206 protein-coding genes, 1 tRNA gene and 6 pseudogenes (2 of these 213 running past the window's edge) are annotated in these 227466 nt (G+C 71.5%); 110 read left to right on the top strand and 103 right to left on the bottom strand.

Translation table 11 applies throughout. The annotated features are described in order from the left end of the window. The 3 genes from AC067N_RS11615 to AC067N_RS11605 form a co-directional block, all read left to right on the top strand. Positions 1-1146: the 3' portion of a serine hydrolase domain-containing protein gene (locus tag AC067N_RS11615; RefSeq protein WP_478678679.1), read on the top strand. The gene continues 294 nt to the left of window position 1, outside the view; only the last 1146 of its 1440 coding nucleotides appear in the window; the start codon falls outside the window, past its left edge; the stop codon is at positions 1144-1146. Between the two features lie 54 nt (positions 1147-1200). Next, on the top strand, positions 1201-1797 hold the full coding sequence (locus tag AC067N_RS11610; protein ID WP_478678678.1) for an exonuclease domain-containing protein: 597 nt from the start codon (positions 1201-1203) through the stop codon (positions 1795-1797). A 130-nt stretch (positions 1798-1927) separates the two neighbouring features. Beyond that, positions 1928-2293, top strand: a complete 366-nt coding sequence (locus AC067N_RS11605; RefSeq protein WP_478678677.1) for a DUF1330 domain-containing protein — start codon at positions 1928-1930, stop codon at positions 2291-2293. Here AC067N_RS11605 and AC067N_RS11600 read toward each other — a convergent pair. After that, positions 2274-2756, bottom strand: a complete 483-nt coding sequence (locus AC067N_RS11600) for an HIT family protein (RefSeq protein WP_478678676.1) — start codon at positions 2754-2756, stop codon at positions 2274-2276. The genes AC067N_RS11605 and AC067N_RS11600 overlap by 20 nt on opposite strands. Before the next feature lie 253 nt (positions 2757-3009). On the opposite strand from AC067N_RS11600, the gene AC067N_RS11595 reads away from it, so the two are divergent. After that, on the top strand, positions 3010-3183 hold the full coding sequence (locus AC067N_RS11595; RefSeq protein ID WP_478678675.1) for a hypothetical protein: 174 nt from the start codon (positions 3010-3012) through the stop codon (positions 3181-3183). A gap of 83 nt (positions 3184-3266) precedes the next feature. Continuing rightward, complete coding sequence (locus AC067N_RS11590) at positions 3267-3866, top strand: hypothetical protein (RefSeq protein WP_478678674.1); 600 nt, start codon at positions 3267-3269, stop codon at positions 3864-3866. A 127-nt stretch (positions 3867-3993) separates the two neighbouring features. Here AC067N_RS11590 and AC067N_RS11585 read toward each other — a convergent pair whose 3' ends face one another. Continuing rightward, on the bottom strand, positions 3994-5088 hold the full coding sequence (locus AC067N_RS11585; RefSeq protein ID WP_478678673.1) for an SCO2400 family protein: 1095 nt from the start codon (positions 5086-5088) through the stop codon (positions 3994-3996). Between the two features lie 388 nt (positions 5089-5476). Here AC067N_RS11585 and AC067N_RS11580 point away from each other — a divergent pair, with 388 nt between their 5' ends. After that, positions 5477-7195 (top strand): lysyl oxidase family protein, encoded by a 1719-nt coding sequence (locus AC067N_RS11580; RefSeq protein WP_478678672.1) that lies wholly within the window; start codon positions 5477-5479, stop codon positions 7193-7195. A gap of 78 nt (positions 7196-7273) precedes the next feature. Here AC067N_RS11580 and AC067N_RS11575 read toward each other — a convergent pair whose 3' ends face one another. Both AC067N_RS11575 and AC067N_RS11570 read right to left on the bottom strand, forming a co-directional pair. Continuing rightward, complete coding sequence (locus AC067N_RS11575) at positions 7274-8116, bottom strand: YqjF family protein (protein ID WP_478678671.1); 843 nt, start codon at positions 8114-8116, stop codon at positions 7274-7276. Positions 8117-8141: 25 nt separating this feature from the next. Continuing rightward, complete coding sequence (locus AC067N_RS11570) at positions 8142-8549, bottom strand: RidA family protein (protein WP_478678670.1); 408 nt, start codon at positions 8547-8549, stop codon at positions 8142-8144. 110 nt (positions 8550-8659) lie between these two features. On the opposite strand from AC067N_RS11570, the gene AC067N_RS11565 reads away from it, so the two are divergent. Together AC067N_RS11565 and argG are read left to right on the top strand one after the other, a co-directional pair. Then, a complete protein-coding gene (locus AC067N_RS11565) occupies positions 8660-9043 on the top strand; it encodes a winged helix-turn-helix transcriptional regulator (RefSeq protein ID WP_478678669.1) in 384 nt (127 codons plus the stop codon). A 67-nt stretch (positions 9044-9110) separates the two neighbouring features. Then, positions 9111-10565, top strand: coding sequence for an argininosuccinate synthase (gene argG / locus AC067N_RS11560; RefSeq protein WP_478678668.1), 1455 nt, complete (start codon positions 9111-9113; stop codon positions 10563-10565). Between the two features lie 218 nt (positions 10566-10783). Here argG and AC067N_RS11555 read toward each other — a convergent pair whose 3' ends face one another. Together AC067N_RS11555 and AC067N_RS11550 are read right to left on the bottom strand one after the other, a co-directional pair. Beyond that, positions 10784-23866, bottom strand: a complete 13083-nt coding sequence (locus AC067N_RS11555; RefSeq protein ID WP_478678667.1) for an SDR family NAD(P)-dependent oxidoreductase — start codon at positions 23864-23866, stop codon at positions 10784-10786. A gap of 522 nt (positions 23867-24388) precedes the next feature. Next, positions 24389-24970: an AMIN-like domain-containing (lipo)protein gene (locus tag AC067N_RS11550; RefSeq protein ID WP_478678666.1), complete on the bottom strand. Its 582-nt coding sequence runs from the start codon at positions 24968-24970 to the stop codon at positions 24389-24391. Positions 24971-25214: 244 nt separating this feature from the next. On the opposite strand from AC067N_RS11550, the gene AC067N_RS11545 reads away from it, so the two are divergent. Continuing rightward, positions 25215-25367: a hypothetical protein gene (locus AC067N_RS11545; protein ID WP_478678665.1), complete on the top strand. Its 153-nt coding sequence runs from the start codon at positions 25215-25217 to the stop codon at positions 25365-25367. Between the two features lie 169 nt (positions 25368-25536). Here the strand turns inward: AC067N_RS11545 and AC067N_RS11540 are convergent, their stop codons facing one another. The 5 genes from AC067N_RS11540 to AC067N_RS11520 all read right to left on the bottom strand — a co-directional run bounded on the left by AC067N_RS11540 (position 25537) and on the right by AC067N_RS11520 (position 30341). Then, on the bottom strand, positions 25537-27180 hold the full coding sequence (locus tag AC067N_RS11540; protein ID WP_478678664.1) for an alpha/beta hydrolase: 1644 nt from the start codon (positions 27178-27180) through the stop codon (positions 25537-25539). A gap of 242 nt (positions 27181-27422) precedes the next feature. Further along, on the bottom strand, positions 27423-28292 hold the full coding sequence (locus AC067N_RS11535; RefSeq protein WP_478678663.1) for an endonuclease/exonuclease/phosphatase family protein: 870 nt from the start codon (positions 28290-28292) through the stop codon (positions 27423-27425). A 57-nt stretch (positions 28293-28349) separates the two neighbouring features. Further along, positions 28350-28754 (bottom strand): hypothetical protein, encoded by a 405-nt coding sequence (locus tag AC067N_RS11530; protein WP_478678662.1) that lies wholly within the window; start codon positions 28752-28754, stop codon positions 28350-28352. A gap of 132 nt (positions 28755-28886) precedes the next feature. Beyond that, on the bottom strand, positions 28887-29636 hold the full coding sequence (locus tag AC067N_RS11525; RefSeq protein WP_478678661.1) for a VOC family protein: 750 nt from the start codon (positions 29634-29636) through the stop codon (positions 28887-28889). Between the two features lie 162 nt (positions 29637-29798). Beyond that, positions 29799-30341, bottom strand: coding sequence for an MOSC domain-containing protein (locus AC067N_RS11520; RefSeq protein WP_478678660.1), 543 nt, complete (start codon positions 30339-30341; stop codon positions 29799-29801). A gap of 327 nt (positions 30342-30668) precedes the next feature. Between AC067N_RS11520 and AC067N_RS11515 the strand changes: the two genes are divergently transcribed. Then, positions 30669-31142 (top strand): carboxymuconolactone decarboxylase family protein, encoded by a 474-nt coding sequence (locus AC067N_RS11515; protein WP_478678659.1) that lies wholly within the window; start codon positions 30669-30671, stop codon positions 31140-31142. 42 nt (positions 31143-31184) lie between these two features. Here AC067N_RS11515 and AC067N_RS11510 read toward each other — a convergent pair whose 3' ends face one another. After that, a complete protein-coding gene (locus AC067N_RS11510; protein WP_478678658.1) occupies positions 31185-31598 on the bottom strand; it encodes a VOC family protein in 414 nt (137 codons plus the stop codon). Between the two features lie 167 nt (positions 31599-31765). Between AC067N_RS11510 and AC067N_RS11505 the strand changes: the two genes are divergently transcribed. Both AC067N_RS11505 and AC067N_RS11500 read left to right on the top strand, forming a co-directional pair. After that, the gene (locus AC067N_RS11505; RefSeq protein WP_478678657.1) at positions 31766-32176 is read left to right on the top strand and encodes a VOC family protein; all 411 of its coding nucleotides are present in this window, start codon (positions 31766-31768) and stop codon (positions 32174-32176) included. A gap of 179 nt (positions 32177-32355) precedes the next feature. Further along, on the top strand, positions 32356-34749 hold the full coding sequence (locus AC067N_RS11500) for an ATP-binding cassette domain-containing protein (protein WP_478678656.1): 2394 nt from the start codon (positions 32356-32358) through the stop codon (positions 34747-34749). A gap of 56 nt (positions 34750-34805) precedes the next feature. Here AC067N_RS11500 and AC067N_RS11495 read toward each other — a convergent pair whose 3' ends face one another. Together AC067N_RS11495 and AC067N_RS11490 are read right to left on the bottom strand one after the other, a co-directional pair. Continuing rightward, positions 34806-35345 (bottom strand): DUF2637 domain-containing protein, encoded by a 540-nt coding sequence (locus tag AC067N_RS11495; protein WP_478678721.1) that lies wholly within the window; start codon positions 35343-35345, stop codon positions 34806-34808. 257 nt (positions 35346-35602) lie between these two features. Continuing rightward, positions 35603-36592 carry a LacI family DNA-binding transcriptional regulator gene (locus AC067N_RS11490; protein ID WP_478678655.1) on the bottom strand — a complete coding sequence of 330 codons (990 nt, stop codon included), beginning with the start codon at positions 36590-36592 and terminating at the stop codon, positions 35603-35605. Positions 36593-36964: 372 nt separating this feature from the next. Between AC067N_RS11490 and AC067N_RS11485 the strand changes: the two genes are divergently transcribed. From AC067N_RS11485 to AC067N_RS11450, 8 genes are all read left to right on the top strand, one after another. After that, the gene (locus AC067N_RS11485; RefSeq protein ID WP_478678654.1) at positions 36965-39010 is read left to right on the top strand and encodes an RICIN domain-containing protein; all 2046 of its coding nucleotides are present in this window, start codon (positions 36965-36967) and stop codon (positions 39008-39010) included. A gap of 611 nt (positions 39011-39621) precedes the next feature. Then, the gene (locus AC067N_RS11480; RefSeq protein WP_478678653.1) at positions 39622-40830 is read left to right on the top strand and encodes a sensor histidine kinase; all 1209 of its coding nucleotides are present in this window, start codon (positions 39622-39624) and stop codon (positions 40828-40830) included. Next, complete coding sequence (locus AC067N_RS11475) at positions 40827-41228, top strand: roadblock/LC7 domain-containing protein (protein ID WP_055514331.1); 402 nt, start codon at positions 40827-40829, stop codon at positions 41226-41228. Before AC067N_RS11480 ends, AC067N_RS11475 begins: the two co-directional genes overlap by 4 nt. Further along, entirely contained in the window at positions 41225-41602 is a 378-nt protein-coding gene (locus AC067N_RS11470) for a DUF742 domain-containing protein (protein WP_478678652.1), read from the top strand. Before AC067N_RS11475 ends, AC067N_RS11470 begins: the two co-directional genes overlap by 4 nt. After that, positions 41577-42170, top strand: a complete 594-nt coding sequence (locus AC067N_RS11465) for a GTP-binding protein (protein WP_478678651.1) — start codon at positions 41577-41579, stop codon at positions 42168-42170. Before AC067N_RS11470 ends, AC067N_RS11465 begins: the two co-directional genes overlap by 26 nt. Positions 42171-42184: 14 nt before the next feature. Further along, complete coding sequence (locus AC067N_RS11460; RefSeq protein WP_478678650.1) at positions 42185-43528, top strand: cytochrome P450; 1344 nt, start codon at positions 42185-42187, stop codon at positions 43526-43528. Between the two features lie 289 nt (positions 43529-43817). Further along, entirely contained in the window at positions 43818-44990 is a 1173-nt protein-coding gene (locus tag AC067N_RS11455; RefSeq protein ID WP_478678649.1) for a tryptophan dimethylallyltransferase family protein, read from the top strand. A gap of 30 nt (positions 44991-45020) precedes the next feature. Then, the gene (locus tag AC067N_RS11450) at positions 45021-46388 is read left to right on the top strand and encodes a tryptophanase (protein ID WP_478678648.1); all 1368 of its coding nucleotides are present in this window, start codon (positions 45021-45023) and stop codon (positions 46386-46388) included. 88 nt (positions 46389-46476) lie between these two features. Here the strand turns inward: AC067N_RS11450 and AC067N_RS11445 are convergent, their stop codons facing one another. The 6 genes from AC067N_RS11445 to AC067N_RS11420 all read right to left on the bottom strand — a co-directional run bounded on the left by AC067N_RS11445 (position 46477) and on the right by AC067N_RS11420 (position 51350). After that, entirely contained in the window at positions 46477-47070 is a 594-nt protein-coding gene (locus AC067N_RS11445) for a tellurite resistance TerB family protein (RefSeq protein WP_478678647.1), read from the bottom strand. 111 nt (positions 47071-47181) lie between these two features. Further along, a complete protein-coding gene (locus AC067N_RS11440; protein ID WP_478678646.1) occupies positions 47182-47754 on the bottom strand; it encodes a hypothetical protein in 573 nt (190 codons plus the stop codon). Continuing rightward, positions 47751-49130 (bottom strand): hypothetical protein, encoded by a 1380-nt coding sequence (locus AC067N_RS11435; RefSeq protein WP_478678645.1) that lies wholly within the window; start codon positions 49128-49130, stop codon positions 47751-47753. Before AC067N_RS11435 ends, AC067N_RS11440 begins: the two co-directional genes overlap by 4 nt. After that, positions 49127-49957, bottom strand: coding sequence for an ABC transporter ATP-binding protein (locus AC067N_RS11430; RefSeq protein ID WP_478678644.1), 831 nt, complete (start codon positions 49955-49957; stop codon positions 49127-49129). Before AC067N_RS11430 ends, AC067N_RS11435 begins: the two co-directional genes overlap by 4 nt. Continuing rightward, a complete protein-coding gene (locus AC067N_RS11425) occupies positions 49954-50790 on the bottom strand; it encodes a zf-HC2 domain-containing protein (protein WP_478678643.1) in 837 nt (278 codons plus the stop codon). The genes AC067N_RS11430 and AC067N_RS11425 overlap by 4 nt, the downstream gene beginning before the upstream one ends. Further along, entirely contained in the window at positions 50787-51350 is a 564-nt protein-coding gene (locus tag AC067N_RS11420) for an RNA polymerase sigma factor (protein WP_478678642.1), read from the bottom strand. The genes AC067N_RS11425 and AC067N_RS11420 overlap by 4 nt, the downstream gene beginning before the upstream one ends. A 608-nt stretch (positions 51351-51958) precedes the next feature. On the opposite strand from AC067N_RS11420, the gene AC067N_RS11415 reads away from it, so the two are divergent. From AC067N_RS11415 to AC067N_RS11400, 4 genes are all read left to right on the top strand, one after another. Continuing rightward, positions 51959-53479, top strand: a complete 1521-nt coding sequence (locus AC067N_RS11415) for an ABC transporter substrate-binding protein (protein WP_478678641.1) — start codon at positions 51959-51961, stop codon at positions 53477-53479. A 6-nt stretch (positions 53480-53485) separates the two neighbouring features. Then, positions 53486-55243, top strand: coding sequence for an ABC transporter permease subunit (locus tag AC067N_RS11410; RefSeq protein ID WP_478678640.1), 1758 nt, complete (start codon positions 53486-53488; stop codon positions 55241-55243). A 281-nt stretch (positions 55244-55524) separates the two neighbouring features. Beyond that, the gene (locus AC067N_RS11405; RefSeq protein WP_478678639.1) at positions 55525-56469 is read left to right on the top strand and encodes an RNA polymerase sigma-70 factor; all 945 of its coding nucleotides are present in this window, start codon (positions 55525-55527) and stop codon (positions 56467-56469) included. Between the two features lie 180 nt (positions 56470-56649). Continuing rightward, entirely contained in the window at positions 56650-57876 is a 1227-nt protein-coding gene (locus AC067N_RS11400) for an NAD(P)/FAD-dependent oxidoreductase (protein ID WP_478678638.1), read from the top strand. Positions 57877-57955: 79 nt separating this feature from the next. Here the strand turns inward: AC067N_RS11400 and AC067N_RS11395 are convergent, their stop codons facing one another. From AC067N_RS11395 to AC067N_RS11370, 6 genes are all read right to left on the bottom strand, one after another. Then, entirely contained in the window at positions 57956-58243 is a 288-nt protein-coding gene (locus AC067N_RS11395; protein ID WP_478678637.1) for an SCO5918 family protein, read from the bottom strand. Positions 58244-58286: 43 nt separating this feature from the next. Beyond that, positions 58287-59948, bottom strand: coding sequence for a DEAD/DEAH box helicase (locus AC067N_RS11390; protein ID WP_478678636.1), 1662 nt, complete (start codon positions 59946-59948; stop codon positions 58287-58289). Positions 59949-60094: 146 nt separating this feature from the next. Continuing rightward, entirely contained in the window at positions 60095-60298 is a 204-nt protein-coding gene (locus tag AC067N_RS11385; protein ID WP_007383480.1) for a cold-shock protein, read from the bottom strand. Positions 60299-60528: 230 nt separating this feature from the next. Continuing rightward, positions 60529-60867, bottom strand: coding sequence for a helix-turn-helix domain-containing protein (locus AC067N_RS11380; protein WP_478678635.1), 339 nt, complete (start codon positions 60865-60867; stop codon positions 60529-60531). Positions 60868-61134: 267 nt separating this feature from the next. Continuing rightward, positions 61135-61458, bottom strand: coding sequence for a hypothetical protein (locus AC067N_RS11375; RefSeq protein WP_478678634.1), 324 nt, complete (start codon positions 61456-61458; stop codon positions 61135-61137). A gap of 239 nt (positions 61459-61697) precedes the next feature. Then, positions 61698-62381: a DUF4232 domain-containing protein gene (locus tag AC067N_RS11370; RefSeq protein ID WP_478678633.1), complete on the bottom strand. Its 684-nt coding sequence runs from the start codon at positions 62379-62381 to the stop codon at positions 61698-61700. Between the two features lie 244 nt (positions 62382-62625). Here AC067N_RS11370 and AC067N_RS11365 point away from each other — a divergent pair, with 244 nt between their 5' ends. The 3 genes and pseudogenes from AC067N_RS11365 (at position 62626) to AC067N_RS11355 (ending at position 64854) form a co-directional block, all read left to right on the top strand. Then, a complete protein-coding gene (locus AC067N_RS11365) occupies positions 62626-63342 on the top strand; it encodes a polysaccharide deacetylase family protein (protein ID WP_478678632.1) in 717 nt (238 codons plus the stop codon). A gap of 254 nt (positions 63343-63596) precedes the next feature. Further along, positions 63597-63722: pseudogene (locus tag AC067N_RS11360) on the top strand (lytic polysaccharide monooxygenase); the annotation flags it as partial. Positions 63723-64341: 619 nt separating this feature from the next. After that, positions 64342-64854 (top strand): MarR family winged helix-turn-helix transcriptional regulator, encoded by a 513-nt coding sequence (locus tag AC067N_RS11355; RefSeq protein ID WP_478678631.1) that lies wholly within the window; start codon positions 64342-64344, stop codon positions 64852-64854. Positions 64855-64975: 121 nt separating this feature from the next. On the opposite strand, the gene AC067N_RS11350 is transcribed toward AC067N_RS11355, so the two are convergent. The 4 genes from AC067N_RS11350 to AC067N_RS11335 form a co-directional block, all read right to left on the bottom strand. Next, complete coding sequence (locus AC067N_RS11350) at positions 64976-65419, bottom strand: ATP-binding protein (protein ID WP_478678720.1); 444 nt, start codon at positions 65417-65419, stop codon at positions 64976-64978. Beyond that, on the bottom strand, positions 65419-65697 hold the full coding sequence (locus AC067N_RS11345) for an STAS domain-containing protein (protein WP_478678630.1): 279 nt from the start codon (positions 65695-65697) through the stop codon (positions 65419-65421). Before AC067N_RS11345 ends, AC067N_RS11350 begins: the two co-directional genes overlap by 1 nt. Before the next feature lie 47 nt (positions 65698-65744). Continuing rightward, entirely contained in the window at positions 65745-65924 is a 180-nt protein-coding gene (locus AC067N_RS11340; RefSeq protein ID WP_478678629.1) for a hypothetical protein, read from the bottom strand. A 183-nt stretch (positions 65925-66107) separates the two neighbouring features. Continuing rightward, complete coding sequence (locus AC067N_RS11335; RefSeq protein ID WP_478678628.1) at positions 66108-67280, bottom strand: PP2C family protein-serine/threonine phosphatase; 1173 nt, start codon at positions 67278-67280, stop codon at positions 66108-66110. Positions 67281-67581: 301 nt separating this feature from the next. Here AC067N_RS11335 and AC067N_RS11330 point away from each other — a divergent pair, with 301 nt between their 5' ends. Further along, positions 67582-68016: a MarR family winged helix-turn-helix transcriptional regulator gene (locus AC067N_RS11330; RefSeq protein WP_478678627.1), complete on the top strand. Its 435-nt coding sequence runs from the start codon at positions 67582-67584 to the stop codon at positions 68014-68016. 328 nt (positions 68017-68344) lie between these two features. On the opposite strand, the gene AC067N_RS11325 is transcribed toward AC067N_RS11330, so the two are convergent. The 3 genes from AC067N_RS11325 to AC067N_RS11315 form a co-directional block, all read right to left on the bottom strand. Next, a complete protein-coding gene (locus tag AC067N_RS11325) occupies positions 68345-71464 on the bottom strand; it encodes an FG-GAP repeat domain-containing protein (protein ID WP_478678626.1) in 3120 nt (1039 codons plus the stop codon). A gap of 358 nt (positions 71465-71822) precedes the next feature. Next, positions 71823-72332, bottom strand: a complete 510-nt coding sequence (locus AC067N_RS11320) for an ArsI/CadI family heavy metal resistance metalloenzyme (protein ID WP_478678625.1) — start codon at positions 72330-72332, stop codon at positions 71823-71825. A 24-nt stretch (positions 72333-72356) separates the two neighbouring features. After that, the gene (locus tag AC067N_RS11315) at positions 72357-73739 is read right to left on the bottom strand and encodes an FAD-dependent oxidoreductase (RefSeq protein WP_478678624.1); all 1383 of its coding nucleotides are present in this window, start codon (positions 73737-73739) and stop codon (positions 72357-72359) included. 174 nt (positions 73740-73913) lie between these two features. Between AC067N_RS11315 and AC067N_RS11310 the strand changes: the two genes are divergently transcribed. Both AC067N_RS11310 and AC067N_RS11305 read left to right on the top strand, forming a co-directional pair. Then, positions 73914-74291: an ArsR/SmtB family transcription factor gene (locus AC067N_RS11310; RefSeq protein WP_478678623.1), complete on the top strand. Its 378-nt coding sequence runs from the start codon at positions 73914-73916 to the stop codon at positions 74289-74291. A 201-nt stretch (positions 74292-74492) separates the two neighbouring features. Beyond that, on the top strand, positions 74493-75755 hold the full coding sequence (locus tag AC067N_RS11305; RefSeq protein ID WP_478678622.1) for a DUF418 domain-containing protein: 1263 nt from the start codon (positions 74493-74495) through the stop codon (positions 75753-75755). 85 nt (positions 75756-75840) lie between these two features. On the opposite strand, the gene AC067N_RS11300 is transcribed toward AC067N_RS11305, so the two are convergent. After that, entirely contained in the window at positions 75841-78492 is a 2652-nt protein-coding gene (locus AC067N_RS11300) for an RICIN domain-containing protein (protein WP_478678621.1), read from the bottom strand. Positions 78493-78868: 376 nt separating this feature from the next. Between AC067N_RS11300 and AC067N_RS11295 the strand changes: the two genes are divergently transcribed. From AC067N_RS11295 to AC067N_RS11285, 3 genes are all read left to right on the top strand, one after another. Then, on the top strand, positions 78869-81547 hold the full coding sequence (locus AC067N_RS11295) for a SpoIIE family protein phosphatase (protein WP_478678620.1): 2679 nt from the start codon (positions 78869-78871) through the stop codon (positions 81545-81547). A 515-nt stretch (positions 81548-82062) separates the two neighbouring features. Beyond that, positions 82063-82284, top strand: a complete 222-nt coding sequence (locus AC067N_RS11290; protein ID WP_478678619.1) for a type II toxin-antitoxin system VapB family antitoxin — start codon at positions 82063-82065, stop codon at positions 82282-82284. Beyond that, a complete protein-coding gene (locus tag AC067N_RS11285; protein ID WP_478678618.1) occupies positions 82281-82691 on the top strand; it encodes a PIN domain-containing protein in 411 nt (136 codons plus the stop codon). The genes AC067N_RS11290 and AC067N_RS11285 overlap by 4 nt, the downstream gene beginning before the upstream one ends. A 10-nt stretch (positions 82692-82701) precedes the next feature. On the opposite strand, the gene AC067N_RS11280 is transcribed toward AC067N_RS11285, so the two are convergent. The 5 genes from AC067N_RS11280 to AC067N_RS11260 all read right to left on the bottom strand — a co-directional run bounded on the left by AC067N_RS11280 (position 82702) and on the right by AC067N_RS11260 (position 85900). Continuing rightward, complete coding sequence (locus AC067N_RS11280; RefSeq protein ID WP_478678617.1) at positions 82702-84483, bottom strand: PP2C family protein-serine/threonine phosphatase; 1782 nt, start codon at positions 84481-84483, stop codon at positions 82702-82704. Positions 84484-84530: 47 nt separating this feature from the next. Further along, positions 84531-84704: a hypothetical protein gene (locus AC067N_RS11275; RefSeq protein ID WP_478678616.1), complete on the bottom strand. Its 174-nt coding sequence runs from the start codon at positions 84702-84704 to the stop codon at positions 84531-84533. 35 nt (positions 84705-84739) lie between these two features. Continuing rightward, the gene (locus AC067N_RS11270) at positions 84740-85096 is read right to left on the bottom strand and encodes a PRC-barrel domain-containing protein (RefSeq protein WP_478678615.1); all 357 of its coding nucleotides are present in this window, start codon (positions 85094-85096) and stop codon (positions 84740-84742) included. A 130-nt stretch (positions 85097-85226) separates the two neighbouring features. Continuing rightward, positions 85227-85499 carry a hypothetical protein gene (locus AC067N_RS11265; RefSeq protein WP_478678614.1) on the bottom strand — a complete coding sequence of 91 codons (273 nt, stop codon included), beginning with the start codon at positions 85497-85499 and terminating at the stop codon, positions 85227-85229. A gap of 134 nt (positions 85500-85633) precedes the next feature. Continuing rightward, complete coding sequence (locus AC067N_RS11260) at positions 85634-85900, bottom strand: hypothetical protein (RefSeq protein WP_478678613.1); 267 nt, start codon at positions 85898-85900, stop codon at positions 85634-85636. A gap of 199 nt (positions 85901-86099) precedes the next feature. Here AC067N_RS11260 and AC067N_RS11255 point away from each other — a divergent pair, with 199 nt between their 5' ends. The 4 genes from AC067N_RS11255 to AC067N_RS11240 all read left to right on the top strand — a co-directional run bounded on the left by AC067N_RS11255 (position 86100) and on the right by AC067N_RS11240 (position 88698). Beyond that, the gene (locus tag AC067N_RS11255; RefSeq protein ID WP_478678612.1) at positions 86100-86609 is read left to right on the top strand and encodes a DUF5994 family protein; all 510 of its coding nucleotides are present in this window, start codon (positions 86100-86102) and stop codon (positions 86607-86609) included. A gap of 241 nt (positions 86610-86850) precedes the next feature. Next, on the top strand, positions 86851-87480 hold the full coding sequence (locus tag AC067N_RS11250; protein WP_478678611.1) for a DUF5994 family protein: 630 nt from the start codon (positions 86851-86853) through the stop codon (positions 87478-87480). Positions 87481-87485: 5 nt separating this feature from the next. Further along, on the top strand, positions 87486-87737 hold the full coding sequence (locus AC067N_RS11245) for a hypothetical protein (protein WP_478678610.1): 252 nt from the start codon (positions 87486-87488) through the stop codon (positions 87735-87737). Between the two features lie 589 nt (positions 87738-88326). Beyond that, on the top strand, positions 88327-88698 hold the full coding sequence (locus tag AC067N_RS11240) for an STAS domain-containing protein (RefSeq protein ID WP_478678609.1): 372 nt from the start codon (positions 88327-88329) through the stop codon (positions 88696-88698). Between the two features lie 495 nt (positions 88699-89193). Here AC067N_RS11240 and AC067N_RS11235 read toward each other — a convergent pair whose 3' ends face one another. Together AC067N_RS11235 and AC067N_RS11230 are read right to left on the bottom strand one after the other, a co-directional pair. After that, entirely contained in the window at positions 89194-90237 is a 1044-nt protein-coding gene (locus tag AC067N_RS11235; RefSeq protein WP_478678608.1) for a fatty acid desaturase family protein, read from the bottom strand. A 512-nt stretch (positions 90238-90749) separates the two neighbouring features. Continuing rightward, positions 90750-91574 (bottom strand): hypothetical protein, encoded by an 825-nt coding sequence (locus tag AC067N_RS11230; RefSeq protein WP_478678607.1) that lies wholly within the window; start codon positions 91572-91574, stop codon positions 90750-90752. A 178-nt stretch (positions 91575-91752) separates the two neighbouring features. Between AC067N_RS11230 and AC067N_RS11225 the strand changes: the two genes are divergently transcribed. The 5 genes from AC067N_RS11225 (at position 91753) to amaP (ending at position 94261) form a co-directional block, all read left to right on the top strand. Continuing rightward, positions 91753-92184: an Asp23/Gls24 family envelope stress response protein gene (locus AC067N_RS11225; RefSeq protein ID WP_478678606.1), complete on the top strand. Its 432-nt coding sequence runs from the start codon at positions 91753-91755 to the stop codon at positions 92182-92184. 65 nt (positions 92185-92249) lie between these two features. After that, a complete protein-coding gene (locus tag AC067N_RS11220) occupies positions 92250-92477 on the top strand; it encodes a hypothetical protein (RefSeq protein ID WP_478678605.1) in 228 nt (75 codons plus the stop codon). Continuing rightward, the gene (locus AC067N_RS11215) at positions 92474-92935 is read left to right on the top strand and encodes an Asp23/Gls24 family envelope stress response protein (protein WP_478678604.1); all 462 of its coding nucleotides are present in this window, start codon (positions 92474-92476) and stop codon (positions 92933-92935) included. Before AC067N_RS11220 ends, AC067N_RS11215 begins: the two co-directional genes overlap by 4 nt. Next, a complete protein-coding gene (locus AC067N_RS11210; RefSeq protein WP_478678603.1) occupies positions 92932-93657 on the top strand; it encodes a DUF6286 domain-containing protein in 726 nt (241 codons plus the stop codon). Before AC067N_RS11215 ends, AC067N_RS11210 begins: the two co-directional genes overlap by 4 nt. A gap of 10 nt (positions 93658-93667) precedes the next feature. Continuing rightward, entirely contained in the window at positions 93668-94261 is a 594-nt protein-coding gene (gene amaP, locus AC067N_RS11205) for an alkaline shock response membrane anchor protein AmaP (protein ID WP_478678602.1), read from the top strand. A 634-nt stretch (positions 94262-94895) separates the two neighbouring features. On the opposite strand, the gene AC067N_RS11200 is transcribed toward amaP, so the two are convergent. The 7 genes from AC067N_RS11200 to AC067N_RS11170 all read right to left on the bottom strand — a co-directional run bounded on the left by AC067N_RS11200 (position 94896) and on the right by AC067N_RS11170 (position 105616). Beyond that, entirely contained in the window at positions 94896-95324 is a 429-nt protein-coding gene (locus tag AC067N_RS11200) for a hypothetical protein (RefSeq protein WP_478678601.1), read from the bottom strand. A gap of 135 nt (positions 95325-95459) precedes the next feature. Continuing rightward, positions 95460-95786: a DUF7336 domain-containing protein gene (locus AC067N_RS11195; protein WP_478678600.1), complete on the bottom strand. Its 327-nt coding sequence runs from the start codon at positions 95784-95786 to the stop codon at positions 95460-95462. A 99-nt stretch (positions 95787-95885) separates the two neighbouring features. Then, positions 95886-102041: a DNRLRE domain-containing protein gene (locus AC067N_RS11190; protein ID WP_478678599.1), complete on the bottom strand. Its 6156-nt coding sequence runs from the start codon at positions 102039-102041 to the stop codon at positions 95886-95888. A gap of 932 nt (positions 102042-102973) precedes the next feature. After that, positions 102974-103099 (bottom strand): hypothetical protein, encoded by a 126-nt coding sequence (locus tag AC067N_RS11185; RefSeq protein ID WP_478678598.1) that lies wholly within the window; start codon positions 103097-103099, stop codon positions 102974-102976. A gap of 253 nt (positions 103100-103352) precedes the next feature. Next, the gene (locus AC067N_RS11180; RefSeq protein ID WP_478678719.1) at positions 103353-103871 is read right to left on the bottom strand and encodes a hypothetical protein; all 519 of its coding nucleotides are present in this window, start codon (positions 103869-103871) and stop codon (positions 103353-103355) included. 196 nt (positions 103872-104067) lie between these two features. Further along, positions 104068-104871 carry a DUF1963 domain-containing protein gene (locus tag AC067N_RS11175; protein ID WP_478678597.1) on the bottom strand — a complete coding sequence of 268 codons (804 nt, stop codon included), beginning with the start codon at positions 104869-104871 and terminating at the stop codon, positions 104068-104070. 259 nt (positions 104872-105130) lie between these two features. After that, a complete protein-coding gene (locus AC067N_RS11170) occupies positions 105131-105616 on the bottom strand; it encodes a DUF4265 domain-containing protein (protein ID WP_478678596.1) in 486 nt (161 codons plus the stop codon). Positions 105617-106316: 700 nt separating this feature from the next. Here AC067N_RS11170 and AC067N_RS11165 point away from each other — a divergent pair. Genes AC067N_RS11165 through AC067N_RS11155 form a run of 3 tightly spaced genes read left to right on the top strand, consistent with a single transcriptional unit; the run spans position 106317 to position 108479 of the window. Then, positions 106317-107531 carry a PP2C family protein-serine/threonine phosphatase gene (locus tag AC067N_RS11165; protein WP_478678595.1) on the top strand — a complete coding sequence of 405 codons (1215 nt, stop codon included), beginning with the start codon at positions 106317-106319 and terminating at the stop codon, positions 107529-107531. 38 nt (positions 107532-107569) lie between these two features. Next, complete coding sequence (locus AC067N_RS11160) at positions 107570-107809, top strand: hypothetical protein (protein WP_478678594.1); 240 nt, start codon at positions 107570-107572, stop codon at positions 107807-107809. Then, entirely contained in the window at positions 107766-108479 is a 714-nt protein-coding gene (locus tag AC067N_RS11155; RefSeq protein WP_478678593.1) for a tyrosine-type recombinase/integrase, read from the top strand. Before AC067N_RS11160 ends, AC067N_RS11155 begins: the two co-directional genes overlap by 44 nt. A gap of 546 nt (positions 108480-109025) precedes the next feature. On the opposite strand, the gene AC067N_RS11150 is transcribed toward AC067N_RS11155, so the two are convergent. From AC067N_RS11150 to AC067N_RS11130, 5 genes are all read right to left on the bottom strand, one after another. After that, complete coding sequence (locus AC067N_RS11150; protein ID WP_478678592.1) at positions 109026-109976, bottom strand: IS481 family transposase; 951 nt, start codon at positions 109974-109976, stop codon at positions 109026-109028. Between the two features lie 128 nt (positions 109977-110104). Beyond that, positions 110105-110923 carry an SDR family NAD(P)-dependent oxidoreductase gene (locus AC067N_RS11145; RefSeq protein WP_391242639.1) on the bottom strand — a complete coding sequence of 273 codons (819 nt, stop codon included), beginning with the start codon at positions 110921-110923 and terminating at the stop codon, positions 110105-110107. 68 nt (positions 110924-110991) lie between these two features. After that, complete coding sequence (locus AC067N_RS11140; protein ID WP_478678591.1) at positions 110992-111117, bottom strand: hypothetical protein; 126 nt, start codon at positions 111115-111117, stop codon at positions 110992-110994. A 5-nt stretch (positions 111118-111122) separates the two neighbouring features. Beyond that, positions 111123-111356: a hypothetical protein gene (locus AC067N_RS11135; protein WP_478678590.1), complete on the bottom strand. Its 234-nt coding sequence runs from the start codon at positions 111354-111356 to the stop codon at positions 111123-111125. A gap of 282 nt (positions 111357-111638) precedes the next feature. After that, positions 111639-112151 (bottom strand): MarR family winged helix-turn-helix transcriptional regulator, encoded by a 513-nt coding sequence (locus tag AC067N_RS11130; RefSeq protein WP_391242636.1) that lies wholly within the window; start codon positions 112149-112151, stop codon positions 111639-111641. A gap of 117 nt (positions 112152-112268) precedes the next feature. Between AC067N_RS11130 and AC067N_RS11125 the strand changes: the two genes are divergently transcribed. The 3 genes from AC067N_RS11125 (at position 112269) to AC067N_RS11115 (ending at position 113325) form a co-directional block, all read left to right on the top strand. Further along, positions 112269-112643, top strand: coding sequence for a DoxX family protein (locus AC067N_RS11125; protein WP_478678589.1), 375 nt, complete (start codon positions 112269-112271; stop codon positions 112641-112643). Between the two features lie 61 nt (positions 112644-112704). Beyond that, positions 112705-112875 carry a hypothetical protein gene (locus AC067N_RS11120; protein WP_391242630.1) on the top strand — a complete coding sequence of 57 codons (171 nt, stop codon included), beginning with the start codon at positions 112705-112707 and terminating at the stop codon, positions 112873-112875. A 36-nt stretch (positions 112876-112911) separates the two neighbouring features. After that, on the top strand, positions 112912-113325 hold the full coding sequence (locus AC067N_RS11115; RefSeq protein ID WP_478678718.1) for a peptidase associated/transthyretin-like domain-containing protein: 414 nt from the start codon (positions 112912-112914) through the stop codon (positions 113323-113325). 330 nt (positions 113326-113655) lie between these two features. Here the strand turns inward: AC067N_RS11115 and AC067N_RS11110 are convergent, their stop codons facing one another. Both AC067N_RS11110 and AC067N_RS11105 read right to left on the bottom strand, forming a co-directional pair. Beyond that, positions 113656-114021, bottom strand: a complete 366-nt coding sequence (locus AC067N_RS11110; protein ID WP_274241404.1) for a hypothetical protein — start codon at positions 114019-114021, stop codon at positions 113656-113658. A 14-nt stretch (positions 114022-114035) separates the two neighbouring features. After that, positions 114036-115292 carry a helix-turn-helix transcriptional regulator gene (locus AC067N_RS11105; protein WP_274241405.1) on the bottom strand — a complete coding sequence of 419 codons (1257 nt, stop codon included), beginning with the start codon at positions 115290-115292 and terminating at the stop codon, positions 114036-114038. A gap of 166 nt (positions 115293-115458) precedes the next feature. On the opposite strand from AC067N_RS11105, the gene AC067N_RS11100 reads away from it, so the two are divergent. The 3 genes from AC067N_RS11100 (at position 115459) to AC067N_RS11090 (ending at position 117538) form a co-directional block, all read left to right on the top strand. Further along, positions 115459-115830, top strand: a complete 372-nt coding sequence (locus AC067N_RS11100; RefSeq protein WP_274241406.1) for a hypothetical protein — start codon at positions 115459-115461, stop codon at positions 115828-115830. 135 nt (positions 115831-115965) lie between these two features. After that, positions 115966-116094, top strand: a complete 129-nt coding sequence (locus tag AC067N_RS11095; RefSeq protein WP_274241407.1) for a hypothetical protein — start codon at positions 115966-115968, stop codon at positions 116092-116094. Between the two features lie 1312 nt (positions 116095-117406). Continuing rightward, positions 117407-117538: a hypothetical protein gene (locus AC067N_RS11090; protein ID WP_478678588.1), complete on the top strand. Its 132-nt coding sequence runs from the start codon at positions 117407-117409 to the stop codon at positions 117536-117538. Between the two features lie 33 nt (positions 117539-117571). Here the strand turns inward: AC067N_RS11090 and AC067N_RS11085 are convergent, their stop codons facing one another. Further along, positions 117572-117997, bottom strand: a complete 426-nt coding sequence (locus AC067N_RS11085) for a winged helix-turn-helix transcriptional regulator (protein ID WP_120051528.1) — start codon at positions 117995-117997, stop codon at positions 117572-117574. A gap of 98 nt (positions 117998-118095) precedes the next feature. Here AC067N_RS11085 and AC067N_RS11080 point away from each other — a divergent pair, with 98 nt between their 5' ends. From AC067N_RS11080 to AC067N_RS11060, 5 genes and pseudogenes are all read left to right on the top strand, one after another. Next, a complete protein-coding gene (locus tag AC067N_RS11080) occupies positions 118096-118809 on the top strand; it encodes a DsbA family oxidoreductase (protein WP_478678587.1) in 714 nt (237 codons plus the stop codon). A gap of 41 nt (positions 118810-118850) precedes the next feature. Continuing rightward, a complete protein-coding gene (locus AC067N_RS11075) occupies positions 118851-119495 on the top strand; it encodes an FMN-dependent NADH-azoreductase (protein ID WP_274249577.1) in 645 nt (214 codons plus the stop codon). A gap of 25 nt (positions 119496-119520) precedes the next feature. After that, positions 119521-120183, top strand: a complete 663-nt coding sequence (locus AC067N_RS11070) for an NAD(P)-dependent oxidoreductase (protein ID WP_478678586.1) — start codon at positions 119521-119523, stop codon at positions 120181-120183. 56 nt (positions 120184-120239) lie between these two features. After that, the gene (locus AC067N_RS11065; protein ID WP_478678585.1) at positions 120240-120941 is read left to right on the top strand and encodes an SDR family NAD(P)-dependent oxidoreductase; all 702 of its coding nucleotides are present in this window, start codon (positions 120240-120242) and stop codon (positions 120939-120941) included. A 224-nt stretch (positions 120942-121165) separates the two neighbouring features. Continuing rightward, positions 121166-121357: pseudogene (locus AC067N_RS11060) on the top strand (flavoprotein); the annotation flags it as partial. Positions 121358-121405: 48 nt separating this feature from the next. Here the strand turns inward: AC067N_RS11060 and AC067N_RS11055 are convergent. The 3 genes from AC067N_RS11055 to AC067N_RS11045 form a co-directional block, all read right to left on the bottom strand. After that, on the bottom strand, positions 121406-123079 hold the full coding sequence (locus AC067N_RS11055) for a relaxase family protein (protein WP_478678584.1): 1674 nt from the start codon (positions 123077-123079) through the stop codon (positions 121406-121408). After that, the gene (locus AC067N_RS11050) at positions 123076-123525 is read right to left on the bottom strand and encodes a plasmid mobilization relaxosome protein MobC (protein WP_120054378.1); all 450 of its coding nucleotides are present in this window, start codon (positions 123523-123525) and stop codon (positions 123076-123078) included. The genes AC067N_RS11055 and AC067N_RS11050 overlap by 4 nt, the downstream gene beginning before the upstream one ends. A gap of 681 nt (positions 123526-124206) precedes the next feature. Then, positions 124207-124461 (bottom strand): zinc finger domain-containing protein, encoded by a 255-nt coding sequence (locus tag AC067N_RS11045; protein ID WP_478678717.1) that lies wholly within the window; start codon positions 124459-124461, stop codon positions 124207-124209. A gap of 35 nt (positions 124462-124496) precedes the next feature. Between AC067N_RS11045 and AC067N_RS11040 the strand changes: the two are divergent. From AC067N_RS11040 to AC067N_RS11020, 5 genes and pseudogenes are all read left to right on the top strand, one after another. Next, positions 124497-124640: pseudogene (locus AC067N_RS11040) on the top strand (excisionase family DNA-binding protein); the annotation flags it as partial. Next, positions 124640-125793: pseudogene (locus AC067N_RS11035) on the top strand (tyrosine-type recombinase/integrase). The pseudogenes AC067N_RS11040 and AC067N_RS11035, both read left to right, overlap by 1 nt. A 202-nt stretch (positions 125794-125995) precedes the next feature. Continuing rightward, positions 125996-126637, top strand: a complete 642-nt coding sequence (locus AC067N_RS11030; protein ID WP_037706733.1) for a DUF433 domain-containing protein — start codon at positions 125996-125998, stop codon at positions 126635-126637. Continuing rightward, positions 126637-127077, top strand: a complete 441-nt coding sequence (locus tag AC067N_RS11025) for a DUF5615 family PIN-like protein (protein ID WP_364905259.1) — start codon at positions 126637-126639, stop codon at positions 127075-127077. Before AC067N_RS11030 ends, AC067N_RS11025 begins: the two co-directional genes overlap by 1 nt. 551 nt (positions 127078-127628) lie before the next feature. Next, positions 127629-128306 carry a hypothetical protein gene (locus tag AC067N_RS11020; RefSeq protein WP_478678583.1) on the top strand — a complete coding sequence of 226 codons (678 nt, stop codon included), beginning with the start codon at positions 127629-127631 and terminating at the stop codon, positions 128304-128306. 273 nt (positions 128307-128579) lie between these two features. Here the strand turns inward: AC067N_RS11020 and AC067N_RS11015 are convergent. Continuing rightward, positions 128580-128653: transfer RNA gene (locus AC067N_RS11015), tRNA-Gly, on the bottom strand. A 600-nt stretch (positions 128654-129253) separates the two neighbouring features. Here AC067N_RS11015 and dcd point away from each other — a divergent pair. Further along, positions 129254-129829, top strand: a complete 576-nt coding sequence (gene dcd / locus AC067N_RS11010) for a dCTP deaminase (RefSeq protein WP_478678582.1) — start codon at positions 129254-129256, stop codon at positions 129827-129829. Beyond that, entirely contained in the window at positions 129826-130341 is a 516-nt protein-coding gene (locus AC067N_RS11005; RefSeq protein ID WP_478678581.1) for a phosphoribosyltransferase, read from the top strand. Before dcd ends, AC067N_RS11005 begins: the two co-directional genes overlap by 4 nt. 188 nt (positions 130342-130529) lie before the next feature. Here the strand turns inward: AC067N_RS11005 and AC067N_RS11000 are convergent, their stop codons facing one another. From AC067N_RS11000 to AC067N_RS10950, 11 genes are all read right to left on the bottom strand, one after another. After that, entirely contained in the window at positions 130530-130949 is a 420-nt protein-coding gene (locus AC067N_RS11000) for a DUF6578 domain-containing protein (protein WP_478678580.1), read from the bottom strand. 752 nt (positions 130950-131701) lie between these two features. Continuing rightward, complete coding sequence (locus AC067N_RS10995; RefSeq protein WP_478678579.1) at positions 131702-132721, bottom strand: Yip1 family protein; 1020 nt, start codon at positions 132719-132721, stop codon at positions 131702-131704. 258 nt (positions 132722-132979) lie between these two features. Next, the gene (locus AC067N_RS10990) at positions 132980-134455 is read right to left on the bottom strand and encodes an FG-GAP-like repeat-containing protein (protein ID WP_478678578.1); all 1476 of its coding nucleotides are present in this window, start codon (positions 134453-134455) and stop codon (positions 132980-132982) included. A gap of 258 nt (positions 134456-134713) precedes the next feature. After that, complete coding sequence (locus AC067N_RS10985) at positions 134714-135109, bottom strand: nuclear transport factor 2 family protein (RefSeq protein WP_478678577.1); 396 nt, start codon at positions 135107-135109, stop codon at positions 134714-134716. Positions 135110-135312: 203 nt separating this feature from the next. After that, positions 135313-136704 carry an FG-GAP and VCBS repeat-containing protein gene (locus tag AC067N_RS10980; protein ID WP_478678576.1) on the bottom strand — a complete coding sequence of 464 codons (1392 nt, stop codon included), beginning with the start codon at positions 136702-136704 and terminating at the stop codon, positions 135313-135315. Positions 136705-136865: 161 nt separating this feature from the next. Continuing rightward, entirely contained in the window at positions 136866-138302 is a 1437-nt protein-coding gene (locus tag AC067N_RS10975) for an FG-GAP repeat protein (protein ID WP_478678575.1), read from the bottom strand. Between the two features lie 184 nt (positions 138303-138486). Continuing rightward, positions 138487-139908: a hypothetical protein gene (locus tag AC067N_RS10970; protein ID WP_478678574.1), complete on the bottom strand. Its 1422-nt coding sequence runs from the start codon at positions 139906-139908 to the stop codon at positions 138487-138489. A 134-nt stretch (positions 139909-140042) separates the two neighbouring features. Next, on the bottom strand, positions 140043-140219 hold the full coding sequence (locus tag AC067N_RS10965; protein ID WP_478678573.1) for a hypothetical protein: 177 nt from the start codon (positions 140217-140219) through the stop codon (positions 140043-140045). 134 nt (positions 140220-140353) lie between these two features. Beyond that, complete coding sequence (locus AC067N_RS10960; RefSeq protein ID WP_478678572.1) at positions 140354-141832, bottom strand: FG-GAP-like repeat-containing protein; 1479 nt, start codon at positions 141830-141832, stop codon at positions 140354-140356. A gap of 275 nt (positions 141833-142107) precedes the next feature. After that, positions 142108-143553: an FG-GAP-like repeat-containing protein gene (locus tag AC067N_RS10955; RefSeq protein ID WP_478678571.1), complete on the bottom strand. Its 1446-nt coding sequence runs from the start codon at positions 143551-143553 to the stop codon at positions 142108-142110. A gap of 55 nt (positions 143554-143608) precedes the next feature. Continuing rightward, positions 143609-145018 carry an FG-GAP-like repeat-containing protein gene (locus AC067N_RS10950; RefSeq protein ID WP_478678570.1) on the bottom strand — a complete coding sequence of 470 codons (1410 nt, stop codon included), beginning with the start codon at positions 145016-145018 and terminating at the stop codon, positions 143609-143611. 169 nt (positions 145019-145187) lie between these two features. On the opposite strand from AC067N_RS10950, the gene AC067N_RS10945 reads away from it, so the two are divergent. Next, positions 145188-145997 carry a DUF6281 family protein gene (locus AC067N_RS10945; RefSeq protein ID WP_478678569.1) on the top strand — a complete coding sequence of 270 codons (810 nt, stop codon included), beginning with the start codon at positions 145188-145190 and terminating at the stop codon, positions 145995-145997. An 87-nt stretch (positions 145998-146084) separates the two neighbouring features. Then, positions 146085-146582, top strand: a complete 498-nt coding sequence (locus tag AC067N_RS10940; RefSeq protein ID WP_478678568.1) for an NUDIX domain-containing protein — start codon at positions 146085-146087, stop codon at positions 146580-146582. Between the two features lie 63 nt (positions 146583-146645). On the opposite strand, the gene AC067N_RS10935 is transcribed toward AC067N_RS10940, so the two are convergent. Then, positions 146646-148943, bottom strand: a complete 2298-nt coding sequence (locus AC067N_RS10935; protein WP_478678567.1) for a (Fe-S)-binding protein — start codon at positions 148941-148943, stop codon at positions 146646-146648. Between the two features lie 320 nt (positions 148944-149263). Between AC067N_RS10935 and AC067N_RS10930 the strand changes: the two genes are divergently transcribed. The 6 genes from AC067N_RS10930 (at position 149264) to AC067N_RS10905 (ending at position 156099) form a co-directional block, all read left to right on the top strand. Continuing rightward, positions 149264-150397 (top strand): MraY family glycosyltransferase, encoded by a 1134-nt coding sequence (locus AC067N_RS10930; protein ID WP_478678566.1) that lies wholly within the window; start codon positions 149264-149266, stop codon positions 150395-150397. A gap of 93 nt (positions 150398-150490) precedes the next feature. Beyond that, entirely contained in the window at positions 150491-151753 is a 1263-nt protein-coding gene (locus tag AC067N_RS10925) for an alpha/beta hydrolase family protein (RefSeq protein WP_478678565.1), read from the top strand. Between the two features lie 142 nt (positions 151754-151895). Further along, positions 151896-153740 (top strand): molecular chaperone DnaK, encoded by a 1845-nt coding sequence (gene dnaK / locus AC067N_RS10920; RefSeq protein ID WP_478678564.1) that lies wholly within the window; start codon positions 151896-151898, stop codon positions 153738-153740. Further along, positions 153737-154420: a nucleotide exchange factor GrpE gene (gene grpE / locus AC067N_RS10915; RefSeq protein WP_478678563.1), complete on the top strand. Its 684-nt coding sequence runs from the start codon at positions 153737-153739 to the stop codon at positions 154418-154420. The genes dnaK and grpE overlap by 4 nt, the downstream gene beginning before the upstream one ends. 42 nt (positions 154421-154462) lie before the next feature. Continuing rightward, entirely contained in the window at positions 154463-155641 is a 1179-nt protein-coding gene (dnaJ, locus tag AC067N_RS10910) for a molecular chaperone DnaJ (protein ID WP_478678562.1), read from the top strand. A 5-nt stretch (positions 155642-155646) separates the two neighbouring features. Continuing rightward, positions 155647-156099 carry a heat shock protein transcriptional repressor HspR gene (locus AC067N_RS10905; RefSeq protein WP_478678716.1) on the top strand — a complete coding sequence of 151 codons (453 nt, stop codon included), beginning with the start codon at positions 155647-155649 and terminating at the stop codon, positions 156097-156099. Positions 156100-156260: 161 nt separating this feature from the next. On the opposite strand, the gene AC067N_RS10900 is transcribed toward AC067N_RS10905, so the two are convergent. The 4 genes from AC067N_RS10900 to AC067N_RS10885 all read right to left on the bottom strand — a co-directional run bounded on the left by AC067N_RS10900 (position 156261) and on the right by AC067N_RS10885 (position 158459). Then, positions 156261-156983: a hypothetical protein gene (locus AC067N_RS10900; protein ID WP_478678561.1), complete on the bottom strand. Its 723-nt coding sequence runs from the start codon at positions 156981-156983 to the stop codon at positions 156261-156263. Continuing rightward, on the bottom strand, positions 156874-157317 hold the full coding sequence (locus AC067N_RS10895) for an ATP-binding cassette domain-containing protein (RefSeq protein WP_478678560.1): 444 nt from the start codon (positions 157315-157317) through the stop codon (positions 156874-156876). The genes AC067N_RS10900 and AC067N_RS10895 overlap by 110 nt, the downstream gene beginning before the upstream one ends. Then, positions 157314-157805, bottom strand: a complete 492-nt coding sequence (locus tag AC067N_RS10890) for a PA14 domain-containing protein (protein ID WP_478678559.1) — start codon at positions 157803-157805, stop codon at positions 157314-157316. Before AC067N_RS10890 ends, AC067N_RS10895 begins: the two co-directional genes overlap by 4 nt. A 303-nt stretch (positions 157806-158108) precedes the next feature. After that, complete coding sequence (locus tag AC067N_RS10885) at positions 158109-158459, bottom strand: winged helix-turn-helix transcriptional regulator (RefSeq protein WP_478678558.1); 351 nt, start codon at positions 158457-158459, stop codon at positions 158109-158111. Positions 158460-158555: 96 nt separating this feature from the next. On the opposite strand from AC067N_RS10885, the gene AC067N_RS10880 reads away from it, so the two are divergent. Next, positions 158556-159437 carry an NAD(P)-dependent oxidoreductase gene (locus AC067N_RS10880; protein ID WP_478678557.1) on the top strand — a complete coding sequence of 294 codons (882 nt, stop codon included), beginning with the start codon at positions 158556-158558 and terminating at the stop codon, positions 159435-159437. Positions 159438-159626: 189 nt separating this feature from the next. Further along, the gene (locus tag AC067N_RS10875; protein WP_478678556.1) at positions 159627-160274 is read left to right on the top strand and encodes a Uma2 family endonuclease; all 648 of its coding nucleotides are present in this window, start codon (positions 159627-159629) and stop codon (positions 160272-160274) included. Positions 160275-160314: 40 nt separating this feature from the next. Here the strand turns inward: AC067N_RS10875 and AC067N_RS10870 are convergent, their stop codons facing one another. After that, positions 160315-163053, bottom strand: a complete 2739-nt coding sequence (locus tag AC067N_RS10870; protein WP_478678555.1) for a hypothetical protein — start codon at positions 163051-163053, stop codon at positions 160315-160317. A 61-nt stretch (positions 163054-163114) separates the two neighbouring features. Here AC067N_RS10870 and AC067N_RS10865 point away from each other — a divergent pair, with 61 nt between their 5' ends. Further along, positions 163115-163678 carry a hypothetical protein gene (locus AC067N_RS10865; RefSeq protein WP_478678554.1) on the top strand — a complete coding sequence of 188 codons (564 nt, stop codon included), beginning with the start codon at positions 163115-163117 and terminating at the stop codon, positions 163676-163678. A 60-nt stretch (positions 163679-163738) separates the two neighbouring features. Here the strand turns inward: AC067N_RS10865 and AC067N_RS10860 are convergent, their stop codons facing one another. Beyond that, complete coding sequence (locus tag AC067N_RS10860; protein WP_192332424.1) at positions 163739-163981, bottom strand: GntR family transcriptional regulator; 243 nt, start codon at positions 163979-163981, stop codon at positions 163739-163741. Positions 163982-164294: 313 nt separating this feature from the next. Here AC067N_RS10860 and AC067N_RS10855 point away from each other — a divergent pair, with 313 nt between their 5' ends. The 3 genes from AC067N_RS10855 to AC067N_RS10845 all read left to right on the top strand — a co-directional run bounded on the left by AC067N_RS10855 (position 164295) and on the right by AC067N_RS10845 (position 165781). Next, positions 164295-164438: a hypothetical protein gene (locus tag AC067N_RS10855; RefSeq protein WP_478678553.1), complete on the top strand. Its 144-nt coding sequence runs from the start codon at positions 164295-164297 to the stop codon at positions 164436-164438. Beyond that, entirely contained in the window at positions 164435-164692 is a 258-nt protein-coding gene (locus AC067N_RS10850) for a hypothetical protein (protein WP_478678552.1), read from the top strand. The genes AC067N_RS10855 and AC067N_RS10850 overlap by 4 nt, the downstream gene beginning before the upstream one ends. Positions 164693-164956: 264 nt before the next feature. Then, a complete protein-coding gene (locus AC067N_RS10845; RefSeq protein WP_478678551.1) occupies positions 164957-165781 on the top strand; it encodes a hypothetical protein in 825 nt (274 codons plus the stop codon). Positions 165782-166007: 226 nt separating this feature from the next. On the opposite strand, the gene AC067N_RS10840 is transcribed toward AC067N_RS10845, so the two are convergent. The 15 genes from AC067N_RS10840 to AC067N_RS10770 all read right to left on the bottom strand — a co-directional run bounded on the left by AC067N_RS10840 (position 166008) and on the right by AC067N_RS10770 (position 182383). Further along, positions 166008-166298, bottom strand: a complete 291-nt coding sequence (locus AC067N_RS10840) for a hypothetical protein (RefSeq protein ID WP_478678550.1) — start codon at positions 166296-166298, stop codon at positions 166008-166010. A gap of 28 nt (positions 166299-166326) precedes the next feature. Continuing rightward, positions 166327-167946: a WhiB family transcriptional regulator gene (locus tag AC067N_RS10835; RefSeq protein ID WP_478678549.1), complete on the bottom strand. Its 1620-nt coding sequence runs from the start codon at positions 167944-167946 to the stop codon at positions 166327-166329. A gap of 133 nt (positions 167947-168079) precedes the next feature. Further along, a complete protein-coding gene (locus AC067N_RS10830; RefSeq protein WP_478678548.1) occupies positions 168080-168733 on the bottom strand; it encodes a hypothetical protein in 654 nt (217 codons plus the stop codon). Positions 168734-168740: 7 nt separating this feature from the next. Then, the gene (locus AC067N_RS10825; protein ID WP_478678547.1) at positions 168741-169955 is read right to left on the bottom strand and encodes a hypothetical protein; all 1215 of its coding nucleotides are present in this window, start codon (positions 169953-169955) and stop codon (positions 168741-168743) included. Next, complete coding sequence (locus AC067N_RS10820) at positions 169952-170563, bottom strand: hypothetical protein (protein ID WP_478678546.1); 612 nt, start codon at positions 170561-170563, stop codon at positions 169952-169954. The genes AC067N_RS10825 and AC067N_RS10820 overlap by 4 nt, the downstream gene beginning before the upstream one ends. A 37-nt stretch (positions 170564-170600) precedes the next feature. Continuing rightward, on the bottom strand, positions 170601-171221 hold the full coding sequence (locus AC067N_RS10815) for a hypothetical protein (protein WP_478678545.1): 621 nt from the start codon (positions 171219-171221) through the stop codon (positions 170601-170603). Positions 171222-171272: 51 nt separating this feature from the next. Further along, entirely contained in the window at positions 171273-172490 is a 1218-nt protein-coding gene (locus AC067N_RS10810) for a hypothetical protein (RefSeq protein ID WP_478678544.1), read from the bottom strand. After that, entirely contained in the window at positions 172487-173095 is a 609-nt protein-coding gene (locus AC067N_RS10805) for a hypothetical protein (RefSeq protein ID WP_478678543.1), read from the bottom strand. The genes AC067N_RS10810 and AC067N_RS10805 overlap by 4 nt, the downstream gene beginning before the upstream one ends. 37 nt (positions 173096-173132) lie before the next feature. Beyond that, positions 173133-173762, bottom strand: a complete 630-nt coding sequence (locus AC067N_RS10800) for a hypothetical protein (protein WP_478678542.1) — start codon at positions 173760-173762, stop codon at positions 173133-173135. Between the two features lie 56 nt (positions 173763-173818). Beyond that, entirely contained in the window at positions 173819-176023 is a 2205-nt protein-coding gene (locus AC067N_RS10795) for a hypothetical protein (RefSeq protein ID WP_478678541.1), read from the bottom strand. Between the two features lie 19 nt (positions 176024-176042). Beyond that, positions 176043-176648 carry a hypothetical protein gene (locus AC067N_RS10790; RefSeq protein WP_478678540.1) on the bottom strand — a complete coding sequence of 202 codons (606 nt, stop codon included), beginning with the start codon at positions 176646-176648 and terminating at the stop codon, positions 176043-176045. 57 nt (positions 176649-176705) lie between these two features. After that, positions 176706-179702 carry an ATP-binding protein gene (locus AC067N_RS10785; protein WP_478678539.1) on the bottom strand — a complete coding sequence of 999 codons (2997 nt, stop codon included), beginning with the start codon at positions 179700-179702 and terminating at the stop codon, positions 176706-176708. A 75-nt stretch (positions 179703-179777) separates the two neighbouring features. Then, positions 179778-180260 carry a hypothetical protein gene (locus AC067N_RS10780; RefSeq protein ID WP_478678538.1) on the bottom strand — a complete coding sequence of 161 codons (483 nt, stop codon included), beginning with the start codon at positions 180258-180260 and terminating at the stop codon, positions 179778-179780. A 48-nt stretch (positions 180261-180308) separates the two neighbouring features. Continuing rightward, positions 180309-180578: a TrbC/VirB2 family protein gene (locus tag AC067N_RS10775; protein WP_478678537.1), complete on the bottom strand. Its 270-nt coding sequence runs from the start codon at positions 180576-180578 to the stop codon at positions 180309-180311. Positions 180579-180637: 59 nt separating this feature from the next. Beyond that, positions 180638-182383, bottom strand: coding sequence for a conjugal transfer protein (locus AC067N_RS10770; protein WP_478678536.1), 1746 nt, complete (start codon positions 182381-182383; stop codon positions 180638-180640). Between the two features lie 338 nt (positions 182384-182721). On the opposite strand from AC067N_RS10770, the gene AC067N_RS10765 reads away from it, so the two are divergent. The 11 genes from AC067N_RS10765 (at position 182722) to AC067N_RS10715 (ending at position 196572) form a co-directional block, all read left to right on the top strand. Beyond that, the gene (locus AC067N_RS10765) at positions 182722-183369 is read left to right on the top strand and encodes a hypothetical protein (protein ID WP_478678535.1); all 648 of its coding nucleotides are present in this window, start codon (positions 182722-182724) and stop codon (positions 183367-183369) included. A gap of 48 nt (positions 183370-183417) precedes the next feature. Beyond that, the gene (locus AC067N_RS10760) at positions 183418-183780 is read left to right on the top strand and encodes a DUF4913 domain-containing protein (RefSeq protein ID WP_478678534.1); all 363 of its coding nucleotides are present in this window, start codon (positions 183418-183420) and stop codon (positions 183778-183780) included. Positions 183781-183964: 184 nt separating this feature from the next. Next, positions 183965-184654 (top strand): hypothetical protein, encoded by a 690-nt coding sequence (locus AC067N_RS10755; protein ID WP_478678533.1) that lies wholly within the window; start codon positions 183965-183967, stop codon positions 184652-184654. Between the two features lie 6 nt (positions 184655-184660). Then, positions 184661-186736: a peptidoglycan DD-metalloendopeptidase family protein gene (locus AC067N_RS10750; protein WP_478678532.1), complete on the top strand. Its 2076-nt coding sequence runs from the start codon at positions 184661-184663 to the stop codon at positions 186734-186736. A gap of 65 nt (positions 186737-186801) precedes the next feature. Then, complete coding sequence (locus tag AC067N_RS10745; protein ID WP_478678531.1) at positions 186802-188199, top strand: outer membrane protein assembly factor BamB family protein; 1398 nt, start codon at positions 186802-186804, stop codon at positions 188197-188199. An 86-nt stretch (positions 188200-188285) separates the two neighbouring features. Beyond that, positions 188286-190016: a type IV secretory system conjugative DNA transfer family protein gene (locus AC067N_RS10740; protein ID WP_478678530.1), complete on the top strand. Its 1731-nt coding sequence runs from the start codon at positions 188286-188288 to the stop codon at positions 190014-190016. A 196-nt stretch (positions 190017-190212) separates the two neighbouring features. Continuing rightward, a complete protein-coding gene (locus AC067N_RS10735) occupies positions 190213-190719 on the top strand; it encodes a hypothetical protein (RefSeq protein WP_478678529.1) in 507 nt (168 codons plus the stop codon). A gap of 575 nt (positions 190720-191294) precedes the next feature. Further along, positions 191295-192449: a sugar ABC transporter substrate-binding protein gene (locus AC067N_RS10730; RefSeq protein WP_478678528.1), complete on the top strand. Its 1155-nt coding sequence runs from the start codon at positions 191295-191297 to the stop codon at positions 192447-192449. Between the two features lie 223 nt (positions 192450-192672). Beyond that, entirely contained in the window at positions 192673-194394 is a 1722-nt protein-coding gene (locus tag AC067N_RS10725) for a hypothetical protein (RefSeq protein ID WP_478678527.1), read from the top strand. 60 nt (positions 194395-194454) lie between these two features. Next, entirely contained in the window at positions 194455-194958 is a 504-nt protein-coding gene (locus tag AC067N_RS10720; RefSeq protein WP_478678526.1) for a hypothetical protein, read from the top strand. A gap of 522 nt (positions 194959-195480) precedes the next feature. Next, positions 195481-196572 carry a helix-turn-helix transcriptional regulator gene (locus AC067N_RS10715; protein ID WP_478678525.1) on the top strand — a complete coding sequence of 364 codons (1092 nt, stop codon included), beginning with the start codon at positions 195481-195483 and terminating at the stop codon, positions 196570-196572. On the opposite strand, the gene AC067N_RS10710 is transcribed toward AC067N_RS10715, so the two are convergent. After that, positions 196526-197542, bottom strand: coding sequence for a helix-turn-helix transcriptional regulator (locus AC067N_RS10710; RefSeq protein WP_478678524.1), 1017 nt, complete (start codon positions 197540-197542; stop codon positions 196526-196528). The genes AC067N_RS10715 and AC067N_RS10710 overlap by 47 nt on opposite strands. Positions 197543-197860: 318 nt before the next feature. On the opposite strand from AC067N_RS10710, the gene AC067N_RS10705 reads away from it, so the two are divergent. Further along, a complete protein-coding gene (locus tag AC067N_RS10705) occupies positions 197861-198196 on the top strand; it encodes a hypothetical protein (RefSeq protein ID WP_478678523.1) in 336 nt (111 codons plus the stop codon). A 341-nt stretch (positions 198197-198537) separates the two neighbouring features. On the opposite strand, the gene AC067N_RS10700 is transcribed toward AC067N_RS10705, so the two are convergent. After that, positions 198538-198951, bottom strand: a complete 414-nt coding sequence (locus AC067N_RS10700; RefSeq protein ID WP_478678522.1) for a pyridoxamine 5'-phosphate oxidase family protein — start codon at positions 198949-198951, stop codon at positions 198538-198540. Between the two features lie 116 nt (positions 198952-199067). On the opposite strand from AC067N_RS10700, the gene clpB reads away from it, so the two are divergent. Together clpB and AC067N_RS10690 are read left to right on the top strand one after the other, a co-directional pair. After that, positions 199068-201665 carry an ATP-dependent chaperone ClpB gene (gene clpB, locus AC067N_RS10695; RefSeq protein WP_478678521.1) on the top strand — a complete coding sequence of 866 codons (2598 nt, stop codon included), beginning with the start codon at positions 199068-199070 and terminating at the stop codon, positions 201663-201665. Positions 201666-201782: 117 nt separating this feature from the next. After that, entirely contained in the window at positions 201783-202313 is a 531-nt protein-coding gene (locus AC067N_RS10690; protein WP_478678520.1) for a YbjN domain-containing protein, read from the top strand. 51 nt (positions 202314-202364) lie between these two features. On the opposite strand, the gene AC067N_RS10685 is transcribed toward AC067N_RS10690, so the two are convergent. From AC067N_RS10685 to AC067N_RS10670, 4 genes are all read right to left on the bottom strand, one after another. After that, positions 202365-203429, bottom strand: a complete 1065-nt coding sequence (locus AC067N_RS10685) for a hypothetical protein (protein WP_478678519.1) — start codon at positions 203427-203429, stop codon at positions 202365-202367. A 754-nt stretch (positions 203430-204183) separates the two neighbouring features. Further along, positions 204184-204600, bottom strand: a complete 417-nt coding sequence (locus tag AC067N_RS10680; RefSeq protein WP_478678518.1) for a hypothetical protein — start codon at positions 204598-204600, stop codon at positions 204184-204186. Between the two features lie 43 nt (positions 204601-204643). After that, positions 204644-206167: a CATRA conflict system CASPASE/TPR repeat-associated protein gene (locus AC067N_RS10675; protein ID WP_478678517.1), complete on the bottom strand. Its 1524-nt coding sequence runs from the start codon at positions 206165-206167 to the stop codon at positions 204644-204646. Beyond that, a complete protein-coding gene (locus AC067N_RS10670; protein ID WP_478678516.1) occupies positions 206160-206471 on the bottom strand; it encodes a CATRA system-associated protein in 312 nt (103 codons plus the stop codon). Before AC067N_RS10670 ends, AC067N_RS10675 begins: the two co-directional genes overlap by 8 nt. A gap of 186 nt (positions 206472-206657) precedes the next feature. Between AC067N_RS10670 and AC067N_RS10665 the strand changes: the two genes are divergently transcribed. Further along, positions 206658-209900 (top strand): CHAT domain-containing protein, encoded by a 3243-nt coding sequence (locus tag AC067N_RS10665; protein ID WP_478678515.1) that lies wholly within the window; start codon positions 206658-206660, stop codon positions 209898-209900. Positions 209901-210199: 299 nt separating this feature from the next. Next, positions 210200-210754 carry a Uma2 family endonuclease gene (locus AC067N_RS10660; RefSeq protein WP_478678514.1) on the top strand — a complete coding sequence of 185 codons (555 nt, stop codon included), beginning with the start codon at positions 210200-210202 and terminating at the stop codon, positions 210752-210754. A 339-nt stretch (positions 210755-211093) separates the two neighbouring features. Here AC067N_RS10660 and AC067N_RS10655 read toward each other — a convergent pair. Then, positions 211094-211531, bottom strand: a pseudogene (locus AC067N_RS10655) (aminotransferase class I/II-fold pyridoxal phosphate-dependent enzyme); the annotation flags it as partial. A gap of 101 nt (positions 211532-211632) precedes the next feature. Here AC067N_RS10655 and AC067N_RS10650 point away from each other — a divergent pair. Together AC067N_RS10650 and AC067N_RS10645 are read left to right on the top strand one after the other, a co-directional pair. Further along, positions 211633-211902 (top strand): type II toxin-antitoxin system Phd/YefM family antitoxin, encoded by a 270-nt coding sequence (locus AC067N_RS10650; RefSeq protein WP_005483715.1) that lies wholly within the window; start codon positions 211633-211635, stop codon positions 211900-211902. After that, complete coding sequence (locus AC067N_RS10645; protein WP_478678513.1) at positions 211895-212158, top strand: type II toxin-antitoxin system RelE family toxin; 264 nt, start codon at positions 211895-211897, stop codon at positions 212156-212158. Before AC067N_RS10650 ends, AC067N_RS10645 begins: the two co-directional genes overlap by 8 nt. Before the next feature lie 302 nt (positions 212159-212460). On the opposite strand, the pseudogene AC067N_RS10640 reads toward AC067N_RS10645, so the two are convergent. After that, positions 212461-212857, bottom strand: a pseudogene (locus AC067N_RS10640) (aminotransferase class I/II-fold pyridoxal phosphate-dependent enzyme); the annotation flags it as partial. A 79-nt stretch (positions 212858-212936) separates the two neighbouring features. On the opposite strand from AC067N_RS10640, the gene AC067N_RS10635 reads away from it, so the two are divergent. Both AC067N_RS10635 and AC067N_RS10630 read left to right on the top strand, forming a co-directional pair. Next, positions 212937-213422, top strand: coding sequence for a prevent-host-death family protein (locus AC067N_RS10635; protein ID WP_478678512.1), 486 nt, complete (start codon positions 212937-212939; stop codon positions 213420-213422). Continuing rightward, on the top strand, positions 213419-213766 hold the full coding sequence (locus AC067N_RS10630) for a hypothetical protein (protein WP_478678511.1): 348 nt from the start codon (positions 213419-213421) through the stop codon (positions 213764-213766). The genes AC067N_RS10635 and AC067N_RS10630 overlap by 4 nt, the downstream gene beginning before the upstream one ends. A gap of 17 nt (positions 213767-213783) precedes the next feature. On the opposite strand, the gene AC067N_RS10625 is transcribed toward AC067N_RS10630, so the two are convergent. Beyond that, complete coding sequence (locus AC067N_RS10625) at positions 213784-215004, bottom strand: pyridoxal phosphate-dependent aminotransferase (RefSeq protein WP_478678510.1); 1221 nt, start codon at positions 215002-215004, stop codon at positions 213784-213786. Between the two features lie 107 nt (positions 215005-215111). Between AC067N_RS10625 and AC067N_RS10620 the strand changes: the two genes are divergently transcribed. From AC067N_RS10620 to AC067N_RS10595, 6 genes are all read left to right on the top strand, one after another. Next, positions 215112-215324 carry a hypothetical protein gene (locus AC067N_RS10620; RefSeq protein ID WP_478678509.1) on the top strand — a complete coding sequence of 71 codons (213 nt, stop codon included), beginning with the start codon at positions 215112-215114 and terminating at the stop codon, positions 215322-215324. 184 nt (positions 215325-215508) lie between these two features. Continuing rightward, positions 215509-215718: a hypothetical protein gene (locus tag AC067N_RS10615; RefSeq protein ID WP_478678508.1), complete on the top strand. Its 210-nt coding sequence runs from the start codon at positions 215509-215511 to the stop codon at positions 215716-215718. A 93-nt stretch (positions 215719-215811) separates the two neighbouring features. Further along, entirely contained in the window at positions 215812-216198 is a 387-nt protein-coding gene (locus AC067N_RS10610; protein WP_478678507.1) for a hypothetical protein, read from the top strand. A gap of 503 nt (positions 216199-216701) precedes the next feature. Further along, a complete protein-coding gene (locus AC067N_RS10605; RefSeq protein WP_478678506.1) occupies positions 216702-217223 on the top strand; it encodes a DUF2617 family protein in 522 nt (173 codons plus the stop codon). A gap of 390 nt (positions 217224-217613) precedes the next feature. Next, complete coding sequence (locus AC067N_RS10600; protein WP_478678505.1) at positions 217614-219263, top strand: polyamine aminopropyltransferase; 1650 nt, start codon at positions 217614-217616, stop codon at positions 219261-219263. Positions 219264-219374: 111 nt separating this feature from the next. Continuing rightward, positions 219375-220361: an SRPBCC family protein gene (locus AC067N_RS10595; protein ID WP_478678504.1), complete on the top strand. Its 987-nt coding sequence runs from the start codon at positions 219375-219377 to the stop codon at positions 220359-220361. A gap of 19 nt (positions 220362-220380) precedes the next feature. Here the strand turns inward: AC067N_RS10595 and AC067N_RS10590 are convergent, their stop codons facing one another. Continuing rightward, on the bottom strand, positions 220381-220599 hold the full coding sequence (locus AC067N_RS10590; protein WP_478678503.1) for a hypothetical protein: 219 nt from the start codon (positions 220597-220599) through the stop codon (positions 220381-220383). Between the two features lie 215 nt (positions 220600-220814). Between AC067N_RS10590 and AC067N_RS10585 the strand changes: the two genes are divergently transcribed. The 7 genes from AC067N_RS10585 to AC067N_RS10555 form a co-directional block, all read left to right on the top strand. Further along, complete coding sequence (locus tag AC067N_RS10585; protein ID WP_478678502.1) at positions 220815-221609, top strand: aldose epimerase family protein; 795 nt, start codon at positions 220815-220817, stop codon at positions 221607-221609. 34 nt (positions 221610-221643) lie between these two features. Next, complete coding sequence (gene pyrE / locus AC067N_RS10580; protein WP_478678501.1) at positions 221644-222198, top strand: orotate phosphoribosyltransferase; 555 nt, start codon at positions 221644-221646, stop codon at positions 222196-222198. A gap of 165 nt (positions 222199-222363) precedes the next feature. After that, positions 222364-223386 (top strand): class II fructose-bisphosphate aldolase, encoded by a 1023-nt coding sequence (fbaA, locus tag AC067N_RS10575; protein ID WP_478678500.1) that lies wholly within the window; start codon positions 222364-222366, stop codon positions 223384-223386. Between the two features lie 293 nt (positions 223387-223679). After that, entirely contained in the window at positions 223680-225248 is a 1569-nt protein-coding gene (locus AC067N_RS10570; protein ID WP_478678499.1) for an MFS transporter, read from the top strand. Positions 225249-225320: 72 nt separating this feature from the next. Continuing rightward, positions 225321-225734 carry a DUF3151 domain-containing protein gene (locus AC067N_RS10565; protein ID WP_478678498.1) on the top strand — a complete coding sequence of 138 codons (414 nt, stop codon included), beginning with the start codon at positions 225321-225323 and terminating at the stop codon, positions 225732-225734. 170 nt (positions 225735-225904) lie between these two features. Continuing rightward, entirely contained in the window at positions 225905-226750 is an 846-nt protein-coding gene (locus AC067N_RS10560; protein WP_478678497.1) for a tryptophan 2,3-dioxygenase family protein, read from the top strand. Beyond that, a protein-coding gene (locus tag AC067N_RS10555; RefSeq protein WP_478678496.1) for a kynureninase crosses the window boundary here: on the top strand, positions 226743-227466 show its 5' portion. Its footprint extends 689 nt past the window's final position; only the first 724 of its 1413 coding nucleotides appear in the window; the start codon lies at positions 226743-226745; its stop codon lies beyond the right edge, outside the window. The genes AC067N_RS10560 and AC067N_RS10555 overlap by 8 nt, the downstream gene beginning before the upstream one ends.

Genomic DNA, 227466 nt, shown 5'->3' with positions numbered 1-227466 from the left:
ATCAGCAAGACGTTCACCGCGGTGGCGATCCTCCAGCAGGTGGAGAAGGGGCGGATCAGCCTCGACGCCCCGGTGACGCGGTACGTGCCGGACCTCTTCCCCGGCGCCGACCGGGAGCGCGGCGACGCCATCACCGTACGGATGCTGCTCAACCACACCAGCCACCTCGGCGACTACGTCCTCGGTGCCTTCCCCTCCCTCGGCCGGAACTCCACCGCCAGCCTCGACGAGCACCGCTTCCGCACGATCCGCCCCGAGGAACTCGTACGCCTGGGCCTCGCCGCCCCCGCCACCGGCGGCCCCGGCGCGCAGCCCGGCTCGTACTCCAACACCAACTACGTGGTCGCCGGCCTCATCCTGGAGAAGGTCACCGGTCAGAAGGCGGCCACCTACATCACCCGCCACGTCATCGACCGCGCCGGGCTGCACCACACCGCGTTCCCGCGCACCCCGTACATCAAGGGCCCGCACGCGAAGATGTACGAGTCCTTCTTCGGTCTGATAGACCCGCCGCGCGACTACAGCGTCTACGACATGTCCTGGGGCTACACCGCCGGGGCCATCACCTCGACGATGGACGACCTCAACCGCTTCTACGCCAAGCTGCTCTCCGGGAAACTGGTCGGCCGGACCTCCCTGGCCGAGATGCGGCGCACGGTCCCGGTGCAGGTCGCCGGCGGCGCCGCCATCGACTACGGCCTCGGCATCTACACCCTCGAAGTCCCCGGCTGCGGCCGCTTCTGGGGCCACGACGGCGGGGTCTTCGGCGCCGGTACCCTCAGCCTCACCAGCGCGGACGGCGACCGCCAGCTCAGCCTGGGCTTCACCCTGATGAAGTACCAGCGCCTGAACGCGGACGGCACGGCCCTGGAACCGAGCCCGATCGACGACGCGCTCAACGCCCATATCGCGGCGGCGCTGTGCGACGCGCCGGGGACGGGCGCGGGGGCGGGCGCGGAGTCGGGGACGGAGCCCAAGCCGTCGTCGCAGTCGTCGAAGGTGTCGGGGTCGTCGAAGGTGTCGGGGTCGCCCGGGGCGTCGGCTGGGAGGACGGGCGGCGAGCGGGTGCTTCCCGAAGGACTGGTGGGCGTGGACCTGTCCACCGGGAGCCAGGCGGTGAGCCCGGCCGCTCCGGCCCCGAACTGACGGCTTGCGGGTGGGTAGGCTGATCCGCTCACGCCTCACCGGGAGAGTGCCGCCTTGCCCACCTTCGTCATCTTCGACCTGGAGTTCACGACCTGGCCGGGGGCCGCCGAGGAGGACTGGTCGGCGCCCGGCCGGCTCCGCGAGATCGTGCAGATCGGGGCCCTGCGGCTGGACGAGCGGTACGCGGTGGTGGAGGAGTACGAGACGCTGGTCCGCCCGGTGGCGAACCCCCGGCTGTCCCCCTTCCTCACCGAACTCACCGGTATCGGCCAGGAGTCGGTGGACCGGGACGGCGTACCCCCGGCCGAGGCACTCAGCGACTTCCTGGCCTTCTGCCGGGGTGGGTCCGTCCTCTCGTACGGCAACGACATGCTGGTCCTCGGCGAGAACATCGGCTGGGCCCGCTCCCGGGGCGAGCGCATCAGGCCCACGCCCCTCACTCCCGGTTTCCTGAACATCCGCCCCTGGCTGAACACGGTGGCCCCGGCGACGGCCGGCGTCAACTCGGGCCGTCTGTGGGAGGCGCTGGGGCTGCCGCGCCCGGCCGCCGACGGCGCGGAACACTCGGGGCTCTTCGACTGCCACTCGATCGCGGCGGTCCTGCGGCACCTGGCGGGGACGGGGACCACCCTGCCCGCGGGGCTGCTGTAACGGGGCCCATGACCTGTCGGGTAATCGACGCCCGGGAGGGCTGCTGCCAGGCTCGTCCGTGCGGGGAGACCGCCGGAGTCAGGCACCCTCCCCCCGCCGAGTCCCACCGACCGAAGGAGACCAGGACACCATGCCCGCCTACGTCATCGCCCACCTGCGCGACGCCCAACCGCACCCGGACATCGCCGAGTACATCGAGCGCATCCCCGGCACCTTCGAGCCGTACGGCGGTCGCTTCCTCGTCCATGTCACGCCGCACGAGGTGAAGGAGGGCACCTGGCCGGGCCATGTCGTGATGATCGGCTTCCCCGGCATCGCGGAGGCCCGCGCCTGGTGGGACTCACCGGCCTACCAGGAGATCGCCCCGCTGCGTTCCCGGCACATCGAGGGCGACATCATCATGGTCGAGGGCGTCCCCGCGGACTACGACCCGGCGGCCACGGCCAAGGCGATGCGGGAGGCACTGCCCGCCGACGTCACACCGCCGTGCCCGTGAGCCGGTCCAGCTCCTCCCCGATACCCGTCCGCAGGGTCTCGTGGTGCGGCCCGAGGGCGTATCGCGGGTCCGTCCAGCGCTCGGGCGGGTAGAGCCACACCGGGCGCCCCACGGATTCCGCCGGCTCCCACGAGTACCGCGGCCAGACATGCGCGTGCAGAAACGGGTCGGTGTTGCCGAGGATCTCCAGGTTGACCCGCCGGAACCCGGGGTCCAGCCGCCCGCAGACCCGTTCGACGGCCTCGCCGAGCCGCTCCATGTCCGACAGGAACGCCAGCCGCCGCGTCCTCGGCAGTTCCGAGAGCCGTGTCGCCGAGGGATCGTCGACGAGGAGTACGGCGTAACCCGGGAGGAACTGCACATCGCCGATCACGGCGAACCCGGCTTCCAGCCTCCGCACCACGGTGGGGTTCTCCCCGCGCAGGGCACTGCCGATCCGATCGCGCCGCCAGTCGTCAGCCATGACCGGTGACCCTATCCGGGGGCCGGTCGTGTGACCTCTCCGGTACCGCTTCGACACGTCCCGCGGGGCCGCCGCCCCGCACCTCCCCTCAACGACGACAGCACCGTGGACGACCCCGGGCGGACGCTGTGGCACATCAGGGCGACGGACGGAAAGACCCTCGCGCAGCGGATTCGGATGGGCGCCACCCCGGACGGCTTCACGACCGGGCGGCCCCTCACCGCCCCCCCTTAACCTCGCCACCACCCAAGGGTTGTCCCGTGCCCTGTGCACCAACATGGCCTCGGACGAGCAGGTTTCGGGCTCCCTCACCTTCCGGCCGGAGCAACTCGCCCCCGGACGCGTCGTGTTCGGCGACTCGGAGTCCGAGTCACGGGCGGACTACGACGACCGGGACGACGAACAGTTCGGCTGCCTCACGGAGTGAGCCACGGCTCGTACCGGCACGGCCGCGGGGCCGCGGGGGGCCGCCGGGACGGGAGTGTCAGTGGTGCCTTGTACGTTCCGCTCATGGGTGTGTATCTGGTGAGCGTCGGCGCGCAGGACTGGTTCGAGGGGTACGGGGACGAGGCGGAGGACGGGTGGGCCCGTGTCGCCTCGGCACTGAACGAGGAACTGGTCCGGCGGGGGCTGCCGGCCTATGAATCGGTGCCGGAGGAGGCGGAGTTCGTCCGCGGTTCGGGCCGCACCTTCGAGGAGAAGCTGATCCCCTCCATGGACGGGTTCGTCGCGCTGTGCGAGGCGCATCTCTCGGCCGAGGAGGTGGACGTCTTCCTCGGCTGGTCGGTGCTGGTGCCGATTCCGCTCGACGAGCCGATCCGGTTGCCCGTCGGGTCCGGCTACACGGACGAGACCCTCGTCGCCGGTGCCCCCCGGATGCTGGCGCTCGCCGAGCGGCTGGCCGCCGCCGTCGACCTGCCGGCCGAGACCCCGGCGATGTGCGACAACCTCGACCTGACCATGTGGTTCATGGACGGGGCGGCGGGAGAGCTGGCCGCGGCCCGGCCGGGGCCGTGGAGCGAGGACCTCGACACGGCCTTCTACGTCGCGGTGTATCTGCGCGCCGCCCAGCACTCACTCCGGCGCGGCTGCCCGATCGCCTACGTCTGACGACGCCGGCCGGCCAGGGGCGGCGCGGGAGCGCCTGACGCCGAGCGCACCGACCCCGCGGACAGGCCGGCGGCCGGTCCGCGTGCGGGGGGCCGGCCGCCGGTCCGGCAGTCTTCGGGGTGAGGCGTCAGCTGACGCACACGATGCCGCCCAGCAGGCACAGGCCCGACGGCGAGGTCGCGTCCGAGTCCGAGGAGCCGGAGCCGTCGGAAGCCCCCGTCCCCGAGCCGGAGCCCGAACCCGATCCCGAGCCCGAACCGGAACCCGACCCCGTCCCCGTCTCCGTACCGGAGCCGTTCCCCGACCCCGACCCCGAGCCCGTTCCCGTGTCCGCGCCCGAGCCGGCGCCGGAACCCGTGGACCCGTCGGCGGCCGGAGGTGTGGACGACCCGCCCGCCGGAGTGTCGCCCGAGGTGTCCGTGCCCGACCCGCCGTGCGACGAGGAGCCCGTCTGCGCCCGCCGGGCCGACGGCGGTGTCGTGGCCGTACGCGGTGAGTTGCCCGTGTCGCCGCCGGTGTCCCGCGGCTGGGTGCCGGACCGGTCGTACGAGGCGCCGCCGGGCGCCCGGCCCCGCGACGTGTCGGGAGAGCGCCGCGCGTCGTCGGGGTGGGTCTGAGGGGTACGGCCGCTCTGCGAGCCCTGTTCCTCGACGGCGCCCAGGCCCTCGGCGTCCGGGGCGGTGGCCGCCTGTGTCCGGTCGGTGGACTGCCGGTCCATGCCCATCACGGTCAGACCGCCGCCGACCAGCGCCACCGCGGTCGTGACCACGGCCCGGCGCTGGTTCTTCTTCCAGCGGGCCAGCTGCCTCCGCCGCGCCGCCCGCCCCCGGGGCGCGACCGGGACGCCCTGCACGTCCTCGACCCCTTCGGCGCTCCCGGTGCCCGCGGCGCCCGCAGCGCTCCCGAGGTCCTCGGCGTCACGCGAACCGGACCCGAAGCCGGTGCCCGGCCCGGCGGCCGCCGCGCGCGGGGCCGGCAGGTGCGCGACACCGGACGGAAGCATCTCCGTGGACGGCTCCGCATCCTCCCGCCCGCCGTCCTGCCAGGTCTCCTCGGCCTCCGGCGCCGCGTACCCCCAGGTCGCCGACGGCACCGTCGGGGCGACGGCCGCGGAGGCCGTCGTACCGGGCGCCGCCGGGGCTATGTCCGGCGCGTAGGCGCCGCAGCCGGGGCAGACGAGGGCGCCGTTGAGGTGTCGGCGACATGAGGAGCAGTAGTCCATGGAGGTCTTCCTGTGTCGGCATGCCGTCGACCCGGCGGGCCGCGGCCCGGTCACGTCGTTCGCACGGGGGATCGAGCGGATCGAGCGGTCAGCAACGCTAACGAGCCATTCTCAGAGCGGTGTGCACACCGTGTGATGCTCCTGCGCGGGTTCTCCGGGGACTTCGCGCCGGTGCGCGGACCGGTGTTTGGGCCCGACCGCACACGCCTTTCCCGTGAATTCCTCCTCAACAGGCAACCCGCACACGGCTTTCACCTGTCTCACAGAGTGCTCACAGACCGGCCCGCGCCGGGGGCGTTCGGGGGAGCGTCCGCACCATCGGCGGCCGGTCGTCCGTGGGTTGTCCAGTCCGATGCCACTGACCATGGCACTCGCAGACGAGGAACCGATGACCAGTCAAGAACACCGCAGCCGCCTGAGGCGTCCCGGGCTCGCCGCCCTGGCCACGCTCGCCGTCGTCGCCACCGTGGCGGGGGCCGCCCCCGGCGCGGGCGCGGCGCCCGCCGCCAAGGCCGGGACTCCGAAGCTCAAGCTGATCGCCGCCTCGAAGTCGGTGACGACCTACCGCTACCCGGAGGGCGGCACCATCCTGGAGCTGGGGACGTACGTCACGGTCGACGGCGCCCCCCTGGAGTTCAAGGTGACGCGGAAGTCCTACAAGGACCCCATCGTCGCCCAGCAGATCTTCCGCGACGGCAAGAAGACCAGGACGCGGACCCTGCCCGCCGGGCTGGTCACCGACCACTCCGGGCTGCCCGGCTTCCTGGAGATCTCGCTCAAGAACGCCGCCGGTGAGCAGGTCTTCAAGACCGCGAGCGACTTCTGCCCGAACAACGCCTCCGGCCGCATCCGCCCGGACGCCCCGTCGACCTCGCAGTACCCGCAGAGCTGCTCCCGGAACCCGTGGACGCTGGGCTCGGTGTGGGGTGTGGAGAAGGGCTGGGCGGTCAACACCACCCAGTACCGCTACGACGACACCATGGACATCCCGGCGGGCGAGTACACCGCCCAGGTGGGCGTGGCGAAGAAGTACCGCGACCTGTTCGGCATCCCGAACGACCGGCCGAAGATCAAGGTGACGGTGCGGCAGTACGACGAGGGCGGTGAGGGCGTTGGCGCCCCGGCCGCCAAGTCCTCCGCCCACCACGCCGCCGGGCACGGCGGCCATCACGGCGGCGGCCACGGCGGTCACGGTTCCGCCCCCGTCGACCCGTCCCAGCCGCCCCTGCACGGCTTCGGCCCGCGCGGCGAGGACGTCCCGATGCCGCCCGCCCTGCCCCACGCCCTGGAGGACCGGGGCCTGGCGAAGCACCTGGGCGACGGCCCCGGCCACACCGACGGCTCCCGCGTCGCGCCCGCACTGAAGCCGGCCGCCAAGCGGCCCGGCGGCAAGGCCGGCGCCCCGGCCGGCGTGCCCAAGCCCGACCTGCGTTCGCTGCCCGCCTGGGGCATCTCCATCACCGACGGCGAGGACGGCGACGTACCCGGCAAGGACTACCTCGCCTTCAGCGCCAACGTCTGGAACGCGGGCCCCGCGCCCCTCGTCGTGGACGGCTTCCGCAAGCCGGGCGCCGACCTGATGGACTCGTACCAGTACTTCTACGACGCCAAGGGCAAGCAGGTCGGCTACTCCCCCGCCGGCACCATGGAGTGGGACCCGCGTGAGGGCCACGAGCACTGGCACTTCACCGACTTCGCCAGCTACCGCCTGCTCAGCGCGGACCAGACGAAGGAGGTGCGCTCCGGCAAGGAGGCGTTCTGCCTGGCCAACACCGACGCCATCGACTACACGGTGAAGGGCGCCAACTGGCACCCGGAGAACACCGACCTGTCCACCGCGTGCGGTTCGCAGGAGGCCATCTCCGTCCGCGAGGTCCTCGACGTCGGCTCCGGTGACACCTACACCCAGGAGCGCCCCGGCCAGTCCTTCGACATCACCGACCTGCCGAACGGCACCTACTACATCAAGGTGATCGCCAACCCGGAGAACCGCCTCAAGGAGAGCAACACCAAGAACAACGTCGCCCTCCGCAAGGTGGTCCTCGGCGGTACGCCCGGCGCCCGTACGGTGCAGGTGCCCCCGCACCACCTGATCGACGCCCCGTAACCGACGGCCGGCACCGTCACCGCACGGCGACGAACCCCCGGGTCCGGGACCCGGGGGTTCGTCGTACGCGGGTGTCCGTCACGGGGTGGGGATGCCCGCCGGACGCGCGGGGCGGCCGAAGCGGGCGGGGACACCGGCGGAGTAGAGGACGCTCACCGGCGGACCGACGGGAGCGGGGAGGCCGGCCGCGGCCACCAGGTCCTCCTCGCACTCGACCAGCTCGGCCCGGTGCAGCGGCCAGCGGGGGTGGGCGTTGGGCAGGAACACCGACCGCCCGAAGAACGCGCCGTGCATCCCCCAGCGGGCGGTCAGGAAGTGCTCCAGCGCGGTCGGCTCGTCGATGCGCTCGCCGACCCGCACCGTGATGCGGCTGTACGCCCCGCGCGGCCCCGGCCACCGCCGGCGGCTGGTGTAGGTGACGGCGGCACCGTCCGGGTGCGCGCCGCGCGCGTCGTCGCCGACGGCGCCCGGGACGTCGTACGTCGTCGTGTCGACCGTCATGCGGGACCAGACGTACGGCATCCGGAAGCCGATCCGGCCCACCGCCACCGGCAGCAGCCGGGAGGCGTCGAGGGAACGGAAGACGACGCCTCGGCGTCCCCGGGTGTCGACCGAGTACAGCCGGACGTTCGTCTCCGGGAACGAGCCGAGATAGGGAACGCCGGGAAGACCCAGCCAGCCGACCTTGTGCATCCGGAACGCGACCAGCCCCACGTACGTGACCCCGTCCAGCGTGTCGGGCACCGTCCCCGGCGGCAGCAGGCCCGAGACGTCGGCCGGGTCGGCGGCCCAGTGCAGGAAGGTCAGGTCGAGCCAGGACTGGGTGAGCAGCGGGCGCGGTATCGCCCCCGGCGGGTCGACCGTGATCGGCCCCGGCGGCACGGCGGCCACCGGGGTCCGGAGCGGTTCTGGTGACGGCATGGGGTCAGTATGGCGATGCCGCCGGTCAGTCCAGGACCGCGATCGCCTCGATCTCCACCAGGTGTTCCGGTACGTCCAGGGCCGCGACCCCGAGCAGGGTGGCGGGCGGGGCCGCGGTGGTGCCGAGGCGGGCTGCGGCGCGCGAGATGCCGTCCAGGAGCAGGGGCATCTTGCCGGGGGCCCAGTCGACGACGTGGACGGTCAGCTTCGCGACGTCGTCGAACGTGGCTCCGGCGCCGGACAGGGCGGTGGCGACGTTGAGGTAGCACTGCTCGACCTGCGCGGCGAGGTCGCCCTCGCCGACCGTGACGCCGTCGGCATCCCAGGCGACCTGTCCGGCGAGGAAGACCAGCCGGGAGCCGGAGGCGATCGACACCTGCCGGTAGACGTCGATCTCGGGCAGTCCGGCGGGGTTCACCAGGGTGATGGCCATGCTGTTGCCTCCCGGGGCGGGGCGTACGTGCTCTCTTGTGGTTACTGGGAAACCGTAGGAGAGTGGCGGCCGAACAGGAAGAACGCACTTTCAGGTGACTGGGGAACCCGATGGTGACCAAGCAGTACGAGGGCACGCCCGAGGAAGCCGCGGACCTGCGGCGCGCGGACTCGCTGGCCCGCGAGATCTTCTCGGACATCGCCAACAAGTGGGCGCTGCTGATCATCGAGGCGCTCGGCGAGCGCACCCTGCGGTTCAGCGAGCTGCGCGACGGTGTCGAGGGCGTCAGCCACAAGATGCTCACCCAGAACCTGCGGATGCTGGAGCGCAACGGACTGGTCGACCGGGAGGTCCACCCGACGGTGCCGCCGCGCGTCGAGTACACGCTCACCGAGCCGGGGCGGGCCCTGCGGGCCACGGTCGACGCGATGTGCGACTGGACCCACCGCTACCTCGGCGACATCGAGGCGTCCCGGAGCCGCTTCGGCGCCTGAGGGGGTGGGAGCTGAATCACCCGAATCGGACTTTGCATGATCATGCATAGGGGTGCATACTCTTCCTATGTCCAAGGTCCTCACCTCCCTTCCGGCCGGCGAGCGCGTCGGCATCGCCTTCTCGGGCGGGCTCGACACCTCGGTCGCGGTCGCGTGGATGCGCGACAAGGGCGCCGTCCCGTGCACCTACACCGCCGACATCGGCCAGTACGACGAGCCCGACATCGCCTCGGTGCCCGGCCGCGCGAAGACCTACGGTGCCGAGATCGCGCGCCTGGTCGACTGCCGGGCCGCGCTCGTGGAGGAGGGCCTGGCCGCGCTGACCTGCGGCGCGTTCCACATCCGCTCCGGCGGGCGGGCCTACTTCAACACCACGCCGCTGGGCCGTGCCGTCACCGGCACGCTGCTGGTGCGGGCGATGCTGGAGGACGACGTCCAGATCTGGGGCGACGGGTCCACCTTCAAGGGCAACGACATCGAGCGGTTCTACCGCTACGGCCTGCTCGCCAACCCGCACCTGCGCATCTACAAGCCCTGGCTGGACGCCGACTTCGTCACCGAGCTCGGCGGCCGCAAGGAGATGTCGGAGTGGCTGGTCGCGCACGGCCTGCCGTACCGGGACAGCGCCGAGAAGGCGTACTCCACCGACGCCAACATCTGGGGCGCCACGCACGAGGCGAAGACCCTGGAGCACCTGGACACCGGTATCGAGACCGTGGAGCCCATCATGGGCGTCCGGTTCTGGGACCCCGAGGTCGAGATCGCCACCGAGGACGTGACGATCGGCTTCGACCAGGGCCGCCCGGTCACCGTCAACGGCAAGGAGTTCGCGTCCGCCGTCGACCTGGTGATGGAGGCCAACGCCATCGGCGGCCGCCACGGGCTCGGCATGTCCGACCAGATCGAGAACCGCATCATCGAGGCGAAGAGCCGCGGCATCTACGAGGCCCCGGGCATGGCCCTCCTGCACGCCGCGTACGAGCGCCTCGTCAACGCCATCCACAACGAGGACACCCTCGCCCAGTACCACAACGAGGGCCGTCGCCTCGGCCGGCTGATGTACGAGGGCCGCTGGCTGGACCCGCAGGCCCTGATGATCCGGGAGTCGCTCCAGCGCTGGGTCGGCGCCGCCGTCACCGGCGAGGTCACCCTGCGGCTGCGGCGCGGCGAGGACTACTCGATCCTCGACACCACCGGCCCGGCGTTCAGCTACCACCCGGACAAGCTCTCCATGGAGCGCACCGAGGACGCCGCGTTCGGCCCGGTCGACCGGATCGGCCAGCTCACCATGCGCAACCTCGACATCGCCGACTCGCGCGCCAAGCTGGAGCAGTACGCCGCGATGGGCCTGATCGGCACGGGCGGCACCGCCGCGATCGGCGCCGCGCAGGCCGCCGCGACCGGGCTGATCGGCACCATGCCCGAGGGCGGCGCCGAGGCCATCGCCTCCCGCGGCGAGTTCACCGGCTCCGACGACGACGAGCTGCTGGACCGCGCCGCCATGGAGTTCGGCACGGACTGACCGGCCGCCGAAGAGGACAGGACCGAAAGGGGGCCGGGCCCACGCGACGAGCGTGGGCCCGGCCCCCTTTCGTACCCCGGGAAGGTCCCGGCCCAGCGGTGGGGCTGGGCGAACGGGCCGGCCACGAAGCCGGGGCCGTCGCGAGCTGGACCCGCGCCGGCCCCGACGGACGCCCGGCCGGCGAACTTCCGGCCGGGCGTCGCCTTCCGGCACCGGGGCTACGGCCGGGGCCGGGGGAGGGGCCGGGGCAGGGATTTCAGGGTGGCCTCCGGGATCGCGTGGTCGAGGAGGTGCAGGGGCGCGGCGCGGACCCCGGCGGCCTCGGCGGCGTCCCAGTGGGCCAGGGCGTGCGGGAGGTCCACCAGGCCGTGGATCGGCGGGAGCCGGGTGCCGTCGTGGTGGGCGTGGAGGAGCGACTCCAGGCGGCAGGACGCGAGGGTGCCGGGCAGGTGGGGCTGGAACCGGGTGCCCTTGGCGGTGCCGGTGCGCGCGACGGGCGGGAGGTCCGCCGCCAGCCGCGTCTCGGTGGTCTCCAGGGCGAGCAGTCCGCCTCCGACGAGCAGCACGTCCCGCTCGCGCCGCATCCGGTCGAGGGCCCGCCCGGTGTCGAAACAGTGCGGGAAGGAGTCGTCCACGACGATCGTGCCGGGGCGGAGCCGGTCGACCTCCAGGAGAGCCGTCGGACCGCTCACCGCGGTGACGATGACGTCGGCCGTCGCGTACAGCCCCGACGGCAGGCCCTGGTGGGCGCCGGTGGACTCCATGACTTGTACGGCCGTGCCGGGATGGTCCGCCGACAGCTCGGCGGCGAGACGGCGCAGCCTCGGGGCGCTGCCGGGCAGGTCGCAGAGGAGCAGCCGGGCCGGCGGGCGGGGGCTGCGGGCCAGGAGCAGCCGCAGCGACGACGTGCCGATGGAACCGCAGCCGACGACCGCGAGGGTCAGCTCGGCGAGGTCCCGTCCGGTGGCGGCGAGCGCGGCGTGGACGGTCTTCACCACGGCGACTGTGGTCGTGGCATGGCCGGTGGTGAGCGCGGCGGGGAGTGCGGAGACGGATGGGGCGGCGGGGGGTTCGGAGACGGACGGGGCGGCGGGAAGTGCGGAGACGGACGGGGCGGCGGCCGTGGGGGCCGCCTCCCGCAGGACGTCGTAGCCGTAGCCGGTCAGGGCCGGGATCACACCGGCCAGGGAGACGGAACGGGCGCCGAGCGAGAGGGCCTGCTCCACGGCCCGGGCGGTGCGGACCGCCAGAGGGGTGCGGTCGGCGGGGCCGGCCGGGGCCGTCAGCTCGTCGGCGAACACCGGGAGGGCGAGGAAACCCGACGTGCCCAGGGGTGTTGTCGTGGTCTCCAGCAGCCTGGGGCGGCCGTCGGGGAAGAGGAGGGCGCGCAGCTGCTCGCGGCCGGGCACGGCGTGCGCCGGCAGACCGGCGTGGGCGGCCAGGTCGCGGGGCGCGGGCAGATAACCGATCAGCGCGGCGTCCAGGGGAGCGCAGTCCTCCAGTTCGCTTCGCAACTTCTCGGTGAACGAGGCCAGTTGCTCCGCGGTGAGGGCGGTCGCCGCCGCGCGGACGGTCACGCGTACGCCGTCGGCCGAGGGACGGACGGCCAGGAAGACGTCGGTGCCCACGGGAGGCGGGGCGAGCGCCGTGTCGGTGTCCTCCGGCAGGACGGTCAGCGCGCTGCCGGCCGGGACGCCGAGGGAGCCGAAGTCCAGGAACGTGAAGAAGAACTGAGCCGTACGGGGCAGGCCGTCGTCCGTCCGCAGGTCCAGCGGGCCGGCGGTACGGGCCGCGACCGCCTCGGCGGCGACCCGGCGCAGGTCCTCCGCGAACGGGACGGGTGCCGCACCGTGGACCGCAGGGCGGACGGCCACCGCCTCCGCGAACGGGCCGAACACCCGGTGGGCGTCCGGCACGCTCTCCTCGCGTCCGGTGACCGCGAGGCCGAGCACCAGGTCCCGCCGGCCGGTGAGATCGGCGAGAGCACGGTGGTACGCGGTGAGGAACGGGGCGTACGGCGTCGTCCCGGCGCTACGGGCGAGCCGGCGCAGCGCCCGGGCGCGGTCGGCGTCGAGGGTGAAACCCGCGGTGTGGAAGCCGGGGGACGCGGCGGTGCCGTCGGGGCGGGACACGCGGAGCACGGGCGGGGTGTACGGGGCCTGGTGCCGGGCGAGGTGCTCCGCCGTCTCCGGGGTCGGGGACGGGGCCCGGCGACGGGCGGCACGCAGCTCGACGTGGTCGCGGAAGGTCGAGCGCAACGGCTCCAGACCGTCGGACAGACCGGAGGCGAAACGGTCGTGGACGGTGAGGAGTTCGCGGGTGAGCAGGGCGGCGCTGTAGCCGTCGCCGATGAGGTGGTGGGCGTGGACGACGAGGACGTGCTCGTCGTCGTCGACCGTGAACAGACGCAGCCGCAGCAGCGGCCACGCCCACGGCTCGAACCGCCGCCGCGCCTCCTCGGCGACCCGCCGCTCCAGCAGCTCCGGCTCGCTCAGCACCTCGGTCTCCACCGGCAGCCGCAGCGTGTCCGGCAGTTCCTGCTGCACGGGCGGGCGCGCACCGGCCGGGAACACCGTGCGGAGCATCGGGTGACGGGCCACGAGGACGTCCACCGCCCGCTGGAACAGCTCCGGACGCAGGGGCCCGAGAATCCGGAAGCGGGCCAGCCAGGCGGAGTTCGCGGGGCTGCCGGAGCGGTCCGCGCGGGAGCCGTCCGCGTCGGGGCCGTCCGTGCGGGGGCCGTCCGTGCGGGGGCCGTCCGTGCGGGAGCCGTCCGTGCGGGATGTGCCGGATGATCCGGATGTGCCGGACGTGAGTGCGTCGGCCAGGAGGAAGCCGCGCTGGGACGGGGTGAGGGGGTAAGGGGTGGTGGCCGGGGCGGTGGGGGAAGCCTGGGCGGCCGTCGGGGGTTCCGCGGCGGGGAGCGCTGCGGCCGCCGTGTCGATGGCCGCCGCCAGCGCGCTCAGCGTGCGGTGTGTGTAGACGGCGGTCGGCCGCGGCAGGACGCGGTGGTCGTCGCGCAGCCGGGAGAACAGCTCCAGCACCGTCAGGGAGTCCCCGCCGAGGGCGAAGAAGTCGTCCTCGCGGAAGACCTCGGGCACGTCGAGGAGGTGGCACCAGGCACGCGCCAGCAGACGTTCGGTGGGGGTCGCGGGCGGGGTTCGGGGAGCTGCCCGCTCGGTCCCGGCACCGGACTCCTCCGCCACGGCGGTCCGTTCGGCGTGAGGTACGAGCGGCTCGTGGTCCGGTCGTGGCGCGAGACGGTTGCGGTCGATCTTGCCGGTGCCGGTCAGGGGGAGGGCGGCGAGGGTGTGGACACGGGCCGGGATCATGTACGGGGGGAGTGTCCGGGCGAGGAAGGCGCGTACCTCGCGGGCGTCGGGCCCGGACGCGCCTGCCCGGGGCTCGACGTACGCCACGAGCCGCCCGTCCCGCAGCAGGACGGCCGCCCGGGCGAGGCCGGGGTGGGCCAGGAGCGCGGCCTCGACCTCGCCGAGTTCGACGCGGTGGCCGCGGACCTTGACCTGGTCGTCGAGCCGGCCCAGGAACTCCAGCACCCCGTCCGCGGTACGGCGGACGCGGTCGCCGCTGCGGTACCAGCGCCGCCCGTCCCGCTCGGTGAAGGCCGCCGCGGTGAGGTGCGGGTCGCCGAGGTAGCCGGGGGTGAGCCCGGTGCCGGCGATGAGGAGTTCCCCGGCCTCACCGGGGGCGCACGGAAGGCCGTCCGCGTCGACCACGGCCAGTTCGGTGCCGGCGACGGGGCGGCCGATGGGGAGGTGGCGTACGTCGTCGGCGGGGCGGGTGTCGATGATGTGGCAGGTGGCGTTGATGGTGGCCTCGGTGGGGCCGTAGAGGTTGGCGACCCGGTGGTGGACGCGTCGGGTGCCGGGGGTGCCGGGGGTGCCGGTGGTGCCGGGGGTGCCGGTGGTGCCGGTGGTGCCGGTGGAGCGGGGGGTTCCGGCCGTCGCGTCGAGCAGGTCGAACCAGCGGCGGACGTGGGCCGCGGGGAGTGCCTCGCCGCCCACGTGGACCCAGCGCAGGGCGGAGAGGTCCGGGGGCGCCGTGGCGTTCCCGCGGACGCGTTCCTCGGCGGCGGTCAGGAGGCGTTCCCAGAGCGTCGGCACCGAACTCCACACCGTGATCCGGTCGGCCACGACCCGGTCGAGGAGCGCCTCGGGGTCGCGCAGCAGATCGCGGGAGACGGTGTGCACCGTGGCGCCGACGAGCAGCGGGGCCAGCAACTGGCGTACGGAGGCGTCGAAACAGACCGACGCGGTCTGGGCCAGCCGGTCGCCAGGGCGGTAGCCGAAGGTGGCCAGTGCCCAGTCGAGGTAGTTCGCCATCGACCGGTGGGTGACGGGCACGGCCTTCGGGCGGCCCGTCGAGCCGGAGGTGAAGATGACGTAGGCGATGGCGTCGGGGTCGTGGGGCGCGGCGTCGGCGCGGTCGGGGGCGGCTGGACCGCCCGGGGCCGGTGAGGAGACCTCGGGGGTGACGACCGGGACGACACCCTCCAGCCGGGCGGCGGTCTGCCGGGTCGCCGGGTCGCAGACCAGGACGCGGACGCCCGTACGGGCCAGCTGGTCCCGGTGCCGGGCGGTGGGGTGGGTGGCGTCCAGCGGTACCCAGCCGGCTCCCGCGCGCAGGATGCCGACCACTCCGGTGACGGTGGCGGTGCCGCCCGGCTCGGTGAGCAGTCCGACGAGGTCGCCGGGGCGTACGCCGTGGGCACGGAGGCCGGCGGCGAGGGCGGCGGAGGCGGTGTCGAGGTCGGCGTAGGTGAGGACGGAGCCGCCGGTGTGGACGGCGACGGCCTCGGGCGCGGCCCGGAACCGCGCGCACAGCCGGTCCACGATGCCGGGCCGCCCGGGGCCCTCCGGCCGCTCGGGGCCCTCCGGCCGCTCGGGGCCCTCCGGCCGCTCGGGGCCCTCCGGCCGCTCGGTGGGCTCGGCGGCGGGGCTCTCGGGCAGGCGGACGGCGGTCTCGGCGGCCGGTCCCGCCAACCCGCTGACGGCGGTCTCGGTGGCCGGTCCCGTCAACCCGCTGACGGCGGAGCGCAGTTCGCCGACGTACGCCTCGGCGAGGCGGCGTACCGTCTCGGGGCGGAACAGGTGGGCCGGGTGGTTCCAGGAGAGGCGCAGACTCGCGTCGGCCTCCCAGCACAGGAGGCCGAGCCGGGTGGCCGCGGTGGCGGTGGCCGCGGCCGTCGGTGTGACGGTGACGGGCCAGTCGGGGCCGTGGACCACCGGGAAACGGGCGAAGCTGAAGCCCGCCTCGGCGACGGTGCGCGGCACCGGGCCGGTGGCGGGCCGCAGCTCGGACAGCAGACGGGCGAGGTCGGCGCTGCCCGGCGTCGCGTGCGCCTCGGCCTCCCGCCAGATCTCCCGGACCCGGCCGGCCAGCGCGGTCACCGGCTCGTCGGGGTCGACCGTCACGAACACCGGCAGGGTGTCGGCGAGCGGCCCCACCAGACGGTCGACACCGGCGATCGCCGTCTCGCGGCGCGCCCTGGCCACGTTCACAGCCACGTCCGGGCGCCCGCTCCACCGTGCCAGACACCGCCCGTACGCCGCCAGCAGCAGATGGAACAGCGACACCTCGTGCCGGGCCGCCACCTCGCGCAGCGCGGACGTCAACTCCTCGTCGACCGCGGTGCGGTGGTGGACGAGCGGCGGCGCCGGGGGCGCCTCGGGATCGCCGTCGTAGGGGAGGGCGGGGGCGTGGGGCATGGGGGGCGTGTGCGCGGTGAGGCGGTCGCGCCAGTACCGCCGGTCGCGCTCGTGGGCCGGGGAGTGCCGTTCGGCGGTGAGGAGGGTCGCGTAGTCACCGAAGTCGGCGGTTCCGGGCTCCGGTTCGGGGACCGTTTCGGATCCCCGCGCGAGTGCGGTGTAGAGCGACCAGAGGTCCTCGCTCAGCACCTTGAGGCTGTAGCCGTCGGCGGCGGCGTGGTGGACGACCAGGAGGAGGTGGGTGAGGTGCGCGTGCTCGTGGTCGGGGACCAGCACGGCCCTCACGGGGTCCTCCGAGGTGAGGTCGAAGGGCCGGTTGCAGAGGGCCTGTTCGAGGTCGGCCAGGGCGCGGGAGTCCGCCGGGACCCGCCGGACCTCGTACCAGACGGGGCCTTGCTCGGTGGGCGCCTCGGCGGGCGCGGCGTACCGGCGCGGGCGGGGGTCGCCGTCGCGGGTGAACCGCATCCGGAGCATGGGATGGCGTACGGCCAGGTGGGCGAGCGCCCGGCCGAGGAGCGCGGGGTCGAGGGGGCCGCTGACGCTCTGGCGCACGTAGCCGTAGGCGGTGACGCCCTCGTGGAGCGTTTCGGTGGTGTGGAAGGCGAGTTGGAGGGGTGTGAGGGGGAGGAGGCCGCCGGGACCGGAGGCGGTACCGGGAGGTGCGGCGGGCAGGGCGGGCGGTGGGGTCCCGGGGGCCTCGGCGGCCAGATGGGCGGCCAGTTCACCGATGGTGCGGTACTCGAAGAGCAGGGTCGCGGGCAGCGGCCGGCCCAACTCCCGCTCCAGAAGCCGGGCGAGGTCCACGGCACTGAGGGAGTCCAGCCCGAGGCCGAGGAACGGGGCGTCGTCGGCGATGTCCGCCGGGGAACGGTGCAGGGCTTCGGCGAGCAGACGGCGGATGAGGGCGGTGACCTCGGGGGCCTTCGGGGCGGTGGGGGCGCCGTCCTCGGGAGCCGTCGGGGCGGTGTAGGCGGTGCGGGTGGTGTTCTCGTGTGCGGTGATCGCGGTGATCGCGGTGATCGCGGTGGCCGCGGTCTCGGCGGCCAGGGTCGGTCCTGGTGCCGTTGCTGCTTCCGGGGCCGGGGCCGGGGCCGGGGCCGGTTCCGTCGTGCCCGTCACCAGTACGTGGGCCGTGTCCAGGGCGAGCGCCGTGTGGAGGGCGGTGAGGGCGGCGCGAACGGGCATCGGGGCGAGGCCACGGCCGCGGAGGCGCTCCTCGGCCCGGGGGCCGCTCGCCAGGCCCGCGTCGGAGACGGGCCCGAGGGCTATCGCCCGCCAGGGGCGCCCCGCGGCGCGCTCGGCGGTGGCGAAGGAGTCGAGGAAGGCGTTGGCTGCGGCGTAGTCGCCGAGGGCGCCTGCCAGGCCGGGCAGGACCGAGGAGACGGAGGAGAAGACGACGCGGACGGCGGTGTCGTGCCCGTACCGGCGCAGCGCGTCCGCGAGGAGGGCCGTGCCGCGCACCTTCGCCGCGAGGGTCTCCTCGATCTCGGCGTCCGACTTGCCGCGCAGGCTGCCGGGGCGGGCCGTGCCGGCCGCGTGGAAGACCCCGTCCAGGGGCGGCAGTCCGGCGACGAGGTCGTCCACGGCGTCGGCGTCGCTCACGTCCGCGGCCTGGTAGCGGGCAGCGCGGGCGCCGAGGGCGCGGAGTTCGGCGAGCAGGGCGCGGGGCGGAGCGGGGGTGCGGCCGGTCAGGACGAGGTCGGGGGCGCCGCGCTCCGCGAGGTCGCGGGCGAGCGCGGACCCGAGGCCGCCGGCGCCGCCGGTGATGAGGTAGGTGCCGTTCGGGGGGAGGGCGTCGGCGGTCACCAGGGTGGCGCCGGTCGTGGGGACTGGCGTGGGGACGGGCGTACGGGTGAGGCGGCGGGACGCCCGCCAGGCGACCGTGCCGGCGAAGTCGCCGGGAGCGTCGGCCGTGTACAACTCCCGCTCCAAAGAACGGAGTCGGGTGGTGAGCGGTTCGTCGGAGGAGAGGTCGACGCCGCGGGAGGACAGCCCGGGGTGCTCGTCGGGGAGGGCCAGGGCGAAGCCGTGGAGGAGCGCTCGGGCGGGCCGGGTGCGCTCGGGGGCCTCTCCGGCGCCGGTGGTGTACGCGTCCTCCGTGACGAGCAGCAGACGGGCGGGGGCCGTGTCCAGCAGGGGGAGCACGCCGCGGAGGGAGGCGATGGCGTCGGCGGACGTGGCCGACTCCTGGGTGTCCCCGGCGAACCACAGCAGGGTTTCCGGGACGCTCGGCGCGTTCGCAGCGGTGTCGCCCGGCCGCAGCACCGTCACCCCGTGCTCGGTGAGGCGGTCGGCGAGGGCCCGCGCGAGGGCCGTGTCCGCGCCGGCCAGGCGTACGGCGCGGGGACCCGGGGCGGCGACGAGGGGGGCGTCGCGCCAGAGGAGGGGCCGGGGCGCGGGGGAGCCGTCGGACGCGGGAGACGTGGGGCGCGGCGCCGGCCTCCCGTCGAGGCGCTCCGGCCAGTGGCGCCGGCGCTGGAACGGGTACGTGGGGACGGGCACCCGGCGGTGCCCCGTGCGCACGCGCGCGGGGGCGGTCGGGGCCAGTGGCGCCCCGTGTGTCCACAGGCGGCCGACCGTTTCCAGCAGGGCTCGTGCGCCGGAGGACTCGGAGGTCTCACCGTCCGGGGCGGCGCTCAGGGCGGGCAGGTACGCCACGCCGGAGGACTCGGCACCCGTCCAGGCCCGATCGCGCGCCCCGGCCCGGGCTTCCGCCCCGGCCCCGGCCCGGGCCACCGCTTCGTCCCCTTCCCGGAGCCGGGCGGCGGCGATGGTGCGGACGGGGCCCGAGAGGGAGTCGGCGGGGCCCAGTTCGACGAAGGTGTCGTAGCCGTCGTCGAGGAGCCGGGCCACGGCCGCGCCGAAGCGCACGGGGCGGGCCGCGTGGTCGCGCCAGTACTCGGGGGTCAGGTCCGGACCCCATCGCTCGGTGACCGTGCTCAGCATCGGCACGGCGCCGGGAAGGACGGTCAGGGCCTTCGCGGCGTTGCCGAGCGGGTCGAGGACGGGGTCCAGCAGGCGGGAGTGGAAGGCGTGTGAGACACGCAGCCGGCGTGCGGCGACACCCCGTGCCGTCAGGGCGGCGACGGCGCGGTCGACGGCGTCGGGGTCGCCGGCGATCACCAGCTGGGTGGGTGAGTTGACGGCGGCCACGGACAGGGTGCCGTCGGACGCGGTGAGTTCGGGGGCGACGGTGTCCTCGTCCCCCCGGACGGCCGCCATGGCGCCCGGTGCGGCGAGTTCGCCGATCAGGCGTCCGCGTTCGGCCGCGAAGGAGAGCGCGTCCGGGAGGGAGAGGGCGCCGGCGAGGTGCGCGGCGGTGATCTCGCCGACGCTGTGCCCGATGACCGCGTCGGGGCGTACGCCCCACGCGCCGAGCTGCGCGGACAGGGCCGCGCCGAACGCGACGAGGAGGGGTTGCGCCACCTCCGTCCGCGCCAGTTCCCCGGGGGCGGCGTGCTCGTCCAGGCACCACGTCGTCAGGGAACGGCCGAGGACGGGTCCGACGAGGCCGGACGCCTCGTCCAGGGTGTCCCGGAAGGCGGGGGCGGACCGGTACAGGGTGCGGGCGACGGCGGGGCGTTGGGCGCCTTGGCCGGGAAGGACGAAGACGGTGCGGGGGCGGGTGCGGACGGGTTCGCCGTCGTCCGCGTGGGCGGCCGCGTCCAGTCGCCGGAGGAGGTCGCCGTCGGCCACGACCGCGAGGCGGTACGGGGCGTCGTCGCGCGCGGTGCCTACGGCGGCGCAGACGTCCGCCTCGGCGAGGCCGGGACGGGCCCGGAGATGGGCGACGAGGTCGGCGGTGGCCGCCCGCAGGGCGGCGGGGGTGCGGGCGGAGAGGGTGAGCAGATGCGGGCCGGGGGCGTCGGCCGGGCATCCCCCGGGGCGGCCGCGGCCGGGACGGCAGCTCTCACGGCGAGGGCAGCCGGGCTCCCCGCAGCCGGAACGGCAGGATTCCCCGCAGCCGGGAAGGCAGGACTCCCCGCAGCCAGGGCGGCTGTCGTCCCCGCCCTCATGGCGGCGGCTGTCCTCCCCGCCGTCATGTCGGCAGCTGCCCGCCCCGCCGCCATGGTGGCCGCTGTCCGGCGCTTCCTCCAGGATCGCGTGGGCGTTCGTGCCGCCGAAGCCGAAGGCGTTGACCCCGGCGGTGAGGGGGCGGCCGTCCGGGGTGGCCCACGGCTCCGCCTCGGTCACCGGGCGGAAACCGGGGGCCACGTGGGCGAGGAACGGGGCGGGCCGGGCGGCGTGCGGGGTGGGCGGGAGCCGGCGGTGGGTGAGCGCGAGGACGACCTTGAGGAGGGCGGGCATCCCGGCCGCGTTGAGGAGGTGCCCGAGGTTCGCCTTGACCGAGCCCAGCCGTCGCGGGAGCCCGTCGGGCCGGGGCGGGAACGCCTGGCCGAGGGACCGCGCCTCCACCGGGTCCCCGATGGGCGTACCGGTGCCGTGCGCCTCGACGTACGACACGGCGGCCGGATCGACACCGCACTCCTCGTACGCCCGTGCGATGACCGCGCGTTGCCCGCGCGGTGTGGGCGCCAGCAGGCCGAGCGAGCGGCCGTCGTTGTTCACCGCCGTCCCGCGTACGAGGGCGAGGACCGGGTCGCCGGCGGCGCGGGCGTCCTCCGGGCGGGCCAGTACGACGACCGCGCCCCCCTCCCCGGGCACGAACCCGTCCGCGTCGGCGTCGAACGCCCGGCACCGCCCCGTCGGCGACAGCGCACCCGTCGCTTCGAGCAGCCGGTGCCCGGTGTCCGTCAGGCCCAGGTTGACCCCGCCGACCACGGCGAGGTCGCACTCCCCGGCCGTCAGGCTCCGCCGGGCCAGGTGCAGCGCGACCAGCGCGGACGAGCAGGCGGTGTCGACGGCGAGCGCCGGGCCGTTCAGGTCCAGCACCTGGGAGACACGGGCGGCGATCAGGTTGGGCAGGTTGCCGGTGAGGGCGGCGGGGTGACGGGCGAGGTCACCGTCGGCGGCCTCGGCCAGGACCTCGCGGTAGCCGCTGTCACCGGTGGCCGCGAACACCCCGATCCTGCGGCCGGCCCGGCGGGGCCCCGCGTACCCGGCACGCTCCAGCGCCTCGTGGGCCAGCTCCAGGAAGATCCGCGCCTGGGGGTCGGTCGCCCTCGCCTCCGTGTCGTCCATCCCGAAGAAGCCGGCGTCGAAGGCCGCCGGGTCGGGCAGGAAGGAGCCGAACGGCGTGCTCGGGCCGGGCCCGTTCCCCCACCGGCCCTCGGGTACGCCGCCGACGGTGTCGCCCCCGGCCACCAGCAACTCCCAGAAGGCCTCGGGCGACTCGACCCCGGGGAAGCGGCAGGCCGCCGAGAGCACGGCCACGGCTCCGCCGGGGGCCGCGCCACCACCCGTACGACCGCCATGACCGGGGGCCGCGGGCGCGGTGGCCGGAACGGAAACCGTGGCCGTCCCCACAGCCGTGGCCGTCCCCACAGCCGTGCCCGCGCCCGCCACCGCGTCCGTCCCCGCAATCGGGCCCGGGACCGCCCCCGCGTCGGCCGCCGCCCCGATCACATACCGGGCCAGCCCCGCCACCGTGTCGTGGTCCCGCAGGGCCCTCGGCTCCACCGTGACCGCGAACGTGTCCTCCAGCCCGGCCAGCACGGCCATCGCCTTGAGCGAGGAGCCGCCGAGGTCGAAGAACCGGTCGTGGAGCCCGATCTCGCCCTCGGGCCGCTCCAGCACCCGCGCCCAGAGGCGCCGTACGGCCGCCTGGACGTCCCGCACCGAACGAGGCGCCGCGACCGCCGCACCCGTCTCCGTCGCACCCGTCTCCGTCGCACCCGTCTCCGTCGCACCCGTCTCCGCCGCCGCGTCGTTCTCGACTCCGGTCGCCGAGGCGCCGTCCCCGGGCTCGGCGTCCGTCCCGGCGCGCCCCGCCACGGCGTCGGCCCAGCGCCCCTCGACCGCCGCGAACCTCCCGGCCTCGAACCGCTCCCGCAGCGCGCTCCTGCGCAGCTTGCCGCTGGTGGTACGAGGGAACGCCCCCGGCGGCAGCGGCAGTACCCGTACGTCGTCGTGCCCGAGGACCTCCCGCAGGCGTCCGGCGGCGGCCCGCAGCACGGGTCCGGCCGTCGCGGCGGGAGGTCTCGCCCACCGCACGAACGCGACGACCCGCTCGCCCCCGCCGGCCGGGTCGGTGGACCCGACGACCGCGGCGGTCGTGCCGGACGGCAGCCCCGGCGTCGCGGCGACCGTCTCCTCCAGGTCCGACGCGTGGAACGTACGGCCGTTGACGAACACGACGTCCTTGTGGCGCCCGGTGACCACCAGCCGCCCGTCCCGCAGGAACCCGAGGTCCCCGGTCCGCAGCCACCCGTCGTCCCCGAACGCCTCCGCGCTCGCCCCGGGCGCCCGGTGGTACCCCCGGCCCACCTGCGGCCCCCGCACCTCCACGTGGCCGACCCGCGACTCACCGAGCACAGCGCGCCCGCCGCCGCGCGCCCGCTCGGGGCTCCCGGTGATCCTGACCTCGCAGCCCTCCACCGGCAGCCCGACGTCCATCAGCTCCACCGCGTCCGTGCCCGGCGCGGTCGCCACCGCCCGGCCGCGGCTGAGCGCGGCCCGGTCCAGCACCAGCGGCTCGGCACGCTCGCCGAGCGGCGGCACGGTCACCGCGAGCGTGGCCTCGGCCAGGCCGTAGACCGGGAGGGGGGCGCTCGGGTCGAGTCCGGCGGGCGCGGTGTGGGCCAGGAACTCGCGCCAGACGCGCGGGGCGATCGGCTCGGCACCGACGAGCAGCAGCCGTACACGGCTCAGGTCGAGTCCGGCGAGGGTCGTGGCCGGGATCCGCCGCACGGCCAGGTCGAGGGCGAAGTTGGCGGCCGAGAGCAGGGTCGCGCGGTGCCGGGCCGCGGCCTCGAACCACAGGGCGGGGCGTTTGGCGAAGGACAGCGGTTCGACGCGTATCTGCTTCAGACGCGCGGCCATGGGCACGAGATGCGTGCCGATCAGACCCATGTCGTGGAAGTACGGCATCCATGTCGCGAGGACGTCGTCGCCGGTGATGGCCATCGCCGTACGGATCTGGTGGAGGTTCGCCAGAATGCCCGCGTGGGTCAGCTCGACGCCCTTGGGGGAGCCGGTGCTGCCGGAGGAGAACTGGAGGAACGCGACGTCGTCGGGCGCGGGCCGGGGCAGCCGGCGGGGCGGGCGGCCCTCGCGGAGCGCGTCGAGGGGCAACGGCCGCAGGGACGCGTCCAGTTCGTCGAGCAGGGACACGGTGGAGGCGTCGACGACGACCGGGGGACGGCCGAGGAGTTCCCACACGGGTCCGACACGGCGCGGCTCCGGTGCGAGCGGCACGGGTACGGCGCCGGCCGCCAGGGCGCCCCAGAACATGGGCTGGAAGTCCTCGCCGCGGTCGGCGACCAGCGGGAGCGGGGTGCCCGGAGCGACACCGGCCGCGATCAGGCCGCCCGCCACCCGCAGCGCCTCGTCGCGGAGCGAGGCGAAGGTGACGGTGTGCTCGCCGCCGTCGCCCCGTACATGAACGACGGTCCGGTCGGGGACCTCGCGCGCCGCCCCGAGCAGCACATCCAGCAGCGTCTCGGCCGACACCCCGCCGTTCAAACCTTCATTCGATCTCTCCACCGTGCGGACCTTACAAGTCGGGCATCGCGGAACAGCACCGGCGCTCGGCCGCCGCGTGTTCCTGCCCTCGCCGCCGGGCCGCCGGGGCAGGGCGTCCGCCCGTCCGCCCCGGCGACGACTGCCCGGCGGGCTCTGACATCCGGGGCATGGCGATGTTCGTGCACCTGACCTCGGCGGCCGACGCGCGCCGCGTATCCGGCGGACCGGGGTGCGCGCGGCGAGTCACGGGCAGGGCGGGTCTGCGGGGCGTGTACGCCGTGGCGGCCGTACGCGAGCCGGCGTGAGGGGTGCACCACGTCGCGCCCCCCGCGGGCGGGTGCACCGCGTCGCGCCCCCCGCGGGCGGGTGCACCGCGTCGCGCCCCCCGCGGGCGGGTGCACCGCGTCGTGCCTCCCGGCCTGCCGCAACCGCATGCCAGGCCTCCGGCCTGCCGCAACCGCATGCCAGGCCTCCGGCCTGCCGAACGGAACGCCAGGCCCCCGGCCGGCGTCAGCGCGTGCTCGTCCAGCTGTGGGCGACGTCGACGACCAGGCGGTCGTGCAGCTGGATCACCCGGAACGGGAGCCGGGCGCGGACGCCGAGGCCGATCTGGGTCTCGCCCTCGAAGCTGCCGGCGAAACGGGTGTCGCGGAAGGTGCGGTAACCGGTGATGTCGACGCCGGGCAGCGGTTTGGCGACCTTCCCCGGGTAGGCGACCGCGCCGGTCTCCGGGTCGTAGCTGGGCGCGGCGACCCTGACCTCCAGGACGGCACCGCCGCCGACCGGGATGACGTCGCCCGAGCCGGCCTGGTGCAGCCGGTCGACGTACTGGACGTAGTAGCCGATGTGGTCGCCGCCGCCGGGGACGTCGAAGACCATACGGTCGAAGCAGTCGTGCCGGCCGGTCCTGATGTCGGCCAGGGGGACGATGCCGCTGTCCGGGATGCCCTTGAGGCCGCTGCCCCAGCCGGTCGGGCAGGCCGCCGCCGTCCGTGCAGCGCCCGCGGGCGCTGCACCCGCGCCGCCCGCCGCCGCCACCGTCGCCGTGCCGGCGAGTACGAGTACGGCCACTGCCGCTCCGATACGTCGCATGATGTCCCCCCTGGGTCGCATGACGCTCTTATGGGGTAAGACGTTCCGGTATGCCGGATGGTTGTGCTCCGGATGAGGCGAATGTGCTCCGGATGGGCGAACGTGCCCCGGACCGGCGCCTCGCGCGCCGCCCGCGCCTCGCGCGCCGCCCGCGCGCCGCGGCCTCCAGCTGATCACCGCCCTCTCCCAGCGCTGGGGCACCCGCTACACCGCCGACGGCAAGTGCATCTGGACCGAGCAGCCCGTGACCGGCCCCGACCCCCGCAGGCAGCAGGCGGATCCCCTGGACCTGCCGTGCCCGGTCCCCGGCGAATTCGACGGCGACCCGGACGCGCTGAGCTTCGCGGACCTGGACCTGGACCTGGACCTGGAACCGGACGAGGGCCGGGGGCGGTAGGGCACCGGCCCGACCGCCCCCGGTCACCGCTCTCCCCGAACGCCCGAACGCCCGAACGCCCGAGGCGCCGGCCTCGGGGGCCGACGCCTCGGGGATCACCCGTGCTGTCGCGGGTTCGGTTCGCCGACCCGGTGCGGCCGTCCGGTGCGGTCGTCCGGCCCGGGACCGGTCAGTCCACGGAGCCGATGCGCTCCACGCGCTCGTTCACACCGTTGCGGAGCTCACCCAGGGTCGTGCCGGGCGGGGCCACCTTCGGCGTCGACGACGGCGGCTGCGTCTCGTCCGCGCAGGTCGTGCCGTTCGCGGGAACCGTCAGGTCCACCAGGTACTTGACGACCGCGTCCGTCGCACAGGCGCTGCGGCCGAACGCCGTGTGCCCCTCCGCCTCGAACGTCAGCAGCGAGGCGTTGTCGAGCCGCCGGGACAGCGCCACCGCGTCCTGGTACGGGGTGTCCGGGTCACCGGTGGTGCCCATGACCAGGATGGGCGCCGAGCCCTTCGCGCGGTAGGAGCCGTCGTAACGGCTGACCCGCTCGGCCGGCCACTGCGCACACGCGGTCGCGTGCTGGTGGTCGTAGGTCGGCGGGCCGAACGCCATGGCGGGGCCGAGCAGCGGTGCCGCCTCGGCGAAGGACTCCACCTTGTGCTTCAGCAGCCACTGGCTGCGCGGGTAGTCACGGTCGACGCACTCCACGGCCACGTTCGGGCCGAGGAAGTCGAAGCTCGCCGGGGACGGCGGACGCAGCAGGAACGAGGTGTTGTCCCGCAGCTGCGCCTTCCTGAGGGCGGCGCCGAGCGAGGGCCAGATGACCTTGCCCTCGTTGATGTTGAACATCAGCCGGTAGACCAGCGTGTAGCCGTTCGCCTTGCCGCCGTTCGCGGTCGTGACCGGGTTGGCGTCCAGGTCGGCCTTCAGCTTCTCGAACGCCCCGCGCGGGTCGCCGTCGCCGAACCCGCAGACGGCCTGGTCGGCGGCGCACCAGTCGAGGAACCGGCTCATCGCGCCGTCCAGCGCCAGGTACTGCGGCCGGTCATAGGCGTACGGGCGGTTGGCGTAGTGCACCGGGTCGTACGCCCCGTCGAGGGTCAGCGCCCGTACCCGCTGCGGGAACAGCGCGGCGTACACGGTCCCGATGTAAGAGCCGAACGACCGCCCGTAGTAGGTGAGTTGCTCCTCGCCGAGTGCCTGCCGCAGCAGGTCGATGTCGCGGGCCACGTACTCGGTGCCGATGTACGGCAGCAGCCCGCCCGCGTTGTCGAGGCATGCCTGGTTGAACTCGGCGGCCTCCCGCAGCGCCGGCCCGAACGCGTCCGGTCCGGGCACACCCTTGGCGTCGGTGACGGCCTTCGAGTAGCGCGTGTCGTCGAAGCAGGTGAGCGCCGAGCTGCGGCCGACACCGCGCACGTCGTAGCCGAACACGTCGAACGACTCGCGCAGCGCGGCCGGCAGCCCCGCGTGGTTGTTGCGGACGAAGTCCACGCCGGAGTTGCCGGGCCCGCCCGGCTGCATGAAGAGCGTGCCCTTGCGCTTGGCCGGGTCCGCGGCCCTCTTGCGCACCACCGCGAGGGTGATCTTCTTGCCGCCCGGCTCGCGGTAGTCGAGCGGCACGTCCGCGTTCGCGCACTCGTAGCCGCCCTGGCAGTCCGTCCACGCCAGGGACGGCACGGGCGGGGTCGGCAGGGTGTCCGGTGCCTTGGGCGATGCCACCGCCTGGGTCGCCGTCCCCGTACCGGCGACGAGGAGCGCCGTCAGCGCGGCCCCCGCCATTCTGAGACGACCGGGACGTCTCGGTGCGTCATGGGATGTCGTCATGTGTCCTTCCCCCTGTGCTGGTGTTGCCCTCAAGTACCCACTGGTCAAGGCGAGTCGGGGCAATGTCTAGCTGAACAGAGGGAGAATTGGCCAGCGCGGTGCCCGCTGTGGCCGACATTCCACGAGAACTCCCGACTACCCTGCGGTAGTTACCGCGACCGGAATCCGGGGCGACGGGCACGCTCCACCCGAGGCCGGGGCTGCACGCCTGACGCGGCCGGCGGTCCGCCGGCGGGCGCGGGTCATCCCTCCGGCCCGGTCTCCCCGGCGGTCCCACCCGCGACATCCACGTCGGCGTGCACCAGGTCGTGGTCCGAGGCCGGGGTCCGGTGCACCCCCTGCTCCAGCGGGGCGACACCGCGCAGGAACACGTAGTCGAACTTGAGCCGCCAGTCGGTGGTCACCTCGCAGTCGGCGCCGGCCGGGGGACGGCACCCCGGGTCCGCGTCCTTGGCCAGCTCCCACAGGGCGGCGAGTTCGGGGGCGTCCGGCACGGCGTTGAAGTCACCGATGACGATGGCGCGTTCGTACCGGGCGACGGCCTTGGCCAGCACCCCGGTCTGGCTTTCCCGGACCGCCTCCTGGCTCCGCTGGGCGAGATGGGTGTTGAAGACCCGGACCGGACGCCCGTCCACCCTGGTGGTGACCGCCAGATACCCGCGCTGCTCGGAGCCGCCCTCGGGGTAGAGCTTCCTGACGGGGTCGGTCATGGGCGCCGCCGAGAGGATCGCCTGCCCGAAGCCGCCCGGCTCCCACGGGACCCCGCCGCAGCGGTTCCAGTTCCGCAGCACCGGCCCGTACTCGACGTGGTAGACCAGCCCGTGCAGGTGCTCCAGATAGTCCCGGATCAGCTCGACGTCCCGTACGCACGCCTCCTGCACGCCGATGACCTGCGGCGCGTACCGGGCGATCTCCGCCGCCCGGTCGACGTCGCCGGTGTCGCACGGGTTGCAGATGTTCCACGTCATGACCCGGTGGGGCACGACGTCCCGGACGGCCTTCGCGGGCACGGACCCGCCGAGGAGCCCCCCGCCCGGCGCACTGGGTCCGGCGAGCACGACGCAGGCCACGACCAGGCCGCCCGCGAGCAGACGCGTGCCCTTCCCGAGCATCACCGCCTCCTCACCGTGGAACCCGTGACACCGGCATCCATGTTCGAGATTAAACGATCAGGCTGCGGTGCCGGGGCGGTCCGGTGCGCCGCCGGGCCGCGTGCCCAGCAGCACCAGCACGCTCCCGGTGAACATCAGGATGCCGAGGGGGACGTGGAGCGACGGTAGGTGGGCGATGCCCAGGACCACCTGGAGGGACGCGAGGAGCAGGAAGCCCGAGGCGTACAGGACGGGGCGCGGGGAGGCGCCGCCCGGGCGCCACGCGAGGACCGCGGCCAGGACGTACAGCATGGAGGCCCCGTACATCACGCGGGCCCCGACGTCGTGCAGCAGCTCGCCGTGTTCCGAGGAGAGCAGCGCACCGGCGGTGGCCGCCTGGAAGAACAGGGTCAGGGTCTGCAGGGCGACCGCGACCCGCAGAAACGTGAGTCCGCGGTACACCGGTGTCGTGTGGACGGCCATGACTCGGTCCCCTCTTCCGTCTCGTGACGGAGTGTCGGTGGTGTTCCGGTGATCCGACGAAGCGGGGCCGAGAAATGTGACGTGCCGGACGCCGAGCGGCTCGCCTCGGTCGGGCGGCCGTGGTTCGGCACGTCACGACCGCCGGGCGTCCACGCCGTCCTGCCGAGGCGCCAGGACGCAGAACTCGTTGTCGTCCGGGTCGAGCATCGCCACACGGCCGTCCTCGCGCGGGTCCGGACCGAGGAGCTTCGCGCCGAGGGAGAGGAGACGGTCGACCTCCGCCCGCTGATCGCCGCCGGCGGGCGGGGCGAGGTCGAAGTGGAGGCGGTTCCTGCCGTTCTTGGGCGCGACCGGCGGGCCACCCCAGGTGATCTTGGGCCCGCCGAGCGGCGAGCGGATCGCGGTCTCCTCGTCCTGGTCCCAGACCAGCGGCCACTCCAGCGCCGCGCTCCAGAAGTACCCGACCTCCTGTGAACCGTCGCAGGCCAGCGCGCCGAGGAAGCCGCAGTCGGCGAGGAACTCGTTGCCGGGCGGGATGACGCAGAACTCGTTGCCGTCGGGGTCGGCGAGCACCACATGCCCCTCCTCGGGGCGCTGGCCGATGTCGATGTGCCGCCCGCCGAGCCCCAGGGCCCGGGCGACCGTCTCCTGCTGGTCCTCCGGGGACGTGCTCGTCAGGTCGAAGTGGATCCGGTTCGGGACGGTCTTGGGCTCCCCGGTCGGGAAGAACCCGAGGCGGAAGCCGGTGTCGTCGGCGGGCAGGAGCGCGATGCCGTCGTGCGGGTCGTCGGTGAGCTCCCAGCCGAGGACACCGGACCAGAAGACCGCGAGGTCACGCGGTCGGCTCGCGTCGAAGCAGAGCGCGAAAAGCTGACAGGTCATCCCCGTGATCTCCGATCCGCCGGCCGGTCGTCGTCACGGCCCCGGTGCTGTGACCGGACCGGCCGGTCCCCGGGGCGGAGCCTAGAGCTGACCGGCCGTCATCCGCAGCCCGATTTCGGCGGCCGGCAGCCCACCGCGCGACCGGCGCGCGGGGGAGCGCCGTCAGACCCGTTCCAGCGGCCGGTGCGGGCCGCTCGGGAGCCGCACCTCGATCGGATCGCCCGGCCGTACCGCACCGCCCTCCCGCACGATGCTCATGATCCCGGCCTTGAGCACGAGTCCGCCCGACGCGTCGCGGCCGACGACCTGCTTCAGCAGGCCCTTGCGGAAGGCGTCGATCTGGTGGCACGGATTGCGCAGACCGGTCACCTCCAGCACCGCCGCGTCGCCGACCCGCAGCAGTGTGCCGACCGGCAGACCGAGCAGGTCGATCCCGCGGGTGGTGATGTTCTCGCCGAGGTCGCCCGGTGCCACCTCGAAGCCTTCCGCGGCGACCTCGTCGAACAGTTCCTCGTGGATGAGGTGTACCTGGCGGAGGTTCGGCCGGGTGGGGTCGCGCGCGACCCGCGAGCGGTGCTTCACGGTGACCCCCGCGTGGACGTCCCCCTCCACCCCGAGCCCGGCGAGCAGGGTGATGCCGTCCCGGTTCGGCTTGGTGAACGAGTACTCGGCGTTGCTGCTGACCGCCGTCACGGTCGCGCTCATCGTCGGCATCCCCTTGTGTCCGTGGATCACGACCCTAACCCGCGGGTGCCGGGGTCGGCAGAGGGGATTCAGCGGTGCTCCCACCACCCCCGCACACCCCGCCGTACGGTCCCCCGTGCGTCCCCGCGCATGTTCCCCCCGGCCTGCCGCTCTCCGCCCGCTGACGGAGACGGCTTCCCACGGTAACCGGTGTGCGCCGCACGGGACTTGCCATTCACGCGCCCCCAACTCCCTTTGCTGTGACGGGCGTCACCTCGTACCGCGTCACGTTTCGCCCGCCCGCCCCGTCGATGAGGTGTAACCACGACGACGACCAAGGAGCCCACGATGGAAGCTCGCCTGAACCTCCTCGCCAATCCCCTGGCCGGCAAGGTCTTCAAGCACATCAACTCGGCGGGCAGGGTCCTGACCGACTCGACGCTGCCGCACGCGACGCAGGAGCTGGTGAAGATCCGGGCCAGTCAGATCAACGGCTGCGGCTTCTGCACCGACATGCACACCAAGGACGCCGCGCACGCGGGGGAGAGCGCACAGCGGCTCCACCTCGTGGCGACCTGGCGTGAGGCCACCGTGTTCACCGAGGCCGAGCGCGCCGCCCTGGAGCTGGCGGAGCAGGGCACCCGGATCGCCGACGCGGCCGGCGGCGTCCCCGGCGAGGTCTGGGAGAACGCCGCCAAGCACTACGACGAGGACCAGCTCGCCGCGCTGGTGGTCCTGATCGCCCTGATCAACGCGTACAACCGGGTCAACGTGATCGTCCAGCAGCCCGCGGGCGACTACCGGCCGGGCATGTTCGGCTGACACCGCCGGCGGCGGCGTACGGCGAGCCCGGGGCCCGTGTCCTCAGCCCCGCGGCTCGCCGATGTTGATCATCCAGGGGATGCCGAAGCGGTCCGTGCACATCCCGAAGACATCGCCCCACATCTGCTTCTCCAGCGGAACGGCCACCTGACCGCCGTCCGAGAGCTTCTCCCAGTAGCGGCGCAGCTCGGCCTCGTCGTCGCCGCTCACGCTCACGGAGAAGGCGGAGGCGGGCGTGTGCTCCGTGCCGGGCGGCGAGTCCGCGCCCATCAGGGTGAAGCCGCTCGGTGTCTCCAGCATGCCGTGCATGATCAGGTCGGCGTGCGCGCCCTCCGCCTGGCCGAACGCGCCGTAGGTGTTCAGTACCAGGTCACCGCCGAACACGTCCCGGTAGAACTCCAGCGCCTGCCGGGCGTCGCCGCCGAAGCCGAGATACGGATTGAGTCGCGAGGCCATGGGACTACCTCCATGAACGGAGCGAACGGTCGGTTGTCCGGAGACTAAGCCGCCCCACTGACAACGGCACCCGGACATCGAGGCGCCGCCCGACCCCGTCGGGCACCCGGCGAACCGGTCAGGATTCGAGAAGCGGTCCCGCCGGGGCCGCGCCTAGCGTTACGGCCATGGACATCACCATTCACTGGACCTTCCTCCCGCACACCGACCCGGAGGCGTCGCTGGCGTTCTACCGGGACACCCTCGGCTTCGAGGTGCGCAACGACGTCGGCTCCGAGAACATGCGGTGGATCACCGTCGGACCGGCCGGCCGGCCGGATACGTCGATCGTCCTGGAGCCGCCGGCCGCCGACCCCTCGCTCACCGACGACGAGCGCCGCACCATCGCCGGGCTGATGGCGAAGGGCAGCTACGCCCGTCTCACCCTGGCCACCCCCGACCTCGACGACACCTTCGCCCGGGTGCAGGCGAGCGGCGCCGAGGTCGTCCAGAAGCCGACGGAGCAGCCGTACGGCATCCGTGACTGCGCCTTCCGGGACCCCTCGGGCAACCTGATCCGGATCAACGAGCTCCGCTGAGCCGTCCCCGAAACCACCGGACGCACCGGCGGTGGCCTGGTTGGATCGAGTCGGCTGCCCTCCACGGCCGGCTCATCGGCCGGCCGCCGCAACCGTCGGCCGCCCCACCGGCCGGCCGCCCCCACCCCCTCCCGCAACCACCGGATCGCGCGCCACATCGCGCAACAGATGGAGACACGATGAGCACGGTCAAGAGGACGGACCCGCAGTCGCCCGAGCCGCACGCCGCGGACAGCCACGATCTGATCCGTGTGCACGGGGCGCGGGAGAACAACCTCAAGGACGTCAGCATCGAGATCCCGAAGCGCCGGCTGACGGTGTTCACCGGTGTCTCCGGCTCGGGCAAGAGCTCCCTGGTCTTCGACACGATCGCCGCCGAGTCGCAGCGGCTGATCAACGAGACGTACAGCGCGTTCCTCCAGGGCTTCATGCCCAGCCTGGCCCGTCCCGAGGTCGACGTGCTCGACGGCCTGACGACGGCGATCACGGTGGACCAGCAGCGGATGGGCTCCGACCCCCGTTCCACCGTCGGCACCGCCACCGACGCCAGCGCGATGCTCCGCATCCTCTTCAGCAGGCTCGGCGACCCGCACATCGGCCCGCCCGCCGCGTACTCCTTCAACGTCGCCTCCGTCTCGGCGAGCGGCGGGATGACGATCGACCGCGGCGCCGAGAAGACCAAGACGGAGAAGGTCACCTTCAGCCGAACCGGCGGCATGTGCACGCACTGCGAGGGCCGGGGCACGGTCTCCGACATCGACCTCACCCAGCTGTTCGACGACTCCAAGTCGCTCTCCGAGGACCCGTTCACCATCCCCACCTACACGGGGGACGGCTGGGTCGTCCGGGTGATCGCCGAGTCCGGCTTCTTCGACAAGGACAAGCCGATCCGGGAGTACACGAAGAAGGAGCGGCACGACTTCCTGTACCGCGAGCCGACCAAGGTGAAGATCAACGGCATCAACCTCACCTACGAGGGGCTGATCCCGAAACTGCAGAAGTCGTTCCTGTCCAAGGACCGGGAGTCGATGCAGCCGCACATCCGGGCCTTCGTGGACCGGGCGGTCACCTTCGCCCGGTGTCCCGAGTGCGACGGCACGCGCCTCAGCGAACTGGCCCGGTCCTCGCGGATCGGGAAGCTCAACATCGCCGACGCGTGCGCCATGGAGATCCGCGACCTGGCCGAGTGGGTCCGCGCCCTGGACGAGCCGTCGGTGGCGCCGCTGCTCGCCAAGCTCCGGCACACCCTCGACTCGTTCGTGGAGATCGGCCTCGGCTACCTCTCCCTCGACCGGGCCTCGGGCACGCTCTCCGGCGGCGAGGCGCAGCGCACCAAGATGATTCGCCACCTCGGCTCCGCGCTCACCGACGTCACCTACGTCTTCGACGAGCCCACCGTCGGCCTGCACCCCCATGACATCCAGCGCATGAACAACCTGCTGCTGCGGCTGCGCGACAAGGGCAACACGGTGCTCGTCGTGGAGCACAAGCCGGAGACCATCGCCATCGCCGACCACGTCGTCGACCTCGGCCCCGGCGCCGGCACGGCGGGCGGCACCGTCTGCTTCGAGGGCACCGTCGAAGGGCTGCGGGGCAGCGACACCGTCACCGGCCGGCACCTCGACGACCGGGCGAAGCTGAAGGACACCGTCCGCGAGGCGGCCGGCCACCTGGAGATCCGCGGCGCGACGGCGAACAACCTCCAGGACGTCGACGTCGACGTCCCGCTCGGCGTGCTCTGCGTCGTCACCGGGGTCGCCGGGTCCGGCAAGAGCTCGCTCATCCACGGCTCCATCCCGGCCCCCGAGGGCGTGGTCTCCGTCGACCAGACCCCCATCCGCGGCTCCCGCCGCAGCAACCCGGCGACGTACACCGGGCTGCTCGACCCGATCCGCAAGGCGTTCGCCAAGGCCAACGGCGTCAAGCCGGCCCTGTTCAGCGCCAACTCCGAGGGCGCCTGCCCCACCTGCAACGGCGCGGGCGTCATCTACACCGACCTCGCGATCATGCAGAGCGTCGCCACCACCTGCGAGGACTGCGAGGGCAAGCGGTTCGACGCGTCGGTGCTGGAGTACCGCTTCGGCGGCCGTGACATCAGCGAGGTGCTCGCGATGCCGGTGACCGAGGCCGAGGAGTTCTTCGGCGGCGGCGAGGCCCACACCCCCGCCGCCCACCGGATCCTGCGCCGCATGGCGGACGTCGGCCTCGGGTACCTCACCCTCGGCCAGCCGCTCACCACGCTCTCCGGGGGCGAGCGGCAGCGCCTGAAGCTGGCCGTCCACATGGGCGACAAGGGCGGCGTCTACGTCCTCGACGAGCCGACCACCGGTCTGCACCTCGCCGACGTCGAGCAGCTGCTCGGCCTGCTGGACCGGCTCGTCGACTCCGGGAAGTCCGTGATCGTCATCGAGCACCACCAGGCGGTCATGGCCCACGCCGACTGGATCATCGACCTCGGCCCCGGCGCGGGACACGACGGCGGTCGCGTCGTCTTCGAGGGCACCCCCGCCGACCTGGTCGCCGCCCGCTCCACCCTCACCGGGGAACACCTCGCGGCCTACGTGGGCGCCTGACCCGGCGAGGGATACCGGAACAGACGAAACCCCAGGTCGACGACCTGGGGTTCTCGTCAGGGCTGCTTGGGCCCGGCGACGGCGTCGGCGGCGTGCCGTGGCCCGAACCGGGAGGAGAACTGGCCTACCAGTTCACGGAAGCAGACCAGCGCGGTGATCGGCGGAATCCCCACGATGACCATCGCGAGCACCGACCCCGGGGACTGTCCGATGCACAGCGCCACCGCCGTGCCCGACGACAGCAGCAGCACCGCCCAGGAGCGCCGGGCGGTCCGGTGCTGCACCGAGGCCCGCAGGATGGACAGTCCCGCGACCAGCCACGGGCCGTACACCGTCAGCGGCCACCACTGCGCGAGTCTTTCCGATACCACCAGCAGGGCGATGCCGTGCAACTGATTGTATGAATACGAAATGGACCAGGAGAGCATCGCCACCCCGCACACCGAGATGGTGAAGAACAGAAAAGCGACCATGATGCTTCTCATGTTGCCGGAAAGGACGTGAGTCCCTCGTCGCGGCCGTCGCCTGTTGGCGGGGCGGCCCGGGGGCTTCACCTGCATCGACATGGGCATCGACATGGGCATCGACACCGGCATGGACACCTGGGTCGTCTCCTCGGCGCGCTCCCAGTCGTCGGACGGAGTCCTCGGGTCGGGGATCCAGATGTGCTGCGTGTCGATCCCGCCATACGAATCCTGGAAAGTCACGCATAGCCAACGAGTGGCACCGGGGCCAAGGCATCCGGCATTCAGGGGATGGAAGATCAGCTGTGATTATCAGCGGCCGTTGACTTCCGGAGCCTAATTGACGGAATCGTTGAACGAAGGGGAAACGGGGACAGGGGCCGCCGGTCTCAGCGGGCCGGTGGCGGAGCCGTGCTGCTGCGGGGTACGAGGCGGGTCGGGACGAGAGTGGTGCCGGGCTCGGGGGCGGGCCGCCGCATCCTGGTGAGGACACCCTCGACGCACAGGCGCCCCACCTCGGCGAAGTCCTGGTGGATGGTGGTCAGGGGCGGCAGGAACGACGCCGACTCGGGGATGTCGTCGAAGCCGACGACGCTGACCTCGTCCGGGACCTTCCGGCCGCGCTCGTGCAGGGCCCGCAGCAGCCCCAGCGCCATCTGGTCGTTCGCGGCGAACACGGCGGTGCAGTCCGGCCGTTCGGCGAGCTGCAGCCCCGCCCGGTAGCCGGACTCCGCCGACCAGTCGCCGCGCACCGGGGGCGGCGCCACGAGCCCCGCCTCGGCGAGGGTGGCCCGCCACGCGTTCGCCCGGCGCTGCGCCGCGAACGAGTCCTCCGGCCCCGCCAGATGCCACACGGTCCCGTGCCCGAGGTCCAGCAGATGACGCACGGCGTCCCGGGCCCCGCCCGCCTGGTCGGTGTCGACGACGGTGTAGCGGTCGCCGGCGTCGGAGTCGGCCACCACCACCGGGATGCCGGGCGGCAGCGACACGGTCGCCGCGTCGAGCAGATGGGTCTCCATGATGACGATCACCGCGTCCACGGCGAGTTCGCCGAGCCGTGAGAAGGCCCCGTTCACCTCGTCCTGCGTGGGCACGGCGACCGGGAGCAGCGTGACGGCGTACCCCTCCCGCGCGGCGGACGTGGCGATCGCGTCCAGGGTGCGGATGTTGCCGAGCGTGGAGAGGGAGAAAGTGATCACGCCGAGGGTGCGGAACTCACCGCGCCGCAGGGCCCGGGCGGCGCTGTTGGGCCGGTAGTCCAGCTCCCGCATCGCGTCCAGCACCTGCCGCCGGGTCTCCTCGGTGACCCCGGCGAACCCGTTGGACACCCGGGACACCGTCTGCGCGGAGACGCCCGCCAGCCGGGCGACGTCGCCCATGGAGGGGCCCTGCCGCGGTCGCGCGCCACGCCCCCGGCCGCGGGGTGCCGACTGGCCCGTCCGCCCCGTGCCCGTCCCGCCGCCACGGCCCGGCGCCGCCGCGCTCTCCCGGTCAGCTGTGTCCACCTTGTCCCCCAGGTTCCCGTCAGCGCGCCCCTCGGCGATGTACGCCCGTCCGGAACGACTCCCTTGACCGCCGAGATTCGGACAGTGTAGACATCGCGCCGAGGAATGTTTACGTAAACATCACCTGGCACCAACCATACGAGAACACCGCGAACCGCACCGCACCGAACCGAACCGCACCAGCGGGCCCCGATCTCTCGTGTCGCGCCGGGACGCGCGGCACGTGGAAGAGTTGGAGTACTCGAGATGGCACACCGCACCCGCACGAGACGGCTCCTCGGGGCCATCGGCGTGACGGCCCTGGCGACCGGGACTGTCATGGCCACGACCTCCCTACCGATGGCGCACGCCGAGCCGGCCGCCGCGTCGGTCACCGTCCGGCCGGACCCCTCGTACAAGGGGGACAGCTTCGAGGGCTGGGGCACCAGCCTGGTGTGGTTCGCCAACGCCACCGGCGACTACCCCCCGCAGATCCGCGAGAAGCTCGCGAAGCTCCTCTTCGGCGAGAGCGGCCTCAACCTCAACATCGCCCGCTACAACATCGGCGGCGGCAACGCCCCCGACGTCAAGGACTACCTGCGGGCCGGCGGGGCGGTCGAGGGCTGGTGGAAGGCCCCCGCGGGCACCACCCGCGAGGACGTCGACTGGTGGAACGCCGACGACCCGAACGACTGGAACAAGAAGGCCGACGCCACCCAGCGCTGGTGGGTGGACCGCATCAAGAAGGACATCACGCACTGGGAGACGTTCAGCAACTCCCCGCCGTGGTTCATGACGGTCAGCGGCTATGTCTCCGGCGGTTTCGACTCCTCGAAGGACCAGCTCAAGGAGGAGTCGGTCGAGGACTTCGCCAAGTACCTGGTCGGCGCCACCGAGCGGCTGGAGAAGGCGCACGGCATCAAGGTCGACACCCTCGACCCGTTCAACGAGCCGAACACCGACTACTGGGGCACCAAGCTCGGTGAGGACGGGCAGCCCACCGGCGGCCGCCAGGAGGGCGCCCACATGGGCCCCGAGCTCCAGCAGAAGGTGCTCCGCGCCCTCGGCCCGGTCCTGGACAAGTCCCGTACCAAGGCGGAGATCTCCGCGATGGACGAGACCAACCCCGGTAAGTTCGCCACGAACTGGAACTCCTACCCGCAGGAGGTCCGCGACCTCGTCGGCCAGATGAACGTCCACACCTACGGCACCGGCCAGCGCACCACGGTCCGCGACCTCGCCAAGGCCGCCGGCAAGCCGCTGTGGATGAGCGAGGTCGAGGGCGACTGGGGCGACGGGCAGAGCTTCACCGACATGCGTCCCGGTCTGGGCCTCGCCCAGCGCATCGTCGACGACCTGCGCGAACTGGAGCCGAAGGCCTGGGTCTTCTGGCAGCCGGTCGAGGACTACGACAACATGAAGCCCGGCGGCGAGTCCGCGAAGGGCGGCAACTGGGGCTCCATCCAGCTCTCCTTCGCCTGCAAGGCCGGCGACACCCTGAAGACGTGCCCGATCTACACGAACACCAAGTTCGACACGGCCCGCAACTTCACGCACTACATCAAGCCGGGCGACCGTCTGATCAAGACCAACGACACCTCCAGCACGGCGGCGGTGGCGAAGAAGGGCGAGAAGGCGACGGTCGTCCACGTCAACAGCACCACCGAGTCCCGTGCCGTGACGCTGGACCTGTCGAGGTTCGGCAAGGTCGCCTCCGGCGCGACGGTCACCCCCGTGGTGACGGACGCCGCCGGCAAGCTGGCGAAGAGGAAGGCGGTCCGGGTCAAGGGCAAGAAGGCCACGATCGCCGTCCCGGCGCAGTCGGTGACCTCCTTCCTGGTCAACGGCGTCTCCGGCGCGGCGAAGGACCGGGCCGAGCTCCGGGACGACGAGACGTACACCCTGACCGGCGTGCAGAGCGGCAAGAACCTCGCCGTCGCCGCGGACGGCAAGAGCCTGGTCATCAAGAACGTCGACCCCGGCACGAAGGCCCAGCAGTGGACCGTGGACCGGGTCGGTCGCGGCGCGACGGGCAACCGTACGCGGTACGCGATCACCAACTCGGCCGAGGGCAAGCGCCTGGCGATCCGGGGCGGCTCCCTGACGGCCGAGGCCGACGAGGGCACGCGGGACGAGGCCGCGCAGTGGATCCTGTCGACCACCGGCGACGGCTCCTGGACCCTGGTCAACGCGGCCACCGGCCAACTGGCCGACGTCAACGGACAGTCGACGAGCGACGGCGCGGGCGTAGGCGTCTGGTGGCCCAACTCGGGTCTGAACCAGCGCTGGTGGCTGAACGACCTGCCCGGCTGACACCTCCCCCCGCGGGGGTGATCGGCAGATCCCGGCCGTGCCTGCCCGGCGACCGCCGGGTCAGGTCCGGGAGAGTCGGCCCGGATCTGCCGGACATCGCCCGTCGACGCCGACGGGCGGCCGTGGACGCCTCCTCCCCCGGCCCCCGACGGGGGCCGGGGGAGGAGCGCGTTCCGGGGGCCCCGAGGGCCTGTCGTTCGGATCACGCCTGGGGCTCAGCACCGCTGGTCGGACCGGCCGTGAACGCGGGGGTCCGCGCGTTGAATTGACGCGCGGAAAATCGGCGCGAGACGCGGGACGGGAACCCCGTGACACCGGTGAGACGCCGGTCCGGCAGTATGGGTGCGCGCGGTGGTTCATCAACCACCAAAAGCGCAGGGCCAGTCACTTACAGCTGTCGCTCAAGATTCATAAGGATTACGCATCTTGACGTCTCGTCATGACTTGGTGCGGTGATACGATCACCGCACTTGCTGAACGGACGGATAGGTGCAAAAGCGGCACCTCTCGCCAAGGGGGCAGCCTGGGCGGCAACCCTGGCATGGGCGACCTCCGGTCTGCGAATTGACGGGAATTCAGTAGCTGGCCTTCAGCCGCCTGAAGAGGGTCTCATGACGCCATACATACAGAATCCGGTGCTTTGGGTTCTCCTTGTCCTAACCCTTCTCGCAGCCGCCCTCGTTGTTCGCCAGCGACGGGCCGCGCGGGGGTTACGGCAGGAGATCGCAGGGCTCAAGAACCACTACGGTGAGTTGGAGACTCATTACTCGCAGTCCGTTCGCGAGGCGCAGCAGGAGGCCGAGGCGGAGACGCGTACGGCCCTGAAGTCCGCGATGCGGACGCTCCAGGGTCTCGCCGCCGAACAGCAGCGCATCATCTCGGGACTGCAGCGCAAGTACGGCGATTCCGTCATGCTCCAGGACCTCCTGGAGATCGACCACATGAACGCGCAGTTCGGTCGCCGTGCCCAGTCCATCGCCGTGCTGTGCGAGGGCTGGCTGGGTCGCCACCGCGACGTGGCCTCGGTCTACGACGTGGTCCGCAGCGCCCAGGGCAGGATCCGCCACTTCCAGCGGGTGCAGATCCTGTCGAAGGTGGACTTCGGGGTGACCAGCCGCGCCGTGGAGCCGGTGGCGCTCGCGCTCGCCGAGCTGCTGGACAACGCGACCAGCTACTCCAGCCCGGACACCGTGGTGGAGATCAACGTCCGTACCGTCCCCAAGGGCGTCTGCATCGTCGTGGACGACGCCGGTGTCGGTATGAACGAGGAGGAGAAGGCCAGGGCCGAGAAGCTCCTGACGAGCGAGCGCGCCTCCGGTGTGTCGGGGCTCGGCAACCCGCCGCAGTTCGGCTTCGCCGTGATCGGTGTGCTCTGCGAGCGGTTCGGCTTCACGGTCTCGGTGGACTCGACATCGCCGTACGGCGGTGTGCGCGCCGTCGTGCTGCTGCCCGACGAGCTGCTCACCGACATGCCGACCCCCCAGGAGCCGCAGGAGCCCGTGGCGGTCGTGCAGGAGAGCCGGGAGCGTGTGCCGGTCGTCGACACGGTCGCCGTGGCGCGCGAGACCGGCCCCGAGCCCTCGACGCCCCTCGCGACCACCGACGACGGTCTGCCCCGGCGCCGGCGCAAGCGGCCCATGGCACTCGTCTCGAACAGCGGCCCTTCGTCCCCGCCCGCCCCGCGGCGGCGCAGCGAGGACACGGCGGCGATCATGGCCGCCTTCAAGCAGGGCACGGACAAGGGCCGGGCCACGCACCCGGACGGCGAGCGGTCGAGCGGCACCGGTGACGCGAGCAGTGAAGGGCACGAGGTCTCATGAACAACGATCTTTCCTGGATGCTGGACAGCGCCCTGGAGATCCCCGGGGCTCTGCACGCCGTGCTCATTTCCGCCGACGGGTTGCAGCGGGCCCGTTCGAAGGACGTGAGCAAGGACGACGCGGACAAGGCCGCGGCCGCCATGAGCGGTCTGCAGTCGTTGAGCCGTTCGCTGTCGTTCTTCGTCGACCGGTCCGATCTGCGCTGGCAGCAGACCCTGGTCGAGTTCGACGGCGGCTGGATCTTCCTGATCTCCGCCGGTGCCGGCGCCTACCTCGCCGTGTCCGCGTCCTCCGACGTCGACATGGCGGACATCACCTTCCGGATGCAGCAGCTTGTCGGGCAGTTGGGCAAGGTTCTGACTGCTCCGCCTCGCGAGAGCAGCGTGGTACGGCCATGAGCGATTCCGACAAGCAGGAGCACGAGGCCGCCGAGTTAGTGCGGCCGTACGTCATCACGGGCGGCCGCCATCTGCCCGGCGAGGGTCAGTTCTCACTGATCACGCTGGTCACGGCGGCGGCCGACCACCAGCAGCGGCCCGCCCGCCTCTCCCCGGAGGAGCAGGAGGTGCTGCGGATGTGCGTCGGCGGCTACCTCTCCGTCGCCGAGATCGCGGGGCACATGCGGCTCCCGGTGGGCGTGGTGAAGATCCTGCTCGCCGCCCTCTCCGAAGGCGGCTACCTCGTCACCCGCCCGCCCGAACAGCGGGCCCCCGTGGCCAACCTGCAGATCCTCGAGGAGGTGCTGAATGGTCTCCGGGCCAAGTTTGGATGAACAGGCGTACGTCCGTGGAGGGGAGACCCAGACCGCCGTCAAGATCCTGGTGGTCGGGCACTTCGCGGTGGGCAAGACCACGTTCATCGGGTCGATCTCCGAGATCTCGCCGCTGTCCACCGAGGAGACGATGACCCGGGCGGGCGAGGCCGTCGACGACCTCAAGGGGGTCCAGAGCAAGACCACCACCACGGTCGCCATGGACTTCGGCAGGCTGACCGTCAGCGAGCGCGTCGTGCTGTACCTGTTCGGTACGCCCGGACAGCAGCGCTTCGTGCAGATGTGGGAGGACATGGCACGCGGCGCCCTCGGCGCGCTGGTGCTGGTCGACCCCGAGCGGCTGGCGGACTCCTTCGCGGTGATCGACCTGATCGAGCAGTACGGGCTCGACTACGCGATCGCCGTCAATCACTTCGACGGTTCACCGATACGGGACGAGAGGGCGCTGCGCGAGGCGCTCGATCTGCTCGACGACACCCCTGTCGTCGTCTGCGACGCGCGCGACGAGAGATCGTCGGCCGAAGCGCTGATCACGCTCGTCCGCTACTTGATGGACCGCGCCCGTTAGGAGCAAGAGCAGACATGACCCCCGAACCCCACTCCCCCGTTCCGCCACCCGGGTGCCCCGCCCACGGCAGCGGACTGCCGGTCCCGCTCTACACCCCCGAGTACGCCGCCGACCCCCAGGCGTACTACGCGTATCTGCGCCGCTTCGGGGCGACCGCGCCGGTCGAGATCGCGCCCGGTGTGGAAGCGACCCTCGTCACCGACCACGCGACGGCGCTCCATATGCTCCAGGACTCCGGCAACTTCCGTAAGGACGCCCGGCGTTGGCGCGACGTCGCCGAGGGCAAGGTCGGTCCGGACAGCCCCGTCGTGCCGATGCTGGGCTACCGGCCGAACGCCATGTTCACCGACGGCGCCGACCACGCCCGGCTGCGGCAGGCGGTCACCGACAGCCTCGCCCGGGTGGACTCCCGGCAGCTGACGGAGATGACCAGGCGGGCCTCCGACTACCTGATAGCCCAGGTCGCCGCGCGCGGCTCGGTCGACCTGATGAACGACTACGTCAAGCAGCTGCCGCTGCTCGTGTTCAACGAGCTGTTCGGCTGCCCGGCGGACGTCGGCGACCGGGTCGTCTTCGGTATCTCCGGTGTCTTCGAGGGCGTCAACGCCGAGAAGGCCAACATGGTGCTGGGCCAGGCCGTCGGCGAGCTGGTGGCGCTGAAGCGGGCCCGGCCCGCCGACGACGTCACCTCGTATCTGATGCGGCACGAGGCGCGGCTGAGCGACGAGGAACTCGTCCACCAGCTGATCCTGTTGCTGGGTGCGGGCGCGGAACCGCTGCGCAACCTCATCGGCAACACCCTGCACCGGCTGCTCACCCACGACCGGTACGCCGACGGCGGCCTCATCGAGGAGGCCATAGACGACACGCTGTGGGAGAACCCGCCCATGGCCAACTACGCGCCGCACTACCCGGCCTCCGACATGGAGTTCGCCGGGACGAAGCTGCGGGCCGGCGATCTGGTGCTGGTCAGCATCACCGCCGCCAACACGGACCCGGCGCTGGCGGCGGCCCGGCAGACCGGCGGCCGGCGCGCCCATCTCGCGTGGAGCGCGGGCCCGCACGCCTGCCCGTCCAAGGACCTCGCCCGGCTGGTCACCATGACGGCCATCGAGAACCTGCTGAACCGGCTGCACGACATCGAGCTGGCGGTGCCCGAGGACAGCCTGACCTGGCGGCCGGGCCCGTTCCACCGCGCACTCGCCGTGCTGCCCTGCCGTTTCACCCCGCAGGTGGTGCACCGGCCCACCCCGCCGCGTGTGCAGGAGGGCGCCCGGACCGACCATCACGCGCCGGCCGGCCGGAAGGCGGAGCGGACGGGTGTCTGGAGCTCCTTCCTCACCTGGTTGAAGGGGTGATGTACGCAACACCCGTAACTTCCGGACACTGCATGAAGATTCAACCTCGGGGGTAGTAACGCGGCGGCATTCGTGGTGACTAACGAAACAAGGGAGGTGTCGTGGACCACGTTTCCGACGACGCCGCTGCACGACCTTCCGCCGCACCCCACCGCTCCCGACGGCACACCGCCCCGGGGACCGAAGGCTCCCCCGGGGGAGTGACCGTCCGTCAGTTACCCCACGACGAGATACCCGCCGAGGCCGGCGGGTATCTTTCTGTGTTCCCCCGGACTCCGCGGGGACTGTCGTGAGCGGGTCCGGCGCCCCCGGGGCGCGGACGACGGAGACGCTCGGCGGACTCGTGAAAGGCCAGTTGCTGCGGTTGTGCCAGGTGTCGGGGATCGACGAGACCGACGCCGCGACCTACGCACAGGTGCTGACCGACTCACTGGCGGGGGTGGCCGAACGGCCTCTCGCCCTGCCGCCCCCCGCCTGGACCTTCCTCTCGGACGACTCCACGCCGGTGGAGTTCTCGCTGTCGTTCCTCCCGGACGGGCCGCCGGCCCTGCGGGTGCTGCTGGAACCGGGCAGCGGCGCGGCGAGCCTGAAGGAGAACGGCCGGACCGGGCTGGCGGTCGTCCGGTCGATGGCACGGCGCTGGGGCTTCGCCACCGGCCAGCTCGACCTGCTGGAGGACCTGTTCCTCCCGGACGAACCCGAGGGCCCGCTGGCCCTGTGGATCGCGCTGGAGCTGCGGCCGGGCGGTGTCCCCAAGGTGAAGGTGTACCTGAACCCGGCGGCGCGCGGCGCGGACCGGGCCGCCGGAACGGTACGGGAGGCGCTGGACAGGCTCGGCCACCGGGAGGCCTTCGACACGCTGCCGCCCGGCGACGGCTACCCTTTCCTCGCCCTCGACCTCGGCGACTGGGAGGCGCCCCGGGTGAAGGTGTACGTCACCCATCGCGGGCTGAGGGTGTCCGACGCGGGCGGGCTGTCGCGGATGAGTCACGGCCCCGACGCCGAGCTGCTGGAAGGTTTCCTCCGGCAGACGGGTGGCTACGACGACGGAACGCCGGGCCCCGAGGCACGGTTCGACCGGCGGCCGGTCCTGACCTGCCACTCCTTCACCCGGACGACGGGCGGGCCCACGGGCTTCACCCTGCACGTGCCGATCCGTGGCTATGTCCCGCACGACGGGGTGGCGCTCGACCGGGCCACCGCCGTCCTCGCCCGCCACGGTCTGGACCCCGTGGCGCTCGAACGGGCGCTGACCGCGGTCACCCCGCGCGACCCGAGGGACGGACGGGGGCTCATCGCGTACGTGGCGCTGGCCCATGAACAGGGCAGGCCGCCCCGTGTGACGACCTACGTGTCCGCGGAGGCGTACGAGGTCCTGCCGCCGGCCTCCCCGCCGCCACTGCAGCGGCCGCCGTCCGACGCGGCACGCGAGCCGGTCCCCGGCACCTCAGCCATCAGTTGAGTCCACACAGCAACAGGAGCACAGACCACAGTGGAGCCCTACCGCATCAAAGTCGTCGAGCCGCTCGCTCTCACCACGCGTGAGCAGCGCGAGGAGGCGCTGAAACGAGTGGACTACAACCTCTTCGACCTGCGGGCCGACGAGGTGACCATCGATCTGCTCAGCGACTCGGGCACCGGCGCCATCTCCGCCGCCCAGCTCGCCGCCGGCATGGAGGGCGACGAGTCCTACGCCGGCTCGCGCTCCTTCTACCGCTTCCACGAGACGGTGACGGAGCTGACCGGCTTCCCGCACATCCTCCCCGCCCACCAGGGGCGCGCCGCCGAACGCATCCTGTTCTCGACGCTCCTCGAACCGGGCGGCATCGTGCTGGCCAACACCCACTTCGACACCACCCGCGCCAACGTCGAGCTCTCCGGGTGTCAGGCTCATGACCTACCGTGCCCGGAGGCCAAGGACCTGGACAGCGAGCAGCCGTTCAAGGGCAACATCGACCTGGACGCCCTGCGGACCTGGCTGGAGGGGCCGGACGCCTCACGGGTGCGTGTGGTGGTCATGACGATCACCAACAACGGCGGCGGCGGTCAGCCCGTCTCCATGGAGAACCTCAAGGCCACCGCCGAGCTCTGCCGCCGCCACGGCGTCCCCATGATCCTGGACGCCGCCCGGTTCGCCGAGAACGCCTGGCTGGTGACCCGTCACGAGGCCGCCTACGCGGGCCGCACCCCGCGCCAGGTCGCCGAGGAGGCGTTCCGCCTCGCCGACGGCTGTGTGATGAGCGCCAAGAAGGACGGCATCGTCCACATCGGCGGCTTCATCGGCCTGAACGACCCCGAACTCGCCGAGAAGTGCGAGCGGCTCCTCATCGCCACCGAGGGTTTCGCCACCTACGGCGGACTCGCCGGCCGTGACCTCGACATGATGGCCGTGGGCCTGCTGGAGGTGACCGAGCCCAGCTATCTCGCGGAGCGGGCCGAGGTCGCCGCCCATCTCGCCGGGCGGGTCCGCGCGGCGGGCGTCGACATCCTCGAACCGCCGGGCCTGCACGCCCTCTACCTCAACGCCGGGCGGCTGCTGCCGCACATACCGCCGCACCACTACCCGGGCCACGCCCTCGCCTGCCGCCTCTACCTCGAAGGCGGCATCCGCTCGGCGGAGCTCGGGTCGCTCTACCTCGGTGAGGAGGACGAGGACGGCAACCCCGTCAAGAGCGCGCCGTACGAGCTGGTGCGGCTGGCGCTGCCGCGCCGGGTGTACACGCGCAGCCACTACGACCACGTCGGCCGGACCCTGGAGAAGATCGCCAAGGACGCCGGCTCCGTGCACGGCTTCCGGATCGTGGAGCAGTCCCCGATCCTGCGGCACTTCCGCGCGAAGCTGCGGCCGGTGACCGGCTGACGACCGGCCCTCGGCCCTTCCGGGCATGAAGCAACCCCAGGTCGACGACCTGGGGTTGCTTCGTACGGCGACTGCGACGGGCGGAGCGTCAGAGGCCGAACTCCTGGGTGGGCAGCCCGAGGACACCGCACGCCTCGCGCAGGACCTGCTCCTCGGCCGGCGCGATGTAGCCGTCGGCGCCCGCGACGACGAAGCCGGTCTGGACGACCGCGCGGGCCTCCGTGGGCTTCTTCGCCGCCTTGGCGATCTCCTGGAGGACGGCCGCCTTTCCCTGCTGGAAGTTGAACGACAGCTGGTCCACGTGCTGGTTGAACCGCTGCCGCAGCTGGTCCGCGGGGAAGTTCTGCAGCACGTCGTTGCTCAGGATCAGCGACTCCACGTGCTGCCGCTCGGCCGGGTCCACACTCCCGTCGGCGGCGGCGACCAGGGCGCACATGGCCATGCTCGCGTCACGGTAGGCACCGCTCTTCAGCTCGGTCTTCAACGACGTCAGCTGGGACTTGAGGGCGCTGACCAGCTGGGCCTTCGAACCACCGGACCCGCCCGGCCGTCCGTGCCCGTGCGCCTGGCCCGGGGCGGCGTGGCCCTGGCCGTGTCCCTGCCCCGGTCCGCCGAGACCCCGTGACTGTGCCTGCTGCTGCAACCCCTTGGCCTGGTCCTTGATCCGATCCCACATCGCCATCCGTGCCACCTCGGCTTCAGCCCATGTCGTCCAGCGTCCGCGCACGTTCCACGCGTCACCCTGCCAACGGCTGCCGCACCCTCCGAAGTTCCGGGTCCCCGGAGAGGAGGGTCACCGGCGCGGTCCGGCGACCGCGTAGACCGCCGTGCCGAGCGCCGCGAGGGCCACGGCCGTCCAGGTCGCCGCCGGGGTGCCCGGGGACAGCAGTGGCCACCCGGCCACCTCGGCGGGCAGGCTCTGCGGGTGCGGGGCGACGACCGAGAAGCCCAGCCACGCGAACGCCGGCGTCCACGCGTACCGCGCCCCGAACAGGGCCGCCCCGAGGGCGACGAGCCCCGTCAGCCCGGCGCCGTCGCGGACGACGAACGCGGGGGCCGCCAGGCCCTCGCCGAGCGCGTGCTGGACCAGCGGCACCGCGCAGACGGCCGCGCCGATCAGCAGGACGTGCGCGGCCCGGCGGGGCGGCCAGCGGATCGCGGCCGTCCGGTCCAGCGCCGCGTCCTGCCCGCCGAGCCCCACGGAGGCCGCCGTCGCCCCGGCGGCGAGCGCGAGCGCCGACAGCAGCGCCGCGCCCCGCCCGTCGCCGTCCCCGGCGAGCGCCCACACCGCCACCGCGGAGAGCAGCACCGAGGCGAGCGAGGCCGGCACCTGACGGGACCGCGCGTACAGCGTCAGCCACCTCACCGGGACGCACCGCCGTCCAGCTCCGCCAGCGCGTCGCCCTCGCAGGTGACCGCGGCGGTGTGCGCCGCCCTGATCCGCGCGACCTGCTCGGACCACCGCAGCCCCTCCAGCTCCCGGAACACCGGGCGGGCCGTGGCGAGCTGCTCGTCGACGGGATGCATGGTGCCGCGGATCGGCTCCAGCGTCCCGAGGACCCAGCCCGCCGCGACGCTCTGCGCGACGGTCTCGCCCAGCGTGCCGCTCTCCTGCTGGCTGCGTGCCCAGCACGTCGGCGCCATGCCCTGGGCGACCAGGGCCCGGGTCAGCTCCTCACCCTCGGCGCGGTTGAAGACGTCGTCGTCGAAGTCGACGAGCACGGCCGTACGGGACCGCTCCATGCGGTCGATGAGCGCCCGGGGGGTGGTGGTCTCCCGGATGGACGTGGGCGCCCGGTCGCCGAGGGCGTCGCGCAGCATGCCGAGGGCCTTCCGGCCGGGGCCCGCCAGATCGGCGAGGCGCTCCTCGTGCACCCGGGCCACACACACCGGTCCGTCGCACACCTGGGCGGCCGCTGCCTTGTCGACGACGTAGGCCTGGCGCGAGTCGGCGGGCAGCACCAGCAGCGCGACCGTCGCGCCCGCGAGCAGGGGGGCCACGGCGAGCAGCCGGGTGCGCGGGGTCAGGGCCACCAGCAGCGCGAAGCCCGTCACGGCCATCCCCAGCAGCCACACGGTCTGGCCGACGTGCACGCGCGTCGAGAGCGTCAGGAGGATCTCCCGTACGTCCGACACCACCGGCGACAGCAGCGCCAGCCGGTTCGGCACACCGGACGACGGCACCGCCGTGTCCGACCACTGCCGCACGAAGCCGGTGAACAGGAGCGAGACCACGGCCAGCGCGGGCGGCGTCAGCGGGGACGGCAGGGCCCGCGCGATCCCCATGCCGAGGACGGCCCCCGCGATCAGGGAGAACCCGCCCACCAGCGAGATCGGCAGCCATCCCAGGTGCTGGTACCGGGCGTGGCCGAGGACCTGGACCGCGCCCTGGAGGACGAAGAGACCGAAGGCCAGGGCCAGGGCGAGCGCGGTCACGCCCACCGTCATGGCCGCGCGGTGCCGGGCGGGCCGCGGGGTGCTCGCCAGCAGCTCCGTCATCCTCGAACGGGGGTCGCGCACTCCCTGGAGCGCGCCGAGCGCCACCGCGACCGGCCACAGCAGGATCAGCAGGGTGCGGGTCCACATGGCCATCGACGTCCACTGCGCCGTCCACAGCGCGGTGCCCTTCCACCAGGGCCCGCTCAGCAGATACAGGAACCCCAGCGCGGTCACCAGGACCACGGCTCCGGCCCACGGGGCGACGGACCGCCTCAACTCGATGCGCAGGACTCGGGTGTTCACCAGCTGCCCCTCTCCCGCGCGGGGCCCTGGAGCAGCGCCGCGTAGCCGCGCTCCAGCGGGCTGTCGCCCACGTCCTCGGAACTGCCCGCGGCGGCCAGCTCGTCGGGGGTGCCCTGGAAGACCAGCCGGCCCTCCGCGAAGAGCACCACGTCGGTGCACGCGGCGGCGACGTCCTCCACCAGATGGGTGGAGACGACGACACAGGTGTCCGTGCCCAGTTCCTGGAGCAGCTGGCGGAACCGCACCCGCTGCGCCGGGTCCAGGCCGGCCGTCGGCTCGTCGAGGAGCAGGACGGTCGGGTCGTTGACGATGGCCTGGGCGATACCGGCCCGGCGCACCATGCCGCCCGAGAGGGCCTTCATCCGCTCGTCGGCGCGGTCCGCGAGCCCCACCCGTTCCACGGCGCGCTGCACCGCCGCCGGGATGTCCGCCTTGGGCACCTCCTTCAGCCACGCCATGTACTCGACGAACTCGCGGACCGTGAACCGCTTGTAGTAGCCGAACTCCTGCGGCAGATAGCCGATCCTGCGGCGCAGCGCACGGTGCTCGCCCCGGCCGCCGACGGACTCGCCGAGCAGCTCCAGGGTGCCCCCGGCAGGGCGCAGCACGGTGGCCAGCGCCCTGATGAGGGTGGTCTTGCCCGCCCCGTTCGGCCCCAGGAGGCCGTGGACGCCGGTGCCCAGCGACAGGTCGAGCCCGTCGACGGCCATGCGTTTCCTTCCGGCCCTGACCTTCAGCCCGTCGGCCCGGATCTCCCAGGCGTAGGCCGTCGGCGCGATGTCGGCCGCGCTCACCGTGGACATGCGATGGTCCTTTCCGATGGTCATCGATGGGCTCCCAGCACGGAGTAGGCGCCCCTGCGGGCGATCACGACCCCGAGGCCGAGCGCGAGGATCAGTCCCCACACGGGCAGTCCGTCCGTCCGCAGCGCGAGGGCCGTACGGCCCTCGGCGACGGTCGGCGCCACGATCACGGCGGCCCACACCGCCACCAGCACGACGGCGGCGCGGGTCACGCCGACGACACCGCCGAGCGCCAGGGTCGCCGAGGTGAAGGCCAGGCAGGGCAGCAGCCACTGGGCCACCATCACCCCCGTCGCCCAGCCGCCCACCAGCAGCGCCGGCACCACCACCGCGAGCACGGCCACGGTCCGCCGCAGCACCAGCTGGAGCCCGGCCCGCGGGGCCGAGGCCGTCAGCTCGTGGGCGGGGTCCAGGCCGCGCGCCCACGACGCCGCGACGCCGAGCACCGGCAGGACCGGGGCGAGCAGCAGCACCGGGGACACCTCACCGGAGCCGGAGCCGGAGCCGGTGCCACTGCCGAGCACGTCGAGCAGCAGGGCCGCGAGCGTCACGGCCGCGACCATGGCGAGCCACGGCACCATCGCGGGGGTCGCCCACCGCGACAGCCACGCCGGCCGGCGCCGGCGGCGGGGCATCGCGGCGGTGGCCGCCACCGCGGGTTCGAGGCCGGACCACACCGTGTCGACCAGGGCCGCCACGGCGGGCACCCCGGCGCCGACGGCGGCGGACAGCCGCTCCCGGCAGACCGGGCACGCCTCCAGGTGGGCCTCCACGGCCCACACCTCGTCGGCGGCGAGGCCGGTGTCGCCGCGCGCGTAGGCCTCGATGATCCGCGTCGACGCGTGTTCCACGCTCATGCCAGTGCCTTCCGCATCGCGATCCTGGCCCGGCGGGCCCGGGTCTTGACGGTGCCCTCGGGCAGCCCGAGCAGGACGGCGGTCTCCCGGACGGACAGCCCGTCCAGCACCATCGCCTGCAGTACCTGCCGCAGCTCCGGCGCGAGGCGCCGCAGCGCGTCGCCGACGTCGCCGCCGACGGTGGCCGCGAGCGCCTCCTCCTCCGCGGCGGGCGCCGCCTGGGGGAGGGCGGCCGTCGGCGGCGGCTGGGCGTGGTGGGCCCGGCGCCGGAAGGCGTCGACGAGGCGGCGCGCCGCGATCGTCCACAGCCAGCCGACGGCCGTGCCGCCCACCGACGCCCCGGCGAACGCGCCCGCCGCGCGCCACACCGCCAGATACGTCTCCTGCATGACCTCGGCGACGATCTGCTCGTCCGCGCAGCGCCGCCGCAGCCGTACCGCGAGCCATGGCGCGGTACGGCGGTACAGCTCCTCGAACGCCGCCCGGTCGCCGCGGGCCACCAGCCGGACGAGACGTTCCTCGTCCGGCTCGCCGCCCCGTGCCTTCCTGACTGATCTCACACCCCCTAGACGCCCGCCCCCGCCGCCGGGTTTTCCCCAGGGGGTGATGCGCGTCACATGCCGACGGTGGAGCCCGCGGCGGACGGGGGGCCGCGGACGGATCGGTCCGAGCCGGCGGTCGGTGACGCGTGCCGCCGACATCGGCCTCCGCGAGCACGGCCCTGGCCTGGGCGGCTGCGGGTGGCGGGGCGGTCGCACGGCGCCGCGCAACGCCGACCCGCCCGCCGGGCCGAGGCCCAGCAGGGCCCGCGCCGTGGTGCCGGCCGCCGTCCGCCGGCCGACGGATCGGTCCGGGCCGGCGGCCGGAGGTCGGTGGTCACCTCCCGCAGGCGATGCCGCCGGAGGACGGGCGGTCCGTCGAGAAGAGGTCCCGCGAAGGGCACGGACGGTGTCCCCGGCCGTCCCTTGCCGTCCTTGGCCGTCCAAGGCCGTCCGCGGACCGTCGAACCCGGCCCGGCGGGCCGACACGGGCGGGAGAGTTCTCAATGGTTGAGGATTCACCCACCCGTTGGTGGTGCGGTAAGGCTTGCCTTATAAGCTGGCCCGGCCCCCGTCGCCGGCCCGGCGGGCGGGCGCGTGCCCCCACCCCTCGCACGACAGGACCGACCATGCGCACCACCTCCCGCGGCCTCATCGCGGCGCTCGCCCTCAGCCCCCTGCTGGCCGGCTGCTTCGCGTCGGGCGGCAGCGGCTCGGGGAACGAGGGGGCGGGGCCGGGAGGCCGGCTGCGGATCGCCCTCGCCGTGCCGCCGGTGCAGGCCCTGTCGCCGTACAGCAACGACGCCACCGTGCTGAGCAAGCTCTCCGTCGCCGAGGGCCTCACCGCACTCGACGAGGACGGCGCCGCAGCCCCCGCCCTCGCGAAGTCATGGACGCGGAAGAACGCCACGACCTGGACCTTCGAGCTGCGCGAGGCCACGTTCCAGGACGGCACCGAGGTCACCGCCGACGCGGTCGTGGGCGCCCTCGACCACGCGAACGAGGCGGAGACCAAGCCCCGCGTCCTCAGCGACGTCACGCTCACCGCGAAGGCCGACGACGCCGACACCGTCACCCTCACCACCAAGACCGCCGACCCGGTCCTCCCGCTGCGGCTCGCCAGTCCCGCCCTCGGCATCCTCTCCCCGAAGGCGTACGCGAAGGACGGCACCGTCAGCCCCGTCGGCACCGGCACCGGCCCGTTCGAGATCACCCGGCTCACCGGCAAGACCAGGGCCACCCTCGACCGCTACGACGGCTACTGGGGCGGCAAGGCCAAGGCGCCCGGCATCGACGTCACCTGGATAGCCGACGGCACCGCCCGCGCGAGCGCCCTGCGCGGCGGCGACGTCGACATCGCCGAGTGGATCCCCACCGCCCAGGCGAAGCTCCTGGACGAGAGCACCCGCCACGAGGTGCCGTCCGTGCGCACCGACAGCCTGGTCCTCAACACCGCGAGCGGCCTGCTCGCCGACGCCCCGCTGCGGGCCGCCGCCCGCGCGGCCGTGGACGGCGGCGTCCTCGTCGACTCCGTCTTCGGCGGCTACGCCGACAAGGCCGAGGGACTGTTCGGGCCCGCCGTCCCCTGGGCCGCCGGCGACCGTGTGGAGGTGACCGGCCGGGCGAAGGCCGCGACCGCCGCCCAGGTGAGGAAGGAGACGAAGGGCAGGACCCTGCGGCTGGCCGCCTACACCAACCGCACCGAACTGCCCGAGGCCGCGACCGTCCTCCAGCAGCAGCTGGAGAAGGCCGGGTTCACCGTGAAGCAGGACGTCCGCGAGTACACGCAGATGGAGGCCGACCTCCTCGCCGGCAGGTACGACGCGCTCGTCTTCTCCCGGGTCACCCTCCTCGACACCGGCGACGCGGTCGCCTACCTGGCGAGCGACTTCACCAGCGACGGCGTCTACAACATCGCCGGCCTGAAGGACCCGAAGGCCGACCGGGCCATCGAGGCGGCCGCCGAGGAGGGCGACACCGCCGAGCGGCACCAGAAGATCATGCGGGCCGAGGCGGAGATCCTGCGCACCGACGCCGTCGTCCCGCTGGTCCACGAGAAGGTCGTACAGGGCATCGCCGACGACGTGGAGGGCGTCCTCCTCGATCCCCGCGAGCGGTCCCTGGTCGACCTCGACACCCACCTCAAGTAGCCGCCGATGAGCGTCACCGAGGCCGGTGCCGGTGGCCGCCCGACCCGGTGGCGGGCGGGGGCCGGCCGGGTCGTCGCCGCCACCGCCCTGCTGACGGCCGTCGCCTTCCTGCCCTGGCTGTCCGGCACCGACCCGGCGCTGACCGTCCTGCGCGCCCGCTCCGCCGAACAGGACCCCACCCCGGCCCAGTTGGCCGCCGTACGCGAGCGACTCGGCCTCGACGAGGGGCCGTTCGTCCACCTCGGACGGTGGCTGGAGGGGCTGACGCGCGGCGACGCGGGCACCTCGTGGGTGTCGGGCGAACCCGTCCTGCCGCAGGTCACCACCGCCTTCGCGGTCTCCCTCACGCTGATGCTGGGCGCGCTGGCGGTCACCGTCGCGGTGGCCGCCCTGGTCAGCGCCCGCACCCTGTACCTCGGGTCACGGCAGCGGCTGCGGCAGGGCAGGCCGGGCACCGGGGCGGCCGTCCTCGCCGCGCTGCCCAAGTTCCTCCTCGCCTCCCTCCTCGCCACGGTCTGCGGGGTGTGGCTGGGCTGGTTCCCCTCACAGGGCTGGGCGGGCCCGTCGTCGATGGTGCTGCCCGCGCTCGCCCTCGGGGTGCCCTCCGGCGCGATGATCGGCGGGCTGCTCGACCAGTCGCTGCCCGCCGCGTTCCACGAGTCGTGGGCCCGCACCTGGCGCGCCTACGGCCTGCCGCCCGGCCGGATCGCCCGCACCGCGCTGCGCCGCGCGCTGTCCGGGGTGCTCCCGCAGCTCCTGCCCACCGTGGTCGCCCTGGTCGGCGGCGCGGTCGCGGTGGAGAAGATCTTCAACATCCCGGGTCTCGGCCGGCTCGCCCTGGAGGCCGCCATCGCCCAGGACCTGCCGCCGCTCCAGACGGCGACCCTGGCCCTGGTCCTGCTCGGCGTCTGCGCGGGCCTGCTGATCCAGGCGCTGCGCCGCGCCCTGCTCGGCCCCGCCCTGCGCGACGGCGCCCTGCCCGCCCTGCACCCGCCCGCGCTGCCGCGGCCCCGCTCCCTGCCCTGGATCACCGGCTTCTGCGTGCTCGCCCTGCTCACCCTGGTCGTGGCCGGTCTCCTGCGCGACCCGCTCCACGTGGACACCTCCGCCCGGCTCCTGCCCCCGTCCCCCGGCCACCCCCTGGGCACCGACCCGCTCGGCCGGGACCTGCTGGCCCGCCTCGGCCACGGCGCGCTGCGCACGGCCTCCGTAGCCCTCGCGGTCACCGCCGTCAGCGCCCTCCTCGGCCTCCTGATCGGCACGGCGAGTCAGGCGGGAGCGGGCCTCACCGAGGTGGTGTCGACCCTGCCTGCCGTCCTCGCGGGCCTCCTCACGACCGCGGTGACCGGCCCCTCCGTGTGGGGCGCCGCCTGCGCCGTGTGCCTCGTGGGCTGGACGCCCTACGCCGCCCAGACCTCCGCCCTCCTCGAACAGGAACGGGCCAGCGGCCACCTGCTCGCCTCCGTCTCCTTCGGCGCCGGGCCCGCCTACCTCCTGCGCCACCACCTGCTCCCCGCGGTCCTCCCCGCCCTGCTGCGCAACGCCCTCCTGCGGCTGCCGACCACGGTGCTGGTGCTGGCCTCCCTGGGCTTCCTCGGCCTCGGCGAACAGCCCCCCACCCCGGAATGGGGCCGTCTCCTCTCCGAGAACCAGCCCTACGCCGAACTGGCCCCCTGGACCGTCCTCGCCCCCGCCGCCGCCCTGGTCCTCTTCGCCGTCCTCACCGTCGCCGGCTCGACGACGGGTCCCCGCCGGTCCCGCTGACGGCGCGCGGCCCCGGCCGGCCCGCACCGGGCCCCCGCGGCGGCGCCGACTCGCATACGCGAGGGGCCGGCCGCTCACCGTCCGAACAGCATCTCCTCGGCCTCCTCGCCCACCGGCCTCGGCCCGGCGGCCCCGGCGGCGTCGGCAGGCGTCCAGCGGTGATCACTCATGGCCCCCACGCTCGGCCCTGACAGGGCGACCGGTCCATCGCCCTGCGCGAGCGAGCCGTGAGGAATCGGTCACGCGCAGGAGCGTCGGTCGCAACCCTTAGGATCCGGGACATGGCGTTGACGACGGACGACGTGGACCTGTTCGAGACGGCGAGGCCCCGTCTGGAGGCGATCGCCTACCGCCTCCTCGGCTCCGCGAGCGAGGCCGAGGACGCCGTGCAGGAGACCTTCCTGCGCTGGCAGGGGGCGGACATCGACAGGATCGAGGTGCCCGAGGCCTGGCTGACGAAGGTGCTCACCAACCTGTGCCTCAACCAGCTCACCTCGGCCCGTGTACGCCGTGAGACCTACGTGGGCCAGTGGCTGCCCGAGCCGCTGCTCACCGGGGACCCGATGCTCGGCCCCGCGGACACCGCCGAACAGCGTGAATCCGTCTCGTACGCGGTCCTCACCCTGCTGGAGCGCCTCACCCCCAACGAGCGGGCGGTGTACGTGCTGAAGGAGGCCTTCGACTACCCGCACCGGGAGATCGCCGAGATCCTCGACCTCACTGAGGCCGCCAGCCAGCAGATCTTCCACCGCGCCAAGAGGCACGTGGCGGCCGGCAAGGCGCGTACGGAGATCGACGAGGCGGCGGCCCGGCGGATCGTCGAGGAGTTCCTCGCGGCCGCCACCAGCGGGAAGACCGAGCCGCTGGTCAAGCTGCTCACCGCGGACGCCATCGCGGTCGGCGACGGCGGCGGCAAGGTCCCGGCCCGCGCCAAGGCGTTCGAGGGCGCCCTCGCGGTCGCGAAGTTCATGCGGGGCCTGTTCAAGCCGGCCCCGGTCAAGCGGGCCATGGTCGGCGGCTCGCCCGAGATCCACGTCACGACGGCCAACGGCGGCCCCGCGATCCTGGCGGTCGTCGACGGCCGGGTCGTCGGGGTCATCTGCCTGGAGATCGGCGCGGACGGCATCGTCGCGTTCCGCAGCCAGGTCAACCCCGACAAGCTGGAACGCGCGACCGAGGTGTGGGCGGCCACCGAGCACGGGGAACCCCTGTTCCACGCCTTCTGACAGGCACCCTCCGCGAGCCGTCCGGCCGCGTCCGACGGCGTTCGACGCACCAGGTCACCCCTCCCACAAGGGTGTGACCTGGTTCACATTCCATTCCTGTCAGGAAACCGCGGGCTGCCCGGTTCAAGGGGCGTGACCGAGCAAGGGCAAGCGTCGGACCCGCGCAGACAGGAGCAGAACATGCAGCACCGCATCATCGTCCTCGGAGCCGGCTACACCGGAGCCACCGCCGCCGGGCGCCTCGCCAGGCGACTGCACCGTGCCGACGTCGCCATCACCCTCGTCAACGCCGAGCCCGACTTCGTCGAACGCGTCCGCCTGCACCAGCTGGCGGCCGGCCAGGAGCTCAAGCCCCGGCCGTTCGCCGAGATGTTCGCCGGCACCGGCGTCGAGGTGAAGCTCGGGAAGGTCGCCGGTATCGACGCCGACCGCAGGACCGTCGCCGTGGTCGACGCGCACGGCGCCGGGGAGCAGCGACTGGAGTACGACACCCTCGTGTACGCCCTCGGCAGCGGCTGGGACCCGCAGGGCGTCCCCGGCACCGCCGAGCACGCCCACGAGATCTCCGGCCGCGCCGGAGCGCTCCGGCTGCGCGAGGGCCTGGCACGGCTGGACGCCGGCCGGCCCGTGGTCGTCGTCGGCGGCGGGCTGACCGGCCTGGAGGCGGCGACCGAGATCGCCGAGAGCCGCCCGGACCTGGACGTCGCCCTCGTGGCGCGCGGCGGCTTCGGCGACTGGCTCTCCGACAAGGGCCGGGGCCATCTGCGGAAGGTCTTCGACAAGCTCGGCATCACCGTGCACGAGCACGCCGTCGTCACCGCCGTCGAGGCCGACCGCGTCCTGACCGACGGCGCGCCGGTCCCGGCCGCGGTCACCGTGTGGGCCACCGGCTTCGCCGTCCACCCGATCGCGCAGGCCACCGCGCTGGAGGTGTCGGACACGGGTCGGATCGTGGTCGACCGGACCATGCGCTCGGTCTCGCACCCGGAGGTGTACGCCATCGGCGACGCGGCCCTGGTGACGGGCCCCGGCGACAAGCCGCTGCGGATGTCGTGCGCCACGGGCGTGCCCACCGCGTGGCAGGCCGCCGACGCCATCGCGGCCCGTCTGACCGGCGGCGAGCCCCCGAAGGTCCCGATCCGCTACTTCCAGCAGTGTGTGTCGCTCGGCCGCGGGGAGGGCCTGATCCAGTTCGTCACCGCGGACGACCGCGCCGTCCCCAAGGCCCTCACCGGCCGCCTCGCCGCCCTCTACAAGGAACTCATCTGCAAGGGCGCGGCCTGGGGTGTGGCCCACCCGACGGTGGGCATGCCGGTGCGCCGCCGCCGGATCACCCGGCTCCCGGACCGCCCGGCCCGGGAGGGCGCGGCGGGGCGGCCGGGCTCATCGGCGAAGGCCGCGGCCTGACCCCACGACGGAAGGGGCCCTCGAAGAGAGGGCCCCGTACCGCGGGTCGCGACGAGGCCGGCGTACCCCGCGGGGCGGGTCACCAGCTTGACGCGCTCTCGTCCGTGAGGGTGCTCCAGGCCGGAGCGACCGGAGCGGCGTCGTGGCAGTCGAAGCCGAGGCGGGTCAGTGCCCGGCGCATCTCACCGGTGGTGAAGTCGCGGCGGCTCTGCCGGGTGATCACTTCCCCGACCTGCATCACGGGGTAGACGCGGCGGTTGATGGTGACGGCCACACCGGCCGTCGGCTCGGGAGCGATGCCGCTCATCGAGTGCTCGACCTCGCTCTTGGTCAGGTCGAAGGGGAATCGGGCGATGACACAGCGCATGGATGCCTCCACTGGGGTAGGGGGTGCAACACCGGAGGGGCCGCTACGAGTTGTTCCCCGGCGCGGAGCGCCGGCCGCGAGCGGCCGCCCGCGCGCCTCCGCTCCGGCCGCTTCCTTCACGACCGCTCCCGCCCCGGCCGCTTCCTTCACGGCCGCCGCCCCCACGGCCGGTTCCGGTGCCCCCGCTGCCGCCGGGGCTGGTCGCCGTGCTTCCGCTCCTGCCGCGTCCGCCGCGCCGCCGCGTCCCGGAGCGGCCGGGCGTGCCCGTGCGCTTGGCCGGCTCGGCGGCCGGCGCCGTCACGGTGACGGTGACGGGGACGCCGGACGGGGTGCGCGCGCCGGTGATGCGGTGCAGTTCGGCCTCGCCGGGGCGGACCTGCGCGGAGCGCGGGGTGATGCCGGCGTCGGCCATCAGCCGGTCCATCTCGCGACGCTGGTGCGGCAGGACGAGTGTGACGACGGTGCCCGACTCGCCGGCGCGCGCGGTCCGGCCGCCGCGGTGCAGATAGTCCTTGTGGTCGCCGGGAGGGTCGACGTTCACGACGAGGTCGAGGTCGTCGACATGGATACCGCGGGCGGCGACGTTCGTGGCCACCAGCACCGTGACCTGCCCGTCCTTGAACCCCGCGAGTGTCCGGTTGCGCTGCGGCTGGGACTTGCCGCCGTGCAGCGCCGAGGCACGCACCCCGACGGAGAGCAGATGCGCGGCCAGCCGGTCGGCGGCGCGCTTGGTGTCCAGGAACATGATCACCCGCCCGTCGCGCGCGGCGATCTCGGTGGCGGTGGCGTGCTTGTCGGCGTCCTGCACATGGAGCAGGTGGTGCTCCATGGTGCTGACGGCGCCCGCGGACGGGTCGACCGAGTGGACCACCGGGTCGTGCAGGTAGCGGCGTACCAGGAGGTCGATGTTGCGGTCCAGGGTGGCCGAGAACAGCAGCCGCTGGCCGCCGGGGCCGACCTGGTCGAGCAGCGCGGTGACCTGCGGCATGAAGCCCATGTCGGCCATCTGGTCGGCCTCGTCCAGGACGGTGACCGTGACCTGGTCCAGCCGGCAGTCGTCGCGCTCTATGAGGTCCTTGAGACGGCCGGGCGTGGCGATGACGACCTCGGCTCCGCCCCGCAGCGCGCTCGCCTGGCGCCCGATGGACATGCCGCCCACCACGGTGGCGAGGCGCAGCCGCAGCGCACGGGCGTAGGGGGTGAGCGCGTCGGTGACCTGCTGGGCCAGTTCCCGGGTGGGGACGAGGACGAGGGCGAGCGGTTGCCGGGGCTGGGCCCGCTGTCCGTTCAGCCGGGCCAGTACGGCCAGACCGAAGGCGAGCGTCTTGCCCGAGCCCGTACGGCCCCGGCCGAGCACGTCCCGGCCGGCCAGCGCGTTCGGGAGGGTGGCCGCCTGGATCGGGAAGGGCACGGTGACGCCTTCGGCGCCGAGCGCGGCCAGGAGGCGTGCCGGCAGGTCGAGTTCCGCGAAGGCGGCGACCGCCGGCAGCGGCTCGGTGAGGGTGACGGGAAGGGCGAACTCCTGCGGGCGTGCGCCGGAGTGCGCTGCCGCGCCGCCCCTGCGCGTGCCGGTGGGGCGGGACTGCTTCCGGCCCGTCTCCTGCGCGCGGAAGCGGCCGCCGCGGGCGCCGTCGGCCGACCGGGTGGGATTGCTCTCCGTCCGGGAGCGGCCGGAGCCGCCCCGACCACGACGGGCGCGGTTCATGAAGGAACCTTTCCTCGATGCGGCGTATCGAGGAATGCCGTCCGGCGGCAGGGGCCGCGTGGGGCTTCGCAAGAATCAGCCGAAGAAAATGCGAAAAGGCCCGCACCCCAAGAGTGCGGGCCTCAGTCGATCAGTTCGCGTCAGCGTCAGGCGGGAACGATGTTCTCGGCCTGGGGGCCCTTCTGGCCCTGCGTGACGTCGAAGGTAACCTTCTGGCCTTCCTGAAGCTCGCGGAAGCCGCTGGTGGCGATGTTCGAGTAGTGGGCGAACACGTCAGCGCCGCCGCCGTCCTGCTCGATGAAGCCGAAGCCCTTTTCCGCGTTGAACCACTTCACGGTGCCAGATGCCATATTGAATCTCCCTTGGGGGGCAGTGCCGAATCCGCACTTTACGGATCCGAGTCGCCGCGATGATCACCCCTCCGGAAAGATCCGGAAAGCTCTGCAAAGAAACGAATCTCTGGCAACCAAAACTGCAACTGCTATCACGCTAACACAGGCCGGCCGGAAGCCCCCGTCTGTTTTCGGGACTGCCTGGCAATTCTCGCCCCGCCGGGTCCCCTAATTCTGTAACGGCGGGACTAGCTATCCGCGTCGAGCTCGTCCAGCCTCCGGCGCATCTCCCGGTTGAGCCGGAGGGCGGTGTCGAGCTGGTCCTCCAGGGAGATGATGCGGCACGCCGCCTCGATGGGCGTGCCCTGGTCGACGAGCTCGCGGGCGCGGGCGGCGACGCGCAACTGGCGGCGGGAGTAACGGCGGTGGCCGCCTTCCGAACGCAGTGGAGTGATCAGTTCGGCCTCGCCGATGGCCCGCAGGAAGGCGGGGGTGATGCCGAGTACGTCGGCGGCCCGCCCCATGGTGTAGGCGGGGTAGTCGTCGTCGTCGAGATTCCCGGCGGCACGGGCGTTCTCAGCGGGCATGGCACCTTCGTTTCGGGACGCGGCGAGGGGTCCGGGCGGGCGCGGCACCGTGCTCCGCGCGCGATCGGGCACCGGGAGCCGGCACCGGCTGCCTCGTGCGACAACCCTAGCTCCGGCGGCCGCTGAGATGTGTGCTCGCCGTGACAGACTTTCGCCGCGCTCCTCGACGGCACCCCGGCGTCGGCCGAGACGTACGACACCCCCCGGACGCAGCAGTGCCCACCCGGCGGACACGGGCGGCTCGTGCCCCGGGCGGGCGAAGGTACGTCAGCAGGGCTCGTCGGTGTGGGCGCGCTCGCCCTGGGAGCGGCTGCTGTACAGCCATGGCGCCGCCTCGTGCGGGGCGCCGGTCACGGCGAGGCGGGTGTCGACCGTCAGATGGAGCAGTGTGCCGCGGCCGTCGTGGCCCGCGGGGTAGCTGCGGGGTTCGTCGCAGGGGAACACCTGGCGCAGGACACGCGCGACGCGCTGGGCCGTGGCGGGGTCCGCCGCGATGACACGCACCTCGGCGAGCCCGTCGTCGACGGGCGGGGCCCACCGGACCTCGGGGGTGCCGTGGACGTCATCGGGGCGGCCGGGCCTCGTTCGCATGGACGCCACCGCCCTCCGCTGCCGCAGGCCTCTGGTACGTCCACGGTACTCCCGGGCCCACCGGCGGGGCCGACGGTCGGGGGCCCGGTCCGCCCGTCCGCCCCGGCTCCGCCGGGCGGTGTGCGCGGCGGGGGCCGCGCGGCCCTCGCCGCGCATCCCCGGCTCGGAGGTGTCCGGGTGTCGCCGGGACGCGCCCCGGAGCCACCGCCGGGTGACACGCCCCGGACGGCCGGGGGTGATCAGTAGGTGAGCGCGTCCTCGGCCGTGCCGAAGAAGCTGGTGACCTGGCCGTCGTTGACGGTGACGGGACCGTCGTTGATCGGCACGGTGGCCGGGCTCTCGGCGGCGGTGAGCGCGACCTCCACCTTGTCGGCGCTCTTGCCGCCCGGCGTGTCGGCGCGCGAGAACAGGATCCCGGCGTAGGCCTTCTCACCGGCGTCGAGGATCCAGTCCTCGCCCGCGGGGCCCATGTGCTCGGCGGCGCCGTCGAGCCCCGGGATCGTGACGACCAGTTCGTCGGCCGGCAGCAGACAGGGGTCGCCGCTGTTGTTGGTGGCGGTCAGCAGCGCGTGGTTGACGGGCTTGGAGGCGACGGTGACGTTGTAGCTCAGGTCGGTCGTCTCGCACATGCCCACACCGCCGTCCTGGTCGTCGTCCGCGGCGGGCTCCGACGCCGCCGGGGTGCCGTCGCCGCCTGAGGAGCCCCCGCTGCCACCGCCGCCGGGGGCGTCCGTGGCGGGCTTGTCGGTGTCCTTGTCCTTGCCGGTGTCCTTGCCCTTGTCCTTGGCCGGGGCGGACGGGCTCGCCGTCGTGCTCGGGGCGCCCTGCTCGGCGTCCCCCTTGCACGCGGTCAGCGCCAGGACGCCGAGCGAGAGAGCGGCGAGTACGGCGGTCGTACGGCGTGCGCGAACTGCGTGAACCATCGGAAGCCCCCCGAGAGTCGGAACGTTCCGGTGATGGTGCCCCATGGCGGACATGTTTCCGCCCCCGCGTACCGAGAGGAAGCCGTCCTCGAACAGGTTTGTGACAGTGCAACAGCGCCAATGGCCGGAAATCGCGCCCTTTTTGGTCCGGCGCACACCATATTCAGCCGAAATCGCACACGCGTGCATCCAGGCCCCGGGCGGGCTGGTCGTACAGGGCAGCCCACCGCCCTTGGAGGACCCGATGCACCGACGCCTCGTCACCTCGGCCGTCACCGCCGCCCTGTGCGGCACCACGCTGGCCGGCACCGCCACGACCGCCTCCGCCGCACCCCTGGACGTCGACTGCCGCAAGGTGAAGTGCGTCGCGCTCACCTTCGACGACGGCCCCGTGACCGACACCAGGCGCCTGTTGAACATACTGAAGGAACGGGACGTCAGAGCCACGTTCTACGTCGTCGGCAAGAACGCCCAGGCGCACCCGTCGACGCTGCGCACCGCGTCGCTCGCCGGCCATCAGATAGGCAACCACAGCTGGGACCACGCCAATCTGACCAAGCTGAGCGCCGCGAAGGTCAGGTCGCAGTTCTCCCGCACCGACGCGGCGATCAAGGCGGCCACCGGAAAGAAGCCCACCACCGTCCGCCCGCCCTACGGCGCCCACAACGCGACCGTCCGCGGCGCCGCCGGCCGGCCGCTGGTGAACTGGAGTGTCGACACCCTCGACTGGAAGTACCGGGACAGCGCCCGTCTGGTGAAGACCGTCAACGCGGAGACCAGGCCCGGCGACATCGTCCTCATGCACGACATCCACAGGACGACGGTCGACGCCGTCCCGGGCATCATCAAGGCCCTCAAGGCGCGCGGCTTCCACTTCGTCACCGTCGACCAGCTCTTCGCCCCGGCCAAGCCGGCCGCCGGCAAGGTCACCTACCACAACCGCGCCGCCTACCGCCCGTGACCTGAAGTCCCCGCCACGGCCGCCCCCGGGCAGCGGGCCTCCCCGGGGCGACCGGTGCGGGTGCCCCCGCGGGCCGGTCGGGCGGGGGCCGGAGGTTCGCGGAGTGCGGGGCCGACCGGAGCGGCCGGCGGTAGCCTGCGTCACCGCCCCCGGCCGCCGGCAGCGCGACCCAGGGGGCGTGACGCAGGTCACGGGAAGTCGATCTGAGGTGCGCCGACACCTTCGTCAAGACCGTCGACGGCAGGAGCAGCCTGGCCAGCGACTATTCGATCCCGGTCAGCACGTCTGGTTACACGGCCCGCCACGTCGTCCACCCGATCTGGCAGGCCTCGCACCTGGACCAGACGTACTTCCTGTGCAGCGACGTGAACTTCCGCTGACCTCCGGGACCGGACGCCCTCCGGCCCCACCGCGCCACCGGGGTTCTGTACGGTGAGCGGTCGTGGAACCAGCGCGCACGGACCGTGGAGTTGATCGAGGGCCTGCTGCGGAGGGGCGGCAGGACCACACCGCTGACCGGGCCGAACCTCGGTGCCATGGCGCAGGCGTACCAGCGGGGGTACCGGCTCGGGGGCGGCGGTACGGAGCACCCGCTGTCACGGCTGGTCGGAGGGACCCGGGCTCGTCCCGGTGACCCGCGTCACCGGCACCGCCTCACCGGTTCGCGTACTGAGGGCCGGAGAGTTCGCCCGCCAGCCGGGCGGGCCGTCGGTGCGTCGGTGCGGTGGACCCGGCCAGGTGGCCGCCCGAGTCCGGCGGCGGTGACGGCTGGGGCTCGAACGCCGGCGACGGCCGTGACCGAGGCGGCATCGCGGAGGCCGGGCGCGACGGGCCGGCCTCCTGCGCCGAGCGGCCGAGCCGGTGCGCGCCTCCTGCCCGGCCCCGCGCTCCTGCCGCGCCGCCTCGGGTCCGCCGTGCTTGCCCGGCGGCTGTTCGGGTACCGCCTTTCCATGAGGGTGGTATCCGTATGGTCAGGCGATTGCTGAAAGCGATGGGTTCGTGACTCGTCTCGGCGGCTTCGGGGACGACGGGGTGAGCGGGGCGGGCGATGCTCTGTCCCTCGCCCTGCGGATCGCCGATGCCGTGGACAGCCTCGCGCATCTGTGGGCGACGGCAGGTCAGGGGGCGAGTCTGCGTCTGTCGCCGCATCAACTGCGGGCTCTGCGCATCCTGGAGACCGGACCGGGGCTCAATCTCACCGCTCTGGCGGAGGGGATGGAGATCGGGCTGCCGACCGCCAGCCGTCTCTGCGACCGGCTGGAGGCGGCGGGGCTGGTGGAGCGTGGGCTGCATCCGCACAGGCGGCGTGAGGTGCAGCTGAACCTCACGGGGCACGGGCGGCAGGTCCTGGAGGAGGTGGCATCGAACCGGTCCCACGCGCTCGCCGCGGTCCTCGCGGCGATGCGGCCCGCCGACAGGGAGGCGCTGAGCAGGGGGATGCGCGCGTTTCTCGCCGCTCAGGACGGCACCCCGTACGGCCTCGGCCCGGACCCCGGCGGCCCCCGGAGCTGACCGCCCTGCACCGGACGATCCGGCTCATCCGGCAGATTCGGCTCATCCGGCAGATTCGGCTCAACCGGCCGGGCCGGCAGGGATGAGCCGTGTGAGCCGGGCCCCGGGGCAGCGGGGGTGCTCAGGGTGTGCCCGATCGGGGCGAGGGCAGGCCGGAGACCCACTCGGTCACCGTGACGGTGGTGCCCACGCCGGGCCGGCTGTCCAGTGCGAAGTCCTGGACGAGGCGTCTGGCACCGCCGAGCCCCATGCCCAGCCCGCCGCCGGTGGTGTACCCGTCGGCCATGGCGAGTTCGGTGTCGCGGATGCCCCGGCCCGAGTCGACGAAGGAGAGCCGCAGCCCGCGCCTGCCGGCGTCGTCCAGCGCCGTGATCTCCGCATGCCCGCCGCCTCCGTGGACGAGCGTGTTCCTGGCGAGTTCGCTGGCCGCCGTCACCAGCTTCGTCTGCTGGACCAGGCCGAACCCGGCATCGGCGGCGCAGCGGCGCACCTGCCGGCGCACCCAGGCCAGGTCGGCGTCCGAAGCGATGGGAAGACGCATGGTCGGGGCGAGCGGGCCATGCATCACGCACCCCCTTCCGGGTGGGCGGGCGGGATCCCAGGCGGCGCTGCGCGCACCGGGGACATGGCCCTGTCGGCATCCGGGGCCGTGACCGGAACGGGTGGCGTCAGACCCGACTCCACCAGCGTGGTCGCCACGGCCGGGCGTATCCCGGCCGGCCCGGTGCGGGTGGCCGGGAGGCGTGCGCCGTGGGCGATCTCGGCGAGGACACGGCCGAGGAAGGAGCCGACGACCTCCCCGCCGGAGATGGTGAGCGGCAGGAGATCGCCCTGTGCCGTCATCGGCGGGGGGTCCGGACGCGGGGCGGTGGAGCCGGCGGGGGAGCCGGTCACCGCGGGCTCGCTCCGGCGACGGCACGAGGGGCCTTTGCCCAGCGCTGGGCGATCTGCTCGCGGCGCCGTGCCAGGAACCCGCTCAGGTCCCGCGTCACGGCGGGGGTCGTCTCGCTCTGCGTCACGTGCGTCTTCTCCCTGCCGCGAGCACCCACGGCCGACCGGAGGGCGGCCATCAGGCAATCATTGCCGCATGACAACAGTAGCGCGGGGGTTCGGAACGGACAACGAGCGTTCGCCACAAGGAGGTTGTTCCGCCTGTCCGTGGTCCGGCCTGTCCGTGGTCCGGCCTGTCCGTGGTCCGGCCTGTCCGTGGTCCGGCCTGTCCGTGGTCCGGCCTGTCCACGGCCCGGTTCGGCCTATCTCTGGGTCGCCTGTCTCCCGCGCCAGTCCAGGCAGACGACGAGGGCGTCGTCGTCCGGCAGGGCTTCGCCGCGGTGGCCGGTCAACTCCCGCAGGATGGCGCGGGGTACTTCGGCCGCGGGCAGCAGCCGGGTGGAGTGGATGGCCCGTGCGAGGGCCGCGTCCCCGTAGGCCTCCCCCTTCGGCGAGGCCACCCCGTGGACGCCGTCACTGACGAAGACGAGCCGGTCACCGGGTTCGACATGGAAGTCCTGGGCCACGTAGTCGGTCTCCTCGAACATGCCCAGGGGGAGCTGGGCGTCGAACGTGACGCGCTCCACCGTGCCCGAGCGCAGCCGCAGCAACTGGGGGGAGCCCGCGTCCACGACGCTCGCGTGTCCCGTCACCAGGTCGAAGTCGAACATCAGGACGGAGAGGTAGCAGCGTCCTCGGTAGTGGGCGTAGACGGCCTGGTCGGCCAGGGCGGCCTGGTCGGCGATGGAGATGCCGGCCCGCCGGGCGTTGCGCAGGGCGTTGATGGCCAGGTTCGTCAGCAGCGACGCCTCTATGCCCTCGCCCATGCCGTTCGTGACGTACAGCGTCAGACGGTCGGCGGTGGCGGACCAGTCGAAGTTGTCGCCGAAGATGGCGTAGGCGGGCTCCAGCTGGGCGCCCAGGTCGTACTCGGGGCGGGAGCAGGAGCGGCCGGGCAGCAGCTGCCACTGCATCTCGGCGGCGAGGGTGAGCCGGTCCTTGCGGCGCGTCTGCAGATAGAGGTCGGTGTCCCGTTCGGCGACGAGCACCTCGTGTCCGAGGACGTTGGCGAAGTCGGCGAGCTCGGTCTCCCATTCCCGCGCGGCGGCGTCGGGCAGGGTGACGGACAGCACGCCGAGCCGGTCGCCGCGCACGCTGACCGGCAGATGGAGCCGCGTGCGCCCGTCGGGCCGCTCCTCGCGGTACGGCTTCTGCGAACCGAAGGCCCGGCCGACCGTGGCGTTGTGCACCGGCACCGGCTCCAGGGTGTGCGGCAGGACCGACACGGGCTGCAGCACGGTCAGGCTGTAGTCGGCCAGGAACAGCTCGGTCTCCTCCGCCCCGTACTGCTCGACCAGTACGGAACGCGTGGCGTCGAGCAACGCGTGGGGGGCCGCGGTGCGCAGAGCGCGCTCGGCGGCCAGGAATCTCTTCATGACGGGCGAAACACCAATCTTTCTCCGCGGGGTACGTGCCTCCGCTGCGAGGCCGGGATCCCTGACGGGTCGTGCCGGGGGTTCGGGGCGTTCATGGCCGGCGTGCGCGCCCAGGGCGCCTCTGATGGATCTCCGCGGCGTGGTGAGGTCCGGCGCGCCCGCTCGGCGTGCCGGACGCCGCTGCATCGTCCACGGAGATCCATCGGAAGGTCCCTAGTACGCTGACACTCAGCCCAGTGCCTGCGAGAGTGTGACCGTGACTGCCTTCCGCCGCCGCCCAGAGCCTGACGAGGTCGCGCGTGTGACCACGACGGCCGTCGAGCTGCTGGAAGTCGTGTGGGGCCGTGCCTCCACCGCGCCCACCTCAGCGTCCCAGCTGCGCGTCCTGCACATACTCGAACACCAGGACGGCATCAACCTGCGCACCCTGGCGGAGACGCTCGCGTCGACACCGCCGTCCACGAGCCGGCTGTGCGACCGGCTGCACGCCGCGGGATTCATCGAGCGGGTGGTGAGCGCGGAGGACAGGCGTGAGGTGCGGCTGCACCTCAGCAGCCGGGGCCGCGCCTTCCTCGCCGACCTGCGGACACGCAGGGAGAGGGAGCTGCGGAAGGTGCTGGCGGACATGCCCGCCGCCAAGCGGACCGCCCTGCTGGAGGGGCTGGAGGCCTTCTGCGCCACCGCGGCCGTGCAGATCCACGACGACGCCCCGGACTCCAGCAGCCGCACCGCCTGAGCGGTCCGTCGCGACGTCGGCGGCACCGTCGCCTCTCTGCGACGGCGACCCGCGCACGGAGCGGTCTCCGTCCACCGGAGCATCCCATGTCCTTCCCCGTGCACGTCCGACACGGTTACTTTGTTGTCTCACGGCTATTATTGTCAAACGACAACAGTCTCTGTTCCGTCATCGCCTGCACGCGTACGGGTACCCCGTGCGGGACGTGTTCTGCGGTGGCTGTGGGCCTTGTCTCCCGAACGAGGGACGAAACGGCCGGGGCCGGCGGATGACGGAGCGTCCCCCCGTCCGTCCGCCGGCCCCGGCCGTCGGTCTGTCCCGTCACCGCTCAGAAGAGGGACTTGTAGCCGCTCCAACCGGTCGCGATCCGGGTCCGGGGCCCGAACGAGCCCTTGCCGTCGCCGCTGTTGCGCCACAGGTTGCCGCTGGTGTCGCGGGCGACCAGGTCGGGGCGGCCGTCGTCGGTGAGATCGCCGACGCCGACGATCGCGTTGTACGAGCCGCCCCAGTTCGACAGCACCTTGACGCGGGCCGCGAACGAGCCGTCGCCCCTGCCGTCGTAGCGGTAGAGAGTGTCGGACGTGTCCTGGGCCAGGAGGTCCGCCCTGCCGTCGCCGGTGAGGTCGCCGGCGCCGACGATCTTCTTGTAGCCCTTCCAGTTGTCGTAGAGCTTCACACGAGCGGCGAGCTTGCCGTCGCCCGTGCCCTTGAAGAGGTAGACCGCTCCGGTGGAGGAGTTCCTCGTGACCAGGTCGGGGCGGCCGTCGCCGCTCACGTCGCCGGGCGACGTCAGGACGTCGTACTGCGTCCAGCCGCTGGTCGCGAGGGTGGTGTACGACGTCGACGGTTTGACCGCCGCCCCGCACCCGGGCTTGTACAGCCGCAGCGCGCCGCTGCCGTAGCGCACGAGGACGTCGTTGCAGCGGTCGCCGCTCAGGTCGCCGAAGGGGACCGCCCTGATGGTCGTCGGCCAGCCGGTGCCCGTGTACTTGTCGCCGAGCCTGCCCGTCCCCGTGCCGCTGTGGAAGGTCAGCCCGCCCGAGGAGTTGAGCGTGAGCAGGTCGCCACGGCCGTCGGGGCCCTCGGGGCTGACGAAGTCGCGGCGCACGGCGGCGCCCCGCTGCAGAAAGCCCTCCCCGCCGGTCACCGTGGCCGCCGCGGTCGTGCCGAGGCCGGTCGCCTTCAGGGTCCAGGTGAAGTGGCCGTTGGGGAAGTGGCTCCCGCTCGCCGTCCTCCCGTCCCAGGTCGCCGCCACCCGGCCCGGCGTCGCGCCGCCGGAGAGCGTGCGGGTGGCCTTGCCGTTCGCGCCGCTCTGCACCGACGTGAAGCTGAGCGACCAGGAGGTGACCGGGCGGGACAGCACCCAGTGGCCCTCGAAGGGCATCCCCGGGCCCACGTGGCCGCTCGCCGACGACTCGAAGGCCGTCACGGCGGACGGCGCGATGCCCGTCGTGGTGACGTGCGTGCGCTCGTAGTCGTCGAACCAGGCGACCAGCCCGGTGTACTCGTCGACCGTCCAGCGGTAGCGGCGATCCGCGCTCAGGCCCTGGTCGGCCAGGTCCGAGGCGATCGTGCGCGAGGTGCCGGTGGCCGCCTCGGTCAGGACCAGGGTGCGCGCGGCGTGGTCGTGGCGGACCGTGAAGCCGTCGCCGAGGAGCACGTCACCGGGGGTGACCGCCGTCGACGTACCGGCCGCGGTGTCGTACACGCCCGCCGAGTCCGTCCCGCAGGCCCAGTACACCCAGCGGCCCGCCGCCTGGAGTTCGCTCGGCACACAGGCCAGGCCCGGCACGGTCACCGAGGTGAGCGTCTTCGCCAGCGGGACGCTGTACGAGGTGAGCTTGCCGGCGGTGGTGGTGGCGCTCCACAGGGTGGAGCCGTTCAGGGCCGCGGCGCGAACGGACCGCTTCAGCTTCTCGCCCTGGCCGAACTCGCCGACGTACTGCTGCGGGGCGGCCCCGCCGGAGTCGTACACGGCGTAGTCGTCGGAGACGTCGACGATACGGCCGCCCTTGCCGCCGAAGTCCAGATAGTGGCCGCCGATCTCCACCAGGCGGTCATCGCCGCCGCCCTCGCCCTCGTCGGTGCCGCCGTTCGCGTCGAGGTAGACGTCCCTGGCGTCGAGGTTCCCCCACAGCGCCGAGCAGCTGGTGCCCTGGTACGGGCAGAGGGCGGAGTGGACCGAGCCGCTCGCGGTGGCCCCGGACGCCGTCAGCGTGGCGGAGCCGTCGGTGGTGAGGGCGCGTACGGACGTGGTGTCGGCGGTGGCGGCCGGGTCGTCCTCGGCGACGCGCAGGCTGCCTCGGCTGAGCGCGATGCCCGTCTTGTCGTTCTCCAGCGCCGGGGCCTGCCGGACCTTCGTCAGCGTCAGCGTGCCGTCGTCTGCCTGGCTCACCCGCTGCACCCACCAGTCGTTGGCGTCGGTGCCGCCGCTGACCAGCGCGCTCCTGCCACCGGCCGCCAGCGTGTACGCGCCGGCGCTCGCCAGCAGCGTCTGCTGCACCGAGGGGGCGTTGACGTCGACCGCGAGCAGCCTGGAGCCGAGCGAGCCGGAGGACAGCGGCAGCAGCAGCCAGTCGCCGACCAGGACCGGGGCGCCGTCGAGCGCCCCCGGGTGGGCGGGCAGTGTGACGACCCGCTCGGCGGCGGTGAGGTCGGCGCGGGACTTCAGATGCAGGACGGCGGTGTCGTCGTCGTACCAGCCGACGCTGTCCTCGCTCATCACATGGTGGTCGGCGGCGGTCGCGTCGGTGAACGCGTGGGTGTTCACGGCCGACTCGATGTCGATGTAGTCGACGGCGCCGGAGCGTGCCCAGAGCACACCCTCGGAGTCCGCGGCGACGACCTCCCTGTCCTGGAGGTTCGTCGGCTCGCCCGTCACCCTGCGGACGCGCTTGGCGCCGTCGACGACGTCGATCAGGGCCCGGCCGGTGACGACCGTGTCCCCGGCCAGGGCCCGGTAGTAGCCGTCGGTGGTGGAGCCGTTCCAGCTGAGGCCGGTGGTCTTGCCGGTGGCCGGGTCCCAGAGCGTGACGGTCGACGCGTAGGTCATCGAGGCCGGCCCCAGAGCGACCACGTCGCTGTCCGACCCGAACCACGCCGGACGGCACTCGGCGGTGAGGGAGCAGGTCGAGGCCGGCACGAAGACGCTGCCGTCGGCCTTCTCGACCGTGACGGTCCTGCCCGTCGTGTAGTCCGTCCACAGCATCCCCGCCTTGCCGGTCTGCCGGTGCAGGAAGCCGCTGTCACCGGCGACGTACGGGCGGTCGGTGCGCGGTGTGGTGCTGCTCGGGTCCACGAGTGTGATCGCGGTGGTGTCGCCGGCGGCCGCGGTCGCTTCGGCGGAGCCGCCTCCCGTCGACAGGACGGCGGCGGTCGCGGCCACGAGGACCGCCAACGAGGTGACGGCGGCGGCCGGCCCGCCCCGTCCCGGGGCGTGTCTGCCCACGTGGGTTCCCTCCCCTGCGAGGACCCATGCCCTCGCACAAATGGCCGGATCGTACCAGGGGAGGCGGCGCCGAGGCGGGCGCACACAGATGGGAAAGCCGAGCTCACACCGGTGTTGGGACACCGGTGTTGGGACACCGGTGATGGGACACCGGTGATGGGAAGGCAGCGGCCGGCTCGTCGGGACACCCGGGGAGGCGTCTTCCTCTTCCTGCCGGTCGAGGACGGGGAGGCGTGCGCAGACGATCCCCCAGCCGGTGGTCCGGGTGCCGCACAGGGCGGGCGGAGCGGACCGGGGCCGTGACCGGGCCCCCGTCCCGGTCACGGCCCCGCCGGAGCGGAGGTCGGTCAGCGGCGGATCAGCAGCAGCCGCCCGCGGCCACCGTCTCCTTCGCGCCGGTGCCGGTGCCGGTGTTGGCGTCAGAGTCGGTGGGGGAGCCGGTGCCGGAGTCCGTCGTGCCGGTGCAGCAGGTGCTGCCCTGCTGTCTGGCGAGGGAGTCGGCGTCGGCCTTGACGACGTACACCTCCCAGGGTTCGCTGCCGGGGCCGTGGACCCAGACCTTGTCCTGGACGGCGTAGCAGCAGGTGGTGTCGTTCTCCACGTCGGTGGCCAGGCCCGCCTCGCCCAGCCGGGCGGTGGCGGCGTGCACCTCCTCGCTCGTCCCGACCTCGACACCGAGGTGGTCCATGCGCGTCGCCTCGTCCGGGGCGCCTTCGATGAGGACGAGCTTGAGCGGGGGCTCGGCGAGGGCGAAGTTGGCGTAGCCGTCGCGGAGTTTGGCGGGCGCGGTACCGAACAGCCTGGTGTAGAACTCGACGGACGCGTCGAGGTCGGGCACGCGCAGGGCGAGCTGTACGCGGGATGTCATCGCGAACCTCCTTGGGTGGGTGTTTCAGCAGCCGCCGGACGCGGTGGCCGGGGCGGTGTCGATCCGGAGCGTGGCGGAGTCTCCGCAGCAGCCGTCGCCCGCGCCGTCCCGGGACGGGCCGGGCTCGTCGAACAGGCCCGCGCCGCCGCAGACCCCGGTCTCGGGGAGGGTGAGTTCGACGCGCTCGGCGGCCTCGCGGTCACCGGCGACGGCGGCGGCGACGGAGCGGACCTGCTCGTAGCCGGTCATGGCGAGGAAGGTGGGGGCGCGGCCGTACGACTTCATGCCGACCAGGTAGACGTCCCGCTCGGGGTGGGACAGTTCGCCCACGCCGTGCGGGTACACGGTGCCGCAGGAGTGGACGTTGGGGTCGATCAGCGGGGCGAGCGCGGTGGGGGCCTGGAGGCGTTCGTCGAGGCCGAGGCGGAGTTCGGAGAGGAAGGACAGGTCGGGCCGCAGGCCGGTCAGGACGATGACCTCGTCGACCGGGTCGAGACGGCGGCCGTCCTCCGCGACCAGGACGAGCCGGCCGTCGCCCGCGCGGTCCACGGCCTGTGCGCGGAACCCGGTGACGGCGCTCGCGTGGCCGGCGTCGACGGCGGCCTTGGCCCGCAGGCCCAGCGCGCCCCGGGCGGGGAGCTGGTCTGCCTCGCCGCCCCCGAAGGTGTTCGCCCCGATGCCGCGCCGCAGGACCCAGACCGCGTGTGTGCCGTCCTCCTCCTTCGCCAGGTCGGCGAGGAGCGCGAGCGCGGTGAAGGCGGAGGCCCCCGAGCCGACGACCGCGGTGCGCCTGCCCGCGTAGCGGGCGCGTACGGCGGGGTCGCCCAGGTCGGGGACGCGGTACGCGACGCGGTCGGCGGCCGCCCGCTCGCCGAGCGCGGGGAGTCCGTCGGCGCCCAGGGGGCTCGGGCGGGACCAGGTGCCCGAGGCGTCGACGACGGCGCGGGCCGCGATCCGCTCCTCTCGGCCGTCGGCGGACCGGATGTGCACGGTGAAGGGCTGCTCCTCGCGGCCGGAGTCCACGACGCGGTCGCGTCCGGCGCGGGCGACGCCGGTCACCGTGGTGCCGTAGCGGACCCTGTCCCCGAGGGTGTCGGCGAGGGGCTGGAGGTAGCGCTCGGCCCAGTCGCCGCCGGTCGGGTACGTGGCGGTGTCGGGGCGGACCCAGCCGGTCGGGGCGAGCAGCTTCTCGGCGGCCGGGTCGACGACCTCGCCCCAGGTGGAGAACAGCCGGATGTGCGCCCACTCCCGTACGGCGCTGCCCGCGGCCGGTCCGGCCTCCAGGACGAGGGGTTCCAGCCCGCGCTCGACCAGGTGGGCGGCGGCGGCCAGGCCGATGGGTCCGGCGCCGATGACCACGACGGGCAGCCGGTCGCCGGTGAGCACGCTGTTGCTGGACGCGGCCACGGGATTCCCCTTTGTTTCGATGTTTGTCGATTTCCTGTGCGGCCCAGCGTGGCACTTGTATCGACGACTGTCAACATAGACATTCATCGAATCTGTGGCGGGGTCGGGGTGGGGCGGAGTGGAGCGGGACCGTGGACCCTCGCCCGCTGCTTCGATATGTGTCAACATAGATGCATGTCGAACACCAAGGTGCTGCCGCTGCTGGACCCCGCCCCGGGCGAGGCCGTGGTGCCGTGCTGCCCGCCGCTCACCGAGCGCCCGTTCACCGCGGAGGAGGCCGAGACGGCCGCGCGGATGTTCAAGGCCCTCGGCGATCCCGTGCGCCTGCGGCTGTTCTCCGCCGTGGCCTCCCACGAGGGCGGCGAGGCGTGCGTGTGCGACATCTCCGACGTGGGCGTCTCACAGCCGACCGTCTCCCACCACCTGAAGAAGCTCAAGGAGGCCGGACTGCTCACCTCCGAGCGGCGCGGCACCTGGGTGTACTACCGGGTCGAGCCGTCAGTGCTCGCCGCGATGGGCCGGCTCCTGACCAGGGCGGCGCCGACGGCCTGAGAGGTCCTTTCGAACCGGGCGTCCGATCGGGCCGCGCGACCCGGGCGCTCATCGGTGAAGAGACCCCTGAGGCGGCTCGGGCCCGTACGGTGGCGGATTTCCGACCCGCCGACCGGCGGGGTGACGGGGGCCGGTCGGCGGGGCAACTCCCGTGACTTATCGGATAGTTGACCGCTGTCGCACCTCGGCATCGTTGCCCCGGTGACCGAGACCGACAGCGCCGAGAAGGCGCCCCCACGACAGCTGGCCACCCCCTCCACGGCGACGCCGGACGCCGCGCCGCTCGCACGGCTGGTCGCGGTGGACCTCGCCCGTGCGCTGGCCGTGTTCGGTATGTTCGCCGTGCACGTCGGCCCCTTCCCCATGCCCGGCGGAGGAGTCGGCGACTGGTTCCTGGGCCTGGCGAGCGGCCGCGCGTCGGCCCTGTTCGCCACCCTCGCCGGGTTCTCCCTGATGCTGATCGCCGGCCGTCTCCAACCGAAGACCGGACTCGCCGGCCGCCAGGCGAGGGCCCGGATCGTGATCCGCGCCGTGATCCTGCTGGTGGTGGGCACCGCGCTGGCGATGACCGACTTCGGCGGCGCCGGCATCCTCAACTTCTACGCCGTGTACTTCCTGCTCGCCCTGCCACTGCTGCGGCTGCGGGCCAGGACCCTCGCGATCATCGCGGTCGCCCTCGCGTTCGTCACACCGCAGCTCGCGTACGCCCTCCGCGCGCTGCTCACCGAGTCGACGGTGACCACCATCGACGGGTACGACCCCATCGCCCGGCTCTCCGGGGTGGGCGTGCTCGACCTCTTCCTCACCGGCCTCTACCCGGCGATCACCTGGATGACGTTCGTCGTCACCGGTATGGCGCTGGGCCGGCTGGACCTGTCCTCCGGCACGGTGCGGCGGCGGCTGGCCGTGGTCGGTCCCGCGCTGATCGCGTTCGGCTACGGCGTCTCCTGGCTGGTGCTCCGGCTGACCGGCGGCGACAAGGAGATCGCGGCCGCGATGCCCGACATGAAGGACTTCGAGGCCCTGAAGGACGCCGGCGCGTCGGCGGGCGCCTTCGACATGCCGGTCGGCAGCGGGCTGTGGGGCCCCGACGCCTGGGGGCTGCTGGCGGCCGAGCCGCACACCGGGTCCACGTTCGACCTCATCGGCAGCCTGGGCATCGCGATCACGGTGCTGCTGTGCCTGACGGTGGCGCTGGACCGGCTGCCGGTGCTGCGCCGGCTGGCGGCGCCGGTCATCGCCGTCGGCACCATGTCCCTGACCCTCTACGTGGGCCACATCCTGGTGATCCTCGCCCTGCCCGGCGAATCGGCCACCCCGCCGCAGTCCGCCTCCGGCGCGCTGCTGTTCTGCTTCGTCCTCGGCGCCACCCTGTTCGCGGCGACCTGGTCCCGCTTCTTCCGCCGCGGCCCGCTGGAGCACCTGCTCAGCAACGCCACCCGACTGGCGAACCGGGTCCGTTGACGCGCGGGCGCGTCCCCCGGGCCCGGGGCGGGGCCGCGGACCGTGGTGGCCGTGGCCCCGCTCGGGCGTCGGGGACGGGGCGGGATCAGGACGGGTCGCCGTACTGCAGACCGCGTCCGTTGGTGCCGACGTAGACCCGGCCGAAGGTGTCGGGGTCGCCGGTGACGACGCCGACGCCGCCGATCGCGCCCCACTGGTGGGCGTCGTCGTTGACCCGGACCCACGTGGCGCCCTTGTCGGTGGAGCGGAAGACGCCGGTGACGTCCTTGACCGTGCCGATCAGGTACAGCGCCTGGTAGTCGGCGCCCGGCGCGGCCTTGCCGAAGCCGAGGGCGGACGCCGACTGCACCGTCCTGAGCGTGGTGAAGGTGCGGCCGCCGTCGGTGGAGTGCAGCAGCCCCTTGCCGGAGCCGGAGATCCACAGGTCCCCGGCGACACCGGGAACGGCCGTGAGCCGGCCGGAGGGCAGGTTGGCGGCGCGGGCGGTGAAGGTGGCGCCGCCGTCGGTGCTGGCGTAGAGCGTGCCGTTGGACAGGGAGTAGAACGTCCTGGCCGAGGAGCGGTCGGCGACGACCACGGCGCCGTTGCCCAGGCCGCCGACCCTCGACCAGCTCGCCCCGTTGTCGGTCGAGCGGTACGGGGCCTCACCGGCCTCGGTCCAGACGATGGCGGAGCCGTCCGCCGCGAGCGCGATGTGACCGTCCTGGGCGGAGGCCACCGGCTCCGCCTTGAAGCCCTTCCAGCTGACGCCGCCGTCGGTGGAGTACGCGCCGTCCTGCGCGCCGCCACGGCCGACGCGGACCATCATCGAGGGCTTCGACTGGGCGAAGTCGATGTCGGTGCTGTTGGTCATCATCGGGTTGTCCAGCCGACCGGAGGGCACCTTGGTCAGGGAGTCGTGCCGGAAGCCGCCCTGGTCGCCCATGGCGGTGATGACGGCGGCGCCGCCCGGAGGGGCGATCGCGTCGATCAGCGCGGTCTCCTCCAGGCCTCGGGCGCCCATGGCCCAGTGGCTGGTGCCACCGCTGTCGGAGGCGTTGGCGTCCTTGCTGCGCAGGATGCCGTTGCCCGTGCCGTACAGCACGTGCCCGGAGTCGAAGGGGTCGATGGCCAGGGCGGTCATCCAATGCCCGGTGTGGGTGCCGACGTACGGGGCGGCGGAGGCGCTGCGCTTCGACTTGTCGGCCAGCGCCTTCCAGGTCGCGCCGCCGTCGGTGCTGCGGTAGATCTCGTCCTCGGGCCACCAGCGGCCGAGGGTCGTGACCATCACCGTGGACGGCTTGCGCGGGTCGACGGCCAGACCGGAGAACCCGTAGCCGCCCTGGGAGGGGGAGATGTCCTTCCACGCCCCGGTGGCCGGCGTGTACTTCCACACCGAGCCGCCGGTCACGCCGTTGGGCCCGAGGGCGTTGGTGTACGTCAGGTACAGCGAGCCGTCACCGGAGAGCACGCCGTGCTGCGGCAGCTGGCCGGTGGGCTGCCCGGACACGGCCTGCCAGGTGGCGCCGCCGTCGGTGGAGCGGTAGAGGGAGGTGGACTTGTCGTTGACGCCGACGTAGACCGTCCTGCTGCCGGCCTTGCCGTACGTCACGAACGAGATGCCTGCGCCGCTGCCCGCCCCGTCCTTGACGGGGAACGAGGAGACCTGCTTCCAGGTCGCGCCGTGGTCGGTGCTGCGCCACAGGCCGTTCTTCCGGGTGCCCAGCAGCAGGGTGCCGTTGTCCGCGGGGTCGACCACCAGCCGTTCGCCCGCGCCGCGACCGTCCTCGTTGCCGCCCAGCTTGAAGGGCAGCGCGGTGCGCTTGAAGGTGCGGCCCCGGTCGGTGGAGCGCAGGATCGCGCCGTTGCCCGCCCAGTCGTTGGTGTAGGTGCCCGCCCCGAGGTAGAGCCGGTCGGGGTCGACGGGGTCGGTGGCCAGCGAGTCGATGCCCAGCAGGTTCCAGTCCTTCTCGCCGATCCAGTCGGTCAGCGGGATCCACTGCTCGGCCCCGGTGTCCCAGCGGTAGGCGCCGCCCATGTCCGTGCGGGCGTACAGCAGGCCCTTCTCCTTCTGGTTGAACACCAGGCCGGTGACGTAACCGCCGCCCACCACCTGGGCGTTCTTCCACACATACGGTCCGGCCTTGGCCTTGGTCTGCGTGGTGCCGGTCCCGGACGTCCCGGTCCCGCCCACCTTCACCAGCTTCCACTGCTGGTTGGTGCCGCCCGCGCCGGGGTACTGGATGACCGCCGCGCCGTCGCTCCGGGAACCCCCGGAGACGTCCAGGACCTTGCCGCTCCGACGGGAGGTGAGGGTGACGGCGTCGGAGCCGCTCACGTCGTCGATCCGCCACTCCTGGGAGGCGGCGGAGCTGTCGGTCTGCTGCTCGGCGACGGCCGCCTGGGCGGTCGAGTCGCCCTTGATGCCCAGCACCTTGCCGCTGTTGCGGTTCACGAGCTCGTAGTAGCCGCCCCCGGCGGGCTTCAGCCGCCACTGCTGGTTGGCGGTGCCCTGGTCGGTCCACTGCTGGATACGGGTGCCGTCGGCGGTGGAGAAGCCGTTGACGTCCAGCACCTTGCCGCTGCGCACGGAGACGAGCTTGTAGAAGGCGCCGCCGTCGATCGTCGCGGCCTGCGAGTCCTCCTGGGTCAACAGGACGTACGGCACGACGGCGAGGGGCGCGCCGAGGAAGAGTGCGGTGGCGGTCCAGCGACGGCGGTGGCGCCTGCGGCGCCCGCCGTTCGTGGGGTTGTTCATGGGGAGGCGTTCTCCTTGGAGGCCGTTCACGGGGGAAGGGCGGATCCGGACACGGGAACCGGCCGGATCCGCTCCCTTGTGGTCACAGGCCTCGCAAAGGGTTGCCATGATCCGAAAAGTCTCTTCAGGTCACCCGCCGAGGCGCCGGCGGTCCCCGCCGGAGGCGCGCGGCGGCCTCGGCGTGCCGTCCCGGGCGCGTGTACGGTGCCGGTGCCGGCCAGGAACCCGGCGGGCGGGCGGGCGCGGGCGCGCGCCTCTCGACGGCGTGTGACCAGAGTGACTGGTGTGGCTGGTGAGGTGATCGAACGCCACTGGACAAGGGCGGTCTTCAGTGCAGACCCGTGACTATATGGGTGATCGGTGCTAGAAAGGCCGGATGAAGGACCGTTTTGCCCGAGTTCGTCATATATCACCACTGTGGTCGCTGGCCCGGAGGAACACGCGCAGTGTCGCGGGGCAGATATTCCTCCTCCAGGTGGCCTTGGTGGTGCTGCTCGTGGCATTCGCGGTCTTCGCTCTCGTCGTGCAGTCACAGAGCCATACGAACGCCGAGGCCAAACGAAGATCCATAGCGGTCGCCCAGACTTTCGCGCACTCCCCGGGCGTGCTGTCCGCACTGCAGGCCCCCGATCCGGCGAAGATCCTTCAGCCGCTCACCGAGGCGGGCCGCGAGTCCGCGGGCGTCGACTTCGTCGTGGTGATGGACACCAAGGGGATCCGCTACACCCATCCCCTGCCGGACCGCATCGGGAAGCGGTTCGTAGGCGAGATCGAGCCGTCCCTCGCGGGCAAGGTCTACACCGAGAGCGTCCACGGCCCCCTCGGCCACGAGGTCCAGGCGACCGTGCCCATCCGGGACGACCAGGGCAAGGTGGTGGCGCTCGTCTCCGCCGGGCTGAAGGTCAAGAACGTGACCAGCCTGGTCGACCGGCAGATTCCGATCATCCTGACCGCCGGGGCGGTCGCGCTCGGCGTCGCCACCGCCGCCACGGCGCTCGTGGGCAGGCGGCTGCGACGGCAGACGCACAGCCTGGCCCCGAACGAGATGTCGCGCATGTACGAGCACCACGACGCGGTGCTGCACGCCGTGCGCGAAGGGGTGCTCATCGTCAACGACGAGGGGCGGCTGCTGCTGGCGAACGACGAGGCCCGGCGTCTGCTGGAACTGCCCCCGGACGCCGAGGGCAGGCATGTGTCGGACATGCCGTCCCTGGAGCCCGAGATGGCGTCGCTGCTCGGCTCCGGACGCGAGGCCACCGACGAGGTGCACCTGGCCGGGCCGCGGCTGCTGGTGGTCAACCAGCGGCCGACGGACCGCGGCGGAGGCCCCCAGGGCACCGTGGTGACACTGCGCGACTCCACGGAACTGCGGGCCGTGTCCGGCCGGGCCGAGGTCACGGGCGAGCGGCTGAAACTGCTCTACGACGCCGGGTTGGGCATCGGCACCACCCTGGACGTGGTCCAGACCGCCGACGAACTCGCCCGGATCGCCGTCCCGCGCTTCGCCGACTTCGTCACCGTGGACCTCGCCGACGCCGTCCTGCACGGTGAGGAACCGGCGGCCACGGCGAAGGGGATGCGACGCGTCGCCGTCTGCGGCATCCGCGACGACCACCCGCTCTACGAGAAGGGCCGGCTGATCGACTTCCTGCCCTCCACGCCCCAGGCGCGCGGCTACGGCTCCGGCCGCTCGGAACTGGTGGCCGACCTGTCGACCGCGACGGGGTGGCTTCTGCAGGACCCGGAGCGCACCGAGCAGGTCGTGGACTACGGCATCCATTCGCTCATCACGGCTCCGATCCTGGCGCGCGGTGTCGTGCTGGGCATGGTCAACTTCTGGCGCTCCAAGGAGCACGAACCCTTCGACCAGGAGGAGCTGTCCCTGGCGGAGGAACTCGTGGCCCGCGCCGCGGTCAGCATCGACAACGCCCGCCGGTACACGCGCGAGCACGCCCTGGCGGTCACCCTCCAGCGCAGCCTGCTGCCGCGGGGCCTGCCCGAGCTGAGCGCCCTCGACGTCGGCTACCGGTACCTGCCGGCCCAGTCGGGAGTGAGCGGGGACTGGTTCGACGTGATTCCCCTGCCGGGCAGCCGGGTGGCGCTGGTCGTCGGTGACGTGGTCGGCCACGGCCTGCACGCCGCCGCGACGATGGGGCGGCTGCGGACCGCGGTGCACAACTTCTCCACGCTCGACCTGCCGCCGGACGAGCTGCTGAGCCATCTCGACGACCTGGTCGGCCGCATCGACCAGGACGAGTGCACGGACAGTCCCGCCGCCGTCGTGGGCGCCACCTGCCTCTACGCGATCTACGACCCGACGACGCGCCGTTGCACCATGGCCCGCGCGGGGCACCCGGCTCCCGCGCTGGTCCATCCCGACGGCGAGGTCACCTTCCCCGAGCTGCCGCCGGGCCCGCCGCTGGGTCTCGGCGGCATGCCGTTCCAGACCGCGGAGCTGGAGATCGGCGAGGGCTCCCAGCTCGTCCTCTACACCGACGGCCTCATCGAGGACCGGACCCGCGACCTCGACGAGGGGATGGAACTCCTGCGCAAGGCCCTGGCGGGCCACACGGACCGGGCGCCGGAGGAGAGCTGCCGGGCGGTGCTGGAGGCCCTGCTGCCCGAGCGCCCCACGGACGACGTGGCGCTCCTCATCGCCCGCACGCACGCGCTGCCGCCGGAGCGGATCGCCGAGTGGGACGTGCCACCGGACCCGGCCGCCGTCGCCGGGGTGCGGGCCGCGGCGACCGCCAAGCTCGACGAGTGGGGGCTGGAGGAACTGGGCTTCAGCATGGAACTGGTGCTGAGCGAACTCGTCACCAACGCGCTCCGCTACGGCTGCGAGCCGATCCACCTGAGACTGATCCACGACCGCACCCTGATCTGCGAGGTGGCCGACGGCAGCAGCACATCGCCCCATCTGCGGTACGCCGCGACGACCGACGAGGGCGGCCGGGGCCTGTTCCTGGTCTCCCAGCTGACCGAACGCTGGGGCACCCGGTACACCCCCCAGGGCAAGGTGATCTGGGCGGAGCAGCCGCTGCCGAAGCACTGAGATCCGTACGCTCCCCGACCCCCGACCGGGGTCGCCCGCCGGGAGCACCTGGCCGGTGTGCCGGGCCAGGTGGCCGGGGGCGACGAGCGGTGAGCCTGGCCGCGGGCGACCGGCGCACGTCCCGCGAGCGCCGCGATCCGCTCGCGGGCGCGGGCAGCGGGGCGGGGATCGCCCGCCGGCGCACATGCGCGGCTTCCGGCCGGCTGGGACGACGCCGGTCCTGCCGCCGTAGCCGCGGAAACTCACTGCGGAACGACGGCGGGAAGGGCCGGCCCGGCAGCAACCGGTGACCCATTCCACGCACTTCGGGCTCTGTCGCATGGAGCCGCTCCGGACCTCCGCTGCCGAGAGGTTCGCCGTCGCGCCGTGTCCGGGGCGCTGACGGCCGGCACCGTCTCCCGGGCCGATGGAGCGTCCGTCGCGACCGCACAGGCCGGAGATCCGACACCGAGACGCGGCGATGTTGGTGACGTATCTTTCTATGTACATCACCAACATTGCGGAGGAGGTGCCACATGTCCGTGACGCAGATCGACATCGATGACGACGCCCTCGAACGCGCCATGGCTCTGGCCAAGGTCAGGACCAAGAAGGAGGCGGTCAATCTCGCTCTGAACTTCTACGCCGAGCAGCAGGAGCGTGCGGCCCGCATAAGCCGTCACTTCGAGCGCGCGCGTGAGTGGGGCGCCGTCGAGGACGCCGAGCGTCTGCAGCGGGCGGAGAAGCACGGCCGGTGATCTACTTGCTCGACACGTCCGGCCTGGTACGGCTGCTCCGGGATCCGAAACTGCAATCGGCCTGGTACGACGCGATCGATGTCGGGGCAATCGGTTCCTGCTTCGTGCAACGCGCCGAGTTTCTCCACAGCGCCCGCAACGGTCGCGAGTACGACGAGATCGCGGAGATGTTCGCCGACCTCTACCCCGACGTGTCGGTCCCGAAGAACGCCGGGCGGTGGATCGGCGCGGTGCAACACCGCATGGCCCAGGCCGGGGAGCACCGCAGTGCCTCGGCCGTCGACCTCGTCATCGCCGCCACCGCGGCCCACCACGGCCTGGCTGTTCTCCACGACGATGCCGACTACCGCGCCGTTGCCCGGCATGCCTCCGACCTGACCGAGCACAACATCCACGACGTCGCCTGACTGTCCTCGGTCATGCCGGCGGCAGACGCAGGGCGAGGAGGGCCACGTCGTCGGTGCTGCCGGGCGGCATACGGGCGAGCAGTTGGTCGCACAGCGTGTCCAGGGGCGCGTGGGCGAGACCCAGGGCGTGGCGGCGCAGGTGGCGCAGGCCGGTGTCGAGGTCGCTGCCGGGGATCTCGATCAGGCCGTCGGTGTAGAGCAGCAGTGTGGAACCGGGCGGCAGGGGTTCCGTGGCGTTCGGCCGGCTTCCGCCGTCGCCCAGGTGGGCGCCGAGGAGCAGTCCCTGCCCCGCTTCGAGGTACTGGGCGTGTCCGCCGGGGGTGAGGAGGAGCGGCGGCGGATGTCCGGCGCTGGTCCACCGCAGGGTCCATGGTCCCGTCTGCGGCCGGCCTTCGACCCGGGCGAGGACGAGGGTGGCCATGGGGACGGTGGTGATCGCGGGCATGGCGTCGTCGAGGCGGTCGACGACGCTGCCCGGCGGCCCGACGTGGTCCCAGGCCAGGGAGCGCAGGATGCCGTGCAGTTGGGACATCCCGGCCGCCGCGGTCAGGTCATGACCCACGACGTCGCCGATGACCAGCGCGAGCGTGCCGTCCTTCAGCTCGAACGCGTCGTACCAGTCACCGCCGACCTGGGACCCCACGGGGGCGGGCTGGTAGCGGGCGGCCAGCCGCAGCCGGCCGGGCTGGGGCAGCGGAGCGAGCAGGTTGCGCTGCATGGCCTCGGCGACGGCACGCTGGCGGCCGAAACGCTGTGCGTTGTCGATGACCCGACCGACCCGGCGGCCGATGTCGCTCACCACGTTCAGGTCGTCGGCGTCGAAGGGGTGCGCCGGGTCGGTGCGGATCAGCGTCAGGGCGCCGGTGATCTGCCGTCCGGAGCCCAGCGGCACCGTGATGGCGGAGGTCGCGCCCACCGTCCGCAGGAACTCGCCGTGGCGGGCGGTCAGCGGGGAGCCGGGCGGCACGGTCGCCCCCACCCCGTCCTGCAGCGCGGGATCGCCGCCGTTCAGCACCTGGACGAGAGGAGACGGGTCGCCCGCCCCGGCTTCGGGAAGGTGTTCGCGACCGCCCTCCAGTGCCGCGTCCCGGCCCGCGGGACCGGTGACCGCCACCCGGTGGACCTCCTGACCGGAACCGGTCAGGAGGTCCACCGTGGCCCAGTCGGCGAGGCGGGGCACCAGCATGCGGCCCAGGCGGGCGAGGGCCTCGTCGGTCTCCAGGGTCTGGCCCAGGATGTCGGTGATCTCCGCGACCAGCGTCAGCCGCTCGGTGAGGTCCTCCAGCGCACTCGTGTAGGCGGCTCGTTCAGCCCGTTCCCGGGGTGTCCCGCGATCGCCCGAGACATCGGTGAACAGCACGGCCATGCCCGTGAAGGAGCCGGCGTCCGTCAGCGGCGAAGCGGACCAGGCGACCGTGACCAGGTGACCGTCACCGCGCAGATAGCTGTCGCCGCTCCCGCGTGCGGCGGCCCTCGCGGCCAGTGCCCGCAGCAGTGGGCACCGCTCCCGGACGAGCGTGCCGCCGCCCCCGTCCCGGTGCAGCAGCTCGTGTGCGTCCTCTCCGCGCAGCGCGTCGGAGGCACGGCCCAGCAGCCGCTCGGCGGCCGGGTTGGCGGCGAGGATCCGCGCGGCCGGATCGACCACCATCAGGGCGGTGCCGAGCTGCTCGACCACCTGCTGCCAGAAGCCCGGCTCGGGCTGGGACCCCGACCGTTCCTCGCCGCCCGTACCGGGCAGGGCACCGCGACGGTCCGCTCCACCCGCCGCCCTGGTGTCCGCCCGTCTCCCCATGGTCAGCCCGCCTCCTGAGTGCCGGCCCCGCCGGTGCGGCCTCGCCGTCAGCGTATGGGGTGCCGCCTGGCGCGCCGGGACGTCCGTACCACGGAGAAGATCATGGCCGCGGCGAAGACCACGATGCCGACGGCCAGAAGGAAGCCCAGGCTCTCCACCGCCACACCGATGATGCCCAGCACGACTGCCACGAGGAGCAGCAGAAGGAAGAGCGCCGCCACCTCGGACCACCTCCTTTCGTGCCGTGTGCGTACGGTCAGCGGCGTGCGAGCCGGCGTTCGCCGCCTGCTCCCGGCCGGTATGTCATGTCGTAGTGGCGGAAGATCTCCGCCTCCTGCTCGGCGGGCAGCACGTCGTCCGTCCCGATCGACGGGGCCTTCCGCACCTGCCCCCTGCTGTAGGGGACCCGGACGTAGCCCGGTCCGAGGACCGCGTCGTCGAGGGGGACGAAGACCAGCCGGCGGCGGGTGGGCAGCCCGGACCGGACGGTGGCCACGGCCGCCTCGTCTGTGGCCGTGTCGACGTAGACCGCTTCGAGGACGCCGATTCTGCGCTGTTTCAGATCGACCACGTCATGGTCCCGCCACTCGCGGATGTCGGCTGGACGCATCATGCGCTGCTCCCTGTCTGCCGCTCTGCCAGGTGGTACGTACGAGAATCCCCGGTCCCGCGTCCCGAGGCGGTCGTCCCGAGGCGGTCCTGGGGCGGTCGTCCCGAGGCGGTCCCGAGGCGTCCTGCGGGGGTCAGTCGCGCTCCTCCTCGGCCGCCTCCATGAGCCGTAGCCCCTGATGCGTCAGCATCACCGTCGCGGGTGTTTCCCCGTGGGTCCAGCGGACCGTGACGAGCCCTTCGCCCACCAGATAGGTGCAGGCTGCGGCCAGATCCTGATCGGGGATCTCCAGCTCGTCCCGCAGCGTGGCCCCGGAGGCGTCGGGAAGGCCACTGCGTTCCATGCCCTGGTACAGGACTTTCATGATCGCTGCGCGGTGGTTCTTCCGCTGGTGCAGTGTTGCCATGGTCGCCGCCACTTGTCTCGGGCTCCCGGACCGGCTCTCGCAGTTCACTCTACTCCGGGCCGTACCCCGGTACCCGCCCACCATCAGCGGTTTCGTGGGGAACGGGGCAGGGGGCGGCGTCGCCGCCGGGGCCTCTACCGCCGGGGGCTGTCGTCCGCCGGCCGGCCGCCTTCCGCGGACCGGCTGGTCTCCAGCCATGACCGGGCCGGCTCTGCCGCGTGCGCGGTGTCCACGGTGAGGTCGAGGCGGGTGCCTCCGTCGGGGCCCGCGGGATAGCTGCGCTGCTCGGTGGCGTCGAAGCAACGGCGGAGAACCTCCGCGACCCGCCGGGCGACCTCCGGCGAGGCGGCGACGATCTGGACCTCGGCGTGTCCGTCCCCGGGTGTGTTCATGGACCGCATGGCGACCTCGGCGTTCGGTGGCCCCGTACGAAACGGGCCGGATTCCTCACTTTACTCGGGCGGTCCACGCGGCACCCGCGGGTGACCGGCGGGCTCTCCGGCCGTGGGCGGGGGGCGGGGAGTACCGTGAAACGAGGAAGCCACGGTCCCCCGAGCGAACTCGGTCCCCTCGATCCAGGCAGACGGGCAGGCGAGTGAGATGGCCGACTCCGATTCCCCAAGGGTGGACAGACTCCTGCCGGACGCGGTCCACCGGGCCGTGCGGCCCGGGACGGCTCTCGTGCGGCTGGAGACGACACATGACCGGCAGGGCGTGCTCGACGGGGTGTGGTGGCCTCGTTCCCGCGACATCGCCGCCGAACTCCCCAGCCTGATCAGCGCGCTGACCGAGCACCTCGGGCCCATCACGCGTGTCGGCCTGGACACCGACGCGTGGGAGGAACTGCCGACGCGGATGACCATCGACGACCGGGTCGTCCGCATCGACTCCTTCCCGGTCGGCGACGACACCGTTCTCATCACCCGGGGCGAGCAGGATCTCTTCTCCCTCCTCGTGGTCCCGCCGCACGCGACGCCCGACGCCGCGCGCGCCGCCATGGCCGAGGCCGTCCGTGCCGGCAGCGGGAGGCGGGCCGAGCAGATCCTCATCGACACGGGCACCGGACGAACGGACCGGAGCACCACGCCAGGCCCCGCGGCAGCGGGGTGAGACGCCCGCCCTTGCGAAGAGCCCCGCTCGCGGAATGCTTCCCGCCGGGTTCACGGCCCAGGGACGACGGTTCGCGGGAGGGGGTACGGGACCCTCCTCGACCGAGGGTCCGTCAAGTCCGTCCGAGGAGTACGCTCGAAGGTACCGAGGATATTTCGCACACCGGCTTTCAGGCTCGTGTCGTTTTCGGCGATCGAATACGCCGGGTCGGTCGTGGCCGGCCCGGGGCAGGGTTCGCGTCATGACCACGACCACTTCTCACCCGCCGACGGCCGAAGCCGATGACCGTGTCTCGTCGCCCCTTCCCCGCCTGTCGCTCGCTCCCTCGGGTCCCGCGCCGGCCCTGCTGGACGGTGCCTGGTGGCCCCGCTCCCGCGATCTCGGGGCGGAGCTCCCCTCCCTGGTCGCCGTACTGGATCCGTTGTGGGGGCGGATCACCCGGGTCACGGTGAATCCCGTGCACTGGCCGGTCGTTCCGCGCAAGGTGCCCGCCGCCGGGCATGTGGTCAAGGTGGGCTGGTTCCGGGCCGAACAGGACCCGCACGAAATGTTGTTGCTCTCGTACGGCACGGGCCGCTGGAACCTCCTGGTGGTGCCGCCGCAGACGCCCGCCGCCTCGGCGGCCTGGCTGATGGCCGCCGCGAGCGACCCCCTGGGCACGTCGACCGCGAGCCGGTTGATCGCGGAGTCGGTGCGCCTGCGGGAGGTGCACGAGGCCGACCGGGCCGTGGAGGCGGTCTGGGACTCCGAGGGAGGACATGAGGCCGGCGGCGGCCGGGCCGTACGGCCGCGGATCCCGACGGTGAACGCCGGGAACGCCGTGACCGCCGCCATGACCGCGACGATGCCGCACCGGCTCACGGGAAGGTGAGAACCGTGGAGACATTCCTGACCGTGATCGTGATCATCGCGGTGATCGCCTTCGGGGCGCTCCTCATCCACCAGCTCAACTCACAGCACAGCGACCGTATATCCGCTTTCCACTACGGCCACTTCGGGATGCCTGTCGCGGGACCGCCACCGTCGGCTCCGCGGAAGGCCCGTGTCCGGGCGGGGACGACCGGCACGGGCCGCCACCGTGGCGCCGGCGGTGGGCGGTTCCGCCTCCGCCTCCGGCGTCGCACCTGAGGGAGCCGCGTGATCCCCGCCGGGACCAACCGGATCGCCCGGATCGCCACGACCGTGTGCGGTCGTGGGCCGCGGCAGGGCCGACAAGGCCGGCAGAACCGGCTGCGGCGGACGGTGTGGCCTTGACCGCGGACTCCCCGTCATGGCAGCGCACTTGACGGACCGTACGCTTCCCGTGTCCTGAGTCGTCAGGGGCCCGAGGGCCCGGGTCCGGACTCGGACTCGGACTCGGCCGGATCAACGGCGGCCGACCCGGGGGACGACCGGATGTCCGATACCCCTGCCATCGCCGTCACCCGTCACCCGTCACCCGTCACCACTGGCACCGCCGTCACCGCTGGCACCGCCGTCCGTGCCCGGGACGGAAGCCCTCCAGGTCACGATGCCCACCGGGCGCGAACCTTCCGTCCGGTCGTTCCACGGGGCATCCCCGGACGTCCGATTCGCCGACACGCTCGCCAACCGGCCTGAACGGAACGGTCGTTCACACGTCACCGTACCCACACCCCGTATCGGCGGCACACCGCGAGTGGCCGGGCCCCGGCCCTGCCGCGCGGAACCACCGACGGATGTCGCGAACCGAGGAACCATGCCCCTGCCCCAGTTGACCGTCTACCGGCACGACCGCACCACTCGCGCGCTCATCACCCTCTCGGGGGAGATCGACCTGGCCACGGCCCCGCTCGTGTACGCCGCACTGGGCGGATGCCTGCGCGACGGCATGCGTACCGTCGACGTCGACCTCACGGCGGTCACCTTCTGCGACGCCAGCGGACTCAACGCGTTCCTCACCGCATTCCGGCTCGGCGCCGATGCCGGGACGATCCTCCGGCTGCACCATCCGCCCCCGGCCATGGCCCGAGTCATCGAGATGACCGGCTCCGGCTTCCTCCTCGACGAACACCACACGGTCCGGCCGGTCCCACTCCGGATGCCGACCGCCGCGGGCGGTGCGCTGTGACCACCCCGGCCCACCGGGAGCCGAGCGGGTTACGGCGGGCGCGGCGACTCCCGCCCACGCGGTACGTCTGCGTCGGCTGAACCGCCGGCAGGCGGAGACCCGGCAGGCAGGGACCCTGCGGGAGGATCCGGCGGATCTGTCCGTGGGGTCGTCCCGTGCGGGGGCCGGCCAGCAGTACCGGAGCAGGGAGGCCTTCCCGGCGTCTCACCGGCGACATCGGGTGGCCCGGATTCGCCCTGCTGATCGCGGAGGACACGGCCCTCGCCGGATGTCGTGGGGATGGCAGACATCGGGACGGTACGCCGGCCGTCGGGCCCCAGCGCCCAGCGGCCCTCGGCCCCCGTGCCGCGAAGGGCCCCTGTTGCCCCTGGGACCGCGCTCAGCCACCCACCCGGACGGCCTCGCCCACGAGAACCTCGCCCAGCAACCTGACTGACGGCATGTCACCCGGCGCGGCTGCCCCGTCCTGACGTCGTCGCCCCGCCGGGCCAACCCTCAGCCGGCGACGCGGGCGTGCCGGAGCGGTGCTCCGGCCTCATGGAGACTGGCGAGGGCCAGCCGGTAGGAGGTGAGCAGCCCGGTCTCCACGTAGTCGACGCCCAGTTCCCGGCAGTGGCGACGCACGATGCTCCGGGCCCTGCGCAGGTTGGGGCTGGGCATGCCGGGGAACAGGTGGTGCTCGATCTGATGGTTCAGCCCGCCCAGCGCGATGTCGGTGAGCAGGCCGCCGCGCACGTTGCGTGAGGTGAGTACCTGGCGGCGGAGGAAGTCCGGGCGGTCCTCGCCGGTCAGTATCGGCATGCCCTTGTGGTTGGGCGCGAAGAGGGAGCCCAGGTAGACGCCGAACAGGGCCTGGTGGACGGCGATGAAGGCGATAGCCATGCCGGGCGGCAGCAGCCAGAACAGGGCGGCCGCATAGACCGTGAAGTGCGCGAACAGGAGGGTGCCGTCGAGGGCGCGGTGCTTGAGCGAACGATTGGCCAGCGCCCTCACGCTCGACACGTGCAGGTTGAAGCCCTCCAGCGTGAGCAGCGGGAAGAACAGGAACGCCTGCCAGCGGCCGATCAGACGGGGGAGCCCCTCGGCGGTCCGGGCCTGGTCCTGGGACCAGACCAGCAGGTCGGGGTCGAGGTCGGGGTCGAGTTCCGCATGGTTGGGGTTGGCGTGGTGGCGGGTGTGCTTGTCCTGCCACCACCCGTAGCCCATACCGATCCCGGTACCGGCGATCCGCCCGGACACCTCGCTGGCCCGGCGCCGGCGGAACACCTGGCGATGGGCCGCGTCATGGGCGACCAGGGCGACCTGGCCGAAGACCACGGCCAGGAAGGCGGCGACCGCCAGGGTCCACCAACTGTCGCCGATGAGTGCGACGGCGACCCACCCCATGACGTAGAGCCCGGCCACCCCGGTGATCCGCAGCGCGTAGTAGCCGGGGCGGCGTTCCAGCAGGCCGGCCTCAGCGATCTTTCTCGACAATCGGGCGAAGTCACTGCCGGACGTCTTCGAGAGCGGGAGACCGGCCGTCGTGGTGCTGCTCATGATGATGAAACTCTTCTCCGAAGGAGGCAGATGGCTCGGCGCCGCCTTGGGAGCCGCTGAGACCGGGCCGCTGGGAGGAAGGCGCTTCTCCGCGGCGGGAAGCGCGTCGCGCGACCGCGGAGAGAGGACGACGTCTGCTTCGCCGACCGCAGCCAGCGCAGACCTCCTGTGGGAACGCGGGTTCCCTGCCGGACAGGTCTCACACCGTGCCGGGGCCGTCCCCCGGTGGGCGAAGCGCGGTGACCGGGCGTCAGATCCGTACGGGTCACCTCTCCGTACGGGTCACCTCTCCGTACGGGTCACCTCTCCGTACGGGTCACCTCTCCGGAAGGGGCGTTTCTCCGGAAGGGGCGTCTCGCGGTCGGCCGAGCGGGGTGGGCGGACCGGAACCGGGGGGCGACGGGGCGAGGGCCGGACCGGAACCGGGGCCACGGGGGCGAGGGCACCGGCGTCTCCGCGCCGGCGGCCGTTGACTCCGAGCCGCCCGGTCCCCGGCTCTTCGAGCGGGGGACCTACACCCCCGTCTCCGTGATGAGGACGGCGACGGTGACCGGGCTCGTCGTGTCACCGGCGGCCGCGGCGGCCACGGCCTTCCGGACGGCGCGGGCGACGTGCAGTGGATGGTGTCCGGGGGCGACCGCGAAGTGGATCTCGACGTGCCTGCGGGGCGGATCGACAAGGTCGTGCAGCCTGACCGGACGGCTTCCCAGCACGGCGGTGAGGCGGGCGACGCCCGGAACACCCGCCGCGACATCCGCGATCTCCCCGGCGGGTCCCTGCCCGGACGCCGTTCCGGTCACCGGGTGCACCGGGTGCGAGCCGCTCGCGGCTGTGCCTTCCGGCGCCGGCCTCGTGTCCCTCGTCGCGACCCCCGATGTCACTTCGGTCTTCGGGCCCTCGCGCGGGCCTTCGTGCGGGCCTTCGTGCGGGCCTTCGTGCGGGCCCTCGTGGAGGTCCGAGATCCGCAGGTCGGCTGTCGAGGTGGCCAGGCCGAGCCGTTCGGCGGCCGTGTGGAGCAGGGCGCTCCTCAACTGGTCGGCGGTCTCGGGCAGCGGCTGCCCGAGGGATGCCGTGAAGTCGGCCTCGATCCTGAGCGGGCCAGGCGGTAGCGCGCTGGCAGGCGCGGGGACGGCAGGTTCGGACACGGGCTCCAGCGGTACCGGCCCGACGCGCAGGGCTCCCAGCCGGACACCGGGAATCTCGGCGGCCGCGCGCCCGAGGGCCCGTACGGCGGCCTGCTCGGTGATCCATGCCCCGTCCTCGGGCCCGCCGAGCGGCAGCAGTCGGCCCAGGGCGAGCTGGTTGCGTACCGTCTGCGTCCACGCGTCGGTTCTCACCGCTGCCTCACCCTCCTTCTTCCGCCGTGGCCACTGCTCTCCCCCGGCATGCCGGGCCGCTCGCCCGACGAGTCGGCCATTTCGCCATGAAAGCCTCAAATCATGTCAAGTACTACTAAAGCGAATATACTTGTTATCCATGAGTGCTGTGTGAGCCTCACGAGGGAGGAATATCCCGATGACTGAGAACACCGGCGTAGGACAGGGTGGTGCGCCCGGTTCTCGTGGCCGTACGACCATCGCCGATGTCGTGGTGGAGAAGATCGCCGGAATGGCGGCGCGGGACGTGCTGGGCGTCCATGCCCTGGGCAGCGGCTTCGCGCGCTCGATGGGATCCGTGCGGGAGCGGATGCCCGGCGCCGGCAGCGGCAAGTCCGTCACGCGCGGGGTCGACGTCGAGGTCGGCGAGCTGCAGGCGGCCATCGACCTGGAGATCGTCGTGGACTACGGCGTCTCGATCACGGACGTCGCCGGTGAGGTGCGGGAAAACGTGATCTCCGCGGTGGAGCGGATGGCGGGTAGGGAAGTCGTGGAAGTCAACATCACGGTCAGCGACGTGAAGCTGCCGGACGAGGAGGACGAACGGGACGAGCGGCAGCGGGTCCAGTAGCCGACAGCCGGGGCGGAGCAGCCCGTACCCGGGCGGAGCAGCCCGCTTGAATGAAGGAGCGCGTCATGAGCAGGGCCGTGGTGGGCTTGATGGCCGGAATGGCGCTGGGTTTCGCCGCGTACTTCGGTGACTTCTGGGCTTTCCTGCTGGTGCTGGGGCTTGGTGTCGTCGGTCTCGTGGTCGGGCGGTTCATGGAAGGTGATCTCGAACCGGGCGACTTCGTCCGCCGCCGGGACCGGCAGGAGCGGATCAGCGATGACCGGCGACGGGCTCGGGAAGACTGGCGACGGTGACCGCTGAGGCAGGCCCGAGTCCAGGCGTCCCCCGCAGGGAGCGCGGCGCGATCACCGTCGCCGACCGGGTCGTGGCGAAGACCGCTGCCAGGGTCGCGCGCGAGGCGCTGAGCCGGTTCACCGAGTCGACCGGCCACGTACCCCCCGGCCGCCGGACACCGCACGTGACCACATCCGTGCGACGGGCACCGGAGCGGGAAATCGAGGGACGGGACACCGAGGGACGGGACACCGAGCCCGCCGCGGGACGGCAGGCGGTGCTCGGCGAGGCACGGGTCCACATCACCGTCGAACTCGGCTATCCGTCCGACATCGGGGCGCAGTGCGCCGCGGTGCGCCGGGAGGTCACCGAACGGCTCAGGACCTGGGCCGGCGTGGAGGTGTCCGACCTGGTGGTGTCGGTCGGGACGCTGCACTCGGCGCATGCGCGGCACTCGGGCCGGGAGAGGGTGAGATGAGCGCGAACACCTGGCGGCAGCCGACCGGCGACAGCGACCCTCCCTCCGATTCCGGACCGGCCGCTCCGGCCCCCGGCGCGTCGACGGCTCCGCCCGCCGACGGCAGCCCGGGGCCGGACGAGAAGACGAGCGCGGATACGCCGGCGCCGGGGGACGAGGCGGGCCGGCGTCCGCGCCGTTTCTGGTCGGCTCGGCGGCTCCCCGCGGCCTTGGCGGCCCTGGTGTGCGCCGCGGCCGTCGGACTGCTCCTGTACGACGTGGTCGCGGTACGGGCAGGCCGGGACGCGATGAGCTGGCGACGGCGGCTCGCCGATGAACTGGCCACCCGGCCCCTGGACGACACCTGGATGATCGTCGGGGCCGCCGTGGCGATGGCCCTCGGCCTGTGGCTCTTCCTGCTGGCGGTGACGCCCGGTCTGCGCAGGCTGCTCCCGATGCGCCGGCCGACCGGTATCCCCCGCACGGAGGAGGTCCGCGCCGGGCTCGACCGCCGTGCCGCCGCCCTGGTCCTGCGTGACCGGGCCATGCGGGTACCCGGAGTCCGGTCGGCACAGGTCGCCGTCGGCCGCCGGAAGGTCAAGGCCCGGGCGCGGGCACACTTCCGCGATCTCGATGAGGTCCGCAAGGACCTGGACGCCACGCTCGGGGAAACCATGACGTCCTTGCGTCTCGCCCGGCGGCCCAGGCTGACCGTGCGCGTCCGCCGTCCGAAGAAGGACTGAGGCGATCCTGATGCTCAAGACGGTGAACCGGGTGCTGCTGGGGCTTCTCGGCCTCGGGCTGTTCGCCCTCGGCGGCGGCGTGCTGCTGGGCGGGCTGGACCTGCAGCGCCACTGGGACTTCGGGGTGCCGGGCTGGTGGCCCTTCCGCGGGCCGGCCGACGTGGTGCTGGGCGTCGAGGGACGCACCCGGTGGCGGGAGGACGGCTGGTGGTGGCCGACCGTCATCGCGGTGCTCGCGGTGCTGCTGGTCCTGCTGCTGTGGTGGCTCCTCGCGCAACGCGGACACCGCCGGGGCCAGGTCCTCGTCGACAGCGAGGACGGCACGGCGGCCCGGCTCGACGGCCGCACTCTCGAGGACGTCATCGAGAGGGAGGCACAAGCCCTGGACGGGGTCTCACGGGCCCGTGTACGGCTGACGGGCCGGAGTACGGCTCCCACCGCACGCGTACGGCTGCTGCTGGAGCCGCACGCCGATCCAGCGCTGACCCTGGGGCGACTGAGCCGGGAAACGCTCGCACACGCACGGGACTCGGCCGGCCTGGACCGCCTCCCGTCGAAGGTCCGACTCCGGGAAGTCCGCCACCGCGCCCGACGCACCGCCTGAATACCGCGCACCGCGTTCCGGCTCCCGGAGCCGAACGCCCCGGCTGCCGGGGGGACGAACGAACCGCGCGTTGCCCGGCGTAGCGGCCTCGCTCGCCAGGGCCGTCCACCACCACGGGACCCACGGGACATCGAGGGGCGGCACGGCGTGTCCCGCCGTGGCCGGGAGACCGCGCAGATCGCCGTGGTGCCATCCGTCGCTCCCCCCGGCATACGGCGCGCTGACCGGCGTTGGGAGGCGCGCTGACCGGCGCACGCCGCGCAGACGACCCGGCGTGTACACACGCCAACGACCCCGGCGTATACACACCGGGGTCGCCCTTCCGGGCCGGTCGCACGTGAGAGTGTGCCGACCCGCTTTCATGCTACATCTGATGCGCATTTGGGGCATTCGGCACTTCTTGGTATCCCTTGTCAACCCCTGTCGGGCGGTCAGGGCCGTGACGCCGACTCCTTGCTCGGTGAGAGCCTCGTCGATGCGGAGGCAGAGCTGCTCGCGGACAGCGTTCCATGGCAGGGCAGTTGCTCCACGCCTGTGCGAGGTGGTCCTCGGACACTGACCGACATGAACTTCAGCACCGGCAGGTGGGCCGGGTGGACCGGCTCCGGCCGACGGCAAGCCGGCCGATTCGCGATCAGGGTGCCGCGGGCCGTTCTGGTGGGTGCTGTCCCCCTGGGTGCTCGCCGAGGGGGAGGCGGTACGCCCGGTTCCTGGGGCAGCGCCAGGCGGGCCAGTCCTCTTCTCCCTCTGTCGACAGCTCCATGGGATGCGGGTGTCCTTCGCGGCAGGCAGGCCACGGCCGCCTGCCGCGAAGGAGCTGCAGGTTCGCCAGGAGAGCCGCCTGAACGTGGAAGGCGACCGGCCGCACAGCCGCCCCCGGGGGCTCGTCGGCCAGATCCGGGGAGAACTCCACGGGAGCGATCCGGACACCGTCGACGACGAGCGTGCGCCAGTCGTCGGGATCGTCGACGCCTTCGGCTCCGTACTCCAGGCGGGCGGCGAGGCCGCATACGCGCAGGTCATGGGCTACCGGCTCGAAGATCTCCTCTGGCTGCATCGGCATGGCTGGGGAGCCTACTCCGCATCCCCCGGGCGCTGGATCAGGCGCTGAACTGCCGACGGCGATGCACTTCGGGGTGCGGTGCCGATCGGCACCGCACCCCGAGGTTCGTCGGGCCGTACCCCGGCCCAGGGTGGTTCAGTCCGACTCCTCCGTCATGCCGGAGTCCCCATCACCGGGCATGACGGTCTGGAAGCCGTCCTTCCACTCGTCGGCGTCCACGGTGAACGGCTCGATGTAGAAGCACTGTGGCTCGTCACGGAACCCCGGAAGCGGACGGGCCCGGACGATGCGCTCCCGGGCCTTCTCGCGGCTCGAGTAGACACCCAGGAGTTTGACGTCGTCGCCCTCCTCCTCGTCGGCCCAGAAGTCGTCGTCCGCCGCGAAGTGCTGGACCTCCGACCCGTCGGCCGGCTCGGCGTGCCTGACGTGCCACAGCAGGTAGGCCCGGCTCTGTCCGTCCATCGTGATCACCTCGTGTCTCACAGGGGAGACCGCGGCCCGTTCGGCGTGTGCACCGGCGCGGGCCGCGGCTCCTCGGTTGTTCTGGGCCTCAGGTCCTGCTCAGTTGCGGGACAGGTACTTGCGAACCTTGTTGTAGACGGATCCCGGCCCCTTCTTGAAGGGTTTCTGATACCCGCCCTTCTTCATGACCCGGTCGGTGGCAGCGTCGAGCGTCTCGTTCTTCCCCCGGCGTTGGCCCTTGGCGAAGTCGGGCACGTCGTTGCCCTTCGCCTTCCCGGACTTGCGGGCCTCCCGCCACAGGGTGCGGACCTTGTTGATGGCCCACTTCTTGCCCTTCCACCAGATCAGGCCGATGATCGCGACCACCGCGCCCACACCGATCACGGCGAGCACCGTGCCGGCGCTGACGCCGAGGCCGGCCATGCCGACCAGGGCGACCGCCGTCATCCTGCCGTCGAGGTCGACCAGGTTGACCGGGTCGCCGCAGACGTACTCGTAGCTGTTGCAGCTGCCGCCCAGCACGGGGTCGACGGACAGGAAGCGGCCGGTCGTGGGGTTGTAGAGGCGGGCCCCCATGAGGAGGAGACCGGTCGGGGTCTCGGCGGAGCGCTGCTTGGCGCCGAGCCAGCCGTAGCGGTCGGCGCCGCCGCTTTCCCGGACGTTGCCGTACTCGTCCGTGTCGATGGCGACCGGTGCCCGGCTCACGTCCAGCGGGAGCTGGAGGGCCACGTCGCCGTGGACGGTCGTGAACTGCAGCTCCGTGTCACCGGTCTTGCCGGTGATCGCGGCCAGGTCGCCGGAGACGGACGCCACGTTGCGGCTGACGGCTCCGCTCCCGGTGTCCTCGACGAGCCAGCGGGGGTTGTCGCTGTCGTCGCCGTAGTGGTTGACCTTGGACCCGGTCTGGGTCCAGGTGGAGCCACTGCCGGTCTCGGTCTTGAAGGAGCGGAAGCGCATGGCCGCGTCGAGCTGCCAGGTCTGCCGCTTGCCGTTCGCGGTCTGCCGGTAGGCGAGGTCGTTGGCGTAGTAGTCGACGGTGCCGCCCGGCAGGGCGGTGGTGCGGCCGAACGCGTCGTAGGAGTAGCCGGAGTCGACGAGCCGGTCGGCGCTGTCGTAGGCGTGGGTGGTGGTGGTGCCTCCCGAGGTGGGGCAGGCGCCCGAGACCTGGCCCGTCGCGGTGGTCAGACCGGTGCGGTTCGACCGCTTGTCGAAGGTGTACGTGCGCTTGGTGCACACCTCGCCGACGGTGTCCTCGACCGTGGTCAGACGCCCGGCCCTGTCGTAGCCGTAGCGCTGGTCGGACCAGCCGGAGTGACTGGTGGCCCGTCCCTGGGCGGAGCGGGTCACCACGTCGGTGTAGACGGTGGTGCCGTCGCTGTCGCGGGTGTAGGACCTGGACGTCGGGGCGCCGGTGGCGTCCTCGGTGACGTTCAGGGTGTAACCCCCGGGCAGCTTCTCGGAGGTGACGGAACCGTCCGCGTCGTACGTGGCGGAGAAGTCACCCGCGACGGAGTCGCCGGCCTTGGTGACCAGTCCCCGCGGCTCGGCGCCGTGGTCGTAGGTGTAGGTGACGGTCGAGGGGACGGAGTCACTGACCTTGACCACGCGGTCGAGCGCGTCGTAGGCGGTGGTGGTCCGGCCGCCGTCGGCGTCGGTGTACGAGATGAGGCGGCCGAGTTCGTCGTACGCCTTGGTGATGGTGCCCGCCGTCGGCGAGGTGATCTTGGTGATCGCCCCCGTCGCCGGGTCGTACTCCACGGTGGACTCCGGGACCGCCTGGCCGAGGCCGCCGGTCACCGTGGTCTTCAGCGGGCGGCCCGCGTCGTCGTACGACCGCGTGGTCGTCCGCGACTGGCTGCCCGCGGTGTCGGTGACCTTCGTGGGCTGGCCGAAGTAGCCGTACTCCACGGTGGAGTCGGTCACCTCGTCGGGCCGGCTGCCACCGCCGGTGATCTTTCCGGCGGGTCCGCTCCAGCAGACCTGGTCGGCCCACTCGGGGCGGCCCTTGCAGAAGCCGGTGCCGTCGGCCGCCCAGTACTCGGTGACCCGGGTGGCGGCGTCGTCGCCGGTGCCGGCCGGGGGCACGACGTCCGTGATCCGGCCCTGCGCGTCGTACGCGGCGGTGGTCGTCAGGTTCAGGCCGCCGGAGTCCTGGATGACCAGCTTCGGCAGGCCCTTGGCCCAGTCGTACTGTGTCTCGGTGACCCGCTTCTCACCCATGACCGAGTAGTGGTCGCGGACTCGGGCACCGACGATCTTGAGCGTGATCTGGTCCTTGACCTTGGCCGTGCCGTCGGTGGGCCGTCCCTCGTCGTACTCGTTGACCGTCCAGGTGCGGGCGGGCACGGAGGTGCCGGCCTTGACCAGAGCGGTGGTCCCGTCCTTGAGGTCCTCGGTCAGGTCCACCCGGTGCAGCGGACCGAACTCCTCCAGCTCCCGGGTGCCGGCCTCGTTGAACAGCGAGGTCGTCGACAGCAGGTGGGCGCGCTCGGCCGAGGGCCGGGAGATGATGCCCAGATCCGTCAGCGCGTCCTTCTGCGCGTCCGTCGTACCGAGCGCCAGCGCCCGGTTGGTCGCGCTCAGTTCACGGACGGTGTTGCCGAACCTGTCGTACTCGGTGGCGCTGATGTGCCTGCCGGGCTCCGCCGTGTTGACGGTACGGCCCGAGGCGTCGAGGTAGTGCACCTCGGCGCGGGTGTATCCGCCGCCGGTGAGGTTCGCGCCGTCGTGGGACGAGGGCACGGAGTCGGCGGGGAAGACGGCGGTGGCGTCGCTCGGGGCGTCGAGCTGCCCCCACTTCGCGACGTCTGCGCTGCCCATGGCGTGCGGTGCCTTGGCGCCGGTGAGCGGGACGCCGTAGACGATGCCGGTGACCGCCTTGCCCTCGGTGGTGTCCGCCGAGCCCTGCTTCAGGGTCGGACGCGAGACGCTGAGCAGCATCCCCGCGCCGGGGGCGGTGCCGCCGCCGGCGTTGCCGTAGTCGAAGGTGTACGGCAGCACGCCCGACGGCTGGTACCAGGTGACCCGGCCCTCGTCGTAGGCGTACTGGGTCTCGGCCTGCTGACCGATCCGCGGGTCCCAGTGCTGACGCAGCCGGCCGGCGGAGTCGTACCGGTAGGTGGCCACGGCCGTCGAGGTCGCGGCGGTCGCGCCGGGGGCGGTGGCCCACAGCTTGATCTGCCTGACCTGGCCGGTGAAGTCACCGAAGTCGGCGTCCGTCCCGGTGCCGGTCGCCGTCGTCGCGGTGGCGTAGACGAACTCCAGCACCCGGCAGCCCCTGGTGGACGGATCGGCCTCGCACGCGGCGGCCGTGACGGCCGAGGTGGGGGCGATGATCCGCTTGGGACGGGACAGCGTCCTGCCACCCGCGGTCACGGTCTCGGAGACCACCTTGGTGGTGGTGTTGCCCAGACCGTCGATCAGGGCGGTGGAGACCTGCCATGTGGTGGCCGCCGAACCGGCCTTGGCGAACGTGGTCACCGAACCCTCGGTGTCCGACAGCGTGAACGAGCCGGTGACACTTCCCTTGAGGGTGAGCGCCTCGGCACCGGGCTCGGGCACCCAGCCGGTCTTGGCCGCGTTGGCGGTGAAGTGCACCGCGTCGCCCTCGGAGAGCACCACGTCGACGGCGGTGTCGGAGACCCTGCGGATGTGGCTGTACTCGGAGGTGGTCTCGTCGGCGACGGTGCCGGCGACCCACTCCTTGCCGAAGATCGCGGCCTGACCCTCCTGCTGCGCGCCCTGGTCGGGGTCGCGCGAGGAGGCGGTCCGTGTCATCTCCATGCCGAAGAACGACGCGTCGGTCTCCGTCAGCGTGTAGTCACCGGTGAGCAGGTTCAGCGAACCGGGACCGACCTCGGTGGTGGCCGCGCCGTCGGCGTCGCGGTCCACGACCACGGTCAGCGGTTCGGTGCTGTCGGCGGCGGAGTTCGGGCCGGTGAAGTCGGCCTTGATCTGGACCGTGCCGTCGGGGTCGACGGTGCCGGTGGCGTTCCAGACCAGCGCCGCGTTCCTGCCGTTCGTCAGCCCGACCGGCCAGGCGGTCAGCGCCGTGCCGCCGGAGGTGACGTCCCCGACGGGGATCTTCGCCCAGGCGTCGGCCTCGGAGCGGCGCCAGGAGAAGGAGACCTTGTCGTACTTGCCGCCTTCGGCCTCGGCGACCAGCGGCAGCCGGCGTGCGGTGCGCTCGCCGTCGGCCGGCTGGAGGAAGCCGCCGGAACCGGCGTGGAAGGTGTACTCCCTGGCCTCGGACTTGTTGTCCGCCTTGTCGACGGACCGCACCTGGAGGGTGTGGGTGCCGTTCCTGGGCGGGGTCACGGATATCGCCTTGGCGGCGCCCGCACCGCCGGTGGCGACCCTGGTCCAGGTCAGGCCGTCCAGCGACCACTCCAGCCAGTTGTGGTCGGCCGAGGGCGGGGTGACGGTGAAGGTGCCGGCCTGACCGGCGCCCTTGACCCACTGGCCGGCCGGGTAGTCCGTGGACGTGATCTGCGCCGGGGCGGACGGGGCCGAGGTGTCGACGGTGAACGTCTTCCACGCCGACCAGCCGGTGTTGTAGTGCTTGCCGTCGTAGGGGTTGGTGCGGAACTTGTACGTCTTGCCGTTGCTCAGCACTCCGGACGGTACGGTGACCGACGCCGCGGCCCCGGAGGCCACGTACTTGGAGACGATCACCTCGCCGACCTGGGCGTCGGTGGCGTTGTCGAAGATCTGGAAGGTGCCGTTGACCTTGTCACCGTCGGCGTCGACGAAGGTGTCGCGCAGCGTCGGCGTGGTGGTGTTCACCACGTAGGCGCCGCCGTAGGAGAAGAACGGCGGACCGGCCTCCTGCCTGGTGCCCGTCTTCGGCCGGAAGTTGTAGTTCAGCACCAGCTTCGGCGGATTGGCCGCCGCGTTCGCGGAGTTGACCCGCTTCCACTGCGTCACGGCCGACTCGCTCGTCGCGCGCAGACCCATGTGGCCGCGGGTGGCCTTGGCCGAGGCCCACTCCTGCACCAGCGCGGTCACGTCGGCGTTGATCCAGCCGTCCGGCTGGGAGGTGCACGAGGCGTTGCCGCGGGTCTCGGTGGAGGTGGCCTTCTTCGCCGTCATCGAGGGGCGGTTCGACCACCGGGAGGACGTCGACGCGGCCCCGGCGGACCACACCTCCCACGACTGCGCCGCGCATTCCGGATGGTTGCCGGAGTGGAAGTTCCACAGGCTCAGCTTCGCGCTGGTGACCAGGGCGTCGGCGACGGGCGAGGTGTTCCAGCTGATGAAGGACTGCGCCGTGCGGGGCGTGCCGTCGGCGTTGGTGGTGCCCGGGTTGCCGAAGTCCAGCTCCGTGTCGGACGACCAGTCGACCGTCTCGCCCTGCTGCACATAGGTGTCGAAGACGTTCGACAGCGAGGACGTCGACGGGTCCACCGTCACCGGATACCGGGTCCCGGGGTCGGCGAGGAACTCGGGGTCGGGAGTGACCACCAGGTCGACGCCCGTGCCCTTCTCGTCCCTCTCGACCACCTTCATCGACACCGGCACCCGGCGGGTGTGCTCGCCGGAGCGCTTGTCGACGGTGGAGTCCCACATCACCGGCGCGGGCATGACGGCCCGCTTCTTGTTCTTCTCGTCGGTGAACTGCAGTCCACCGTTCTTCAGCTGATCGACCTTCAGCCCGTCGGTCTCCAGCGGCAGCGTGTAGGAGAACGTGCCGGTGGCCGGCTTCTCCTTGATCTCGACGTACTGCTCGAAGCCGGTGCGGGTCGCCTCGACGACGACGTCGGCGCCGGGCACGGCGTTGACGTACTCCGCCCGCGTCCCGTCCAGCCTCGGCTCCGGCAGGCCGCCCTTCCAGCGCAGGGTGATCTGCTCGTCGCCCTCGCCCAGGGTGACCAGGTCGACGGCCTTCGACTGCTGCGCCGCCTTCAGCGACTTCGCGGGCGTACCGGTCCGGCCCGCCAGCCGCAGCCCGCGCGGGTGCGCCACCGGCTCCACGCCGTCACCGGAATCGCGCAGCTCCACGTCGACGTCGACCCAGGTGCCGTCGCGCTCGAAGCGCACCGGCCCGGCCGACATCTCCGTGGTGAGGCTGCCGTCCTTGTTCACCCAGGTCGTGGAGGTCTCGGTGCGCTCCGACAGCGCCTCCACCCGCTTGCCCGACAGCCGCGCCGCGACCTTCGCGGACGCGATGTCCGCGGCGGTGGTCGCCGCCTCGGGCTTGGTGGGCTTCTCCTGCGGAGCGGCCGCGGCCGGCCCCTGCAGCAGGGTCACGGACACGGCGGCGGCCAGGCCACCGGCCGTCCAGCGCAGATATCTGCTGCGCTCATGCCAAACGGTCCTTCTCCGGAAAGGAGAGGACGAATCCCCCTGGGGTCTCAACATCCACCCGTATTCGGTTCTGAGCCGCCACATGTAAGGCAGCTGTAAAGAATGTGGTCGTTGTGAAACCTAGCTGCCGCCGGAAGGGGCAAAAGGGCTTGGATCACCGCAATGAGTCCGCGGGATTCCCCTATTGCTTCCTGTGACATGTCACACGTGCAACGAGGGCGCGAGCGGGCGGAGTTGGGAACGACGGTTCTTCCCGGGCCGGATGGAGATCGGGCCAGGTCGGCTGTCGCACGCGGACGCGGACGCGGACGCGCATGCGGACACGGACGCGGACGCGGACGCGGATACGGATACGGACGCGGACGCGGATACGGATACGGACGCGGATACGGATACGGATACGGATACGGATGCGGACGGCTGAGGCACGGCTCGGAGAGGCCCGGGTCGCGCCATCTCTTCTCGGGCCGGCCCAGGAGGCCGAGTCTGCGGCGCTCCGGGAGGTCGGGTGCCGGGTTCCTCCTCGCGCAGGCCGCGAGTGGCGGCCGCGGGCTGCGCGTACCAGCGGCCGTAGCGGTCGGCGAGGGTCACGGCCGAGACACCGTGCGGGAACCCTGCGTCGTCTTGGGCCGGGCGATCAAGGCCACCGATGAGTACGCGGCGTGGTCCAAGTGGCTGATCAAGGGGATCTCGGCTCTGCCTCCCAGGTCGCCCAGGCCGTTGCCGCGCTGCGTGACGCCCCTCCGACTCTGGGCCGTCCTCTTGTGGACCGGCTGAAGGGATCGGGCCTGCACCACCACCGCAAGGAGCTGACGCCGGGGTCAGGTGGCCGGTCCGAGATTCGAATCATCTTCGCCTTTGATCCGACTCGTTCGGCCCTGCTACTCCTCGGCGGCGAAGGCCCCGCAGGACTGGGAGACCCCGGAGCCGATCTCGCCGCCCAGGTTACGGACCTCGATGCGTGGGCCGGCCTCCCATGTGAAGACTCTGGTGGTGGTGTCGGTCACCGCACTTACGCGAGCGGTCGTCGATGGAGCAGCGCTCGGTTCAGGGCCATACCCGAGCTTCGGGTACTCAGGAACCGTCAGACACCGAGGGTGCACGCTCTCCCAGTGTGTTGGTGGGGTGGAGGCCGTGGTGCGGGGGCGTTCACATAAGTTCAAGGGCGGTGGGACCGCGAGACGATCCCGGCGTGCGGTCCTCGCTGAATGGTCGTGAACGGGGCTGATGAGACGGAAACCGAGACGGAAAGGCGTCCCTCTACGGGCACGACAGATCGTGGGGTAGGTCGCAGACGTCGTCGCGCATGTGCAGTCTGCGGAGGTCCTGGACCAGTGCGACAGGGTAGGGATGCATGGCCCACCTGGCGAGGTAGCCGGCCTGGTCGTGCTCCTTGAGCACAGTGTGGGCCGCAGTCAGAACAGCGTGAGCGAATGTGGGCCGCGGATGGGTCGACTGCCACATCACCGTGCCGTCGGAATCCGGAAGGTCGGGGCTGACGGCGACGTCGGGGAACCTGTAGATGGTCACGTTGATCATCTGGTCCGTTTTGCGGAGCACCCAACGAATCTCTTGGGGCTCGGCGTCGAAGAAGAACCGGGCTGAACGCTTCTGCCCGTACAACTCGCCTGTGCCTGCTACGAGGTCCGCCAACGCGTCAGTGCAGTAACTGGCGATCATCGATGCTGCCTGAGAGCCATCAGCCAGGTGGCATCGGGCCCAACCGTGGCCCATCAGTTCCCACTTCAGCTGAAGGGCACCCTCGGACCCCTGATCCATCGACACCGGCCCAGGCTACCGGCAGCGGTTGGCCATGAGCGTGGGAAGCTAAGGGTATTTGGGGCCTTTTCGGGGGCTGACCTGCGGCGGAGCAGCGTCGAGGTGTGGTGAGCGGTCGACTGGTTCCCCGGTGTTCCCCGTGGTTCCCGGCACGATCTGGCACGCGTCTGGCACGCCTGTTGTCGGTAGCTGTGCTTTAGCAGTCGTAGCGGTGTGCGTAGGGCAGTTCGGGGCATTGGCGGCAGAGGAATACATAGATGCCGCCGAGGTCTCCCATGACCATGTCCAGGTCTTCCTCCGGGGTGACGCTGAGCAGGTGTTCCATGCGGTGGCCATGATCGCAGGCGGGCCAGTCGGGCGGCTGGTTCCAGGCTGGGTACCCGCCGACCTTATTCTGCAGTGCACACGCCAGCAGCGAGTACTCCATGCCGTAGCGCTCTTCCAGCTCTTCGATGCGAGGCTGCAAGGTTTGCCGAAGTTCCTGCGGCAGGTCCCAGTTCGGGTACTCCACCACCGAGGTGGGGGACACCATGCACGGATTGGGCATGAACTCCTCTTCGTACTCGCCCTCCTGGGGGGCGGGTACTGGCTGGAGCATGCCGGTGTTGAGCACGTCCGCCTCGTTGCGCCAGTACAGCTTCGGCAGGGCGGCGCACGCCTGGTCGTGAGGATGGATCAACGGGCACCAGACCAGCTGGAGTACGTCCATACCTTCGGGGAACGACAGCTGGGGCACGTCTCGTGCGAAGAGCTGGACCACTGGGACCATGGGGACCGTACCGGCCGGGTTCTTCTCATGGGGCCAAGCCCAGTGACCTGGTTGTCCGCAGGAGGGCCAGGGTTCATCGAGGGGCCAGAGCATGGGGCCGCCCAGGGAGCTCTCCCGGACTCCGGGGGATCCGCTCTTCGGCAAGAGCAGCGTCGTCTGCCGGCCGAGAACTGCGAGCTCGGGTATGAGGTCGTCCAGGTCGTGAGGCGGTCCTGCGAAACCCTGCGTCACGGGCGGGGACCTCCTCGGATAGACAGCCACAGCTGCTGGGCAGGCTACTTCCTGGCGCGCGAACAGATCTCCATGCGGATGCCCACCCCGAAAGCTTCCTCTTGCCCTGGGTCTTGCCGGGGATCTTGGTGAGCTGGGTTTGTGCTGGTCAGGGGCGGTGGGATCGTGCGCCTGGTGGTGGTCGTTGGTCGTTGTTGGCCACTGTTGAGCGTCCTCGGACGGCCCAGGGACGGCCCAGCCATGAGCCCCATGAACCGCGTCAGCCAGCCGACACGGCCCGCCATTCGGCGGTGATGCAGCCCTCTTCCATGTCCCACCACTCCTTGGCCACACCGTGCTTGAGGAGTCGTTGCGCCTTGGCAAGATCGGCAGTGGGTGGGACGTCCAGGGCGACCATGCGGAACCGTTCTATGCCCTCGCCGCAGACGCCGAGTTCGTGAAACGCGTTGATCACGCTCTGCCGTGCGGCTCCCGAGCCGCTGTCACGGAGCACGATGAGGCGGATGGTGCAGTTCTCGGAACGCCGAACCACTTCACCGGCCCAGTGCACGCCTTCTTCGTCGGGCTCGGTAACCACGACGTCCCCGCATGCGATGCCCTGAACGAACCACGGGATGTTGTCGAGCCGCGCGGTGCCATCGCCATGGTCGACGGCCCACAGGCTCTCCACCGATGCCGGGGGCCAGTCGTCCTCGATCTCAAGCCGAAAGTGAACCTTCACGTACGGGCCTTCGGGGTTCGTCATGGTGCCCAGGATGCACAGTCCTGCCGCGCCTGTCGTAGGTGGGTGAACGGAGACGCCTACTCAGAGCGGGGACATGGATTCGTCTGCGCCTCAGCCGACGACAGCCAGCCACGACGGCGGGCGCGCCGACCGATCAGGCGCGCGTGTGTCTCGCTGCTGCCAGTGCCGTCGACCAGAGTGAGCCACGACGGCCAGGCCGCTACAACGGTGCTGACCCATCAGTTTGGGAAGCTGGGGTCATTTTCGGTTGGTTCGGGCACTGACCTGGGCGAACGTCCTGGTCGTGGTGGCCTCGGGCAGGGCGGCTTTCACCGTGGTTCCCCGCTACTCCCCGCTCTATCTGGTGCGCTTGTGGTGCGGCGGGCTAAGCACCGTGGTCTGGAGCCGGCTCGATGACGTCGGCCCAGACCAGACTGCCCCACGGGTTTCCCGCTACGCCGAGGCGTTCCGCGACGACATCATCGAGGAACTTCGCGTGAGCCACCTCAACCGCTTCGCCCGGCCACCACAACGAGTCGCACTCGGTGCACAGCGAGAAGGGTGTCCCATCGGCTATGAAGCGGTATGGGTGGACCCAGAGGACCTCCCAACCAGGGCCTTAGCTTCTTGATCGGGTTGTCGCCGACAGAGGAAGGCCCGGGTCTCCATCAGGAGGATGCCGGTAAGCGTGAAGCGCACCATGTGTCCATATTCTGAATCCATGACTATCGACTACGCGGCAGTGTTCCAAGCGCTGCCGGGCGCGGTCGCTCTGCTGACGCCCGAGCTGGTCTTCGCCGACGCCAACCTCGCGTGGCTGCGCCAGGCCGGACGCAGCCGCGACCAGGTGGTGGGCCGCTACCTCTTCGACGCCTTCCCCGGCAGCCCGCGGGACCCGGCAGCCTCCGATGCCCGCCACCTGGAGGCATCCCTGCGCGAGGTCCTGGCCAACCGCAAGATCGACATGGACCTGCAGCGCTACGACGTGGAATCCGCGCAGCGCCCCGGCCATTGGGAGGAACGCTACTGGAGCGTGGTCAACGCGCCCGTCTTCGCGCCCGACGGCCAGATCGCCCTGGTGATCCACCGCGTCGAGGAAGTCACTGAACTCCTGCGCGCCACCAGTCGGCCGGACGGCTCACTCCAGCTCGAGGCCGAGCTCTTCAGCCGGATGCGGCAGCTGCACGAAATCAACGAGCGCCTGCGTCGCGCTCACGCCCGCGAGCGTGAGGTCGCCCTCGCCCTGCAGCGCGCCATGCTCCCCGTTCCGCCCCCGATCGGCCCTCACCGGTTCGCCGTCCGCTACCGGCCCGCGGTCGGCTCCCTCAATGTCTGTGGCGATTGGTACGACCTGGTCCAACTCCAGGACGGCGACAAGATCGCCGTGGCCGTGGGCGATGTCGTCGGCCACGGCCTGGAGGCCGCAGGCATCATGGGCCAGCTCCGCAGCGCCCTGTCCGCCACCTCCCTGGTCGCCACCGGCCCCGCACAGGCCCTCGAGGTCCTCGGCCGGTACGCGCATTGCGTCACCGGCGCCGAGTCGACCACCGCGGTGACCGCCTTCATCGACTTCAGCCGCCACCTCATCACCTACTCCAGCGCAGGCCACCCCCCTCCGGTCCTTCTTCGTACCGACGGCACGGTGGAGTTGTTGGACCAGGCGACCGATCCGCCGCTGGATGCCGTCTTCGAGTCCAGTCCTCGGCCGGAAGCCACCGCCGCCTTCACCGACGGCGACACCCTCCTGCTCTACACCGACGGACTCATCGAACGCCGCCACCAGGACATCGACACCGGACTCAGCCAACTCACCGACGCCCTGATCCGCCACAAGGAACTCACCACCCCCGGAGCACTCGCCGATGCTGTGATGAACGACCTGATCCCCGCCGAAGGCGTCACAGACGACACCGCCCTGGTCGTCGTCAGCCTGTGAGGCGTCTCAGCGATCACACTGCAGGTCTCCGCCCGCCGATGCAGCACAAGACCCGCACCACCGGAAGAGACGACGCGGTCCCTCCCCAGCGGCTGCAACTCCACCTGTCGGGCGGCCCAGAACTGCTGGAGTCCCCGGTATTCGACCACGAGTTGATGGCCGGGCCAGTAGACGTCGACCGGCAGTTCGGCAAGCCGGCCGCCCGTCCCGGGGTCGCCCTGCAGCCCGTCGAACTTGTGCTGGGTCAGTGCGGAATCGCCGAGCACCTGGCTGCATGAGCGGCGCATCGCGACCGTCGCCCAGGTCGATGCCCTCGTCGAAGCGGTCGGGATGCGGTGGCGGCTCACGGTCTACCTCGGCGCGTGCGGCCCGATGCGACCGGAGGAAGTGGCCGGCCTCCGTCGCCGAGACGTCGACCTCGACAACCTTCGCGTCCGCGTCCGTCTCGCCGAGCCCGAGCGGATGAACGGGCGGCGCGTCCAGGACGACACCAAGTCGGAGGCGGGCACCCGGACTGTGATTCTTCCCGCGTTCCTCCGCCGGGAGCTCCGCCGGCATCTGGAGAGCTACGCCGAGCCGGGCCCCGATGGGCTGATCTTCGTGGGGGAGAAGGGCGCTCCGTTCCGGCGCAGCACCTTCGGGCGAAAGTGGCGGCGGGCGCGAGAGGTCGTCGGGATGCCCGAGGGCTTCCGGTTCTACGACCTCCGGCACACCGGGCACACGCTGTCCGCGCGCTCCGGTGCCACGCTCAAAGACACCATGGTGCGTGCCGGGCAGTCCTCGGAGAAGGCGGCGCTGATCTATCAGCACTCCGACGACGAGCGGCAGGAAGAGGTCGCCGCCGGGCTGGATGCGACCGTGAGGAAGGCTCGGGCTGCGGCCAGAGAGACCCAGCGCGACAAGGGGCCCGACGATCCTTCTGGCACGAATCTGGCACGCGGCGAGTGATCACAGCGGACAGCAAAACGGCCCAGGTCTATGACCTGGGCCTTCTTCATGGAGCGGGTGACGAGAATCGAACTCGCGCTCTCAGCTTGGGAAGCGACGGCGCTTGCGGAGGCGAATAGCTTCTGACCTGGGTGTATGTGCTGTGACGTGACGTCCGAGGGTGCGGGATCGCACCGCTGTTGACCGTGGTTTACCGGTCTTATGGGCACGCTATGGGCACGCGGTTGGCTCGGAGGTGCGGGGAGCGCTTCTCACGGGCTGACGGAAAGCCGGCTTCCGGAGACGAGCCTCGGTCGGCAAGGTGCCGTTGCAGGAGCACATGGAATCATCGATGTCCCGGTCGTGCGTGGCGGGTCAAGAGTGGCTGAGAGGTCTGCTACTCCGGCACAACGACTCCGTTAACCGTCTGCCCGGGCGCAGGAGCCGGGATCTTCTGCATGCGCACCTTCGTCTTCGCCATCAACGCTGGCCAGCCGGACAGCATCTGCCGCGACGGCGACCTGATGCGCCAGCAGAATCCGGTGACTGCGGTCGGGCGCTCATGTCCTAGGTGTATTGCCCCGTGAGGTTGGGGACACGACTGGCTGGCGGTTGCCCCTTCAGCGCGGTGTGTCCGCGATGGTGGTTGTAGTGGTGTAGCCACACGTCGAAGGCGTCGCGCCGTTCTCGCTCTGTGCGGTAGGGCCTGGCATATGCCCACTCATCAAGAAGGGTGCGGTTGAAGCGTTCAACTTTGCCGTTGGTTTGAGGGCGGTAGGGGCGGGTGCGTTTGTGAGTAATCCCTGCAGCGAGCAGCGTTTCGCGCCATGTGCCTGAGCGGTAGCAGGAGCCGTTGTCCGTGAGGACCCGGCGGACGGTGATCCCGGCCTGCGTGAAGTAGTCCTGGGCGCGGGTCCAGAACGCGGTGGCCGTCTCCTGTTTTTCGTCGGGAAGGATCTCGCTGTAGGCCAGCCTGGAGTGGTCGTCCACGGCGTTGTGCAGGTAGCTGTAGCCGCCGCCGGAGCGGTTCTTTCGGCCGGCCCGGCCCAGAACCTGGTGGCCGCCCCCGTCGAGGAAGTTGCCGAGTTTCTTGATGTCGACGTGCACCAGTTCGCCCGGGGCGTGGTGCTCGTAGCGTCTGATGGCGCGGCCCGTGGCGCGGTCGAGATGAGTCAGGCGGGTGATCCGGTAGCGGGTGAGAACTCGATGCACCGTGGCGGGATTCACCCCGAGCAGGTATCCGATGCGGGCGGGCCCCCAGCGGCGCAGGATCCTGACCTTGATGATTCGCCTCTCGGTGCGGGTCGGCGTGCGGCGCGGGCTGTGGTGAGGGCGACTGGAGCGGTCGCGCATTCCGGCCTCGCCCTGTTCGCGGTATCGGTCGGCCCATCGCTTGGCGGTGGTGGGTGAGACCTGGAAGCGTTCGGCTGCGCGTCGTAACGGCCATCCGTCGCGCACCACGCAGAGGGCCAGGCGGAGGCGGCCGGTTTCGGTCAGGGGTGCGTTGCGGTGAGGCATGGGCCTTCTGGTTCTGCATGGAGAAGCGCGGGGTTCGGCGAATCTCGGACGGTGGAGAAGGTAAACCCGCGCGCAGGTCGGCTTGTTGAGGACTGTGAGCGCGCGGGCCGAGGCGGGGTGGTGTGTTGTCAGGCGCCGGTGAGGGTGCGGGAGGTGTCCATGAGGGCTTGGGTGGTCGCGGTGTCGAGAGCGATCGGCACACGCTGCTCGAAGCGGCCGGGCTTGCCCCAGTAGAGAGGTGACTGCCAGTCGCCCTGGCGGGTGGCTTCGATGACGTTGTGCGCAGCGGTCTCGACGGAGTCGAAGATGATCGGGCCGAGGACCTTGGCTCCGGCACGCATGTACCAGGGGGCGGCGCGCATGATGTCGGTCTTGACGCCGCCCGCGTTGATCACGCCGGCGGCGAGGCCGGGCTCGGTGCGGGTGAGGTGGGCGGCGTAGTGGTGATTGCCGAGCTGGACCGGCTTGCGGTCGCGGCTGAAGTTGAAGCCGGTGAACTCGGGGAAACGAGCGAAGTCGGCCTCTTCGGTGGGTGCGACCGCTGCGGTCATCATCAGCACGACCGGGCGCTCGGCGCGGCGCAGCGCGGGCAGGAGGAGCTGGGTGAGGTGGTAGCGGGAGAGGTAGTTGACCGCGAAGAACGGGTGGAGCCCGTCGGCGGTGCGGCTCTCCGCCATGGTGAGCACGCCGGTGGTGTGGACGAGGGTGTCGATGTTCTCGTTCTCGTCGAGGATGCGGCGGGCGGCGTCGCGGACGCCGTCGTGCGTGGACAGGTCTGCGGCGAGGAACGACGCGCGGCTGGCGGCGGCGCCGAAGGAGGCGAGTGCGGCCTCGCCCTTTCCCGGGTCGCGGCCGAGTATGAGCAGGCGGTTGCCCTCGGCGAGGAGGGTGCGGGCGGACTGGAGGCCGATGCCGCTGTTGCCGCCGGCGATGACGATGGTCTTCATGATGCTCCGGGGAAAGGGGCGGGCGGCCCCGGTCTCGGCCGGGGCCGCCCGCGGTCGGTGGGCCTGGCTCAGGCGCCGATGAGGTGCTCGGCCTGTTCGCGGCGGGTGTTCCAGTAGTCGAGGGCGATCTCGTCGGGCGCGCGGTGCGGGACGCCTTCGGGAGCCTGAGCGGCGATCATCAGGTTGATGGCCACGTTGGCTACGTAGATGCCCTATTCGGCCAGGGTGTTGTGGAGGTTGAGGGCCAGTTGCGCTGGCCGGCCTGGGCTTCGAGCATCCGGGGCAGCACGGCCTGGACGGCGGCGACGGCACCGTACAGAAGGCTGTCGATCTGCGGATGCAGGGCGTCGAGGGTGACGTCCTTGGGCGCGGTCATGGTCAGGCCCGCGTACGGGGAGAACCCCAGTACGTCGATCTGCCCGAACCGGGCCATCGCGCTCTTGAGCGCGCTGGTGAGCTGGTCGGGGTCGGCGGCGAAGCCCTCCGCGGTGATGCCCCTCTCGGTGAGCTCGGTGACCAGGGTGTGTACGGGAGATCAGGGCGACGTCGTAGCCGTGGCCGCCGAAGACCTTGGCATTGGACAGACCGAGGCCGGGACCGGCTCCGACGATGGCGATAGTGGGAATGGCGAAGCTCCTTGTGGTGGGGAGTGGGTCCCCGCCGCGAGGCCGGGTGAAGTTCGGGAAGCGCGTGGGCGGGGGAAGTCCCGGCCGGGCTACTCGACCGTGCCGGGTGGTGCCCAGTTCGTGGGGCACGGTGCGTCGAGCGCGCCGAGGATGCGCTGGGAGACGGCGCCGAGCTGACGCTGCTGCGCCTTGGTCAGCGGGTCGAAGACCAGGCGGCGGACCGCGTCGACATGGCTGGGGGCGGCAGCGGTGACCTTGTCCATGCCGCCGTCGGTGAGGGTGGCCAGGGTGACGCGACCGTCGGATGGGTCGGGGCGGCGCTGCACCCAGCCGCGCTTCTCCAGGCGGATCACGACGTTCGACAGCCGGGAGAGCGTGCTGCCCGCGTACTGGGCGAGCTCGCTCATCCGCAGGGTCCGCTCCGGCGCCATCGACAGGACGGACAGCACCACGTACTCGAAGTGGGCGATGCCCGCATCCTGCTGCATTCGCGCCTCAAGAGCGGCCGGCAGCTGGGTCAGCACATAAGCGAACGCGTACCACTGCTGCTGTTCATCGGGGTCGAGCCAGCGCGGCTCGGCGGTGTCCGGTGCGTCCTCCATACCTCCAATGTACTCCAAGCATGGAGCAAATAGCGAACCGACTCACTCTTAGCTTGAAGTGAATCTGCGATAGAGTTGCTCCATGCTTGAAGTTACTGGATGGAGTGGTGAGGTTCGATGAACGTCTTCCTGTGGATCGTCGCCGGTTTGCTGGCCGCCGTGTTCCTCGTGGCCGGAGCGATGAAGCTGACCCGTTCGCCGCAGCAGCTGGCCGTCTCCGGGCTCGGCTGGGCCGAGGACTTCGGCGCGGGGCCCGTCAAGCTGATCGGCGCGCTTGAGGTACTTGCCGCGCTGGGCCTGATCCTGCCGCCGCTCGTCGGCGTCGCGGAGATCCTGGCGCCGGTGGCCGCCACGGGCCTGAGCGTGCTGATGCTCGGCGCGGCCGTCACACACGGTCGACGCAAAGAGTCCCAGATGATCACCGTCAACGTCGTCCTGCTGGCGCTCGCCGCCGTCGTCGCCTGGGGCCGCTTCGGCGCGCACGCCTTCTGACCCCTCCGCGACGAGCACCGGCCCGCTTCGAACGCGGGCCACGAAACGAGAAGGAGGAGCCATGCTCCCCGAGGAGAACAACGGCGTCATCACCGCCGACGCGCAGGTCGCTGCGCTGCAGGCGATTCTGGCGGCCCACGGACAACCTGCAACGGATGTCCTCTCCGGCGCCGACGCGGGCCGCGGGCCCACTACGGGCGCCTCCCCGCAGACGACCGAAGGCCCCTATTAGGTATCCGCCGACCGCGAGGCCCGGCAGCGAGCGGACATCGCCGATGGCCGTCCCGGCGTTCCGCTCCAGCTGCGAATCACCGTGCTCGACGCCGACCAGGACGCACCGATCCAGGGCGCCGAGGTCGACGTGTGGCACTGTGACGCGCTCGGCCATTACTCCGGGCACCTCGCCCACGACCCCGACACGCTGCCGACCATGAACGAGTCCGGCCACGCCCCGCCCACCGACGCATCACGATTCCTACGAGGCTCCCAGAGCACAGACGCCGACGGAACGGCCGGCTTCGACACCATCTACCCGGGCTTGTACTTCACCCGCAGCATCCACATCCACCTCAAGGTCCGGGTCGACGGCCGCGAGGTGTACTCCTCGGGCAGCTGTACCTGCCCGAGGAGTACAACAAGGCCATCGAGGCATTCCCGCCCTACAACCAGCACACCACGCTAGAACGGCTGCCCAACGCCGACGACCTCGTCTACCGGTCCGCCGGCGGCAAGGACCTACTCCTGGACGTACAAGCAGTGAAACCCGGTCATCTGCAGAACGGACTCATTGCGTCATTCAGCGTGACCGTCGCCCCTTCTTGAGAATCCGCCGTGTCGCCCCGCTCTTGCCAGTGTGGCGACACGGCTCGGCCAGATGTCTGGTTCAGCCCAGGCGTCGTTTACCGCTCCTAACCTCTGTGGGCAGAACACCTAGGCCACGGGACGAAGGGTCGGCACCAGCACCATCGCAGGCAGCGCACCCAGGGGCGATTCTCCTCCAGCGAGTGCGGGGCTACTTCGAGGCGTCTTCGATGGCCTCGAAGATGTCGGCGTCGGTTTCCTTCTGCCAGTCGGGCAGGTCGGGCCAGTCGGCCACGTAGCCGGGCTTGGGGTCGTCGAAGTGCTTGTACATCTGCGCGGTCCAGCAGGTCGCGACGAAGCGGCTCTTCTGCTCGCGGGTAAGCCGGGAGGCGTGGCGGTCGCTGAGGTCGAGGAACTGGCGCACCTGCTCGTACACGGCCCCGGCGGCCTGGCGCTCCCACTCCGGTGTCTCTTCCCAGGGGGTGATGTAGCCGGGCTTCGGTTCGCCAGGGAAGTGCTTTCGAACGCCGGTGATCCAAGCCTCGCGGAACACGCGTGCGCCCTCGATCTGCGACATGCCTTCCCCTCTCGTCACGTCGTGCACAGTGCGTCGATCTCGGCGCCCAGTTCGACCACACGAGCGTCGCGGGCGAGGGGGCCGAGGTCGGTTCGTAGCCCCTGGAGTTTACGGGCGACGTAGCCGGAGGACGTCGCTCGGGCGAGTTGCAGGGCCTCGCGGCCGTAGGTGAGGACCTGGTCCGGGTCGTGCCGCTTGGCGCCGATGGACGCGAGGTCGGTCAGGACGGCGCCGCGGCGCCGGAAGGACTGCCCGGAGGCGAGTACGTCCTGGCGCAAAGCAGCGGTGAGGGCCTTCTCGGCGAGGTCGAGGCGGCCGAGTTGGAGGTAGCGGGCGCCGCGTTCCTCGGCGAGGCGGGAGCCGTCGAAGCGGAGCCAGCCGCCGTTGTGGAACGGGCCGCCCAGGTCCGTGACCTTCTCCGCCTCGTCCAAGGCGCGCTCGCAGGCGGACAGGTTCCCGAGTCCGGCATACGCCTCGGCTTGAACGGAGGCGACCCAGTGGCGGGTGGACAGGGAGCTGTCTCCTCGCCGCGCCACCCGCTCAGCCGCCGAGAGTGCGGTGGCGGCCTCGGCGTAACGCCGTTCGTACAGATCGACGTATGCGTGTCGGACCAGGGCGCATGCCCAGAGGTCGTACGACTGGGCTTCCTTGCTCGCGGAGGCGGCGAGCGTGTAGGACGCCGCTGCGTCGGTGTAGCGGTTGCCGTCGAAGGCCAGCTCACCGGCGAGCTGGAAGAGGTCGCCGGCCGCGCCGCACAGGGCCTGGGATTCAGATGCCGGCTGGCCGTCGAGGGTGTCGTTGAGCGTGGTGAGCTGGTCGCGGACGATCGGGTACACGGAGCCCTTGGCGCGGGCGAGTTGATACACCTGCCACAGGTGGCCGTTCATGCGCAGGAAGTCCTCGGACGTCCCGCGGTGGGCTCCGTCAGTGAGGGCGGCGCTGTCGTCGGCGGGCAGGGCCACGAGGGCGCTGGTGACGGCTATGGCGCGCAGAAACTGGCGTCGGATCATGTCGTCGGGGTCCCCTGAGCCGTGGTGGTCGCGAGGCGGCGACCCTGCCGACTCCGGACGGGCTGCTTGTGGCTGTCCCACCAGGGCGTCGAGTTCATCAAGGTCGAGGTGCAGCAGCTCGGCCAGCCGTGGCCGTAAGGGCGGCTGGGGTGTGGTGGTCCGGGTCTCCCAGCGGCCGATCGTGCGCCGGTCGACGCCGAGGGCGTGCGCGAGCTCTTCCTGACTGTAGCCCAGCGCCCTGCGCCGCTCCGCAAGCCCCATGCCACCCCCTTTCCACGTTCCCGGCCCTCTCTACCCTGGCGGCGCTGATCTGTCCCATGAGTGTCCCAGGAGTGCCTCATGGATGCCGTGGTCCGCGCCAACCCGCTCCGGTTTTCTGGACGTTGTCAGCCACGACAACGGTGGACACCGGAGAAGGGGTGCGGGCATGGGAACACAGAGCGCCATGTCGTCCGAGGCTGCGCAGCTCCCGATCGTCATGGAGGCGGTCGACGAGAGCGTGGCCACCGCGCTTGCCGTCGGGCTGGCGATGCCCGAGCGCCCGATGATCGACGCGACGACCCGGGATCTGGTTGGTCACCTCAGAGCGCTGATGGCCGAGGACCTGGGCTTCGACGAGGACCCGGCCGTGCAGGCGCTGTTCCGGGAGGGCTACCGGGTTCTCGACCTGACGCGCCGGCCCACCGCGGAGTCCACTCACTTCGGTGCCTACCAGTACATGCGTGAAGTCGGCCTGCTCACCAGGCGCTTCGCCGACGTCTACCGCGAGTCGCAGGAACAGGACGAAGCCGATGCCTGACGAAGCCCCCATCGAACTGCCCATGCGTCCACCCGGAGCGACCCTGCCTGACCAGAAGCGGGCAAGGCGCCTCTTCATCAGTTCACCCGGCCTCCCGCCCGTCGTCCGGCAACCCGAGAAGGGTCACCGCGAACAATGAAGAACAGCCAGCGCAGCAACCGGCGCCGTGGCCCCTATGGCTGGCGCCAGTGGCTGCTGTCAGCTCTGATCATCGCCTCCACCGCACCGGTCGCCTGGGCCTTCTGGTACTTCGACCGCTCCTAGCCCTCGACGGGCACTCACTGACTCCCGCTCTGGCTGCGCGAGCCCTCAGGGAGACCCGGCTCCCCACCGGGGCGGGCTCAACAACTCCCCAGCGGCCAGGGCGGGATCCCACCACGGCACACCGGCGCCCTGCCGCCGTGGCAGCAGCACCTGATGAACCCCCGTCTTGGCCGCCGGGTCTGCCCGCGGCCGGGACGGGTCCAGGGCTCCGCACTTCGCGGGGCTCATCCACTCACTCCGTAGGAGAGGAACGACCATGAACATCGACGACCTGTTCACCGGCCACCTGATCACCGGCGTCCCCAGCATGGACGCAGCGCTGCTCGACAAGATGCCCGGCGGTGGCGACAACAACGGCGACCACTGCAGCTGATCAGCCCATGAACGCGGTGGAGCAGGGTTGAGCACCCTGCTCCACCGCCCCATGACCGAGGGGGAAGCAGGTGCTTTCGTTTCGTGTGCGGCTGGCCGACACCCGAAGCACAGCCTGGCGCTGGGACACAGACCGGTGGGTCAACGGGCAGAGCTGGATCCGACCCGCTCACGTAGCCGCCCTGGAAGCCGAACTTGTGCCGGGCGATGGATCCGGCGTCCACGCGCTGGTGAGGGAGGACAAGGGCGGGGAGGTGGACTTCACGTCCCTGTTCCTGCGCCCGGACGAGGTTCAGGTTTCAGCGGGTGTGTTCGGCACCGCGCCGCTGTACCTCGTCGCGGCCGGAGAAGACCTGTACGGCTCATGGGACTTAGCTGACCTACGACCCCACCTGCGACCCGACCGACTCAATCCCCGGGCCATGGCGCGCACCTTGACTCGCCGACATCGCTACAGCCCCGACACCCTCTTTGACGGCGTGTACCGGCTCACGGAACGCGCCACGGCCCTCTTCACGACCGCGGGACTCACGCTCCTCTACCCCGAGCCCGCTCAGCACGTGCTGGAGCCTCGAAGGCTGCGCGCGGGTGTTGACCCGGTGGAGGCGTTCGATGCGCTGCTGACCGAGGCCGTGGCCGGGTGGCGTTCTACGGTGAGCTGCGTCGGCGTGGAGGTGTCCGGCGGGGCCGACTCGGGCAACGTGGCTCTCTCGGCCGCCGCGGCCGGCTTCGGCTCCGTCCACACGTTCGGGCTGCTCATAGGCGGACGAATCGGTCGGCTTCAGCAGGACCGTCGCCGCAGGTTGGTGGATCACTTCGGGCTGTGGGACACCGCTGTCCCGGCCATGCAGTACCCGCCGTTCGTGCCCGGTGGAGTACGGGAGCGCGGATTGCCGCACGACCCGGCGGGAGCCTTCTATCAGGAGACCAAAGAGTGCCGGTGCCGCACAACGAACAGTGCCAGATCACCGACGAGCAAGTCGGCTTCTTTTCGGTCGTGGTCTTCAGCGGCGGCAGCCCCACCGTCGGTGGCAACGGCTGGACCGTGGCCCCCTCGGCCACGGCCTGCTGACGCCGAGCCGGCCGAGGCGGTGGGCGCCGCGGTTCAGGACCGTGACGGGGATGCTGCGGCGCCCGGGCGGGAGCGGTTGGCGCGGATCTCGTCGTGGTGGTGGGCCGCCCAGCCGATCAGCTGCTTGACGATCTCGTTCAGACCGCCGCCTAGCGGGGTGAGGGCGTACTCGACGCGCGGCGGCACCTCGGCGTAGGCGGTGCGGCTGATCAGGCCGTCCTCGGTGAGCTGGCGCAGGGTGTGGGTCAGCATCCGCTGGGAGATGCCCGGGATCTGGCGCTGCAAGTCGGTGTAACGCATCGGGCCGACCTCCAGGACGGCGATGATCAACATGCTCCACTTGTCACCCACGCGGTCGAGGACCTGGCGGATGAAGGCCATGTGATCGGCGGGGATGCTCGCGCACGGCCCGACCGCCGCCGCCATCCCGGTCTCCGCGCTGTCCTGCATGGCGCCCATTCCTCTCTGTCACGCACACCGATGTGCCTTTTGTACCGCCTTCCATACTGGCGCATCATGGCGTTACGAACAAATAAGAGGAATTGGAGGTCGGGGCTATGAAGGTAGAGATCTGGGCCGAGGTCACCTGCCCCTGGTGCGGGCTTGGCAGCCACCGTCTGGACCGGGCCGTGGAGCGATTCGAGCACAGCGACCAGGTGGACGTGGTCCACCGCTCCTTCCCGCTGGCTGGCGGCTTTCCCGCCGACCGCACGGTCAGCGTCAGCGAGGCCCTGCTGAGCAAGCACGGCATCAGCGGCACGCAGGCCAAGGCGGCGACCCGGCAGATCGAGACGCTCGCCGGCGCCGAGGGCCTGAGCCCCTACCGGGTGCTGGACAACGTCGTCGGCAACACCGAGCTGGCCCACGAGTTCCTGGCCCACGCCTCCGCCGAGGGCAAGAACCGCGAAGCCTGGGACACGATCTTCCGTACCTATTTCGGCAAGGCCGAGCCGGTCTTCGCCCTGGACGACCTGCTCCACCTCTCCGACGAGCTGGGCCTCGACCGCAGCCTGACGTGCCAGGTCCTCACCGACCGCCGCTACCGCACCCAGGTGAAGGACGACGCCCGCCGCGCTCAGGGCTTGGGCGCCACCGGCGCTCCGTTCATCGTCGTCGACGGCCGCTACGGCGTCCCCGGCGCGCAGGACAGCGACACCCTGCTCGACCTGCTGCAAACGGCCTGGGACGAAACCCACCCCATCATCCTCACCCCCGTGGGCGACGCCCCGGGCTGCGGCCCCGACGGCTGCGCCGTCCCCGCCCGTCCCTGACCCCTCACCATTCCCCTGTCTCGTTGAAAGGCACCACCACCATGTCGTATCTGCTGCACATCGACTCGTCCTCGCTTGGCGAAGCCTCCGTCTCCCGCCAGGTCGCCCAGTCCTTCCGCGACCAGTGGCAGGGCCCGGTCGTCCACCGCGACCTCGCCGTCTCGCCGGTGCCCCACCTGAGCGCCGCGGGCATCACGGCCCGCATCACCGACCCGGCCCAGCACACCCCCGAGCAGGCGAAGGCGGCTGCGCTCCAGGACGAGCTGATCGCGGAGTTCCTCGGCGCCGACGCCTACCTGTTCACGGTGCCGATGTACAACCTCTCGATGCCATCGGTGTTCAAGGCGTGGCTGGACCAGATCATCGTCGACGGCCGCACCCTGAACCACGCCGGTCCCTCTCCCGCCGAGGGACGGCCGGCCGTGCTGATCTCCGCCCGAGGCGGCGGCTACGGGCCTGGCACACCCAATCACGGCCTGGACTACGTGGTGCCCGCGCTGGAAGCGGTCCTGGGCAACCCCAACCTCCTCGGCCTGGACGTGACCGCGGTGACAGCCGACCTGACCATGGCGCCCCACGCCCCGGCGCTGGCCTCGCTCATCCCGCTGCACGAGGCATCCCTGGCCGACGCCCACGACCAGGCCCGCCGTCTTGCCGCCGCCCTCGGCACCCCGAGTGCCGCCTGACCTCTCTTCACTCCAGGTGATTCCCATGACTGACCTGCTCGTGCTCGGCGGCAGCGGCCGCACCGGAACGCACGTGCTCGCCCAAGCCGCCGAGCGTGGGCACCGTGTCCGCGCTCTGGTGCGCAACCCCGGCGCCGTCCAGGCCCCGGACGGCGTCGAGCTGATCCAGGGCACACCCGCCAACATCGACGACCTGCGCAAGGCCGCCCATGGCACGACCGCGGTCATCAGCGTCCTGAACAACGCCCGGGCCTCCGACAACCCCTGGGCCAAGCCGATCAGCCCGCCGCACTTCATGAGCGACGCGGCCCGCGACACCTTGACCGTGATGGGCGAGCAGGGCATCCGCCGGATCGTCCTGACCTCCACCCAGGGCGCCGGAGACGATTGGGACCGGCTCAACCCCGCGGTCAAGGCCGCGATCAAGCTGTCCAACCTCAAGGTCAGCTTCGCCGACCACGACGGCGTCGACCGCCTGGTCCGAGCCTCCGGCGCCGACTGGACCCTCGCACGGGCCGTCGCACTGACCGACAAGCCCGCCAGCGGCCCGCTGAAGGCCGCCGAGACCGGCAAGACCAAGCCGGGGCCCCGGATCAACCGCGCCGACCTCGCCGGCTTCCTTCTCGATGCCATCGAGCAGGCCACCTGGATTCGCAAGGCGCCGTTGGTGTGGAACGCCAAGGGCTGACCCAACCACCTCATCCGTCATCCACCGTCACTGTGACGGCACTTGGAGGAGTACCCATGCCCAAAGTGATCGTGATCTTCGGTGCCGGCCCCGGCCTCGGCGCCTCCGTCGCCCGTCGATTCGCCGGCGAGGGCTTCCGCGTCGCTCTGGTGGCCCGGCGCAAGGACCGCCTCGACGCGCTGGTCGACCAGCTGGGCGGCGAGGGCATCGAGGCGGCAGGCTTCACCGCCGACCTGTCCGCGCCGGAGGAGATCCCCACGGTGATCGAGTCCATCCGCGAGCGGTTCGGCCGGATCGATGTCATCGAGTACGGCCCCATCCCCAGCGTTGGCTTCACCCCGGCCGCGCGGCTCGAACCGGCCACCCTGATCCAAGACATGCCGCTGCTCGTGCTCACCCCGCTGGCCATCGTCCAGGCCGTGCTGCCCGAGTGGACCGAGCGCGGCGACGGCGCCCTGCTGATGACCACCGGAGCGACCGCGGTCCACCCCATGGCCAACGCCAGCGGCGTCGGCCCGCTGATGGCCGCCGCCCGCAACTGGCTGCACTCCCTCAACGGCGAACTCGCCGAGTCCGGGGTCTACGCGGGCACCCTGTCGGTCGCCGCGTTCATCGGCGGTAGCGAGGCTGCGAAGGCTGCCGGGGCGTCGGGGGCCGCGAGCGAGTTCCCCGTCGTAGACCCGGCCGACCTCGCCTCGCTCTACTGGGAGATGTACACCAAGCGCGACCGGGTCGAGGAGGTCTACCCACAGGCGTAACCCCGCTCCGCGGTGGGCCGCCGATCTGGAAACACATTCCTGACACCGACTGCAACACCGCATAGCTGCGCGGCGTGGCGGTGAAAACCCGCTGGCCCGTACGGCACCGCGACGGTCGCGGCCAGGTTGGAGAAACGGGGCCTGCTGCGCCGCGCCCCGGACCTCACCAACCGGCAGCACCCTGGCCGTTCTCGCTGATCCCCGCCCAACCGAGACGAGAACCCTCTCTGGGCATCCTGTGCGAGGCGTACGGCATGGGCATCCTGACCGCTGTCCTGCCGTACCTGAACTCGGCCCAGGCCGCCCACCCCGCCTACCGCCGGAGTCTGGAGCATCTGCGCGAGATGGGCGTTCTGATCGGCGCGTACGAGCCCCACAAGCCCAAGGCCGGCGGCGGAGCCGACCGGTACCGGTGAGAGGAGGCATCGGAACTCCTCGACCCTGTGGTGTCCGTGGCGACGTGATCAGCGCTGTCGTCCCTTGGCCTCCGGAAAGAGCGAGGGCGCGGCCGGGCGCTGCACGGTGTGGCGGGCGTTGGCTGCCTGTGCCTGTGGGCCGGGTGCGTGGCGCTGGCCGAGGCGATGGATGCGCCAGGTCAGGGCGCGGGCGGGGCTGCGGGCGTCGTCCAACGTGCGTTGGCGGACGGCCTGGTCGAGGAGGGCGGAGGCATTGTGGCCTGCCGCCTCCGCTTCGGCGAGCACGGTGGCCAGGGCATCCCAGGCACGGTCGTTGAGGATGCGCTCGGCGTGCTCGGGAACCGCCTGCTGGAGGTGGCGGGCATAGCGGCGCTTGCTCTGCAAACCCGGTGAGCGGTGGGCCAGCCCCACCAAGGCGGGTTCCGCGACCTGCGCGTACGCCGCTTGCAGATGGACCAGGGCCTGTTCTGCTGCCGCTTTCTGCTGGGCGTGCTGGCGGGTGCGGTGCCAGTGCACGGCGTAGGCGACGGCGGTGAGTGCGGCGTCGATCAGCATCGCCAGTCCCGCGCCGTCGCCGTGGCGTACGGGGTCGTTCCAGATCGCCTGGACGCTGCGGCGCAGGGCACGGGCGCTGGCGTGGTCGGCGGCGATGCGGGAGCGAGTGGCCCGCTCGAAAGCCGCGGCGGCTCGTTCCAGCTCGGCCCGTGCTGCGGCCGGGGCGGTGAGGGAGAGCAGGTCGAGCGCTCCGCCGAGCGCTGAAAGGTGTCCCTGGGCCATGCCGTCGCCGCTGTGGGTGAGGTGGTGGGGGATGCGTTCGGTGGCGGCGGTGGCCTGGTGCCACGGGTTGCCCGGTCGGACGGCGACCGCTTCAGGAGCGGTCGTTGCGAGGCGCTTGCGGATCTGGGGCAGGGAGAGGTCGCCGGAGAGAGTGGAACCGGCGTACCAGATGGGTTCGCCCTGTTTGTTGACGTCGCCGGGCAGGCTGACGCTGTAGCCGGACACGTCTCCGGACGGATCTGTCTTCGGCCGCACCACCACGCCGGACGCTTCCAGTAGGCCGAAGAACTCGGGTTCCGTAGAGGCGGCGGCCATGGCGCGGCGGACACGTCGGCGCAGGATCTCGCGAGAGGTGGCGTCCTGACCCAGGCGTTTGGCCTTGAAGTGCTCCTTGCTGGTGGGGCGCTTGGCGGCGGTGCCGTCGCCCGGCTTCAACCGCCTCAGCCCGTAGTCGACTTCGATCTGGCGGGCCTCGCGCTGGACAGCCCGCATGTCGTAGTCGCGCTTGGGGCGGCGGCCGTCTTGGCGGACGAGGGTGGCGGCGATGTGGATGTGGTCGTCGGCGTGCCGGACGGCCACCCAGCGGCAGGCTTCGGTGTCCCCGGCGGGGGCGATGCCGGCGGCGGCCACGATCCGGTGGGCGATTTCCGCCCACTGGGCATCGGACAGGATGGGGTCTTCGGGGGCGGCTCGGACCGGGCAGTGCCAGACCGTGGTCTGGGGAGCCTGGCGGCCGAGCATGACCACGGGCTGGTCGAGCTGGGTGTAGAGCTGCTTTTCCACCTCCTTGGGGTCGCGGTGGGGGCTGCGGCCGGGGTCGGGGGCGAAGTCGTTCCAGGACGCGACCAGGTGCGGGTCGACGTGCTCGTTGGCGTCGCCCTTGCCGAAGAGGTAGGCGATCAGACGGCGGGTGCTGCCCTTGCCGGTGATGATCTTCGGTATCACCGGCCCTGCCGTCCCTCGGTGACCTGGGCGACGGCGGTGTCCACGTCGGCGAGCGACGCTTCGACGCGGGCCAGGAGCCGATGGACGACGTCGGGCTCGGGCCAGGCGCCGTCCTTGTTGAGGTGCCAGGTGAGCTGGTTGAGGTTGTTGCCGAGCCAGGCGAGCTGCCGGTTGGCGGCCATCAGTGCCTTGACCATGGTGCGGTAGTCGGCGATCGCGGCCGTGGGGTCCTCGGCGCGGGCCGCGGCGAGCGACGCCTCGGCGACGTAGCCGCCGATCTGCATACGGCTGAGCGCGGCGGCGTGGGCGAGGTCGGTGAACTCGCTGTCGCTGTAACGGGGGTGGACGCGGCGCTCACGCAGGCGCGGCTGACGCAGGCGGCGCTGTGGCGTCGGCGTCTGCGCGGCGTGCGGCGACGGTCTGGTGTCTCCCGTACAGGTCGGCACCCCTGGGCCGGCCGATCCCGGTGCCCCCTCGGCGCCGGGTGCCTCCGCCACCCCGGGGGCGAAGGCCGGGTAAGGACTCCTTACCCGACAACTTGCTGCGCGGTTGTCTGGGGCGATGGGCGTCTCCTGCTGGTTGGTGTGTTCGTGGTGTCGGTCGTGCACGTGTGGTTCTCCTGGGTGTGTTCGGTGGGGGAGCGCCGCTGAGGCGCCGCGCGAGGGCAGCGGCCGGAGCAGTTCGGCGGTGGTGGGCTGAGGTCTGGACAGGCAGCCGAGATAGGCGCTGTCCGGGCGAGGGCTGCGGTTGAAATGAGAGGGACGGAGACCGGTCCCCAAAGCGCCGCGGTGCACGGTCCCCAGACGTTTGGGGACGAGGATGTGACGCTCATCGGGGACGGTCCCCCTGACGCGTCGTCACGGGGACGGTCCCCTTTCCGCTGCGCGGTCCCGGTCCCGGAGGGGACCGAGGGGGCCGCTGTGGGGACGGTCACCGTTCTGGGGACGCTCTGGGGACGGCATGAAAGGCCCTCTGAGCTGCGGTTTCAGAGGGGACCGGTCCCCGGTGGTCGTCGGCACCGTCCCCGCGACACCGTCCCCAAAGTGTTCGTCGGGACCGTGTACGCGGTGCGGGGACCGACGGTCGTATCCCCACGTAGCCTCCGCGAGGAGCGAAGCCGGTCCCGTTCAGGCGGCTCGGTGTCGGCCTTTCCGGGTAGCGGCGAGATCGACGCGCGACGGGTGGGGAGTGGCTCGTACGGCGTTGCCCCGTGCGGTCCCGTCGGGGCTCGCCCTGCGTTGACGGCACGGGGAGCCCACGGGTGCGTGGCACCAGTCGCATCGGACGCCGAGCGCATCGGGAATGCCCTCGGCGACGGCGGCGTCGCGCGCGGCGCGGGTCGGACGGTAGCGGGCGAGCTCGGCGCGTACGGCCGGTGGGATGCACGACCCGAGCTCGCGTAGGCGCTCCTCGATGTCGCCTGATCGCCGAGCGCCGCATCCGCTACGTGAAGCTCGGCCGCCCTGTGCGCATCCCGGAGAGCGCGATCGCCGAGTACGTCGAGGCGCGCACCGTCGAGCCGGTGCGCCGTGTCCGTGCCCGCTACGGGAAGGCGGCCTGATGGCGGGACGCAAGCCGCAGCGGCGGCGCGAGTTCGGCACGGTGCGCAAGCTCGCCTCCGGCCGGTGGCAGGCCCGCTACATGGGACCTGACGGCCAGCGGTACACCGCACCGGAGACGTTCGAGACCAGGTCCGACGCCCAGGACTGGCTCAACCTCGTCCGCGCCGACATCGAGCGCAACGTATGGCGCGATCCGGAAGCCGCGCGGTCAACTTCGAGAAGTACGCACTCCGTTGGATGGAGGAGCGCGGCCTGGCTCTCACCACCGTCGACCGCTACGACGGCCTGCTGCGCCTGCACCTCCTGCCGACCTTCGGCGGCAAGGACCTGGACGAGATCACCCCGCCCTCCGTCCGCACGTGGCGAGCCGAGCGTCTGAAGGCGACCGGCGCCACCACGGTCGCCAAGTCGTACCGCCTGCTGAAGGGCATCCTGCAGACGGCGGTCGACGACGACCTCCTGCTCAGCAACCCATGCCGTATCAAGGGCGCGGGCAAGGAGGAAGCCGACGAACGCCCCACCGCCACCGTCGAGCAGGTCTTCGACCTCGCCGACGCCCTGGGCCCGCGCTGGCGCCTGATGGTCCTGCTGGGCGCCTTCGCCTCTCTCCGCCCGGAGGAGCTGGCCGAACTGCGCCGTCACAGTGTCGATCTCGACGAATGCGCGCTGCGCGTCACGCACGCATCCCCCGAGCTGACGAACGGCAGAAGGGTCACCGGCGACCCCAAGACCCGCGCGGGCAAACGCACCGTCTACCTGCCCGACTTCCTGCTCCCGGAGATCCGCCGCCACCTCCAGTGGTTCGCCGAGAAGGGACCGGACGGCCTCCTCTTCATCGGCGAGAAGGGCGCCCCCTTCCGCCGCTCGACCTTCGGCCGCAAGTGGCGCAAGGCGAGGACCAAGGTCGGCATGCCGGAGAACTACCGCTTCTACGACCTCCGCCACACCGGCAACACCCTGGCCGCCGACACTGGTGCCAAGCTGAAGGACTTGATGGTCCGCGCCGGCCAGTCCTCGGAGCGGGCCCAGCTGATCTATCAGCACTCGACGGCGAAGCATCAGCGGCGGCTGGCACGCGGGATCGATGCCGAAGTGCGTACCAGGCTCCGCGAAGCCTCGTCAGGGGCGCAGCAAGACGCTCGGGAGGCGTAAGCCTCTCTTGCCTCGTTCGGGGGACCGGCTCTTCCGCCGGCTCCCCCTGCGTGGGGAGGCAGCGAATCGTAAGCGTGCTGGCTGGCTCAATGACCTCCATGCCGCTTTCGGTCCTGCGTCTCCGTACTTCCTGTAGCGTCCTGAAGCGCACAACTGGGATGCTGGGGGTAGAAGATCTCGCGAGAACTGGAGGGAGTGGATCATGGCGTACTCGACTCGTATGGCTGCGGCTCTCTCCGGGGCCACCACCGGGCAGCTGCGCTCATGGCGGCAGGATCGAGGCAATGGACCGATTCTCTGCCCTGAGCTCGCGGCCAAGCCTGCCCTGTACTCCTTCCGGGACGTCCTAGCGCTACGCGCGTTCGCGATCCTCAGGCAAGACGTATCGCTGCAGAAGATCCGCAAGGCACTGGCCACACTGAAGCGATTCGGCGAGTTCGAGCACCTGTCCAGCTATTCGCTGGTCGCTGAGGGCGACTCCATTGTCCTCGTGGGCCATGACAACGACGATCACGCGACGGATCTCGTCAAGCACCCCGGACAGCGGGTCATCGCAACCATGGAGGACATCCTCCAGGAGTTCGCGCCCCGCGCCGGCGTCGTGGTCCCGCACCTGCTGCGGCCGAAGCAGCACGTCAGCGTGGACCCCGAGACGCAAGGGGGACAGCCGGTCATCACCGGCACTCGCGTCCCGTTCGACGCAGTCGCGGAGCTGGTGGAGGATGGCATCCCACCTGAGAAGATCGCCGACTACTACCCCGGTGTGACAGCGGAGGCAGCCCGCGACGCGGTGTCCTTCGCCCTGTACGTGGACAGCTACAGCCCGGGACCGCGCGCTGCCTGATGCGAATCCTCATTGACGAGAACGTCCCGGTACAGATGCTGGAGATGCTCAGGCGGCTGCTGCCCGGGCACGAGGTGCGCCACGTCAGCGAGATCAAGTGGACGGGGAAGAAGGACCTCGCCCTCCTCCCCGACGCCGCGAAGAGAGGCTTCGAAGCCTTCCTCACCAAGGACGGACGTCAGCTGGAAGACCCGTCGGAGACGACCGCCATCAAGAAGTCCGGCATGCACCACATCCGGTTCAGCCATGGTCACAAAGGCATGGCCGGCCTGGGGCTTGCCATGGGTGCTGTGATCGCCGCCATGCCTCTGATCGTCCGTGAACTCGACGCGGCGGAAGGCCAGCAGCTCGTCCACATCAAAGGTCTGAACCCCGGCAGTAAGCAGCGGTTCGATCTGGTTGACCCTGTCAAGGAACCGCCTCGCTACTGGCCGCGATAGTCGCGTCCGGCGACGCTGCTCGAACGAGCCTGGCTGTGAGTGCTACCCCGCATCAACTGCCGGAACGAGCAAGCTGCTTGCTCTGCGGCAGCGGCACCAGATGGTACATACTGCGACTCCGCACCACATGAGGCACAGCTCAGGCGGGGGGATTTTGGGTGGCGTCGTACGACTTACGTCTGCAACGCTGGGCCATGCGTCTATGGGCTCGCCACCGCCTCTGGCTCAGGCGATCTGCCCAAGAGAGCGGCTGGGCAGGACTACGTAAGGGTGAGCTGGACGCGGCCCTGGGGAAGCTGTGCATCCCGGTGGAAGAGGCTGCAAGGGTCCGCGGCATTCTCAGCTCATGGCGTCCGAACTGGGTGGCCTGCGCGGTCGGTGTCGTCGGGGGTTGGATCGCGGCGTGGGCGGGTTGGCGACTATCGCTCGCACTGGCCGAGGCCGGAGTCTCACACCTGCGCTGGGCCTGGGGTGCGCGGGCGATAGAGCACCTTCACTGGACGGCAGAGGATGGGAACACCCCGGCCTTGAGTCTCCTTGACTGGACGATCATGCTCGCGATCATGTCTGGCGTGTTCCTATGGCCCGTGTTCTGGGCCATACGATGGAGCTCGACCGCTCGCTACCGGCTGGTCCTGGCAGTGATCGATGCGGTTGTGGTCGCAGCCAAGGTACGCACTGCACCTCGGGGCAGGGGCAGGGGCAGGGGCAGGGGCCGGTCCAGGGCGCTGCGGCAGTTGGATCAGAGCTGTCGGCACATCGAGAAGCGACTGTTCAAGGTACACAGCATCGCTGGCTCGGTTCCGCGCCGCTCCTCCAGGATCCGGCCGATCAAACGGCATGCCGCGCTGGTCGCCGGGGTGCAGCGGGTGGCGCTGCACCAGGTGGACGTCGACCCGGAGCCCGCGCTGACCGATTTGGCACGGCTGCAGCTCGTCATCGCCGAGAACCATTTGTACGGCCGACAGGCGGCGCTTCTGCCCGTCGAGCTGCTCCAAGATGTCCGGCCCGTGTCGCGTCTGCGGAACACCTGGCGCGAGTCGGCCCACGTCGCCATGGCGATCCTCGCGGCCATGGCTGCGGCAGCCGGCGCCGCACGCGCCCTGCCGTCGATGGGGGTGGCAGAGGATGTGCGTCCGTGGCTGACCCTTGGGGCAGCGGTTCTCGCCGCCACGCTGGTGGCCGGCTGGGGGCGAGTCACCCGCATCCTCGAACTATTTCCTGCCTGACCTGAGCGGCCCCGGCCCAGCACGGCCACGCGGGTCCTGGGGCAACTGTGGCTTTGCTTAGGTGACTTCGCAGGTCCGGCTCTCAATGGTGACCCAGGTCACACGAAATGCGTCTCACGATTCGGGACACCTGGCGGCTGAGACTCCCGAAGCGGCATTGGAGGGCCGCGGAAAGGGCTCTCGACCTGCACTTAGGGCACGCCAAGGGCACGCCACCCCCAAATTGGACTAGACAACAAACAACCCCCGGGCCAACGACCTGGGGGTTCGAAGTGGAGCGGGTGACGAGAATCGAACTCGCGCTCTCAGCTTGGGAAGCTGATGTTCTACCATTAAACTACACCCGCGTAAGACGCCGGTCGGTGCCGGTGTCGGAACGCTTCGTTACTTTACCTCATGTCGGGCCCCGCGTGTTGATGACGTGGGGCCCGGGTCTGTTTCCGGCGTGGGGACGGGGCTGCGGGGTACGGCAGTTGGGGCGTACGGTGGACGCGCGGAGGGGGGTCCGTGTGGGGCCTCCGGTGGATCGGAGTGCCGCCTGGAGGGCCGTCCCAATCATCCCGTAATGTGGCTTTCGTCGTCAGGTCGGCGTGAGGTCGGCCATCAGACGCGGCTCTTGGGGAAGGGACTCTTGGACTTGATGGAGCGCACCGTCGTCCGTTGTGCCGATGGGCACGTGTTCAGCACCGCTTCGTTCCCGATGCAGCAGGCCGAGCGCCTCGGCCCCGGTCGGCTCATCCGTTGCCCTCGTTGTGCCCGGCTGCGCAGCGTCGTGCCGGTCGCCTTGGAGAGGCGGTAAGCGGTCGGCGGTAGGACCACCAGCAGTAGCAGTCAGCAGGGGCATCGACCCGCAGTGGTAGGGGTGCGGTGCCGGCTCGGGTAGTTGTGAGACGCGCGGTTCCCCGCCCGAATGCGGAGGGTCCGCGCGTCTTGCGTATCCTCGGGGCGTGCTTCTCTCAGACAAGGACATCCGGGCCGAGATCGACGCGGGACGGGTGCGGATCGATCCGTACGACGAATCCATGGTGCAGCCGTCGAGCATCGACGTGCGGCTCGATCGCTTCTTCCGGGTGTTCGAGAATCACCGGTATCCCCATATCGACCCCTCCATCGAGCAGGCGGATCTCACCCGGCTCGTGGAGCCCGAGGGTGACGAGCCGTTCATCCTGCATCCCGGGGAGTTCGTTCTCGCCAGTACCTACGAGGTCATCACGCTGCCCGATGATCTCGCCTCCCGGCTCGAGGGCAAGAGCTCGCTCGGGCGGCTCGGGCTCGTCACGCACTCCACCGCCGGGTTCATCGACCCCGGGTTCTCCGGTCACGTGACGCTGGAGCTGTCGAATCTCGCGACGCTCCCGATCAAGCTGTGGCCCGGCATGAAGATCGGGCAGCTGTGCATGTTCCGGCTCAGCTCGCCGGCCGACTTCCCTTACGGGAGCGAGCGGTACGGGTCGCGGTATCAGGGGCAGCGGGGGCCGACCGCGTCCCGCTCCTTCCTCAGCTTCCACCGGACGCAGGTGTGAGCGTGTCCCCGGTCCGGGAGAACCTCACCTACGAGGCGTTCGGCGCCGCCGTGCGCGAACTCGCGCAGACCATCGCCGACGACGGGTACGAGCCCGACATCATCCTCTCCATAGCCCGCGGCGGTGTCTTCGTCGCCGGCGGCCTCGCCTACGCCCTCGACTGCAAGAACATCCACCTGGTCAACGTGGAGTTCTACACCGGCGTCGGTACCACCCTGGAGATGCCCGTCATGCTCGCGCCCGTGCCCAACGCGATCGACTTCTCCGACAAGAAGGTCCTGATCACGGACGACGTCGCCGACACCGGCAAGACGCTCAAGCTCGTCCACGACTTCTGCCTCGACGCCGTGGCCGAGGTCAGGTCCGCCGTGATCTACGAGAAGTCCCACTCCCTCGTGAAATGCGAGTACGTGTGGAAGCGTACGGACGAGTGGATCAACTTCCCGTGGAGCGTCTTGCCTGTAGTACGTAAGTCGGGGGAGCCGGTCACGCCGTCCAAGGAAGCGCTCTGACCTGGTTCGTTGCGACTGGGAGGTAATACGGTCAGGGGCCGATCCGGTGTGCGGTGTCCGCTCGGTGCCGTGGTTCCCCGTGGTTCCCCGTGGTTCCCCGCTGGGTCGGGCACGGACGGGGCACGCGCACCTTCTGATCCGTAGCTCTACACGCGACCGCGGGCAGGAAGTCTGTCCCGCCGGCTCCTTCATTGACCGCGTGCAGCCGTACCTTCCGGCCCGTCTGTGGCACACCGGGCCGTCACCAGGTAGCCCGCGAAACTGACGTCCTGCCTGGCCTTCGCCCACCCGTCCGCCTCCTTGACCGGAACCAGCACGGTCGTGCCCGGAACAGGGTGGTTCACCGTGTCCGTAGCGCCCGGGGGTACCCCGTAACGGCAGTGCACCTCGGTGATCGACATCACCTCCACCGAGGTGGGTGCGCGGCCCTGCTCCTGGCCGTGATGCTCCTCGCGGAAGTCGATCTCATCCGCACGTTCGCTGCCAACGACGTCGGCGTAGTCCTCCGGATCGACCTCCAGCAGCGTCCAGGAGACAACGTCCCCTGGTGCGAAGTTCTGTCCGCAGCACTGGATCTGCCAGTCATCGACCCAAATCGTCAACGTCATGCTGCCAATTGTCCTCCGAAGGTCCTGAGCGTATCGGGGCCTCGCGGATGATCTACGACATCCGCTTTAGGGGTTCGATCCGAGCCCTCTCTGGCTGCGGCCTTCGTCCTGTGCGACGGCCGGACAGAGACGCTGGTGTATGCCGACGTCCGGCGTCGTTGATGTCATCCGGACTGGCAAGGTCGAAGTCGGTTGCCCACGACCTGCCAGGGGAAAGATCCCGAGTGCATCTCAGTGAGTCGGAGGGGGCTGCTCATGAGCGGTACATCACGGTCGCGTCACGACGGGACAGAGTCGGGGTCGCCGCCCGAGCGCGGCTCCGATCGTTTCAGCGATGGTCCCCCTGATCCCCTCGCCTCGCTGCTGGCCAAGGTCAACAGGGGGGAACACATTTCGACTCCTGGGGACAACGCGGACGGCGAAGACCGCGACCCCCATGACGAGGAATGGCGGGAACACGATCGCCACGGTCCCTATGCGCAGGGACGTCGCCGGAGGAACTAACGCTCAGGGCGGAGTCCCCGTCTGCGGCGGCTCAGGCGGCGCTTGTCGTGGAGTGTGCTGCCTCCGGTGCAGGTCGAGCGAGGGACGGAAGGAGAACAAGCAGGCGGCTGTTCGGGGGGTCCCAGTCGGCTGCGGGCCGGATCGTAGATCAGCTCGGGCCGTTGCCCTCGCATCAAGTGAGTGAGGGGCTCCCCGCCGGTCGGCGGGGAGCCCCTCACTCGTGTGCGCTCGAAGCGGGGTGCCTCTGTCTAGAACGTGCCCAGCTTGATCAGGGACAGGATCGCCACCAGCTGGATCGCCGACGCGCCCAGCGCCTTCGGCCACGGGAGGTCGTGGGACTTGGAGACCATCAGGGTCATCAGGGCGCCCGCGGCGACCCAGGTGATCCAGCCGAGGATCTGGACGAACGGCGCGTCGCCGCCCGCGAACATCGCCACGACCAGGCGGGGCGCGTCCGTGAGCGCCATGATCAGCATGGAGAGGCCGACCGTCGGCTGCCAGGCGCCGTCGCCGCCGAGCTGGCGGGCCAGGGTGTGGGTGACCACGCCCAGGATGAAGGTGCTCAGCACCATCGTCACCGCGGTGACGAGGACGATCGGCACGGCGTTCGACAGCGTCGCGTTGATCGCGTCCTCGCGGGCCGTGTCGAAGCCGAACACGGCGAGCAGGCCGTAGAGGAACATCACGATGAGGGCGGGGCCCCACACCGCGTAGTCGCGCATCACCAGGAACGTCTGGTTCGGGTTGGTGACGATGCCCTTGAGGAGGGCCTTCCAGGGCAGGCGCGGGCCGACCGGGGCCGCGGGGGCGTGCCCGGAGCGGTAGGTGTCGCTCTGGTGGTAGGGGTCCTCACCGACGGCGAACATCTGGGTGTGGCCCGGGTTGTTGGCCGCGTACGGGTCCGCGCCGGCGCCGCCGTGGTGGTCGCCGCCGTCGCCGAAGTACTCCGGCTCGCCGTGGTTCCCCTGATGGCCCTGCGGCCCGTAGTTGCCGGGGCGGCCGCCGTGCGTCTGGGGCCAGCCCTGGTTGCCGCCCCGGCCGCCGCCGTACGGCGGTCCTGGGGGCGTCTGGGGATAGCCGTACGACGGGCCGCCGGCCTGCGGGGCCTGCTGTCCGTACGGGGGGTTTTGCGGTCGCGCTTGAGGAGCGCCGTTGTCCCGGCCGCGTCCGATCCTGAATCCAGCCACGTCATCGAACGTACCTGGTCCCGGCGAGCGGTGTGCGGGACCGGGGGCCACCGGCCCGGCTTTGCGGCCGAGCTGTGACATCCCCTAAGGGATCGTCAGGTACTCGGGTCGGAGATCGCGCTCGGGGATCATCCGTAAGGCGTCAGGGGAGTTGTCGGGGGGTGGGGGTGTCGGGGGTGGGGTGTCAGGGGGTTCGGGGGCAGAGGTCGGCAGGGGTGCCGGTGGGCTGGGGGTGCCCGGGGGTGCGGGGCCGGGCGGGCGGCCGGGGCCGGGCCCGGACGGCCTCCCGGCCGGGCCCGGCTCAGTGGCTGATCACTGGTGCCGGCTGATCGCTGGGGCTCAGTGACTGCTCAGGTACCTGCCGTAGGACAGGGCCGTCGACGGGGACGGCAGGCCCAGCTTGGACGGGGTGAGGGCGTACGAGCCCGTGACGGAGGTCTTCGGGAGGAGCCAGACACCGCCGGAGCCGCCGTTCTCCCCGGGGGCGCCCACCGCCGTGTCGGGGATGCCGTCCTTGTTGTAGTCGCCGGTCGCGACGGCCGCGCCGAAGGCGTCGCCCGTCTCGGCGGTGCCGGGGACGCGGGGGCGGTCCTGGTGGTACTGCACGGACGTGGCCTCGCCGAACGGGTCGACGATGCCGCTGCTGTGGCCGAGCAGGAGCGTCGCGGCGCCGGCGCGGGCGCGGGAGCCGATGGCCTCGCCGGGGGCGCCGGCGATCAGGTCGTCGCGGCCGTCGCGGTTCCAGTCCAGCACGGCGAGGGAGGCGCCGAAGCGGTCGCCGTTCTCGGCGACGCCGTACACGCCGACCGTGTCCTGGTTGAGGGTCTGGGTGCGGAAGCCGAAGGAGGACGGGTGGCCGTAGAGGATGTGGATGCCGCCGCCCTTGAAGTACGACTCGGGGCCGCACGGGTCGTCGATGTTCTCGTCGGCGATCTCGCGGCACTCGCCGAGGGCCAGGTCGTCCAGGCCGTCGCCGTCGAAGTCGCCCGTGGCGAGGGCGGAGGCCGCGCCGTTGCTGGCGTTCCAGAAGTTGTCCATGCGCCGCTCGGTCGGGTCCCAGGTCCACAGCCGTACGTGCGACTGGGTGTAGGGGGCGTTGATCGTGTGGAAGGCGAGGGCCAGGTCGTCCGTGCCGTCGGCGTTGAAGTCGCCGGTGGCGAGGACGGGGGCGCGGCCACCCATGGGGGTGGCGAGGACGGTGGTGGTGACGAGGTCCTCGCCACCGTCGACGACGGCGCGCAGTACGACCTTGTCGCGGCCGCCGACCACGATGTCCCGGCCGCCGTCGCCGGTCACGTCTGCCGCGGCGACCGACCAGCCGTACGCGGAGCCGGCGGAGGGGCCGACGAGGGCGTTCGATCCGGGGCGGGAGCTGCCCTTGCCGCCGCCCACGACGACGACCACGCCCGCGTCCGTGCCGCGGCCGGTGACGTCCTCGCCGGGGGCGCCGACGAGCAGCTCGGCCACGCCGTCACCGCTGAGGTCCTCCAGTGCCACGGCCGCGCCGAAGCGGTCGCCCGTCTCGGGGCTGCCGGGGACCTCGGCGGTGGCCTGGCTGATGCGGATGCCGCCGTGGTTGCCCGGGCCCTTGGCCCCGCCCCAGAGGACGTGCACGTAGCCGGCCTTGGCCTTGCCGTTCACGGTGGCGTCGGGGACGCCGACGGCGAGGTCCGCGTAGCCGTCGGCGTTGAAGTCGCTGGTGACGGGGGAGGGCTCGGGGGCGGCGAGCGCGTGGGGGGCCAGTGCGAGTGCGAGTGCCGTCGTGGCCGAGCAGGCCGCGACGGCGGCGGCCAGGGCGTACGTCCGTCTGTGCACGAGGGGCTCCAGGTGGGTGGCCGGATGTCGGCAGATGGTGCTGGTTCACCTGTTTGACACCTGGAGGCCGGGTGGGGTTGTGCGGTTGTGCTCCGTTTGAGGGGCCGGGTGCCGGGTGCCGGGTGGCTCGGGGGGGCACCGGCCGTCGGCGGGCGCGGGTGCGGGCGCGTGTGCGGGGCCGGGAGCGTCGTGGAGCTCGCGCAGTTCACCGTACTCAGGGAAGCGCGAGCGCTCCGGGCTCTTCGTCCGGCCCCTGCGTCAGGACCAGAACTCCGCTTCCTTGTCCATGTCCTCCTGGCACTCGTCGATGTCGGTGATCTTCTCCCCGACGATGCGGAAGATCAGGCAGCCGTTCTGCTCTATCCGCTTGCCGCCGCGTTCGGCGGTGTAGCGGTGTACGGAGACGGCGTGGCCCCGGCCGTCGACGCACACATGGCTCAGTTCGACGTTGAAGGTTCCGCCGGTCTCGTCGAAGAGCCGCTGGTAGAGCTGGATCATCGAGTCCTGGCCCTTGTGGTCGCCCGAGAGCATGTGGCTGCCGGGGACGTGGTGTGTGCAGTCCGCCGCCATCAGGCCGCGGAGGGTGTCCATGTCGCCACGCGAGAACGCTTCGTAGCCCTTGCGGACGAGGGTCGCGTTGGGGTGCTCAGCCATGACGGGTCGCCGGCTTTCCCTTTTGTGGTGATTGATCCGATAGGGAAATTATCCGCGCGGGAGGGTGGCATCGCGAGTGCGCGTGCCGCTGTCCGCGTGTACGCGCTCCTTTGCGAGCGAAGAGCCCGGCGGGTTCGTGCGCCCCATGCGCCGCGCCGGGCTCTTCGTACTCCTGTGCAGTCCGCGTGGCCGTGGGCCGGTCGTTACTGCAGCATGCCCGGGATGATGTCGCCGTTCACCGACTGGGCGCCCGCGGTCGTGATGCCCTTCGACGAACCCCGCAGCAGGACCGAGCCGTAGTTCGCGCTGATGTACAGGTCGGCCTTGCCGTCGCGGTCGGTGTCGCGGAGGCGGACCGTGTTGCCGAAGGACTCGTCCGCCAGGTCACCGGGGACGCCGGCGGTGTCGCGGGCGAACCACTGGGCGCCCGTGGTGGTGAGACCGGACTTGGAGCCCTGGAGGACGTGGACGGCGCCGGCGTAGGGGTGGGTGCCGAGCTTCTCGCCGTACGCGCCGATGGCCAGGTCACGGTAGCCGTCGCCGTTCACGTCGCCGGCGGAGACGGACGCGCCGAAGACGTCGTGGGCCTCGGGGGTGTCCTTGATGCCCTTCGTGGCCTGGGTGAAGCGGGCCGTGCGCGACGACGGGCCGGTGGCACCGCCGTACCAGACCGTGACGCGGCCCCGGTGCCCGTCGTACAGCGGGGTGCCGATCGCGAGGTCGCCGTAGCCGTCCTTGTCGAAGTCGGCGATCACGCCGTCGCCGCCCCGCTCGGCCTGGCCGCCGTTGCCCTTGACCGATTCGAGGCGGAGGGACTTGCCGGGGTACAGCTTCGCCTTGCCGCCCTTGATGAACCAGGCGTCGGACCCGATGAACGTGTCGGTGACGACGTCGCCGATGACGACCAGGTCGGTCTTGCCGTCCTTGTCGATCTTCCCGGAGACGACGGCGGTGGAGTAGAACGACGAGGTGTCCTTGTCCAGGACCGTCACCGAGCCCTTCACACCCGACCTGGTGATGGCGCCCCGGTAGACGTACGTCTTGTGGTCGCGGACGATGGCCAGGTCCTGGTTGCCGTCGCCGTTGAAGTCGCCCGTGGCGAGGTCGGTGGCCAGGCCGGACGCGCCCTTCGCGCCCTTGTTCGGCAGGGCCGTCCCGCCGGACAGGCCCTTCGCGCCGCCCCACAGGACGGTGACCGTGCCGTTGTCCCTGTACGAGCCGACGTTCTCGCCGTTGGCGGACACCGCGAGGTCGCCGTAGCCGTCCTTGTTGAAGTCGGCGGCCGTGCGGACCTCGCCGAAGAAGTCGTCCGTCTCGTCGGTTCCTGGGACGCCCGCGCCGGACTGGTCGATGAACTGCGTCTTCGTTCCGGGGCCGTCGGCCGTGCCGAACGTGACCAGGACACCGCCGCCCTTGCTGGACCCCTCCGGGCCGTAGGAGAAGACGGCGTAGTCGCGGTGACCGTCGCCGTTGAAGTCGTCGGCGTGCTTGGCGGGGGCGGCGGTGGCGGGAGCGGCGGTGGCGAGGGTCAGGAGGCCGCCGGTCAGGGTGGCCGCCGTGGCTGCGGCCAGGGCGGTGCGGAGGGGGCGCTTCATGAGGGGTTCTTCCTGAAGAGGCTGTGAGGGGCGATGAGATGCGTCGGCCGGGCGGCCGGGTGGTCGGGTGGTCGGGCGGCCAGGGCTGGTTGCCGTGGTGTGCTTGCGGATGGAGGGGGCCTAGGGATGTCGTCGGGGCGCGGCCGCGGGCCTGCTCGGGGTCAGCCGTGCAGGGGCGCGCCGAAGCCCGGGGTGCCGGTGGTGGAGATGCCGAACTTCGCGGGACCGTAGGTCCTGGCTCCCGACGGGGTGGCCGACTTGAGCCACCAGATCGCGCCGTCGCCCGCGTTCTCGCCGGTCCCGGCGACGGTCAGGTCGGCCCTGCCGTCCTTCGTGGTGTCGGAGAGGAGGACGCGGGCGCCGAAGCGGTCGCCGTACTCGGCGCCGTCGGGGACGCCGGAGGTGGACTGGGAGAGGGTGCGGGCGCCGGTGGGCAGGTAGCCGACGCTGTCGCCGCGCAGGAGGGTCACCGTGCCGGTGTCCTCGGCGCCGCCGAAGGACTCGTACGGCGCGCCGACGGCCAGGTCGCCGTAGCCGTCGCCGGTGAAGTCGCCGATGGCGACGCCGCCGCCGAAGCCGTCGCCGGACTCCGCCGCGCCGGGCACACCTGAGGCGTCCTGGGTGATCGCCGTCATGAACTGGCCGCTGACCCACTGGGACTCGGGGGCGCCCAGCACGAGCGTCGCTCTGCCGCCGAGCGCCCCGGAGGGGTCGGCGGCGGGCTCGCGGTGGTTGCCGATCAGGATGTCGGCGCGGCCGTCCCCGGTGACGTCGCCGACGGCCGAGACATAGCCGCCCGGCACGTACTCCATCCAGTTCAGGAAGTCGATGAAGCGGGTGTCGGCGACCGCTGTGAGCGAGTCGTCGGTGCCCTTCTTGCGGCCGTGGACGACGAGGCTGTCGAAGCCCTCGCCGTTGATGTCGCCCGCCGACAGGTACTCCACGCCGTACGCCGGGTCGTACGGCTTCGGCGCGTTCGCCATCGACGCGGCCCGTACTCCTCCGTCGGCGCCGCCCGCCTTGGTGTACGGGCCCTGGAGGACGGTGAGGTCGACGGCGCCCCTGCCGCCCGTCGCCACGTCGGTCCTGCCGTTGTCGTCGAAGTCGCCGATGGCGAGGGCCTGGCCGAGACGGTCGGTGTCCGAGCCGCCGCCGAGCAGGGTGAGGGCGCCCGACAGGCCGGACCTGCCGCCCCAGACCACCTGGACCATGCCGTCGTCGGTGTCACCGTCGCGGTCCTCGCCCGGTGTGCCGACGACCAGGTCCGCGTAGCCGTCCCTGTTCAGGTCGGCCGACGCCACCGCCGTGCCGAAGCCGTCGCCGGTCTCGGCGCTGTCCGGTACGCCGGTCGTGTTCTGCGTGAGGAGCTTGTACCTGGCCGTGCCCGGGCCCGTGGAACCGCCGTGGACGACCGTGACCGCGCCTGCCTTCGCCTTGCCGCCGACCGCGGCGGCGGGGGCGCCGATCGCCAGGTCGCGGTGGCCGTCGCCGTTGAAGTCGTACGGGGTGGCCGTACCCGCCGCGTGGGCGGTGGGCGCGGTCAGCGCGAGCATGCTCGCGAGCAGGCCCGCGGCCAGGAGGAACGGACGAGTGCGCAAGAGGAACTCCATAGGGGAGCCGGGGCCCGCGCCACCCGGGGGCGGGCCCAACTGCAGTGTGCCGTAAGGCATGTGACGAAGACGTACCGTGTGAGAGGAGGGGCGTGAGAGGTCTGCGAGCAGAAGACCCTTGGCGGTACCGGAGGGTTGTACGGGAGTTCGGTCAATTCCCGGTCTGTCTCCGTCAGCCGCCCAGTGCCGTTCCGAGCGCCGGTGCGCCGGAGGTGGACACCCCCACCGCCGAGGGACCGAAGGACTTCGCCCCCGAGGCCGTCGCGGACTTCAGCCACCAGATCGCGCCGTCGCCCGCGTTCTCGCCGGTCCCGGCGACGGTCAGGTCGGCCCTGCCGTCCTTCGTGGTGTCGGAGAGGAGGACGCGGGCGCCGAAGCGGTCGCCGGACTCGGCGGTGCCGGGGACACCGGAGGTCGACTGGGTGAGGGACCTCGCGGAGGCGGTCGTCAGGCCGTTCGCCGAGCCGTACAGGACGGTCACCCCGCCGGCGGCGAAGGACTCGCCGGGGGAGCCGATCGCCAGGTCCGCGTACCCGTCGCCGTTCACGTCTCCCAGCGAGACGCCCGTGCCGAAGGCGTCGCCCGCCGTCGCGGTGCCGGGGACGCCCGACGTGGCCTGGGTGTAGGCGACCTCCTTGCCGGTGGAGTCGTCCACGGAGTCCGTCACGGCCTGCCCGTACACCACGGTCACCCGGCCGCCGAGCGCGCCGGCCGGGTCGGCGGACGTCTCGCGCGGGTTGCCCACGACGATGTCCGCGTGACCGTCGCCGTTCACGTCGGCGACGGAGGAGACCCGGCCGCCGGGGATGTACTCCAGCCAGTAGCCGTAGTCGCCGTTGCCCACGGCCGTGAGCGCGTCGTCGGTGCCCTTCGCGCGGCCGTGGATGACGAGGCTGGCCGAGCCGTCGTTCTGGACGTCGCCCGCCGAGAGGTACTCGACGCCGTACGTCGGGTCGAACGGCTGCGGCGCGTACGCCAGGGCCGTGGACAGGCCGCCGGTGAAGTCGCCCGTCTTCGCGAACGGGCCCTCCACCAGGGCGAGATCGAACTTGCCGGTGCCGCCCACCGCAACATCGGTGTCGCCGTCGCCGTCGAAGTCGCCGGTGGTGAGCGCCTGGCCGTGGCGGTCCGCCTGGTCGGGGTTGTGGTCGACGAGGGTGCGGGCGCCGGACAGACCGGAGGCGCCGCCCCAGACGATCACGACCGTACCGCCGTCGGTGTCGGTCCCGGTGTCCTCGCCCGGCGCGCCGACCAGCAGGTCCGCGTAGCCGTCCGTGTTCAGGTCGGCCGACGCCACCGCCGTGCCGAAGGCGTCACCGGCCTCCGCGGAGCCGGGCACTCCGGAGGTGTTCTGGGTGAGCAGCGTGTGGGCGCCGGGGCCGGTGGAGGTGCCGTACACCACCGAGACGGCACCGGCCTTCGCCTTGCCGCCGACCACGGCACCGGGGGCGCCGATCGCCAGGTCGCGGTGGCCGTCGCCGTTGAAGTCGTACGGGGCGGCCGCGCCCACCGCGTGGGCGGGGGCCGTCAGGGTCAGGGGGACCACACCGGCCGCGAGGAGGGTCGCGATCGCCGTGGCGGTACGGATACGCATGGCTGTTCTCAGGTCCTCAGGTCGAAGAAGGTGGGGGAGGGGGGCCGATCGTCACGGGGCGGGGGTCCGGCCGAAGCCGGCCTGTCCGGTGAGGCCGACGTCGCGGGTGGAGCCCGTCTGCGCGCCCTTCGGGGTCAGCCCCGCTGCCGTGCCGCGCAGGACCCGGAGGGCGAGCCGTACGGCAGGACCACCGCACCGGCGCTCTGCCGGCCGGCCACGGCGGCGTCGTCGGCGCCGATCGCAATGTCGCGGAAGCCGTCGCAGGTGAAGTCGTCTGCCCGTCCGACGGGAGCGGTGGCGGCCGGTGCCACCGGGAGCGTCGTCAGCAGGCCGGAGGGGAGGGCGGCGGCGAGGAGGAGGGTGCGCGTGCGCGAGAAGGCTCCCGGAAGGAGAAGCGGGCCCGCGTCCTCACCCGAACGCGGGCCCGACTCGAAGAATAGGTACGTCAGTTGGCCGCGTTCGCGCCGAACATCGGCTGCCCGGTGGTGGAGACGCCGACCGCGGACGGGCCGAGGGAACGGGCACCGGACGTGGTGATCTTCGTGCCGTTGGACGGCAGGTAGAGCAGCGAGCCGTTGTAGTCGTTCTCGCCGTACGAGCCGACCGTGAGGTCCGCCTTGCCGTCACCGGTGACGTCGGTGAGCTTGACCTCGCCGCCGAGCTGGTCGTCCGTCTCGTCCGTGCCCGGGACACCGGCCGTGGACTGGGCGAAGTACTGGAGACCCGAGGTGGTGTTCAGGCCGGAGACCGAGCCGTACAGCACGGTCACCGCACCGGCGTTGACGACACCGCCGAGGTTCTCGCCCGGGGCGCCGACGACCAGGTCGGTCCTGCCGTCGCCGTTGATGTCGCCGAGGGAGAGCTCGCTGCCGAAGAAGTCGCCGCGCTCGGCGGAGCCGGGCACGTTGCCGCTGTCCTGCGTCACCGCGACCGTGGTGGCCGGGCCGTCCGCGGAACCGTACAGGATGTGGATCTTGCCGCCGGTGGACGAACCGGGCACGCTGGGCTCGCTGCCGTCCTTCGACGGGTCCCAGTCCTGGCCGGTGACGATGTCGCCGTAGCCGTCGCCGTTGATGTCGCCGATGCCGGTGATGACACCGCGCCTCAGCTCGCGCACACCGCCCTGCGCGCCCAGGCCCTCGGGGGAACCGGGCACGTACCAGTTGGTGTTGTAGCGCCAGTAGCTGTCGGTCTCGAAGCCGTCGACCACCAGGTCCGTGCGCTTGTCGCCGTTGGTGTCGCCGGCGGTGAGCATGATGGCGCCCGCGTCGTTGCCGGAGACGATGTCCAGCTTGATGGCGTACTGGTCGCCGAACGAACCCGACTTGGTGATGCCGCCACCGATGACGAACACCTCGTTGGACGAGGTGCCGATCGCCAGGTCCTCGGTGCCGTCGCCGTCGAAGTCGCCCGAGGCGAGCGACCGGCCCCACCGGTCGTGCGACGAGGGGGCGAGGTCCTTGACGGTGGTGGCGCCGGACAGACCCGAGGCGGACCCCCACACGATCACGACGGTGCCGCCGTCGGCGTCGCCGGCCACGTCCTCGAGGGGCGCGGACACGGCGAGGTCGTCGTAGCCGTCGCCGTTGTAGTCGCCGTACGCGCTGGACCAGCCGAACCAGTCACGGGCCTCGGCGTCGCCGGGCACGCCCGAGGTGTTCTGGCTGACGGTCGTGCGCTTGGTCGAGCTGATACCGCTCGCCGAGCCGTACAGGGCGACGATCTGCCCGGCCTCGGATTTGCCGCCGACCGTGGCGAGGCCGGCCGAGTACGCCACATCGCCGTAGCCGTCGTTGTTGAAGTCCGCCTTCGGCTGGTGGACCGAGTCGGCCGCCGTCGCCGTCGCGGCCGAGAACATGAGCAGACCGCCGGTCAGCGCGGCCGCGGAGGCCGTCGCGAGGGCGAGTCGCACGTGCTTGTGCATGCGGGGATCTCCTGCTGCATGCGGGACGCCTGGCCGGCGTCCGCGTCAATGGGGTGCCCTTCCTGTCCGCGTTCGCCCGGAGTTCGTCGGCGGTTCACGGGGAAGTCGGCGAACAGGAGACCACCGGAGGTACGGGAGGGTTGTACGGGAGTTCGAGAAATTTTCGGGGCCGGTGGAACCGATGGGGCGCAGGGTCCCTCTTACCTGCTTGCGCACCCCGCACCCCGCACCCCGCACCCCGCACCCCGCACCCCGCACCCCGCACCCCGCGCGCCTTACCTGCCGAGTACCGCCCCGTACCCGGCCGCTCCCGTCAGCCCGAGCTTCGCCGGTGTCAGGGACACCGCGGGGAGGCGGGGGCCGTCGCCGGCCGACGGCCGGTACCAGAGGGCACCCGTGGCGGCGTTCTCGCCGGGCGCGCCGATCACATGGTCGTCGTACTTCGCCGTGTCGAAGTCGGCCGCCGTCACCGCGGACCCGAACAGGTCGCCTTCCTCGGCCGTGCCGGGCACCCCGGCGGAACTCTGGGTGAAGGCCGGCCCGGTGAACACCCGGTCACCGCCCGCCTCCAGCTCCCAGTAGGCGCCGGCGCGTGCCGCCGACCCCACGGTCTCGTGGCTCGCGCCCACCAGCAGGGAGTCGGGACCGCTGCCGTCGAGGTCGACGACGGCCAGCGCGGCGCCGAAGTTGTCCTCGGCCTCCGCGGTGCCGCCCACGTTCGGGGAGGACTGGGTGGTGCAGGTGACCTCGCCGCCGAGCGTGGTGCCCGGCGCCCCGTACACCGTGGCCAGGGCGCCGCCGAGCCGGTCCGCGCAGTACGCGCCCTCCGCCTCGGGGTTGGGCAGTACCTGGCCGAGCGCCAGGTCCGTACGGCCGTCGCCGTCGAAGTCCCCGGCGGCGAGCGCGGCGCCGAAGTCGTCGGCCTGCCAGAGTGTCGTCCAGCCGCCGGGGGCCAGGGCGCGGACGCGGGTGCCCGAACTCTCCAGGCCCTTGAAGGTGACGGCCAGGTCGTCCTTCCCGTCGCCGTCGAAGTCCGCGCTGGTCAGCGCGCGGGCGTCACCGAAGTCGTAGCCCTCGACGAGCCTCGTGGGCGAGGCGGTCGTGAGCGGCCCCGGCCGCAGGACCGTGGCACCGCCCTCCTCGCCGCTCACGGACAGGACGAGGTCCCGGTCGCCGTCGCCGTCGTAGTCCCCGGCGGTGACCAGCCGCCCGAGCCGCTGTCCGGGGCCGCCCTTGGCGACCGTCAGCCCCGACCTGAGCCCCTCCGCCGAGCCCCACAGCACATACGCTGCGCCCTCGTGCCCGTCGGCGCGGACCTGCTCGCCGGGTGCGGTCACCGCGAGGTCGGTGTACCCGTCCGCGTCGAAGTCCGCCGCCCGCACGGCGTAGCCGAACTGGTCACCGGCCTCCGCCGTGCCCGGTATGCCGCCGCTCGCCTGGTCGATCCTGGTGCTCCTGCCGCCGAGGCCGTCCGCGGAGCCCCACAGGACGTGCACGAAACCGGCCTTGGCGTGTCCGCCCGCGGTGCCCGCGGGGACGCCCACCGCGAGGTCGGCGTAGCCGTCGCCGTCGAAGTCGCTGCGCACGGACCCGGCGGCACTCGCCGGGGGCGCGACGAGCGTGGCGAGGCCCAGCCCGGCGACCGTGACGAGGACGGCGGTGGGAAGGGCTCTTCGTCCGCCGAGCGGCAGGGTGCCGCGGCGCCTGGGGGTGGGGGTCACGGGGGCTCCAACGTGTCTGGAAGTGGCGGGAGTCGGGGCGTGGGATGGGTGGACGCTAGCGGAGGATCGTGCCGAAGGCGGGGTACGGGTTGCCGCCCATGCCGAAGTCGATGGCGCTGAACGACGTGGCGTGGGACGTGGTGAGGCCGGAGGCCGTACCGCGCAGCACCCAGACCGCGCCCGCGTCCTGCGCCGTACCGATGTCCTCGCCCGTCGCGCCGATCGCCAGGTCGGCGCGGCCGTTCCCGTTGATGTCCTTGAGGCGGACGGCGGAGCCGAAGGCGTCGTCGGTCTCGGCAGCGCCGGGGACGCCGGGGGTGGCCTGGTGCCATGACGTGCCCTTGCCCAGGCCGCTCGCGGACCCCTTCAGCAGGACGACGTCGCCCACTCCCCGCACCCCGTCGACGGTCTCGGCGGGCGCGCCGACGGCCACGTCCGCGTAGCCGTCGCCGGTGACGTCGCCCGCGGCGACCGAGCCGCCGAAGCCGTCCCCCGGTTCGTCGGTGCCCGGGACGCCGGTGCTCGCCTGGCTGTACGACCGCGAGGGCCACCCGTCGGCGCCGAGCCCTCGGTCGTTGCCGGGCCAGACGGTGATCCTTCCGCCGGTACCGGCCCCCGGTTCGCCGAGGACGAGGTCGCTGTACCCGTTCCCGTCGAGGTCGCCGGCGGCGAGCCGCGGTTCGGTGACGACGTCGGTCGCGGCGCCCTGGAAGAGAGGCCGGTAGGAGTAGCCGATGTCGCCGGCGCCGCCGCGCAGACAGCCCGCGAAACCGTGGCCGGCGGCGTCGGTGCCGTGGAGGACGTAGTCGCTGCCGGAGCCGTTGGAGAAGTGCCCGCCGAGGACGCCGTCGAGCCGGACGCCCTCGGGCAGGAACTCGACCTCCGGGCCGCGCGCGGGCCCGTCCGGCACACCGTCGGCGTACCACCGGAAGCGGTTCTCGGAGACCACGACCAGGTTGCCGGCGGCGTCGCCGTCGAGGTCGGCGAAGGAGGCGCCCTCACCGAAGCGGACGTCCTCGCCGCTGGGGGCGTTGAGGACCATGCCGCCGGTGCGGAAGCCCCGGGCGCCGCCCCAGAGGATGGTGAGGGAGCCGTCCGCCCTGCCGTCGACCTTCTCGCCGGGCGCGCCGACGATCAGGTCGGCGTAGCCGTCGTCGTTCACGTCACCGCTGGTCACGTTCTCGCCGAACTCGTCCTCGGGTTCGAGGGCGCCGGGCACGCCAGGGGCGTTCTGGGTGAGGGTCACCGACCTCGCCGCTCCGGTGCCGGCTCCGGAGGAGGACCCGAACGTGACGGTGACGGCGTTGGCCTTGGGGGTGCCGATGACGAGGTCCCGGTATCCGTCGCCGTTGAAGTCGTCCCTCAGCCCCGGCGCGGCGACCGCGCTGCCGGCCATCGGCAGGGCGAGCCCCGCCACCGCGAGCGCTCCCGCACCGGCGGCCACGGCGAACTTCCTTGCAAGCACGGATGACCTCCAGGAGGACGGTGTTCGAGCTGTCCGCTGCTGTGACTCGTCGGTGTGACACGCGGGGCGTACGAAGGGTTGTGTGCGGGTGGCCGGGAAGTGAACCGAACGTTCGGCGCGGGTGGTGCGTCCAGGGAGCGAAGCGACCCCTGACGAAGGAGACGTGACCATGCTCGTTCCCGTTGCGCGGACCGCCCTGGCGGCGCTCGTACTGGCCCCCCTCGCCGTCGGCTGCGCCGCGCTGGGCGGTGGCGGTGAGGCTTCGGGGTCCTGCGCGTTCGTGGTGGACTACCGCGACCGCGAGTACGTCGACGTGGGCCGCGTCGACTACGAACTCGGCGCGGAGGTGGGCACCGCACGGCATGCGGTGTGCGTGGACGAGGGCGGCGGCGAGGAGGACACCGGCGACGACCTCGCGGCGGAGGACCGGACCGTCTTGACGGCGTACGCCGTCAAGGGCATAGACACCGACGACGCCATCGCCGTCCGCGAGTCACCCGGCGGCGAGCTGTCCGTCATGGTGGACCCCCGGCCGGACGAGCCGATCCCGGACGCCGCGGAGCGGGTCTTCGGAGGGCGCCACGGCGGCGGCGGAACGGACGGAGAAGGGGACGGCGTCACCCCGCTGGAGGCACCCGAGGCCTGTGGCGGTGACGACGGTTCCTGTGCCGGCGGGGCGACTGCGGCGAAGTGCGCGTTCCTCGTGGAGTACGGCGGGGAGAGCTACGCCGGCCGCGGCGAGGCGGACTTCGAGCCGGGGGCGAAGCTGGGGACGGTCCGCACGGTGTACTGCGACGACACCCCCGGTGACGTGGACGCGACCCCCGAACCGGAGGTCTACGAGGCGTACGCGGTCAAGGGGCTGGACCCGGGCGACGCCATCGCGGTCCGCCGCTCGGCGGACGAGGAGCCGCTGTTCATGACGCGCCTGGGTGACGATCTGCCGCCGGAGGTCGAGGAGCGTCTCACGGAGCGCTGAGCGCCCCCTCCCCACCCGAACCGGTCGGCGGGGTGCGGGTCCGCCCGGCCGCGGCCGGTTGTCGGTGCCCTCTGCCAGGGTGGGCGCATGGGCGAGCTGGTGGAGCGGGTCGGTGAGGACGACGAGGTGATCGGGGTCGTCGACCGGGGGGAGGCGATCCGGCGGGGCTGGCTGCACCGCGTGGCGACGGTCGTGTGCCGTGACCCCGCCGGCCGGTACCTGGTCCACCGCCGCCCCGACGACATGTCCCGCTTCCCCGGTCAGGTCAACTGGCTGCTCGGCGGCGCCGCCGAGGTCGGCGAGTCGTACGAGGAGGCCGCCGCGCGGGAGCTGGCGGAGGAGCTGGGCATCCGGGCACGTCCCCGGTTCGTGCTGAAGTTCCGGTGCGCGGGGGCGATCAGCCCCTACTGGCTGGGCCTGCACGAGGTGGTCGTCACGGGTCCGCCGCGGCCTGACCCCGCCGAGATCGCCTCCTACGGCTGGGTGGGCGAGGCGGAGCTGGCCGCGCTGGTGCGGGAGCCGGCGTTCGTGCCGGACGCCCGCGAGGCGTTCGAGCGGTACCGCGCGCTGCGCGCGACACGGTGATGCCCCCGCGCTCCGGGGGGCGCGGGGGCATCGAGGGCACTGCTGGGCCGGAGGGCCGCAGGGTCACTTGACCGGCTGGGGCTCCGGCTCGCTCTCGGTCTCGGCCGCGCCCGCGGGGGGCTCGCCCTCGTCCGCCACCGGGGTCTTGACGGACTCCAGCAGCAGCTGGGCCACGTCGACGACCTGGATGGACTCCTTGGCCTTGCCATCGTTCTTCTTGCCGTTGACCGAGTCGGTCAGCATGACGAGGCAGAACGGGCAGGCGGTGGAGACGATGTCCGGGTTGAGGGAGAGGGCCTCGTCGACGCGCTCGTTGTTGATGCGCTTGCCGATCCGCTCCTCCATCCACATCCGCGCGCCACCGGCGCCACAGCAGAAGCCGCGCTCCTTGTGGCGGTGCATCTCCTCGTTGCGCAGCCCCGGGACGTTGGCGATGATCTCGCGCGGCGGCGTGTAGATCTTGTTGTGGCGGCCCAGGTAGCACGGGTCGTGGTAGGTGATGATGCCCTCGACCGGCGTGACCGGGACCAGCTTGCCCTCGTCCACCAGGTGCTGGAGCAGCTGGGTGTGGTGGATGACCTCGTAGTCGCCGCCGAGCTGCGGGTACTCGTTGCCGAGGGTGTTGAGGCAGTGCGGGCAGGTGGCGACGATCTTCTTGGCCGACCTGGGCTTCGCCGACTCCGGCGTCACCTTGCCGTCCTCGTCCAGCTCCTCGCCGAACGCCGTGTTCAGCGCCATGACGTTCTCCATGCCGAGCTCCTGGAAGAGGGGCTCGTTGCCGAGACGGCGGGCGGAGTCACCGGTGCACTTCTCGTCGCCGCCCATGATCGCGAACTTGACGCCCGCCATGTGCAGCAGCTCGGCGAAGGCCTTGGTGGTCTTCTTGGCGCGGTCCTCCAGGGCGCCGGCGCAGCCGACCCAGTACAGGTACTCGACCTCGCTGAGGTCCTCGATGTCCTTGCCGACGACCGGGACCTCGAACTCGACCTCCTTGAGCCACTCCAGCCGCTGCTTCTTGGCCAGGCCCCAGGGGTTGCCCTTCTTCTCCAGGTTCTTGAGCATCGTCCCGGCCTCGGACGGGAAGGCGCTCTCGATCATCACCTGGTAGCGGCGCATGTCGACGATGTGGTCGATGTGCTCGATGTCGACGGGGCACTGCTCGACGCAGGCACCGCAGGTGGTGCAGGACCACAGCACATCGGGGTCGATGACGCCGTTCTCCTCGACCGTGCCGATCAGCGGCCGCTCGGCCTCGGCGAGGGCGGCGGCGGGCACGTCCTTCAGCTGCTCCTCGGACGCCTTCTCCTCGCCCTCCATGGTCTTGCCGCCACCGGCGAGCAGATAGGGGGCCTTGGCGTGGGCGTGGTCGCGCAGCGACATGACCAGCAGCTTCGGGGAGAGCGGCTTGCCGGTGTTCCAGGCCGGGCACTGCGACTGGCAGCGGCCGCACTCGGTGCAGGTGGAGAAGTCCAGCAGGCCCTTCCAGGAGAACTGCTCGACCTGGGAGACGCCGAAGACGTCGTCGTCACCGGGGTCGGTGAAGTCGATCGGCTTGCCGCCGCTCGTCATGGGCTGGAGCGCGCCGAGGGCGGTCTCACCGGTGGCGTTCCGCTTGAACCAGATGTTCGGGAAGCCGAGGAAGCGGTGCCAGGCGACACCCATGTTGGTGTTCAGCGAGACGACGATCATCCAGATGAACGAGGTGCTGATCTTCACCATCGCGGTGAGGTAGACCAGGTTCTGCAGGACCGGGAGGCTGAGCCCCTTGAAGGCCAGGACCAGCGGGTAGGAGGCGAAGTACGCCGCCTCGTAGTGGTCGACGTCGTGGATCGCGCCCTCGAGGCCGCGCAGCACGTAGATGGCGAGACCGATGGTGAGGATGACGTACTCGACGAAGTACGCCTGACCGGCCTTGGAGCCCGCGAAGCGGGACTTGCGGCCGGCCCGCGAGGGCAGGCTCAGCAGGCGGATCACGATCAGCGTGGCGATGCCGAGGACCGTCATCACGCCGATGAACTCGATGTACAGCTCGAACGGCAGGAACCCGCCGATGACCGGGAGCACCCAGTCGGCCTCGAAGAGCTGGCCGAAGGCCTGGGCGAGGGTCGGCGGGAGGGTGAGGAAGCCGACGGCCACGAACCAGTGGGCGAAGCCCACGATGCCCCACCGGTTCATCCGGGTGTGCCCGAGGAACTCCCGCACCAGCGTCACACTGCGCTGGTAGGGATTGTCCGTACGGCTGCCGGCCGGTACCGGCTGGCCCAGCTTGAAGTACCGGATGAACTGACCGATGGCGCGTGCGAGCAGCGCGACGCCGACCACGGTCAGTACCAGCGACACGATGATCGCGGCGAGTTGCATTGGGGGCTCCTCGGGCCTGCGAGGTTCTCCTCCGCGGCGCCGGCGGGACGCCCGGAGATCATTACTAAGCGGTAACTTATGCAGTCCGTCTGAGACTACCCACTTCTTTTGCCGCACTGTAGCCAGCGAGGCGGTGATCTGCGTCGCTGAGGGTTGCCTGAGTGGGCGCGGGCTCGGCTACGGGTCGCGGCGGGTCCGGCGGGCGGTGTACTCCGTGCGGGGTCCCCCTTGCCCCGGATGGACGGACAAAACGATCGTGCTGTTGCAAAACGATCGTGTTATTCGGGAGGAATCGCCACATCAAGCCGTAACTTGGTTCCGTGTTGTACGGAATCCTCGCTGCCGCGTCCGCCCTGCTGGTCACCGCCGTACTGACGGCGGCCGTACGCGTGCCCGCGCAGCGGCTCGGGATCGTGGAGCGGCGGCGGATGCGGCCCGTGCCGCTGCTGGGGGGCGTCGCGCTCGTCTGCGGGGTGGGCGGTGTGGCGTGGCTGGGGGAATGGAGCGGGCTGGCGCCGCTGGGGGAGGAGGCTGTGCGGCTGCTCCTGGCGGGCATGGCGGTCGGGGGCCTCGGGCTCGTCGGCGACCTGCGCGGTCTGCCCTGGGTGGTGCGGCTCGCGGGCGTCGCCTGCGCCGCCGCGTTCGTCGTGCCGTACGAGGAGGTCGGCGTCCTCGGCGGCGTGGCCGCCGTCGCGTGGATCGTGTTCGTCGTGCACGGCTTCAAGGGGCTCGGGCGTCCCGACGGGGTGCTCGGGGTCGTCGGGGTGGTCACGGCGTTCGGGCTGGGCGTGTGCGCCGCCGCCGAGGTCCTCGACGGGCTGGCCGCGCTGTGCAGCGTTCTCGCCGCCGGGCTCACCGGGTTCCTGATGCGGAACTGGCCGCCCGCGCGTGTGGCGCTCGGGGAGTGCGGGGCGCTGTTCGCCGGGTTCCTGCTCGCGGGGGGAGCCGTCCAGGTGTACGCGTACGCCGCGGGGCACGGCGTCGGGATCGGCGCCCCCTTCGCGCTCACCGCGCTGGCGACCGCCGACGCGGTACTCGTCCTGCTCTCCCGGCGCCTGGCCGGAAGGGCGCCCTGGCGGAGCGGGCCCGACCATCTGCCGCACCGGCTGCGCCGACTGGGGCTCACCCCGGCGGGCGTCGCGGTGGTGGCGGGGGCGTGCGCGGTCGCGTCGGTCGCCGTCGGGGTCGCGGTCCACATGATGTGGATGACGGCGGGCGCGGTGTGGTGGGTGGTGGGCGCCGCGGTCGTCGTCGTGGCGGGGATGTCGCGGGTGCGGGTGTACGGGCTCGGCGGCGCCGCCGGAAGCGGCGCGGACGCCCGAACGATGTCCCGCCCCCGGCGGCCCGATCCGTCTCCGGCGACCGACGGGCTCCCCGGAGCCGCCTCCGGCCCCGCCCCGGAGCCCCGCTCCCCGCACGGCTCGGACGGGGTGGCCCTCAGGCGCCGCGCGTAGGGAGAGAGGGGATCCTGGGCCTGGGCCGGCGGAGGATCCCGCTTCTTCACGAGGACCTGGAGGCAGGTACCGCGTGGATACGTCTTACGGGGCGTGACGAGCGATCGCAAGAGCCTCATTCGTGATCTCCGCCGTGCCGCTCCGGCGCTGGCCCTGGCCATGGCCGCGGCCTGCACCGCCCTCGCGGTGACCGGCTCCGCCGCCTCGGCCGCGCCGTCCGCCGCGCCGTCGGCTCCGGCCCCCGCCGACTCCCTCGCCCTCGAACTCCCCCGTCCCGCCGGCCCGTTCGCCGTGGGCCGGACCTCGCTGCCGTTGCGGGACGAGTCACGGGCCGACCCCTGGGTGGCCACCGAGCGGCGGGAGCTGATGGTGTCGCTGTGGTACCCGGCGCGGCCCGGCGGGCCCGCCCGGCCGGCGCCGTACATGACGGAGCAGGAGTCGGCCGCCCTGCTGGAGCTGCTGGGTGCCGACGACGTCCCCGAGGACACACTGGCGAAGGTGCGGACGCACTCCGTGGCCAACGCCCGCCCGCTGGCCCGGCGTTCGCCGCTGGTGCTGCTCTCGCCGGGGTTCGAGCTGCCCCGGGCCACGCTGTCGTCGCTCGCCGAGGACCTGGCGAGCCGGGGCTACGTGGTCGCGGGTGTCGGGCACAACCACGAGGCCGTCGGGACCACCTTCCCCGGCGGCCGCACCACGCCGTGCTCCGCCTGCACTCCGCCGTACGACCAGGCCAAGCTGACCAGGATCGGCCAGGGGCGCGCCGCCGACATGCGGTTCGTGCTGGACCGGCTCACCGGGCCCCGTCCGGTCTGGGGCGGTGGCGGGGCGATCGACGCGCGGCGGGTGGCGATGGTGGGGCACTCCGCGGGCGGGTACAGCACCGTCCCGGCCATGCGGGGCGACCGCAGGATCGACGCGGGGCTCACCCTGGACGGTCTGGCCGAGGTCTCCACGCCCGGCGTGGACCGGCCGTTCCTGATGATGGGCGCGCCCGAGAACGCGCCGGGCGGTGCGGGCGAGCCGTACTGGGGGCGTACCTGGTCCGCGCTGTCGGGGTGGAAGCGCTGGCTGACCGTCGACGGTGCCCGGCACGAGTCCTTCACCGATCTGCAGGCGCTCGTCGAGCAGGCAGCCCCGGAGGCGGCGGAGGCGACGGCGCGGCGCACGGTGCGGGGCGCGGCGGAGGGGCCGGCGGCGGGGACGGTGGCGGAGGCTGGGCTCTCGGGCGCGCGGGGGGTCGAGATCACCCGCGCCTACGTCGGCGCCTTCCTGGACCGGCATCTGCGGAACCGGCCCCGCCCCCTTCTCGACGGCCCTTCGGTTCACCTTCCCGAGGTACGGTTCTGGGCCCCATAGCCGGGCTGATCCCCAGCTCAGCGGCCTCCTGTACATAAGCGGGAGATAAAAGTTGAGTCGGCTCGACTCAGGTCTGTTGACCCGGCGGGACGGGTCGTGCACACTTGAGTCCGTTCCACTCAAGTCAGCTGGAGGAATTGACATGGCACGTGCGGTCGGCATCGACCTGGGCACGACTAACTCCGTCGTCAGCGTTCTGGAGGGCGGCGAGCCCACCGTCATCACCAACGCCGAGGGCGCCAGGACCACGCCGTCCGTCGTCGCCTTCGCCAAGAACGGTGAGGTGCTCGTCGGCGAGGTCGCCAAGCGCCAGGCGGTCACGAACGTGGACCGGACGATCAGGTCCGTCAAGCGTCACATGGGCACGGACTGGAAGATCGAGCTGGACGGCAAGCCGTTCAACCCGCAGCAGATCTCCGCGTTCATCCTCCAGAAGCTGAAGCGGGACGCCGAGGCGTACCTGGGCGAGAAGGTAACGGACGCGGTCATCACCGTTCCCGCGTACTTCAACGACTCCGAGCGGCAGGCGACGAAGGAAGCCGGTGAGATCGCCGGTCTCAACGTCCTCCGTATCGTCAACGAGCCCACCGCGGCCGCCCTGGCCTACGGTCTCGACAAGGACGACCAGACCATCCTCGTCTTCGACCTCGGTGGCGGCACCTTCGACGTGTCGCTCCTGGAGATCGGTGACGGCGTCGTCGAGGTGAAGGCCACCAACGGTGACAACCACCTCGGCGGTGACGACTGGGACCAGCGCGTCGTCGACTACCTGGTGCAGCAGTTCAAGGCCGGCCACGGCGTGGACCTCGCCAAGGACAAGATGGCGCTGCAGCGTCTGCGCGAGGCCGCCGAGAAGGCGAAGATCGAGCTGTCCTCCTCCACGGAGACCTCGATCAACCTGCCCTACATCACCGCCTCCGCCGAGGGCCCCCTGCACCTCGACGAGAAGCTCACCCGCGCCCAGTTCCAGCAGCTGACCGCGGACCTGCTGGAGCGCTGCAAGACGCCGTTCCACAACGTCATCAAGGACGCCGGGATCGCCCTGTCCGAGATCGACCACGTCGTTCTCGTCGGTGGCTCCACCCGTATGCCCGCCGTCGCCGAGCTCGTCAAGGAGCTGACCGGCGGCAAGGAGGCCAACAAGGGTGTGAACCCGGACGAGGTCGTCGCCATCGGCGCCTCGCTCCAGGCCGGTGTCCTCAAGGGTGAGGTCAAGGACGTCCTGCTCCTCGACGTGACCCCGCTGTCCCTCGGCATCGAGACCAAGGGCGGCATCATGACCAAGCTCATCGAGCGCAACACCACGATCCCGACCAAGCGGTCCGAGATCTTCACCACGGCCGAGGACAACCAGCCGTCCGTGCAGATCCAGGTCTACCAGGGCGAGCGCGAGATCGCGGCGTACAACAAGAAGCTCGGGATGTTCGAGCTGACCGGTCTGCCGCCGGCGCCCCGCGGCGTCCCGCAGATCGAGGTGTCCTTCGACATCGACGCCAACGGCATCATGCACGTGACCGCCAAGGACCTGGGCACGGGCAAGGAGCAGAAGATGACCGTCACCGGCGGCTCCTCGCTGCCGAAGGACGAGGTCGACCGGATGCGCCAGGAGGCCGAGCAGTACGCGGAGGAGGACCAGAAGCGCCGCGAGGCCGCCGAGACCCGCAACCAGGGCGAGCAGCTCGTCTACCAGACCGAGAAGTTCCTCAAGGACAACGAGGACAAGGTCCCCGGCGAGATCAAGACCGAGGTCGAGGCGGCCGTCGGCGAGCTGAAGGAAGCCCTCAAGGGCGAGGACACCGCGGAGATCCGCTCGGCCACCGAGAAGGTCGCCGCCGTGTCGCAGAAGCTCGGCCAGGCCCTTTACGCCGACGCCCAGGCCGCGCAGGCCGCGGGCGGCCCCGAGGGTGCCGCGGCCGGTGCCAAGGCCGACGACGACGTCGTCGACGCCGAGATCGTCGACGAGGACCGGAAGGACGGTGCCGCGTGACGGAGGAGACCCCGGGCTTCGACGAGCAGCAGCCGCAAGGTCAGCCGCAGCAGCCCGACGTCCCCTCCTCCGGCTCCGAGGACGCCGAGCCGAAGGCCGCCCCCCAGGAGGGGGCGGCCCCGGCCGGGGACGCGGCAGCGGCGGCCCAGGTGGCCGGCCTGACGGCCCAGCTGGACCAGGTGCGCACGGCGCTCGGTGAGCGCACGGCGGACCTCCAGCGGCTCCAGGCCGAGTACCAGAACTACCGTCGGCGGGTCGAGCGCGACCGGATCACGGTCAAGGAGATCGCCGTGGCGAACCTCCTGACCGAACTCCTGCCGGTGCTCGACGACATCGGCCGCGCGCGGGAGCACGGCGAACTCGTCGGCGGATTCAAGTCCGTCGCGGAGTCGCTGGAGACCGTCGCGGCGAAGATGGGCCTCCAGCAGTTCGGCAAGGAGGGCGAGCCCTTCGACCCGACGATCCACGAGGCGCTGATGCACAGCTACGCGCCGGACGTCACCGAGACGACGTGCGTGGCGATTCTGCAGCCGGGGTATCGCATCGGCGAACGGACCATCCGCCCCGCGCGGGTGGCCGTGGCCGAGCCCCAGCCGGGTGCGCAGACAGTCAAGGCGGACTCCTCCGAGTCCGCGGAGACGGCCGACGACAAGGAGAACGGTGGCCCGGACGAGGGCTGACGTCGACGACGCGAAGAACGAGCGGAAGGAGGGACGTCGGGGATGAGCACCAAGGACTTCATCGAGAAGGACTACTACAAGGTCCTCGGCGTCCCCAAGGACGCCACCGAGGCCGAGATCAAGAAGGCGTACCGGAAGCTCGCCCGCGAGTTCCACCCGGACGCCAACAAGGGCAACGCCAAGGCCGAGGAGCGGTTCAAGGAGATCTCCGAGGCGAACGACGTCCTCGGCGACCCCAAGAAGCGCAAGGAGTACGACGACGCCCGCGCGCTCTTCGGCAACGGCGGCTTCCGTCCGGGACCCGGCGCCGGGGGCGGCACGTTCAACTTCGACCTGGGCGACCTCTTCGGAGGCGGCGCCCAGGGCGGACAGGGAGCGGGCGGCTTCGGCGGCGGGATCGGTGACGTCTTCGGGGGCCTGTTCAACCGGGGCAGCTCCGGCACCACGCGGGTGCAGCCCCGACGCGGCCAGGACATCGAGTCCGAGGTCACGCTGAGCTTCACCGAGGCCATCGAGGGCGCGACCGTGCCGCTGCGGATGTCCTCGCAGTCCCCCTGCAAGGGCTGTTCGGGCACGGGCGACGCCAACGGCACCCCCCGGGTGTGCCCGACGTGCGTCGGCACCGGCCAGGTCGCGCGGGGCTCCGGCGGCGGCTTCTCGCTGACGGACCCCTGCCCGGACTGCAAGGGCCGGGGCCTGATCGCCGAGAACCCCTGTGACATCTGCAAGGGTTCCGGCCGGGCCAAGTCGTCCCGCACCATGCAGGTCCGCATCCCGGCGGGTGTCGCCGACGGGCAGCGGATCCGGCTGCGCGGCAAGGGCGCGCCCGGCGAGCGGGGCGGTCCCGCGGGCGACCTGTACGTGGTCGTGCACGTCGACGCGCACCCGGTGTTCGGCCGCAAGGACGACAACCTCACGGTGTCCGTGCCGGTGACGTTCGCCGAGGCGGCGCTCGGCGGCGAGGTCAGGGTCCCGACCCTGGGCGGTCCGCCGGTCACCCTGAAGCTGCCCCCGGGCACCCCCAACGGGCGTACGATGCGGGCCCGCGGCAAGGGAGCGGTCCGCAAGGACGGCACCCGCGGGGACCTGCTGATCACGGTCGAGGTGAGTGTCCCGAAGGACCTGTCGGGGAAGGCTCGTGACGCGCTGGAGGCGTATCGCGAGGCGACCGCGGGCGAGGACCCGCGGGCGGAGCTGTTCCAGGCCGCGAAGGGAGCATGAGTGTGATGGACGGCCGCCGTCGAAACCCTTACGAGCTGACGGAAGAGACACCGGTGTACGTCATCTCGGTGGCCGCCCAGCTCTCCGGTCTGCACCCGCAGACCCTGCGCCAGTACGACCGCCTCGGCCTGGTCTCGCCCGACCGCACCGCCGGGCGCGGCCGGCGCTACTCGGCCCGTGACATCGAACTGCTGCGTACGGTCCAGCAGTTGTCGCAGGACGAGGGCATCAACCTGGCCGGCATCAAGCGCATCATCGAGCTGGAGAACCAGGTCGCCGCCCTCCAGGCGAGGGTGGCCGAGATGGAGGCCGCGCTCGACGGCGCCGCCGCGGCGATGCAGCAGCGCGAGGCCGCGGTGCACGCGTCGTACCGGCGTGACCTGGTGCCCTACCAGGAGGCGCAGCGGACGAGCGCGCTGGTGGTGTGGCGGCCGAAGCGGCAGCAGAGCCCGGACTGAGGGCCGCCCCCGGCCGTCCGTGAGCCGTGGCCCGGCCGGCGGGGGCACTCTGCGTCGAGCACTACATCAGGGGAACCTGCGGCCGATCTCCGCGGGCACGCGACAAGGGCCCTGCCGGTACCGGGGAGTACCGGCGGGTCCTCCTCCGTGCGCCGGGGGCGTCAGCCGGGCAGCAGGTCGCCGGCCATCTCGATCCCCGTCATCCACAGCGGCTGGGCGCCCGTGCCGAACGCCGCGGCCAGCGCGTAGCCGAGGGCCGCGTCCAGCGCCTGCGGCTCGGCGTCCTCGCGCCACTCCACCAGGACCTTCCCGTCGCCCTCGGAGGAGAAGTCGCCGAGGTACGACCCGGCCCGGACCAGCCGGCTGCCCGGGACGGAGTCGGGCACCAGCCGCCAGGAGCGCTCCGCGTACCGCACGTCGACGCGGTACGAGCGCCGGGTCAGCCGGCCCTTGGCGGGGTCGATCACCGCCTCCTCGCCGTCGATGGTCAGGGTGAGCAGCGCGCCGTCACGGGTGCCGACCGGTATGTGGTCCGAGCCCTCCGTTCCCGCGGCCCGCCGCAGCTCGACCCGTGGCACACGGTCGCCCGACACGGTGACCTCGCCCCGCTCGGCGTCCAGCCGCAAGGTCAGCGCGCCGAACAGGTAGTCCTCGACGACATGCTCGACGACCGGCTTCGGCCCGGCATCCGCGTCCTCGTAGGCGTCCTCGTACCCGTCCTCGTACGCGTAGTCGTTGTACGAGTCGTCGTCGTGCCTGTCGTCGTACGCGTCGTCACCGGGGCCGCCGTGGGTGTCGTCGCACGGGGGGTCCTCGGGGGAGCCGTGCGCGTCGCTGCCGATGTTCCTGGAGAGCGAGGCCGTGGGAGCCGGGTCCTTCGGCATTGCGGTGTTCCTCTCGCCGTGGTGGGGATCTGACGGTGGTCAGTACGTCAGGTAGAACGGCAGGCGGCGTTCTCACGCTCCCGCGGTGGCCGGCTGGGTGGCGGCGGCTGAGGGCCGCGATGCCGGTGCAGTCGAGGAGGACCCGCCCGGAGTCCGGCTCGCAGAAGGGCTGGAGGAGCGGGAAGACGGTCGTTCGGCCGCTGCCGGAGGGCCCGACGAGCGCGGTGACACCGCCGACGGGGGCGACCGGACCCACCCCGTCGAGGGTGGGGGCGCGGCCCGGACAGGCGAACGTGACGTGCCACGCGGCGGTGGACGACCTGGAGGAGATCATCGCGGCGACAGCGGGATGACGGTCTCGGTGCGGGGCAGCCGTACCGCCGTGACCTCGACCTTCGCGGCGCCGGTCCGGTTGACGTAGTCGACGCGCAGGGTGTGCCGTCCGGACGGGACGATGACGTCGACGCTCCTCGCGACCGGCGTCGGGACGTCGCTGCGCAGGTCGATCCGCAGCCGGCCGTCGAGGTACACACGGACGCCGCCGTCCGACCGCGACGCGGTGAGGGTGAGCGGGCCGCCGGAGCCGAAGTCCCGTGTCACGCTCCACCGCACCCCGAAGTGGTCGTCCGGCAGCCCGGGAGCGGGTGCGTCCGTGCCCCAGTTCTGGTCGATCGCACTGTCGCAGTCCGTCGTCACCGGCACGCCCGAGAACGACACGTTCGCGAACATCTGCCGCTTGAACACGGACGGCGCGCAGGTCACCGCCGCTTCGGCGGTCAACGCGTACACCCCGCCCATCGCCGCGGCGATGGCCGTGGCCACGGCGGTGGTCCCCACCCGCTGCCGCCGGTACCCACGGCGCCGACGACGCCACGACCTCCCGGACACGGAACGAGAACCTTCGGACATCACTCGCAGCCCCTTCGGCCCACGGACACGGAACGAATGACTTCGGGCGTGGGGGTGGTGGGGCGCTACAGCGCAGGTGGGGCTGCTGGGACACCTGAGCGCGTAGCGGCGAGGATAGGGGATGACCGCCGGGGTGGGAACGGGGGGCCGGATGCCGGTCCCTGCCGGTCCCTGCCGGTCCTGCCGGTCCCTGCCGGTCCCTGCCGTGGCGGGTGATCAGGTCCCGCGGGGCGCCGTCGACTGCTCGCGCCCCCAGGCGGCCAGCGGCTGGAGCGCTTCGTTGAGGCGGACGCCGTTCTCGGTCAGCGAGTACTCGACGCGGGGCGGCACCTCGTCGTAGGAGACACGGTGCACGACATCGTCCGCCTCCAGCTCCCGCAGATGCGAGGCCAGCACCTTCTCGGTGATCCCCGGAAGCAGCCGGCGCAGCTCGCCGAAGCGACGGCAGGGCTGCTCGTGGAGCGCCCAGAGGATCAGCACCTTCCACTTGCCGCCGATCACCTCCATCGCGGTGTCGATCCCGCAGACGTGTCCGTCCGGTGTGCCCGGCCGGTTCAGCGTCGTCATGCCCCACCCTTCCGACGTGCTTGCTCACCCCGGGGTAACCACCCACCACCAAGTGCGTACTTGATCGCGTCCAGAGCTGTGACCAGCCTAATCGGCATGACACAGAACACCGTTGAGAAGACACCCGTCACCCTGCTGGGCCTCGGCGCGATGGGCACCGCGCTGGCCCGTACCTGGCTCGCCGCCGGCCACCCGCTCACCGTCTGGAACCGCACGCCGGCCCGCGCCGCGGGACTCGCCGCCGAGGGGGCGACGGTCGCCGACACCGCCGCCGCGGCGGTCGCGGCGAACACCCTGGTCGTCGTCTGCCTGCTGGACGACACGTCGGTCGGCGAGGTGCTCGCCGGCACCGACCTGGCCGGCCGGGACCTGGTCAACCTGACCACCAGCACCCCCGAACAGGCCCGCGCCCGCGCCGCCTGGGCCCGCGAACGCGGGGCCCGTTACCTGGACGGCGGGATCATGGCCGTCCCCCCGATGATCGGCCTCCCGCAGGCCGGCGGCTACGTCTTCTACAGCGGATCACGGGAGCTGTTCGAGCGGCACCGGGACACCCTGGGGGTCCCCGTCGGCACCACCTACGTCGGCGAGAACCCCGGGTTCGCGGCCCTGCACGACGTGGCCCTGCTCAGCGCCATGTACGGCATGTTCGCGGGCGCCGCGCACGCCTTCGCGCTGATCCGCAAGGAGGACATCGACCCCGTGGAGTTCGCCCCGCTGCTCGCCGACTGGCTCGTCGCGATGGCCCCGTCCGTGCACCAGACCGCCGACCGGCTGCGCGGCGGCGACTACACCAAGGGTGTCGTCTCCAACCTGGCCATGCAGGTGGCCGGCACGCCGACCTTCCTGGAGACCGCCGAGCAGCAGGGGGTCAGCCCGGAACTCCTCAGCCCCTACTTCGAGTTGATGCGTCGCCGTCTGACCGAGGGCAGCGGCGAGGAGGACCTGACGGGCGTGATCGACCTGCTGGCGCACTGACCGTGCGGGTGACCGTGCGGGGCGGGTGGCCCGGGTGGTCGGGACTCGGCGCGGGGTGAGCCCTTCATGCGTCACCAGTTCGAGTGAACTGAGGGCGTATCCGCAGGTGAGGCCATGTGGCCGCCTAGCGTGACGGCGTTGCTTGTGCCCCGTGCACGCCCAGCCCACAGTTGAGGAGGAGGTGTCACCTTGACCGCTCTTGCACACGAGAGGCCCGAGACCATGTCCGAGGCAGGGACTGAATTCGCGAACGGACCCAGCCCGGACGAGGCCCTGTGGCAGGTGTGGAAGGCCATGGACCCACCCGAGGGCTACCGCGCTGAGATCATTGAGGGAGCCATCGAGTTGTCGCCCACCGCCCGCCGTTCGCACATGCTGATCGCCAATCGAGTGCGCCGGGCTCTGGACAGGTTCCTGGACGGTGGTGAGTACGCCTGCCACCAGGACGTGAACGTGATCCACGAGCGTAAGGCCTGGGTGCCGGACGTCTTCGTGGCTCCGGAGGACACGGAGCCATGCCGTGACGAGGACGACATGGGTGTGCGCGCCGACTCCGTGCAGCTCATCGTCGAGGTCGTCTCCCCGGGGAAGCGGAACCAGGACCGGGACCGGGTGAAGAAGCGGCGCGAGTACGCCCGCGCCGGTATTCCGGTGTACGTCGTCATCGACGACCACGACGGTGAGGGCGCCGTCACGCTCTTCACCGGACCACGTCCGGAGGCGGCCGACTGGGGGGACATCCGCCGGTCCGCCTACGGCAGGGAGGTCGTCATCCCCGAAGGGCCTGCCAAGGGTTTCGTCATCGGCGAGGCGATCACGGGGCCGGGGCGGGGCTGATTCTCGGTCCCGTCCCTGGTGACCGCCTCGGTCGGCCCGGTCAGCGGCCCAGGCCGACACCCGGACCGGGGTGCTCGTGGCCGGGCGGCGGCTGCCAGGGCTGTTGCGTGGCGGGGCGGGGTGGGCCTGTGGTGCCGCGCCTGGGCATGCCGATCTCCCAGAGGGGGGTCTCGGGTGCGGGTCTGACCGGGGCGGGCCCGTTGGGGGTGGGCGGGCTCGGGTCCCGCTCGGCGGTGGGGGGCTGCTGGTGCGGCCGGGTCTCCTTCTGGGGTGGGGCGGTGTTCGCGGGGCCCCCTCCCGGCGTTTCCGTCTCCGCGGCCGCCTCCGGCGTCAGGTCCGGGCGGCGCCAGCGCTCAGGGATGGTCGACCTTCGTTGTACGGCGCTCTCGTCACCCGCCTGTAGTGCTGCCACGGCCCGTGCGCGCAGGGCGCTCTGCCGGGCGACGGGGGCGAACCCGGGGGCGGCGTTGCCGGTCTCGGCGGGGAGGCCTCGGGCGCCCATCTCGTTCAGCTGCCGCTGGAGGCCCGACTCCGGGGTGAAGACCTCGCGCGGCAGCTGCCAGGCGGCCGCCCCGTCCACGTCGACCCGGTGCTCCTTGCCGTCGACGGTGAAGGTGAGGCCGTAGCCGATGTACTGGTCGTCCTTGTCGAACTGCAGGTCACCGGAGATCTCCCCGCCCCGCTCACGCACCTCGTCGGCGAGGACCTGGAGGGCGGGCGGGAGCGGGTTGGTACGGCCGAGGCTGGTGACGTAGCCCTCCGCCCGGAGCACCTTCCGTTGCCTGTTCTCCCCCTCCCCCTCCTCGTAGGGGATCTGGAAGCGGGTCTCGCCGGACTTCTCGTCCCGGTAGGTCTCGATGGCGCCCACCCGCGCCCTGATGAACGTCAGACGCCCGTCACCGCGAGGGCCGTACGCCTCCTCCATGGCCGGGAACTGGACCTGGTGCCGCAGGGCCGGCGGCGGCGCCGAGCCGATGATCGTGACGTGGGCGTCCGGGTTCTGCATGAGGATGATCTCGGCGTTGGCGACCCCGGTGCCGCCGGAGCCCGCGACGACCCAGTCCTTCGCCCGACGCGCGTCGAAGCGGTTCTCGGCGACCTCGTCGCCGAGCAGCGCGCGGCCCGGCGCCTCCTCCCGTGCCGTCTCCCACTTCGCGGTCGAGTCGAGGGCGCCGAAGCAGTTGCCGATGCGGGCCTTCTCGGGGCCGAGACCGGCGGTGAGGGCCTCCAACAGCGGGGACGACTTCAGGACGCCGAGCACCGTCCGGGCGTCCGCCCCGCCTCGCTCGGCCTGGGTCAGCCAGGCCCGCAGCTCGGCCGCCCCCGCCAGACCCCGCTGAGCCAACTCCCGCAACCGGTCGGTGATCAGTCGTACGGCCTCGCCGCGGCTCTCCACGGCGTGCTCCCCGCGCGGCATGCCGGGTACGACCTCGGGGGTCAGACCGGTCGCGATGCTCGGGGTGCCGTCGCAGGCCACCCACAGTGGGGGAGGGGCCTCTTTGCCTTCCTCCGCCGGCCGCTGGATCTCGGCGAGGAGTTCGCCGCTCCGGCCGAGCCGCAGGCGGGCGTGGCCGTTCACCACGTCTCCCCGGGTGGCGAGTTGGTCCTCCCAGATCCGTACGGCCTCGATGGGCAGGCGGTCACCGGGGTGCTCGACCGTGGAGTGCGGATCGACCCCCATCCACTGGGCGAGGTCCCGGTCCTGGTCCGCCGACTGCACGATGCCCCGGCCGGGGTCCAGGTGCCACCGGCCCGCCCCGTCGATCAGCAGCGCGTCCGTGTCCCGCCCGGTCAGGCTCGCGCCGCCGCCGATCACCACGCGGCGGGTCGGGAACTGGCCCTGCGCCAACTGCCCTTCGATCGCCCGCTCGGTGCGTGCGCTGATCTGGGCGCGGTACTCGGCCCACTGCGTCGCGACCGCCTCCAACTGGTCTCGGGGAAGGGGCAGTCCGTTCTGGTCGTAGCCCGGCATCGGCATGGTGACATCACGCCGGCCGATGAAAGCCTCGACCTGGCGCTCGGCTCGTAGGGCGGCGTCGCGGGAAGCCTGGAGGGCGGCGGCGTCGGTGGGGTTCAGGTGTTCTATGGGGTGGGCGAGGGCAGCGATCAGAGGTCTCGCATTGGAGGAGAGCGAGCTCCACGAAGCGAAGAGCCGTGTTCGAGCCGACTTGCGTTCGGCGGCGTGCGCTTCTGCCTCCGCGAGGGCCGACACCGGCCGCAGACCGCAGTGGTCGATCAGGGCTGAGAGGTCGGCACGTGCCCCGGCCCGCTGCGGCTCCGCGAGTTCCGGGTCGGAGGCGCGGGCGGCCAGCCAGTTCAGTTCGGCGATGCGCCCGTGGTCCCGGCTCGACAGTTCGTGTCGGTCGCCCAGGTTGGTCTCCTGGTTCAGGAGGTTCTCGCGTACCGGCGCCAGCCCTTGACTCGACCGGTCGCGCGCTGCGATGAGTTCGCCCACCTCGTGGGCGAGGACACGGGTCAGGAATTCGCCGGGCAGACGGTCGGATATCTGTACGACGTACTGATCCGTCGCCGTATTCGTCATCGTGTTGGAGATCATTCCCGACACCATGGGAATGGCGTCCACCCAGAGGTCGGCCGAGCCGCCCTGAGTGTCCTGCAGGGAGAAGTACTCTCTGCCGTCCTCGGACACCTTCTCCTCGAACGACGCGAAACGCTCCCCGAGTACGACGGTCGTCACCGTACGCAGCTCTCTTCTGACCGTCGCGATCAGCGCCGCCTGCTGGGCACGCGTCCCCGCGTCGGTGGTCGTCGTGTCCACGTGACGTTCCTCCCCCGTATCCCCGCCGACGAATGAGCCGAACAGCGCCTAGGATCATGTCATGTTGACAGCGCGCTCATCCGCCGAAGCACATCTGTACATGGACCTGCATGCGTGCGAGTGCGGGTCGGGCGACTTCGACCGCCAACATCGGCTGGAGCTGCTTGGCGATGCCCTGGTCGCGGTGTATGAAGGTGCCTGTGGGCAATGCGGACGAACCCGCCGTTTCGAGTTCCGTATGACGGAAGAGATTCCACCGCCTCCGCCCGCATTCGGTGGTGCGGAGGCTTCTCAGATCATCGACCCCGGGGAGTTCGAGGAGGTCGCCGGCCGGCTCGCTGAATCCACCGGAATCCAGCTCCTCAACACCCCTGAATCCGAGCATCACAAGCTCCGCGGCGCGGTCGCCTATACCGTCGCGGCGTACGAGGAGATGCTGAAGTTCCTTCCGCCGGGTGAGGATGCCATTCCGGCCTCTGCCTTCACCTCGGAGGTGGGCAAGGCTCGGTATCGGCGTGATCCGGGGAACTACAGGCGCGAGATTCTGGAACTGAATGTCCAGGTCGCTCGTGATGTGCTCGACGGTATCGACGAGGTCGGCAGCAGTTCGGGGCCTGCCGCGTAAGAACGGCACGGAGGGGCGCCCGTGAACCGGGCCGAGCACGACTGGGCCGGGGCCGGGAGTTTACGAGGACGGCGGCAGCTGGTCGGCTACGAAGGTCCCCAGTCCCACTTCGCCCCGCGTCCAGCCCTGCTCCCGAACATGCCGCATGGCCTTCGCCGCCGTCGCGTTCACCACGCCGAACTCCTGGGCGATCTCCAGAGTGGAAGGCACGCGGCTTCCCGGCGGGTATGTGCCGTCCTCGATGCGCCGGATGATCTCCGCAGCGATCTGACGCCACAGCGGGCGCGTACGGTCAAGATCCATGATCTCAGCGTGGGTGACCATGGCTCTCCGTGCATCTGCGGTTATCTGCGGTTATCCACGGGTATGATGGACGCCGAAAGTACAGCGGCCCCGACGGGAAGCGGCTACTTCCGTGTCGGGGCCTGAGCCGACTGATAGGAGTCGACCTATGCGCAGCCTACTGGCCGCGATTCTGAGCCTCTTCCTGCCTGCTCGTGGAGTGCACCGCGCTGTCGCGCCACCCCTGGCTTCGGTCCCCTCCAGTCCGCCCTCTCGCGTATCCCGGCCCGCGCCCCCGTGCCCGTTCCTCGGCGACGTCATCAGGGTCGATGGGTTGCCCCTGGTTCGGCCGTACGTCGTCGCGTGGGAGCGCGAGCGGGAGGAACTCGATCGCCGGCGTCTTCAGCGGGCGCGGCGTCGGGCGGCCGTCCTGGCGACGCTGGGGCAGGACTACTGCCTGTGGGAGGCCGCGGTATGAGCGGGCCGCGTCTCCGCAGCCTCGGCGTGGACCCGGCGACCGGCAAGGAGGCCCTCGCGGACGTGCGTCCCGGCGGCCTTCTCGAAGCGCTGGCCGACGTACAGGCGCTGAAGGCCGCTGCTGTACTGGTGACGGTCGTGAGTGCCGTCCTGGATGCGGGGAAGGCGTCGGACGCCGAACTCGCCGCCTTCGTAACGGCGTTGTGTGCGGCGCTCGAAGAGTGCGTCGGCCTCATGAGGGTGGACGGGCGGTGACGAGGAAAGGGCGTCGGCCATAGGGCTGTGGCGGCGGTGGGTGGTCGGGGGTTTCCCTGGGCACCCACTCGCCGCCAGAGTGCCCTGCGGCGGCTCCGACCGTCCCCCTGTGATCGGAGGGGGCGCATCGGCGCGGTGAGCGGCGAGGTGACCGGGGGTAGGCCGATGGATATGGATGACGTGGCCATGATCGATTAAGGTCGGTTTTCGTCGCGCGTACGCGCGCGCGAAAGCTGTGTGGGGCCGACTCGGGGGAGAACGCACGTGGACACTGGATCGGGGCTGCGGCGATTCGTCCGCCTGGCGATTTCCGGCCCGGTGGTGCGGGCCGCTCCGATCCGTCCCGATCGCATCGCGGACCCGGTCATCGACCGACTCCAGCGGGCCCGGACCGTGCTGGGGCTGCTGGCCAGTGTCTGGCTGGTGATGGCCTACCCGATGCGGAAGGGCCGGGAGGACTTCGTCCTGGGCAAGGTGGAGAACCTGATGATCGGCTGCTCTGTCCTGGTGGCCGCCGGAGCCGTAGGCATCACCGTCTTCATCTTCGCGGCGCGCCCGCCGCTGCGCCGCCTGTACGCGCGCCGTCTCGTGAGTCCGCTGACGGTGCTCGCCGTCCTCGCCCTGGAGATGGGCATGTTCTGGCTCATGCTCCAGGCGGTGCGCGGCAACGTCCTCTCTCCTGATGGCCTCAACGCGTGGTTGTCCGAGTCCGACAACTCAGAAGCAGGAGCAGGGACCGTGATCCTCGGCCTGGTGCTGGGCCTGCTGGCCCTCGTGGCTCCCATCGCCTATTTCGTTCTGATGCTCGTCTCCGCGATCTTCATTCTGGTGACCAGCTACACGGCGCTGAACTCATGTTTCCGCGTCGGCGATGTGCACGAGCTGCTGCCCGGACTCCTCTCGCCGCTGCTGTTCTGGTCGCTGTTCTTCATCAGCCTCTCCGACGGTCCCGACGTCTCGGCTCCGCCGGAGGTGCTGTACTCCTTCCTGCTCGGCGGGCCGCTGTCGGTGACGGCACTGTCCGTGTGGGAGATACGTCGTCTGCGCACGAAGTACGGGATGAACTTGCGGACCGCGTTGGCCCGGTAGGGCCGTAGGACCGTCAGAAACGTTGCCGGTAGCGGGCGGCACCGGGCTTGTGCCTGGCAGGGCTCGCGGCTCGGTGTTCGGCACGGGGAGACAGGTCCAGCGGGCGCCTGCGGTGGGACGCTGGTGTGAAGTCCGCTCCCGATGATCGCACCGCATCGATGGTGCGACTGGCTGCCCTGCTCGTACCCGACGTCAGTTCTCGTTCAGGACCGGAGAGGGCTGGGCCTCAGTCCAGCTGCTCCGTAGTCCCGTCCGGGTGGATCAGCAGGCGGATGGCGCCGCCGTAGCGGTTGTCCGTGATCGTCGCCGGGGTCGGGGCGCCGAGTTGCTGGGCGCGTTGCTGGAGGATCGACAGGACGACGTCCTGGATGTCGCCGTACGGCGGGGCGGTGACCGGGACGCCGTCGATGAGACCGGCGTTGGGGGAGAAGACGTGCACCTGGGCGTCCGCCGCGCCGGGGCTCGCGGCGTGCGGGGGCGTCGGACTCTGGCTCGGGTACGGCGTCGGTTCGGTCATCGGGGTCGGGGGTTCCTTCCGGCTCGGGTCAGGCGCTCTTCGCCTCTCCCCGCTCGGGGATGAGGGGGGCGTCGACGTCGATGTCCTCGACGTTCAACACGTCCAGGACGCGAGCGTACGTGCCGCGCGAGAGGCGTTGCAGGCGGCCCGACTTGACCAGCGCCGACAGGACGTTGCTGATGGTCTTGGACGGGTCGCCGTAGACGCCCGAGGGGAGGGCGCGCAGTACGTCCCGGGCGGAGAAGGCGCCGGGGAAGCCGGCGACCGCCGTCTCGACGGCGGCGCGGATGCTCGGGGTGGAGGGGGCGCGGCGGACCTGCCCCGCTGACGTCGCCGCTCCGGTCCCGACCGCCGGGTGGCCGCCGTGCAGGGGGTGCGCCGCCGGGTGGGCCGGGGGCGTGGACGATCGTGGGAGGCGTTCGTGGATCTCGCGCACGGCCGTGCGGATCGTCTCCAGGGGAGCGTCGCCGGTCCCGTCGCCGGCGGCCGCCAGCATGGTGGCGACCTTCTCTATGTTCGCGAGGGTGGCGGCCAGTTCGCGCAGCAGCGGTTCCAGGAAGTCGCGGCGGAGCGCGGCCACGGGGTCGGTGGTGGCGAGTTCGACGGAGACAGAGCCGGTGAGGGGCCGACGGGGAGGGAGGGGTGCCCCGTGGGTGTCCTCGGTGGCGTCGGCGGCGTCCGGGAACAGTGACTCGACGGCTTCCCGTACGGCTGTCAGGTCCTGTGGGGCTTCGGTGGCCGGGGCGGCACCGCCGGGCATGCGCGTCAGCATCGCGACGAGCTGTTCGAGACTGGTGAGCGCGGGCAGGGCGGAGCGCACCAGCGGGCCGAGCACGGCCTGCCGTACGGCCAGGGCCGGATCCTCGTACGAGAAGGTGATCCGTTGCCCGGCCTCGGCCGCTGCCATGGGTTCCTCGCTCCTGCCGATCGACGGTCCGGACGTCTGCGACGACCCGCCAGGAGGGGGCGTCGGTCTGTGAGTTGGCTGTGCGGTGGTGTGCGACTGCAACAGTGATGTCAAGGCGGCGTGCGGTGCACTGCCCGTCAACATGCTCTGATCAGCGATCAGTTGGTGCTGAAGTGCCTGAAGCTGGTCGAACGCGTCGAGGATCCGCTCCAGTTCGGGAAGGTCCGGAGCGGTCGCCCGACGGTTTCCGGAATGGGTCGCCGACGACTCGTCCGCGCGGGACCTGAGCCGGGTGAGTCGTCGGGGGAGCGAGCCGGAGTCGAAGCGGACGGCGGCGTGGGCCGGCAGGTCGCCGTTCTCGTCGCCGAGGCCGAGCATGCGGCGCAGCACGCGCCGGTCCTCCCGCGTGGTGGCGGCCGTGTAGCCGTACGGCTCGGCGTACGCGACGGCGTCCTGCAGACATTCCGCCCAGAGCGGGCAGGAGGCGCACAGGTCGCGGGCGGTGCGGAGGAGGACGAGGTGCTGGCGGCGCTGGGAGGGCGGGACGCCGGGCGCCGTCGTCGCCGAGGTGTCCAGGCCGTGGAGGACGTCCGGGTGCTCCGAATCGTCCAGCAGCGGATGTTGGAAGACGTCCGGCCGACGCCGACAGGGCAGAGCCGCGTCGGGTATGCGGGCCTCCCGTTCGACCGCCTTGCGGGCGGGTCGGACAGGCAGCCTGGCCAGCGTCGTATGGCTTGCCATACGCATGAGTAATAGCCCCCGTGGTGATCTGTGATCGCGGGGGACTCTAGAACAAGTTGTCAAACTGGTGCAACGCATGTGCAAAGTACTGACCGGAAACGAACAGTGGCGTGACGAAGCGTTCATAAAAGCCTCAACTATCCGCCGTTTCACGGGTGTCGCGCCGATCGGCCCCCCGCAGGGCACGCCCTGCCCTTCTGACCCGGGCGGTCATGGCCTTCGCGGATGCGCCGCGTACGGCCAGCACGCCCAGCACTCCCACGAATCCGATCGCCACGCCCGCCTCCGGCACGAACATGCCGACGACGGAGCCGATGACGAGGATCACATCGGCGAGCACGACCGTGACGCCGCGCCGGCCCGGGTGCTCCTTCACCATCCAGGCGCCGAGCAGGGCCATTCCGGCCACGGCCCAGTACCCGAACGCGGCCGTCCCGGTGACTGTCGCGCTCGTGTTCATCCGGGCCGCGTCACCCGCCGCGGAGAAGTAGCCGCTGAAGGCCATGGCGAGGAGGGTCGAGGCGAGCGCCAGGAGGAGCTGGGTGCGGCGGCGCAGGAGCCAGACGGTTCCGCCGAGGAGGAGCGTGGCGCAGACCATCACGAAGGATGAGCCGCTCTGAGAGGCGATCGCGAAGAGCGTGTAGGCGGCGGCCAGACCGAAGACGATGCTGGGGAGCATGCGTACGGCCCAGGGGTCGGTCTTGTCCTGGTGGAGGAGGCGGCGGAGGGGGGACGGGGTACGGGTGCCGACTTCGCTTGCGGCGCGGTTGCCCGGGATACGGCTCATGGACCGCTCACACTCCCATGCCGGTGTCTTGCGCCTGCTCGGGGGCGGGCGGTGCTGGTGCCGGAGTGGGCGTGGTGGGGGTCGCGGCGGGTGCCGGGGCGGGCTTCAGAGTGACTCCGGGCATGAAGTCGGCACCGGTGGCGGGTGCCGAGGCCTCACGGGACTGAACGGGCAGGGGGCCCACCTTGGCGTTCACCTCCACGCCAGGCATGAAGGTGCCGTGGGTGCTGGCGTAGACGGGGGAAGCGGGCTCGACGGTCGGTGTCGGAGGTTCATGTTCGGAGGCGGAGAGCGCCGTCGGATGTTGCTCCTCGACACCGGGAGCGGTGACTTCCCGGTCTGCGCTCAGCTCCTGATTCTGCTGGGGCGCCTTTGCGGCTTCGGCCTGCTGTCGGTCCAACTGCTCTACCCGTTCGCATACTTCGAGGATGGCTGAGCGCTGGGCCTCAGGGGTGGGGAGTGACTTGAGGTGATCCAGGTCCAGGTATCCGGATTCCCAGTACTTCTCGGGCGGTGGGTTCTCGGCGTCAGGGGCGAAGAAGTGGACGTGAGAACGGACGTGTCCTTCCGAGAGGAGCTGCTGGCTCTCGGGTGGAAGCCCCTTCAGTGTCTCCTCGGAGAGGTCGTACATGAAGTGGATGTTCTCGGCGCCGATCGTCCTGCGAAGTTGAGGCAACTCGGTCTCGTAGGCGACGCTCCAAGGTGCGAGTTCTCCGGCGAAGACGATCGCCTTTCCGTCTGTGCTTTTGGCGTAGTTCTCCGAGAGAGCGCCCCATGCCTTGCGAGCTATTACATCGCCTTCATTCTCGTGAAAACCCAGGATGGATTGCACCTGAGGATTCCACAGGTGGAGTTCATCCAGAACCTTCCCGCCCGGCGTTCCTTCCAAATAGCGTGCGCTTTCGGCTTGATTCTCGTTCTCCATTTCAGACCAGATGGCGGCGAGGTGCTGACTGCTGAGAACCTTGCCCGACGGAAGGTCTGGATGAGGAATTCCATGGGACCAGAAGGCGGACTGCATTCCCTCTCGGGGAGCCGTGACGTCAAGTTCCTTGGCGTAGTCGACGACGTATTCCTCGACGGTCTTTTCGGCTGCCGCAGCCGCTTCGAGGATTTCGTGCGCGATACGCCGGGCTTCCGCCTTGGGAAGAGGGGCGCCTGCTTTGCTCTGGAGGGCGAGAGCACGTTGGATGGGTGTCTGGACAGCAGTCTCTGTGCTCACTCGATCTCCTGTGGGTAGCAAGCGACGCTGATCATGACCGCCCGCAGACCCACTCCGCGCGGGGTGACTCCTCCGCTGAGCACTTGGAGCGTGATGACCGGATCTTCACTGCTCGCACCCCTCCAGACGGCGAGTCGGTACGGGTCGCGGTCGCTCAAACGAATTTCGCGTGGGGGAAGCCAGTGGTCCGTGCCACGTGGTTCCGGAAAAGCAGGGGAATCCCAGGCTCCGGAGAATTCCGGCGTACCCAGAACGCCTCGGGCGGCGGCTTCGTACCTGGGCCAGGCATCCGCCGCAATCTCGAGCATCTGATCGTTCTCGCTGGAGTCCATGGCCCTGAGGTGCCAGGTCGTCCAGCGGAGGGATTGGACCGGGCTCCAGCCACCCTCGACCACGGGCGTCAGGTTCAATCGACCACCTGTCGCCGTGTGTACGGCGAGGACGCGGTCCTGGGGGAGTGGCTTCCAACCGAACAACGCGCACCAGTCGTTCAGAGCCGGGCCCGGGTTGGGCGGGCCCGCCCAGATCGCGGGCCAGTCCACGTGCTCGAGGCCGGCCAGTTCTTCGGCCAGGCGCTGCGGCGATTCGTCGATCTGGGTCGTCGGCATGTGTGCTCCTGCGTCTGTCTCTCGTCGGTTGGTGCCGTCAGGCCGATCCGGAAGATCCCCACTTCTGCGGCGCGTGACAGCTGAGCCCGATCCTCGCATCGGCCGGTGTCGGCTCGGCCGGGGATCCGGTACCCAGAGTCATCGTCAACTCGATCACAGGCGCTCCCGGCGTACTGAACCACCACACCGCGGCCCGGCGCGGATCCTGGTGGGCCAGGCGCCATTCGGGGCTGTACCAAGGGCCGCGGCCGGGCAGCTCCGGGAAGTCCGGGGCGTCCCACGTGCCGTTCCAGTGCGGGTTGCTCATGAGACCCCGCAGAGCGTCCAGGTAGGCCGCCCAGCGGGCCTCCACCAGTTCGGTGACCCTGGGGTTCTCGTCCGTGTCCCCGGCCCGGGCCGCCCAGAGCGTTTGCTCGACCCGGGTCACCGGCCGACCTGGCGCCGCCGAGGCCAGATGGAGACGGCCCCCCAGCGCCGTACGCACCCGCAGCCCCGCCTCGAACCATAGTGGCCGCCAGCCGAAGCCCGCGCACCAATGGGCGCGCTTGGTCTCGTCCTCGGGAACGCCCGCCCACACCGTGGGCCAGTCCACGGCGAAGAACCGCTGCATCTCGCCGACCAGCTGGGCGGGGGTGCGGTCGGCGGTCAGGACTGGCATGGGGTGGCTCCTGGGTGTGGGGCGGCGCGGCAGGGAACGGCGGCGGATTGATCACTCGGCCAGGGCCGGGCCACGCACCTGCTCGGGGGTGGGAGGGGCTTGGGACGTTGTGATGGCGCTCGGGACTTGGGCGGCTGGGGCCGGTACGGGCTTGAGGGTGACTCCGGGCAGGAAGCGGGCGCCTGCGATGGCTTGAGTCGAAGCCTCGGGCGGCTGGATCTGCTGCGGGCCGGTCCTCGCGTTCACTTCCACGCCGGGGAGGAAGGCGCCGTGGGTGCTGACCACCGGGGTGGTCTGGGCACGGGCTTCGTGCGCCCAGGCCAGATCCGTGGAGCTGGGCAGGGTCACCTCGTGGTCCGGGCGCAGAACCTTGATCTCCTCGACGTACTTCTCGACGTCGGCCGTGCGGGCGGGACCGTCCATGGCCGCCACGCGAGCGCAGACCTCAAGGACGGCTGCGCGTTGGGCCTCCGGAGCCGGGAGCGACTTCAGGTGTTCCAGATCGAGGTGACCGGCCTTGGTGAGAGGCGTGTACTTGGGGTCGTTCTCGTCGTATCCGAAGGTGTGGACCTGGGCGCGTACGGCCTGAGACGCCAGCAGTTCTTGAGTTTCCGGCGCGAGGTCCGCGTACTTCTCCATCGGCGGCGGATACATGAAGTTGATGATGTCGAGCTTGCCGTCTCGGCGGAGCTGCGGGGCTTCCGTCTGGTAGGCGACGGCTCCCGGGTTGAGCTCGGCCATGAAGAAGAGAGCCTCGGTCTCGGTCGTGGCCGCATATCTCTGGGAGAGGGCGCCCCAGGCGTCGTAGGCGAGGGCTGTGCCCGTGTCCCGGTCCAGCTTCAGCGCCCGCTGTACGTTCGCATCCCACAGGTGGAGCTCGCCCAGTGCCTTTCCGCCGGGCGTACCTTCCAGATAGCGCAGAGTGTCCTGGACTACTGAGTTCTGAGCCTCGGTGTACGCCGCCGCTACGTGCATGCTCTGAAGCTGTTCCCCGGCCTGCACGTCGACTGTCGGGTGATCCTCCAACCGGTAGGACCAGAAGGCCGATCGGGTGTCGGGAGTGGGAAGTTCCATGTCCTGCTCAGCAGTGAACTCCCTCAGCCGTTTGCGGAGCTGCTCTGTGTATTCCTTGTCCGGAAGGTGGGCGATGCCTGCGCGCAACCGCTTCGAGATTCTCCTGACCTCGTCAGGAGTCGGTGCGGCCTCGCCCGTGTGCTGTCGGTCTCGGGCGTCGTCGAGGACGTGGCCCGACACGTGTACCTGGATCACACGGCCTCCGGCGGATAGCAGTCGACATTGATGAGTGCGCGCCGAAGCTCGCCGGGTTCCAGAGCGGCGCCCAGGCTGACGGTGAGGACCGTGATGCGCCCTTCCGGGCCGTTCTCGCGCCACACGGCCATGCGATAGGGGTCCATGTCCTCCAGGCGGATGTCGCGGGGCATGAGCCAGTGCCGGTCGTGCGGTGGTTCCGGGAAGGAAGGGTCGTCCCAGGCCCCGGCGAAGGCAGGTTCACCGAGCACAGGTCGTGCGGCAGCCAGGTACGCGGCCCACTTTTCGGATGCCTGCGTGAGGACCTCGTCGTTCTCGGAGACCTCGTCGGCCGACTGCTGCCAACTCGTCCAGCCAAGTTGCTTGATCGGAGCCCAGCCAGCCTCGCGCACGGGGTCGAGAACGAAGCTCTGCCCCGTGGCGCTGCGTACTGTCAGCACCCGCTCCGCCGAGGTCGGCTTCCAGCCGAACAGCGCGCACCAGTCGTCCAATGCCTGACCCGGGTTCGGAGGACCCGCCCAGACCGCGGGCCAGTCCACGTGCTCCAGACCCCTGAGCTCCTCTGCCAGCTGGTCAGGGCTGCGGTCGATCCTGAGCGTCGTCATCGTCTTTTGCCTTCCTCGTCTTCTGGCCGGCTCCGGTTCAGCCGTGCCGTGCCTGCCGCTCCGCGTCCGCGTGGGCGGGATCGTGACAGGCGAGCACGATCCTCGCATCGGCCGGTACCGGGCCGCGCGGGGTGACCGCGCCGAGCGTCATCCGCAACTCCACGAGGGGTGCGTGCGGTGGAAGGAAGCGCCACACCGCGGCGCGGTGCGGGTCTCGGTGCTCCGTGCGCCAGCGCGTGTCCGGCCAGGGCTGTGGGCCGGGCAGTTCTGGGAAGTCCGGGCTGTCCCACCTGCTGTGGTGGGTCGGGTTGCCCAGGTAGCCGCGCAGTGCGTCGAAGTGGGCCTGCCAGCGGATCTCGCTGAGGTCTGTGACCCGGTCGTTCTCGGACAGGTCCCGCGACCGCGCCGCCCACAGCGTGTACTCGACGCGGGGCACGGGGAGGGCCGGGCCGGGTGAGACGAGGTGCAGGCGGCTGCCCAGCGAGGTGCGGACGCGCAGGCCGGACTGGAACCACAAGGGATGCCAGCCGAAGCCCGAGCACCAGTGCGCGCGCTTCTCCGCGTCCGCGGGGACGCCCGCCCACACCGTGGCCCAGTCGACGCCGGTGAGCCGCTGCATCTCGCCGACCAGCTGGTCGGGGGTGCGGTCGGCGGTCAGGGCGGGCATGCTGGCTCCTCGGAGTGGACGGTGTGCCGGGGGCGGACGGGGGCGGACGGGGGCGGCTAGACGCGACCGCTCGGGTCACGCGGATCCCGTGGGGCCGGGCGCGGCGCGGGCGGGGTGGGATCCGCCGGAGCGACCCGGCGCGGCGACGGCTGCGGCTCCGACTCCTGGCGCGGTGCGGGGGCCGTGGACGCGGGGGTCGGCGTGGGCTTGGGCGACGGCTGCTTGCTCTGCGGGCCGCTCGAACCGCTGACGCGTCCGCTGCGCCTGGAGCTGGTGGAACCCTGCCCTTCCGGCTCCTGCTCCGGCTCCTGCTCCGGCCTGGGGGTCGGTGTGTTGCTGTTGTTCCCCGCTCGTGCTGCTGCCCTGTCCGCTCGGGCGACGCGAGCGTCCTCCTTCGCCCAGTAGGCGGACTGGTTCTGCTCGCGCTTGGACTGGCCGAGCCAGCCCTTCCGCTGCAGTTTGCCCCGGTACTTGCCCTTGTAGAAGAGCTGGTCCGCAGCCCAAGCGGTGCCGCGTGCGGTGCTGCCGCCGACACGTCCCACGCCCTTGGCGGTGGAGCCGGCGACACGACCTGTGGTGCGGGCCGTGGAGACGGCGAGCCCCGGGGCCATGGCCGTTGCCTTGCTCGCCGCGTCCGCGACACCGAGGGCGTCCTCCGCGCCCGCGACCTGCGGTGAGAACTTCCCGGACAGCAGGTTCTTCAGCAGCATGATGACGGAGATGGTGACCAGCAGCAGCATCAGCAACTGCATGCCCAGCGGGACCGACAGCGGCAGGATCAGCTGGTAGAAGAGCAGCAGGACGGTCAGGATCACGCCGAAGCCGGCGCGCAGCACGAAGCTGTGCACGAATGTCTGCCACCAGCCCCTGAGGAGCTTCTGCTGTGTCGGGTGGATCGAGATGATCGCGACCAGCGGCAGCAGGATGATCATGATGAGGGTGACCGAGTGCCACAACAGGGTCAGGGCACTGAGCACGACCACCATGATGCCGACGATAAGGGAGGCGATGAGCGCGTAGACACCCATGGTGATGCGGTTGCCGGGCTTGTGACCGCTCCACTGCTCATACACGCGGGACTTCTCGTTCTTGGCGATGTAGTTGCGCAATTCCCCGTACTGGTTCTCCTTGTGCTTGATGACACCGCCGTCCACCTTCGACCAGTCCTTGTAGTAGTCGAAGTTGGTCACGGACTGGACATTGACCTGCTTGGCTCGCAGATCGGTGCATCGAGCCTTGTTTCCGAAATCGCATGATGCGGCGCCCTTGTATTCCATGCGCTTCTTGCCCGGGTCGCCGAACTGGCCGATGGCCCACGGGCGAAAAGCAAGGGTGTCGTACATGGCGCAACTGGATATCCGCATGCCGCGCTGCGGAGCGTTGGCCGCCAGGTCGCACGGCGGATCGATGTCGTCCACCGCGCCGCGCAGTACCGCCTCGGTCAATGCGGCGTTCCCTTGGGCGATTCCGGAATCGGCGGTCTTGACCACGTGCGTGTAGTTGTTGTCGGCCAGGAACGCCGACACCACGATCACGACGAACGCGGCCCATCCCACGCCCGCCCAGACCTCGCGCACGTCGCCCTTGCGCCACTTGCCGAACACCCAAAGCCCGGTGAGCAGAATCATGGTGGGGACGGCCAGTTGGAACACCTCGACGTTCAGACGGTCGACGACGCTGTTCTCGCCCTCGACGGTGCCCTCGTACAGCGAGGCCAGCGGGCTCGGGTTGGAGGAGATCTCCTTGATGCTGATCGAGCCGCGCGTGATGAACTTACTGAGGTCGAACACCATCTGGGCGATGGAGTTGTAGATCTCGTTCTGGATGCTGCAGTCGTCGTTTTCGGCTATTTCTCCGCGTTCACCCTGCTTCGCCTGGTCCCTGCTCTGCTGGGTCGAGGACCAGTTGAGACCTCGCATGGCGCCGAGTTCGTAGACGGTGTAGTCGCCGGGATCTCCTGGCAGGCGTACGGCGCCGGAGACGAGCTCCCGCTTGCCGCTCCACTGCTGCACCGAGGGGAAGATGTTCTCCGCGGCGCCCGGCATGTCGGCCATTTGGTTGATGCTGTCGGACGTCCAGTCGCAGGTGTCGAAGAGTGCCTTCGCCGACTGCGGTGTGGAGAGGGAGAGTGCGATCACCCCGAGCGCCACGAACAGCGCGGCGCGTGCCGCGACACCGGCGCTGATCAGGGTCTTGAGTAGGGAGCGTCTCGGCCGGCTCCGTGCCGGGCGGTCGGCGCGGGGCCGGCTGAGGGTCAGCATGAGAATCCTTCGGGGCCGATCAGGAGGGGAAGTAGTCGGTCAGAAGACATCCGTCGACCAGTGCGGGCTCCTGCTTGTAACCGCTCGGGATCTCGGCTTCCGGATCGCACGACAGGTATACAAGGCCGGAGGTCTTGAGTTCCTGGGTCGTTTGGGAATCGTCCGGGTCCACGGCGAAGTCCTTGCCGACCAGAATTCCGCTGTAGCCTTTTTCCTTGAGTGTGGTTTGGAACTGCTTCATATCCGGTGTCAGAAGCAGCGTGACGATGTCGTCGTACTTGTCCCTGCAGACAGCACGTTCCTTGATGCCCCATGCGGGATTGTCGAGCATGCCCGAGTCACCCCAGGCGGGCTCCCTTTCTGCGAGGGAGGACTTGTCGTAGTCCCTTCCTGTCATCAGGTCCAGACAGCCGACGGACTTGTTCAGGAAGTACTCGATGGATGCCATGTCCGAAGCCGAGGGCAGGACGCTGCTCTTCTTCTTGCCGCCCGCGGCCTTGCCCGGCTTGCTCGCCTCGGCGCTCGTCTTCTCGGAGGGCTGGCTCGTGTCGTCGCCACCGCATGCCGCGACCGACGTCGACATGAGCAGGAGGGCGCCGATGGTGAGTGCTCGCTTGATTCGCATGGTCCTTCTTCGGCTGTGGGGCTTCGAGTGGGGGGGTGGCGGCTCGGACGAGCGGGGTCACACGCTGGCCGTCTCCGGAGCGGTCGTCTCCGGAGGTGTGGGGCGGGCCGGGTCCTCCGACATCTCCTGAAGGAACGTCCAGTCCCACACGCTCAGCGGTGGGTTGACCCCCTGACGGGCGGGCCGGGTCGTCCCGTTGGTGTCCGTGGCGGCGAGGATCTCCTTGAAGACGAGGTCGACGGCGACCGTGCCGACGCGCTTGTCGGCGTCACGCTGCAGGCATACACCGGTGCGGAGTTCCTGGAGGGCCGCGATGACCTTCGGGTCGTCCTCGGGGCGGCCGAGGAGCGGGGCCACCAAAGACGCCTCCTGCGCGGACTTCTGTTTGAACGCGAAGACCGTGTGGATCTGGTTGGCGCCGCCGCTGCGTGCCTCGGAGTCCTCGATCTGGACGAGGTCGATGGCCTGCTGGGTGATCAGGACGGTGACCGCGAGGTAGGAGCGGCCCTGCTTCAGGGCGCGGCGCATCAGGTCGCGGCCCGACTCCGTGGCAGTGACGACGTACGCCTCGTCCACGAACAGCGCCTTCGGACGCAGGCCGATCTCACCGGTCACCGGATTCTTCTCGTAGCCGACGTCGAGCATCTGACTGCCGAGTTCCACGACTGCCATGAGGGCCGTCGCCGCGAGCCGTTCCGCCGGGTTCCAGCTGCGCGGGTCGGAGGCCGCGGGCGACTGGAACCCGCGCAGGGTGATGACCGTACGGCGCTTGCGCATCGCGGAGAGCGGCTGCGGGCGCTCGGCGAAGGCGAGCCTGGCGTAGGGGAGCGTGCGCAGCTCGGTGAGGAGCATTTGCGCGAGCTTCAGGTCCTTCGCCGCCTCGCGGTCGTTCGTCGCGATCGCGTGGTCGTATGCCGCCACGACCTCGTCGACGACCTGCCACAGCGTCGGACGCGGCACCTGCTGGTCGGCCTCGCGGGCCGTCAGGCCTTGGTCCACAGCCTGTCGGATCGCGGAGTTGTAGCGGCCGATGACCGTGGCCATCGCCTCGATGACAGGGAGGCGTACGCGCTGGTAGTCCTCGTCGCCGAGGAAGCCGCGCAGCATGGATTCCGCGAGGAGACGGCCGGCCGGGACGTCACGGGCGATCACCCACGGGTCCAGGACGCCCGCCTGGCCCTTGAGCAGGTCGACCACTTCGGTTTCCGCCCAGAACTCCGGGTTGACCGGCTGGAACTTGCTGGCCGGTGTGCCCAGCAGGCCCGTCTCGGCGTCGCCGGCGAAGTCCGGGTCGTTCACCTGGGAGCCGAAGGCGAGGTAGTAGCAGAGCTGGGCGAAGTCGGTCTTGGGGTCGATGACCAGGCAGCGGACTCCCGACTCGGACTCCTCGTAGAACTTCTGCAGAGCCAGGGAGGACTTGCCACCGCCGGACGCGCCGACGATGGCGAGGCCACCGCCGTCGTTACGGGCCGGGCCGACGTGCAGCGAGTAGTGGACCGGCATCTTGCCCGCCCAGCCGACCAGGTTGCCGACCCAGCCGAGGCGCTTGCCAGAGCGCTGTTCGGGGTTGTCGCCCAACTCGGTGCCTGCGGTGGGCAACCCGGCGCCGAGCTGCTCCACCTCCTGGAGGCGGAGGTAGGGGGCGATGGGGAGCTTCGGCGCGTCGCCCGGGAGCTGGGACTGGAGCAGACGCCACTGCTGGCGGGTCGGGCGCAGCAGCGTGACCTTCAGGTCCTGCTTGAACTGCATTTCAAGCACCCGGCGGCGGCGCTCCAGCTCCTTGACGTCCGGGGCCGAGATCGTGAAGCGGATCTGCGCCTCCATCCCCGGCATTTTGTGCTCCTCGATGTCGTCGACGAGCTCCTGGGCGCGGGTGACCTGGGTGGCCAGCTTGGTGTCGGGGCTGCGGCCGGAGTTGGCCATGTCGTTCATCTCGTCGACGAGGTTGCCGCGGATCTTGTCGGCGCGGTCCTTGAACTTCAGGTACGGGATGAGCGTGAACCGCATGTCGATCTCGACCGGGAAGTCCACGTGCTGCGAGGCGTACCGGGCCCAGGCCGTCGACTGGCGGAAGCGCGTCTCCGCGGGCCAGTTGGCGGCGACCAGGGTCGTCGTGTAGCTGGTCTGCTGCTCGCCGGTGATCTCGTCGTACTGGTTCAGGACGATGTGCGTCTTGCGGTTCTCACCGGAGAAGTCGACAACGAGGTCGAAGGCGTTGGGGCCCCAGGCGCGCGAGCCGAGCACCGGCTCCGGCGGCACCGGCAGATCGCCGTGGAGCGGCTTGCGGATCAGCCAGACCAGCTCTTCCCGGGTGAGGGGGGTACCGCGGAGGTTCTCGAGACTCTCGTGGACCTCCGATGCGACCTGCGTCCACTCCGCGACCACGGACGGGGACAGGTACTCGTCCGCGACACCGGTCGCGGCGGCCGTGACCTGGTCGGCGGCGCCGTTCACTCCCTTGAGGAGTCCGGCGTCGTCGTGCGGCTCATCGTCCTGCGACAGCACGCCCGTGCCGCCGCCGGTGCGTTTCACCGAACCCAGCTTCACCAGCAGGATGTTGCGCTCCCGCTTGGCGCCGATGCGCTCCTGGTACTCGGCCTTGCGCAGGTTGTACGCCTTGTAGTTGTCGGTCGGGTCCCAGGCGACCGCGTTGAGGTCCTCTGCCCAGGTCAGCGCGGTGATCGGCTGGTACACCTTGCGATAGTGGCACTCGACGTTGCGGTCACCGCGGGCGAGGTTGAGCAGACCGCGCGGCGGGCCCTCGGCCATCGCCTGCAGTTCGCCCGCGTTCAGGTACTCGTCGATGGCGGTGGGCAGGACGAGCCCCGTCCACACGGAGTCGCCGTGGACGAAGATCATGTCGTCGGCGTAGCGGTACGGGAGGCGGAGGTCCTCGCGGCGCGCGGAGGCCGAGGAGCGGGAGGACTTGGAACGGGAGGAAGACCCGCTTCTGCCGCCCTGACCCTGGCCCTGCTTCTTGCCCGACGAGGCGGCCATGATCATGGCGACCACGAAGAAGGCGGCCGCCCCGCCCAGAAGGATCATCATGAACATGGAGGAGTCACCTGCGGTAAATCGAGGTCGGTTTGCGGTGGGTCGGTGCTGTGCCGGACGTGGCGCGCGAGTGGCTCAGCGGTGTGCGGCGAACGCGCTGCCGCGCTCGGCCGCCGCCCGACGCGCGGCGTCGTAACGCGCCTGCCAGCGTGGTGAACCGGGGGTCCAGAGGATGACCTGCCAGTGCAGTTCCTCCGGTTCCTGGTCGGCGGAGAGCCCTTGGAGCCGCTTGGGCTGGAACCACCAGTCGGTCCACACCACCAGCTGCTGGCTCAGGGTGAGCGCCGAGGGCAGAGGGCGCCCCCAGACGAAGTAGACGGCGAACGGCGGTCCGAAGTAGAGGATCGACGTCCACATCGACATACCGAGGAACGGCACGAACGCGGACAGGGTGAACAGCGCGATGAGCCAGACCAGGCCGAAGCCGAAGGCCGCGCCCAGCGCGGGCAGCAGCAGGCCGGGCAGCGGGATGTTGCCCCAGTTCCAGATCCGCTTGGGACGGTTGACCAGATCGGTGTGGTCGTACGCGACCAGCGGCTCCGGTGCCTCCTGGGCCATAGCGGCTGACTCCCCTCGTAGCTGACGCGGCTGACGGTTTGTCGGCCGTCAGTTGCCGCCGCCCTCACCGCCGCCGATCTGGCTGCCGAGGTCGATCAGCACACCGGCGAGGCCGCTGGCACCGCCGATGATCAGGGCGGCGAGCGCGATCATGCCGAAGCCCTGGAAGGCCTCGCGCATGCCGTCCCCACGCTTCATCGACAGCAACATGCGGATGCCGAGCACAAGGAGGGCGATGACGGCGACCATCGTGCCGGCGTTGGTGAGGATGTCCTGGATCTCTGTGAACATCGAATCCAGGGTGGCTGCCAGGTTCACGTGTGGTTCCTCTCGATCAGATGGTGAAAAGCGTGGTGAAGAGGGGGAAGTTGTCCCGCTCAGGACTTGTCGGACTGCTTGTCCTTCGAGGACCTGGGGGACTTGGAGGCGGACGGTGACTGCGACGGGGAGGCGACGCCCTCCTCATCGGGCGCCGTGTCCTCGCTCGTGGCGCTGTCCTCGCCGGGCGCGGCGGTCTCCTCGTCGACATCGGCCCGGCCGCCCTCCGCGTCCAGCACTCCGCCGCGGACGTCCTTGATGAACCAGCCCTGGGCCGTGTTCACCACGGTCATCCGGTACGAGCGGTTCACGGCCCCGCCGGCCGGGTCGGTCCAGGCGACGACCACCCGGAGCTGCACCGCCTGGCCCTCGGCGTAGGTGAACGGGTCGGTGCCCTGGACGTTCTTCGGCACCAGTGCGTCGACTTCGCTGACGGTGGGGTCGGACAGCTCGCCGGAGAGCCCGGTGGTCGCCGCCAGCGTGGCGTCGGATGTGGTGAAACGGGCCATGGCCGTGGTATCGGACGCGCCCCATGCCTCGAAGTAGCCGGGCAGCACCTGCTCGCGCAGCTGGTCGGACAGGGTGTCGTCCACGACCTCGGCGTCCTGGTCGACCGGCGGCACGTCCGCGCGGGGCGGCAGCGGCATCTCACCGACGTCACCGGCGACGCGCATGCCCTCGCCGGTCGCGAGGTCCTTCACATAGACGGGCACGGTGAGCGTGGTCAGCTTGCCGCCCTCGCTGCGGACCTGGACGCCCAGGTAGCGTCCGTGGTCGCCGTACTCGGGCAACGTTTCGGCGGTGCCGTCCCAGGTGGCGGCGACGGCCTTGTTGGTTCCCTTGCCGTCCCAGCCGCACTCGCCGTCGACGCCGGAGGAGGTGTAGCGGGCGAGGTCGTCACGGCGCGTGGACGCGCTCTCCGGCGAATACGTCATGCACAGCAGCGCGTACTGCTCGGCGAAGGTCGCCGCCTGCCGGGTCGGGAACTCGCTGAGTCGGTACTTGGCGGCGTCGGCGGGGTCGAGGCCGGCGGTCGCAGGCGTCGACGACTTGCCGATCACCAGCCCCATCACCCCGCAGGAGCCCAGCGCGAACACACAGGTGGTGATCAGCAGGGTGGCTCGCAGGGCGACATGCGTGCCGCGGCCCCCGGCGGGGATACGGCCACCGGGCTTGGGAACGGCGAAGTCGCGGGAGGGGGCGGCCTTGGCGGAGGCGGAGGAACCGGAGGCGGAGGGCGCGGCGGCGGTGGTCCCGCCCATGCCGACGGCACCCGTCCTGAGCGTCAGGGTGGAGTTGGCCGGGGCGTCCGCCTGATGCGTGGTCGCGGGGCCCGCGGCGTGGGGGGCGGCCGCGGCGCCGACGGCAGAAGCCGTGGCGGAGACGGACGAGGAGCCACCCTTCTTGCGGTGCTCCTTCGCCGCCTTCTTCTGCTCGTACGCGGCCTTGCGAGCCGCCCGCTCACGCTCCCGCTTCTCCTTCTTCGACTCACTCGCGGGGCGCGTCTCGCGCGGCGGCAGCGCCGGTACGGCGGCTTGACCGGCCTGGGGTGTGTTGCGGACCCAGGCTGCGGCGACCTGCGCGCGGGCCGCGTCGGAGGGAAGGGGCTGCGGTTGGGGGTGGGAGGTATGGGGAGCGGCTGGCTGCGCATGGTGCGGGGCAGCGGCGTTTTGACCGTGCGCCTGCCATGCCTGCTGCTGCGGCTGGTGCTGCTGTTGGGCGGGTTGAGGAGGACCGAAGGACCCGGGCTGCCCGGAAGGCTGGCCTCCGCCGACCGCGCCAGCAGGGCTGTTGTGGTCTGTCATCGAGTCGGTTACTCCAGCGAGTCGGTTCCCCGTCCGCCTGGGCGGGTCACGACCGCACCGCACGACGGGCCCTGGCCCAGCCAGGTGCGCAGGCAGTGTGACAAAGACTTGTCACCTGACCGCTGCCTCTTTCCTCGCCGGGAGAGCGTGAATTCCCGTCGAGGAGGCCCTCGGGAAACTGGCCGGGGAATGTGTCAGGGACACGGCGGGAAAGTGGGCTCGCTGTCCTGACCCGCCATGGGCCCACAATGCGCGGGGCACGTCCGCCGTAAGCACGATGCCCCGGAGCACTGCATCCAACACACCCTGCACCCGACGGACCCGGCGAAGGACGAGAGTTGACCGACCACAACGGGCACCCGCAGCAGCAGCCGCAACCCGCCCCGCGCGCCTGGGGCGTTCCCCAGCAGACGGCACCGGTCGAACCGGTGTTGCCGGGGCAGCAGACGGCGCCGGTCCAGCACACCCCGCCGGTGCAAGAGGCGGCCGTCCAGGCTCGGGTTCCCTTGCCCGCCTCCGTATCGGAGCCGCAGCCCCCACTGACGCCCCAGACATCACAGATTCCCCAGGCGCCCCAAGCAACCCAGATCTTCCAGGCCGAGCACGCCTGGGTCGACGGCTACGAGCCCGGCAATCCGTGGCAGGCGCGGCTGTGCATGGAGACGCCGTACGGCACCTTCACCTATCCGCTCACCCCGCACACGATTCCCGAAATCCTGGAGCAGATGGTGCTGGTGGCCCAGGAACAGCAGGGGCTGCCTGTCGGGTTCGACGCCGACTCCGAGTCCGGGGTGCTCCCGGAGGACGGCGAGGATATCGGCGAGGAGCAGCAGGGCCAGGGGGCCCGACTGCACGGCGGCCGCGCCGCCAGGCTGACCGGATGGGCCCTTGTCCACGACCTGTGGGAGCGCGAGGACCCGACGGCGCGGATCGTGATGGGCGCGGTGGTCGTGGTGCTCCTGCTCCTCGGCATCGTTCTGACCTGACCCCGCGCCCGTCCCCGGACCCGAACAGCAGCCCGCAGGAGTGGAACGATGAGCGGAACTGAAGCATCCTCCGAACAGCCGGAGTTCTACTTCGCGGACGTCTACGCGTTCGTCTCCGACTACCTGGCCCAGATGGTCCGCCGCCGGGTCAACGGCTCGTCGGCGACCTGGTGCCCCCGGTGGTGGGAGCACCCCGAGGCCGGCGCCCGCCTCTCCGCGCTCTGGCTGGCCTGGGAACACCTGCGCCAGGACCCGGCGCTCGGCATGTCGACGTGGTGGCTGCACCACGCCGATCCGCATCTGCGGGTGCTGATGGATGCTGACGAGGGCCCCTTCGCGGCGTGTTCACCCAAGGACGGGCACACGGCCTATCCTTTCGATCCGCTGCCGGTGGACGCGCGCCCGGAGTGAGAGGGGCGGCCCGCCCTGTGGGAGCGTCCTGCCGTCCCCGCCCGGATGTCCCGCGCTTTCCCGATCGCCCCCCGCTTCTTTCCCGGCGGGAATCCATCCGGCTCTCCGCCCCACACCTCCCCCTACCGTGTCCCGGTCACCCGTCGACCGCCGTACCGGCTCAGCACAAGGGAGGCGCGGGAGCGTGGAGTTGCCTGAGGAGAACAAGCGCACGGGGCTGTTGGCCCTGGGAGTGCTGGGCGTTCTCCTGATCGCCGTCCTAACTGTGTTCACCGTCTTCGACGGAGACGACGGGAGCGACGAGGAGGGTAGCTCGGCGGCGCCCACCGCCACCGCCGGCCAGGGCGGGACGGGAACGGGCGGACAGGAGACCTCCGACGCCGACGAGGACACGACGGACGGGGGCCGCGACGCGGCGACCGTTCCGATCGTCTCGGTCTCCGAAGCAGCCGAGGCGCACGGGATCATGACGCGGTACATGGCCGGCATCAACACCTATGACCACACGACCAAGTCGGCGGCATGGCGGGCCCCACTCCTCGAACTCACCGTGAACGACCAGCGGATGAAGGAGCTGACGGCGCTGCCCACCGGCAAGGCGTGGGCCACCTGCCAGGCCGGGCGGTGCACCTCCAAGGGCGCCGCCGTCGTTGAGCGCGACGCGGTGATCGCGGACGATCTGGTGCGTGGTAGCGGCCGTTCCATCTCCAGTCTGGTGGAGGTGAAGACCACGCGGACCGAGGGCGGCGAGACCACCACCGAGTCGAACCAGTGGCTGGTGAGCGTCCAGGAGGTCGACGGCCAGTGGGTCGTCTCCGGCTTCGACATCTTCGGGCTCGGTGACGTGGGCGCCTCCGACGACTCGGGGGTGTGACGCGCGATGGTTGCACCGGCGGTACTGGCCGCCGCCGCGAAGGCGGCGAAGGTCGCCAAAGCGGCCAAGGCGGCGGCCCAGGTCAAGAACGGGTCGGGCGGCGGCAAGAAGAACAACAAGAAGTGGCTGTGGATAGCGGCGGGTGTCGGTTTCCTGCCCCTGGCCGGGATCGGCACCCTCGTCCTCGTGCTGTTGGGGTCGCTCCTCGGAGGCATGGGAGCGGGAGCCGCAGCGGCCTCCTGTGAGGACTACGCGGACAACGCCGAGGCGGGCAACACCGACGACGCGGCGGCCACCAACCCGGTCATGCCGGCCGGGAAGATGTACACACCGAGCGAGACCGCGCGCAACGAGATCCCGCCGAAGATGATCCTCGCCGCGATGCGCGCAGCCGCCCGCTACGACGGTCTCGACTGGACCATGATCGCCGGGCAGATGTATCAGGAGACCAAGTACGGCCAGGACCCCTCGGCCGCGCCAGGCGGCGCCAACTCCCTGGGCTACATGGGCATCCTGCAGTTCGGCAAGCCGGCCTGGACGGACTACGGGGAGGACGGCAACGGCGACGGCAAAGAGGACCTGTACAACATCGACGACGCGGCCTACGCCGCCGCCAACTTCCTGCACGCGAAGAAGGCGGAGACCCAGCCGTTCAAGGCGCTGCAGATCTATTCGGGTTCTGCCTCTTCCAACAGCATCTACCCGCGCGTCGTCCTTACCCAGGCCGCCCGCTACCGGGGTGCACTCACCGGCGACAAGGACCTCATCAAGCGCTGGTACGCCCACCTGGCGGAGACGATCGAGAAGAACCCCGACTTCCCCACCCTGGGCAGGCAGTCGGACATCCCGGAGCCGGTCGGCAACAACGCCCAGCCCAGCCGGGCCCTCAGCATCGCCGCGAGCCCGGCCCGCTCCTGGTCGACGCCCCCACTGGACGACAGCGGTGACGACACCACCACCGCGATGTCCCTGGCCGCGTACTCCGCAGACGCCGATGCCGACACCGGTTCGACGACCCTCGCGCTCCCCGTCGCCAAGCCCGTCACCGGCGGCAAGGACTGGCAGTGGCCCATGAAAAAGGGCACCTACCAGGTGGGTACGCCGTATCACAAACAGGGCAACATGTGGAGCCTCGGCTACCACACGGGGCTCGACCTCACAGCTTCCACGGGCACCCCGATCTACGCGCCCGCCGACGGCGAGGTGATCGTCGCGGGCCCCGGCGGGTCGTACGGGAACATGACGAAGATCCGCCACGCGGACGGCGTCATCACGCTCTACGCCCACCAGACCTCGATCAAGGTGTCCGTCGGTCAGTCCGTCAAGCGCGGCGACCAGATCGGCACCATCGGTGCGACCGGCAACGTCACAGGCCCCCACCTGCACTGGGAGGTCCTCGTCCCGGGTGTCGACAACCCGTTCGTCGGCGGCCAGGACCAGGGCCCCGGCATGGTCGACCCGGCGGACTGGATGGCGGGCCGGGTCACCGCCAACCCCGACTACGGCACCGTCCCGGGCGACAGCACCGGCGAGGGCCGGAACGCCCAGTACGAGGAGTGCGCCGAGGACAACGGCGGTGCGGCCGTCGCCCCCGACGGCGCCGGGGCCTCCGGTGTCCTCCCCGACTCCGACGACCCGGTGATCCGCGCGGTCCTCGGCTGGGCGCAGCGCGGGGTCGGGGTCCCGTACGTGTACGGCGCGCCGCGCCTCCAGGGCCGGAACCCGACCAGCTTCGACTGCTCCAGTTTCACGCAGTGGGCGTACTACATGGCCAGCGACAAGAAGATCAACATCGGCGCCACCACCCGTGACCAGGAGCCCAGGCTCCGCAAGTACGAGGTGCCGCTGTCCAAGGCGCAACCCGGTGACCTGATCTTCTTCAGGCCCGAGGGAGGCGGCTTCTCCGGACACGTGGGCATCGTCTGGGACCCCAAGAGCAAGAAGATCATCCACGCCCCGCGCCCGGGCAAGAACGTCTCCTTCAGCACCTGGGACGTCCAGGACAAGATCACGGGCGTCTACCGCGTACCGATTCCGGCGGGCACGAACGCGGTCGAGGGCGACGGCCATGCCGAGGCATAGGGCCCGGGGCGGCCCGTGGGTTTCCGCCCCTGGTCTCCCCATCACCATACGGAGCAAGGAAGTTGATGAAGATACGCACCGGTCTTGTCGTCGGAACCGTCCTGTCCCTCGGACTCGTGACCGGCTGCGGCGGCGGTGACGCGGACGCCGAGACCGGCAGGAAGGCATCCGGCAGCCCGAAGGCGTCCGCGTCGGGCTCCGCGGCCGGGCAGCCCGTCTACAAGGGAAAGCCGATCCCGGGGCTGGCGGCGAAGCCGGCCTGGAGCCTGGCGGCGAAGTACGGCAAGGACTACTCGTGTGCCGGTGACGCCGCCTTCGACAGCGACAGGGTGTTCCCCGGAACCGACCGGGGCGAGATCTGCCAGGTCGGGGACGCCTTCCTGCTGGTGCAGGATCTGACCGCCTCGGTGCAGGAGCACGAGACGGAGAAGCAGACGGCGCACTTCGTCGGCCACCTCTACGACGCGGCCACCGGCGAGGAGCGCAAGACCTTCACGGTGAAGTGCGAGTACGACCCCACGGGGTCCGCCCCGCTGCCCGCCGCGCACATCCAGGTGGGCGAGTGGAAGGACGGCTCCCCGGCCGTCCTGATCCGCACCTGCGAGAACACGGACGCGAGCGGCCTGAAGGCGGCCACCGTCAAGACCGTCTACACCATGTACGACCCGACCGGCGCCGAGCTGGGCAAGTCGGTGCTCGCCGGTGAGGAGAACGCCGAACTGCCGGTGATCCGGGGGCATGTGAAGACCGACGACAGGGTCACCTTCGCCCCGATCGGCGGCGGTGAGGACTTCGTGCTCGACGAGTACCTGGCCGACAAGGACATCTACGGCAGCGGCCAGGGCTACGTCGACAACGACCACGGGATCTACATCCCCCTGCGGCTGATCGACCGGAGCACGGGCAAGCGGGTGTGGAGCACAGGGGACGAGGTCGAGCAGCCCGACGAACTGCGCGACATGGACGGGGAGTACGAGGACGGGGACAGGAATCTCTTCCCCCTTCGGGGTGACCAGGCGACGCTCATCTGGTCACCGCGGACCAAGGGTGACGAGCTGATCACCACGGTCGACCTGCCGACCGGCCGCACCGTCGCCGTGGGGCCGGCCGTCAAGGTCAGCCTGGCCGCGACCGACCTGGCCAAGATCGTCGTATCGCCGGACGGCAAGACGGCCGTCGCCAACTTCGGTGAGGGCGCGCTGGCCTGGAACACGCAGACCGGCGCGGAGCTGTGGCGCCAGGAGGCGGACGAGAAGGACATCAAGCCGTTGCTGATCACTCCCGGCGGTGTCCTGTACGCGACGCTCGACGACGGCGAGACGGCCGCGCTGGCCGCGGACAGCAAGGAACTGCTCGGCATGGTTCCCGACGGGGCGGAGGCCCCCGAGGCGTTCACCGGCAACGGCTACACGCTCGTCGACACCGCCGACGGGTTCTTCGTCTTCGAGGCCGAGAAGGCCTGATCGGCCGTTCCACCAGCCTTGTCCCCACCCCCAGACCCACCCCCAGACCGACCCCCAGACCCACCCCAGAGAGGACGGACCCGCGGGTGACCGCAGAACCGCAGAAGAAGCCCCGCGCCGAGGACGACTGGACGATCGAGATCGTCATCGTGGTCGCGATCGTGCTCCTGGGGGTCGTCGGGGCCTGGCTCGCGGCGAAGATCGGCGCGCCGTTCGCGGACGCGCCGGCGCCCGCGTCGAACCCGCTGACCTTCCTCGTCGCCATGGTCAAGGGCGACTACAGCTGGCCGGGTTCCCCGGCCAGCGCCGTGGCCGCCGGTGAGGCCGTGCTCCTCGGCATCCTCGGGACCATCGTGTACCGCGTGGTCCAGCGGTTCAAGAAGAAGCCCAAGGTGGACGGGGCGGCACGGCATCTCGCCAAGGGCGAGGAACTGGGCAAGCTGACCATGAAGGGCGCCGCGGCCATCGCCGAACGGCTCGGCGTGAAGGCGCAGACCCCGGGTGTCTTCATCGGACGGTCCGTCAAGGGCCGGCAGCCGCTGTTCGGTTCGTACGAGGACATGCACGTCGACATCTGGGGCCCCCGTACCGGCAAGACGACCCGACGGGCGGTACCCGCCATCCTCGACGGGCCCGGCGCGGTCCTCGTCACCTCCAACAAGCGGGACATCGTGGATTCCACCCGGGGCCCCCGTTCCGCGCGCGGCCCGGTGTGGGTCTTCGACCCGCAGCAGGTCGCCGCCGAGGCGCCCAGCTGGTGGTGGAACCCGCTGTCGTACGTCACCGACGTGGCCAAGGCCCGCAAGATGGCCGACCACTTCGCCAGCGGCTCGCGGGACGCCAACGCCTCCACGGACGCCTTCTTCGACCCGGCGGGCCAGGACCTGCTCGCCAACCTCCTCCTCGCCGCCGCCTGCGGCAAGATGCCGATCACGCAGATCTACACCTGGCTGTCCAACCCCAAGGACGACACCCCGGAGCGGATCCTGCGCGGCTCCGGGCACACCATGGCCGCCGACGGCCTGAGCGGTGTCCTCACCGCTCCCGACAAGCAGCGCAGCGGCATCTACGGCGTCGCCCAGCAGATGGCGTCCTGCCTGATCAACCCGGAGGTCAACCGCTGGGTGACCCCGCCCGCCGACCCGAACGCGCCCGAGTTCGACCCGCACGCCTTCGTCCGCACCGGCGGGACCCTGTACTCCCTCTCCCGCGAGGGCCGTGACTCCGCCGGACCGCTGGTCACCGCCCTCACCGTCGCCGTCGTCGAGGCGGCCGAGGAGTACGCCACCACCCAGCGCGGCGGCCGCCTCCCGCTGCCCCTCGTCGGCGTCCTCGACGAAGCCGCGAACGTCTGCCGCTGGCGCACCCTGCCCGACCTCTACTCCCACTACGGCTCGCGCGGCATCATCCTCATGACCATCCTCCAGTCCTGGGCCCAGGGCATCGAGGTGTGGGGCGAACGCGGCATGGAGAAGCTGTGGTCGGCCGCGAACATCCGCGTCTACGGCGGCGGTGTCTCCGACACCCGCTTCCTGGGCGATCTCAGCGAACTGGCCGGCGAGTACGACCAGCGCGAGTACCAGGCGAGCCGCGAGTCGGAGTTCGGCGGCTGGAGCGGCAACCGCACGGTCAGCGAGTCCGTCAGCCGCCAGCGCGTCCTAGGTGTCTCCGACCTGGGAGCCATGCCCCCGGGCCGCGCCCTCGTCCTCGCCTCCGGCACCAAGCCGGTCCTCGTCGAGACCGTCCCGTGGTGGGAGGGGCCGTACGCCCGCGAGGTCCAGGAGTCGCTGCGCAAGTACGACCCCGGCGCGCGCTGAACCGACACCGCGACACCGCGACACCGCGACACCGCGACGCCGCGACGCCGCGACGCCGGCGACGCCGCTCGCCTCGGCCGGCCTCGCCGCCGCCGACACTGTCGGCCCGACTGCGGCAGCCGCTGAACCAGCAGCGCCGAAACGGAGTCTCACCAGGGGATACGTCTACGAGCGCACCGCTCCCGGGGAGGCAAGCATGGCCATGGTCGGACTGTTCTGGATAGCCGAGGACGGCGGGGTGTACGTCGGGGCCGAGCCGGAGGGGAACGGGCGTGCCGTGCGGCTGACCCGGGACGGGGTACGGGGGCTCGGGCTGGACCAGAAGGGCGAGTGGAGCTGGGCGGAGGTGCGGTCGGTCACCGTGCGGGATGTCCGGATCCGGTCCGCCGGGCGGCTGGTGGTCACCGCCGCCATCGACCTCGCGCTGAGTGCCGCCCAGCTGGGCGGGGACGTCCCGGGGGTCTTCGAGGTGCACGTCGAGACCGTCGACGGGACGACCGTCGAGCTGGACGCCTACATGGCCCCGGCCACCGGCGGCTACGTCCAGTCCGAGTTCGACCTCTCCGTCGCCGTGCTCGACCGCATCGTGGACGGCACGACGGACATCGGCGTCCTGGAGGAATGGGGACGCGAGAACGCCGCCGCGCGCACTCCCCGGCGCGAGGAGCGCGAGGCGCTGCTGCGGAAGTGGGCCGGAGCCTGAGCCGACTGCCGCCGGCAGGGGTGGCGGTGACGGAACGTGACCGAGCGGGCGGTGGGTGATCCGCGGAACCGGCCCCCGTGGATCTTCGCGACCGGGGTGCGCGGCGCCGACGTACGGAGTGACGTCCGCCACCCGCGGACGCCCCGCCCGGTGCGCGACCAGGGGCCCGGTAGGTCCCGGTACGCGTTGGTCGTCACGACCTGCTCCCCTATCTCCGTTTCCACTTCGCCGGCTCATCCGACGCCGTGCGTGTGAGGCCGGTCACCGTCCCTGACGTGCCCGTTCTCGGGTCGTCGGCGTTCCGTGACAAACCGTTCACCTCCGGGTGTGCCGCCAACCCGCGTCGCCTGAGCCGTTGTTCGAGGTGAGCCGTTTCCGGCGGCGGGCCGTGCGCCCCGCACCGTGAAGGGCGCGCGGCGACACCGCGGGCCCCTTGCTTTACCCTCTTCACACCGAGACCACACAACGCTGTTGCCATCTCGTTAAGTGATTACTCCTTGACGCTGAGGTGATCAGCGCGTTGGCTTTCAGCCACCTGGGTCTCAGTGCCGACCCACGCCCGGAAGGCCCTTGATGTGAACGCCCGTAAGACCAGCAAGACCGGCACCAGCCGTATACGTCGTCGCACCGCTCTGCACCGCACCGCCACCGCTCTCGCGGCTTCCGCCGCGGCCGTCTCCCTCGCCGCCTGCGGGGTCGTGGACGTCGGCAGCAGTGCGGAGGCGAGTCCCACGAAGGGCGACGACATCACGGTGGGCGTTCTCTTCCCGGACAAGGAGACCAAGCGCTACGAGCAGTTCGACCTGCCGATCATGAAGAAGAAGATCGCCGAACTGACCGACAACAAGGCGACGGTGCGGTACGCCAACGCCGACAAGGACCCGGAGACCCAGACCGAGCAGCTCGAGCAGATGGTGACCGAAAAGGTCGACATCATCGTGGTCGACGCGGTGGACTCCAAGAGCATCGCGGGCGCCGTCGAGACCGCCGACGAGGCCGGCGTCCCGGTCATCGCGTACGACCGGCTGGCCCAGGGCCCGATCGACGGCTATGTCTCCTTCGACAACGAGCTCGTCGGCCAGGTGCAGGGCCGCTCGCTGGTGGAGAAGCTGGGCGACAGCGCCGCCAACAAGATCGTCATGATGAACGGGTCGGTCACCGACCCGAACGCCGCGATGTTCAAGGAGGGGGCGCTCTCCGAGCTGGGCGACAAGGTGACGATCTCCGCGACGTACGACACCAAGGACTGGGACCCGGTCGTCGCCAAGGCCAACATGGAGGAGACCGTCGCCAAGCTCGGCGCCGGCAACATCGACGCCGTCTACGCCGCCAACGACGGCATCGCGGGCGCCGTGATCGACGTCCTGAAGTCCGCCGGTGTCTCCAAGGTGCCGCCGGTCACCGGGCAGGACGCGGACCTGGACGCGGTGCAGCGGATCGTCGCGGGCGACCAGTACATGACCGTGTACAAGTCGTTCATCCTCGAGGCGAACGCCGCCGCCGAGATGGCCGTCGCCAAGGTCCAGGGCCGCTCGATCGAGTTCGACGCCCTCGCCGAGGACACCGTCGACTCCCCGACCACCAAGAACATCCCCTCCCGGCTTGTGCCGCCGGTCGCGCTGACCAAGAAGAACATCGCGGACACGGTCGTCGCCGACGAGATCTACACCGTCAAGCAGATCTGCACGGCCGAGTACAAGGCCGACTGCGACGCGCTCAACCTGAGGTGACACCGGCGGGCTGAGGTGACACCGGGAACACGAGGGCGGCGTCGAGCGACCGAGCAAGGGTCCTCGACGCCGCCGCGTCTTTCGCCGCTGTCGCCGCTGTCGCCGTCCCCTGGCGCCCGCTCGCGCAGATCCTGTGGAGGACCGCGTGATCGCCGCGCCAAGATCACGCCATGATCTAGGGTTGCTGCCTGTCATGTCGTGATCACGGGGGACGACTGTCGGAATGCCTCAGAACAACGGGGACTCGGCGGAGCGCTGCGCGCGCACCACTGGAGCAACGGGGCCCAAGGCCCCCGCAGGGGGCGCGGGGAACCGCGCGAGAAGCCACGCAGCGGCCGCACCCGCGCGACGGCGCACGGAGGCACCCCGGTGGGCGCCCTTCACCACCACGCCCTTCACCACCACGCCCTTCACCACCACGCCCTTCACCACCACGCCCTTCACCACCACGCCCTTCACCACCACCGCGCCGCTCACCACCGCGCTGACCCTCGCCCTCTGCCCCACCCTGCTCTCGGCCTGCACCTCGGGCTCCGACGGCGGTGAACCGGACGGCGGCGGCAAGAACCCCGGTCCCGGCCCCCGCACCGCCCCCGCGTACGACGGCCCCCGCCTCCCCGGCTTCGCCGCGAAGCCCGCGTGGAGCCTGGCCGCCGGTCACGCGGCGCCCGGCGTACTGGATCTGGGCGGCACCCTGCTGTTCGCGAAGGACGCGGGCGGCACGTACGTCAAGGACTTCGACGACGCCAAGGCGTTCCTGGAGCCCGACGCCTGGGGTGACAGCGGCTATCGGGAGCCGGCCCCCCAGGGCCCCAACCGCGTCCTGCACCTGTCCGAGGCGCCCCAGCCGCTGACGCTGGAGTTCCGGGACGTGAAGACCGGGAAGCTGCGGACGTCCCTGAAGGCGACGACCGACTCGGTGACCCTCACCGGTTGGCGTGACGGCGTTCCCGCGGTCGCCGTCGGCTCGTCGGAGACGGCCGAGTCCGACGGGCTGTCGGCGGAGAAGCCCACCTCGAAGGTCGCCGTCCACGACGGCCGGGGGCGCAAGCTGGGCGAGGCCCGGACGAGGCGTCCCGAGACGGGCCTGAACTACGCGGCGGCCCTCAGCGACGGCTACCGCGTCGAGGCCGCCGGCAACACCGTACGGCTCACCCCGGTGGGCGGCGGCGCCGCCCGCACGGTCGGCTGCACCGAAGCGGGCGCCGACTGCGTGTACGACCCGGAGACGGGGCTGATCGGTGCCGCCCGCGCCACCGCGCCGCCCGTTCTCGGCGGCCTCTACGCCGGCTTCGAGAACGCGAGCGTCAGTGGATCGGACATGGTCCGCATCACCTTGAGCGACCTCGCCACCGGCGAGAAGGTCTGGAGCAGTGCCGACGCCGAGATCCCGCCCGGCGTGGAGCTCTACGACAACGGCGACCCGGACCCGGAGCCCATGCCGGACTCCGAGACGCTCTCCCTGCTCCGCGTCACCGACGGCAGGGTCCTCCTCGCCTGGCAGGCGTCCCGGAGCGACGCCGACGCCTGGGTCCACGCCTGGTACGACCTCGAGTCCGGCGCCCTGACCGGCTCCTACGAGGCCACGCGGTCCGTCCTCCTCGCCCCCTCCGGCGATCTCGCCGCCGAGGACGCCGTACCCGGCGGCACGTTCACCGGTACGACGGTGGGGCGGCTGCCCGAGGGTGAACGGCTGTGGGAGCAGGAGGAGGGCTCCGGCGAGACCCCGCTGGACCCCGTGCGGTTCACCCGGGACGGCTCGGTCCTCTACGGCCACACGGCCGCCGAGGACGGCACGGAGAAGGGCCTGGCCGTCGACCCCCGCACCCGGAAGGTCCTCGCGAAGGACCTCCCCGTGGACCACGTCCCCGTCGTCGACGAGACCACGGGCTACGGCCATCTCTCCACCACCGACGGCTTCCACGCCTTCGCGCCGGCCGGCTGACGCCCGCCGCCCGCCCCCCTGACACCCCCCAACTCCGCTCCACCCAACTGAGGAACTCCCTTGCGTACCCATACCCGTATATCTGCTTCCGCCTGCGCCCTCCTGCTGGCCCTCACCGTCACCGCCTGCGGGGACGACGGGGTCGAACTGCCGATGGCCGGTGGCACGGAGGCGGTGGCCACCTACGTCGACAAGAACGTGGGCTGCCAGGACACCGACTACTACTCGCCCTCCGATCTGGCGGAGATCCGCGCGGAGTTCAGCGACTCCATCGACGGCGGCGGGGACTGCGACGTCGACGAGGAGACCGACATCGACTTCCTGCACGTCACCGACATGACCCAATTCCAGAAGGACTTGGCCGCCTCCGACGAGTCCGACGACAACAGCCTCATGGTCGGCATGGACTTCGTCCTCGACGTGGGCCGCGACGCGCACGCCCAGACCCTCCTCGACGCCGGCCTCCTCTACATCGACTGCGAGCCGGGCCTGGAGATCCCGGACACGTACACCAGCGTCGAGGCGGAGGCGGGCTGCGTCCTGACGAACTACGAGCGCGAGTGACCGCTCCGCTCACGCCACCCGCGTGAACTCGGTCGTCACCTCCGGCGGACCCTTGTGCGGGTTCAGCCACCGTAGTCCCGGCCTCGACCGTACGAGGACGTCGGAGGCGGTCGGGTAGGCCGCCCGCGCCCCATCCCAGGGTGACCGTGGAAGTTGGGAGTTGAGGAGCAGCGGGGTTTGAAGTACGGCCGGGCGGGGGAAGCGCTCCGCGCGGCCCACCGGGCTCGGTGGCAGGTGGCAGGTGACCGGCGGCTGTTGACCGGCGGCTGTTGACCGGTGACCGGTGGACGGCCCGCGGCCCTCGGCCGCGTCGTGCCTCGCCCCGCCCGCCTTCACGGACTCTCCATCCGGCGCACGGGCGTCGCTTTTTCAGCTTGTTGCAGAGCGCAGTATCTGAGGGGTGGACAAGACGGCGCAGAGAGGCGCTTTATGGGGCAGGGGGGCGGTGCAGTCGTGTTGCGGAGCCGGTGCGGGCCGCGCATAGTTGCGCTGCGAACAGGCTTGAACCGGGGGTGAATCGTCATGGCCGGGCACGCGACGGACGGGCACCCCCACGGTGCCGACCGGCTCTGCGAGGCCGGGGACCGGGTGTACGCCAGAGCCGTACGGCACGGCCGCGTGCCGCGCGAGGACGCCGAAACCGTGCCGTGTCTGGTCGAACTGGCCCTGCTGCACCCCGACCCCGACGACATGGGCTGGCTGGTGCCCACCTCCCCTCAGGAGGTCATGACCCGGCTGCTGCGCGGCGTCCACGCGGAGGTCGGCGCCAGCCAGGCCCGGGTGGGCGCGGCCGTCGAGGCGGTCGAGTGGTACGCGGGTCTCAGCGCGGTACGGCCGGGGCGGCCGGCGGAGGGCACGGCGATCCGGGTGCTCGACGGGCTGTCCCGTATCCGGGCGGCGATCGACGAGGCCACCGACCGCTGCACCACCGAGGTGATGACCGTTCAGCCGGGCGGCATCCGGCGCGAGGACGAGCTGCGCGAGGGGCTGCACCGGGCGCTCGCGATGTGCCGGCGGGGCGTGCGGATGCGGGACCTGTACACGCATGTCGCCCGGCACGGGCAGGGGCTCCACAACTACATGGAGATGATGGGCGACGCGGCGGAGGCCCGCACCCTCGACGAGGTCGTGGAGCGCCTCATGGTCTTCGACCGCACCGTGGCCTTCATCCCCGCCAACGCGGACCGCACCATGGCCCTGGAGATCCGCCATCCCGCACTGGTGGAGTACCTGGTCACCGTCTTCGAACGGCTCTGGCGCCTCGGTATCCCGCTCGCCGCGCCGCTGCCGTCCTCCGGCATCGCCGGCATCACCCACCGGGAGCGGTCCATCGCCGCGCTCCTCGCCGAGGGCCACCAGGACGCGGTCGTCGCCGAACGCCTCGGCATCAGCGTCCGTACCTGCCGCGCCCACATCGCCCGTCTCTCCGAGACTCTGGGTGCCGCCAGCCGCACACAACTGGGCGTGCGCATCGCCCAGGTGGGCCTGGACGGACCGCGGCGGCCGGACGCGGAGGCCCCGGAGGCCGCAGGGGAGTTGCTGTCCCTGCCGGCTTCCCCCAGCGCGCCTAGGGAAGCGGCTGTTCCTGCTCCAGAATCCCCGACTGCGCGATGAGATAGCCGAGTTGCGCCCGGCTGCCGCTGCCGAGCGCCGTCGCCAGCTTGGCGATGTGCGCGCGGCAGGTCCGCACGTTCATCCCCAGACGGCGCGCGATGGCCTCGTCGACATGGCCCTCGATGAGGAGTTTCGCTATGGAGTGCTGGACGTCCGTGATCCCGTGGGCGGCCGTCCCGTACGGGGCACCGGTACTCAGCGGCACCGCGCGGGACCACATGAACTCGAAGACCTTGATCAGATAGCGGACCAGGCCCGGGTGACGCAGTTCCAGGGCGACCTGACGGTCGTCGCGGGTGGGGATGAAGGCGACCGTCTCGTCGCAGATGATGAGGCGTTCGACCAGCTCGTCGATGGTCCGTATCTCCACCTTGCCGGCCACGTGGTCCACGTACGCCAGGTTCGCGGGACTGTAGCGTGCGGTGTGCTGGTAGAGCGTGCGGATGCTCACACCACGTTCGAGCAGGGGCCGGTCGCGCTCCAGTCCCTGGACGGCCCTGCGCTCGGGGCGTTGGGTGCTGGGCTGGACCGTGAGCATCTGGCTCTGGCACTGGGAGGTGGCGAGGTCGAGCGCGGCGTTGATCCGGTCGCTGCCCTCCAGCACCGTGATCGAGTGCGTGTTCGTGGTCGCTTGCGCGCTGAGCGCCATGAACGGCTCGAACGTCTCGGCCAGTTCGGTGGTCAAGCGCCTGCGTTCGGTGATCTCGCGCTCCAGCGGGTGCAGCCGCTGGGCCAGGGCCACCGACGGTGGAACCGGGCGCAGCCAGCTGGCGTCGTCAGGATCGGGCTGGAGCAGGCCGAAGTCCATCAGGCAGGGAGCGGTCTCCGCATCGGCACGGGCGATACGTCCCGAGCGAAGAGCATCCGCGTAGTGACGGCTACCCTCCTCACACAGTTCGGTGACCGCGTGGGGATGTGTCGCTTTGGTCCTGCTTGTTGTCAAATCTCCACCCCCCAGGGTCCTGAACATGCAGGAACATGATGCACCGATTATGTGGCCATGACGTGCCCGAATGAGCCATCGTCGTATGCGACGGGGGAAGAGGGGACCTTCAAGTGAGGACGAAGCCGACTATGCGTAAGGGAATGCTTCGCTCGGTGCTTGTCGCCGCCTTCTCCGCCGTTATGGCCTTCGGAGTGGTGAGTGCCCACTCCGGTGTGAGGAGCGACGCACCCGCGGACAGCTTCTGGGGTGGGGCCGCGGTACAGCAGGCGGACACTGTCGTGGTCGCCGACAGTATCTGGCCGTTGGCGCCGCAGGGTTCGGACGAGACTGTTCGGGCCTGACATGACGACTCCCCCCGACGACCGTTCCTTCCGCCGGGAAATGGCCACCGCCTACCGATCCGGTTGGCACTTCATCGACCTGGCCACCGCCATCCCCCACAGCGGTGACTCGTTGATGGTGACCGTGTTCGGTGAGCCGGTGGTGGTGACCCGGGACGAGGACGAGGACATCCGGGCGTACCGATGTCTGCGGCGACCGCGCGGCGCGCCGCAGCCCGTGCGGTGTGCCGTGCGCTACGGGATGATCTTCGTCAACCTCGACCAGCGCGACCACCAGCTCACCGAACCGGAGACCCAGACCTCCTCGGTCGTATCAGCCACCCCCCGCAGTGCCTGAAGCGATTCCCCCGTCGTTTCAAATCGCTCAGGCGCTTCCCCCCAGCAGCGGCGTCACCGTGACCTGAACACGGTGACGCCGCTGCAGGTTTACGGGGATATTTCGGGATCTCCGCCGATGTGGCCGCGCGGCCGCCGTGGCTGAAAATGATCAGCCGTGGCCGGGCCGGCGATCGGCCGTGGCCGCGCCGGCCGGGCGGCCTTGGTGGGGGTGCCCCGAGATCGCCGGGGCGCCCGGCGCCGGTCGGGGTGCCGTCGACGGCCGAGGCGATCGGCCGTGGCCCAGTGCGGCTGTCAGCCGAGTGGCCCGGCGCGCACGTCGGTCGTGGCCCGGCGCGGACGTCAGCCGTGGCCCAGCGCGGCCGTCAGTTCGATCTCGATGACCACCCGGTCCGGGTTGGGCCGAGGTGTCCTGCCGTACCGCTCCGCGTACCGCCGCACCGCGTCCGCGACCCGTTCCGGGTCCGTGCGGACGAAGGCGCGCCCCTCCAGCGTGGCCCAGCGGCGGCCCTCCAGTTGGCACACCGCCGCCGGGACCCCGTCCGGGCCCGCCGCCACCACGTTCCGCGCCTTCTTGCTCTCCTTGCCGGTGATCACCCGAGCCAGCCGCGCCTCGGGGTCGTATGTCACCCCGACGGGCACCACATGCGGTGTGCCGTCCGGGCGGAGGGTCGTCAGGGTGCACACGTGCCGCTCCCGCCAGAAGCGGAGATAGGCCTCGTCGGGGGCACCCGGGTCCACGGAGTACTTCGCCATGGCCCGCAACCTTACGAGTCACCTCCCCCCACCGCCTTGAGTGGAATAGACTCAACTTTGTGTACGTTACCCAAGTCAGCGTGGATGAGGGCTGACGCAAGGAGGAGAACGCGAACGTGGACGCCGAGCTGACCAACAGGAGCCGGGACGCGATCAACGCGGCCAGCAACCGGGCCGTGTCCGAGGGGCACCCCGACTTCACCCCTGCCCACCTGCTGCTGGCTCTGCTCCAGGGCCAGGACAACGAGAACATCACCGACCTGCTCGCCGCCGTCGACGCCGACCAGGCGGCCGTCCGCGCCGGCGCGGAGAAGGTCCTTGCGGGCCTGCCCAGCGTGACCGGGTCCACCGTGTCGCCGCCCCAGCCCAACCGCGAGCTGCTCGCCGTGGTCGCCGACGCCCAGACCCGGGCCAAGGAGCTGGGCGACGAGTACGTCTCCACCGAGCACCTCCTGATCGGGATCGCCGCGAAGGGCGGCCAGGCCGGGGACGTACTCTCCCGGCAGGGTGCGAACGCCGCGAAGCTCCAGGAGGCGTTCCAGAAGGCCAGGGGAGGACGCCGGGTGACCACAGCCGATCCGGAGGGGCAGTACAAGGCCCTGGAGAAGTTCGGTACGGACTTCACCGCCGCCGCGCGCGACGGCAAGCTCGACCCCGTCATCGGCCGGGACCAGGAGATCCGCCGGGTCGTCCAGGTCCTGTCCCGCCGCACCAAGAACAACCCGGTCCTCATCGGCGAGCCCGGCGTCGGCAAGACCGCCGTCGTCGAGGGACTCGCCCAGCGGATCGTCAAGGGCGACGTGCCCGAGTCCCTCAAGGACAAGCGGCTCGTCGCGCTCGACCTCGGCGCGATGGTCGCCGGGGCGAAGTACCGCGGTGAGTTCGAGGAGCGCCTGAAGACCGTCCTCGCCGAGATCAAGGACTCCGACGGCCAGATCATCACCTTCATCGACGAGCTGCACACCGTCGTCGGCGCGGGCGCCGGCGGCGACTCCGCCATGGACGCCGGCAACATGCTGAAGCCGATGCTGGCCCGCGGTGAGCTGCGCATGGTCGGCGCCACCACCCTCGACGAGTACCGCGAGCGCATCGAGAAGGACCCGGCGCTCGAGCGCCGCTTCCAGCAGGTGCTGGTCGCCGAGCCGACCGTCGAGGACACCATCGCGATCCTGCGCGGACTCAAGGGCCGCTACGAGGCCCACCACAAGGTCCAGATCGCCGACGCGGCCCTGGTCGCCGCCGCCACCCTCTCCGACCGGTACATCACCTCCCGCTTCCTGCCCGACAAGGCCATCGACCTCGTCGACGAGTCCGCCTCCCGGCTTCGCATGGAGATCGACTCCTCGCCCGTCGAGATCGACGAACTCCAGCGCGCCGTCGACCGGTTGAAGATGGAGGAGCTGGCCCTCGACAAGGAGACCGACGCCGCCTCCCGCGAGCGCCTCGAACGGCTCCGCCGCGACCTCGCCGACAAGGAGGAGGAGCTGCGCGGCCTCAACGCCCGCTGGGAGAAGGAGAAGCAGTCCCTCAACCGCGTCGGCGAGCTGAAGGAGAAGCTCGACGACCTGCGCGGCCAGGCCGAACGGGCCCAGCGCGACGGCGACTTCGACACCGCCTCCAAGCTGCTCTACGGCGAGATCCCCACCCTGGAGAAGGCCCTGGAGGCCGCCTCCGAGGCGGAGGAGGAGGTCGCCAAGGGCACCATGGTCAAGGACGAGGTCGGTGCCGACGACATCGCCGACGTCGTGGCCGCCTGGACCGGCATCCCCGCCGGACGCCTCCTGGAGGGCGAGACCCGGAAGCTGCTCCGCATGGAGGAGGAGCTGGGCCGCCGCCTCATCGGCCAGACCGAGGCCGTCCGCGCCGTCTCCGACGCCGTACGGCGCTCCCGCGCGGGCATCGCCGACCCGGACCGCCCGACCGGCTCGTTCCTCTTCCTCGGCCCGACCGGCGTCGGCAAGACCGAGCTGGCCAAGGCCCTCGCCGACTTCCTCTTCGACGACGAGCGGGCCATGGTCCGCATCGACATGTCGGAGTACAGCGAGAAGCACAGCGTGGCCCGCCTGGTCGGCGCCCCGCCCGGCTACGTCGGCTACGAGGAGGGCGGCCAGCTCACCGAGGCCGTCCGCCGCCGCCCGTACAGCGTGGTGCTGCTGGACGAGGTGGAGAAGGCCCACCCCGAGGTCTTCGACATCCTGCTCCAGGTCCTGGACGACGGCCGCCTCACCGACGGCCAGGGCCGCACGGTCGACTTCCGCAACACCATCCTGATCCTCACCTCCAACCTGGGCAGCCAGTTCCTGGTGGACCCGGTCACCAGCGAGGCGGAGAAGAAGGAGCAGGTCCTGGAGGTGGTCCGGGCCTCCTTCAAGCCGGAGTTCCTCAACCGCCTCGACGACCTCGTGGTCTTCTCCGCCCTGAACAAGGCCGAACTGGAACGGATCGCGGGCCTCCAGATCGACCGCCTCGCCAAGCGGCTCGCCGAGCGCCGCCTCACCCTGGAGGTCACCCCGGCGGCCCTCGCCTGGCTCGCCGACGAGGGCAACGACCCGGCGTACGGTGCCCGGCCGCTGCGCCGCCTCGTCCAGACCGCGATCGGCGACCGCCTCGCCAAGGAGATCCTCGCCGGCGAGGTCAAGGACGGAGACACGGTCCGCGTCGACGCCTTCGGCGATGGGCTGATCGTGGGTCCGGCGACCGGAAAGACCCTGTAGTTCACGACTGCCCGATGAGGCAGGTTGCCCGGCGGGGGGCAAGGGAGAGAGGGTGGGTCGTGACGTCTGGTCTCAGCGACGGCCGGACGAGCCAGACGACAGTTGGAGTGTCCAAGTATGTCCATCGACCCGTCCTCGATTCCGAACTTCGGGGGCCAGCCCGAGCCGCAGCCCGGCCCCCCGCCGGGCCCCGTGGTACCGGATCAGGACCTCGTGAAGCAGCTCCTCGACCAGATGGAGCTCAAGTACGTCGTCGACGACGAGGGTGACCTCGCGGCGCCGTGGGAGGAGTTCCGCACCTACTTCATGTTCCGTGGCGAGGGCGACCAGCAGGTCTTCTCCGTGCGCACGTTCTACGACCGTCCGCACCAGATCACCGAGAAGCCGGCCCTGCTGGAGACCATCGACGACTGGAACCGCCGCACCCTGTGGCCCAAGGTCTACAGCCACACCCACGACGACGGCACGGTCCGTCTCATCGGTGAGGCCCAGCTCCTGATCGGCACCGGCGTCAGCCTGGAGCACTTCGTCTCCTCGACCGTCAGCTGGGTCCGCGCCGCCATCGAGTTCGACAAGTGGCTCGTCGAGCAGCTCGGCCTCGCCGAGGACATCGAGGAGTCGGACAAGCCCGAGGGCGACGAAGAGTAGTCCGTCCGGTTATCTCGTTCGGCTCCTTCGTTCGGTTCCTTCGTTCGGCGGCTAGAGAGGCACCTGGTTCACGACCACCAGGTACGCCCCGTATACGTAGGAGAGCCCGGCCAGGGCGGCGACCACCACGGTGGCGTGCCACGGCCGGGCTCTCGCCGTACGGGCGAGCGCGAGCGCCGGCGGGAGCAGCAGCGGGAACGCCGGCAGCAGGAAGCGCGGCTTCGAGCCGAAGAAGCCGTCGCCGCCGAGCGCGATCACCAGCAGGACGGCCGCGTACACCAGCAGCGGAAGCGGCGGGCGGTCCAGGAGCAGCAGCGCGAACAGCACCAGCGCCACCGCGGCGATCACCGTCGTCATCGCGAACACGAAGCGGTCGTGGCCCAGCAGCAGATGCCGTACGAACCGCAGGGCGCCCCGCCCGAAGTCGAAGTGCGAACTCCACCGCCGCTGCACCGCGAAGTACCCGCCGAGCGGATCACCCTCGCGGACCCCCACCCACAGCACATAGCCGCACCAGCCGAGCGGGGCGAGCACGACGGCCGTCCACAGCCTGGGGAGGAGCGCCCGCCCCCGCCCTTGCCCCCGCCCGCGCACCATCTCGTACGCCGCCGCGGCCGTCACCGCTGCCGCCACCGCCAGCCCGTTCGGCCGGGACAGCCCCGCCGCCACCGCCAGGGCGCCCGCCCACACCCAGCGCCCCGTGAGCACCGCGTACAGCGCCCAGGCCGCGCACGCGGTGAGCAGCGGCTCCGTGTACGCCATCGACAGCACCACGGAGTGGGGCAGCAGCCCCCACAGCAGGACCAGCGCGGTGCCGGCCGCGGGACCGTGCAGCCGGGCCCCGACCGCGTACATCCCGCAGGCGGCCACCGCGGCGGCCGACCAGGACACCAGCAGCCCCGCCGCGCCCCCGCCCAGCGGCGCCACCTCGGTGACGGCCCGCACCAGCGCCGGGTACAGCGGGAAGAAGGCCAGGTCACTGGCCTGGAACGACGGGTAGTGCACGATCCGCCCGTAGCCGTCCGCCGCGATCCCCAGGTACCACACCGAATCCCAGGACCGCCCGAGCAGCGTGAACGGCTGCTTGCCGAGGGCCGCCGCGGCGGCGGCGACCACGGCGGTCCCCGTGAGCCGGACGGCCAGGAAGAGGCCGAGGGCGGTCAGCCACGCGTACGGGCCCGAGACCAGGGACCCGACGCGGACCCGGGAAGCCCCGGACTCGTCGACCGCCTCGGGGCCGGGTGGGGCCGACGGACCGGGGTGTGGGGAGGGCGGGGCCGCTGGGGCGGATGGGTCCGGTGGAGCCGGTAGAGCCGGTGGGGCGGGTGTGGCAGGCGGGGCGGGTGGGGCAAGCGGATCGGCAGAGGTCACACGGGAACCATGTGCCCCGCTCATCCGCAGGGTCGGCTTCACACGCCGCCCGACCCGCTGATTCCGCCGTTGGCGGGCAGGGGCGGCAGGCCCCGACCGCCGCCGTCTTCCGGACTCGTCGGGCCCTTGTGCGCGAGGGTCCGGCGGGCCACTGTCCTCCCCAAAGAACCTGGGGAAGGAACCACCCGCCGACCCAGCCTTCCTGGCCGGGAAGCTCTCAACCACCCGACCGAGTGACCGGCTTGCAGGCCGCGCCCCTGCGCGCATCACGCCGGAGTGCCGACCTCCGGCGTGATCCACGTACGCACTCGCCTCACGGCCGACTTCACCGTGATCTCCAAGGCCCTCGCCCAGCGGCGCGGCAGCGGCCCCCACGCACCCGCGGACCGGGACGGGCTGACCCGGCGGAGCGCTACGGCTTTGAGCGCTGCCGGGTGCACCCCCGGTGTTATTCGGGGTTTCTTGCCGCTGCAGGCGATGAGCCGCCGTAGCGGACCGCTCAGTCCATCCCGCAGAGTTCCTTCACCGATTCCGCCAGCATGGCGCCGGACAGGTGGTCACTGGCCCTGGTGGCCACGGTCGTCGAACCGACCTGGATGAGGATGCCGTAGCCGGTCTCGTTCCCGCCGTGGCGGATGGAGCGGATCTCCTCGGGTTTCGCGGCCACCCAGAGCTCCTTGGGGCGGCTTCCGGCGAAGCTGTTCCTGAATACCAGCAGGCGCTGGTCGGTGACGACCAGGGTGTGACTTCCGGTGAAGCCCTCGTAGAAGACCGTGCGCAGTGTCTCGCCCTGAAGCAGGGTGTCCCGGATGAAGGGCTGGGCGCGGGCGATGGCCCTGCGCACCGAGTTGTTCGGGTGCCCTGCCAGGGCACGGTCGAAGTCGTCGTCCAGCGGTACTTTCCCGAAAAGTCCCATGCGGACCCCCTCTTGTCGACGTTCACCCATGTGGTCTTCCGGCTCAGCGCATGCGCCATCGGCCGAGGAGTCCCGCGACCACCGCGCCCAGGGCCGCCGTGCCCAGCGACCAGGAGGGCGGGGCCGCCCGCTCCTGCCAGGTCCAACACACCGTCGTCGCGGCCAGCCAGCCCAGGCCGCAGCCGAGAGCTCCGATGCCCAGCAGGTCGAACAGCACCGGCGTGGTGTCCTGCCGGTCGCCGCGCACCAGGCGCAGCCCGCCGGTCGGCAGCACCACGACCAGCAGGGACAGCGCGCAGATGACGGGGGCGTCAAAGGGTCCCGGCAGCGGCACCTCGTATGTCAGGGACTGGACTCCGGCGAGAAACGCCAGCAGGCCGCCCACCAGCGCCGTCTGGGCCGTGACGGCATGCTGGCGCTGGGCCCGCGCCCGCTCCTCGACGAAGCGTCCGCCCAGGGCGAGCACGGTCTCGACGCGTTCCAGGGTGACGCTGAGGTACTCTGCGGCGTCGTCCGCTCGCGCGGCGAGCCAGTCGGCCTCTCTGCGGTCGGTGTGCAGGACCGAACCCGGCACGTCGTCGTCGGGTGGCACGGCCTGCCGCATGTTCTCCGCCAGACCCTGCGCCGCCCGGTGCGTGGTGCGCAGGTCGCTCCGCTTGGCCGCCAGCGTGTGCGCGACGACACGCAGCCGCTCCAGGTCCTCTTCCGCCCTCAGAGCCAGCCGGCCGGTGAGCGGGAGGGGGTCGGCGAGCGCCCGGGCGTGCAGCTCGCCCAGCTCGTCCGCGGCGTCCGACGCCGTGCGGTCGAGTTCCTCGTACGCGTCCTGCTCCCGGTCCAGCAACCGGAGTTGACGGCGGACCAGTGCCGCCTGGAGCAGATGGAGGGTAAGAGGGGCTGGCTCGGGGCCGCCGGTGTGCCACAGCCAGGCGTCGACGGTGGGCTCGTCGGTGGCCGCCAGCACGACGAGGGTGCGACGGCGCGGGTCGGCCGAGGGCGAGTGGATCTGCCAGAGGAGCCGGTCGCCCGTGATCCGCGACCAGGGGCCCGGTGGGCCGGACAGGGCTCCGCACCTCCCGGACAGGCGGCGTATTCGTGCCTCCAGCGCGGAATCCGGTCGGCGGGCGAGCGAGCCGAGGCCCCGGGCCACCACCACGGTGTCCATGACGCCCTCGGGTGCAGGCGTGGCCGGGGCCCACGCCGACCAGCGGGCCCACTGCGCTCCCCAGGACCCGTCGGCGCTCGGTCGGGCCGACAGGACCACCGACAGTCCGGTGATCCCGCGCCGGGTCCACAGGACGGCCTGGTCGTTCCAGGAACCGGGTGCAGACGCGGCGGCAGCGGCGATCCGCGCGGGTTCCGAGGCGGGGGCGGCCGGAAGGCCGGTGACGCCCGTCAGCGCGGGGAACGGCGGAATCGTCTCGGTCATGCCGACGGCCGTGCAGGTCGCCAGGAGGGCCTGCAGGTACTGCTCGGCGGGTGGGGATGAGGTCGTGCCGGCAGTCGGCGGCTCAGGGCGGAGGAAGACATGGATGACGAGAGCGGGCCGTCGCACCGACCGGTCACGCATGCCCTCTCCCCCGGAGCCGACCGATCTTGTCGACCAGTTTCGCGGCCCGCTCCAGAACGAGGGGAGGGGGAGGTCCCGGTGGGGTCTCGCCCACCCGCCCGGGATCCCGGTACGCGTCCAGATCCTCCAGCGCGTCGGCCGCCGCGCGCAGCGCCGCCGCGTCGCGCCTGTCGATGGCGTCCTCGAGCCGGGCGAGCGACCTGACCACGCGCTGCCACTGTTCCGGCGTCGCGGTCCAGTCGGACACGAGCTCCAGGGCGTCTCCCGCGCGCAGTGCCGAATCGGCCAACACATCGTCAGTCATGCCCGCTCCCCCGTCCGTTGAGCCACGCTCGGCCACACGGTCACGAATGGCTGACATGGTGCCACCGGCACGGACGGGCCGCACGCGTTTCGACCGGATCGCCGTTCTTCATGCGAAAGCGGGTGCCATGTCGCGCAAGAGGGCTTATGGTCGGCATCTGTCGTACACCACGGGGGGTGGTAGTCGGTGGACGAGGAAACAGAACTGCGGGAGCACCTCGAACGCTTGGCCGCGCTACACGACTCACTGCAGCCCGGACACCCTGGCGGACCGGAGATCCTCAACGAAGCCGGCCAGTCGCTGCGTCGCCTCCATCGGTTCACTCATGACGCCACGCTGCTGCATCGAGCCATCGACCTCCACCGCATCGCCATGGAACAGACCTTGCCCGAGGAACAGCTTCCTTACCGGCTCAACCTGGCCAACGCGCTCCTCGACCGCTATGACGCCTGCCCGGCGGACCCGGCCCCGCTGGAGGAAGCCCTGGTCCTGCTCCGCAACGCGGAGCCCGTCGCGCACACCTGCCCCGGGGGCGCCACGGCTGTGGCCACCTCCATCGCCAACGCCCACGACCGGCTCTGGGACCGGGCCGGCCGCGTCGGCGACCTCGAGACCAGCATCACCTACCTGCGCAAGGCCGCCGCGCTGTCCATTCGGGACGCCCCGGACCGCACCGCATGGCAGTACAGCCTCCTCGCCGACGGCATCATCCAGTTGTACAGCCCCACCCAGGACGTGCGGCATCTCACCGACGCCGCTGACGCGGCGCTGACCGGCCTCTCGCACGCACCGCCCGGTCACCCCTTCCGGGGCTCGGTCCTGATCAGTTTGTGCCGGATCCGGGAGAAGGAGTACGAACGCGACGGCACCGTCGCGCGCCTCGCCGAGGCGGAGTCGTACGCGGCGGAAGCGTGCGTGCTGGAGTCCGCGTCGCCGAGCGAGGACCGCGGCCCCTTCTTCAATACCTGGGCCAATGTCCTGCGGACCTGGTTCGCCGCCACACACGAGCCCGTGCTTCTCGACAAGGCCCTGAGTGCGCAGCGTACGGCGGTGGCGGCGACACCTCCCGGGCACATGAACCACGCGGCGATGCTCGCCAACCTGGCCACCACCTACCGGCTGCACGCCGAGGCCACGGGCGACACCACCCATCTCGCGGCGGCTGCCTCCCTGTTCCGTCAGGCGATCGGCGCGGCGAGCGGCCCTCGGGAAGCCGCCGGTTTCCGTTTCGGCCTCGGCGTGCTGTGCACCGTCCACCGCGACCTGCTCGGCGGTGCCGCCGCCCTCGACGAGGCCGAGCGGGAGCTGCGAGAGGCGGCCGACGCCCTGCCCTCGGCGGATGCCGAACGGTTCCGGTGCGTCAACGCGCTGGCCGTCACGCTGGCCTCGCGCTACGAGGACGGCAAGGACCCGGCCGACCACGAGGCCGCCGCGGTCGTCTTCGAGGAGGCCGTTCGGATCGCACGTCATGACGGTGATGCGGCCCGCGCCCGGGGCGGCCTTGCCTACGTGCACCGCCTGCGTGCTCTCCAGACGGTCCGGCCGGACGACCTGCTGACCGCCGAGGCCGCCTACCGCGAGGCCCTGGCGCTTCCCGGGATTCCGGACGTCATCGGGCGCACGCTGGTCAGAGGGCTGGCGGACATGCTGGAGGTCATGGGTGACATGGTGGTCCCGCCCACCGGCCCACTGCCCACCGACGCGACCACGGTCTACCGCGAGCTCGCCGGGCTGCGCGCGACCAGCGCGCGCGCTCCGGAGAACACCCTGCCCACGCGCATCAGGGAAGCTCACAGCTGGGGTCTGGCCGCAGCCCGACTCGGCGACCTGGCGCAGGCGGCGGTCGCCTACCGTCTCGCCTTCGACCTCCTCCCGCTTCTCGCCCCGCAGCACCTCGACCGGGCAGACCGCGAGCACCACCTGAGGGCTCTGGAGGGCCTGGGATCCGATGCCGCAGCGCGCGCGCTGGCGGACGGGGACCGGTTCGCCGCGGTGGAGTTCCTGGAGTTCGGACGCGGGCTGTTGCTGTCGGAGTCCCTCGGACTGCGCGCCGAGATCGGTCTGCTGGGCACCCACGCTCCCCGGCTGGGCGAGCGGTTCCTGCGATTGCGGGAGGAACTCAGCGATCGCCCCCGCGATCCGGCCGCGGCTCCGTTCGGGCCGGACGCGGCGGAGCCGACGCCCGCCTTCGCCCACCGCGCCGACGCGGAGCTGGCCTCCTACCGGGAGAGGGCGGCGGAGATGGACGACGTACTTGACCGGTTGCGGCGGGTGCCGGGGCTGGAGCGGTTCCTGCTGCCGCCCGACGTGCGCCGACTGGTGCGGGAGGTTCCGGGCCCGGTCGTCGTGCTGAACGCTGGGCATCACCGCTGTGACGCGCTCGTCGTCCACGCGGGGACGGTCGAGACGCTTTCGCTCCCGGACCTGACCTCCGGCAGGGTGGGGAGCTGGCTGAAGCGACTGCAGAGCGCGACGTGGGCCGCCGCCGACGCCGACGCGACTCCGGCCGAGCGCGACCGGGCCGAGGCGGAGGTCACCGCCGTCCTGGACTGGCAGTGGCGGGCCGTCACCGCTCCGGTCCTGCGGGCCCTCGTCGGCCGGGGACTCGTCCCTTCCGCCGGTTCCCCCGGGGAACCGGCTCGTCGGCCACGGCTGTGGTGGTGCCCGACCGGGCCGTTCAGCGGGTTGCCGCTGCACGCCTCCGCCGCTCGCGACGCGGTGCCCGACCAGGCGCTGGGCGCGGCTTCGGCCCTGGACCTGGTGGTGTCCTCGTACACGCCCACGCTGACCGCGTTGCACCGCGCCCAGGGCGCTGTGCTGTCGGCCTCGCCCCGGGTCCTGGCCGTGGGGCTGCGCGACACTCCCGGCCTCAAGCGGCTCGCCGCCGCCGCCCATGAGGTGCGTGCCGTGCGGGAGTGGGCGCCACGTGCGAACGAGTTGAGCGACCGTGAGGCCACACGCGCCGCCGTCCTGGCCGGTATCGGTGTCCACGACTGGTTCCACTTCGCCGGACACGCCCGGCAGGATCCGGTCGCGGACGACAACGGAGCCCTGATGTGCCACGACCATCAGGAGGAGGGGCCGCTGACGATGTCGGAAATCGCCGAGTGCCGGTCCCGGGGCCAGTCCTTCCTGGCGTATCTGTCGGCCTGTGAGACCGGCCGCGGCCGGGCCACCCTCGCCGACCAGGCACTTCATCTCGCCGGAGCCCTCCAGTCGGCCGGTTTCGCCCATGTCATCGCCTCCTTCTGGCCGGTGCACAGCGCCACCTCGCTCCGGGTGGCCCGGCACTTCTACGGCGGCATCGGCACGACGGGCGCCACGCACGAGATCACGGCCCGCGCCTTGGACAGCGCGGTGCGCGTGGCCCGCGACCACCGCCCGGACCGACCGTCGCGGTGGACACCGTTCCACCACCTCGGTCCGTGAGGGGGTCGGCCTTGCCCGCCACCAGGGAATGGAAGCGCTCCGAGCCGGAACACGGGGACGTCGGGTACTGCTTCGCCGACGAGCGCACGGCCCACACCAGTGCGGGCACGGCCGTCACCCAGGCGACTCGTCGTCGGCCCACCTGTTCCTGTTCGTGCGGCAGGCCCCGATGCGGATCTCCGGCACCGGCGGTGAGCGGGCCCCACACCCTGTCCGGACCGGCCTGCCGACCGCACCGTCGGGCTCTGTGACGCGGCACTGTCCGTCGTATCCTGACCACACACGGGAAGGAGCCGACCATGGGCGTCGACGCGATCGTGCACACCGAGTTCCCCAAGGGGTACACGGTTCTGTTCGGGGCCGACGGAAAGGTGATCATGACCCCGCAGAGCGAAGAGCACTCCAGCACCATCAGGTCGATGCAGATCGACTCCGCTCTCGCCCTCGGCCGTCACGCGAAGGTCACCTCCGACGTCTACATCGACTTCCCCGCCGACGAGAACTCCGCCCCCGATTTGGCGATCCTGCGCGAGGACGCTCGCAAGGAAGGCAAGCGGTACAGCTTCGAGGACGTCCTGCTGATCTCCGAGGTCGTCTCGATCTCCTCCGCACGCAAGGACTACGACGACTGCACCGCGAAGTACGGCCGCTACGGAATCCCGATCTACCTGGTCGTGGATCCCTACGCCCAGGAGGTCGTCCTTCACACCCAGCCGACCGCCACCGGCTACATCGCCGCACACACCCACAAGTACGGCACGGGCAAGCTCCCCATCCCCCTGGCCGACGGCCGCACCTTCACCCTCGACCTCGACGAGCTCCCGCGTCCGGAGCCCGAGGCGGACGCCCGCTGACGAGGCACTCCCCGTCGGCCAGGCCCGTGCCGTCGGCACCGCCGTCGCCGAACCTGGTCGTTCGTGGCTGGCCGGGGCAGACGGCGGGGATGGCCTGGCCGTTCGTCGATCGGGATCGGCCATGGAGCCTGCCGTGTGTCGTGGTTGAAGCAGGACGACGGTGCCACGTCGCTCTTGCGCGGCCATGACCTGCCTCCTTGCTCGTCCCGACGTCTCCAGCGTGCGTTCATCCGTCACACGTCAAGTACTTCACGTACGTGACGGATGAAGGCACGGTCGCTGGAGGCGGGGTTGCCGCAGACGGCAATACCAACAGGTAGGTGGCCTGCCCGACCTTATTCAGGACGCCAATCGTTGCAGGCGGCTGGTGGCTTCGGCGAGGACATCGTCCTTCTTGCAGAAGGTGAAGCGGACCTGGCTGCGGCCGGCGTCGGGGTCGTCGTAGAAGACGGAGTTGGGGATGGCGACGACGCCGCAGCGTTCGGGGAGTGCGCGGCAGAAGGCGAAGCCGTCCTTCTCGCCCAGGGGCGTGATGTCGGTGGTGATGAAGTACGTGCCCTGGGGTTGGTGGACCTGGAACCCGGCCGCGCGCAGCCCGTCGCCGAGCAGGTCGCGCTTGCGCCGGAGATCAGCGCGGAAGCTGTCGAAGTACGAGTCCGGCAGGCGGAGGGCTTCGGCGATCGCGTACTGGAAGGGGCCCGCGCTGACGTAGGTCAGGTACTGCTTGGCCGCGCGGACGGCGGCGACGAGACCGGGGGCGCCGGTAACCCAGGCGACGCCTCGTTCGCGCACTTATTCGCGTGAGGGCCCACGGGGCTACACGCGGGAGAGACAGTGAGCTGTTGTGTACACATGAGACACTCGGTACCCTTGGGTGCATGACGCAGCCCATGCCCATAGAGTCGATCCGCGATGTCCGGGCGCACCTGGCCGAGGTCGTGGAGCGGGCCGACCGGGACGACGTACCTACCGTCATCACCCGGCGCGGCAAGCAGGTCGCCGCCGTGGTGTCCATCGAGGTGCTGCGCAAGTACCAGGAGTGGGAAGAGCGCGAGATCAACCGGATCATCGACGAGCGCATGACCAACCCGGCACCCGGCATCCCGATCGAGGACATCATGAGGGAGACGCTGGCGCGCAGTGAGTGAGTACCGCACCGTCTTCCGAGCCGAGGCTCAGGCCGAACTCCGCAAGGTGCCGCGAGACATGGCCCTCCGCATTTTGGCCAAGCTGGCTGAGCTGGAGAACGACCCGATGGGGTTCAACACCACGCCCCTCGTCTCCCAGCCCGACCGCCGCCGCCTCCGGGTGGGCGACTACCGCGTGATCTACACAATCGACAACGGCGAACTGGTGGTGTGGGTCGTACACGTCGGGCATCGCTCCACCGTCTACGACACCTGAGCGCTCCTGGCATCGGAATATTCAGACCAAGACGGCGAGTGCAATCAGAGCATGCTCTGAGTATGGGCATGGTGCACACGGCACTCGAATCGGAATCCGTCTCGTTCACTGACCCGGCCCGGAACCCGTAGGCAGCCGCTGCCAGGGCCACCGTCCTGGGGTGCCTGCGTGTCACGCACCGGGATGCGCCCGACCTGGTGCTGACCACGACCATTCATGGCGCCTCCGGAGCGAGTTCCGGGCGTGTGAGGTACGGCAGGCAACGAGGAGAGGAATGCGACGACCGCCCTGTAGGGCAGCGGTCAGTGCGCAAACGCCTTGCGGAGCCGTTCCGCCGCGTCTGTCGGCACCTCGGTGCGCTTACAGAACGCGAACCTGACATAAGGGGCGCCCGCCTCTCGGTGGTCGTAGAAGACCGCGTTCGGGATGGCGACGACGCCGGTGCGCTCCGGCAGGGCGCGGCAGAGGGTGAAGCCGTCGTTCTCGCCGGGCGGGCGGATGTCGGTCGTGATGAAGTACGTCCCGGCAGGCTGAAAGACCCGGAAGCCCGCGTCGGCCAGACCTGCACTGAGCAGATCCCGCTTGGACCGCAGATCCTCGCGTAGGGCGGTGAAATATGTGTCGGGCATCCTCAGGGCCTCGGCCCCTGACGGAACGGACGGCGGTCGCCAGTTCCGCGGTTCCGGTAACCCAGCCCACTCCATGTTCATGCACCTGTTTTCCTGGCCGGCTGCTGCCCCGCCTGGAAATCAGAGCATAGTCAGAGTGCAGTCTGAGTATGGGCATCGTGCACTCGGTATCCGAATCGGAATCCGTCTCGTTCACCGATCTGTCCCGGAACCCGAAGGCGGTCGCCGCGAGGGCCGCCGCCCTGGGGTGTCTGCGTGTCACGCACCGAGACGCGCCCGACATGGTGCTGACCACGGCCATACACGCAGAGCGCAGCGAGGAGAACCTGACCACGGCGTCCCGGCTGTTGCTTGCCCTGATGAAGCAGGACGGTGGCGCAAGGTCGCTTCTGCTCGCGCTGCCTGAGGTGTTCCCGTGGGTGCGTCACCTGGACGACGAAGAAGTCCGGGAATTCACCGTCGAGCTCCTGGGTGCGCTGTCCGACGCAGCTGAGCTGGGCGCCAGGGAGGCTGTGCACCGAGCGATCGTCTCGTGGCGGGCAACTGTCCGCATCAACGCCGACCCAGACCAGCTCGGGGAAGCACTCCGTCCGCTCGGTGACGTCGACCTCGGCCCGGTCGAGGTGCATGGGTGAGCCCCAAGAAAGGCGATCGGGTCGGTGTCCCGTTGAGTGGCTGGAACGTCATCCACGGGACGACCGAGGCCGCGACCGGTTGGGAGGAGCTGTGCCGGGTGGCGCTGCCGAACGCGCATCGCTGCCTGGAAGCCGTTCGCACAGACCCGCTGTCGCGCGCCAACTGGAACCGTCAGCACCAGCTCCGCGGCAGGCACGCCACCAGGGAATGGAAGGGCTCCGAGCTGGAGCAGTGGGAGTACGAGATCACCAGCGGCGGCCGGGTTCGCTACCTGGTCAGCCCGGATACCTCGACTGTGATCCTGGTGTACGCCTCCCCGCGACACCCGAAGGACACTGAATAGCCCAACGGCCCAGGGCCCTATGCGCCCAGTGCCTTGAGGCGGCGCGCCGCCTCCTCCAGCACCGAGGTCCGCTTGCAGAACGCGAACCGCACGAACGGGGCGCCGGCCTCACGGTGGTCGTAGAAGACCGCGTTCGGGATGGCGACGACGCCCGCGCGCTCCGGCAGCGAACGGCAGAAGGCGAAACCGTCGGTCTCGCCGAGCGGGCGGATGTCGGTGGTGATGAAGTACGTGCCGGCCGTCCTGAACACCTCGAAGCCCGCGTCCGTCAGCCCCGCCGCCAGCAGGTCCCGCTTGGCCCGCATGTCTTCGCGGAAGGCGGTGAAGTACGAGTCGGGCAGGGCGAGCGCCTCGGCGACCGCGTACTGGAACGGGCCGGACGCCACGTACGTCAGGTACTGCTTGGCCGAGCGGACGGCGGCGACGAGACCGGGGGCGCCGGTAACCCAGCCCACCTTCCACCCCGTGAACGAGAACGTCTTGCCGGCCGACCCGATGGTGACCGTGCGCTCCCGCATCCCCGGGAAGGCCGCCAGCGGCAGATGCTCGGCTTCGTCGAAGACGAGGTGCTCGTACACCTCGTCGGTCACCACCAGCAGGTCCCGCTCGACGGCCAGTTCCGCGATCGCCGTCAGCTCCGCACGGGTGAGGACCGTGCCCGTCGGGTTGTGCGGGGTGTTGATGAGCAGCAGCCGGGTCCGGTCGGTGACGGCGGCCCGCAGCTCGTCGAGGTCCAGCCGGAACCGTCCCTCGTACGGCCGCAGCGTCACGGGGACACGCCTGCCGCCCGCCATCGCGATACAGGCCGCGTAAGAGTCGTAGTACGGCTCCAGGGCGACCACCTCGTCGCCGGGCTCCAGCAGCCCCAGCAGGGCCGCCGCGATGGCCTCGGTGGCGCCCGCGGTGACCAGTACCTCCGTGTCCGGGTCGAACGCCAGCCCGTACCGCCGCAGCTGGTGCGCGGTGATCGAGGCGCGCAGCTCGGGGACGCCGGGACCCGGCGGGTACTGGTTGCCGCGCCCGTCCCGCAGCGCCCGTACGGCGGCCTCGCGGATCTCCTCCGGGCCGTCGGTGTCCGGGAAACCCTGGCCCAGGTTGATCGAACCGGTCCGCACTGCGAGCGCGGACATCTCCGCGAAGATCGTCGTCCCGAACTCGGCGAGCCGCCGGTTGAGCACGGGCCGGGCGGCAGTGCCGGTGGGGTCTGCGGGGCTTTCGCTGGAGGTCATGGCCGTCATCCTGCGCCCAACCTCTGGAGTTCCTCAACTCTGCTTTGGGCCGTGAGGCGCGGGGGCATCCCCAGGTCACGCACGACCCACGGGGGGTCTGCACGGGGGAGGGAAAGGTGGTGGCGGAGGTGGAGATCTTCTTCTTCCTCGCCTTCGGGGCGGTCGTGCTGGTCGGCATCGTGTCGACGCTCGGCGGCGGTTCGCGTCGTCGTCGGCGCAGCTGGTGGGCGGACGGAGGGTCGTCCGGCGGCTCGTCCTGCGGCGGAGGCTCGTCGTGCGGGGGCGGCTCGTCGTGCGGCGGCGGGGGCTGCGGCGGTGGCGGCGACTGACCGCTTACCTCTGGACTTGCTCAACTCCGCTTTGAACGCCCGCACGCGGGGGCATCCCAGCGTCACGCTGGACGTCGAGGCGCCCACGGGGGCGCCTCGGAGGACTACGGGGGCCCACGGGGGCGTCTCGGGGGACCACGGGGACCACGGGGACACGGGGGACAACGGAAAGGGGGCCGACGCCATGGGGATCGGCATCGCACTGGGAATCATCTGCTTCGCACTGATCGTCGTGTTCGCCGTCATCGTGAGTTCCAGGGGAGCGGTACGGGCCGGTGCCTACGGCCGCCGCCGGGGCAGCTGGTGGTCCGACGCCGGGGACTCGTCCGCCGGCGGGGGCTGCGGCGGTGGTGCGTCCTGCGGTGGCGGTGGTGGATGCGGCGGCGGCAGCTGAGCCGGCCGGCTCGGATGCACCGCGCATGTGACAAGACGAGGCGCCCACGGGGGGCCGCTTCGGGGGACTGAGGAAAAGAAGGGGGGTGGCGCCATGAACGCGATCGCGATCGTGGCCATCATCCTGGGGGTCGTCTTCGTGGTGCTGGTGACGGTCTTCGTGGCCGTCAGCAGAAGCAACACCAGCGCGAGGCGATCGGGAGGCCGCCGTACGGGCGGACACGGCGGCGGGAGCGCCCGCCGCAGCAGCGGTGACAGCGGCACGCACAGCAGCAGCGACCAGAGCTGGTGGGTGCTCGGCGGTGCCGCGGCCGGCGGCGACGGCGGTTCGTCCTCGTCGTCGAACGACGACAGGCACTCGTCGTCCGGGGGCGGCGGTTCGTCCTGCGGCAGCAGCTCGTCGTCGTGCAGCAGCTCGTCCTGCGGCTCGTCGTCCGGGTCCTCCTGCGGAGGCGGGGGCGGATGCGGTGGAGGCAGCTGACACGGGGCAGCCGAGCTCCACGACACGAGCGCCCGCCGGGATCGAACTCCCGGCGGGCGCTCGTGTGTCCGAACCGCGGTGCCGTCGCACCTCCCGCCCGTGCGGGCCGACTGCCCCATGCGCACGCCTGGGCACACCTGGAGAGTCCGGTTGTCCGGCGGGCGCTCCCCTCCGGTCACGCGCCCGCCGGGATGAGCGCACGAGTAGCACTTCCATGGCAGGGGCGCACGCCTGGTTGAACAGTTGAGCTGTGCAGCCCTCGGGGGGATGGAAAGCACGTCAAGTTGGGTAAAAACGCTGTGGTGGCGCCACAGTTCATGATTCCCTATAAATCGCCAACGCAGCCCCCGGACGTCCCTCCCGGCAGGCCTGTCCTGGCTTGACCGGACCGCTGGGACGTCGTCCCCCACCCGACCTGGCTGACCGGGCCGCATCCCCCGGTGCCGAACGGGGTGCGCCGGACCACCCCTCTTCTCTTCTTTGCGTGCTAGCGGAGCCGACCCATGCTCACGACCCTGAACACGACCTACACCGACACGAGCGCGGCCGACCTGGCGTGGGCCCTGGGCCGCGAACCGCTGCCCGCGCTCGCCACCCTCGACCTCGAACTCGCTGGGGCAAAGCTTCAGTTGAGGCTCCTCGGCGCGTCCCACCAGGTGCTTCTCGAGGAGGACAGGGGCAGTCACTGTTCGGAGACGGTCGCCTGCATCCCGGGTTCCAGCACGCCCCTCCCGCTCGGCGTGGCCAAACGCGTGGGCGACTGGGAGTACGAATTCGCAGCCCGCGTCGAGGTGTTGTCGCCCGGCTCCTTCGCCGGCCGCGCCCAGGAACTCCTGGCGCTCGTCTCCGACCACCCCCACGGTCTCGCCGGTGTCTTCCCCGGCAGCCCGCACGCCTTCACGGCGATGCTCGCGCAGCGCCACGAGGGCCAAGTCCACTGGCGTACATGGCACGCGTACCCGCAGGACGGTCAACTGGTCGCCACGCGCACGAGGGTCGGGATGCGGGTGTCGGTGCCGCTGTGAGGGGCCCCGGGAGCCCAATGGCTCGGGGTGCGCCTCTCGTCGGCGGGTGCGGGTGGTCTTGGCGGGCGCGAGCGCGGGTGCCTGTGCGTGTGCGTGTGCGTGTGCGTGTGCGGGTGCGGGTGCGGGTGCGGGTGCGTGGTGGATTCTCGCGCAGTTCCCCGCGTCCCTGAAGGGTTCGGGCCTGCGGCCCGCCCATCGTCCTGAACAGCACGGGGCGCAGTCCCGGTCGCCTTTCAGGGGCGCGGGGAACTGCGCGAACAACCCCCAGGTGCCCGCACACGCCGACACGCCGACGGACCCGAACCCCCGAGCTATTAGGTGCCGGGGACATCGCAGATCACCCGTGTGGGTGACCCAGCCCCGCGCACACGCGACGGTAGCGTGCCAGGAGTGATCGAGCCGCCCGCCCCCGCACCCCAGGGCGCCCCACCCTCACGGCGCGGACAAGGATTCCCCGGCGGCGGCCCCGGAGGGGACCCCGCACGTCTCCCCGTCCGCCCCGGCGTCGGCCGCTTCCTCGTCCTCGCCGGCGTCTTCGTCTGTGCGGCCTGCGGACTCGTGTACGAACTCGAACTCGTCGCACTCGCCTCCTACTGGGTCGGCGACTCCGTCACCCAGGCCTCCGTGGTCCTGTCCGTCATGGTCTTCGCCATGGGCATCGGCTCCCTCGCCGCCAAACGACTGCGCCCCCGCGCGGCCTTCGGTTTCGGTGCCATCGAGGCCGCCCTCGCCCTCGTCGGAGGCTCCAGCGCCCTCGCGCTGTACGCCGCGTTCGCCTGGACCGGGGACTGGGGCGGCGGCTGGGCCGACGGCTCCCGCTATCTGGTCGTCGCCTTCTCCCTGGCCATCGGTCTGCTCATCGGCGCCGAGGTCCCGCTCCTGATGGAGTTGATCCAGCGCATCCGCCGCCAGGACGCGGGCTGCGCGGTCGCCGACCTGTTCGCCGCGGACTACGTCGGCGCACTGGTGGGCGGCCTCGCCTTCCCCTTCCTACTGCTGCCCTGGCTGGGCCAGCTGACCGGCGCCCTGCTCACCGGAACGGTCAACGCCCTGGTCGGCGGCGCTCTCGTCCTCGGCCTCTTCCGCCATGACCTCAGCCGCCGCGCCCGCCGGCTGCTGCTCGCCGCCAACGCCGCCGTCCTCGCCCTGCTCGCCACGGCCGCCGTGCACGTCGACGAATTCGAACGCGCCGCCAGACGCGCGGTGTACGGCAACGACGTCCGCGTCGCGGTGCGGACCGGCGTCCAGGAGATCGTCCTCACCGGCGGCCGCCACGGCCGCCCCCTCTCCCTCTTCCTCGACGGCCGCCTGCGCGTCAGCGACCGCGACGAACACCGCTACCACCGGGCCCTCGTCCACCCCGCGATCGACGCGGGCCCGCACGCCCGCGTCCTCGTCCTGGGCGGCGGCGACGGCCTCGCCGCCCGCGAGGTCCTGCGTCACGACGGCGTACGGCGGGTGGACGTCGTCGAACTCGACCCGGGCGTGGTACGCCTCGCCCGCACCGACCCGGCGCTCTCCGCCCTCAACGACCACGCCTACGACGACGACCGCGTCCACGTCGTCACGGCCGACTCCTTCACCTGGCTCCGCGAGGGCCGCCCGGCCGCCCCGTACGACGTCGTCATCGCCGACCTCCCCGACCCCGGCATCACCGACAGCGCCAAGCTGTACTCGCAGGAGTTCTACGGTCTGGCCCGCGAGGTCCTCGCCGACGACGGCCGGCTCGTCGTGCACGCGGGGCCGGTGGCCTCCCGCCGCCACGTCTTCTGGACGGTCGACGCCACCCTGCGCGCCGCCGGCCTGCACACCACGCCGTACCGGGTGGTCGCCCGCACCCCCGGCTTCGGCCCCCGCCCCGAGCCCGCGGCCCGCACCGCCGGCGTCCCGCGCGACCGGGGGTTCGTCATCGCCACGCGTGACACGGCGGGCGCGGGCCGTGCCGTGGACCTCGGCGGCACGGGCACCCGCCTCGGGGACGCCGCCCGCATCGACGGGCTGCCCCCGTCGACGCTGGTGCATCCGAGGTACGCCCCCTGAACCCGGCGCCACCGGCTCCGGTACCACGGGTACGGCCGCAGGGGGCCGAACGCGAGCAATCACGCGTATGCGCGGGTGCGGCGCGGCGCCTCGTGGGTAGGCTCCCCTGCCATGGAGCATGACGTGTTCGTTCCGGTTCATGTCGACCGCCTCCGGGAGGCGCTGTCCGACCCCGAGCGGGTGGCCCGCGCGGTCCCCGGGCTCCAGCACGACGCGGGCACCCCGCCCGTCGCCGGCCGACTCAAGATGCGTGCCGCCGGCCACACCATCACCTATCGCGGCGCCCTGCGGGTGTCCGGCGCCGACGACGGCTCGTACGCGGTGCAGGGCGACGCCACGGAGGTCCGCGGCAGCGGAACCGTACGGTTCGCCCTGGCCATTCGTCTCACCTCCGCCCCCGAGGGCACGACGATCCACTTCACCGGCACGGCCACCGCCGACGGCCGCGTCACCGAACTCCCCGCCGACGCGGTCACCGTGGCGACGGGCCGCCTCCTGACCCGCTTCGCGGAGAAACTCGGGAAGGCGGCCGAGCAGGACAAGCAGGATGAGGAGCAGCAGGCGGCCGAGGAACCGGCGGCGCAGGAGCAGGCGGCGGAGGAACCGGCGGCGCAGGAACGGACCGCCGCCGAGCCCGCGGGGAAGAAGCAGACCCCCGACGGTCCGGAGGGCGGTGCGCGGAAGCCCGCGGCCCACGGCGTAAGCGGCGACGACCGCGACGACGCCGGGGCCGATGAGCACGACGATGACGATGACGATGACGACGACGAGGCCGATGTCGGTGCCGGCGTCGGGGAGGTGCCGCCGGCCTCCGTCTTCGACGCCGAGGTGCCGCCGCCCTCACTGGATCCGTTCGCCGAGGACGACATCGTGGCCGGGAGCGAGCCTCCGGCCGAGGCCGCGCACGCCCGGCGGACGATGATCGGCCGCAGCGCAGAAGAGGTCGACCACGCGCCACCGCGGGGCCGCTACGCCCCCGTCCCGGCCCCCGAGACGGTCTCCGTCGGCACGGCCGCCCTCCGCTGGGCGGCCCCCGCGGCGGCCCTCGCGGTGGCGTCCGCGGTCATCGTGGCCCGAGCCCTGCGCAGGCGCCGCTGAGCCCCTCCCCCAGGGGTCCTTACAGGCCCAGGCCGAGCAGGGCCATCTCCAGGGGGAGGACCGGGCGCTCGGGCAGGGCGGGCGGCTCCTCGCCACGGCCCGTGTGCGTGGGCGGGACCGCACGCAGCCCCTTGACGCCCCCGGCGGCCCATCCCGCGTCCGTCGGCGGCAGCGACAACGTCATGCGCCGCCCGTCCGCCAGCGTGGTCTCGAGCCTGGCCGTGTCGTCCGCCTGCATGGCAACCCGCCTCTCGTCGCGTCTCACGAACATCGAGCCTCACCGGTAAGACGCCCGGGTGAGGCCAGGAGTTCCATGGCTCCCCGCTCCGGTGGCGCACCGTCAAATCGCCTGCCCGCCCCGACCCTTGAACGACGCGGCCGGGTCGGAGGAGCCTTGCTCGGAGCGAGCGTGCCGGGGGCCCGGGGCGGCAACCCCCAGTAGGGTTCGACAACGTGAGTAGCGAAGAGATCACGTTGGCCGCGGCCGACGCGCAGGCGGTCCTGACCCCGGCCAACGGCGGACGTGTGGCGAGCCTACGGATCGCCGGGCTCGAACTCCTGCGCCAGGGCGACCGTTTCGGCTGCTTCCCGATGGTCCCCTGGTGCGGACGTGTCCGCGACGGCCGCTTCCTCAGCGGCGGCGCCGTCCAGCAGATGCCCCTCAACGCCCCGCCCCACGCCATCCACGGCACCGCACGCGACCGCGCGTGGCGGGTCGCGAGCCGAACCGGCGCCGAGGCCGTCCTCACCTACGACCTCGTCGACCCGTGGCCGTACCCCGCCCGGGTCACCCAGGTGTTCACCCTCACCCCGGACGCCCTCACCCTCACCATGTCCGTGGAGACGTACGAGTCGTCGTTCCCGGCCCAGATCGGCTGGCACCCGTGGTTCAACCGGACCCTGGGCGACGGCGGCGAGGACGTACGGCTCGACTTCGCCCCCGCCTGGCAGGAGGAGCGCGGTGCCGACCACCTGCCCACCGGCAACCGGATCGACCCGAGGCCCGGACCGTGGGACGACTGCTTCGGTATGCCCGGCGGCGTCGACGTCACCCTCACCTGGCCCGGCAGGCTGGAGCTGAAGGTCGCCTCGCGCGAGGAGTGGGTCGTGGTCTACGACGAGCAGGCGGAGGCCGTGTGCGTCGAACCGCAGACCGGCCCCCCCAACGGTCTCAACACCCATCCCCGGCTGGTCACCCCGATCGAGCCGCTGGAGGCGACCACGACCTGGAGCTGGCAGCGACTGTGAGGACGGGCGAAACGGCCCCCTTAAGCTGGCTGCCATGACTGACGTGGACGTACGCGGCTCGCTGCTGCAGCAGATCAAGGACAAGGCCGTGGTGCACGGCAAGGTGACCCTGTCGTCGGGCCTGGAGGCGGACTACTACGTCGACCTCCGCCGCGTCACCCTCGACGGCGAGGCCGCCCCCCTCGTCGGGCAGGTGCTGCTCGACCTGACCGCCGACCTCGACTTCGACGCGGTCGGCGGACTCACCATGGGCGCCGACCCGGTGGCCGCCGCGATGCTGCACGCCGCCGCGGCGCGGGGCCGCCGGCTCGACGCGTTCGTGGTCCGCAAGGCCGCCAAGGCGCACGGACTCCAGCGCCGGGTCGAGGGACCGGACATCGCCGGCCGCCGCGTGCTCGTCGTCGAGGACACCTCCACCACCGGCGGCTCCCCGCTGACCGCCGTCGAAGCCGTCCGCGCGGCCGGGGCCGAGGTCGTCGCCGTCGCGACCATCGTCGACCGCGCGACCGGCGCCGCCGAGAAGATCGAGCAGGGCGCCGGGGTCCCGTACCGCTTCGCGTTCTCGAAGGACGAGCTGGGTCTCGACTGAGTCCCGTTCGTCGTACGAACACCGAGGTCAGGGGTTACCGCCCAGTTTCGGACACCCTGGCCGGAGCATCCGGTCACGTCTGGAAAGATGGGGCCGACGATGATGTCGCAACCCTAGGTCAGGGCTCGTAAGCACAACGCCACCCGCACATACAAGGAGCGGACCATGCCCATCGCAACCCCCGAGGTCTACAACGAGATGCTCGACCGGGCGAAGGCAGGAAAGTTCGCCTACCCGGCCATCAACGTGACCTCGTCCCAGACCTTGCACGCCGCGCTGCGCGGTTTCGCGGAGGCGGAGAGCGACGGCATCATCCAGATCTCGACCGGCGGTGCCGAGTTCCTGGGCGGCCAGCACAACAAGGACATGGTCACCGGCGCCGTCGCCCTGGCCGAGTTCGCCCACATCGTCGCCAAGAAGTACGACATCACGGTCGCGCTGCACACGGACCACTGCCCGAAGGACAAGCTCGACGGCTACGTCCGTCCGCTGCTTGCGGTGTCGGAGGAGCGGGTCGCCCGCGGCGAGAACCCCCTCTTCCAGTCCCACATGTGGGACGGCTCCGCGGAGACCCTCTCCGACAACCTGGAGATCGCCCAGGAGCTGCTCGCCCGCGCCGCCGCCGCGAAGATCATCCTCGAGGTCGAGATCACCCCGACCGGCGGCGAGGAGGACGGCGTCACCCACGAGATCAACGACTCCCTCTACACGACGGTCGACGACGCGATCCGCACCGCCGAGGCCCTGGGCCTGGGCGAGAAGGGCCGCTACCTGCTGGCCGCGTCCTTCGGCAACGTGCACGGCGTCTACAAGCCGGGCAACGTCGTCCTGCGCCCGGACCTCCTCAAGGAGCTGAACGAGGGCGTCGCCGCCCGCTTCGGCAAGGAGTCCCCGTTCGACTTCGTCTTCCACGGCGGCTCCGGCTCCACGGAGGAGGAGATCCGCACGGCCCTGGAGAACGGCGTCGTCAAGATGAACATCGACACCGACACCCAGTACGCCTTCACGCGTCCGGTCGCCGCCCACATGTTCCAGAACTACGACGGCGTCCTGAAGGTCGACGGCGAGGTCGGCAACAAGAAGACCTACGACCCCCGCACCTGGGGCAAGCTCGCGGAGGCCGGCATGGCCGCCCGTGTCGTCGAGGCCTGCAGCAACCTCCGCTCGGCCGGCACGAAGATCAAGTAACCCCCGCCCGACGGTTCTCCACGAGTGCCCGCAGCCGCCCGGCTGCGGGCACTCGTGCCGTCGGGACGGCTCGGACACGGACAGGCGCGCCGGGGCTTCGGGTGGGCGCTGCGGCCGGGCGGGATGGCTTCGGGTGGCCGTTGCGGCCGGGGCCTGATGGCTCTGGGCGACCGCTCCGGCCGGGCGTGACGGCTCTGGGCGACCGCTCCGGCCGGGCGTGACGGCTCCCGCCGGCTCTCGGTCGCGGCTGCCGCCCCCTGGCCCGAACGCCCACCGCACGGGATGATCCCTTCATGGCCGACGTACGGCTCGCCTCCCCGCAGGGCAAGTGGATCCTCCTCACCACGGTCCTCGGGTCGAGCATGGCCATGGTGGACTCGACGGTCGTCAACGTCGCCCTTCCCCGGATGGGGCGCGACCTGGACGCGGACCTCGCCGCCCTCCAGTGGACCGTCAACGCGTACATGCTCACGTTGGCCGGGCTGATCCTCCTCGGCGGTGCCCTGGGCGACCGTTTCGGCCGCCGCAGGGTGTTCGTCGTGGGCGTGGTGTGGTTCGCCGCCGCGTCCCTCCTCTGCGGTCTCGCCCCCGACGCGGGCGTACTGATCGCCGCCCGAGCTCTCCAGGGTGTCGGCGGCGCCCTCCTCACCCCCGGCTCCCTCGCCCTCATCCAGGCCTCCTTCCACCCGGACGACCGGGCGCGGGCGGTGGGCCTGTGGTCCGGCTTCGGCGGCATCGGCGCGGCGGTCGGCCCCTTCCTCGGCGGCTGGCTCGTGGACGGCCCCGGCTGGCGCTGGGTCTTCCTCCTGAACGTGCCCCTCGCCCTGCTCTGCGTCCCGATCGCCGTGCGCCACGTACCTGAGTCCGGCGACGGCCGAACCCACGGCCGTGGCTTCGACGTCCTCGGCGCGACCCTGGGCGCCCTGTCCCTGGCCTTCGTCACCTACGCCCTGATCGAGGCCGCGACGGGCTCGGTCCCGGTCGTCGTCACGGCCGTGGCCGGCGTCGCGGCGGGTGTCGCCTTCGTCCAGGTGGAGCGCCGCCGCCCCGACCCGATGATGCCGCCCGAGATCTTCGCGTCCCGCCAGTTCACGGCGGTCAACATCGTCACCCTCTTCGTGTACGCGGCGTTCGGCGGCTTCTTCTTCCTCGCCGCCCTCCAGCTCCAGGTGGTCTCCGGGTACTCGGCCCTCGCCGCCGGCACGGCCCTGCTCCCCATCACCGTGCTGATGCTGCTGCTGTCGTCCCGGGCGGGCGCCCTCGGCGAACGCATCGGCCCCCGCATCCCCCTCACCGTCGGCCCCCTGCTGTGCGCGGCGGGCGTCCTGCTGATGCTGCGGGTGGGCCCGGGCGCCTCGTACCCGACGGACGTCCTGCCCGCCCTCCTCGTCATGGGCCTGGGCATGGTCACCCTGGTGGCGCCGCTGACGGCCACCGTCCTCGCCTCCGTCTCCACCGAGCACGCGGGCCTCGCCAGCGGCATCAACAACGCCGCCGCCCGCGCCGCCGGCCTCATCGCCGTGGCCGCGCTCCCCCTGATCGCCGGGATGGGCCCGGAGGCCTACCGGGACCCCGCCCAGTTCGACGCCGCGTTCAGCACGGCCATGCCGGTGTGCGCGGCCGCGCTCCTGGCCGCAGCGGGCCTGGCCTTCGCCACGGTCCGCCGCCCGCCGCCCGACTGCCACCACCCGGAATGCCGCACCCACGCCTCGGTGACGGCTCCACCGCTGGAGGGGGAACAGGGCGGCCCCGGCCCCTCCGGGGAGTTCTCCGGGGAGTTCCCAGCGGAGGGCGGGCCGGGCCCCTCCGGGAGGTTCTCAGGGGAGGGCGAGACGGGCAGGCCGGGTCCCTCGCGGGAGTGAGAGCCGTACGCCGGTCCGGGGGCCCGCCCCACCCGGCCACCCCGGCTCCCCCCATGGGCCAGACTGGAACCCATGACGATTCACGAGAACCTCCTCGGGGGCCCGCCCCCGACGCACCTCCCCGACGACCCGGAGCCCCGCGAACTCCTCGCGAACGGCACGCCCCCGGCCGACGTCGCCGCGAAGTACCCCACCTCCTCCCTCGCCTGGGCCCAGCTCGCCGACGACGCGTTCGAGCGGGGCAGCGTCGTGGAGTCGTACGCCTACGCCCGTACGGGCTACCACCGCGGCCTGGACGCCCTCCGCCGCAACGGCTGGAAGGGTCACGGGCCGGTCCCCTGGGAGCACGACCCGAATCGCGGCTTTCTCCGCGCCCTGCACGCCCTCGCCCGCGCCGCCGGTGCGATCGGCGAGCAGGAGGAGTACGAGCGCTGCACCCAGTTCCTCAAGGACTCGTCCTCGACGGCGGCCCAGACCCTGAGCTGACCCGTACGGCCGACGTCCGCCGGGCGTGTTTTCGCAGGTCCGCCTGGGTGTGATCAGGCGGACCTTGCGATTTCGGGGGCGCATCCCCGACCATGCGGGTGGGGACCGGGGCCCCCGTGTCGGTAACGGCAGGGGCGGACCGCTACCCGGAGTACAAACAGGAGACAGCGATGTCCCAGCAGGCTCAGCCCGTCGAGGCTTCGGAGCCCGAGACCCCGCATCTCGACTTCCAGGGAACCACGCCGTACGAGGACTACGTCCAGGCGGACGTCCTCACCCACCTCCAGCACCCTCTCTCCGACGACCCCGGTGAGATGGTCTTCCTGGTGACGACCCAGGTCATGGAGCTGTGGTTCACCGTCATCGTGCACGAGTGGGAGACCGCCACCGCCGCGCTGCGGGGCGACGACGTCCCGACCGCGAGGGACGCGCTGAAGCGTTCCGTGCGCGAGCTGGAGGCACTGAACGCCTCCTGGAAGCCCCTCGGCCAGCTCACCCCGGCCCAGTTCAACTCGTACCGCGCCGCCCTCGGTGAGGGCTCCGGCTTCCAGTCGGCGATGTACCGCCGTATGGAGTTCCTGCTCGGCGAGAAGTCCGCGTCCATGCTGGTACCGCACCGCGGTGCGCCCCGTGTCCACGCCGAGCTGGAGAAGGCGCTGCACGAGCCGAGCCTCTACGACGAGGTCCTGCGGCTCCTGGCCCGCCGCGGATACGCGATCCCCGAGTCCGTCGTACGCCGTGACGTCTCCCAGCGCTACGAGCCGTCCCCCGCGGTCGAGGAGGTGTGGACCGAGCTGTACTCCGGCGACCCGGACCACGAGCTCGCCCGCCTCGGCGAGGCGCTGACCGATGTCGCGGAACTGGTCTGGCGCTGGCGCAACGACCACCTCGTCGCCACGCGGCGCGCCATGGGCGCCAAGGCCGGCACGGGCGGTTCCGCCGGTGTGGCCTGGCTGGAGAAGAGGGCCCGGAAGAACGTCTTCCCCGAGCTGTGGACGGCGCGCTCCCATGTCTGATCTCACCGGGACGAGCGAGCGGCCCGCCGACGAAGCCGCTCACACATACTCCGAACTGGCCGTCGAGGCGAGGAAGGCCGACGAGGCCGACGAACTGTCCGCCCTCCGCGACCGCTTCGTCCTCGACGACGCCGTGTACCTCGACGGCAACTCCCTCGGCGCGCTCCCGGCCACGGTCCCCGGCCGGGTCGACGACGTCGTGCGCCGCCAGTGGGGCTCCCTGCGCATCCGCTCCTGGGACGAGAGCGGCTGGTGGACGGCGCCCGAGCGGATCGGCGACCGCATCGCCCCGCTGGTGGGCGCGGCGCCCGGCCAGATCGTGGTGGGCGACTCCACCAGTGTCAACGTCTTCAAGGCACTGGTGGCGGCGGTCCGCATGGCCGACGAGGACACCCGCGAGAGCGAGAGCGAGAGCGGGAGCGCGGGCGGGGGCGGGGGCGGTGGGCGGCCGGTCCGGGACGAGATCCTGGTCGACGCGACGACCTTCCCCACGGACGGGTACATCGCCGAGTCGGCAGCCCGGATGACCGGCCGCACACTCCGCCCGGTGACCCCCGCGGAGGTACCGGACGCCCTCGGGCCCCGTACGGCCGCGGTGCTCCTCAACCATGTCGACTACCGCACCGGCCGCCTCCACGACCTGCCGTCCCTGACGGCGGCGATCCACGAGGCGGGCGCCTACGCCGTCTGGGACCTGTGCCACAGCGCGGGCGCCC

The sequence above is a fragment of the Streptomyces sp. NPDC042364 genome, assembly GCF_056437585.1.
Note: the sequence above shows the minus strand (reverse complement) of the source record. Positions and strands in the feature narration are given on the sequence as shown.

Excerpts from the sequence above, each read along its gene's own strand:
- AC067N_RS11605 (WP_478678677.1), top strand. The coding sequence starts at position 1,928 with ATGCCCGCCTACGTCATCGCCCACCTGCGCGACGCCCAACCGCACCCG.
- AC067N_RS11600 (WP_478678676.1), bottom strand. The coding sequence starts at position 2,756 with ATGGCTGACGACTGGCGGCGCGATCGGATCGGCAGTGCCCTGCGCGGG.
- AC067N_RS11590 (WP_478678674.1), top strand. The coding sequence starts at position 3,267 with ATGGGTGTGTATCTGGTGAGCGTCGGCGCGCAGGACTGGTTCGAGGGG.
- AC067N_RS11585 (WP_478678673.1), bottom strand. The coding sequence starts at position 5,088 with ATGGACTACTGCTCCTCATGTCGCCGACACCTCAACGGCGCCCTCGTC.
- AC067N_RS11580 (WP_478678672.1), top strand. The coding sequence starts at position 5,477 with ATGACCAGTCAAGAACACCGCAGCCGCCTGAGGCGTCCCGGGCTCGCC.
- AC067N_RS11575 (WP_478678671.1), bottom strand. The coding sequence starts at position 8,116 with ATGCCGTCACCAGAACCGCTCCGGACCCCGGTGGCCGCCGTGCCGCCG.
- AC067N_RS11570 (WP_478678670.1), bottom strand. The coding sequence starts at position 8,549 with ATGGCCATCACCCTGGTGAACCCCGCCGGACTGCCCGAGATCGACGTC.
- AC067N_RS11565 (WP_478678669.1), top strand. The coding sequence starts at position 8,660 with ATGGTGACCAAGCAGTACGAGGGCACGCCCGAGGAAGCCGCGGACCTG.
- argG (WP_478678668.1), top strand. The coding sequence starts at position 9,111 with ATGTCCAAGGTCCTCACCTCCCTTCCGGCCGGCGAGCGCGTCGGCATC.
- AC067N_RS11550 (WP_478678666.1), bottom strand. The coding sequence starts at position 24,970 with ATGCGACGTATCGGAGCGGCAGTGGCCGTACTCGTACTCGCCGGCACG.
- AC067N_RS11540 (WP_478678664.1), bottom strand. The coding sequence starts at position 27,180 with ATGACGACATCCCATGACGCACCGAGACGTCCCGGTCGTCTCAGAATG.
- AC067N_RS11535 (WP_478678663.1), bottom strand. The coding sequence starts at position 28,292 with ATGCTCGGGAAGGGCACGCGTCTGCTCGCGGGCGGCCTGGTCGTGGCC.
- AC067N_RS11530 (WP_478678662.1), bottom strand. The coding sequence starts at position 28,754 with ATGGCCGTCCACACGACACCGGTGTACCGCGGACTCACGTTTCTGCGG.
- AC067N_RS11525 (WP_478678661.1), bottom strand. The coding sequence starts at position 29,636 with ATGACCTGTCAGCTTTTCGCGCTCTGCTTCGACGCGAGCCGACCGCGT.
- AC067N_RS11520 (WP_478678660.1), bottom strand. The coding sequence starts at position 30,341 with ATGAGCGCGACCGTGACGGCGGTCAGCAGCAACGCCGAGTACTCGTTC.
- AC067N_RS11515 (WP_478678659.1), top strand. The coding sequence starts at position 30,669 with ATGGAAGCTCGCCTGAACCTCCTCGCCAATCCCCTGGCCGGCAAGGTC.
- AC067N_RS11510 (WP_478678658.1), bottom strand. The coding sequence starts at position 31,598 with ATGGCCTCGCGACTCAATCCGTATCTCGGCTTCGGCGGCGACGCCCGG.
- AC067N_RS11505 (WP_478678657.1), top strand. The coding sequence starts at position 31,766 with ATGGACATCACCATTCACTGGACCTTCCTCCCGCACACCGACCCGGAG.
- AC067N_RS11500 (WP_478678656.1), top strand. The coding sequence starts at position 32,356 with ATGAGCACGGTCAAGAGGACGGACCCGCAGTCGCCCGAGCCGCACGCC.
- AC067N_RS11495 (WP_478678721.1), bottom strand. The coding sequence starts at position 35,345 with ATGCCGGTGTCGATGCCCATGTCGATGCCCATGTCGATGCAGGTGAAG.
- AC067N_RS11490 (WP_478678655.1), bottom strand. The coding sequence starts at position 36,592 with ATGGGCGACGTCGCCCGGCTGGCGGGCGTCTCCGCGCAGACGGTGTCC.
- AC067N_RS11485 (WP_478678654.1), top strand. The coding sequence starts at position 36,965 with ATGGCACACCGCACCCGCACGAGACGGCTCCTCGGGGCCATCGGCGTG.
- AC067N_RS11480 (WP_478678653.1), top strand. The coding sequence starts at position 39,622 with ATGACGCCATACATACAGAATCCGGTGCTTTGGGTTCTCCTTGTCCTA.
- AC067N_RS11475 (WP_055514331.1), top strand. The coding sequence starts at position 40,827 with ATGAACAACGATCTTTCCTGGATGCTGGACAGCGCCCTGGAGATCCCC.
- AC067N_RS11470 (WP_478678652.1), top strand. The coding sequence starts at position 41,225 with ATGAGCGATTCCGACAAGCAGGAGCACGAGGCCGCCGAGTTAGTGCGG.
- AC067N_RS11465 (WP_478678651.1), top strand. The coding sequence starts at position 41,577 with ATGGTCTCCGGGCCAAGTTTGGATGAACAGGCGTACGTCCGTGGAGGG.
- AC067N_RS11460 (WP_478678650.1), top strand. The coding sequence starts at position 42,185 with ATGACCCCCGAACCCCACTCCCCCGTTCCGCCACCCGGGTGCCCCGCC.
- AC067N_RS11445 (WP_478678647.1), bottom strand. The coding sequence starts at position 47,070 with ATGGCGATGTGGGATCGGATCAAGGACCAGGCCAAGGGGTTGCAGCAG.
- AC067N_RS11430 (WP_478678644.1), bottom strand. The coding sequence starts at position 49,957 with ATGACCATCGGAAAGGACCATCGCATGTCCACGGTGAGCGCGGCCGAC.
- AC067N_RS11425 (WP_478678643.1), bottom strand. The coding sequence starts at position 50,790 with ATGAGCGTGGAACACGCGTCGACGCGGATCATCGAGGCCTACGCGCGC.
- AC067N_RS11415 (WP_478678641.1), top strand. The coding sequence starts at position 51,959 with ATGCGCACCACCTCCCGCGGCCTCATCGCGGCGCTCGCCCTCAGCCCC.
- AC067N_RS11410 (WP_478678640.1), top strand. The coding sequence starts at position 53,486 with ATGAGCGTCACCGAGGCCGGTGCCGGTGGCCGCCCGACCCGGTGGCGG.
- AC067N_RS11405 (WP_478678639.1), top strand. The coding sequence starts at position 55,525 with ATGGCGTTGACGACGGACGACGTGGACCTGTTCGAGACGGCGAGGCCC.
- AC067N_RS11400 (WP_478678638.1), top strand. The coding sequence starts at position 56,650 with ATGCAGCACCGCATCATCGTCCTCGGAGCCGGCTACACCGGAGCCACC.
- AC067N_RS11395 (WP_478678637.1), bottom strand. The coding sequence starts at position 58,243 with ATGCGCTGTGTCATCGCCCGATTCCCCTTCGACCTGACCAAGAGCGAG.
- AC067N_RS11390 (WP_478678636.1), bottom strand. The coding sequence starts at position 59,948 with ATGAACCGCGCCCGTCGTGGTCGGGGCGGCTCCGGCCGCTCCCGGACG.
- AC067N_RS11385 (WP_007383480.1), bottom strand. The coding sequence starts at position 60,298 with ATGGCATCTGGCACCGTGAAGTGGTTCAACGCGGAAAAGGGCTTCGGC.
- AC067N_RS11380 (WP_478678635.1), bottom strand. The coding sequence starts at position 60,867 with ATGCCCGCTGAGAACGCCCGTGCCGCCGGGAATCTCGACGACGACGAC.
- AC067N_RS11375 (WP_478678634.1), bottom strand. The coding sequence starts at position 61,458 with ATGCGAACGAGGCCCGGCCGCCCCGATGACGTCCACGGCACCCCCGAG.
- AC067N_RS11370 (WP_478678633.1), bottom strand. The coding sequence starts at position 62,381 with ATGGTTCACGCAGTTCGCGCACGCCGTACGACCGCCGTACTCGCCGCT.
- AC067N_RS11365 (WP_478678632.1), top strand. The coding sequence starts at position 62,626 with ATGCACCGACGCCTCGTCACCTCGGCCGTCACCGCCGCCCTGTGCGGC.
- AC067N_RS11350 (WP_478678720.1), bottom strand. The coding sequence starts at position 65,419 with ATGCATGGCCCGCTCGCCCCGACCATGCGTCTTCCCATCGCTTCGGAC.
- AC067N_RS11345 (WP_478678630.1), bottom strand. The coding sequence starts at position 65,697 with ATGACGGCACAGGGCGATCTCCTGCCGCTCACCATCTCCGGCGGGGAG.
- AC067N_RS11340 (WP_478678629.1), bottom strand. The coding sequence starts at position 65,924 with ATGGCCGCCCTCCGGTCGGCCGTGGGTGCTCGCGGCAGGGAGAAGACG.
- AC067N_RS11335 (WP_478678628.1), bottom strand. The coding sequence starts at position 67,280 with ATGAAGAGATTCCTGGCCGCCGAGCGCGCTCTGCGCACCGCGGCCCCC.
- AC067N_RS11320 (WP_478678625.1), bottom strand. The coding sequence starts at position 72,332 with ATGACATCCCGCGTACAGCTCGCCCTGCGCGTGCCCGACCTCGACGCG.
- AC067N_RS11310 (WP_478678623.1), top strand. The coding sequence starts at position 73,914 with ATGTCGAACACCAAGGTGCTGCCGCTGCTGGACCCCGCCCCGGGCGAG.
- AC067N_RS11300 (WP_478678621.1), bottom strand. The coding sequence starts at position 78,492 with ATGAACAACCCCACGAACGGCGGGCGCCGCAGGCGCCACCGCCGTCGC.
- AC067N_RS11295 (WP_478678620.1), top strand. The coding sequence starts at position 78,869 with ATGAAGGACCGTTTTGCCCGAGTTCGTCATATATCACCACTGTGGTCG.
- AC067N_RS11290 (WP_478678619.1), top strand. The coding sequence starts at position 82,063 with ATGTCCGTGACGCAGATCGACATCGATGACGACGCCCTCGAACGCGCC.
- AC067N_RS11280 (WP_478678617.1), bottom strand. The coding sequence starts at position 84,483 with ATGGGGAGACGGGCGGACACCAGGGCGGCGGGTGGAGCGGACCGTCGC.
- AC067N_RS11270 (WP_478678615.1), bottom strand. The coding sequence starts at position 85,096 with ATGATGCGTCCAGCCGACATCCGCGAGTGGCGGGACCATGACGTGGTC.
- AC067N_RS11265 (WP_478678614.1), bottom strand. The coding sequence starts at position 85,499 with ATGGCAACACTGCACCAGCGGAAGAACCACCGCGCAGCGATCATGAAA.
- AC067N_RS11260 (WP_478678613.1), bottom strand. The coding sequence starts at position 85,900 with ATGCGGTCCATGAACACACCCGGGGACGGACACGCCGAGGTCCAGATC.
- AC067N_RS11255 (WP_478678612.1), top strand. The coding sequence starts at position 86,100 with ATGGCCGACTCCGATTCCCCAAGGGTGGACAGACTCCTGCCGGACGCG.
- AC067N_RS11250 (WP_478678611.1), top strand. The coding sequence starts at position 86,851 with ATGACCACGACCACTTCTCACCCGCCGACGGCCGAAGCCGATGACCGT.
- AC067N_RS11240 (WP_478678609.1), top strand. The coding sequence starts at position 88,327 with ATGCCCCTGCCCCAGTTGACCGTCTACCGGCACGACCGCACCACTCGC.
- AC067N_RS11235 (WP_478678608.1), bottom strand. The coding sequence starts at position 90,237 with ATGAGCAGCACCACGACGGCCGGTCTCCCGCTCTCGAAGACGTCCGGC.
- AC067N_RS11225 (WP_478678606.1), top strand. The coding sequence starts at position 91,753 with ATGACTGAGAACACCGGCGTAGGACAGGGTGGTGCGCCCGGTTCTCGT.
- AC067N_RS11220 (WP_478678605.1), top strand. The coding sequence starts at position 92,250 with ATGAGCAGGGCCGTGGTGGGCTTGATGGCCGGAATGGCGCTGGGTTTC.
- AC067N_RS11210 (WP_478678603.1), top strand. The coding sequence starts at position 92,932 with ATGAGCGCGAACACCTGGCGGCAGCCGACCGGCGACAGCGACCCTCCC.
- amaP (WP_478678602.1), top strand. The coding sequence starts at position 93,668 with ATGCTCAAGACGGTGAACCGGGTGCTGCTGGGGCTTCTCGGCCTCGGG.
- AC067N_RS11200 (WP_478678601.1), bottom strand. The coding sequence starts at position 95,324 with ATGCCGATGCAGCCAGAGGAGATCTTCGAGCCGGTAGCCCATGACCTG.
- AC067N_RS11195 (WP_478678600.1), bottom strand. The coding sequence starts at position 95,786 with ATGGACGGACAGAGCCGGGCCTACCTGCTGTGGCACGTCAGGCACGCC.
- AC067N_RS11180 (WP_478678719.1), bottom strand. The coding sequence starts at position 103,871 with ATGGATCAGGGGTCCGAGGGTGCCCTTCAGCTGAAGTGGGAACTGATG.
- AC067N_RS11170 (WP_478678596.1), bottom strand. The coding sequence starts at position 105,616 with ATGACGAACCCCGAAGGCCCGTACGTGAAGGTTCACTTTCGGCTTGAG.
- AC067N_RS11165 (WP_478678595.1), top strand. The coding sequence starts at position 106,317 with ATGACTATCGACTACGCGGCAGTGTTCCAAGCGCTGCCGGGCGCGGTC.
- AC067N_RS11160 (WP_478678594.1), top strand. The coding sequence starts at position 107,570 with ATGCAGCACAAGACCCGCACCACCGGAAGAGACGACGCGGTCCCTCCC.
- AC067N_RS11150 (WP_478678592.1), bottom strand. The coding sequence starts at position 109,976 with ATGCCTCACCGCAACGCACCCCTGACCGAAACCGGCCGCCTCCGCCTG.
- AC067N_RS11145 (WP_391242639.1), bottom strand. The coding sequence starts at position 110,923 with ATGAAGACCATCGTCATCGCCGGCGGCAACAGCGGCATCGGCCTCCAG.
- AC067N_RS11135 (WP_478678590.1), bottom strand. The coding sequence starts at position 111,356 with ATGGCCCGGTTCGGGCAGATCGACGTACTGGGGTTCTCCCCGTACGCG.
- AC067N_RS11130 (WP_391242636.1), bottom strand. The coding sequence starts at position 112,151 with ATGGAGGACGCACCGGACACCGCCGAGCCGCGCTGGCTCGACCCCGAT.
- AC067N_RS11125 (WP_478678589.1), top strand. The coding sequence starts at position 112,269 with ATGAACGTCTTCCTGTGGATCGTCGCCGGTTTGCTGGCCGCCGTGTTC.
- AC067N_RS11120 (WP_391242630.1), top strand. The coding sequence starts at position 112,705 with ATGCTCCCCGAGGAGAACAACGGCGTCATCACCGCCGACGCGCAGGTC.
- AC067N_RS11110 (WP_274241404.1), bottom strand. The coding sequence starts at position 114,021 with ATGTCGCAGATCGAGGGCGCACGCGTGTTCCGCGAGGCTTGGATCACC.
- AC067N_RS11105 (WP_274241405.1), bottom strand. The coding sequence starts at position 115,292 with ATGGGGCTTGCGGAGCGGCGCAGGGCGCTGGGCTACAGTCAGGAAGAG.
- AC067N_RS11100 (WP_274241406.1), top strand. The coding sequence starts at position 115,459 with ATGGGAACACAGAGCGCCATGTCGTCCGAGGCTGCGCAGCTCCCGATC.
- AC067N_RS11095 (WP_274241407.1), top strand. The coding sequence starts at position 115,966 with ATGAAGAACAGCCAGCGCAGCAACCGGCGCCGTGGCCCCTATGGCTGG.
- AC067N_RS11085 (WP_120051528.1), bottom strand. The coding sequence starts at position 117,997 with ATGGGCGCCATGCAGGACAGCGCGGAGACCGGGATGGCGGCGGCGGTC.
- AC067N_RS11080 (WP_478678587.1), top strand. The coding sequence starts at position 118,096 with ATGAAGGTAGAGATCTGGGCCGAGGTCACCTGCCCCTGGTGCGGGCTT.
- AC067N_RS11075 (WP_274249577.1), top strand. The coding sequence starts at position 118,851 with ATGTCGTATCTGCTGCACATCGACTCGTCCTCGCTTGGCGAAGCCTCC.
- AC067N_RS11070 (WP_478678586.1), top strand. The coding sequence starts at position 119,521 with ATGACTGACCTGCTCGTGCTCGGCGGCAGCGGCCGCACCGGAACGCAC.
- AC067N_RS11065 (WP_478678585.1), top strand. The coding sequence starts at position 120,240 with ATGCCCAAAGTGATCGTGATCTTCGGTGCCGGCCCCGGCCTCGGCGCC.
- AC067N_RS11030 (WP_037706733.1), top strand. The coding sequence starts at position 125,996 with ATGGCGTACTCGACTCGTATGGCTGCGGCTCTCTCCGGGGCCACCACC.
- AC067N_RS11025 (WP_364905259.1), top strand. The coding sequence starts at position 126,637 with ATGCGAATCCTCATTGACGAGAACGTCCCGGTACAGATGCTGGAGATG.
- AC067N_RS11020 (WP_478678583.1), top strand. The coding sequence starts at position 127,629 with ATGCTCGCGATCATGTCTGGCGTGTTCCTATGGCCCGTGTTCTGGGCC.
- AC067N_RS11000 (WP_478678580.1), bottom strand. The coding sequence starts at position 130,949 with ATGACGTTGACGATTTGGGTCGATGACTGGCAGATCCAGTGCTGCGGA.
- AC067N_RS10995 (WP_478678579.1), bottom strand. The coding sequence starts at position 132,721 with ATGTCACAGCTCGGCCGCAAAGCCGGGCCGGTGGCCCCCGGTCCCGCA.
- AC067N_RS10985 (WP_478678577.1), bottom strand. The coding sequence starts at position 135,109 with ATGGCTGAGCACCCCAACGCGACCCTCGTCCGCAAGGGCTACGAAGCG.
- AC067N_RS10980 (WP_478678576.1), bottom strand. The coding sequence starts at position 136,704 with ATGAAGCGCCCCCTCCGCACCGCCCTGGCCGCAGCCACGGCGGCCACC.
- AC067N_RS10970 (WP_478678574.1), bottom strand. The coding sequence starts at position 139,908 with ATGCGTATCCGTACCGCCACGGCGATCGCGACCCTCCTCGCGGCCGGT.
- AC067N_RS10960 (WP_478678572.1), bottom strand. The coding sequence starts at position 141,832 with ATGCACAAGCACGTGCGACTCGCCCTCGCGACGGCCTCCGCGGCCGCG.
- AC067N_RS10945 (WP_478678569.1), top strand. The coding sequence starts at position 145,188 with ATGCTCGTTCCCGTTGCGCGGACCGCCCTGGCGGCGCTCGTACTGGCC.
- AC067N_RS10940 (WP_478678568.1), top strand. The coding sequence starts at position 146,085 with ATGGGCGAGCTGGTGGAGCGGGTCGGTGAGGACGACGAGGTGATCGGG.
- AC067N_RS10935 (WP_478678567.1), bottom strand. The coding sequence starts at position 148,943 with ATGCAACTCGCCGCGATCATCGTGTCGCTGGTACTGACCGTGGTCGGC.
- dnaK (WP_478678564.1), top strand. The coding sequence starts at position 151,896 with ATGGCACGTGCGGTCGGCATCGACCTGGGCACGACTAACTCCGTCGTC.
- dnaJ (WP_478678562.1), top strand. The coding sequence starts at position 154,463 with ATGAGCACCAAGGACTTCATCGAGAAGGACTACTACAAGGTCCTCGGC.
- AC067N_RS10905 (WP_478678716.1), top strand. The coding sequence starts at position 155,647 with ATGGACGGCCGCCGTCGAAACCCTTACGAGCTGACGGAAGAGACACCG.
- AC067N_RS10900 (WP_478678561.1), bottom strand. The coding sequence starts at position 156,983 with ATGCCGAAGGACCCGGCTCCCACGGCCTCGCTCTCCAGGAACATCGGC.
- AC067N_RS10895 (WP_478678560.1), bottom strand. The coding sequence starts at position 157,317 with ATGATCTCCTCCAGGTCGTCCACCGCCGCGTGGCACGTCACGTTCGCC.
- AC067N_RS10885 (WP_478678558.1), bottom strand. The coding sequence starts at position 158,459 with ATGACGACGCTGAACCGGCCGGGCACACCGGACGGACACGTCTGCGGG.
- AC067N_RS10880 (WP_478678557.1), top strand. The coding sequence starts at position 158,556 with ATGACACAGAACACCGTTGAGAAGACACCCGTCACCCTGCTGGGCCTC.
- AC067N_RS10865 (WP_478678554.1), top strand. The coding sequence starts at position 163,115 with ATGTTGACAGCGCGCTCATCCGCCGAAGCACATCTGTACATGGACCTG.
- AC067N_RS10860 (WP_192332424.1), bottom strand. The coding sequence starts at position 163,981 with ATGGATCTTGACCGTACGCGCCCGCTGTGGCGTCAGATCGCTGCGGAG.
- AC067N_RS10850 (WP_478678552.1), top strand. The coding sequence starts at position 164,435 with ATGAGCGGGCCGCGTCTCCGCAGCCTCGGCGTGGACCCGGCGACCGGC.
- AC067N_RS10840 (WP_478678550.1), bottom strand. The coding sequence starts at position 166,298 with ATGACCGAACCGACGCCGTACCCGAGCCAGAGTCCGACGCCCCCGCAC.
- AC067N_RS10835 (WP_478678549.1), bottom strand. The coding sequence starts at position 167,946 with ATGGCAAGCCATACGACGCTGGCCAGGCTGCCTGTCCGACCCGCCCGC.
- AC067N_RS10830 (WP_478678548.1), bottom strand. The coding sequence starts at position 168,733 with ATGAGCCGTATCCCGGGCAACCGCGCCGCAAGCGAAGTCGGCACCCGT.
- AC067N_RS10820 (WP_478678546.1), bottom strand. The coding sequence starts at position 170,563 with ATGCCGACGACCCAGATCGACGAATCGCCGCAGCGCCTGGCCGAAGAA.
- AC067N_RS10815 (WP_478678545.1), bottom strand. The coding sequence starts at position 171,221 with ATGCCAGTCCTGACCGCCGACCGCACCCCCGCCCAGCTGGTCGGCGAG.
- AC067N_RS10805 (WP_478678543.1), bottom strand. The coding sequence starts at position 173,095 with ATGACGACGCTCAGGATCGACCGCAGCCCTGACCAGCTGGCAGAGGAG.
- AC067N_RS10800 (WP_478678542.1), bottom strand. The coding sequence starts at position 173,762 with ATGCCCGCCCTGACCGCCGACCGCACCCCCGACCAGCTGGTCGGCGAG.
- AC067N_RS10795 (WP_478678541.1), bottom strand. The coding sequence starts at position 176,023 with ATGCTGACCCTCAGCCGGCCCCGCGCCGACCGCCCGGCACGGAGCCGG.
- AC067N_RS10790 (WP_478678540.1), bottom strand. The coding sequence starts at position 176,648 with ATGCGAATCAAGCGAGCACTCACCATCGGCGCCCTCCTGCTCATGTCG.
- AC067N_RS10785 (WP_478678539.1), bottom strand. The coding sequence starts at position 179,702 with ATGTTCATGATGATCCTTCTGGGCGGGGCGGCCGCCTTCTTCGTGGTC.
- AC067N_RS10780 (WP_478678538.1), bottom strand. The coding sequence starts at position 180,260 with ATGGCCCAGGAGGCACCGGAGCCGCTGGTCGCGTACGACCACACCGAT.
- AC067N_RS10770 (WP_478678536.1), bottom strand. The coding sequence starts at position 182,383 with ATGACAGACCACAACAGCCCTGCTGGCGCGGTCGGCGGAGGCCAGCCT.
- AC067N_RS10760 (WP_478678534.1), top strand. The coding sequence starts at position 183,418 with ATGAGCGGAACTGAAGCATCCTCCGAACAGCCGGAGTTCTACTTCGCG.
- AC067N_RS10750 (WP_478678532.1), top strand. The coding sequence starts at position 184,661 with ATGGTTGCACCGGCGGTACTGGCCGCCGCCGCGAAGGCGGCGAAGGTC.
- AC067N_RS10745 (WP_478678531.1), top strand. The coding sequence starts at position 186,802 with ATGAAGATACGCACCGGTCTTGTCGTCGGAACCGTCCTGTCCCTCGGA.
- AC067N_RS10735 (WP_478678529.1), top strand. The coding sequence starts at position 190,213 with ATGGCCATGGTCGGACTGTTCTGGATAGCCGAGGACGGCGGGGTGTAC.
- AC067N_RS10725 (WP_478678527.1), top strand. The coding sequence starts at position 192,673 with ATGCCTCAGAACAACGGGGACTCGGCGGAGCGCTGCGCGCGCACCACT.
- AC067N_RS10715 (WP_478678525.1), top strand. The coding sequence starts at position 195,481 with ATGGCCGGGCACGCGACGGACGGGCACCCCCACGGTGCCGACCGGCTC.
- AC067N_RS10710 (WP_478678524.1), bottom strand. The coding sequence starts at position 197,542 with ATGTTCAGGACCCTGGGGGGTGGAGATTTGACAACAAGCAGGACCAAA.
- AC067N_RS10705 (WP_478678523.1), top strand. The coding sequence starts at position 197,861 with ATGACGACTCCCCCCGACGACCGTTCCTTCCGCCGGGAAATGGCCACC.
- AC067N_RS10700 (WP_478678522.1), bottom strand. The coding sequence starts at position 198,951 with ATGGCGAAGTACTCCGTGGACCCGGGTGCCCCCGACGAGGCCTATCTC.
- AC067N_RS10690 (WP_478678520.1), top strand. The coding sequence starts at position 201,783 with ATGTCCATCGACCCGTCCTCGATTCCGAACTTCGGGGGCCAGCCCGAG.
- AC067N_RS10680 (WP_478678518.1), bottom strand. The coding sequence starts at position 204,600 with ATGGGACTTTTCGGGAAAGTACCGCTGGACGACGACTTCGACCGTGCC.
- AC067N_RS10675 (WP_478678517.1), bottom strand. The coding sequence starts at position 206,167 with ATGCGTGACCGGTCGGTGCGACGGCCCGCTCTCGTCATCCATGTCTTC.
- AC067N_RS10670 (WP_478678516.1), bottom strand. The coding sequence starts at position 206,471 with ATGACTGACGATGTGTTGGCCGATTCGGCACTGCGCGCGGGAGACGCC.
- AC067N_RS10660 (WP_478678514.1), top strand. The coding sequence starts at position 210,200 with ATGGGCGTCGACGCGATCGTGCACACCGAGTTCCCCAAGGGGTACACG.
- AC067N_RS10650 (WP_005483715.1), top strand. The coding sequence starts at position 211,633 with ATGACGCAGCCCATGCCCATAGAGTCGATCCGCGATGTCCGGGCGCAC.
- AC067N_RS10635 (WP_478678512.1), top strand. The coding sequence starts at position 212,937 with ATGGGCATCGTGCACTCGGTATCCGAATCGGAATCCGTCTCGTTCACC.
- AC067N_RS10625 (WP_478678510.1), bottom strand. The coding sequence starts at position 215,004 with ATGACGGCCATGACCTCCAGCGAAAGCCCCGCAGACCCCACCGGCACT.
- AC067N_RS10615 (WP_478678508.1), top strand. The coding sequence starts at position 215,509 with ATGGGGATCGGCATCGCACTGGGAATCATCTGCTTCGCACTGATCGTC.
- AC067N_RS10610 (WP_478678507.1), top strand. The coding sequence starts at position 215,812 with ATGAACGCGATCGCGATCGTGGCCATCATCCTGGGGGTCGTCTTCGTG.
- AC067N_RS10605 (WP_478678506.1), top strand. The coding sequence starts at position 216,702 with ATGCTCACGACCCTGAACACGACCTACACCGACACGAGCGCGGCCGAC.
- AC067N_RS10595 (WP_478678504.1), top strand. The coding sequence starts at position 219,375 with ATGGAGCATGACGTGTTCGTTCCGGTTCATGTCGACCGCCTCCGGGAG.
- AC067N_RS10590 (WP_478678503.1), bottom strand. The coding sequence starts at position 220,599 with ATGCAGGCGGACGACACGGCCAGGCTCGAGACCACGCTGGCGGACGGG.
- pyrE (WP_478678501.1), top strand. The coding sequence starts at position 221,644 with ATGACTGACGTGGACGTACGCGGCTCGCTGCTGCAGCAGATCAAGGAC.
- fbaA (WP_478678500.1), top strand. The coding sequence starts at position 222,364 with ATGCCCATCGCAACCCCCGAGGTCTACAACGAGATGCTCGACCGGGCG.
- AC067N_RS10570 (WP_478678499.1), top strand. The coding sequence starts at position 223,680 with ATGGCCGACGTACGGCTCGCCTCCCCGCAGGGCAAGTGGATCCTCCTC.
- AC067N_RS10565 (WP_478678498.1), top strand. The coding sequence starts at position 225,321 with ATGACGATTCACGAGAACCTCCTCGGGGGCCCGCCCCCGACGCACCTC.
- AC067N_RS10560 (WP_478678497.1), top strand. The coding sequence starts at position 225,905 with ATGTCCCAGCAGGCTCAGCCCGTCGAGGCTTCGGAGCCCGAGACCCCG.